This window comes from Pseudomonas putida (genome assembly GCF_022627325.1).
In the GTDB taxonomy this organism is placed as follows: Bacteria; Pseudomonadota; Gammaproteobacteria; order Pseudomonadales; family Pseudomonadaceae; genus Aquipseudomonas; species Aquipseudomonas putida_X.
The window spans coordinates 170,100-400,785 of sequence record NZ_JAETZZ010000001.1 but is presented as its reverse complement, the minus strand read 5'-3'; the positions used below and the strand labels follow the sequence as shown (position 1 = coordinate 400,785).

The 230,686-nt window shown below is 61.1% G+C and carries 190 protein-coding genes, 17 tRNA genes and 2 pseudogenes (1 of these 209 running past the window's edge); 72 read left to right on the top strand and 137 right to left on the bottom strand.

Annotation, left to right across the window (positions count from 1 at the left end; all coding sequences use genetic code 11):
• The first annotated feature begins 118 nt into the window (after positions 1-118).
• From JNA92_RS01820 to JNA92_RS01805, 4 genes are all read left to right on the top strand, one after another.
• On the top strand, positions 119-1,573 hold the full coding sequence (locus JNA92_RS01820; protein WP_241803076.1) for a TrkH family potassium uptake protein: 1,455 nt from the start codon (positions 119-121) through the stop codon (positions 1,571-1,573).
• A gap of 102 nt (positions 1,574-1,675) precedes the next feature.
• A complete protein-coding gene (locus JNA92_RS01815; protein WP_241803075.1) occupies positions 1,676-2,626 on the top strand; it encodes a TAXI family TRAP transporter solute-binding subunit in 951 nt (316 codons plus the stop codon).
• 30 nt (positions 2,627-2,656) lie between these two features.
• Positions 2,657-4,684 (top strand): TRAP transporter permease, encoded by a 2,028-nt coding sequence (locus tag JNA92_RS01810; RefSeq protein WP_241803074.1) that lies wholly within the window; start codon positions 2,657-2,659, stop codon positions 4,682-4,684.
• Complete coding sequence (locus JNA92_RS01805; RefSeq protein WP_241803073.1) at positions 4,681-5,097, top strand: DUF1850 domain-containing protein; 417 nt, start codon at positions 4,681-4,683, stop codon at positions 5,095-5,097. The genes JNA92_RS01810 and JNA92_RS01805 overlap by 4 nt, the downstream gene beginning before the upstream one ends.
• 29 nt (positions 5,098-5,126) lie before the next feature.
• On the opposite strand, the gene JNA92_RS01800 is transcribed toward JNA92_RS01805, so the two are convergent.
• Positions 5,127-7,100: a BCCT family transporter gene (locus tag JNA92_RS01800; RefSeq protein WP_241803072.1), complete on the bottom strand. Its 1,974-nt coding sequence runs from the start codon at positions 7,098-7,100 to the stop codon at positions 5,127-5,129.
• A gap of 299 nt (positions 7,101-7,399) precedes the next feature.
• Between JNA92_RS01800 and JNA92_RS01795 the strand changes: the two genes are divergently transcribed.
• The 3 genes from JNA92_RS01795 (at position 7,400) to JNA92_RS01785 (ending at position 11,031) form a co-directional block, all read left to right on the top strand.
• Positions 7,400-8,716 (top strand): chloride channel protein, encoded by a 1,317-nt coding sequence (locus tag JNA92_RS01795; RefSeq protein ID WP_241803071.1) that lies wholly within the window; start codon positions 7,400-7,402, stop codon positions 8,714-8,716.
• Positions 8,717-8,822: 106 nt separating this feature from the next.
• Positions 8,823-9,941, top strand: a complete 1,119-nt coding sequence (locus JNA92_RS01790; protein WP_241803070.1) for a nitrilase-related carbon-nitrogen hydrolase — start codon at positions 8,823-8,825, stop codon at positions 9,939-9,941.
• A gap of 4 nt (positions 9,942-9,945) precedes the next feature.
• A complete protein-coding gene (locus tag JNA92_RS01785) occupies positions 9,946-11,031 on the top strand; it encodes an AraC family transcriptional regulator (RefSeq protein WP_241803069.1) in 1,086 nt (361 codons plus the stop codon).
• A 219-nt stretch (positions 11,032-11,250) separates the two neighbouring features.
• Here JNA92_RS01785 and JNA92_RS01780 read toward each other — a convergent pair whose 3' ends face one another.
• The 21 genes from JNA92_RS01780 to leuC all read right to left on the bottom strand — a co-directional run bounded on the left by JNA92_RS01780 (position 11,251) and on the right by leuC (position 31,283).
• On the bottom strand, positions 11,251-12,126 hold the full coding sequence (locus tag JNA92_RS01780; protein ID WP_241803068.1) for a DUF2242 domain-containing protein: 876 nt from the start codon (positions 12,124-12,126) through the stop codon (positions 11,251-11,253).
• Between the two features lie 191 nt (positions 12,127-12,317).
• Positions 12,318-12,394, bottom strand: a tRNA-Asp gene (locus tag JNA92_RS01775).
• Positions 12,395-12,532: 138 nt separating this feature from the next.
• Positions 12,533-12,609 (bottom strand) — tRNA-Asp (locus JNA92_RS01770).
• Between the two features lie 99 nt (positions 12,610-12,708).
• Positions 12,709-12,785, bottom strand: a tRNA-Asp gene (locus JNA92_RS01765).
• An 80-nt stretch (positions 12,786-12,865) separates the two neighbouring features.
• A tRNA-Val gene (locus JNA92_RS01760) sits at positions 12,866-12,941 on the bottom strand.
• 249 nt (positions 12,942-13,190) lie between these two features.
• Positions 13,191-13,964, bottom strand: a complete 774-nt coding sequence (locus JNA92_RS01755) for an SDR family oxidoreductase (RefSeq protein WP_241803067.1) — start codon at positions 13,962-13,964, stop codon at positions 13,191-13,193.
• Positions 13,961-15,172 carry an O-succinylhomoserine sulfhydrylase gene (locus tag JNA92_RS01750; protein WP_241803066.1) on the bottom strand — a complete coding sequence of 404 codons (1,212 nt, stop codon included), beginning with the start codon at positions 15,170-15,172 and terminating at the stop codon, positions 13,961-13,963. The genes JNA92_RS01755 and JNA92_RS01750 overlap by 4 nt, the downstream gene beginning before the upstream one ends.
• 16 nt (positions 15,173-15,188) lie before the next feature.
• Positions 15,189-16,694: an amidophosphoribosyltransferase gene (gene purF, locus JNA92_RS01745; protein WP_012313469.1), complete on the bottom strand. Its 1,506-nt coding sequence runs from the start codon at positions 16,692-16,694 to the stop codon at positions 15,189-15,191.
• A 42-nt stretch (positions 16,695-16,736) separates the two neighbouring features.
• Positions 16,737-17,294, bottom strand: coding sequence for a CvpA family protein (locus JNA92_RS01740; RefSeq protein WP_012313468.1), 558 nt, complete (start codon positions 17,292-17,294; stop codon positions 16,737-16,739).
• 116 nt (positions 17,295-17,410) lie between these two features.
• On the bottom strand, positions 17,411-18,070 hold the full coding sequence (locus tag JNA92_RS01735; RefSeq protein WP_241803065.1) for an SPOR domain-containing protein: 660 nt from the start codon (positions 18,068-18,070) through the stop codon (positions 17,411-17,413).
• Between the two features lie 4 nt (positions 18,071-18,074).
• Entirely contained in the window at positions 18,075-19,361 is a 1,287-nt protein-coding gene (folC, locus tag JNA92_RS01730; protein WP_241803064.1) for a bifunctional tetrahydrofolate synthase/dihydrofolate synthase, read from the bottom strand.
• Complete coding sequence (gene accD / locus JNA92_RS01725) at positions 19,361-20,254, bottom strand: acetyl-CoA carboxylase, carboxyltransferase subunit beta (RefSeq protein ID WP_241803063.1); 894 nt, start codon at positions 20,252-20,254, stop codon at positions 19,361-19,363. The genes folC and accD overlap by 1 nt, the downstream gene beginning before the upstream one ends.
• 223 nt (positions 20,255-20,477) lie before the next feature.
• Entirely contained in the window at positions 20,478-21,098 is a 621-nt protein-coding gene (locus JNA92_RS01720) for a phosphoribosylanthranilate isomerase (RefSeq protein WP_241803062.1), read from the bottom strand.
• A gap of 60 nt (positions 21,099-21,158) precedes the next feature.
• The gene (truA, locus tag JNA92_RS01715; RefSeq protein WP_241803061.1) at positions 21,159-22,013 is read right to left on the bottom strand and encodes a tRNA pseudouridine(38-40) synthase TruA; all 855 of its coding nucleotides are present in this window, start codon (positions 22,011-22,013) and stop codon (positions 21,159-21,161) included.
• A gap of 98 nt (positions 22,014-22,111) precedes the next feature.
• Positions 22,112-24,760, bottom strand: coding sequence for a FimV/HubP family polar landmark protein (locus tag JNA92_RS01710; RefSeq protein ID WP_241803060.1), 2,649 nt, complete (start codon positions 24,758-24,760; stop codon positions 22,112-22,114).
• A 70-nt stretch (positions 24,761-24,830) separates the two neighbouring features.
• Positions 24,831-25,835 carry an aspartate-semialdehyde dehydrogenase gene (locus JNA92_RS01705; RefSeq protein ID WP_241803059.1) on the bottom strand — a complete coding sequence of 335 codons (1,005 nt, stop codon included), beginning with the start codon at positions 25,833-25,835 and terminating at the stop codon, positions 24,831-24,833.
• A 146-nt stretch (positions 25,836-25,981) separates the two neighbouring features.
• Complete coding sequence (gene asd, locus JNA92_RS01700; RefSeq protein WP_241803058.1) at positions 25,982-27,094, bottom strand: aspartate-semialdehyde dehydrogenase; 1,113 nt, start codon at positions 27,092-27,094, stop codon at positions 25,982-25,984.
• 63 nt (positions 27,095-27,157) lie between these two features.
• Positions 27,158-28,240, bottom strand: a complete 1,083-nt coding sequence (gene leuB / locus JNA92_RS01695; protein WP_241803057.1) for a 3-isopropylmalate dehydrogenase — start codon at positions 28,238-28,240, stop codon at positions 27,158-27,160.
• Positions 28,241-28,294: 54 nt separating this feature from the next.
• Positions 28,295-29,059, bottom strand: coding sequence for a class I SAM-dependent methyltransferase (locus JNA92_RS01690; protein ID WP_241803056.1), 765 nt, complete (start codon positions 29,057-29,059; stop codon positions 28,295-28,297).
• A gap of 149 nt (positions 29,060-29,208) precedes the next feature.
• Complete coding sequence (gene leuD / locus JNA92_RS01685) at positions 29,209-29,853, bottom strand: 3-isopropylmalate dehydratase small subunit (RefSeq protein ID WP_241803055.1); 645 nt, start codon at positions 29,851-29,853, stop codon at positions 29,209-29,211.
• Complete coding sequence (gene leuC / locus JNA92_RS01680; protein WP_241803054.1) at positions 29,850-31,283, bottom strand: 3-isopropylmalate dehydratase large subunit; 1,434 nt, start codon at positions 31,281-31,283, stop codon at positions 29,850-29,852. The genes leuD and leuC overlap by 4 nt, the downstream gene beginning before the upstream one ends.
• Before the next feature lie 130 nt (positions 31,284-31,413).
• Here leuC and JNA92_RS01675 point away from each other — a divergent pair, with 130 nt between their 5' ends.
• Both JNA92_RS01675 and JNA92_RS01670 read left to right on the top strand, forming a co-directional pair.
• Entirely contained in the window at positions 31,414-32,292 is an 879-nt protein-coding gene (locus tag JNA92_RS01675) for a LysR family transcriptional regulator (protein ID WP_241803053.1), read from the top strand.
• 61 nt (positions 32,293-32,353) lie between these two features.
• Entirely contained in the window at positions 32,354-35,650 is a 3,297-nt protein-coding gene (locus JNA92_RS01670; protein ID WP_241803052.1) for a PAS domain S-box protein, read from the top strand.
• Between the two features lie 125 nt (positions 35,651-35,775).
• Here the strand turns inward: JNA92_RS01670 and JNA92_RS01665 are convergent, their stop codons facing one another.
• From JNA92_RS01665 to uvrB, 13 genes are all read right to left on the bottom strand, one after another.
• Positions 35,776-36,219, bottom strand: a complete 444-nt coding sequence (locus JNA92_RS01665; protein ID WP_241803051.1) for an Hsp20 family protein — start codon at positions 36,217-36,219, stop codon at positions 35,776-35,778.
• 150 nt (positions 36,220-36,369) lie between these two features.
• On the bottom strand, positions 36,370-37,341 hold the full coding sequence (locus JNA92_RS01660; protein ID WP_241803050.1) for a tRNA dihydrouridine synthase: 972 nt from the start codon (positions 37,339-37,341) through the stop codon (positions 36,370-36,372).
• Between the two features lie 50 nt (positions 37,342-37,391).
• Positions 37,392-37,826 (bottom strand): acyl-CoA thioesterase, encoded by a 435-nt coding sequence (locus tag JNA92_RS01655; RefSeq protein WP_241803049.1) that lies wholly within the window; start codon positions 37,824-37,826, stop codon positions 37,392-37,394.
• Positions 37,827-37,869: 43 nt separating this feature from the next.
• Complete coding sequence (locus JNA92_RS01650) at positions 37,870-38,703, bottom strand: alpha/beta fold hydrolase (protein WP_241803048.1); 834 nt, start codon at positions 38,701-38,703, stop codon at positions 37,870-37,872.
• A 23-nt stretch (positions 38,704-38,726) separates the two neighbouring features.
• Positions 38,727-39,266 carry a TetR/AcrR family transcriptional regulator gene (locus JNA92_RS01645; protein ID WP_241803047.1) on the bottom strand — a complete coding sequence of 180 codons (540 nt, stop codon included), beginning with the start codon at positions 39,264-39,266 and terminating at the stop codon, positions 38,727-38,729.
• A gap of 169 nt (positions 39,267-39,435) precedes the next feature.
• Positions 39,436-39,511: transfer RNA gene (locus JNA92_RS01640), tRNA-Glu, on the bottom strand.
• A gap of 42 nt (positions 39,512-39,553) precedes the next feature.
• Positions 39,554-39,629, bottom strand: a tRNA-Ala gene (locus tag JNA92_RS01635).
• Positions 39,630-39,693: 64 nt separating this feature from the next.
• A tRNA-Glu gene (locus JNA92_RS01630) sits at positions 39,694-39,769 on the bottom strand.
• A gap of 42 nt (positions 39,770-39,811) precedes the next feature.
• Positions 39,812-39,887: transfer RNA gene (locus JNA92_RS01625), tRNA-Ala, on the bottom strand.
• A 51-nt stretch (positions 39,888-39,938) separates the two neighbouring features.
• Positions 39,939-40,014, bottom strand: a tRNA-Glu gene (locus JNA92_RS01620).
• Between the two features lie 72 nt (positions 40,015-40,086).
• Positions 40,087-40,162: transfer RNA gene (locus tag JNA92_RS01615), tRNA-Ala, on the bottom strand.
• Between the two features lie 246 nt (positions 40,163-40,408).
• A complete protein-coding gene (gene gltX / locus JNA92_RS01610; protein ID WP_241803046.1) occupies positions 40,409-41,890 on the bottom strand; it encodes a glutamate--tRNA ligase in 1,482 nt (493 codons plus the stop codon).
• Between the two features lie 145 nt (positions 41,891-42,035).
• Positions 42,036-44,051 (bottom strand): excinuclease ABC subunit UvrB, encoded by a 2,016-nt coding sequence (gene uvrB / locus JNA92_RS01605; protein WP_241803045.1) that lies wholly within the window; start codon positions 44,049-44,051, stop codon positions 42,036-42,038.
• 287 nt (positions 44,052-44,338) lie between these two features.
• Between uvrB and JNA92_RS01600 the strand changes: the two genes are divergently transcribed.
• On the top strand, positions 44,339-45,535 hold the full coding sequence (locus tag JNA92_RS01600; protein ID WP_241803044.1) for an amino acid aminotransferase: 1,197 nt from the start codon (positions 44,339-44,341) through the stop codon (positions 45,533-45,535).
• 74 nt (positions 45,536-45,609) lie between these two features.
• A tRNA-Asn gene (locus JNA92_RS01595) sits at positions 45,610-45,685 on the top strand.
• A 61-nt stretch (positions 45,686-45,746) separates the two neighbouring features.
• Here the strand turns inward: JNA92_RS01595 and JNA92_RS01590 are convergent.
• The 4 genes from JNA92_RS01590 to JNA92_RS01575 all read right to left on the bottom strand — a co-directional run bounded on the left by JNA92_RS01590 (position 45,747) and on the right by JNA92_RS01575 (position 48,700).
• A complete protein-coding gene (locus tag JNA92_RS01590; protein ID WP_241803043.1) occupies positions 45,747-46,307 on the bottom strand; it encodes a DUF1285 domain-containing protein in 561 nt (186 codons plus the stop codon).
• Positions 46,308-46,317: 10 nt separating this feature from the next.
• Positions 46,318-46,923, bottom strand: a complete 606-nt coding sequence (locus JNA92_RS01585) for a DUF4823 domain-containing protein (protein ID WP_241803042.1) — start codon at positions 46,921-46,923, stop codon at positions 46,318-46,320.
• 65 nt (positions 46,924-46,988) lie between these two features.
• Positions 46,989-47,957: a GTP 3',8-cyclase MoaA gene (locus tag JNA92_RS01580; protein ID WP_241803041.1), complete on the bottom strand. Its 969-nt coding sequence runs from the start codon at positions 47,955-47,957 to the stop codon at positions 46,989-46,991.
• 107 nt (positions 47,958-48,064) lie between these two features.
• Positions 48,065-48,700 carry a TetR/AcrR family transcriptional regulator gene (locus JNA92_RS01575; RefSeq protein WP_012313442.1) on the bottom strand — a complete coding sequence of 212 codons (636 nt, stop codon included), beginning with the start codon at positions 48,698-48,700 and terminating at the stop codon, positions 48,065-48,067.
• Positions 48,701-48,771: 71 nt separating this feature from the next.
• Between JNA92_RS01575 and JNA92_RS01570 the strand changes: the two genes are divergently transcribed.
• Positions 48,772-49,905, top strand: a complete 1,134-nt coding sequence (locus JNA92_RS01570; protein WP_241803040.1) for an aminotransferase class V-fold PLP-dependent enzyme — start codon at positions 48,772-48,774, stop codon at positions 49,903-49,905.
• Positions 49,906-50,166: 261 nt separating this feature from the next.
• Here the strand turns inward: JNA92_RS01570 and JNA92_RS01565 are convergent, their stop codons facing one another.
• The 12 genes from JNA92_RS01565 to JNA92_RS01510 form a co-directional block, all read right to left on the bottom strand.
• On the bottom strand, positions 50,167-50,949 hold the full coding sequence (locus JNA92_RS01565) for a TatD family hydrolase (protein WP_241803039.1): 783 nt from the start codon (positions 50,947-50,949) through the stop codon (positions 50,167-50,169).
• Between the two features lie 30 nt (positions 50,950-50,979).
• Positions 50,980-51,966, bottom strand: coding sequence for a DNA polymerase III subunit delta' (locus tag JNA92_RS01560; RefSeq protein ID WP_241803038.1), 987 nt, complete (start codon positions 51,964-51,966; stop codon positions 50,980-50,982).
• Positions 51,959-52,591, bottom strand: a complete 633-nt coding sequence (gene tmk, locus JNA92_RS01555) for a dTMP kinase (protein ID WP_241803037.1) — start codon at positions 52,589-52,591, stop codon at positions 51,959-51,961. The genes JNA92_RS01560 and tmk overlap by 8 nt, the downstream gene beginning before the upstream one ends.
• 9 nt (positions 52,592-52,600) lie before the next feature.
• Positions 52,601-53,764, bottom strand: coding sequence for an endolytic transglycosylase MltG (mltG, locus tag JNA92_RS01550; protein WP_241803036.1), 1,164 nt, complete (start codon positions 53,762-53,764; stop codon positions 52,601-52,603).
• A 4-nt stretch (positions 53,765-53,768) separates the two neighbouring features.
• Positions 53,769-54,584 (bottom strand): aminodeoxychorismate lyase, encoded by an 816-nt coding sequence (pabC, locus tag JNA92_RS01545; protein ID WP_241803035.1) that lies wholly within the window; start codon positions 54,582-54,584, stop codon positions 53,769-53,771.
• Complete coding sequence (fabF, locus tag JNA92_RS01540; RefSeq protein WP_241803034.1) at positions 54,584-55,828, bottom strand: beta-ketoacyl-ACP synthase II; 1,245 nt, start codon at positions 55,826-55,828, stop codon at positions 54,584-54,586. Before fabF ends, pabC begins: the two co-directional genes overlap by 1 nt.
• Before the next feature lie 174 nt (positions 55,829-56,002).
• Positions 56,003-56,239, bottom strand: coding sequence for an acyl carrier protein (gene acpP, locus JNA92_RS01535; protein ID WP_241803033.1), 237 nt, complete (start codon positions 56,237-56,239; stop codon positions 56,003-56,005).
• Between the two features lie 202 nt (positions 56,240-56,441).
• Complete coding sequence (fabG, locus tag JNA92_RS01530) at positions 56,442-57,182, bottom strand: 3-oxoacyl-ACP reductase FabG (RefSeq protein ID WP_241803032.1); 741 nt, start codon at positions 57,180-57,182, stop codon at positions 56,442-56,444.
• Positions 57,183-57,198: 16 nt separating this feature from the next.
• A complete protein-coding gene (fabD, locus tag JNA92_RS01525; RefSeq protein ID WP_241803031.1) occupies positions 57,199-58,137 on the bottom strand; it encodes an ACP S-malonyltransferase in 939 nt (312 codons plus the stop codon).
• A 127-nt stretch (positions 58,138-58,264) separates the two neighbouring features.
• Positions 58,265-59,275 (bottom strand): phosphate acyltransferase PlsX, encoded by a 1,011-nt coding sequence (plsX, locus tag JNA92_RS01520; RefSeq protein WP_277817987.1) that lies wholly within the window; start codon positions 59,273-59,275, stop codon positions 58,265-58,267.
• A gap of 3 nt (positions 59,276-59,278) precedes the next feature.
• Positions 59,279-59,461: a 50S ribosomal protein L32 gene (gene rpmF / locus JNA92_RS01515; RefSeq protein WP_010223221.1), complete on the bottom strand. Its 183-nt coding sequence runs from the start codon at positions 59,459-59,461 to the stop codon at positions 59,279-59,281.
• Positions 59,462-59,474: 13 nt separating this feature from the next.
• Positions 59,475-60,002 carry a YceD family protein gene (locus tag JNA92_RS01510; RefSeq protein WP_012313431.1) on the bottom strand — a complete coding sequence of 176 codons (528 nt, stop codon included), beginning with the start codon at positions 60,000-60,002 and terminating at the stop codon, positions 59,475-59,477.
• A 96-nt stretch (positions 60,003-60,098) separates the two neighbouring features.
• Between JNA92_RS01510 and JNA92_RS01505 the strand changes: the two genes are divergently transcribed.
• On the top strand, positions 60,099-60,677 hold the full coding sequence (locus JNA92_RS01505) for a Maf family protein (RefSeq protein ID WP_241803030.1): 579 nt from the start codon (positions 60,099-60,101) through the stop codon (positions 60,675-60,677).
• 23 nt (positions 60,678-60,700) lie between these two features.
• On the opposite strand, the gene JNA92_RS01500 is transcribed toward JNA92_RS01505, so the two are convergent.
• From JNA92_RS01500 to rluC, 3 genes are read right to left on the bottom strand one after another with little or no spacing between them, the layout of a single operon-like run.
• Complete coding sequence (locus JNA92_RS01500; protein ID WP_241803029.1) at positions 60,701-61,726, bottom strand: S49 family peptidase; 1,026 nt, start codon at positions 61,724-61,726, stop codon at positions 60,701-60,703.
• A gap of 2 nt (positions 61,727-61,728) precedes the next feature.
• Complete coding sequence (locus tag JNA92_RS01495) at positions 61,729-62,409, bottom strand: HAD family hydrolase (RefSeq protein WP_241803028.1); 681 nt, start codon at positions 62,407-62,409, stop codon at positions 61,729-61,731.
• 3 nt (positions 62,410-62,412) lie between these two features.
• Positions 62,413-63,369 (bottom strand): 23S rRNA pseudouridine(955/2504/2580) synthase RluC, encoded by a 957-nt coding sequence (rluC, locus tag JNA92_RS01490; protein ID WP_042111265.1) that lies wholly within the window; start codon positions 63,367-63,369, stop codon positions 62,413-62,415.
• Between the two features lie 811 nt (positions 63,370-64,180).
• Between rluC and rne the strand changes: the two genes are divergently transcribed.
• On the top strand, positions 64,181-67,447 hold the full coding sequence (gene rne, locus JNA92_RS01485) for a ribonuclease E (RefSeq protein WP_241803027.1): 3,267 nt from the start codon (positions 64,181-64,183) through the stop codon (positions 67,445-67,447).
• An 81-nt stretch (positions 67,448-67,528) separates the two neighbouring features.
• On the opposite strand, the gene murB is transcribed toward rne, so the two are convergent.
• From murB to JNA92_RS01445, 8 genes are all read right to left on the bottom strand, one after another.
• The gene (gene murB / locus JNA92_RS01480; RefSeq protein WP_241803026.1) at positions 67,529-68,548 is read right to left on the bottom strand and encodes a UDP-N-acetylmuramate dehydrogenase; all 1,020 of its coding nucleotides are present in this window, start codon (positions 68,546-68,548) and stop codon (positions 67,529-67,531) included.
• Positions 68,545-69,009 carry a low molecular weight protein-tyrosine-phosphatase gene (locus JNA92_RS01475; RefSeq protein WP_241803025.1) on the bottom strand — a complete coding sequence of 155 codons (465 nt, stop codon included), beginning with the start codon at positions 69,007-69,009 and terminating at the stop codon, positions 68,545-68,547. The genes murB and JNA92_RS01475 overlap by 4 nt, the downstream gene beginning before the upstream one ends.
• Positions 69,009-69,773 carry a 3-deoxy-manno-octulosonate cytidylyltransferase gene (gene kdsB / locus JNA92_RS01470; RefSeq protein WP_241803024.1) on the bottom strand — a complete coding sequence of 255 codons (765 nt, stop codon included), beginning with the start codon at positions 69,771-69,773 and terminating at the stop codon, positions 69,009-69,011. Before kdsB ends, JNA92_RS01475 begins: the two co-directional genes overlap by 1 nt.
• On the bottom strand, positions 69,770-69,955 hold the full coding sequence (locus JNA92_RS01465; protein WP_003247142.1) for a Trm112 family protein: 186 nt from the start codon (positions 69,953-69,955) through the stop codon (positions 69,770-69,772). The genes kdsB and JNA92_RS01465 overlap by 4 nt, the downstream gene beginning before the upstream one ends.
• 43 nt (positions 69,956-69,998) lie before the next feature.
• The gene (gene lpxK, locus JNA92_RS01460; RefSeq protein WP_241803023.1) at positions 69,999-71,009 is read right to left on the bottom strand and encodes a tetraacyldisaccharide 4'-kinase; all 1,011 of its coding nucleotides are present in this window, start codon (positions 71,007-71,009) and stop codon (positions 69,999-70,001) included.
• Entirely contained in the window at positions 71,009-71,443 is a 435-nt protein-coding gene (locus JNA92_RS01455) for an ExbD/TolR family protein (RefSeq protein WP_241803022.1), read from the bottom strand. Before JNA92_RS01455 ends, lpxK begins: the two co-directional genes overlap by 1 nt.
• A complete protein-coding gene (locus JNA92_RS01450; RefSeq protein WP_241803021.1) occupies positions 71,440-72,075 on the bottom strand; it encodes a MotA/TolQ/ExbB proton channel family protein in 636 nt (211 codons plus the stop codon). The genes JNA92_RS01455 and JNA92_RS01450 overlap by 4 nt, the downstream gene beginning before the upstream one ends.
• 68 nt (positions 72,076-72,143) lie before the next feature.
• Complete coding sequence (locus tag JNA92_RS01445; protein ID WP_241803020.1) at positions 72,144-74,375, bottom strand: DNA internalization-related competence protein ComEC/Rec2; 2,232 nt, start codon at positions 74,373-74,375, stop codon at positions 72,144-72,146.
• Positions 74,376-74,517: 142 nt separating this feature from the next.
• Here JNA92_RS01445 and JNA92_RS01440 point away from each other — a divergent pair, with 142 nt between their 5' ends.
• Positions 74,518-75,144, top strand: coding sequence for a DUF2062 domain-containing protein (locus JNA92_RS01440; protein ID WP_241803019.1), 627 nt, complete (start codon positions 74,518-74,520; stop codon positions 75,142-75,144).
• Here the strand turns inward: JNA92_RS01440 and JNA92_RS01435 are convergent.
• The 3 genes from JNA92_RS01435 to JNA92_RS01425 all read right to left on the bottom strand — a co-directional run bounded on the left by JNA92_RS01435 (position 75,028) and on the right by JNA92_RS01425 (position 77,492).
• Positions 75,028-75,807 (bottom strand): ABC transporter permease, encoded by a 780-nt coding sequence (locus tag JNA92_RS01435; RefSeq protein WP_241803018.1) that lies wholly within the window; start codon positions 75,805-75,807, stop codon positions 75,028-75,030. The genes JNA92_RS01440 and JNA92_RS01435 overlap by 117 nt on opposite strands.
• The gene (locus JNA92_RS01430) at positions 75,804-76,736 is read right to left on the bottom strand and encodes an ABC transporter ATP-binding protein (RefSeq protein ID WP_241803017.1); all 933 of its coding nucleotides are present in this window, start codon (positions 76,734-76,736) and stop codon (positions 75,804-75,806) included. The genes JNA92_RS01435 and JNA92_RS01430 overlap by 4 nt, the downstream gene beginning before the upstream one ends.
• Positions 76,737-76,868: 132 nt before the next feature.
• Positions 76,869-77,492: a glutathione S-transferase gene (locus JNA92_RS01425; RefSeq protein WP_241803016.1), complete on the bottom strand. Its 624-nt coding sequence runs from the start codon at positions 77,490-77,492 to the stop codon at positions 76,869-76,871.
• 190 nt (positions 77,493-77,682) lie between these two features.
• Here JNA92_RS01425 and JNA92_RS01420 point away from each other — a divergent pair, with 190 nt between their 5' ends.
• The 4 genes from JNA92_RS01420 (at position 77,683) to JNA92_RS01405 (ending at position 82,182) form a co-directional block, all read left to right on the top strand.
• Complete coding sequence (locus JNA92_RS01420; RefSeq protein ID WP_241803015.1) at positions 77,683-80,130, top strand: acyl-CoA dehydrogenase; 2,448 nt, start codon at positions 77,683-77,685, stop codon at positions 80,128-80,130.
• Positions 80,131-80,252: 122 nt separating this feature from the next.
• Positions 80,253-80,657, top strand: coding sequence for a PA2817 family protein (locus JNA92_RS01415; RefSeq protein WP_241803014.1), 405 nt, complete (start codon positions 80,253-80,255; stop codon positions 80,655-80,657).
• 173 nt (positions 80,658-80,830) lie between these two features.
• Positions 80,831-81,367: a fimbrial protein gene (locus tag JNA92_RS01410; protein WP_241803013.1), complete on the top strand. Its 537-nt coding sequence runs from the start codon at positions 80,831-80,833 to the stop codon at positions 81,365-81,367.
• 65 nt (positions 81,368-81,432) lie between these two features.
• Positions 81,433-82,182, top strand: coding sequence for a fimbrial biogenesis chaperone (locus tag JNA92_RS01405; RefSeq protein WP_241803012.1), 750 nt, complete (start codon positions 81,433-81,435; stop codon positions 82,180-82,182).
• Here JNA92_RS01405 and JNA92_RS01400 read toward each other — a convergent pair.
• From JNA92_RS01400 to JNA92_RS01355, 10 genes are all read right to left on the bottom strand, one after another.
• Complete coding sequence (locus tag JNA92_RS01400) at positions 82,153-83,610, bottom strand: hypothetical protein (RefSeq protein WP_241803011.1); 1,458 nt, start codon at positions 83,608-83,610, stop codon at positions 82,153-82,155. The genes JNA92_RS01405 and JNA92_RS01400 overlap by 30 nt on opposite strands.
• A gap of 39 nt (positions 83,611-83,649) precedes the next feature.
• On the bottom strand, positions 83,650-85,839 hold the full coding sequence (locus tag JNA92_RS01395) for an autotransporter outer membrane beta-barrel domain-containing protein (protein WP_241803010.1): 2,190 nt from the start codon (positions 85,837-85,839) through the stop codon (positions 83,650-83,652).
• A 164-nt stretch (positions 85,840-86,003) separates the two neighbouring features.
• Positions 86,004-87,980, bottom strand: coding sequence for a hypothetical protein (locus JNA92_RS01390; RefSeq protein WP_241803009.1), 1,977 nt, complete (start codon positions 87,978-87,980; stop codon positions 86,004-86,006).
• Between the two features lie 143 nt (positions 87,981-88,123).
• Positions 88,124-91,957: a sugar-binding protein gene (locus JNA92_RS01385; protein ID WP_241803008.1), complete on the bottom strand. Its 3,834-nt coding sequence runs from the start codon at positions 91,955-91,957 to the stop codon at positions 88,124-88,126.
• A 67-nt stretch (positions 91,958-92,024) separates the two neighbouring features.
• Positions 92,025-94,877 carry a hypothetical protein gene (locus tag JNA92_RS01380; protein WP_241803007.1) on the bottom strand — a complete coding sequence of 951 codons (2,853 nt, stop codon included), beginning with the start codon at positions 94,875-94,877 and terminating at the stop codon, positions 92,025-92,027.
• Positions 94,874-97,357 carry a hypothetical protein gene (locus JNA92_RS01375; RefSeq protein WP_241803006.1) on the bottom strand — a complete coding sequence of 828 codons (2,484 nt, stop codon included), beginning with the start codon at positions 97,355-97,357 and terminating at the stop codon, positions 94,874-94,876. The genes JNA92_RS01380 and JNA92_RS01375 overlap by 4 nt, the downstream gene beginning before the upstream one ends.
• 691 nt (positions 97,358-98,048) lie before the next feature.
• Positions 98,049-100,538: a hypothetical protein gene (locus JNA92_RS01370; protein WP_241803005.1), complete on the bottom strand. Its 2,490-nt coding sequence runs from the start codon at positions 100,536-100,538 to the stop codon at positions 98,049-98,051.
• Positions 100,539-101,229: 691 nt separating this feature from the next.
• Positions 101,230-103,686 carry a hypothetical protein gene (locus JNA92_RS01365; RefSeq protein ID WP_241803004.1) on the bottom strand — a complete coding sequence of 819 codons (2,457 nt, stop codon included), beginning with the start codon at positions 103,684-103,686 and terminating at the stop codon, positions 101,230-101,232.
• A 65-nt stretch (positions 103,687-103,751) separates the two neighbouring features.
• Positions 103,752-105,569 (bottom strand): hypothetical protein, encoded by a 1,818-nt coding sequence (locus JNA92_RS01360; protein WP_241803003.1) that lies wholly within the window; start codon positions 105,567-105,569, stop codon positions 103,752-103,754.
• Positions 105,570-105,920: 351 nt separating this feature from the next.
• On the bottom strand, positions 105,921-108,410 hold the full coding sequence (locus tag JNA92_RS01355) for a hypothetical protein (protein WP_241803002.1): 2,490 nt from the start codon (positions 108,408-108,410) through the stop codon (positions 105,921-105,923).
• Positions 108,411-108,695: 285 nt separating this feature from the next.
• Here JNA92_RS01355 and JNA92_RS01350 point away from each other — a divergent pair, with 285 nt between their 5' ends.
• The 5 genes from JNA92_RS01350 to JNA92_RS01330 all read left to right on the top strand — a co-directional run bounded on the left by JNA92_RS01350 (position 108,696) and on the right by JNA92_RS01330 (position 119,842).
• Entirely contained in the window at positions 108,696-109,679 is a 984-nt protein-coding gene (locus JNA92_RS01350) for a hypothetical protein (RefSeq protein ID WP_241803001.1), read from the top strand.
• A 320-nt stretch (positions 109,680-109,999) separates the two neighbouring features.
• Complete coding sequence (locus JNA92_RS01345; RefSeq protein ID WP_241803000.1) at positions 110,000-110,989, top strand: hypothetical protein; 990 nt, start codon at positions 110,000-110,002, stop codon at positions 110,987-110,989.
• A 32-nt stretch (positions 110,990-111,021) separates the two neighbouring features.
• Positions 111,022-116,055, top strand: coding sequence for an RHS repeat-associated core domain-containing protein (locus JNA92_RS01340; protein WP_241802999.1), 5,034 nt, complete (start codon positions 111,022-111,024; stop codon positions 116,053-116,055).
• Between the two features lie 188 nt (positions 116,056-116,243).
• Positions 116,244-118,751, top strand: coding sequence for a fimbria/pilus outer membrane usher protein (locus JNA92_RS01335; RefSeq protein ID WP_241802998.1), 2,508 nt, complete (start codon positions 116,244-116,246; stop codon positions 118,749-118,751).
• A gap of 506 nt (positions 118,752-119,257) precedes the next feature.
• A complete protein-coding gene (locus JNA92_RS01330; protein WP_241802997.1) occupies positions 119,258-119,842 on the top strand; it encodes a fimbrial protein in 585 nt (194 codons plus the stop codon).
• 380 nt (positions 119,843-120,222) lie between these two features.
• Here the strand turns inward: JNA92_RS01330 and JNA92_RS01325 are convergent.
• From JNA92_RS01325 to JNA92_RS01305, 5 genes are all read right to left on the bottom strand, one after another.
• Positions 120,223-120,298, bottom strand: a tRNA-Gly gene (locus tag JNA92_RS01325).
• Positions 120,299-120,384: 86 nt separating this feature from the next.
• Positions 120,385-120,460: transfer RNA gene (locus JNA92_RS01320), tRNA-Gly, on the bottom strand.
• Positions 120,461-120,463: 3 nt separating this feature from the next.
• Positions 120,464-120,539: transfer RNA gene (locus JNA92_RS01315), tRNA-Glu, on the bottom strand.
• 91 nt (positions 120,540-120,630) lie between these two features.
• A tRNA-Gly gene (locus JNA92_RS01310) sits at positions 120,631-120,706 on the bottom strand.
• A gap of 2 nt (positions 120,707-120,708) precedes the next feature.
• Positions 120,709-120,784, bottom strand: a tRNA-Glu gene (locus tag JNA92_RS01305).
• Positions 120,785-121,102: 318 nt separating this feature from the next.
• Here JNA92_RS01305 and JNA92_RS01300 point away from each other — a divergent pair.
• Positions 121,103-121,870, top strand: coding sequence for a hypothetical protein (locus JNA92_RS01300; protein ID WP_241802996.1), 768 nt, complete (start codon positions 121,103-121,105; stop codon positions 121,868-121,870).
• A 156-nt stretch (positions 121,871-122,026) separates the two neighbouring features.
• Here JNA92_RS01300 and JNA92_RS01295 read toward each other — a convergent pair whose 3' ends face one another.
• Both JNA92_RS01295 and JNA92_RS01290 read right to left on the bottom strand, forming a co-directional pair.
• Complete coding sequence (locus JNA92_RS01295) at positions 122,027-122,509, bottom strand: GAF domain-containing protein (RefSeq protein WP_241802995.1); 483 nt, start codon at positions 122,507-122,509, stop codon at positions 122,027-122,029.
• The gene (locus JNA92_RS01290) at positions 122,510-123,397 is read right to left on the bottom strand and encodes an ATP-binding protein (protein ID WP_241802994.1); all 888 of its coding nucleotides are present in this window, start codon (positions 123,395-123,397) and stop codon (positions 122,510-122,512) included.
• A 76-nt stretch (positions 123,398-123,473) separates the two neighbouring features.
• Here JNA92_RS01290 and JNA92_RS01285 point away from each other — a divergent pair, with 76 nt between their 5' ends.
• The gene (locus JNA92_RS01285) at positions 123,474-125,831 is read left to right on the top strand and encodes a hybrid sensor histidine kinase/response regulator (protein WP_241802993.1); all 2,358 of its coding nucleotides are present in this window, start codon (positions 123,474-123,476) and stop codon (positions 125,829-125,831) included.
• Here the strand turns inward: JNA92_RS01285 and JNA92_RS01280 are convergent.
• Positions 125,821-126,309, bottom strand: coding sequence for a glutathione peroxidase (locus JNA92_RS01280; protein ID WP_241802992.1), 489 nt, complete (start codon positions 126,307-126,309; stop codon positions 125,821-125,823). The genes JNA92_RS01285 and JNA92_RS01280 overlap by 11 nt on opposite strands.
• A 2-nt stretch (positions 126,310-126,311) precedes the next feature.
• Positions 126,312-126,713, bottom strand: a complete 402-nt coding sequence (gene msrB, locus JNA92_RS01275; protein WP_241802991.1) for a peptide-methionine (R)-S-oxide reductase MsrB — start codon at positions 126,711-126,713, stop codon at positions 126,312-126,314.
• A gap of 168 nt (positions 126,714-126,881) precedes the next feature.
• Here msrB and JNA92_RS01270 point away from each other — a divergent pair, with 168 nt between their 5' ends.
• Positions 126,882-128,093 (top strand): pyridoxal phosphate-dependent aminotransferase, encoded by a 1,212-nt coding sequence (locus tag JNA92_RS01270; protein WP_085675507.1) that lies wholly within the window; start codon positions 126,882-126,884, stop codon positions 128,091-128,093.
• A gap of 351 nt (positions 128,094-128,444) precedes the next feature.
• Positions 128,445-129,332 (top strand): protease HtpX, encoded by an 888-nt coding sequence (htpX, locus tag JNA92_RS01265; RefSeq protein ID WP_012313391.1) that lies wholly within the window; start codon positions 128,445-128,447, stop codon positions 129,330-129,332.
• 144 nt (positions 129,333-129,476) lie between these two features.
• Here htpX and JNA92_RS01260 read toward each other — a convergent pair whose 3' ends face one another.
• Positions 129,477-130,124, bottom strand: a complete 648-nt coding sequence (locus JNA92_RS01260) for a thiopurine S-methyltransferase (RefSeq protein ID WP_241802990.1) — start codon at positions 130,122-130,124, stop codon at positions 129,477-129,479.
• Positions 130,125-130,225: 101 nt separating this feature from the next.
• Here JNA92_RS01260 and JNA92_RS01255 point away from each other — a divergent pair, with 101 nt between their 5' ends.
• Entirely contained in the window at positions 130,226-130,993 is a 768-nt protein-coding gene (locus tag JNA92_RS01255) for a DODA-type extradiol aromatic ring-opening family dioxygenase (RefSeq protein ID WP_241802989.1), read from the top strand.
• A gap of 108 nt (positions 130,994-131,101) precedes the next feature.
• Here JNA92_RS01255 and JNA92_RS01250 read toward each other — a convergent pair.
• A pseudogene (locus JNA92_RS01250) lies at positions 131,102-132,815 on the bottom strand (DEAD/DEAH box helicase).
• Positions 132,816-133,112: 297 nt separating this feature from the next.
• Positions 133,113-133,868 (bottom strand): spermidine synthase, encoded by a 756-nt coding sequence (locus JNA92_RS01245; RefSeq protein ID WP_241802988.1) that lies wholly within the window; start codon positions 133,866-133,868, stop codon positions 133,113-133,115.
• Between the two features lie 118 nt (positions 133,869-133,986).
• On the opposite strand from JNA92_RS01245, the gene JNA92_RS01240 reads away from it, so the two are divergent.
• The gene (locus tag JNA92_RS01240; protein ID WP_241802987.1) at positions 133,987-135,333 is read left to right on the top strand and encodes a class II 3-deoxy-7-phosphoheptulonate synthase; all 1,347 of its coding nucleotides are present in this window, start codon (positions 133,987-133,989) and stop codon (positions 135,331-135,333) included.
• A gap of 69 nt (positions 135,334-135,402) precedes the next feature.
• On the opposite strand, the gene JNA92_RS01235 is transcribed toward JNA92_RS01240, so the two are convergent.
• A complete protein-coding gene (locus JNA92_RS01235; protein ID WP_241802986.1) occupies positions 135,403-135,621 on the bottom strand; it encodes a DUF1127 domain-containing protein in 219 nt (72 codons plus the stop codon).
• 96 nt (positions 135,622-135,717) lie between these two features.
• Here JNA92_RS01235 and JNA92_RS01230 point away from each other — a divergent pair, with 96 nt between their 5' ends.
• Positions 135,718-136,569: a LysR substrate-binding domain-containing protein gene (locus JNA92_RS01230; protein ID WP_241802985.1), complete on the top strand. Its 852-nt coding sequence runs from the start codon at positions 135,718-135,720 to the stop codon at positions 136,567-136,569.
• Between the two features lie 22 nt (positions 136,570-136,591).
• On the opposite strand, the gene JNA92_RS01225 is transcribed toward JNA92_RS01230, so the two are convergent.
• A complete protein-coding gene (locus JNA92_RS01225; RefSeq protein ID WP_241802984.1) occupies positions 136,592-137,341 on the bottom strand; it encodes a sulfite exporter TauE/SafE family protein in 750 nt (249 codons plus the stop codon).
• 113 nt (positions 137,342-137,454) lie between these two features.
• On the opposite strand from JNA92_RS01225, the gene JNA92_RS01220 reads away from it, so the two are divergent.
• From JNA92_RS01220 to JNA92_RS01210, 3 genes are all read left to right on the top strand, one after another.
• Entirely contained in the window at positions 137,455-138,411 is a 957-nt protein-coding gene (locus tag JNA92_RS01220; RefSeq protein ID WP_241802983.1) for a LysR family transcriptional regulator, read from the top strand.
• Positions 138,412-138,466: 55 nt separating this feature from the next.
• Complete coding sequence (locus JNA92_RS01215) at positions 138,467-138,922, top strand: MarR family winged helix-turn-helix transcriptional regulator (protein WP_241802982.1); 456 nt, start codon at positions 138,467-138,469, stop codon at positions 138,920-138,922.
• Between the two features lie 141 nt (positions 138,923-139,063).
• Complete coding sequence (locus JNA92_RS01210; protein ID WP_241802981.1) at positions 139,064-139,492, top strand: organic hydroperoxide resistance protein; 429 nt, start codon at positions 139,064-139,066, stop codon at positions 139,490-139,492.
• Between the two features lie 58 nt (positions 139,493-139,550).
• Here JNA92_RS01210 and efp read toward each other — a convergent pair whose 3' ends face one another.
• Both efp and earP read right to left on the bottom strand, forming a co-directional pair.
• Positions 139,551-140,120 carry an elongation factor P gene (gene efp / locus JNA92_RS01205; RefSeq protein ID WP_012271109.1) on the bottom strand — a complete coding sequence of 190 codons (570 nt, stop codon included), beginning with the start codon at positions 140,118-140,120 and terminating at the stop codon, positions 139,551-139,553.
• A gap of 48 nt (positions 140,121-140,168) precedes the next feature.
• Complete coding sequence (earP, locus tag JNA92_RS01200; RefSeq protein WP_241802980.1) at positions 140,169-141,302, bottom strand: elongation factor P maturation arginine rhamnosyltransferase EarP; 1,134 nt, start codon at positions 141,300-141,302, stop codon at positions 140,169-140,171.
• A 130-nt stretch (positions 141,303-141,432) separates the two neighbouring features.
• Between earP and JNA92_RS01195 the strand changes: the two genes are divergently transcribed.
• Positions 141,433-141,825 (top strand): hypothetical protein, encoded by a 393-nt coding sequence (locus JNA92_RS01195; RefSeq protein WP_241802979.1) that lies wholly within the window; start codon positions 141,433-141,435, stop codon positions 141,823-141,825.
• A 2-nt stretch (positions 141,826-141,827) separates the two neighbouring features.
• Positions 141,828-142,298: a GreA/GreB family elongation factor gene (locus JNA92_RS01190; RefSeq protein ID WP_241802978.1), complete on the top strand. Its 471-nt coding sequence runs from the start codon at positions 141,828-141,830 to the stop codon at positions 142,296-142,298.
• 16 nt (positions 142,299-142,314) lie between these two features.
• Here the strand turns inward: JNA92_RS01190 and JNA92_RS01185 are convergent, their stop codons facing one another.
• Positions 142,315-143,250 carry a LysR family transcriptional regulator gene (locus JNA92_RS01185; protein WP_241802977.1) on the bottom strand — a complete coding sequence of 312 codons (936 nt, stop codon included), beginning with the start codon at positions 143,248-143,250 and terminating at the stop codon, positions 142,315-142,317.
• 117 nt (positions 143,251-143,367) lie between these two features.
• Here JNA92_RS01185 and JNA92_RS01180 point away from each other — a divergent pair, with 117 nt between their 5' ends.
• The 4 genes from JNA92_RS01180 (at position 143,368) to JNA92_RS01165 (ending at position 148,130) form a co-directional block, all read left to right on the top strand.
• A complete protein-coding gene (locus JNA92_RS01180; RefSeq protein WP_241802976.1) occupies positions 143,368-144,117 on the top strand; it encodes a 3-oxoacyl-ACP reductase family protein in 750 nt (249 codons plus the stop codon).
• A gap of 81 nt (positions 144,118-144,198) precedes the next feature.
• Positions 144,199-145,392, top strand: coding sequence for an MFS transporter (locus JNA92_RS01175; RefSeq protein ID WP_241802975.1), 1,194 nt, complete (start codon positions 144,199-144,201; stop codon positions 145,390-145,392).
• A 96-nt stretch (positions 145,393-145,488) separates the two neighbouring features.
• Entirely contained in the window at positions 145,489-145,869 is a 381-nt protein-coding gene (locus JNA92_RS01170; protein ID WP_241802974.1) for a hypothetical protein, read from the top strand.
• Positions 145,870-145,991: 122 nt separating this feature from the next.
• Complete coding sequence (locus JNA92_RS01165) at positions 145,992-148,130, top strand: TonB-dependent siderophore receptor (protein ID WP_241802973.1); 2,139 nt, start codon at positions 145,992-145,994, stop codon at positions 148,128-148,130.
• Between the two features lie 122 nt (positions 148,131-148,252).
• On the opposite strand, the gene JNA92_RS01160 is transcribed toward JNA92_RS01165, so the two are convergent.
• Positions 148,253-148,342, bottom strand: a tRNA-Ser gene (locus tag JNA92_RS01160).
• A gap of 290 nt (positions 148,343-148,632) precedes the next feature.
• Between JNA92_RS01160 and JNA92_RS01155 the strand changes: the two genes are divergently transcribed.
• From JNA92_RS01155 to JNA92_RS01145, 3 genes are all read left to right on the top strand, one after another.
• Positions 148,633-149,322: a crotonase/enoyl-CoA hydratase family protein gene (locus tag JNA92_RS01155; protein WP_241802972.1), complete on the top strand. Its 690-nt coding sequence runs from the start codon at positions 148,633-148,635 to the stop codon at positions 149,320-149,322.
• A 116-nt stretch (positions 149,323-149,438) separates the two neighbouring features.
• Positions 149,439-150,158, top strand: a complete 720-nt coding sequence (locus tag JNA92_RS01150; RefSeq protein ID WP_241802971.1) for a lysophospholipid acyltransferase family protein — start codon at positions 149,439-149,441, stop codon at positions 150,156-150,158.
• Between the two features lie 63 nt (positions 150,159-150,221).
• Positions 150,222-151,193, top strand: a complete 972-nt coding sequence (locus JNA92_RS01145; protein WP_241802970.1) for a magnesium and cobalt transport protein CorA — start codon at positions 150,222-150,224, stop codon at positions 151,191-151,193.
• Between the two features lie 32 nt (positions 151,194-151,225).
• Here JNA92_RS01145 and JNA92_RS01140 read toward each other — a convergent pair whose 3' ends face one another.
• The gene (locus JNA92_RS01140; protein WP_241802969.1) at positions 151,226-151,960 is read right to left on the bottom strand and encodes an amidotransferase; all 735 of its coding nucleotides are present in this window, start codon (positions 151,958-151,960) and stop codon (positions 151,226-151,228) included.
• 526 nt (positions 151,961-152,486) lie between these two features.
• On the opposite strand from JNA92_RS01140, the gene JNA92_RS01135 reads away from it, so the two are divergent.
• Positions 152,487-153,287: a cytochrome c gene (locus JNA92_RS01135; RefSeq protein WP_241802968.1), complete on the top strand. Its 801-nt coding sequence runs from the start codon at positions 152,487-152,489 to the stop codon at positions 153,285-153,287.
• 58 nt (positions 153,288-153,345) lie between these two features.
• On the opposite strand, the gene JNA92_RS01130 is transcribed toward JNA92_RS01135, so the two are convergent.
• The 4 genes from JNA92_RS01130 to JNA92_RS01115 all read right to left on the bottom strand — a co-directional run bounded on the left by JNA92_RS01130 (position 153,346) and on the right by JNA92_RS01115 (position 156,691).
• Entirely contained in the window at positions 153,346-153,678 is a 333-nt protein-coding gene (locus JNA92_RS01130; RefSeq protein WP_241802967.1) for a ribonuclease E inhibitor RraB, read from the bottom strand.
• Between the two features lie 175 nt (positions 153,679-153,853).
• Positions 153,854-154,090: a hypothetical protein gene (locus JNA92_RS01125; RefSeq protein ID WP_241802966.1), complete on the bottom strand. Its 237-nt coding sequence runs from the start codon at positions 154,088-154,090 to the stop codon at positions 153,854-153,856.
• 185 nt (positions 154,091-154,275) lie between these two features.
• Positions 154,276-156,348, bottom strand: a complete 2,073-nt coding sequence (locus JNA92_RS01120; protein ID WP_241802965.1) for an LTA synthase family protein — start codon at positions 156,346-156,348, stop codon at positions 154,276-154,278.
• Between the two features lie 148 nt (positions 156,349-156,496).
• Positions 156,497-156,691, bottom strand: a complete 195-nt coding sequence (locus JNA92_RS01115; protein WP_241802964.1) for a PLDc N-terminal domain-containing protein — start codon at positions 156,689-156,691, stop codon at positions 156,497-156,499.
• 126 nt (positions 156,692-156,817) lie between these two features.
• On the opposite strand from JNA92_RS01115, the gene JNA92_RS01110 reads away from it, so the two are divergent.
• Positions 156,818-157,756, top strand: a complete 939-nt coding sequence (locus JNA92_RS01110; protein ID WP_241802963.1) for a ZIP family metal transporter — start codon at positions 156,818-156,820, stop codon at positions 157,754-157,756.
• A gap of 59 nt (positions 157,757-157,815) precedes the next feature.
• On the opposite strand, the gene JNA92_RS01105 is transcribed toward JNA92_RS01110, so the two are convergent.
• Together JNA92_RS01105 and JNA92_RS01100 are read right to left on the bottom strand one after the other, a co-directional pair.
• On the bottom strand, positions 157,816-158,346 hold the full coding sequence (locus JNA92_RS01105; RefSeq protein ID WP_241802962.1) for a hypothetical protein: 531 nt from the start codon (positions 158,344-158,346) through the stop codon (positions 157,816-157,818).
• Between the two features lie 59 nt (positions 158,347-158,405).
• Complete coding sequence (locus JNA92_RS01100; protein WP_241802961.1) at positions 158,406-158,930, bottom strand: ankyrin repeat domain-containing protein; 525 nt, start codon at positions 158,928-158,930, stop codon at positions 158,406-158,408.
• Positions 158,931-159,198: 268 nt separating this feature from the next.
• Here JNA92_RS01100 and JNA92_RS01095 point away from each other — a divergent pair, with 268 nt between their 5' ends.
• On the top strand, positions 159,199-159,471 hold the full coding sequence (locus JNA92_RS01095; protein ID WP_012313353.1) for a DUF3509 domain-containing protein: 273 nt from the start codon (positions 159,199-159,201) through the stop codon (positions 159,469-159,471).
• Positions 159,472-159,587: 116 nt separating this feature from the next.
• On the opposite strand, the gene JNA92_RS01090 is transcribed toward JNA92_RS01095, so the two are convergent.
• The 3 genes from JNA92_RS01090 to aroC all read right to left on the bottom strand — a co-directional run bounded on the left by JNA92_RS01090 (position 159,588) and on the right by aroC (position 162,630).
• Positions 159,588-160,124, bottom strand: a complete 537-nt coding sequence (locus JNA92_RS01090) for an oxidase (RefSeq protein WP_241802960.1) — start codon at positions 160,122-160,124, stop codon at positions 159,588-159,590.
• A 5-nt stretch (positions 160,125-160,129) separates the two neighbouring features.
• Positions 160,130-161,281 (bottom strand): MFS transporter, encoded by a 1,152-nt coding sequence (locus JNA92_RS01085; protein ID WP_241803395.1) that lies wholly within the window; start codon positions 161,279-161,281, stop codon positions 160,130-160,132.
• A gap of 257 nt (positions 161,282-161,538) precedes the next feature.
• On the bottom strand, positions 161,539-162,630 hold the full coding sequence (gene aroC, locus JNA92_RS01080) for a chorismate synthase (protein WP_241802959.1): 1,092 nt from the start codon (positions 162,628-162,630) through the stop codon (positions 161,539-161,541).
• 172 nt (positions 162,631-162,802) lie between these two features.
• Here aroC and JNA92_RS01075 point away from each other — a divergent pair, with 172 nt between their 5' ends.
• Positions 162,803-163,765, top strand: a complete 963-nt coding sequence (locus JNA92_RS01075) for an alpha/beta hydrolase (RefSeq protein ID WP_241802958.1) — start codon at positions 162,803-162,805, stop codon at positions 163,763-163,765.
• 81 nt (positions 163,766-163,846) lie between these two features.
• Complete coding sequence (locus JNA92_RS01070; RefSeq protein ID WP_241802957.1) at positions 163,847-164,635, top strand: hypothetical protein; 789 nt, start codon at positions 163,847-163,849, stop codon at positions 164,633-164,635.
• A gap of 80 nt (positions 164,636-164,715) precedes the next feature.
• On the opposite strand, the gene prmB is transcribed toward JNA92_RS01070, so the two are convergent.
• The gene (gene prmB / locus JNA92_RS01065) at positions 164,716-165,624 is read right to left on the bottom strand and encodes a 50S ribosomal protein L3 N(5)-glutamine methyltransferase (protein ID WP_241802956.1); all 909 of its coding nucleotides are present in this window, start codon (positions 165,622-165,624) and stop codon (positions 164,716-164,718) included.
• Between the two features lie 179 nt (positions 165,625-165,803).
• Here prmB and JNA92_RS01060 point away from each other — a divergent pair, with 179 nt between their 5' ends.
• The 5 genes from JNA92_RS01060 (at position 165,804) to JNA92_RS01040 (ending at position 168,506) form a co-directional block, all read left to right on the top strand.
• The gene (locus JNA92_RS01060) at positions 165,804-166,394 is read left to right on the top strand and encodes a cysteine hydrolase family protein (RefSeq protein WP_012313346.1); all 591 of its coding nucleotides are present in this window, start codon (positions 165,804-165,806) and stop codon (positions 166,392-166,394) included.
• Positions 166,395-166,483: 89 nt separating this feature from the next.
• On the top strand, positions 166,484-166,804 hold the full coding sequence (locus JNA92_RS01055; RefSeq protein ID WP_241802955.1) for a hypothetical protein: 321 nt from the start codon (positions 166,484-166,486) through the stop codon (positions 166,802-166,804).
• A gap of 96 nt (positions 166,805-166,900) precedes the next feature.
• Positions 166,901-167,461, top strand: coding sequence for a Smr/MutS family protein (locus JNA92_RS01050; RefSeq protein WP_241802954.1), 561 nt, complete (start codon positions 166,901-166,903; stop codon positions 167,459-167,461).
• Positions 167,462-167,531: 70 nt separating this feature from the next.
• Complete coding sequence (gene folE / locus JNA92_RS01045) at positions 167,532-168,077, top strand: GTP cyclohydrolase I FolE (protein ID WP_241802953.1); 546 nt, start codon at positions 167,532-167,534, stop codon at positions 168,075-168,077.
• Between the two features lie 57 nt (positions 168,078-168,134).
• Entirely contained in the window at positions 168,135-168,506 is a 372-nt protein-coding gene (locus tag JNA92_RS01040) for a glutaredoxin family protein (RefSeq protein ID WP_241802952.1), read from the top strand.
• Between the two features lie 159 nt (positions 168,507-168,665).
• On the opposite strand, the gene JNA92_RS01035 is transcribed toward JNA92_RS01040, so the two are convergent.
• Positions 168,666-169,268: a glutathione S-transferase family protein gene (locus JNA92_RS01035; protein WP_241802951.1), complete on the bottom strand. Its 603-nt coding sequence runs from the start codon at positions 169,266-169,268 to the stop codon at positions 168,666-168,668.
• Between the two features lie 145 nt (positions 169,269-169,413).
• Here JNA92_RS01035 and JNA92_RS01030 point away from each other — a divergent pair, with 145 nt between their 5' ends.
• Positions 169,414-170,604 (top strand): benzoate/H(+) symporter BenE family transporter, encoded by a 1,191-nt coding sequence (locus tag JNA92_RS01030; protein WP_241802950.1) that lies wholly within the window; start codon positions 169,414-169,416, stop codon positions 170,602-170,604.
• Between the two features lie 60 nt (positions 170,605-170,664).
• On the opposite strand, the gene JNA92_RS25975 is transcribed toward JNA92_RS01030, so the two are convergent.
• From JNA92_RS25975 to JNA92_RS01015, 4 genes and pseudogenes are all read right to left on the bottom strand, one after another.
• The gene (locus JNA92_RS25975; protein ID WP_431312447.1) at positions 170,665-171,528 is read right to left on the bottom strand and encodes a methyl-accepting chemotaxis protein; all 864 of its coding nucleotides are present in this window, start codon (positions 171,526-171,528) and stop codon (positions 170,665-170,667) included.
• Positions 171,526-171,750, bottom strand: a pseudogene (locus tag JNA92_RS25970) (HAMP domain-containing protein); the annotation flags it as partial. The gene JNA92_RS25975 and the pseudogene JNA92_RS25970, both read right to left, overlap by 3 nt.
• 1,145 nt (positions 171,751-172,895) lie before the next feature.
• Positions 172,896-173,177: a hypothetical protein gene (locus JNA92_RS01020; RefSeq protein ID WP_241802948.1), complete on the bottom strand. Its 282-nt coding sequence runs from the start codon at positions 173,175-173,177 to the stop codon at positions 172,896-172,898.
• Between the two features lie 120 nt (positions 173,178-173,297).
• Positions 173,298-174,059: an SDR family oxidoreductase gene (locus JNA92_RS01015; protein ID WP_241802947.1), complete on the bottom strand. Its 762-nt coding sequence runs from the start codon at positions 174,057-174,059 to the stop codon at positions 173,298-173,300.
• Between the two features lie 281 nt (positions 174,060-174,340).
• Here JNA92_RS01015 and JNA92_RS01010 point away from each other — a divergent pair, with 281 nt between their 5' ends.
• The 3 genes from JNA92_RS01010 to kdsA all read left to right on the top strand — a co-directional run bounded on the left by JNA92_RS01010 (position 174,341) and on the right by kdsA (position 177,201).
• Entirely contained in the window at positions 174,341-175,342 is a 1,002-nt protein-coding gene (locus tag JNA92_RS01010; protein WP_241802946.1) for an NADP-dependent oxidoreductase, read from the top strand.
• Between the two features lie 137 nt (positions 175,343-175,479).
• Positions 175,480-176,322: a lipopolysaccharide kinase InaA family protein gene (locus JNA92_RS01005; protein WP_241802945.1), complete on the top strand. Its 843-nt coding sequence runs from the start codon at positions 175,480-175,482 to the stop codon at positions 176,320-176,322.
• Between the two features lie 36 nt (positions 176,323-176,358).
• Positions 176,359-177,201: a 3-deoxy-8-phosphooctulonate synthase gene (kdsA, locus tag JNA92_RS01000; RefSeq protein WP_241802944.1), complete on the top strand. Its 843-nt coding sequence runs from the start codon at positions 176,359-176,361 to the stop codon at positions 177,199-177,201.
• Positions 177,202-177,324: 123 nt separating this feature from the next.
• Here kdsA and JNA92_RS00995 read toward each other — a convergent pair whose 3' ends face one another.
• Complete coding sequence (locus JNA92_RS00995) at positions 177,325-177,588, bottom strand: DUF3077 domain-containing protein (RefSeq protein WP_241802943.1); 264 nt, start codon at positions 177,586-177,588, stop codon at positions 177,325-177,327.
• Positions 177,589-177,602: 14 nt separating this feature from the next.
• Complete coding sequence (locus JNA92_RS00990; protein ID WP_241802942.1) at positions 177,603-177,884, bottom strand: hypothetical protein; 282 nt, start codon at positions 177,882-177,884, stop codon at positions 177,603-177,605.
• A 498-nt stretch (positions 177,885-178,382) separates the two neighbouring features.
• Between JNA92_RS00990 and JNA92_RS00985 the strand changes: the two genes are divergently transcribed.
• A complete protein-coding gene (locus JNA92_RS00985) occupies positions 178,383-179,273 on the top strand; it encodes a glycosyltransferase family 2 protein (RefSeq protein ID WP_241802941.1) in 891 nt (296 codons plus the stop codon).
• Here the strand turns inward: JNA92_RS00985 and JNA92_RS00980 are convergent.
• A complete protein-coding gene (locus JNA92_RS00980; protein WP_241802940.1) occupies positions 179,270-180,463 on the bottom strand; it encodes an O-antigen ligase family protein in 1,194 nt (397 codons plus the stop codon). The two genes, JNA92_RS00985 and JNA92_RS00980, sit on opposite strands and share 4 nt — an antisense overlap.
• 118 nt (positions 180,464-180,581) lie before the next feature.
• Positions 180,582-181,283, bottom strand: a complete 702-nt coding sequence (gene pyrF, locus JNA92_RS00975) for an orotidine-5'-phosphate decarboxylase (RefSeq protein ID WP_241802939.1) — start codon at positions 181,281-181,283, stop codon at positions 180,582-180,584.
• 183 nt (positions 181,284-181,466) lie between these two features.
• On the opposite strand from pyrF, the gene JNA92_RS00970 reads away from it, so the two are divergent.
• Positions 181,467-181,634, top strand: a complete 168-nt coding sequence (locus tag JNA92_RS00970) for a DUF2897 family protein (protein ID WP_241802938.1) — start codon at positions 181,467-181,469, stop codon at positions 181,632-181,634.
• Between the two features lie 125 nt (positions 181,635-181,759).
• Here the strand turns inward: JNA92_RS00970 and JNA92_RS00965 are convergent, their stop codons facing one another.
• From JNA92_RS00965 to JNA92_RS00915, 11 genes are all read right to left on the bottom strand, one after another.
• On the bottom strand, positions 181,760-182,092 hold the full coding sequence (locus tag JNA92_RS00965; protein ID WP_241802937.1) for a ComEA family DNA-binding protein: 333 nt from the start codon (positions 182,090-182,092) through the stop codon (positions 181,760-181,762).
• 186 nt (positions 182,093-182,278) lie between these two features.
• Positions 182,279-184,288, bottom strand: a complete 2,010-nt coding sequence (locus tag JNA92_RS00960; RefSeq protein ID WP_241802936.1) for a polysaccharide biosynthesis protein — start codon at positions 184,286-184,288, stop codon at positions 182,279-182,281.
• A 44-nt stretch (positions 184,289-184,332) separates the two neighbouring features.
• Entirely contained in the window at positions 184,333-185,337 is a 1,005-nt protein-coding gene (locus tag JNA92_RS00955; protein ID WP_241802935.1) for an MraY family glycosyltransferase, read from the bottom strand.
• Positions 185,334-186,302: a UDP-glucose 4-epimerase family protein gene (locus tag JNA92_RS00950; RefSeq protein WP_241802934.1), complete on the bottom strand. Its 969-nt coding sequence runs from the start codon at positions 186,300-186,302 to the stop codon at positions 185,334-185,336. Before JNA92_RS00950 ends, JNA92_RS00955 begins: the two co-directional genes overlap by 4 nt.
• Before the next feature lie 58 nt (positions 186,303-186,360).
• Positions 186,361-187,491 carry a glycosyltransferase family 4 protein gene (locus tag JNA92_RS00945; protein WP_277817985.1) on the bottom strand — a complete coding sequence of 377 codons (1,131 nt, stop codon included), beginning with the start codon at positions 187,489-187,491 and terminating at the stop codon, positions 186,361-186,363.
• On the bottom strand, positions 187,488-188,633 hold the full coding sequence (locus tag JNA92_RS00940; protein ID WP_241802933.1) for a glycosyltransferase family 4 protein: 1,146 nt from the start codon (positions 188,631-188,633) through the stop codon (positions 187,488-187,490). The genes JNA92_RS00945 and JNA92_RS00940 overlap by 4 nt, the downstream gene beginning before the upstream one ends.
• Positions 188,630-189,526: a GDP-mannose 4,6-dehydratase gene (locus JNA92_RS00935; protein ID WP_241802932.1), complete on the bottom strand. Its 897-nt coding sequence runs from the start codon at positions 189,524-189,526 to the stop codon at positions 188,630-188,632. Before JNA92_RS00935 ends, JNA92_RS00940 begins: the two co-directional genes overlap by 4 nt.
• Positions 189,526-190,557, bottom strand: a complete 1,032-nt coding sequence (gene gmd / locus JNA92_RS00930; protein WP_241802931.1) for a GDP-mannose 4,6-dehydratase — start codon at positions 190,555-190,557, stop codon at positions 189,526-189,528. The genes JNA92_RS00935 and gmd overlap by 1 nt, the downstream gene beginning before the upstream one ends.
• Positions 190,558-190,822: 265 nt before the next feature.
• Positions 190,823-192,280: a TolC family outer membrane protein gene (locus JNA92_RS00925; protein WP_241802930.1), complete on the bottom strand. Its 1,458-nt coding sequence runs from the start codon at positions 192,278-192,280 to the stop codon at positions 190,823-190,825.
• Positions 192,277-193,602 carry an HlyD family type I secretion periplasmic adaptor subunit gene (locus tag JNA92_RS00920; protein WP_241802929.1) on the bottom strand — a complete coding sequence of 442 codons (1,326 nt, stop codon included), beginning with the start codon at positions 193,600-193,602 and terminating at the stop codon, positions 192,277-192,279. Before JNA92_RS00920 ends, JNA92_RS00925 begins: the two co-directional genes overlap by 4 nt.
• Positions 193,603-193,614: 12 nt before the next feature.
• Positions 193,615-195,426 (bottom strand): type I secretion system permease/ATPase, encoded by a 1,812-nt coding sequence (locus JNA92_RS00915; protein WP_241802928.1) that lies wholly within the window; start codon positions 195,424-195,426, stop codon positions 193,615-193,617.
• Between the two features lie 565 nt (positions 195,427-195,991).
• Between JNA92_RS00915 and JNA92_RS00910 the strand changes: the two genes are divergently transcribed.
• From JNA92_RS00910 to rfbC, 11 genes are all read left to right on the top strand, one after another.
• On the top strand, positions 195,992-196,873 hold the full coding sequence (locus tag JNA92_RS00910) for a hypothetical protein (protein WP_241803393.1): 882 nt from the start codon (positions 195,992-195,994) through the stop codon (positions 196,871-196,873).
• Positions 196,874-196,890: 17 nt separating this feature from the next.
• A complete protein-coding gene (locus JNA92_RS00905; protein ID WP_241802927.1) occupies positions 196,891-198,339 on the top strand; it encodes a DUF4214 domain-containing protein in 1,449 nt (482 codons plus the stop codon).
• 145 nt (positions 198,340-198,484) lie between these two features.
• On the top strand, positions 198,485-201,043 hold the full coding sequence (locus JNA92_RS00900) for a glycosyltransferase family 2 protein (RefSeq protein ID WP_241803392.1): 2,559 nt from the start codon (positions 198,485-198,487) through the stop codon (positions 201,041-201,043).
• Positions 201,043-203,469, top strand: coding sequence for a glycosyltransferase family 2 protein (locus tag JNA92_RS00895; protein ID WP_241802926.1), 2,427 nt, complete (start codon positions 201,043-201,045; stop codon positions 203,467-203,469). Before JNA92_RS00900 ends, JNA92_RS00895 begins: the two co-directional genes overlap by 1 nt.
• Before the next feature lie 53 nt (positions 203,470-203,522).
• Positions 203,523-204,578: a glycosyltransferase family protein gene (locus JNA92_RS00890; protein ID WP_241802925.1), complete on the top strand. Its 1,056-nt coding sequence runs from the start codon at positions 203,523-203,525 to the stop codon at positions 204,576-204,578.
• Entirely contained in the window at positions 204,575-206,386 is a 1,812-nt protein-coding gene (locus JNA92_RS00885; RefSeq protein ID WP_241802924.1) for a GT99 family glycosyltransferase N-terminal domain-containing protein, read from the top strand. Before JNA92_RS00890 ends, JNA92_RS00885 begins: the two co-directional genes overlap by 4 nt.
• Before the next feature lie 67 nt (positions 206,387-206,453).
• Positions 206,454-208,613 (top strand): hypothetical protein, encoded by a 2,160-nt coding sequence (locus tag JNA92_RS00880; RefSeq protein WP_241802923.1) that lies wholly within the window; start codon positions 206,454-206,456, stop codon positions 208,611-208,613.
• 379 nt (positions 208,614-208,992) lie between these two features.
• The gene (gene rfbB / locus JNA92_RS00875; RefSeq protein ID WP_241802922.1) at positions 208,993-210,069 is read left to right on the top strand and encodes a dTDP-glucose 4,6-dehydratase; all 1,077 of its coding nucleotides are present in this window, start codon (positions 208,993-208,995) and stop codon (positions 210,067-210,069) included.
• Positions 210,066-210,971, top strand: coding sequence for a dTDP-4-dehydrorhamnose reductase (gene rfbD, locus JNA92_RS00870; protein WP_241802921.1), 906 nt, complete (start codon positions 210,066-210,068; stop codon positions 210,969-210,971). The genes rfbB and rfbD overlap by 4 nt, the downstream gene beginning before the upstream one ends.
• Positions 210,968-211,858: a glucose-1-phosphate thymidylyltransferase RfbA gene (rfbA, locus tag JNA92_RS00865; protein ID WP_241802920.1), complete on the top strand. Its 891-nt coding sequence runs from the start codon at positions 210,968-210,970 to the stop codon at positions 211,856-211,858. The genes rfbD and rfbA overlap by 4 nt, the downstream gene beginning before the upstream one ends.
• Positions 211,858-212,406, top strand: coding sequence for a dTDP-4-dehydrorhamnose 3,5-epimerase (gene rfbC, locus JNA92_RS00860; RefSeq protein WP_012313306.1), 549 nt, complete (start codon positions 211,858-211,860; stop codon positions 212,404-212,406). Before rfbA ends, rfbC begins: the two co-directional genes overlap by 1 nt.
• A gap of 120 nt (positions 212,407-212,526) precedes the next feature.
• On the opposite strand, the gene JNA92_RS00855 is transcribed toward rfbC, so the two are convergent.
• Positions 212,527-213,459 carry a KpsF/GutQ family sugar-phosphate isomerase gene (locus tag JNA92_RS00855; RefSeq protein WP_241803391.1) on the bottom strand — a complete coding sequence of 311 codons (933 nt, stop codon included), beginning with the start codon at positions 213,457-213,459 and terminating at the stop codon, positions 212,527-212,529.
• A gap of 254 nt (positions 213,460-213,713) precedes the next feature.
• Here JNA92_RS00855 and JNA92_RS00850 point away from each other — a divergent pair, with 254 nt between their 5' ends.
• The gene (locus tag JNA92_RS00850; protein ID WP_241803390.1) at positions 213,714-214,823 is read left to right on the top strand and encodes an acyltransferase family protein; all 1,110 of its coding nucleotides are present in this window, start codon (positions 213,714-213,716) and stop codon (positions 214,821-214,823) included.
• 52 nt (positions 214,824-214,875) lie between these two features.
• Positions 214,876-215,820, top strand: coding sequence for an NAD-dependent epimerase/dehydratase family protein (locus JNA92_RS00845; protein WP_241802919.1), 945 nt, complete (start codon positions 214,876-214,878; stop codon positions 215,818-215,820).
• Positions 215,821-215,863: 43 nt separating this feature from the next.
• Here JNA92_RS00845 and JNA92_RS00840 read toward each other — a convergent pair whose 3' ends face one another.
• The 12 genes from JNA92_RS00840 to ihfB all read right to left on the bottom strand — a co-directional run.
• The gene (locus JNA92_RS00840) at positions 215,864-217,483 is read right to left on the bottom strand and encodes a glycosyltransferase family 4 protein (protein ID WP_012313302.1); all 1,620 of its coding nucleotides are present in this window, start codon (positions 217,481-217,483) and stop codon (positions 215,864-215,866) included.
• Entirely contained in the window at positions 217,480-219,474 is a 1,995-nt protein-coding gene (locus JNA92_RS00835) for a glycosyltransferase (protein WP_241802918.1), read from the bottom strand. The genes JNA92_RS00840 and JNA92_RS00835 overlap by 4 nt, the downstream gene beginning before the upstream one ends.
• The gene (locus JNA92_RS00830; RefSeq protein WP_241802917.1) at positions 219,426-220,364 is read right to left on the bottom strand and encodes a hypothetical protein; all 939 of its coding nucleotides are present in this window, start codon (positions 220,362-220,364) and stop codon (positions 219,426-219,428) included. The genes JNA92_RS00835 and JNA92_RS00830 overlap by 49 nt, the downstream gene beginning before the upstream one ends.
• A gap of 18 nt (positions 220,365-220,382) precedes the next feature.
• Complete coding sequence (locus tag JNA92_RS00825) at positions 220,383-221,768, bottom strand: class I SAM-dependent methyltransferase (RefSeq protein ID WP_241802916.1); 1,386 nt, start codon at positions 221,766-221,768, stop codon at positions 220,383-220,385.
• A gap of 166 nt (positions 221,769-221,934) precedes the next feature.
• Positions 221,935-223,143: an ABC transporter ATP-binding protein gene (locus JNA92_RS00820; protein ID WP_241802915.1), complete on the bottom strand. Its 1,209-nt coding sequence runs from the start codon at positions 223,141-223,143 to the stop codon at positions 221,935-221,937.
• Position 223,144: 1 nt separating this feature from the next.
• Positions 223,145-223,945 (bottom strand): ABC transporter permease, encoded by an 801-nt coding sequence (locus tag JNA92_RS00815; protein ID WP_012313298.1) that lies wholly within the window; start codon positions 223,943-223,945, stop codon positions 223,145-223,147.
• A gap of 112 nt (positions 223,946-224,057) precedes the next feature.
• The gene (locus JNA92_RS00810) at positions 224,058-225,254 is read right to left on the bottom strand and encodes a glycosyltransferase family 4 protein (protein ID WP_241802914.1); all 1,197 of its coding nucleotides are present in this window, start codon (positions 225,252-225,254) and stop codon (positions 224,058-224,060) included.
• Between the two features lie 125 nt (positions 225,255-225,379).
• Positions 225,380-226,741: a phosphomannomutase gene (locus JNA92_RS00805; RefSeq protein ID WP_241802913.1), complete on the bottom strand. Its 1,362-nt coding sequence runs from the start codon at positions 226,739-226,741 to the stop codon at positions 225,380-225,382.
• Positions 226,742-226,871: 130 nt separating this feature from the next.
• Positions 226,872-228,314 (bottom strand): mannose-1-phosphate guanylyltransferase/mannose-6-phosphate isomerase, encoded by a 1,443-nt coding sequence (locus JNA92_RS00800; protein ID WP_241802912.1) that lies wholly within the window; start codon positions 228,312-228,314, stop codon positions 226,872-226,874.
• Between the two features lie 310 nt (positions 228,315-228,624).
• A complete protein-coding gene (locus JNA92_RS00795; protein WP_241802911.1) occupies positions 228,625-230,073 on the bottom strand; it encodes an MBL fold metallo-hydrolase RNA specificity domain-containing protein in 1,449 nt (482 codons plus the stop codon).
• 101 nt (positions 230,074-230,174) lie between these two features.
• The gene (locus JNA92_RS00790; RefSeq protein WP_241802910.1) at positions 230,175-230,438 is read right to left on the bottom strand and encodes a lipopolysaccharide assembly protein LapA domain-containing protein; all 264 of its coding nucleotides are present in this window, start codon (positions 230,436-230,438) and stop codon (positions 230,175-230,177) included.
• 20 nt (positions 230,439-230,458) lie between these two features.
• Positions 230,459-230,686, bottom strand: partial view of an integration host factor subunit beta gene (gene ihfB, locus JNA92_RS00785; RefSeq protein ID WP_012313292.1) — the 3' portion only. Its footprint extends 69 nt past the window's final position; only the last 228 of its 297 coding nucleotides appear in the window; the start codon falls outside the window, past its right edge; the stop codon is at positions 230,459-230,461.

Here is a 230,686-nt window from a genome sequence, read left to right as displayed (position 1 = left end):
GCTGCGACGTGACTCGCGTCGCCTGCTGTAACATGGCTCAGCTTTTTTACGTCATTTTTACTCGACATCCTGCCCTTACAGACGATACTGCCCGTCATTGCCCCTATGAGCTTGCTCAATGCCTCTCCCCGCTTTGCGCTTCATCGCCTTCATCGTCGGCGTATTCCTGATTACCCTTGCGGTCAGCATGGTCATCCCCATGGCCACGCTGCTGTGGTATGGCCTTAGCCAGGACCTCGGTGCCTTCCTTTGGTCAAGCCTGATCGCCCTGTGCGCAGGCCTAGCCCTGGTGGCTCGTGGCATACCCGATGCGCCGCAACTCAGGGCCCGAGACATGTACATGCTGACCACAGCCAGCTGGGTCATCGTCTGTGCGTTCGCAGCCCTGCCCATGGTGTTCATCCGGCATATCAGCTACACCGATGCGTTCTTCGAGACCATGTCGGGCATCACCACCACAGGCTCGACGGTGCTAACCGGCCTGGACAGCGCATCGCCCGGCCTGCTGATGTGGCGATCGCTGTTGCACTGGCTGGGGGGCATCGGCTTCATCGGTATGGCCGTCGCAATCCTGCCGTTACTGCGTGTGGGTGGCATGCGCCTGTTCCAGACCGAGTCGTCGGACTGGTCGGACAAAGTGACACCCCGCTCGCACGTCGCGGCAAAGATGATTCTGCTGATCTACCTGGGGCTGACCGCGCTCGGTACCTTGGCCCTGTGGGCCGCCGGCATGACCCCTTTCGAAGCCATCAATCATTCGATGTCGCTGATCTCCACGGGTGGGTTCTCGACGTCCGATGCATCGCTTGGCCACTGGACTCAGCCAGCCGTGCATTGGGTCGCGGTGCTGATCATGATTCTGGGAAGCCTGCCCTTTACCTTGTATGTGGCGACCTTGCGTGGCCACCGGCGCGTCCTGTTCAAGGACCATCAGGTGCGTGGCTTTCTCGGCTTTCTTCTGTTCGTCTGGGTCACCGTGGGCACCTGGCTCTGCTGGCACAGTGACTTTTCGTGGTGGGATGCGTTGCGCATCGTGGCGGTCAATGTGACTTCGATCGTGACGACCACCGGCGTTGCGGTAGGGGACTACACGCTCTGGGGCAGCTTCGCCATGCTGTTGTTCTTCTATCTGACTTTTGTCGGTGGATGTTCGGGCTCCACAGCCGGCGGACTGAAAATATTCCGCTTTCAAGTCGCCGCGTCACTGCTGGTCAGCAGTTTGAAACAGCTGATTCATCCGCGGGCGATGATCTCGAAAAAATACAATGGTCACCCCATCGATGAAGAAATCGTGCGCTCACTGCTGACGTTTTCCTTCTTCTTTTCCGTGACCATTGCGGTGATCGCATTGGCCCTGACCCTCATAGGCCTTGACTGGACCACTGCCCTGAGTGGCGCAGCGACAGCTGTGTGCAACGTTGGGCCAGGCCTGGGCAGCGTAATCGGGCCTGCGGGCAACTTCAGTTCGCTACCGGACGCTGCGAAGTGGCTGCTGACCATCGGCATGCTGCTGGGCCGGCTCGAGATTCTCACCGTGCTGGTGCTCGTCGCGCCTGCCTTCTGGCGGTTCTGATTGCAGGCCAGCCAATCGAGGCACCAATAAATCCGGGCAGGATCCGTTTATTCGTTCTAGGTTTACTGACGCAGGGAACTAGAACAATAAGCGGAGAATGTCATGAACCGAGCCCTTCGCCTGGCCTTGGCCAGCACCCTACTGGCAGCTTGCGCAACAGCCCAGGCCGCGCCAACCTTCATCAACATCCTCACAGGCGGCACCAGCGGCGTCTACTACCCCATCGGCGTGGGGATATCCCAGATCTACAGCCATGGCATCGAGGGCAGCAAGACCTCAGTGCAAGCCACCAAGGCCTCGGTGGAAAACCTCAATCTGCTGCAAGCCGGCCGGGGCGAGCTGGCGTTCGCGCTGGGAGATTCGGTGGCCGATGCCTGGAAGGGGGACGCCGAAGCCGGCTTCAAAGCACCGCTGAAGAAACTGCGCGCCATCGCCGGCACCTACCCTAACTACATCCAGATCGTCGCCAGCAAGGAGTCGGGCATCACCTCGCTGGAAGACCTCAAAGGCAAACGTATCTCGGTCGGTGCGCCGAAGTCCGGCACCGAGCTCAACGCCCGTGCCATCTTCAAGGCCGCGGGGCTCAGCTATCAAGACCTGGGCAAGGTCGAGTACCTGCCGTATGCCGAATCCGTAGAGCTGATCAAGAACCGTCAGCTGGACGCCACGCTGCAATCTTCCGGGCTCGGCCAGGCGGCCATCCGTGACCTGGCCGCTACCCTGCCGGTAGTGTTCGTACCTGTGCCCGCCGCCATCGTGAGCAAAATCGGCAACAGTGCCTATCAACCCGCGAGCATTCCCGCCAAGACATACGATGGCCAGGACGCTGAAGTGCCAACCGTAGCCATCACCAATATCCTGGTCACACGCGCCGATATCAGCGATGACCTGGCCTATGACATGACCCGGCTGATCTTCGACAACCTGCCGCGCCTGGTCACTGCCCATTCGGCAGCAAGCGATATCCAACCGCAAAATGCGGCCAAGAACCTGCCCATTCCCCTGCACCCTGGCGCAGAACGGTATTTCAAGGAGAAAAACCTGCTCCCCTGACTATTGACTCGACCCCTGAGGGAGCGGCACATGAGTGATACCGGGCAAGGTCTGCAAGCCAGTACCGACCGTTGGCCTGCCACGCTTTTTGCCGTGGCCTTGGCATTTTCGACCTTTCAGATCGCCACGGCGGCCTTCCCGCTGGTTTCCAGTCAGGTACTGCGGGCAGTACACGTAGGGTTCTTGCTGCTGGTGGTGTACCTGAGCTACCCGTGGGCAGGTCATCGCAGGCCGTGGCAACCGCTTGGCTGGCTGCTGGGCCTGGCAGGCATGGCCACTGCTGCCTACCAGTGGCATTTCGAAGGCGAGCTGATTCAACGCTCCGGGGAACTGACCACCAGTGACCTGGTGTTCGGCCTGCTGCTGATCGGCCTGGTTTTCGAGGCAGCGCGCCGGGTGATGGGTATCGCCCTGCCCATCATTTGCGCTCTTTTTCTGGCCTACGGGCTGCTCGGCCAGTACCTGCCCGGTGACCTTGCCCATCGCGGCTACGGCCTCGATCAGATCGTCAACCAACTGGCCTTCGGCACCGAGGGGCTGTATGGCACGCCCACCTATGTCTCGGCGACCTATATCTACCTGTTCATCCTGTTCGGCGCGTTCCTTGAACAGGCCGGCATGATCCGGCTGTTCACTGACTTTGCCATGGGCCTGTTCGGCCATCGCAGCGGGGGGCCGGCAAAAGTCTCGGTATTCTCCTCGGCGCTGATGGGGACCATCACCGGTTCAGGGGTGGCAAACGTGGTCACTACCGGGCAGTTCACCATCCCGCTGATGAAGCGCTTCGGCTACAAGCCGGCATTTGCCGGGGGCGTTGAGTCGACCGCAAGCATGGGCAGCCAGCTGATGCCACCGGTCATGGGCGCGGTGGCGTTCATCATGGCCGAAACGATCAACGTCCCCTATGCCGAAGTGGCGAAGGCCGCGCTCATTCCGGCCTTGCTGTATTTCGGCTCGGTGTACTGGATGGTGCACCTGGAAGCCCGGCGCAGCCAGCTGCATGGTCTACCCCGCGAGCAATGCCCGAGTGCCTGGGATGCAGTGCGTCAACGCTGGTTCCTGCTGATCCCCCTGGTGGTACTGGTCGGCCTTCTGTTCTCCGGCCGCACACCCCTGTATTCGGGTATGGTCGGCCTGGCCCTGACAGCCATCGTCATCCTTGGTTCGGCAATCATCCTGCGGGCGCAAAAGACATGGTTGCGGGCGGCCTTCTGGGTGGCGCTGGGGATCCTCTGCTCAGGGTTCTTCCGCATGGGCATTGGTGTCATCCTGCTGGTGATCGCCGCGCTCGCTATCGCCTGCGCGTTCATACAGGGTGGACGTGCCACCCTCCGTGCCTGCGTCATGGCCCTGGTCGAAGGTGCGCGCCATGCGGTGCCGGTAGGTATCGCGTGCGCCTTGGTCGGGGTAATCATCGGGGTGATCTCGTTAACCGGCCTGGCGACGACATTCGCCGGGTACATTCTCGACCTGGGCCGGGAAAACTTATTCCTGTCGCTGCTTTTGACCATGTTGACCTGCCTGGTCCTGGGCATGGGTATCCCGACCATTCCCAATTACATCATCACCAGCTCCATCGCCGCGCCGGCCTTGCTGGAGCTCGGGGTGCCGCTGATCGTCTCCCACATGTTCGTGTTTTATTTCGGCATCCTTGCCGACCTGACGCCGCCGGTAGCGTTGGCCTGCTTTGCCGCCGCCCCCATTGCCAAAGAGAAAGGGCTATTGATCAGCTTCTGGGCGGTACGCATTGCAATGGCCGGTTTCGTCGTGCCGTTCATGGCGGTATATGACCCGGCGTTGATGATGCAGGGCGACAGCGTCGGCGCGACCTTGTACATGCTGATCAAGGCCATGTTTGCAGTGGCTCTCTGGGGGTGCGCGTCCACCGGTCACTGGCGCATGCCCATGCCATGGTGGGAACGGCTGTTGGCGTTCATGGCAGGTGTATCGCTGATTCTTGCCTTGCCCATCAGCGACGAGGTCGGCTTCGCCTTGGGCATTGCCGTCATGGGCTGGCATTACTGGCGCAGCCGGCCCGCGCCCGGGCAACCTGCATGACCAGCCTGTGCATCGGGCTTGCCGGTGTGGTCTGGGCAAGTCTGCCGTTGCAGGAGGTTACCCTGGCCTGGCAGCACAGTGTGGAGAAGGTCCGCTGGGAGGAAGATTATCAGGTGACACCGGCAGGCCTGGTGCTGCAGGAGGCCCGGGTGCGAGGCAGCGGCGCCGGCATGGAGATCCCGGACGACGCTCGCCTGCGTGATGGGGCATGGCATTACCACCGCCACCTGCCCCCGCTGCAACCTCTGCATGCCGGGCGCACGCCCGAGGCCGGCGACTATCAATTGTGCGTCGAGGGCAGGTGCCAGCCCCTCTCCTACTGGGTGGGACCGCCGACCTCTAGCATTGCTGCCGTGGATTTCTGGGCATGCGAAGGCGGTGCAGCCGCGGATCGGCGCAAAGCACTGCCCTGAGCGCGCGTACAGGGCAGTGCGAGGGCTGATCAGCTGACGACGTGCAGGTAGTGCAAGTGGCGCTCGTACTGATCGAGAATGTCGCCGATCACATCGTCCCGGCTCCATCCCATGATGTCGTAATCCTGGCCCCCTTCACGCAGATGCACTTCAGCACGGAAGTACTTGCGGGTATCGGAACCCTCGTCGGTATCCTGCATGACGAAACTCGGAGTGTTGAATGCGCGCGGGCGTACCTCATACAGGAAACGCCCTTCTCCAGCATGGGAAAGCTCAAGCGTCACGCGCCCATCATCGCGCTCGTTCACCGCAACGTCATAGCCCTGCTTGCGCAATTCCGAGGCGACTTCTTCACAGGCAGGCTTCACCACTTCGGCGATGAAGCGGGTCACATGGGCACGCCGCGGCATCATGGCGATATTGCGCAAGCGCCGCTGCCACCCCCCGTGGGGAACGCGCGTATGCCGTGGGCCGGGCAAGGCCTGATTGCGCAACCCGCGGCGGGTGGCATCGAGGCTCAACGCCTTGAACAGGCCCCAGATGGCGATCAGCAAAATGGCGGCGAAGGGCAAGGCACTGGCGATGGTCGCCGTCTGCAAAGCCTTGAGACCGTTGGCCAGCAACAGCGCAATGGCGACAGCGCCAATGCTGACCGACCAGAAGATGCGTTGCCACAGGGGCGAATGGCCTTGCCCGGACGAGGCGAGCATATCGACCACCAGCGCACCGGAGTCCGCCGAGGTGACGAAGAACACCACCACCATGAGCACCGCTATCAGCGAGATGACACTGGAGAACGGGAAGTGCTCGAGAAACGCGAACAAGGCCAGTGAACTGTCCTGATCGACCACCGCAGCCAGGTCCCTGACGCCTTCGTTGAGGATCATGTGTATCGCTGAGTCCCCGAACACCGTCATCCAGAGCAAGGTGAAGCCTGCGGGTACGAACAGCACACCGCACACGAACTCACGAATGGTCCGCCCGCGGGAAATGCGTGCGATGAACAGGCCTACGAAAGGCGACCAGGACAACCACCAGCCCCAGTACAAAAGAGTCCAGCCGCCAATCCAATCAGTGGGTTCATAGGCGTAGAGGTTGAAGGTCTTGTTGACGATATCGGAAAGGTAGGCACCGGTATTCTGCACGTAGGCCTGCAGCAGAAACACGGTGGGCCCGAGCAACAACACGAACAGCATCAGGATGACAGCCAGGCTCAGGTTGAGCTCGGAGAGGATGCGGATACCCTTGTCCAGGCCGCTGGCCACGGACAGTGTCGCCAACGCGCAGGTGGCAGCGATCAGAATGACTTGAACCGTGGGGTTTACCGGCAGACCGAACAAATGGTGGAAACCGCTGTTGATCTGCAATACCCCATAACCCAGCGAGGTCGCCACACCGAACACCGTGCCGAGGATGGCGAAGATATCCACGGCGTGCCCGATAGGCCCGTAAATCCGTTCACCGATCAGCGGATAGAGCGCAGAGCGCAACGTCAGTGGCAAACCATTGCGGAAGCTGAAGTAGGCCAGGATGAGCGCGACGATGGCATAGATCGCCCAGGCATGCAGGCCCCAATGGAAGAAGGTGATCTTCATGGCTTCGCGAGCCGCTGCCACTGTACCAGGGTCGCCCACAGGCGGAGTGGTGAAATGCATGACCGGTTCGGCCACGCCAAAGAACATCAGGCCGATCCCCATGCCCGCCGAGAACAGCATGGCGAACCAACTGCTCTTTCGGTAATCAGGCTCGCTGTGATCAGGCCCCAGCTTGATGTCGCCGTAGCGGCTCACGGCCAGAAACACCACGCTGATCAACACCAGCGCTACGGTGAGGATGTAGAACCAGCTGGCGTTGGTGATGATCCATTGCTGAACCTGTTCGAACAGCGCCTGGGCGTGCGTCTGAAAAGCCGTGGCGTACAAGACCAGCAGAAAGATGAGTATCGCGCTGGTGTAAAAAACGGGTGGGTTGAGTGTGCTCCTGGGTTTATCGGCTGCTGTCATTACGGCAGTTCTCCTTGTAAAGCGATGAGCACAGGGTGCCCCGGCACCACGATATCTGCCCAGATTAGCAGCCTGGAAGATCTTCGTTTGCCGAGCCTGTGCGCTTGAACAGCCATGAACCGTAACCTCCGAGGATAAAAATCTCAAATCGATACACATTTCGAGCCAGCCTGGCGCGACCGCACTGGCCGAAACAACCAGGCGCCTGCCCGCCCTGCCTGAATACCACCTCTGTCGGGTTTGCCACCCCGCTCATACACGTCATACTCGTGGCTTTATTCGCCGATACTGCATAGACGATGCCCGACCGTACCAGCCTCCCTTCCCGCCCTCTCGCCCGTGCACGCTGGCGAGAATGGCGTCAGCGTCTGGCGTTCTGGATCGGGGCCCTGCTGGTGGGGCTTGTCGCATTGGCATTCGCCTGGCTGGCCGAAGCCGCATTCGCTTCGTTCAAGCGCCTGCTGGAATGGCTGCCCTGGTCACCCCTGCTCATCACTCCCCTGGGCTTCGCCCTTCTGACCTATTTGACACAGCGCTGGTTCGAAAATGCCAAAGGGAGTGGCATACCTCAGGTGATCGCCGCCTTGGAAATGCCATCCCGGCGCCTGCGGGCCCGACTGCTTTCGATACCCGTTGCCGCCGCACGCATGAGCCTGACGTTGGGCGCCCTGCTGGTAGGGGGGTCGGTCGGGCGCGAGGGGCCGACCGTTCACATCGGCGCTGCCGTGCTCTATTCCTTCGGCCGGCGATTGGGCCTGCACGGGCGCCGCACCATTGCCGGCCTGATCCTCGCAGGCGGCGCAGCCGGCATAGCCGCTGCGTTCAACACCCCGCTGGCCGGTGTCGTCTTTGCCATTGAAGAACTGAGCCGCACGTTTGAACAACGCTTCAGCGGTCTGGTGCTGACGGCGGTGCTGATCGGCGGCGTGGTCACGCTGGGGCTGACGGGGCACAACGCCTACTTTGGCGAAATAAGCGGGCGGATGCCCGTAGGCTGGGGTTGGAGTGTGGTGCCTGCCTGCGCGCTGCTGGGTGGGGTGCTGGGTGGCTGCTACGCCAGGCTGGTGCTGCCTACCGACAAGGGCCTGCTTGGCCGTCTCTGCGCACTGCGCGGGCGCTATCCGGTGCGCTTCGCGGCGAGCTGCGGGCTGGTGCTGGCAGTGCTGGGGCTGGTGTCCGGCAACCATGTGTTCGGCACCGGCTACGAAGAGACCCGGGCCTTGCTGGAGGGCCGACCGATCACCGACGCCAGTTTCCTGCTCTGGAAGTTTCTGGCCAATGTCGTCTCTTACCTCTCGGGCATACCGGGGGGCCTGTTCTCACCTTCGCTGAGCATCGGTGCGGCATTCGAGCCGCTGTTGCGCGTGATACCCAATGTCGATCCCCAGGCATGCGCACTGCTGGGAATGGGCGCCTACCTGGCTGGGGTGACGCGTTCGCCGTTGACTGCATCGGTGATCGTTCTGGAGCTTACCCACAGCCCGGACCTGGCCATCCCGATGCTGGCAGTGACATTGATGGCGGCCGGCATCTCTGGTTGCATTTCGCCCGTTTCCCTCTACCACGCCTTGGCAAAACAGATCATCGACAACGTCGCACCTGCCAAATCCAGTTGAAATCGACGGCTGCGCGAGGCACGCTCAAGACCGCGACTGTGACACAATGCTTAGCGAATTCTTGGTTTACCGCCGCGTCACTGCGAGTATCAACGACATCAAAGGCATGCGAAAACTATTGGCAAGCGCCTTGGCGCTGGTGATGATCGCCGCCCTGTGCGGCTATGGCTTCTGGACCCAGCAGCGCCCGGAAGGCCACTACCTCTCCGACCTGCGCATCGAACTGGCGCTGGACCACGGCGTGCCCGGCGAGCAGGGCAACCTGCTGGGCGTCGAGCCCCTGCTTTATCCAAGCGACTATCAAAACCTGCAACGCCTGCACCGCAAGCTGTCGGCCTACTTGCAACAAGCCCGGGCCAAAGGCCTGATCGGCCCGCGCACGGTGGTGGTACTGCCAGAGCACATCGGTACCTGGCTATGGGCTCGCGGTGAAAAGAACGAACTCTACCAGGTCACCCGTAGCCGCGAAGCGGAGCAATGGCTGGAGCTGAGCAACCCGCTGCGCTATGGGCTGGCGATATTGCGCGCCAGCGGCGACGACCGCCGGGCCGATGCGCACTTGCGCATGAAGGCTCAGCAGATGGCCAGCGACTACCAGCAACTGTTCGGCAGCCTGGCCAAGGAGTTCGGCGTAACCTTGGTAGCCGGCTCGATCGTGCTGCCTGACCCCTATGTGGAACAAGGCGTGCTGCATGCCGGCGGCGGCCCATTGTTCAACAGCAGCCTGGTGTTCGCCGGCGACGGTTCACCCTTGGGCCAGCCGCAACGCCAGCAATTCCCCGACAGCCAGGTACGGCGGTATATCCATGATGGCCGCAAACAACCACTGCAAGTCGTGCAAACCCCGGCCGGGCGTCTGGGCGTGCTGATCGGCAGCGACAGTTGGTACCCGGAGAACCACCAGCAGCTGCAGAGCCAGCAGGTACAACTGGTCGCCAATCCGGTTTTCCTGAGCGGCAAGGACAGCTGGCAAGCGCCATGGCGCGGCAACCGGCACCAGGATGCGGCGGCCGAGCTTGCCCTGCAACGCGGTGAAGTGAGTGAGAAGACCGCCTGGCAACGCCTGACCGAGGCTGCCGGCCAGGGGGTCAGCAGCATAAGTGTATTCATGCGTGGGCAGTTCTGGGACCAAGGCAGCGACGGCCAAGGCTTCGCCCATCAAAGTGGCGAATTGCTCACAGGCCCTCCCAGCCAGGGCGCACGCCTGCTGAACGTGTGGCTGTAGGGGTATGCCCCGCCCCCGCGTTCGCCTGGGCGACCTCTCGGTAGGTTTCGTCCAGCCGCTGGCTGAGGCTCTGCAAGGCCTCGGTCACGATCCTCAGCCGCTGCTGCGCCGCTACGGGCTGGATGAGACACGCTTGGCCGAAGCCGGTGCGCGGCTGTCGATCCCCCGCTACATGCACTTGGGGCATGCTGCAATCGCGCTGTGCGGGGAGCCTGCTCTGGGCCTGCACATGGGGCGCCTGAGCCGGCTGGCCCAGGCGGGTCTCGCCGGCGTGACAGCCGCGCAGGCGCCTACCTTGGGCGAAGCCGCCCGTACCCTGCTGCGTTTCGAGCCGCTGTATGCCGCCAACTACCGTGGGCATTCGAGTTATCAGGAAGATGCCCAGGGGGCATGGTTGAGCTTCTACTCGATCAGCCCTTATAACGCCTACAACCGTTTCGTGGTGGATTCCCTGCTGACCGGCTGGCTGGCCCAGCTTGCGGCCCTGACCGAAACGCCTGTGCTGGCCGAGCGCCTGGAGATCGAATTCGAAGCCCCCGGTTACGCCGCCCAGTATCAACCGCTATGCAGTACAGCCGTGCAGTTTGCCGCTAGCGGTAACCGTTTGCGCCTGGGCCGAGCCACGCTGGAGCTGGCCAACCCCCAGCATTGCCCGAGCACCTGGCAGCACCTGCTGCAACTGTGTGAAACGCACATGCTGCAGCGCACCCGCGTACGCAGCCTGGGTGAGCGCATCACCCACCTGCTCGGCCCTCTGCTCAACGGGGGCCGTGAGCCCGGCCTGGAAGAAGTTGCACTGCGCCTGCAACTGCCCGCCTGGACCTTGCGGCGTAAACTGGCAGAGGAAGGCACGCGCTTTCGTGACTTGCTCAATGACACACGGCGTGACCTCGCCGAGGCCTATATCCGCGATACGGAATTGACCTTCGGTGAGATTGCCTATCTGTTGGGTTTTGCATCGGCTGAAGCGTTCCAGCGCGCGTTCAAGCGCTGGACGGGCCTCACACCGGGGGGGGTGCGCCGCAGTCAGCGGCAGGTCGGTCAAAGCTCGGTGGCGTCGTCGGCCGGTTCCGGGGTGTCCAGCTCGTAGGCTTGGTACTCGAGCAGCTCTTCCTGATATTCATCCATACCCTGCGTCCTCTTCACTCTTTTATCTTCGTTGGTCATGGTCTCCAGCCTAAGCAGGCTGGATGAAAAACTGATTACAAGCCTATGAGTGGTAAACGTAGCAGGTGTTCAGAAAGTTATCGTCTGAGTATCTGTAACAGCGCATGAAACGCCGTGTTGACGGCTCCTCAGGGCAGATCGGTCAGAGAGCCGGTGCTTCAGCCTCGGCAGGCTGTGCCTCCTGCTGCACTTCAATCGGCGCCGGCGCGGCCGGGGGTGCGACGGGTTGCGATCCCTGGCTGTCGTCAACTACCGGCGCAGCTGGCGCCTCGCTTGCCGGGAGCACCGCCTCAGCTGGAGCTGAAGCTGGAGCTGGTGTTGGTTCTGGTGCCGGTGCTGGTGCTGGTGCTGGTGCTGATGCCGACTCTGCTAAAGGAGCAGCGCTCACAGGCGCTGGCGAAACCTGCTCAGGCAGCCCCAACGCAGGCGCTGTGTTCTCGACCTTGGGTGCCGGCGCTTCAACCTTGGCCTTGCTGACCTTCTTCGCTTTGGGTTTAGGCAAGTAGCTTTCGACCAGCGCAAAGTAACGCTCGTAGAACTGCGGCGCGGTCACGGTCTCGCTGGCGACCTTGACCATGGAATCGTCACTGGAGCCGATAGGCATCGAAACCGAACCCAACACACCGACGCCGAGGCTGGCGGACGTATTGGACTTCTTGAGGGCGTAGCGGTCCTGCAGCGCGTTGGCGAACATGGTCGAACGCTGTTCGTCACCGCTGTCGGGCGCGCAGGTCACGCTGAAGCTGATCTGCAGGTGGTTTTCGCTGTTCTGCTGGAAGCTTTTGTTACCGGCTATCTGGTTGGCACCGCTGCTGGTGATGATGTAACCCTGGCTCAGCAGCGCACGCCGGGCAGCCTCGCACGAGCCGGCTTCACTGACCGGGAAGCTGCGCGAGAAGGTGCCTGAGTCATCGAAGTTCTCGTGCTCATAGATGGCGGTTTTTTTCGAGGAGCAACCGGTCACGCCCGCCAGCACCAGGGCCAGCCCGAGCGCACCAAAGACGGATGATCTGGTCATTGCGAATTCCGGGTAAGTCGAGAGGTGCCTATTGTGCATCACAGCGCCCTTGCACTGAAACCGTTCGACGGTGAAGAGTCTGTCAGCATCGTGTAAATGTTGACTTTGCGGCCGCATGAACGAAAAAAAGCGACCCTAAGGTCGCTTTTCTCGTTTTGCTTCGAAGCTTTCAAGGGGCTTCGAGGCGAAGATGGCGCAGCGGACGGGACTCGAACCCGCGACCCCCGGCGTGACAGGCCGGTATTCTAACCGACTGAACTACCGCTGCGTATCGCTTGGGCTTTCGCCCGGTTGAAACTGTGCTTTCCCCTTGCGGTGAACACCACTCAGGTCAGGCACAAAAAAAGCGACACGCAGATCGCTCTTTTTGTTGCTTCGAAGCGTTCAAGGGGCTTCGAAACGAAGATGGCGCAGCGGACGGGACTCGAACCCGCGACCCCCGGCGTGACAGGCCGGTATTCTAACCGACTGAACTACCGCTGCGTATCGTTCAGGCTTGCGCCTGATTGAACTGGGATCAGCCTGAGGCAATTTTGCCTTTGGCTTCAGACCGGTGCCAGGCACCAATCTGTTACTAAAAAATGGCGCAGCGGACGGGACTCGAACCCGCGACCCCCGGCGTGACAGGCCGGTATTCTAACCGACTGAACTACCGCTGCGCATGGTGGCTTATCAGGCCTTGTTCCTCTCCAGCAGTTGGCTTCTGTCGAAGCACCCTGCATCAGGAACGCTCAGGAAGTGGTGGGTGATGACGGGATCGAACCGCCGACCCTCTGCTTGTAAGGCAGATGCTCTCCCGGCTGAGCTAATCACCCTCGCGATGTTGCTTGTTGCGTTTGCTTCGCTGAGGCCGCGAAATTTACGCAGGTGCCGACGCTAAGTCAATACCCCCGTTGGATTTTTTTGAAGGCAGCGGTAAGCGGCAAGCTGCAAGCTGCAAGAAAAAGCCAGGTGTCGCCCATACGATTCCCGCTCCCCACAAATGACTAAGGGACCTCACGGTCCCTCTTGCAGCTTGAAGCTTGAAGCTTGAAGCTTGCAGCTTGCAGCTTGAAGCTCGCAGCTCAGGTGTAGATCATCTTGCGGGTCATGCCGCCATCGACCACGAACTCCTGGCCAGTGACGAACGCTGCCTGGCGCGACAACAGCCAGGCCACCATGGCCGCGACGTCTTCCACCGTCCCTACCCTGCCCGTCGGGTGCTGGGCATGGTCGGCTTCGCTCAACGGTTCGGCACGGCGTTGCGCAGGGTCACGCGTATCGATCCAGCCCGGGCTCACTGCATTGACGCGGATTTCCGGGCCCAAGCTCATGGCCAAGGCATGGGTCAACGCCACCAGGCCGCCCTTGCTCGCAGCGTAAGCCTCGGTATCTGGCTCCGACTGCCGGGCACGGGTCGAGGTCAGGTTGACTATCGCACCATTGTGCGCACGCAGGTACGGCGCGCAGTGCTTGGCCAGCAGCATCGGGCCGTTGAGGTTGACTGCCAGCACACGGTTCCATTGCGCCAGGCTCAAGCTCTCCAAGGTCTGGTTATGCGGGTTGGCGATGGCCGCGTTGCACACCAGCGCGTCCAGCCGCCCGAACTGCCCCAACACCTCGGAAACCCCGGCACTCACCTGGGCTTCATCGGCCACGTCCATGGTGATGAACCAAGCGTTTTCACCCAAGGCCTTGGCAACCTTGGCGCCGCGAGGGCGGTCCAGGTCGCTCAGCACCACCTGCCAGCCCTCGCAGATCAACCAGGCAGCAATGCCCAGGCCGATGCCGCGTGCGGCACCGGTTACCAGTGCTACCCGGCCGTTATGGCCCGGCGAGCCGCCCTTCCAGTCGATCACAGTGCTGCCAGCCCACGCGCAAGGTCGGCTTGCAGGTCGGCGACGTCTTCCAGGCCAACAGCCACGCGGATCAGGCTGTCGCGAATACCTGCTGCCTCACGCTCCTGCGGGGTCAGGCGGCCATGAGAGGTGGTGGCCGGGTGGGCGATGGTGGTCTTGCTGTCACCCAGGTTGGTGGTGATCGAGATCACCCGCGTGGCATCGATGAAGCGCCAGGCGCCCTCCTTGCCCCCCTTGACCTCGAAACTCACCACCGCGCCGAAGCCAGTCATCTGGCGCTTGGCCAGTTCGTGCTGCGGATGGCTTGGCAAGCCGGCGTAATGCACCTTCTCGACACCCTCCTGCTGCTCCAGCCACTCTGCCAGTTGCTGAGCGCTCTGGCAGTGCGCACGCATGCGCAGCTTGAGCGTTTCCAGGCCTTTGGTGAAGATCCAGGCATTGAACGGGCTGAGGGTCGGACCGGCAGTGCGCAAAAAGCCCACTACCTCTTTCATCTGCTCGCTGCGCCCGGCCACGACGCCACCCATGCAACGGCCCTGGCCGTCGATGAACTTGGTCGCGGAATGGAACACGATGTCAGCGCCAAGCTTGAGCGGCTGCTGCAGCGCCGGGGTGCTGAAGCAGTTGTCCACCACCAGCATGGCACCACGGGCATGGGCAATTTCGGCCAGCGCAGCAATGTCCACCAGTTCGGCCAACGGGTTGGAAGGCGACTCGAGAATCAGCAGCTTGGTATTGGCCTTGATGGCCTTGTCCCAACCCGCCAGATCGACCAGCGGCACGTAGTCCACCTGCACGCCGAAGCGCTTGAAGTACTTCTCGAACAGGCTGATCGTCGAGCCGAACACGCTCTGCGAAACCAGCACATGGTCGCCGGCGCTGCACAGGGACATCACCACAGCGAGGATCGCCGCCATACCGGTCGAGGTGGCCACGGCCTGCTCGGCACCTTCCATCGCCGCCAGGCGCTCTTCGAAGGCACGCACGGTGGGGTTGGTGTAGCGCGAATAGACGTTGCCAGGGGTTTCACCGGCAAAGCGCGCAGCCGCATCGGCGGCCGTGCGGAAGACATAGCTGGAGGTCAGGAACAGCGCTTCGCTGTGCTCCGCCTCCGGTGTACGGTTCTGACCGGCACGCACCGCCAGGGTGTCGAAGCCGACACCCTCGAGGTCACTGTCCAGTCGCCCGGCATCCCATTGATCCGTCATGCCGTCGCTCTCCAAATCAGTTGTTGTAGAGGTCGATGATCGCGCTGACCGCCTGGTTCTTCACCTTGGCCAGGTCATTGCGCGCCTGCTCGATGCGGTCGAGGTAGGCTTCGTCGATGTCGCCGGTGACGTATTCACCGTTGAACACCGCGCAATCGAAGTGCTCGATCTTGATCTTGCCGCCACCGACCGATTCGATCAGGTCCGGCAGGTCCTGGTAGACCAGCCAGTCGGCGCCGATCAACTCGGCCACCTGGTCGGTGGTGCGGTTGTGGGCGATCAGTTCGTGAGCGCTCGGCATGTCGATGCCGTAGACGTTGGGGTAACGCACCGCAGGGGCCGCGGAACAGAAGTAGACGTTTTTAGCGCCGGCTTCGCGGGCCATCTGGATGATCTGCTTGCAGGTGGTGCCGCGCACGATGGAGTCGTCGACCAGCATCACGTTCTTGCCGCGGAACTCCAGCTCGATGGCATTGAGCTTCTGGCGCACCGACTTCTTGCGGGCAGCCTGGCCGGGCATGATGAAGGTACGGCCGATGTAACGGTTCTTGACGAAACCTTCGCGGAACTTGACGCCCAGGTGGTTGGCCAGCTCCAGGGCGGCGGTGCGGCTGGTGTCAGGGATCGGGATGACCACGTCGATGTCGTGGTCCGGGCGTTCGCGTTGGATCTTCTCGGCCAGCTTCTCGCCCATGCGCAGGCGCGCCTTGTACACCGAAACACCATCCATGATCGAGTCCGGACGGGCCAGGTAGACGTGCTCGAAGATGCACGGCTGCAGTTTCGGGCTTTCAGCGCACTGCTTGGTGTACAGCTGGCCTTCCTCGGTGATGTACACCGCCTCGCCCGGCGCCAGGTCGCGGATCAGGGTGAAGCCGAGCACGTCCAGGGCAACGCTTTCCGAGGCGATCATGTACTCGACGCCTTCGTCGGTATGGCGCTGACCGAACACCACCGGGCGAATGCCGTTGGGGTCACGGAAGCCGACGATACCGTAGCCGGTCACCATCGCCACCACCGCGTAACCACCGACGCAGCGGCTGTGCACGTGGGAAACGGCGGCGAACACGTCTTCTTCGGTAGGCTGCAGCTTGCCACGCACCGCCAGTTCATGGGCGAACACGTTCAGCAGCACTTCCGAGTCGGAGTTGGTGTTGACGTGGCGCAGGTCGGACTCGTAGATCTCCTTGGCCAACTGCTCGACGTTGGTCAGGTTGCCGTTGTGCGCCAGGGTGATGCCATACGGCGAGTTGACATAGAACGGCTGGGCTTCGGCCGAGGTCGAGCTGCCCGCAGTCGGGTAACGGACGTGGCCGATACCCATATGGCCTACCAGGCGCTGCATGTGGCGCTGCTGGAAAACATCGCGCACCAGGCCATTATCCTTGCGCAGGAACAACCGGCCGTCGTGGCTGGTCACGATACCTGCAGCGTCCTGGCCGCGGTGCTGGAGGACCGTAAGCGCGTCATACAGCGCCTGATTGACGTTCGACTTACCGACGATACCGACGATGCCACACATGCGACGCAACCCCTACTTTGATGAAACTTGAGTGAATAGCGCTCAAGGCTTTGCAGGCCCGAGCAACTGTTCCTTGAACGGGAGATCAGCCGGAGTGCTGATCACCCCACTGGACATCCACTGGCTGGTGAAACCCAGAATCAGGTTCTTCGACCAGTCAGCGACCAATAGAAATTGTGGTATCAGGCGAGATTCCTGCCACCAGGTATCCTGCTGCACCGGCCCCAGGCTGAGCAGGCCGATGGCAACCACCACCAGCAAGGCCCCGCGCGCCGCGCCGAAGGCCATGCCGAGAAAACGATCGGTACCGGACAGCCCGGTCACGCGGATCAGCTCACCGACCAGGAAATTGACCATCGCGCCCACCAGCAGGGTGGCGACGAAGAGAATGGCGCAGCCAGCGATGATGCGCATCGATGGGGTCTGGATGTAGCTTTCAAGATACACCGAGAGCGACCCACCGAACATCCAGGCGACTGCACCGGCAATGATCCAGATGAGCAGGGACAAGGCTTCCTTGACGAAGCCGCGCTTGAGACTGATCAGTGTGGAAACGGCGATGATCGCGATGATCGCCCAATCAACCCAGGTAAATGCCACGGTGCTGCCTGCAGACGTTTGAGGCGGCGCATTTTACCAGAGCAAAGGGCCGGGAGTAAGCGGAATGTCAGGCCGATTGGCTTGGCCACGGATGGGCTGCAGAGCAGCCCCTGGAATCAACCGCGTTCTGGCTGGAAACGAACCACGAAGCCCTTGAGCTTCTGCTGCCGATTGATCGCATCGCGCAGGCGCTCGGCCTCGGCACGTTCGATCAGCGGCCCCACATAGACCCGATTCATGCCACCGGCCGAACGGATGTAGGCGTTGTAACCCTGGCTGCGCAGGGTTTTCTGCAAGCTCTCGGCCCCGGCGCGATTGGACAGGCTGGCCAGCTGGATCGACCAGCTCACCGGCAAGCCGTTGGCGTCGATTTTCGACGCTGCGCTGGCGCTTGCCGCCGGCGCAGGGGTAGCGGCCGCTTGCGCCTGGGGCTTGGCCGCCGGCTCCGGCGCCTGGGGCTTGGGCTGGACCTGCGCCTGGGTTTGCGGCGACGGCGTGATCGGCTGGCTCGGCGTGGCCACCGGGGCCGAGGACTCATTGACCACCACGGGCGCCTGCTGCGGCTCTTGCGGCAGCGGTTGCGGCTCGGGCACTGCAACCGGCTCTACCTTGACTTCAGGCAAGCTCGGCATCGCCGGTGCCTGCGGGGCCTCGACGCGCACCTGACGCATTTCGTCCTCGCGGGTGAACAGCATCGGCAGGAAAATAACCGCCAGCGCCACCAGCACCAACGCACCCACCATGCGCTGTTTCATCCCTTTATCCAGCACTGCCATCTACTCACCCCTCCAGGGCCTGCTGCCCAAGCCATTCCAGGGCCTCGGCAACACAGAAAAACGAACCGAACAGCAGGATCTGGTCACCCGCCATCGCCTGAGCGCATTGCCCATCAAGGGCGGCGCCGACGCTGGCATAAGACTTCACCGACGCACCGAGGTTCGTCAAGGCGCCGACAAGCTCGGCGGCCGGGCGGCTGCGCGGTGACTGCAAAGGCGCCACCGCCCAGTCGTCGACCAGGCCATGCAAAGGCGCCAACACGCCCGCCAGGTCTTTGTCCGCCAGCAGGCCGAAGACGGCCAAACGCCTGCCCTCGACCGGCCGCACTGACAAGCGACGCGCCAGATACGCTGCTGCATGGGGGTTATGCCCCACATCCAGCAACAGCTCCACGCGCTTGCCTTGCCAATTGAGCGTACGACGGTCCAGCCGCCCGGTGATACGGGTATCGAGCAGCGCCTGACGGATTTGCCCGGCATCCCAAGCAAGCCCCATCAGCAGGTACGCCTGCAGCGCCAGGGTGGCGTTTTCCATCGGCAGGTCGAGCAGCGGCAGCCCTGACAGCTCCACCGCGGCGCCATCTGCTGCCGTACCACGCCAGTGCCAGGTGGTATCGGCGCTGGTAAGGTCGAAGTCGCGCCCACGCAGGAACAACGGCGCCGCCAGTTCACGGGCCTTGTCCAACAGTGGCTGAGGGGGATCCAGGTCACCGCACAGCGCTGGCTTGCCCGGGCGGAAGATGCCAGCCTTCTCGAAGGCGACCAACTCGCGGGTATCGCCCAGGTAATCGACATGGTCGACGCCGATACTGGTCACCAGAGCCAGGTCGGCATCGATGACGTTCACGGTATCCAGACGCCCCCCCAACCCCACTTCAAGCACCACGGCATCCAGCCCGGACTGGTAGAACAGCCAGAATGCCGCCAGGGTGCCCATCTCGAAATAGGTGAGGGAAATCTCGCCTCGGGCGGCCTCGACGGCAGCGAAGGCTTCGCACAGGCGCTCATCACTGGCCTCCTGGCCGTCGATCAGCACACGTTCGTTGTAACGCAACAGGTGTGGCGAGCTGTACACGCCAACCTTCAACCCCTGGGCACGCAGCAACGACGCCAGGAAGGCACAGGTCGAGCCTTTGCCGTTGGTGCCGGTGACCGTCACCACACGAGGCGCCAGCTTGCCCAGGGCCAACCGTGCAAGCACCTTTTGCGAACGCTCCAGCCCCATGTCGATGGCCGAGGGGTGCAACTGCTCGAGGTAGGCGAGCCATTCGCCCAGGGTTCTGTCTTTCATCAGGCGACCGCAGCGGCCTCGCGTGCCTGCTCGGGTGTTTCCTGGCCGGTCATCTGCGCCAGCAGGCGAGCCAGGCGTGGACGCAGATCGCCACGCGAGATGATCAGGTCGATGGCACCGTGCTCCAGCAGGAACTCGCTGCGCTGGAAGCCTTCAGGCAGCTTTTCGCGCACGGTCTGCTCGATCACGCGCGGGCCGGCGAAGCCGATCAGCGCCTTTGGCTCACCGACAATGACATCGCCAAGCATCGCCAGACTGGCGGAAACACCGCCGTAGACCGGGTCGGTCAATACGGAGATGAACGGAATGCCCTCTTCGCGCAGGCGGGCCAGCACGGCCGAGGTCTTGGCCATCTGCATCAGCGAGATCAGCGCTTCCTGCATGCGCGCACCACCGGAGGCCGAGAAGCAGATCATCGGGCAGCGGTTTTCCAGCGCATAGTTGGCAGCGCGGACGAAGCGCTCACCGACGACGGCGCCCATGGAGCCACCCATGAAGGAAAACTCGAAGGCACTGACCACGATCGGCATGCCCATCAGGGTGCCGCTCATGGAGATCAGCGCGTCCTTCTCGCCGGTCTGTTTCTGGGCACCGACCAGACGGTCCTTGTACTTCTTGCCATCACGGAATTTCAGGCGGTCGACCGGCTCCAGCTCGGCACCCAGCTCGGCACGGCCTTCAGCATCGAGGAAGATGTCGATGCGCTGACGGGCGCCGATGCGCATGTGGTGGTTGCACTTGGGGCAGACATCGAGGGTCTTTTCCAGCTCCGGACGATACAGCACGGCCTCACAGGCTGGGCACTTGTGCCACAGGCCTTCTGGCACCGAGCTCTTCTTCACCTCGGAACGCATGATCGAAGGGATCAGTTTGTCGACTAACCAGTTGCTCATGCTTTATTTCTCCAGTATTGGCGGGCGGGGACCAGTCTGGCCGGCCATGCCCTGCCCTTTGAGCTCAAATTCTTCTGTCAAACGATGACGGACCGGCCACAGGGGCTGCCTGTGTACCGCACCGTCGTCAACGTATTCTTTGGCCAACCGGCATGCCGGTAGCCGCCCCGCAGGGCTGCGATAGTTATGGACGATGGCCCGCCGCCAGCCGTCACATCTGGCATCACGCCTGTTTCACCGCGCGCATGAACGCTTCGATCTTCGCCGCGTCCTTGATGCCCTTGGCCTGCTCCACACCACCACTCACATCCACCGCATACGGCCGCACCTGGGCGATGGCCTGGGCGACGTTGCTGGCAGACAAGCCCCCGGCGAGAATGATCGGCTTGCTCAGCCGTGCAGGCACCAGCGACCAGTCGAACGCCTCGCCGGTACCACCGGGCACCCCGGCGACATAGGTGTCGAGCAGGATGCCACGCGCGCCGGCATAGTACCGGCAGGCAGCCTCCAGATCGTCACCCGGGCGTACGCGCAGCGCCTTGATCCACGGGCGGTGATAGCCTTCGCAATCAGCCGGGGTTTCGTCGCCGTGGAACTGTAGCAGGTCCAGCGGCACAGCCTCGAGGATCTCGTTGAGTTCGCAGCGCGAGGCGTTGACGAACAGGCCGACCGTGGTCACGAAGGGCGGCAGTTCGGCCATGATTGCCCGGGCCTGGCGCACATCGACGGCGCGCGGGCTTTTGCCATAGAAAACCAAACCGATGGCATCGGCCCCTGCCTCGACGGCGGCCAGCGCGTCCTCTATGCGGGTAATCCCGCAGATCTTGCTGCGAACATTGCTCATGGACTGCAAACCCTGAGAAACCACTGAAAGGCCCGATGGTAGCAAAAGCGTTTTCGGCCGTCAGTCGGACAACGCCTCGTAGCCGGTCAGAAAGTGTGGGCCGATGTAACGCTGTGGCAGCTGGAATTCCTCCGGATATTCCACCTGAACCAGGTACAGGCCGTAGGGATGGGCCGTTACCCCGCCTTCGCGCCGGTTGCGCCCTTCCAGCACTTCCCGAGCCCAGCCCGCAGCGCGCTCGCCTGCACCGATGGTCATCAGCACACCGGCGATATTGCGCACCATGTGGTGCAGGAACGCAGTGGCCCGCACATCCAGCACGATCATCTGCCCATGACGGGTGACCCGCAGGTGATGGATATGCTTGATCGGCGACTTGGCCTGGCACTGGCTGGCGCGAAAGGCACTGAAGTCGTGAGTACCCAGCAGGAACTGCGCAGCATCGGCCATGCGCTCCACATCGAGCGGGCGGTGATTCCACGTCACTTCCTCGGCCAGGTGTGCCGGGCGGATCGGGTCGTTGTAGATGACATAACGGTAGCGCCGGGCGGTGGCCTTGAAGCGCGCATGGAAATCCGCAGGCATCGGCCGCGACCACACCACACTGATGTCGTGGGGCAGGTTGAAGTTGGTGCCCAGGGTCCAGGCGCGTTCGTCCCGATTGGCGCGGGTATCGAAATGCACGATCTGTCCACAACCATGCACACCGGCGTCGGTACGCCCGGCGCAGACCACCGTGATGGGCTCGTTGGCCACTTTCGACAGCGCCTGCTCCAGCGCCTGCTGGACACTGGGCACCCCGCTGGCCTGGCGTTGCCAGCCGCGGTAGCGCGAACCCTTGTATTCCACCCCCAGGGCGATGCGGGTGAAGCCTTCGGCGGCCGATTCGGTGGCAGCGGTGTCGATGATGTCCAAGAGCGTGAAACCTGTGGGGCAATACGAAGTGCCGGGGATTATAACGACAACGGCAGCCTTGTTGGGCTGCCGTTGGTTTCAAGCTGCGGGTGAGGCCTTCAGACCAGCCGGGACAGCATGTCTTCGGCTTCCAGGCGCTGTGTATCGTCGCCATCCTTGACCACTTCATCGAGGATGTCACGCGCCCCCTGATGGTCGCCCATATCGATATAGGCACGCGCCAGGTCGAGCTTGGTAGCCACTTCGTCGCTGCCGGAGAAGAAATCGAAGTCCAGATCGTCCAGGGGTTCCGGCTCCTGGGCAGCGTCCTCAGCGGTGAAGTGCGGTTCCAGCGACGGCGACTCGAGGTTCTGCGACAGCTTGTCCAGTTCGGCGTTGACGTCGCTCAGCTCGGAAGCGAAGCTCTTGGCGGCCGGCGACTGGTCATCCAGCGACAGCGACAGATCGAAGTCTTCTGGCAGCTCCAGCTCGGAAATCGGGTCGAACTCCGGGATGGAATCGAAAGCGGCCAATTCGGCAGCGACGTCGACCGGCTCTTCCTCAACCGGCTCGGCACCGCTCGGCTCACCCACGTCCAGGTCGAAGTCCGCCAGGTCATCGACGCTCTGCGGTTCCGCCTGAGCCTGCGCCAGCAAGGCTTCGAAATCGGCGTCGGCGTCTGCTTCCTGTGCGGCAGGGTCAGCGACGGCGGGCGGCTCATCATTTGCCTGCACATCCGTCAACGCAGCTTCATCGAGCATCGGCGGTTCAAGGTCGCTCAGGGGCAGATCGTCACTCAACTCAAGGTCGAAGGCACTGTCCGGGCCGTTGTCATCGAGGGCAGGCGTTTGAACGTCGGCCTCGGTTTGCGGTTCAGCTTCAGGCTCGGCATCGACCTCTGCGGGCGATTGCGGCTGGTCTTGCAACAGCTCCTGCACGTACTGCTCATCGAGCTCGGCAGCCAGCGCCGCAGCCCCCACCCCCGCCGCGGCAAGGCCGAGCATGGCCGGGTAGTGCTCTTTGAGCTGACTGACCTGCGCAATATTCTCTTCGCTGGCCGGCAGCTTGCGTTCCTGCTCCACGAACGCGCTGTGGTCACCCTGGCGCGCATAGACCTCCATCAGCTTCAACCGCAGGCCATCATGCTCCGGTTGCGCAGCGACGGCTGTTTCCAACAGGTCGGCCGCATGGTTCAGGCGACCGCGGGCCAGGCTCTGCTCGACCTCGGCCAACAGCTCGGCGTTCGGGTCCTGCTCCGGTAATGGCGCGGCAACGGGTGCCGGGGCAACCGGTTTTTCCGCGGCAACGGCTGCAGCAGCCGAGGCCGCCACCACCGCCGGCGACAGGGTTACGGCGGGCGCCGACACCTGCAGCTCATCGAAGCTGCTCGCAGGCAGGTCGAGGTCGGGATTACGCTCGCCTTCCTCAGCCAGCGCCCGCGCCATACGCAGGTGCTTTTCGGCCTCCTGCTGGGCTTTACGTCGACGCGCCAGCAGCAACAGCAGCAGCAACAGCACGAGGAATGCGGAGCCTGCGATCAGGGCCAGTAGCAGCGGGTTCCCCAGGATGCCATCCAGCGCGCCCGGCTGCTGGCCGGCAGGGGCATCCTCGCCCGCCGTGGCAGCGCCAGGCGCGGTATCGACGGCGGCCGGCGCCGGTGCCACGACGGGCTCGGCAGGCGGTACCTGGGCGTTGTCGGCAGGCTGCACCGGGGCCGACTCACCCGGCAAGGTGGCGGCAGGTGCGGGCTGCCCGGCGGCACCCTGTGCCTCCAGGCGAGCGAGCTGGTCATTCTTGAGCTGAATCAGGCGCTGCAGCTTGTCCAACTGGCTCTGCAGGTCGCTCATCCGGCTTTTGAGTTCTTCGTTGTCACGACGGCTGGTGTCCAGGCTCTCCTGGGCCACGGCCAGCTTGTCGTTGAGCGCCTTGGCATCGCCAGCGTCAGGCTGGTTGCCAGGGCTGACCAGGCGCAGGTTGTCACCCTGGGCGATACGCTCGGGCGCCGCATCGGCAGCGCCGCGGCGGGTGGCGTCAAGCTGCCGGGCGCGCGGGCCAAGGCGCCGGCCCTCACGCCATGCAGCATACTGTTCGGCCACTTCGCGATTGGCTTCGGCCTGGGGGATGCTCTGGATCTGCTGCTGATCGGGCAGACGCAATACCTGGCCAACTTTCAACTGGTTGATGTTGTTGCCGATGAAGGCATCCGGGTTCAGCGCCTGAATGGCGATCATGGTCTGCTGCACCGACCCACCGTTCTGGGTATTGCGTGCAGCAATCTGCCAAAGGGTATCGCGGCGCTTGGTGGTGTAGCTGCCGGCGCTGCTGGTTGCCGGGGTGACATTGGCCGCGGCAGGCTGCTCGCCCTGGGCCTTGGCCTGGTCGAGCAGCACACTGTAGTCACGCAGCAGACGGCCCTGAGGCCACATCACCTGCACCAGAAACTTGACCACCGAGCCCGGCAGCGGCTGACTGGAGGTAACCCGCAGCACGCTCTTGCCATTGGGGTTGATCACCGGGGTGAAGGTCAGGTCCTCGAGGTAGCCCGGGTATTCCACCCCGGCCTTGCTGAACTCTTCCGGCGGCGCCAGGCTTGGTGCCACTTCGGCAGCGGTGAGGTCGCGCACATCGAGCAATTCGATCTCGGCGTCCAGCGGCTGGTTCTGCGCCGATTTGAGCGTCAGTTCACCCAACCCCAAGGCATTCGCCATGCCAGATGACAGCGCCGACGCTGCCGCCATGGCCAGAACCAGTTTGCGAATTCGAAGCATGACCTCATCCCTTGTATGAATCGTCCCGAAACCGCGCGCGGTGCGGGACAAAAGTGCTCGCCAGTATCTTTTACGCTATGTGTTTAATCAACAATTGCGCCACCTGCACGGCGTTGAGCGCAGCGCCCTTGCGCAGGTTGTCGGTGGTCAGCCACAGGTTGAGCTGCTGGTCTTGCTCAACACCATGGCGTACACGACCAACATAGACCACGTCTTGGCCTACTGCGTCCCCTACCGGGGTCGGATAATCATCTCGCTCGACCAGCTCGACACTGTCGGCACCCTCCAAGGCAGCATTGACTGCAACCAGATCCACAGGTTTACGGCTCTGTACCGCCACACTGAAGCTATCGCCAAAAAACACCGGGACTTGAACGCAGGTCACGGAAATCTTCAGTTCCGGCTGCCCCAGCAACACCGGCAGCTCAGCGACCAGCCGGCGCTCGAGTGCCGTGTGGCCCTGCTCGTCTGCCGCACCGACCTGGGCCAGCACGTTGAACGCTACCTGGCGGTCGAAAAAGCGCGGCTCCAGTGGGCGGGCGTTGAGCAGCTCGGCGGTCTGCCGGGCCAGTTCATTAACTGCCTCCCGGCCCTGGGCAGACACCGCCAGCGCCGCCATGACCTGCACGCGCTCGATGTCCAGCAGCCCCTTGAGTGGCGCCAGCGCGACGGCCAAGGCAACGGCTGCGGCAGTGGGGCTGGCGATGCACGCCGGCAGCGCCAGGCCGGCGATGCACTCGGCGTTTGCTTCAGGCACGACCGCAAGGGCGTCATCCAGGCCGCCAGACAGGTCGATGACCGTGCAGCCGGCCGCATGGGCCTTGCGGGCAAAGCTACGGCTGACGGCCGGGCTGGCGGCGAAGAAGGCCAGTTTGACCTGGGTGAAATCGAAACTGTCGACTTCACGCACCTTGATCTTCTTGCCAGCGAACATCACGCTGCTGCCCGCCGACTCCATGCTGGCCAGCAGGTGCAGCGTGCCGACCGGGAAGTGCAGTTCTTCGAGAATCTGTACCAAGGTTTCACCGACGCTACCGGTGGCGCCGACGACGGCGATGTCCAGGGGTTGGGTCATGGAGAGGATCCTTTTGCTGTAACGGCGGGGGGCGGCACTTTACTCGGATTGTAACGTTTTGTCTGTGCTGGCCCTACCGGGGCCGGCGCAGGCACAAAAAAACCCGCGCTGTCACCAGGGCGGGTTTTCGGTGCAACGCAGAACGATCAACGCTCCAGCAGAATCCGCAGCATGCGGCGCAGCGGCTCGGCAGCGCCCCACAGCAGCTGATCGCCGACGGTGAACGCGCCCAGGTACTGCGAGCCCATGTTCAGCTTGCGCAAACGGCCCACCGGAATGTTCAGGGTACCGGTGACGTTGGTCGGGGTCAGTTCCTGCATGCTGATCTCGCGCTGGTTCGGCACCAGCTTCACCCATGGGTTGTGCTGGCTGATCATGCCTTCGATATCGGCCAGTGGCACGTCCTTGTTCAGCTTGATGGTCAGCGCCTGGCTGTGGCAGCGCATGGCGCCGATGCGCACGCAGATGCCATCGACCGGGATCGGGCTCTTGAAGCGGCCGAGGATCTTGTTGGTCTCGGCCTGGGCCTTCCACTCTTCACGGCTCTGGCCGTTGGGCAGCTCTTTGTCGATCCATGGGATCAGGCTGCCAGCCAGGGGCACGCCGAAGTTTTCGGCCGGGTAGGCATCGCTGCGCATGGCCTCGGCCACCTTGCGGTCGATGTCGAGGATGGCGCTGGCCGGGTTGGCCAGGTCATCGGCCACCGCCGCGTGGGTAGCGCCCATCTGCTTGATCAGCTCGCGCATGTTCTGCGCACCGGCACCGGACGCCGCCTGGTAGGTCATGGCGCTCATCCACTCGACCAGGCCCGCTTCGAACAGGCCGCCAAGGCCCATCAGCATCAGGCTGACGGTGCAGTTGCCGCCGATGTAGTTCTTGGTGCCGGCATCGAGCTGCTGGTCGATCACCTTGCGGTTGACCGGATCGAGCACGATGACGGCGTCGTCCTGCATGCGCAGCGACGAGGCAGCATCGATCCAGTAACCCTGCCAGCCAGCTTCACGCAGCTTTGGGAACACCTCGTTGGTGTAGTCGCCGCCCTGACAGGTCAGGATCACGTCGAGGGTCTTGAGTTCTTCAATCGAATAAGCGTCCTTGAGCGGAGCAATATCCTTGCCCACGCTCGGGCCCTGGCCACCGACATTGGAGGTAGTGAAGAACACCGGCTCGATAAGGTCGAAATCCTGCTCCTCCAGCATCCGCTGCATGAGCACGGAACCGACCATACCGCGCCAACCGATCAGACCTACACGTTTCATCGCAACTACACCTTTGCTAAAAGTGGGCCGCCACCGACCAAAAACGGTGGCGGGCCAGAGAGATTACAGATTCCGCAGCGCTGCGACTACTGCGTCGCCCATTTCCTGCGTACCTACCTTGCTGCAACCGGCCGACCAGATGTCGCCGGTACGCAGGCCCTGGTCCAGAACCTGGCTTACCGCCTGCTCGATGGCCTCGGCTGCGGCCTGCTGGTTGAAGCTGTAACGCAGCATCATCGACACCGACAGGATGGTCGCCAGCGGGTTGGCAATGCCCTGGCCGGCGATGTCCGGCGCCGAGCCGTGGCAAGGCTCGTACATGCCCTTGTTGTTGGCATCGAGCGACGCCGAAGGCAGCATGCCGATCGAACCGGTCAGCATGGAAGCTTCATCCGACAGGATGTCACCGAACATGTTGTCGGTCACCATCACGTCGAACTGCTTGGGCGCGCGCACCAGCTGCATGGCGGCGTTGTCGACATACATGTGGCTCAGTTCCACGTCCGGGTAGTCCTTGGCAACGTCCTCGACCACTTCACGCCACAGCTGGCTGGAGGCCAGGACGTTGGCCTTGTCCACCGAGCACAGCTTCTTGCCACGCACGCGGGCCATGTCGAAGCCGACGCGGGCGATACGGCGCACTTCGCTCTCGCTGTACGGGAGGGTGTCATAGGCCTGCCGTTCGCCGCCTTCGAGCTCACGCTGGCCGCGCGGGGCACCGAAGTAGATGCCGCCAGTCAACTCACGGACGATCAGGATGTCCAGACCCGAAACGATTTCCGGCTTGAGCGACGAGGCATCAGCCAGTTGCGGGTAGAGGATGGCCGGGCGCAGGTTGGCGAACAGGCCCAGCTGCGAGCGGATTTTCAGCAGGCCGCGCTCAGGGCGGATGTCACGCTCGATCTTGTCCCACTTCGGCCCGCCCACCGCGCCCAACAGCACGGCATCGGCCTGGCGCGCACGCTCCAGGGTCGAGTCGGCCAGCGGCACGCCATGTTGGTCGATGGCAGCACCGCCGATCACGTCATGCGCAAGGCTCAAGCCAAGCTGGAACTTGTCGTTGGCCAGCTCCAGCACCTTGACCGCCTCGGCCATGATTTCCGGACCGATACCATCACCTGGGAGAATCAGAATCTGCTTGCTCATGCTTTCCTCTATCCATTCAAGCGGCGCGGCCAGCCCGGCCGCACCGTAAAAAACTCAGCGCTCGGCCCACAACACGATGACATCGGTGCTGAACGAGCCATCGGCTTCAATCTGGTAATACTGCCGCACTTCCTCGCCCATGGCTTGCTGCAACTGGCGTATGGCCACGCGCAGCGGTTCGGGCGTGCGCATGCGCTCAACCCACGAGCTCCATTCCAGGCGCAGGCGCTGGCGCGTGTGGCTGCGGGTATGCAGGCCGGCTTCGCTGACCTGGCGCTGCCACTCGGCGGCAGAATAATCGCGTACGTGGCTGGTGTCGCGCAGCACTTCAACCGTTTGCAAATAGGTATCGAGCAACGGGCTGCCCGGCGACATCACGTCGATGAACGCCGCCACCCCGCCCGGCTTCAGCACGCGGCGCACTTCACGCAGGGCCACGCCCACGTCGCTCCAGTGGTGCGCCGAATAGCGGCTGAAGACGTAATCGAACGCGGCATCGGCGAACGGCAGGCGTTCGGCGGCACCGCACTGGGTGCTGATATTGCCCAGGCCGCGCTCGGCAGCGGCACTGGCAACCACGTCGAGCATCGACTGCGACAGGTCGTAGGCGACCACCTCTGCCACCAGAGGCGCGATGTGGAAGCTGACATGGCCGGCACCACAGCCCAGGTCCAGCACGCGAGCCGCACCCTGCCCGGCCAGCTCGGCTTGCAGCAGGGCAAATTCACTGCCCTGGGCATGCACGGCGCTGCTGAGGTAGGCACTGGCCTGTTCGCCAAACTGGCGTTGGACCACATCGGTGTGGGTGGTGCTGGTCATGGGCGCGTTCCTTTTGATTTTGGGTTGTCTCTACGGCCGCTATCGCCGGCAAGCCGGCCCCCACAGAGCCCCCACAAGCGTCAACACCTGTGCAGGACGTGTGGCAGCCGGCTTGCCGGCGCTGAGGCCAGCAAACCCGGTTACATCATTCAGGCATCACGGAACAGCCAAGGCTGTGCGGCGCGGTGTTTGCCCTCGAAGGCCTTGATCGCCTCGCCGTCCTGCAAGGTCAGGCCGATATCGTCCAGACCGTTGAGCAGGCAGTGCTTGCGGAACGCGTCGATCTCGAAGTGCAGCACCTTGCCGTCCGGGCGGGTCACCGCCTGTGCCTGCAGATCGATGGTCAGCTGGTAGCCGGGGTTGGCTTCGACCTGCTTGAACAGCTCATCGACTTCCTCATCGCTCAGAATGATCGGCAACAGGCCGTTCTTGAAGCTGTTGTTGAAGAAGATGTCGGCGAAGCTCGGCGCGATCACGCTACGGAAGCCGTATTCGTCCAGCGCCCAAGGCGCGTGCTCGCGGCTCGACCCGCAGCCGAAGTTCTCCCGTGCCAGCAACACGCTGGCGCCCTGGTAGCGTTCGTGATTGAGCACGAACTCTTTGTTCACCGGGCGCTTGCTGTTGTCCTGGTAAGGCTGGCCAACGTCCAGGTAACGCCACTCATCGAACAGGTTGGGGCCAAAGCCGGTACGCTTGATCGACTTGAGGAACTGCTTGGGAATGATCTGATCGGTGTCGACATTGGCACGGTCCAACGGCGCGACGAGACCGGTGTGCTGGGTAAAGGCTTTCATGCTGCGCTCCCTTGGATCAACTCGCGAACATCGATGAAGTGACCAGTCACCGCTGCAGCGGCAGCCATGGCCGGGCTGACCAGGTGGGTACGGCCACCTGCACCCTGACGCCCTTCGAAGTTGCGGTTTGACGTGGACGCGCAGTGCTCGCCGCTTTCCAGGCGGTCCGGGTTCATGGCCAGGCACATCGAGCAGCCTGGCTCACGCCACTCGAAACCCGCCTCGAGGAAGATCTTGTCCAGGCCTTCACGCTCGGCCTGGGCCTTGACCAGGCCCGAACCCGGCACCACGATGGCTTGCTTGACAGTGGCAGCCACCTTGCGGCCTTTGGCGATTGCAGCTGCGGCGCGCAGGTCTTCGATCCGCGAGTTGGTGCACGAGCCTATGAATACACGGTCCAGCTGGATATCGGTGATCGCCTGGTTGGCGCTCAGGCCCATGTACTTCAGGGCGCGCTCGATCGAGCCACGCTTGACCAGGTCGGTTTCGGCGGCAGGGTCCGGCACACGCTGGTCGACGGCCAGGACCATCTCGGGCGAGGTGCCCCAGCTGACCTGCGGCTTGATTTGCGCCGCATCGAGCTCGACCACGGTGTCGAACACCGCATCGTCATCGGATACCAGGTCTTTCCACGCCTCGACTGCACGCTCCCACTGCTCGCCTACAGGCGCATAAGGGCGGCCTTTGACGTAGGCAATGGTGGTGGCATCGGTGGCAACCAGGCCAACCCGCGCACCGGCCTCGATCGACATGTTGCAGATGGTCATGCGGCCTTCCATGGACAGGGCGCGGATGGCGCTGCCAGCGAATTCCATGGCGTGGCCGTTGCCACCAGCGGTGCCGATCTTGCCGATCACGGCAAGCACGATGTCCTTGGCCGTGACGCCGACAGGCAATGTGCCCTCGACGCGCACCAGCATGTTCTTCATCTTTTTGGCGACCAGGCACTGGGTGGCGAGCACGTGCTCGACCTCGGAGGTGCCGATACCATGGGCCAAGGCACCGAAGGCGCCGTGGGTGGAGGTGTGCGAGTCGCCGCAGACCACGGTCATGCCAGGCAAGGTGGCGCCCTGCTCGGGGCTGATGACGTGGACGATGCCCTGGCGAACGTCATTCATCTTGAATTCGACGATGCCGTATTCGTCGCAGTTCTCATCGAGGGTCTGCACCTGCAGGCGCGACACCTGGTCGGCGATGGCCTCGATCCCGCCCTTGCGTTCCGGGGTAGTCGGCACGTTGTGGTCAGGGGTAGCGATGTTGGCATCGATGCGCCACGGCTTGCGGTTGGCCAGGCGCAGGCCCTCAAAGGCCTGGGGCGAGGTCACTTCGTGGATGATATGGCGGTCGATGTAGATCAAGGACGAGCCGTCATCACGGCGCTTGACCTCATGGGCTTCCCAGAGTTTGTCGTAGAGCGTTTTGCCAGCCATCAGACTGTTCCTCATCAGCGTCTTTCTATGCCAAAGACCCCTTGGCTTGTACGGACGATGCTATGGCGATAGATTGAATAACTCAAATTCATAATTTTCATGCTTTGCATAACCATCAGGAATTCGAACAATGGACCTGGCCAACCTGAGCGCCTTCATTGCCATTGCCGAGACCGGCAGCTTCTCCGGGGCCGGCGAGCGCCTGCACCTGACCCAACCGGCCGTGAGCAAGCGCATTGCCGGGCTGGAGCAACAGCTGGACGTGCGCCTGTTCGATCGTCTGGGCCGTGAGGTGACCTTGACCGAAGCTGGCCGCGCCCTGCTGCCGCGCGCCTATCAGATCCTCAACGTCCTCGATGATACCCGACGTGCGCTGACCAACCTGACCGGGCAGGTGAGTGGTCGCCTGACCCTCGCCACCAGTCATCACATTGGCCTGCACCGCCTGCCCCCGCTATTACGGGCATTCACTCGCCAGCACCCGGCCGTGGCGTTGGATATTCAGTTCCTCGATTCGGAAGCGGCCTACGACGAGGTGCTGCACGGCCGCGCCGAGATAGCGGTCATCACCCTGGCACCCGAGCCCCATCACCTGATCAAGGCCATCCCCGTCTGGGACGACGCCCTGGACTTCGTCGCTGCCCCCGAGCACCCGCTGGCCAGCAATACCCGGGTCAGCCTGGCGGACGTTGCCCGCCACCCGGCGGTATTCCCAGGCGGCAATACCTTCACCCACCACATCGTCCAGCGCCTGTTCGAAAGCCAGGGGCTGACCCCGAACATCGCCATGAGCACCAACTACCTGGAAACCATCAAGATGATGGTCTCGATCGGCCTGGCCTGGAGCGTGCTACCGCGCACCATGCTCGATGATCAGGTTGCACCCATCGCATTACCCGGCATACAGCTGTCACGCCAGCTAGGCTACATATTGCATACCGAGCGAACGCTATCGAACGCCGCCAGGGCCTTCATGGCCTTGCTCGACAGCCACGCAGGGCCCGCCTGACCGGTCGTCAGGCCTGCACTTCCAACCCAGGGACGCCTCAAACGCCAAAGGTCTGGTACCCATGCCCAAATCAGCAAACCGCTTTCCGCGCCTGCCGCGCATCCCTGCGGCCAATCCCAGGGAGTCGGAGCAGGCCTGGCAGAACGCCCCGCAACTGCTGGCTGCGCTCAATGGTGCACGCCTGGGCGCCTGGCTGTGGGACATCGACAGTGGCCGGGTGAGCTGGTCGCGCGGCACCCAGGCACTGTTTGGCTTCGATCCGCAGCGTCCTCTGCCCAACGATATCGATTACCTCGACCTGCTACCGGAAGAAGATCGCGCCCGCACGCGCCAACTGTTCCAGGCAGTGGTCAACGGTGAGCCGGCCGAGAAAGCCATGCGCCATCGCATCCGCTGGCCGGACGGGAGCCTGCATTGGCTGGAAATCAACGGCAGCCTGACCCACGACCCCCAAGGCCGGCCCCAGATGATCGGGGTGATCCGCGAGATAACCCGCCAGCGCGAACGGGAAACCGCTCTGATCAACTCGGAGAAGCGTTTTGCCACCCTGTTTCACCTGAGCCCCAACGCGATTCTTCTCACCCGCCGCCACGACGGCATGATTTTCGAAGTCAATCAGCATTTCGAGGACATGTTCGGCTGGCCCGGTGACCAGGTGATCGGCAAGACCAGCCTGGAGCTCGGCATCTGGGTGAACCCGGAGCAGCGTCACCAGGTGCTGGAGGCGACCCGTGCCAGCGGCAGCCCGGCCATCATGGAGGTGCAGTTGCGCGCCAGCAGCGGCAAGATTCACGACGGCATTCTGTGCACCCAGGGCATCGAGCTGGAAGGGGTGACGTTCCTGCTCAGCACCTTCGTCGACACGTCCGAGCGCAAACGCGCCGAGCAAGCGCTCAAGGATAGCCAGGAACGCCTTGACCTGGCCCTGGACTCGGCGCAACTGGGCACCTGGGACTGGCACATCCCCAGCGGCATGCTCTATGGCTCGGCCCGCGCCGCGCAATTGCACGGGCTGGACCCGATACCCTTTCACGAATCGTTCGACGCGTTTTTCGAAGGCGTGCCCCAGGACGAGCGCGATGGCATGCGCCAGGCTTACCGCAGCCTGCGCGAAGGCCCAGCGGGCAACTACCAGATCACCTACCGTGTGCAACTGGAAGACGGCGCTTCACGCTACATCGAAAGCCGAGCACGGCTGTACCGCGACGAGTACGGTAACCCGTTGCGCATGGCTGGCACCCTGCTGGACATCACCGAGCAGGTCGAGCGCGAACTGCGCCTGAGCGCCTCGGAAGAGAAATTCGCCAGCCTGTTCCAGGTCAGCCCCGACCCGATCTGCGTAACCCGTCAGGACACCGGCCAGTTCATCGAGATCAACCCGGCCTTCACCCAGACCTTTGGCTGGGGCAGCGAGCAGGTGATCGGCCGTACCGCTGAACAGATCGGCCTCTGGGCCGAGTCGATCGAACGCGCGCAACGCATCGAACGGGTCATCCGCGAACAGGCCCTGAGCAACGTGGCCGTGGTGGTCAACCACCGCAACGGCTCACCCCTGACCTGTGTGATTTCCAGCCGGCTGATCAGCGTCGACAACCAGCCCTGCAGTGTCACCACCCTGCGCGACATCACCCAACAGCAACGGGCCGAAGCAGCGCTCAAGTCCAGCGAAGAGAAGTTCGCCAAGGCGTTTCATTCCAGCCCGGACGCCATCACCATCACCGAGCGCCACAGCGGCCGCTATGTGGAGGTCAACGATGGGTTCTGCCGGCTCACGGGCTACAGCACCGCCGAAGTGATCGGCCGCAGCGTCTACGAGCTGGGTATCTGGGCCGACGACAAGCAGCGTCGCGCTTTGCTGATTGAGCTGAAGGAGCGTGGCCGGGTGCACCACCGGGAGATGCTCGGGCGCACCAAGCGTGGCGACATCCTCACCGTAGAGGTCTCGGTGGAACCGATCAGCCTCAACGAGACCGATTGCCTGCTACTCACCGCCCGCGATGTCAGCCAGCTGAAGAATGCCCAGGCGCAGATCCGCCACCTGGCCTACCACGACCCGCTGACCAACCTGCCCAACCGCGCCTTGCTGATGGACCGCCTGAGCCAGCAGATCGCCCTGCTGCGCCGGCACAACCTGCGCGGCGCCTTGCTGTTTCTCGACCTCGACCATTTCAAGCACATCAACGACTCCCTCGGCCACCCGGTCGGCGACACGGTGCTGAAGATCATCACCGCCCGGCTGGAAGCCAGTGTGCGCCTGGAAGATACGGTGGCACGCCTGGGTGGCGACGAATTCGTGGTATTGCTCAGTGGCCTGGAAGGCAGCCGCGAGGCCGTGGAGGACAAGGTTCGCGAGCTGGCCGATACCCTGCGCGAACTGCTGGCCGAACCCATGTCGCTGGATGGCCAGCGCCTGCAGGTAACACCGAGCATCGGCGTGGCTTTGATCCCGGACCACGGCACCACCCCTGCCGACCTGCTCAAACGCGCCGACATCGCCCTTTACCGTGCCAAGGACTCAGGGCGCAACACGACCCAGTTGTTCCATACCACCATGCAAAAGGCGGCCAGCGAGCGCCTGCGCATGGAAAGCGACCTGCGCCTGGCACTGGCACGCGGTGAACTGGCCTTGCACTTTCAGCCCCAGGTGGACGCCCGCGACAACCGTATCGTCGGGGCCGAGGTACTGTTGCGCTGGCATCACCCGCAACTGGGCCAGCAACCGCCGGCTCAGTTCATCCAGGTGCTGGAGGAAAGCGGCCTGATCCTGGAAGTGGGCAGCTGGATACTCGACGAAGCCTGCGACGCTTGCTCGCGGATGCTGGCAGACGGGTTGATCGATGCCGATGATTTCAGCCTGTGCGTGAACATCAGCCCCAGGCAGTTTCGCCAGAACGACTTCGTCGAACGGGTGCTGCGCAGCCTGGACGACTACCGCCTGCCGCGGCACATGCTCAAGCTTGAGATCACCGAAGGCATCGTGATCCAGAACCTGGAAGACACCATCAGCAAGATGCGCGAGCTCAAACGCCATGGGGTGAGCTTCGCCATGGACGATTTCGGCACGGGCTACTCCTCGCTGACGTACCTCAAGCGCTTGCCGGTGGACGCACTGAAGATCGACCAGACCTTCGTGCGCGACGCTCCATTGGACGCCAACGACGCCGAGATCGTCCGCGCCATCGTCGCCATGGCGCGCAGCCTGGACCTTGCGGTGATCGCCGAAGGCGTGGAACTGACCGAGCAACTGGAATTTCTTGAACGGCTGGGGTGTCACCTGTACCAGGGTTACCTGCACAGCCGGCCGCTGCCGCTACCGGAGTTCCGGCAAATGCTGCTGGAAGCCCCCGCCGATTTCTAAACGACGAAAACCGATGGGGTGCCGGCCAATCGCAAAAAAGCCGGCCCCCACAGGTACGGCGCGATCCTGTGGGGGCCGGCTTGCCGGCGATGGGCTGCTTAGCAGCCCTGATACAGCCGCCAGCCTCAGTTGAGTGCTGGTTTGTCACCATTGATCGGAATGCGCTTGGCCTTGGCTTCTTCCGGCACGAGGCGCAGCAGGTCAATGCTGAGCAGCCCATTGGCGAGGCCGGCTGATTTGACCTCGATATGGTCCGCCAGGCGGAACGACAGCTTGAATGCGCGCTGGGCGATGCCCTGGTGCAGATAGGTCACTTCATCAGCGCTGTTATCGCGTTTGCCACCGATCACGGTCAGGACGCCTTTCTCGACCTGAAGGTCGAGGTCCTGTTCCTGGAAACCGGCTGCGGCAACGACGATGCGATAGTGGTCATCGCCATGTTTTTCAACGTTGTAGGGTGGGTAGCTGCTACCCGCCTCGTTACGTGCCGCGGACTCGAACAGGTCGTTGAAACGGTCGAAGCCAACGGAATGGCGGAACAGGGGTGCAAGAGAGAAAGCGGTAGTCATGGTCATAAACTCCTGAGATTCAGCAAGTAAAGTCACTACGCGACCCGACTTCGGCATCGCGTACTGAATAAATAAGGCTCAGGAAATGGCTTTCAAGGGGTAAAAACAAAAAATTTTTCGGTGAATTTTACCGGCCCCGGGCACCACGGATCACGCGACACAGGCGTCGAATGCCTGCACCTCAGCGCCCAGCAGCCGACTGATCCGCTGGCAATCATCTTCCCTGCGCAGCTCGGCAAACAGCAGCACCGCTTCGGGATAACTGCGCGTCAGCATCGCCAACCACTGCTTCATCCGCCCCGGCGCATAACGCGGCGACAACTTGGCCTGGGCCTGGCGCCAGAACTCGCGCAGCAAGGGCAATAACGCCTCCCAGCTCATCGGCTGGTACTCACGCCCGTCACGCGCCGCCGCAATCTGCAAGGCCAGGTCCGGCCGCGACACCAGGCCCCGACCGAGCATGATGTCCTCGGCCCCGCTCACCTCGCGGCAACGCCGCCAGTCGTCCACGGTCCAGATCTCACCGTTGGCGAACACCGGCACCTTGACCACATCCTGCACCCGCGCCACCCACTCCCAGTGCGCGGGCGGTTTATAGCCCTCGACTTTGGTGCGCGCATGCACCACCAGGTGCGCCGAGCCGCCCTCGGCCAGCGCGCTGGCGCACTCGAGGGCACCGTCCGGGCTGTCAAAGCCAAGGCGCATCTTGGAGGTGACCGGGATGTGCGCCGGCACTGCGCGCCGCACTTCCCGCACGATGGCGTGCAGCAATTCGGGCTCCTTGAGCAGCACGGCGCCGCCGCGTGACTTGTTCACGGTCTTGGCCGGGCAACCGAAATTAAGGTCGATGACCGGCGCACCCAGCTCACAGGCCAACGCCGCGTTTTCGGCCAGGCAGACGGGATCCGAGCCCAGCAACTGCACCCGCATGGGTACGCCGGCGGCCGTGCGCGCGCCCTGGCGTAGCTCAGGTGCAAGCTTGTCGAATGAAGACGCAGGCAGCAGGCGGTCGCACACGCGGATGAACTCGGTGACGCACCAATCGATGCCGCCCACTCGGGTCAGGACGTCGCGCAGGATGTTGTCGACCAGCCCCTCCATGGGGGCCAGGGCAATTTGCATTTCGAGGTCTCGCCGGGAAAAGCCGGCAGTCTAACAAAAATGCCGGGGATTCAGGCGCCGGTCAGCGCCGGACCGTAGCCGTCGATGAACTCCGCCGGCATGCGCCTGGGCTTGCCGCTGGACAATTCGATACAGGCGAAGGTGGTCTGCGCGCGCAGCAGGGTCACACCGTCACGCGGGCGCTTGAGCTGGAAACGCCGGGTCATGCGCAGGCGCTGGTCCCAATCGATGATCCAGGTTGCCAGTTGCAACTCATCATCTTCGTAGGCGGCAGCGAGGTAGTCGATTTCATGGCGCACCACCGCCATGGCCCGGTCAAGGCGCCGGTACTCGGCCAGGTCCAGCCCCAGGCGCTGGGAGTGGCGCCAGGCGCAACGCTCCAACCAGGTGACGTAGACCGCGTTGTTGGCGTGCCCGAGGCCGTCGATGTCCTCGCCGCCGACACGCAGGTCAATGATGAATGGCGTTGCCAGGTCCCAACTCATGCCCGCTCCCAATGTCAGTGAACGGGCAGAGTGTATCGGATGTTCAAGCGCTTTGCCGGGCCGGCGCACCGGCACGCGACAGTAGTTCGAGCACCGCCTCGCTCACGCGCGGGTCGGCGAGCACGCGCTGGTGGCCACCCTCTTCCAGCCGCAGCAGGCGGCTGTCGAACCAGGCCTTGTGGATGACCTCGGCCTCGCTGGCGGGCACCAGGGCATCATCGGCGGCATGCACGACCAGCCCTGGCAACTCCAGCTGGTAACCGCTGACATCCAGGCGGTTGATCTGCATGCCGACGTCCTGTTCGACCTTGCGGATGAACGCCGCCCTGGCGCGCGCCGGCAGGCCAAGGTGGCGGGCGAAGCCGCGCAGCACACCCAGCAACTGGGCCGGCGCTGCAATACTCACCGCAGCCTCGGCCCGAAGCCCCATCTGCAGGGCCAGCAAGACACTGGCACCGCCCATGGAATGGCCGATCACGGCACGCAACGGCGGTAGTTCCGCAGCAGCCTCCAGCAGCGCACGGGCAAACAGCACCACGTGCGCTTGCTGCCCAGGCGAACAGCCATGGGCCGGCCCCTCCAGAGAGACCACGGTATGCCCGGCCTTTACCAGGGTTTCGATCAACGCGGCAAACTGGGTCGCACGCCCTTCCCATCCGTGCATCAGCAACACGGTCGGGCCTTGCCCCCAACGCAAAGCCGACAGCCCGAAGCGCAGGGTGATACGCTCGGCGCTCGCCAGCAATGGCAGCTCCCACTGCCTGGGCGGCAGGTTACGCGGGGTCATGAAGGCCCGGTGCATCTTGCCGGCTACATGCTCCGGGGCCAGACGCCCCAGGGTGCCATTCACACCGCGAATCCAGCTCAGGGTAGTCATCGCCTTGCTCCAGGGTCGGAAACTTAGATAACCGCCGATTTGGCGGCACGCAGGATGCGGTCAGACAGCTCACCGGTGCCCAGGGCGCGCGCCAGGGCCAGGCCACCTACCATCAGCGCCAGATCAGCCAGCGCCTTGTCGGCGTCTTCAGGGCGGTCAACCATGGCGGCCGTCATCAATTCGATGTGCTCGGCCAGCACCTCGCGAAACACGTCTGGCAGGCGCTGCATCTCGCCGATCGAATTGGGCAGAGGACAGGCATGCACCTCGGCATCGCGGTGCTTGCGCGACAGGTAGAAGGCACTCACCAGTGCCCGCCGCCCTTCCCCGTCCAGGCTCGGGTCGACCTGAGCCAGCAGCTCCCTGCGTTCGCTGAGCAATTGGCGGAATGCCTCCAGCATGAGCTCGTCCTTGCTGTCGAAGTGCGCATAGAAGCCTCCTACGGTCAGCCCCGCAGCACCCATGACCTGGCTGACGCTGGGCTCGGCGGGACCGTGCTGGATCAACGCGCTTCGAGCAGCTTCGAGGATGCGCTCCCGGGTCTTGGTCTTCTTGTCGCTCATGGCCGGCTCACGATCAGAATATGATGATCGAAATATTATTCTCATAATATTTTTTGGCAAGCAGAATCGACCACCGCCTGTCGGCACACATTTTCAAGGAGGGAGAAAAACAAAAGGCCCATTCAATAATCGAATGAGCCTCTAAAGTCCCGCAAAACGCGGGTAAAAATGGCGTCCCCTAGGGGACTCGAACCCCTGTTACCGCCGTGAAAGGGCGGTGTCCTAGGCCACTAGACGAAGGGGACATAACCTTCGCGAAGGTCCGCAACTGCGAACCCTGGCTAAATTGGTGGAGCTAAGCGGGATCGAACCGCTGACCTCCTGCATGCCATGCAGGCGCTCTCCCAGCTGAGCTATAGCCCCGAAAACAAAAGGCTCATCCAATAGGCGAATGAGCCTCTTTAAGCCCCGCAAAACGCGGGTAAAGTGGCGTCCCCTAGGGGACTCGAACCCCTGTTACCGCCGTGAAAGGGCGGTGTCCTAGGCCACTAGACGAAGGGGACGTAACCTTCGCGAAGATCCGCACATGCGAACCCTGGCTAAATTGGTGGAGCTAAGCGGGATCGAACCGCTGACCTCCTGCATGCCATGCAGGCGCTCTCCCAGCTGAGCTATAGCCCCGGATTTCTAGCCTCTCGGCCCAGCGACAGTGAACCATCGCTTGTACAAAACTGGCGTCCCCTAGGGGACTCGAACCCCTGTTACCGCCGTGAAAGGGCGGTGTCCTAGGCCACTAGACGAAGGGGACGAACCTTCTTACCTTCAAGACCCGGTTGCTGGACCCGGTCTTGCTTACCAGCCAGAGCTGTTAAGCGGAATTTGGTGGAGCTAAGCGGGATCGAACCGCTGACCTCCTGCATGCCATGCAGGCGCTCTCCCAGCTGAGCTATAGCCCCACAATGTCGCGTTGAACTGAATCACCGGCTGGGTGCCTGGCGCTTCGTTTCGTTCATCGCTGTGGACGGGGCGCATATTAAGTTCGGATTGCAGGGCTGTCAAACTAAATTTTGAAAATATTCAAAAGTTTTTTCACAGATAACAACCACTTACCACCCTGCCCTGATTCAGGCGCCCGGCTTTTCGGCACCGGCACCAGTGCCAGCGGCATAACCCGCTGGCACTGGCACCGCGTCAATGCCGCATCAGGCAATGTTGGCCAGCAGCTTTTCCCACTCTTTGTTTTCTTTCTTGGACACGCCACCGAGCAAGTCCAGGGCTTGGCGCAGGCGATAGCGGGTAAGGTCAGGGCCGAGGATTTCCATGGCATCGAGCACCGACACCGAGCTGGCCTGGCCGGTGATGGCGGCGAACATCAGCGGCATGGCGTCACGCAGCTTCAGCTCCAGCGCTTCGACCACGGCCTGGATGCAGCCGGTGATGCGCTCTTTTTCCCACTGACGAAGGCTTTCCAGTTTCCACAGGATCAACTGCATCACCTGGCGCACCTGGTCGGCGGACAGTTTCTTGCTCTCGAACAGCCTGGCGTCGAGCTTGAGCGCGCCCTCGAAGAAGAAACCACCCAGCGGGGCAACCTGGCTGAAGGTTTCGACCCGCCCCTGTACGTGCGGGGCGATCTTCATCATGTAGTCGCTATTGAACGCCCACTTCTGCAGACGCGCAGCGAATGCTTCCACCGGCAGTTCGCGCAGCCACTGGCCGTTGAGCCAGGACAGCTTCTCGATGTCGAAGATCGGCCCGCCCAGCGAGATACGCGACAGGTCGAAGTGCTCGACCATTTCGGCCAGGGAGAACTTCTCGCGCTCATCCGGCATCGACCAGCCCATGCGGCCGAGGTAGTTGAGCATGGCCTCAGGCATGAAGCCCATGCGCTCGTAGAAGGTCACCGAGGTCGGGTTCTTGCGCTTGGAAAGCTTGCTCTTGTCCGGGTTGCGCAGCAGCGGCATGTAGCACAGCTTGGGCTGCTCCCAGCCGAAGTATTCGTACAGCTTGATCAGCTTGGGTGCCGACGGCAGCCACTCTTCACCGCGCAACACGTGGGTGATGCCCATCAGGTGGTCGTCGACCACGTTGGCCAGGAAGTAGGTCGGCAGGCCGTCGTTCTTCATCAGCACCTGCATGTCCATGCGGTCCCATGGGATCTCGACATCGCCACGGAGCATGTCCGGGACCACGCAGATACCTTCGCTCGGTACCTTCATGCGGATCACATGGGGCTCGCCAGCGGCCAGGCGGCGCTGCACTTCCTCATCGCTCAGCAGCAACGCGCGGCCGTCGTAGCGCGGGGTTTCACCGCGGGCCATCTGCTCGGCGCGCATCTGCTCCAGCTCTTCGGCGGTGCAGAAGCAGTAGAACGCATGGCCGGCATCGACCAGCTCCTTGGCGTAGCGGGCGTAGATCTCGCCACGCTCGCTCTGCCGGTAAGGGCCGTGCGGGCCACCTACATCCGGGCCTTCGTTCCATTCGATGCCAAGCCAGCGCAGGGCATCGAAGATCTGCTGCTCCGACTCGCGGGTCGAGCGGAGCTGGTCGGTGTCTTCGATGCGCAGGATGAACTCACCGCCATGCTGCTTGGCGAAGCAGTAGTTGAACAGGGCGATGTAGGCAGTGCCGACATGGGGGTCGCCCGTGGGCGATGGCGCGATACGCGTGCGAACGGTGGTCATGGAGGGTCTCGAACGAAAGATGAAACAAAGGCACGATGTTAGCAGGGTGCGGGCACCGCGCTCCAGCGCGGGAGGTGGGTTATTGGGCGACGGCCGGCATGGACACCGCCCAAGACCATGCCGCCGTCACAGGCCCAACCAGCCTTCAACTGGTGATCAACCGCTCGCGCAGCTTGGTAATCTCGTCGCGCAACTGCGCCGCCGCCTCGAATTCCAGGTCGCGGGCAAACTGCATCATTTTCTCTTCCAGTTGCTTGATGCGCTTGGTGATCTCGCCCGGCGTACGCAGTTCGGCTTCGTAACGGGCGCTCTCCTCTGCGGCCTTGGCCATGCCCTTGCGCTTCTTGCTGCGCGCCCCCGGCACGGTGGCGCCTTCCATGATATCGGCAATGTCCTTGACCACACCCTTGGGCACGATGCCATTGGCCTGGTTGAAGGCGACCTGCTTCTCCCGGCGGCGCTCGGTTTCATCGATGGCACGCTGCATGGAGCCGGTTATCTGATCGGCATAGAGAATCGCGCGACCATTGAGGTTACGCGCCGCACGCCCGATGGTCTGGATGAGCGAGCGCTCGGAGCGCAGGAAGCCTTCCTTGTCGGCATCGAGGATCGCCACCAGCGACACCTCAGGCATGTCCAGGCCCTCGCGCAGCAGGTTGATGCCCACCAGGACGTCGAACGTGCCCAGGCGCAGGTCACGGATGATTTCTACCCGTTCCACGGTGTCGATGTCCGAGTGCAGGTAGCGCACCCGCACATCGTGATCGGCCAGATAGTCGGAAAGGTCCTCTGCCATGCGCTTGGTCAACGTGGTGGCCAGCACCCGCTCGCCCTGCTCCACGCGCTTGCGGATTTCCGATAGCAGGTCGTCGACCTGGGTCAGCGCCGGGCGCACCTCGACCTGCGGGTCGACCAGCCCGGTCGGGCGCACCACCTGCTCGACCACTCGCCCGGCGTGCTCGGCCTCATAAGGCCCGGGCGTTGCCGAAACGAAGATGGTCTGCGGGCTGACCGACTCCCACTCATCGAAGCGCATCGGCCGGTTGTCCAGCGCCGACGGCAGGCGAAAACCGTACTCGACCAGGGTTTCCTTGCGCGAGCGGTCGCCCTTGTACATCGCCCCGACCTGCGGAACGCTGACGTGGGATTCGTCGATCACCAGCAGCGCATCGGCCGGCAGGTAGTCGTAGAGGGTGGGCGGCGGCGCACCCGCCGGGCGCCCGGACAGGTAGCGCGAGTAGTTCTCGATGCCATTGCAGTAACCCAGTTCGAGGATCATCTCCAGGTCGAAACGGGTACGCTGCTCCAGGCGCTGGGCCTCGACCAGCTTGTTGGCCTTGTGCAAGTACTCGAGGCGGTCCTTGAGCTCGTCCTTGATCCCTTCTACCGCCTCCAGCAGGGTTTCCCGAGGGGTGACGTAGTGGCTCTTGGGGTAGAAGGTGAAGCGCGGCAGCTTACGAAAGACTTCGCCGGTGAGCGGGTCGAACGCAGCGATGTTCTCTACCTCGTCGTCGAACAGCTCGATGCGGATGGCTTCAAGGTCCGATTCAGCCGGGAAGATATCGACGACATCGCCGCGCACACGGAAGGTGGCGCGGGCGAAATCCATCTCGTTGCGCGTGTACTGCAGATCGGCCAGGCGGCGCAGCAGCGCGCGCTGGTCAAGCTTGTCGCCGCGGTCGACGTGCAGGACCATCTTCAGGTAGGTCTCGGGGCTGCCCAGGCCGTAGATGCACGAAACCGTGGTGACGATGATCGCATCGCGGCGCTCCAACAGCGCCTTGGTCGCAGACAGCCGCATCTGCTCGATGTGATCGTTGATCGAAGCATCCTTCTCGATGAAGGTGTCCGACGACGGCACGTAGGCTTCGGGCTGGTAATAGTCGTAATAAGAAACGAAATACTCGACGGCGTTGTTCGGGAAGAACGCCTTGAACTCGCCATACAACTGCGCGGCCAGCGTCTTGTTGGGCGCCAGCACCAAGGTCGGGCGCTGCACCTGCGCGATGACGTTGGCAATGCTGAAGGTCTTGCCTGAACCGGTTACACCGAGCAGGGTCTGGTGCGACAGGCCCGCCTCGATGCCCTCTACCATCTGGCGGATGGCCTCGGGCTGGTCGCCGGCCGGCTGAAAACGGGTGACGAGCTGGAACTCGGACATGTCGGACCTCGCGGTAACGCAGTAACTGTAAATTTAGCCAGTAGTCTATACCCAAATGCGCCCGCCAGGGGTCGCATTCAAGGCGGCTCAGTGATCGCTCCCTGCGGTGGACCCGGCAAATCGACCAATGGTTGAAAAAAATTTGCGCAAATACCCGTAAAAGCTGCGCCGCACTGTCGCAGTGACCGGTCGGTATCACTATACTGACTCCCCGTTTGTGCACCGCTTCAGTGCATTCGGCTGGAGCGTGTACGCCCTATCACTCTCCATTCAGAGCCAAGGTAACAATGAGCCTGTTTTCCGCTGTCGAGCTGGCACCCCGCGACCCCATTCTGGGCCTCAACGAAGCATTCAACGCCGACCCCCGTACCGACAAGGTCAACCTGGGTGTGGGCGTGTATTGCAATGAGGAAGGCCGCATTCCGCTGCTGCGCGCCGTGATCGAAGCCGAAACCCAGCGTGCTGCCCAGCATGCTTCGCGCGGCTACCTGCCGATCGACGGCATCGCCACCTACGACCAGGCCGTGCAGAAGCTGATTTTCGGCGCCGAGTCGCCATTGCTGGCCGCCGGCCGCGTGGTGACCGTACAGGCCGTTGGCGGTACCGGTGCACTGAAGATCGGCGCCGACTTCCTCAAGCGCCTGTCGCCCAATGCCGTGGTCGCCATCAGCGACCCGAGCTGGGAAAACCACCGCGCCCTGTTTGAAACCGCCGGCTTCCCGGTACAGAACTACCGCTACTACGACGCCCCGAGCAACGACGTCAACCGCGCCGGCATGCTCGAAGACCTGAACAGCCTGCCGTCCGGCTCGATCATTGTCCTGCACGCCTGCTGCCACAACCCGACAGGCGTCGACCTGAGCCTGGACGACTGGAAAAACGTGCTGGAAGTGGTCAAGGCCAAGGGCCACGTGCCGTTCCTGGACATGGCCTACCAGGGCTTTGGCGAGGGCATCGGCGAAGACGCCTTCGCCGTGCGCCTGTTCGCCGAGTCGGGCCTGGACTTCTTCGTTTCCAGCTCGTTCTCCAAGTCGTTCTCGCTGTACGGCGAGCGCGTTGGCGCACTGTCGATCGTTACCGGCAACAAAGACGAGAGCACCCGCGTACTGTCGCAAGTCAAGCGCGTGATCCGTACCACCTACTCCAACCCGCCGACCCACGGCGCAACCATCGTCGCCACCGTGCTCAACAGTGCCGAACTGCGTCAGATGTGGGAAGCCGAACTGGGTGAAATGCGCCAGCGCATCCACGGCATGCGCAAGCAGATGGTCGAACTGCTGGCCCAATACGGCGCCAAGCGCGACTTCAGCTTCGTCGGCCGTCAAGCGGGCATGTTCTCCTACTCGGGCCTGACCGTAGCGCAAGTGGCACGCCTGAAGAACGAGTTCGGCATCTATGCACTGGACACCGGCCGTATCGCTGTGGCCGCACTCAACCAGAGCAATATCCACGTGGTGACCAAGGCCATCGTGGAAGTACTGTAACTGTTTGATTTGGCTGCCTGATTTGCTGGGGGCGGGTTGACTTGCCCCTGGCAATCAGTAAGATATGCGCAGATTCCGCGATAGCTCAGTCGGTAGAGCAAATGACTGTTAATCATTGGGTCCCTGGTTCGAGTCCAGGTCGCGGAGCCAAATACCAAAAACCTCCAGATGCGCAAGCACTGGAGGTTTTTTCATGGCTACGCAAAAGTATTCAGCAGTCGCGCCCGATCGGGTAAAACTGCCCATGGCTCCAGACGCCCAGCCATGGCTCGCCATCGATCTCACCAGGCACCGCCAGCTCGACCAGCTGGTAGAACACATTGCGATGGATCAATGCCTCCAGGTTGCTGCGCATCAGCACATAAGGCGAAGGCTCCTGAGTGACAGGGTCGACCTCCACCCGCAGCGGATTGCCCGGCCCGGCCTCAACCTGGTCCTCGACGTTGCTGGTAAAACTCAGCACCTGCTGCTCACCCGCACCCCGTACATCCAGCGTCACGGCAACGAACGGCGCATCGTCGACCCGAATACCCACTTTCTCCACCGGGGTGACCAGGAAGTAGTCGTCGCCATCCCGACGCATGATGGTGGAGAACAAGCGCACCATGGGCTTGCGCCCGATAGGCGTACCCAGGTAGTACCAGGTACCGTCACGCGCGATCCGCATATCGATATCGCCACAGAAGTCCGGATTCCACAGATGCACCGGCGGCAGCCCCTTGTGTTTGGGTAACTGCGCCAGAAGATCGTTGGCCTTGCCGGAATCTGTCATCACCCTGCCCTCACTCACTCATACCCAGAAGGCTACGAGCGTACTCGCGCATCGGCGCTGCAAGCAAATCCTGCGGCGTATTGTCGTGGAACGTCAACAAACCGCCACGGCTTTTGATACGCGCAGTGTCTATGAGGTAGCGGGTATTGGTTTCGATCAGCATCATCTGTACCACACCGGTGTCCCAGCCCAAGCGGTCGACAGCCTGCTCGTCATACCACTCATCACCGTTGCCGATACGGTCGTCGGTGCGGGCAAAACGGGTGTACAGCACATAGTCGGCGCCGACCGAGCGGGCCTCGGCGATGGCCTCTTCGAGCCCCAGCGGGCCCTGGGCCCGCCGCACCAGCGGGAAATACTCGACGAAGCTCTTGAAGGCCTCCTCGGCGACCACGTTCTGCTTGGGTACTGGCCCCTTGCTTGGCGGCACGAAGGCGCCCTGGCCGATGAAGATGAACGAATCGGGCTGCAGGCGAATCGACAGCATGCGGCGTGTATCGCTGTGATCCAGCAGGCCGGCATCGCTCATGTGGTAACGGACGCCCTCGCCCATATCGCTGACATTCATGCAGCCGCCCAGCGCCATAAGCGCCAGCAGCAAGACCAGGCTACGCATCTTTCCTCCAGTGACCGGCGACGAAAAACCGGCGAATAGCCGGCGGATGCAGCTTTTGCGCCAGATCAGCCGCCGATCACCTTCATCACCATCACGTCCCCCGAAAACGCCAGCGCCTGTTTGTCAGCCAACGCTTTGACCAGTAACCGCTGCAGGGCTGGCAGCGCCAGATGACGAGGCTGCTCCAGCAGATCGCCGACAAAGTGACGGTTGCTCGACGACAGGCACCCATGCAGCCAGCCGGTCGATGACAGGCGCAGGCGCGAACAGCTTCGGCAAAACGGTACGCTCTCGTTGGCAATCACGCCGAAATGGCCTTTGCCTGGTATCTGGTACCGCAGCGCAGTGGCATCCAGCGGCGCATCGGCCCTCTCGAAAGCATGTGCCTGGCCAATCAGGTCCAGCAGCTGGTCGAGGCCAACGAACTGCTGCAGGAATGCGTTGTGATCACGGGCCAGATGGCCCATGCGCATCAGTTCGATGAAACGCAGCTCGAAGCCTCGGGCCAGGCAGTAGTCGAGCATGGGCACAACCTGGTCCAGGTTCTGCCCACGCATGGGCACCATGTTCACCTTGATCTGCATCCCCCTGGCGCTGGCCTGCTGCATGCCTGCAAGCACGCTGGGCAGGTCGCCACCGCGGGCGATGCGTCGAAATGCCTGGGGGTCCAGCGTGTCGAGGGACACATTCAGGCGACGGATGCCGGCCGCCTGCAACTGCGGCAATTTACGCCCGAGCAACTGACCATTGGTCGTCAGGGTGATGTCCTGGAGTTTCAGCTTGGCCACTGCCGCCAAAAAAGCATCCAGCCTGGGGCTGACCAGTGGCTCACCCCCGGTGATACGCAAGCGCTCGATACCGGCGGCTTCGATCAGATAGGCCACCCCGCGGGCCAGCGCTTCGGCGGACAGCTCATCCTGCGCCGCAACCAGGCGTTTGCCGTTGGGCACGCAGTAGCTGCAGGCATAGTTGCAGGCAGCCGTCAGGCTGACGCGCAGGTTGCGAAAACGCCTGCCTTGACGATCGACAATCATGAATGACTCCGGCATGGATGAAACGGGGCCGGCAAAACCTGACTCAAAATTCAGGTTTTTGCAAGCCCCCGTTCCACTCCGGGGTCAGTCGAGCGGGATGCAGCGCTTCAGCTCGCCGGTTCCGGATCACGTTTGCGCTTGTTGCCCATGCGCACGCCGATATCCATGAGGAACTGGAAGAAACCTTCCTGATCCTCGAGCACGTTGCTCCAGAATGGCGAGTGGTACAGCGCCACGGCACCGTGCACCAAGGCCCAGGCGGCGCAGTAATGGAAGTATGGCGGCACGTCTTCGAGCTTGCCTTCGCTGATGCGGCCCTTGATCAGCTGGGTCAGCCGATCGAAGTTGGAGGCACGTATGCTGTGCAGCTCCTCGACCATCTCCGGCACCTGGTTGCCCTTGACCACCTTTTCTTCCAGGCGATCGAACAACCGGTAACGCTGCGGGTCGCGCATGCGGAACTCGAAATAGGCGCGCGACAGCGCCTCCTTGTCGCGGTCGACATCGGCCGAATGCAACAGCGCATTCAGATCGCGCTCGTAATCGAGCATCAGGCGCAGGTAGATCTCCGCCTTGGACTTGAAGTGCTTGTAGATCGTACCTTTGCCGATACCGACGGCGTCAGCGATCATCTCGACGGTGACACTGTCTTCACCCTGTTCGAGAAACAGCTTGAGCGCAGTATCGAGGATTTCCTGTTCGCGACGGCGAAACTCACGGACCTTACGAGGTTCTTTCTGCATGGGAAGGACTGGATGACATTGAAGCGGTTTATTATGCCTAACTTGCAGCAAATTGCACGGATCATCCAACCATGTCTATGTTTCACGATGAGTTCGACCAGGCGCCGGGGCTGCGCTACCTGAACCACGCGGCCATCGCCCCCTGGCCACGCAGGGCCAGCGAGGCCGTGGCGCGCTTTGCGCAGGAAAACGTGAAACGGGGCGCCAGTGACTACCCGGCATGGCTGGCCACCGAGCGCCGCCTGCGTGAACGGCTGGCGCGCCTGCTCAACGCGCCCTCACGCGGCGATATCGCGTTGGTCAAGAACACATCCGAAGCGCTGTCGCTGGTGGCGTTCGGCCTGCACTGGCAGCCTGGCGACCAGGTGGTGATCAGCGACGAGGAGTTCCCTTCCAACCGGGTGGTCTGGGAAGCGCTGACGGATCGCGGCGTCGAGGTGGTGCAGGCGAGCCTCGCCGGAGCCGATCCTGAGGCCTCGCTACTTGCCGCCTGCACCGGGCGCACACGCCTGCTGGCGGTCAGCGCCGTGCAGTTCGGCAGCGGCCTGCGCCTGGACCTGGCGCGCCTGGGCCAGGGGTGCCGGGCACGCAATGTGCTGTTCTGCGTCGATGCCATTCAGCAGATTGGCGCCGTGCCTTTCGACGTGCAGCGCTATGACTGTGATTTCGCCATGGCTGACGGCCACAAGTGGATGCTGGGCCCGGAAGGACTGGGGGTATTTTACTGCAGGGCCGCGTTGCGCCCGCAGCTAAGGCTCAACGCCTATGGCTGGCACATGCTGGATAACCTGGGGGACTTCGAACGCCGTCAGTGGCAGCCGGCCCGCAGCGCCCGACGGTTCGAATGCGGTAGCCCGAACATGCTGGGCGCTTGCGCACTGGAGGCCAGCCTGTCGCTGCTCGAGGACGTCGGCATGGACGAAGTTGCCCGGCAATTGCAGCGCCGCGTCGAGCAGTTGCACCAAGGGCTGGCGGGTATCGCCGGGGTCCAACTGCACAGCCCGGACACCCCGCAGCGCCGGGGTGGGATTGTCACATTCAGTATTTGCGGCCAGAACAGCGCGGACATTCATCGCAGCCTGATGGCAGAGCGGACGATCTGTGCCCTGCGCGGCCCAGGTGTGCGCTTTTCCCCGCACTTCTATACCAGTGAGCAGCTTATCGACGAAGCTGTGCAGCAAGTTCGGCGCCTGGCCATGCGCTGAGGAAGGAAGCGAGCTCTGGCGTATTCCAAATCTGTTTAAAAAACGAACAATTGCCACTGGCACTGCGCCAAACCTGACCAATACTAGAAGTGTTGGCGCGGCGCATCCCCCCCAGTGGCGCGCCGATAAAGGTACTCACGGACCGCGTACCTTTGTTTTACTCCTAATGGTCTTAACCCGGATTCCTCCCCCAGAACCCGGGTTTTTTTTGCCTGGATGGCGACGGTGAGCCCGCTGCGCCGCTCATCGTGAGCGCCCTGGTCAGGCCACCCGGGCCAAGGGGAACAGGCGCTTGAAGTTGTCGGTGGTCTGCCCGGCCAACTGCTCGTAGCTGACGCCACGCAAGGACGCCACGTACTCGGCCACCTCTCGCACGTACTGCGGCAGGTTCGGCTTGCCACGGTAAGGAATCGGAGCCAGGTACGGCGAATCGGTCTCCACCAGCAATCGATCGACCGGCACCTGTCGCGCCACCTCGCGCAAGGCATCGGCATTGCGGAAGGTGACAATGCCGGACAGCGAAATGTAGTAACCCAGGTCCAGGGCCGCCCTGGCCATCTCCCAGTCCTCGGTGAAGCAATGCAGCACGCCGGCTTGTGGCAGGCTGGCCTCACGCAGCAGCGCCAAGGTGTCGGCTTTGGCTGCTCGCGTGTGCACGATCACCGGCTTGCCGGTCTGGCGCGATGCCTCCAGGTGCAAGCGGAACGACGCCTGTTGCAGCTCGGCCGCCTCCGGCTCGTAGTGGTAGTCCAGCCCGGTTTCGCCAATCGCGACGACATGCGGGTGCGCCAGTTCGCGCAAGAGCCATTCCAGCGCCGGGGTCTCGCCGGGGGCCAGGTCAAGCGGGTGCACGCCCACCGAGCAGTCGACATCGGCGTACTGCTCGGCCAGCGCCTTCACTGCACCGGCATTTTCGGCACTGACACCGATACACAGAAAGTGCCCGACCCCGCGCTCGCGGGCCGCCTGCAGGGCGGCATCGAGAGAGCCCTGATGGGCACTGAGGTCAAGACGGTCGAGGTGACAATGAGAATCTACGAGCATGGGAGACGTCACACATGAAAAATTGAAGAATCAGCGGGAACCAGGCAACTGCACCCAGTGGGCCAGCAAGGCTTCCAGCAGCAGCACGCGGTTGAGGTTGGCCTTGCCCAGCACCTTCTGGCGCTGTTCGAGGATCCACGCCTGCACCTCGAGCACCTTGGCCTGCCGGCTCTTCTGCGCAAGGTATTGCACAACCTTGCGCATATCGGCCAAGCCTAGCCCCTCCTCGTCCTGGGTCAATTGATAACGCAAGACCAGGTGCGACCAGTCAAAGAACCAGTCGAACAGCAACAGCAGGGGCACACCACTCCAGGCCTCGGCCAGCTGGGTGGGTGATTGTTGCTGCTTGAGCAGCTTTTTCACGCCATCGGTCACCAGCGCACGCTGCTCGCGCACCCCTTGGGCCTGCAGGTTCACCGCCATCAACGGCGAGCCGGCAGCGAGGGTCAGCAGCTCGTCACGCTCGGCCTCGTCACTGTCGGCCAGCGCGGTGGCCAGCCAGGCCTGGCTCTGGGCAAGGCTCGGCTGTGGGCAGCTGACTTGCTGGCAGCGGCTCTTGATGGTCGGCAACAGGCGGCTGGGCTGGTGGCTGACCAGTAGCAGCACGGTGTCGCCGGAGGGCTCTTCCAGGCTTTTGAGCAAGGCGTTGGAAGCATTGACGTTCATCGCCTCGACCGGCTCGATCAGGATGACCTTGCGCCCACCCAGCTGCGCGGTCTGCACCACGAAGGACACCAGCTCGCGCACCTGATCGACCTTGATCGGCTTGTCAGCCTCTTCCGGCTCCAGCACAAAGTTGTCCGGATGGCTGCCCGCCTTGAGCAGCAAGCAGGACTTGCACTGCCCACAGGCATCGAGCCCCTGTGGCTGCTGGCACAACAAGCGGGCCATCAGGCGCTCGGCCAAGGCGCGCTTGCCGATACCCTGCGGCCCGTGCAGCAGGTAGGCGTGGGCGTGCAGCGCACGCCCGGCCAACTGCTGCCACAGCGCCTGCTGCCAAGGGTAGGCTTCAGCCACGGCAACGCTCCAGGATGCCCGGCAACAGCGCGTCTATGGCGCGCTGCACGGCTTCCAGCGGCTGCGCCGCGTCCAGCAGATCGTAGCGCTGCGGCTCGCGTTGCGCGCGCTGCAGGTAAGCCTGGCGCACGGCCTCGAAGAAGGCCTGCCCCTCCTGCTCGAAACGATCCAGCCGCCCACGGGCGGCGGCACGGGCCAACCCGACTTCCACCGGCAGGTCGAAAACCAGCGTCAGGTCGGGGCGCAACTGGCCTTGGACAAACTGCTCCAGCACGGCGATCCGCTCCACCGAAAGGCCGCGGCCACCGCCTTGGTAGGCGTAGGTAGCGTCGGTGAAACGATCACACAGCACCACGGCGCCACGGTCCAGCGCCGGGCGGATCACCTGCGCCAGGTGCTGGGCGCGCGCGGCGAACACCAACAGCAGCTCGGTATCGGCAGCCATCACCTCATCACTGGGTGCCAACAGCAGTTCGCGCACCTTTTCAGCCAGCGGCGTACCGCCAGGCTCGCGGGTAAGCACCACATCCAGCCCCTGCTCTCGCAGGCGTGCCGCCAGGTAGTCTCGGTTGGTACTTTTGCCCGCGCCTTCGGGGCCTTCCAGGGTAATAAACAAGCCGCTCACAGGCAGTCCTTAATGTTGTTCGTCAGCTGCAGGGGCGTCGGCCGGAGCAGGGTCGCTGGCCGGTGCCGGGTCCTGTGCAGAGGGCTCGTCCGACTCTGGCGATGCTTGCGCAGGTACACCCTGCGCCTCCGGCTGAGCCTGGGGCGCAGGGCTTGACCGGTAATCCGCGCGCCGCTTGAGCTGATACTCGCGCACGGCCGAGTTGTGATCGTTCAGATCGTCGGAGAACACATGGCTGCCGTCACCCCGGGCGACGAAGTACAGGCTGGTGCCATCAGCTGGATGCAGCGCCGCGTGAATCGCCTCCCGCCCGACCATGGCGATCGGCGTGGGCGGCAGCCCAGCGATGGTGTAGGTGTTGTAAGGCGTGGGCTCACGCAAGTCGGCGCGGGTGATTCTGCCGTTGTAGCGTTCGCCCATGCCGTAAATGACTGTAGGGTCTGTCTGCAGCATCATGCCCAGCCGCAGGCGACGAACGAACACCCCGGCGATCTGCCCGCGCTCCTGGGGGATGCCGGTTTCCTTCTCCACCAACGAAGCCATGATCAACGCCTGGTACGGGTCACGATAAGGCAGGTCGGTGGCGCGTTCGGCCCACTCTTGGGCCAGCACTTCATCCAGCCGCATGTAGGCCTGTTGCAACAGCTCGACGTCACTCATGCCCCGCACGAAACGGTAGGTATCAGGGAAGAACCGGCCTTCCGGGAACACGCCGGTATGGCCAAGCTTGTCCATGACCTCGGCGTCGGAAAGCCCTTCCAGGGTGTGCTTGATCTTCTCATGCCTGGCGATCGCCGAGCGCACCTGGCGGAACGTCCAACCCTCCACCAGCGTCAGGTTGTACTGCACCACATCGGCACGGCGCCAGGCATCGAACAACTCTTCGACGGTCATGCCCGGCGTGATGCGGTACTCGCCGGTTTTCAGGGGCGTGCCGGCCATGTTGAAGCGCCAGTACAGGCGCAACCAGAAGGCGTCATCGAGCAACCCCTCGCCTTCCATGCGGTAGAACATGCGATTGGGGTTGGTGCCACTGGGCACGTCGAGCAGTTGCTCCTGCGTCACGCGCAGGGGCTGCTCCAGCACCGAGTTGACCTTCCAGGCAGCCCAGCCCAATGCCAGGCCGGCCAGGATCAAGCCCATTTCCAGCAGCAGCAGGATTTTGCGTCTCACGAATTCAGGTATCCAGTAACGTACGGGCAAAGGCCTGCAGTTTACGGGTGAGTGGGCCCGGCGACCAGTTCAGTGCAGCAAAAGCCCGCACAGGCCAGACCCCATAAACGCTGTTGCAGATAAATACTTCATCGGCCAGCGCAAGCTCATCGAACGCCAGATCCCGCACTTGCAGCGGGATGGCCTGTGCCTGCGCGTGCTCCAGCAATGCACCGCGCATCACGCCGGCCACGCCGCAACGGCTGAGTTCAGCGGTTAGCAACACGCCGCCGCGCACCAAGAAAAGATTGCTGTAAACACCTTCGACCAGCCTGCCTTGCCCATCACACATCAAGCCTTCGGCATGCTCGCTGTCCTGCCACTCGGCACGGGCCAGCACCTGCTCAAGACGGTTGAGATGTTTGAGGCCCGCCAATAACGGTTGTTCCCCAAGCCGGGTCTGGCAAGGAAAAAGACGCACACCGTGCTCGGCATGTTCGCCAGGGTAGCTGGGCAGGGGGCCGCCCAGCAGGATGCGCCGCGGCGCAACACCTGCCATTGGCGCATAGCCACGCTGGCTGTCGCCCCGGGTAAGGATCAGCTTGGCGACACCGTCGCCCAGTTGGGTGGCATAACGCAGGATTTCATCGCGCACCAGCGCCGGGTCGGCATCGATTGCCAAACGCTGGCAGCCCAGGGCCAGGCGTGCCAGGTGGCCGTCCAGCATGCTGGGACGGCCACTGCGTACGGCGATGGTCTCGAACAGGCCATCGCCGTAGGCCAGGCCACGGTTCTGCAGGTTGACCGCAGTCGCAGGCTGGCCGTCGATCCAGCTGTGCATCAGCCGGCGAACCGGCGGAACACCAGCGAGCCGTTGGTGCCACCAAAGCCGAACGAGTTGGACAGCACTACGTCGATCGGCATGCTGCGCGCCTGATGAGGCACGAAGTCGAGGTCGCAGCCTTCGTCCGGCTCATCGAGGTTGATGGTCGGCGGCGCCATCTGGCTGTTGATTGCCAGCACACTGAAGATCGCCTCTACAGCACCCGCAGCCCCCAGCAGGTGGCCGGTCATCGACTTGGTCGAGCTCACAGCCAGCGTGTAGGCATGCTCGCCGAACACACGCTTGATGGCCGCGACCTCAGCGACGTCGCCAGCCGGAGTCGAAGTGCCATGGGCGTTGATGTAGCTGACCTCAGACGGCTGGATGCCAGCATCGCGCAATGCGTTGGCCATGCAGCGCGCCGCGCCTTCGCCACTGTCGGGCGGCGACGTCATGTGGTAAGCGTCGCCGCTCATGCCGAAACCGACCAGCTCGGCATAAATGGTCGCACCACGGGCCTGGGCGTGCTCGAGCTCTTCGAGTACCAGTGCACCGGCGCCGTCGGAGAGCACGAAGCCGTCCCGCCCCTTGTCCCACGGACGGCTGGCACGGGCCGGCTCATCGTTGCGGGTCGACAGCGCGCGCGAGGCACCAAAGCCACCCATGCCCAAGCCGCAAGCGGCCATTTCGGCGCCACCGGCGATCATCACGTCGGCTTCACCGTAGGCGATGTTGCGGGCAGCCATGCCGATGCAGTGGGTGCCCGTGGTACAGGCCGTGGCAATAGCATAATTCGGGCCCTGCAACCCCAGGTGGATCGACAGGAAGCCGGAGATCATGTTGATGATCGAGCCTGGCACGAAGAACGGCGAGATACGGCGCGGGCCTTGATCGTGCAAGGTCCGGCTGGTTTCTTCGATGTTGGTCAGGCCGCCGATCCCGGAGCCCATGGCCACGCCAATGCGCTCGCGGTTGGCGTCGGTGACTTCCAGGCCGGCATTGCGTACCGCCTGGAAACCGGCCGCCAGGCCGTACTGGATGAACAAGTCAAGCTTGCGAGCTTCCTTGGCCGACAGGTACTGCTCGACCTCGAAGCCCTTCACCGAGCCGCCAAAACGGGTGGAGTAGGCAGAAAGGTCCGTATGCTCGATCGGACCGATGCCACTGCGGCCAGCCAGAATGCCCTGCCAGGTGCTCGGTACATCCGTACCCAGTGGCGACAGCATACCCATACCAGTGACCACGACGCGTCTACGCGACACAGTACTCTCCTTTTCTAATAACAGAGTCTCTTGCCATTGCATTCAAGGCAATGGAATGAAATGGCAACAGGCTCTCGAAGCCCGCGGATCATTGCAGGGCCTTCGCAAAGAAAAAACCGCACGCCGGCAAAGGCAGTGCGGTTCTTCTCGACAAGAAGCGTCGACTACAGCGTCTTAACCCTGGTGGGCGTTGACGTAGTCGATGGCAGCTTGAACGGTAGTGATCTTCTCGGCTTCTTCGTCAGGGATTTCGGTCTCGAATTCCTCTTCCAGAGCCATCACCAGCTCAACGGTGTCAAGCGAATCGGCACCCAGGTCATCGACGAAGGACTTCTCGTTGGTCACTTCCTCTTCCTTGACGCCCAGTTGCTCGGCGACGATTTTCTTGACGCGTTCTTCGATGGTGCTCATACCTAGTTTTCACTCCTAGTGGATATATGTCAGGCAGCTGGCCGGTGACCAATTTTATAGAAAGGCGTTCGCTTTTCAAGCGCAACGCACTGTCGCTCAGTCACCGAACCCACGGCCTGGAATCTGGTTGCAGCTTTATAACGGATTTTAGGCTGGGAGTATGACTCTTTTTTTTAGCAATCCGTCACATTGAGTTGCAGTGTTACATGTACATCCCGCCATTCACCGGCACGGTAGCGCCGGTGACATAGGCTGCGCCGTCGGATGCCAGGAAGGAAACCACCTTGGCGATTTCCTCGGCCTGGCCCAGGCGGCCCAGCGGAATCTGGGTCTGCAGGGCTTCGCGCTGCGCTTCTGGCAGTTCGCGGGTCATGTCGGTATCGATGAAGCCTGGGGTCACCGAGTTGACGGTGATACCGCGCGAGCCGACTTCACGCGCCAGGGCGCGGCTGAAGCCTTCGAGGCCGGCCTTGGCGGCCGCATAGTTGGCCTGGCCAGCGTTACCCATGGCACCGACGACCGAGCCGATGCTGATGATACGACCCCAACGCGCCTTGGTCATGCCACGCAGCACGCCCTTGGACAAACGGTAGAGGCTGTTGAGGTTGGTGTCGATCACGTCGAACCACTCGTCGTCCTTCATGCGCAGCATGAGGTTGTCGCGGGTGATGCCCGCGTTGTTGACAAGAATGGCCGGGGCACCGAACTGCTCGCCGATGGCACCCAGCACCGCGTCCACGGACTCGGCGCTGGTGACGTTCAGCTCCATGCCGGTACCGGTGATACCGTGCTCTTTGAGGGTGGCAGCGATGCGCTCGGCACCGGAAGCCGAAGTGGCGGTACCGATCACGGTCGCGCCCTGGCGGCCCAGCTCGAGGGCGATGGCCTGGCCGATACCCCGGCTGGCGCCGGTAACCAGTGCAACTTTACCTTGCAGGCTCATGCAAGCTTCTCCAAATTCAGGCCAATGCCGCACGGGTGGCGGCGACGGCGTCGGGGGTGTTGAGGTTGTAGGTGGTCACACCATCGGCGCAACGCTTGTTCAGGCCCGCCAGCACCTTGCCCGGACCACACTCGACCAGGTTGACCGCACCGTTGGCGGCGAGGGTTTGCACGCATTCAACCCAGCGAACCGGCTGATACAGCTGCGCCAACAGGTCCTGCTTGAGAGTATCGAGGTTGGCGGCGACGGCGGCAGTCACGTTCTGCACTACCGGAATCTGCGGCGCCTTCCATTCGACGGCATTGACGTGCTCGGCGAAACGCTCGGCAGCCGGCTTCATCAGGGCGCAGTGCGATGGCACGCTCACCGGCAGCGGCAAGGCACGCTTGGCGCCCTTGGCTTTGCACAGCTCGATGGCGCGATTGACCGCGGCGACGTTACCGGCGATGACGACCTGGCCCGGCGAGTTGAAGTTGACTGCGCTGACCACTTCATCTTCGGCGGCTTCGGCGCAAATGGCCTTCACATCATCATCGGCCAGGCCAAGGATGGCGGCCATGGCGCCATGACCGGCCGGCACGGCTTCTTGCATCAGTTCGCCACGGCGCTTGACCAGCCTGACGGCATCTTTGAGCGACAGGCTTCCAGCAGCGACCAGAGCGCTGTATTCGCCCAGGCTGTGGCCCGACACGAAGGCCGGCTGCGCGCCACCCTCCTCCAGCCACAGGCGCCACAGGGCGATGGAGGCCGTGAGGATGGCCGGCTGGGTCTTGTCGGTTTGGTTGAGTTGCTCTTCCGGGCCTTCCTGGACCAGTTCCCACAGGTCGTAACCCAGGGCCTCGGAGGCTTCCTTGAAAGTCTCAACGATCACCGGCTTTTCGGCGCCCAGTTCTTTGAGCATGCCCAGCGACTGGGAACCTTGACCGGGGAAGACGAATGCGAGGGATGCAGACATTGAACAAGCCCTTATGATCTTGTCGTCGGATAGGGTGCGCCGAGCCAAAGGCTAGACGCGGAAACTGAAAACTTGGATGGAAACGCGGACCAAGCGGTCACATTTAAGCACTTCATCGGCGAAATGCCTAAGGCAAGAGGTCTTCGAGGCGCCCGTGCAGGCGCTGCGGCAGGTTTTCCTGAATCTCGATCAAGGCACGCTGGATGGCGCTTTGAAAGCCCTGCACGCCAGCCGAGCCATGGCTCTTGATGACGATACCCTGCAGCCCCAGAAAACTTGCCCCATTGTGCCGCGCCGGCGCCAGGTCGGCCTGCAGACGCTTGAGCAGCGGCATCGCGACGGCCCCGGCGACACGCGACAACGGGCCACCCTTGAACAGCTTTTCGATGCGCGCAGCGATCATCGTCGCCAGGCCCTCGCTGGATTTGAGCAGGATATTGCCGACAAAGCCGTCGCATACCACCACATCCGCCTCCCCACGATAAAGGCCATCACCCTCGACGAAGCCGACATAATTCAGGCCGCGGGCGTTCTGCAACAACGTGGCAGCCAGCTTGACCTGCTGATTGCCCTTGATGTCCTCGGTGCCGATGTTCAACAGTGCCACGCGCGGGCGCTGCACACCCAAGGCCTGCGCGGCCACCGAGCCCATTACGGCGAACTGGTAGAGGTTCTCGGCACTGCAGTCGACGTTGGCACCCAGATCGAGCAGCTGACAGTAACCGGCCTGGGTCGGGATAGCCGCAACCATGGCCGGCCGGTCGATACCCGGCAGCGTCTTGAGCACCATGCGCGACAGCGCCATCAGCGCACCAGTATTGCCGGCACTGACGCAGGCCTGGGCCTTGCCATCACGCACCCGTTCGAGGGCGATGCGCATCGACGAATCCGGCTTGCCGCGCAACGCCTGGGATGGCCGCTCGTCCATACCGATCACCTCACTGGCAGCGACAATCTGCAGGCGCGCGCGATCCGCAGCCGCAAGGCCAGTGACAAGATCTTCTAGGAGGGAGGGTTGACCGACGAGGGTCACGTGCAGCGAGGGGGTAGCCGAAAGGCAGGCAATGCTAGCCTGGACAATGCTGCGGGGACCGAAGTCCCCGCCCATTGCGTCGATCGCGATGACCTGAGCAGACAAGGATTACTCGTCAGCGCCCTTGTCGATCACTTTACGACCACGGTATACGCCTTCTGGCGATACGTGGTGACGCAGGTGTACTTCACCGGTGGTTTTCTCTACCGACAGCGCGTTTTCCGACAGAGCGTCGTGCGAACGGCGCATGTCACGGGCAGAGCGGGATTTTTTGTTCTGCTGAACAGCCATAATTGATTAACTCCTAAACGTTTGGGTCACGCTTTAACTGCGCCAAAACACTGAACGGGTTGGACCGCGATACCTCGTCCTTGCTCGATTCGGGCTCGTCTGCGCCCGCCGGCTGCTGGCATTCTTCCGGATGATGAGCAGGCACGATGGGCAAGGCGAGCAGAAGCTCCTCCTCGATCAAGGCCTGCAGATCCAAAGGATCTTCGCCCAGTTCCAGCACGTCATAGCCTTTCGGCAACGACTGGGTATTCGCACCCTCCTTCACCACAGCGTAAGTACATTCGCTGTGAATCGGCAGGGTGACCAGCTCAAGACAACGCTGGCAAACCATTTTGACTTCGACATCCAGCTCGCTGTGGATAACCACTACGTGCTGTTCATCTCGTTCAAAATCGAACTTCGCCTGCACCGTACCGACATTGTCGGAAAGCGGGTCGCAGAGTCTTTCCAAATCAGCGAGTTGCAGCGAACCGTTAAGGGTTACGCCACGATCGGCTAATTTGCGCGGGTCAACGTGAGGTGGAATCGGGTCATTCAACATAGGCGCAGCATTCTAGGGATGCCCCCTGCACCTGTCAAAGGAAATTCGGCGGCATGTTGCATGTTAGAATCGGGATCAACTGATCAGGAGTCTACCATGCTGCCTTTGTTGCTGGCTTCCAGCTCCCCTTACCGGCGCGAACTGCTCGCGCGCCTGGGCCTGCCCTTCACGTGGGCCAGCCCCGACCTGGACGAGCGGCCGCTCGCTGACGAACCTGCCACGGACCTGGTGCGACGCCTGGCCAGGCAGAAGGCCGAGGCACTCGCCGGCAGCCACCAGCAACACCTGATCATCGGTTCTGACCAGGTTGCGGTACTCGGCGAGCAGATCCTGGGCAAGCCGCACAGTTTCGAGCGGGCCTGCGAACAGCTGCTTGCGGCCAGCGGGCAGCACGTCACCTTCCTGACCGGGGTGGCGCTGCTGAACACCGCCATAGGGCAATGCCAAGTCGATTGCGTACCGTTTACCGTGACCCTGCGGGAATTGGATCGGGCGCGCGTGGAGCGCTACGTGACGGCCGAGCAGCCCCTGGATTGTGCGGGCAGCTTCAAGGCAGAAGGGCTGGGCGTGAGCCTGTTCCAAAGCACCCACGGGAGCGATGCCACCAGCCTGATCGGCCTACCGTTGATTCGGCTGGTGGACATGCTGAGCAAAGAAGGCGTGGCAGTACCATGAGACCGCCAGGGGCCGGCCTGCCCTCAGCGCAGAGCAGGCCCCTGGAAGCCCATGTACAGGGCTAACTTCTCGGCGACGCTGGCACCGAGGCGCTTGGAGAAGCGATCGAACGGCGACTCCTCGACCGTGAAATCGACCAACTCTTTCTCACCCACGATCTCACGGGCCACATAGCTCGCACTGCCCAGACCGTCGACGAGCCCCAGCGCCTTGGCCTGCTCACCCGACCACACCAGGCCACTGAACAACTCTGGGTGCTCCTTGTCTTTCAAGCGATCGCCACGCCCCTGTTTGACCATGGCGATGAACTGCTGGTGAGTAGTGTTCAGCACACCCTGCCAGAACGCCCGCTCTTCAGGCTTTTCCGGCGAAAATGGGTCCAGGAACGCCTTGTGCTCACCGGCCGTGTAGGTACGCCGCTCGATGCCCAGTTTCTCCATCGAACCTACAAACCCGTAACCGGCCGCCGTCACACCGATGGAACCCACCAGGCTGGCCTTGTCGGCATAGATCTCATCCGCCGCACTGGCGATGTAGTAGGCACCGGACGCACCCAGGTCGGCGATCACAGCGTACAACTTGATATCCGGATACTCACCGCGCAGGCGACGGATCTCGTCATAGACATAACCTGCCTGCACCGGACTACCGCCCGGGCTGTTGATCCGCATGATCACGGCTTTGGTCTTTGGGTCCTTGAAGGCTTCGCGCAGGCTCTTGACGAGGTTGTCGGCACTGGCCGCCTCTTGATCCGCGATCACGCCGCGCACCTCCACCAACGCGGTATGGTTGGTGCCGCGCGAGGCAGCCTTGTCCATATCCGTCCAAGGCAGGAACAGGGCCAATACACCGAAGAGGTACACGAACGTCAGCAGCTTGAAGAAGATCCCCCAGCGACGCGCCCTGCGCTGCTCCTGGACACTGGCCAGCACGGTCTTTTCCAGCAGCTTCCAGCTCTTGCGCTCTACGCGCTCATCCTCTTCACGGTCTTCGCGCGCAAGGCGCTCTTCTTCAGTCTCGGAACCCGGTGCTTTCCACTCGTCAACCATGCTCACCTACCTTGGAATTGGATTTGCGCAGAACCTGCCAGCCACTCGCGCAACTGGGAAAAATGATCGATGCACACCTGCGGACCGAACTCGGCCAAAGCCTGCAGCGACATGGCACCATAGCCCACGGCCGCCGAATGCATACCCGCGTTTTTCGCCATCAGCAGATCGAATGCCGAATCTCCGACCATCAGCGCCTGCCCAGGTTGGACACCGCAATGGCCTAGAATTTCCTCGAGCATCAGCGGATGGGGCTTGCCGCGAGTCTCATCAGCAGCACGCGTGATGTCGAAAAACCGCTCCCAACCATTGGCCCTGAGCACCCGATCCAGACCACGGCGCGCCTTGCCAGTGGCCACCGCCAGGCGATAACCCTCGGCCCGGAAGGCCTCCAGCGACTCGACCACCCCCTCGAACAACGGCGAAGGCTGCTGATCAAGCGCCGTATAAATGTCGGCATAGTGCTGACGGAAGGTTTCGACCTGCACAGGATCGAGGTGCGGGTAGAGGGTGGAAATGGCCTCACCAAGCGCCAGGCCGATGATGCCCTTGACAGCCTCCTCCGGGCTTGGCGCCTCACCGGCACGCTCGGCAGCGGCATTCATCGACTCAACGATCCGCCCGATCGAGTCGGCCAAGGTGCCGTCCCAGTCGAAGATCAGCAACTCGTAAGACTTCTTCATGAATCAGGACGCCCCCAGACGCTCCACGGTTTTCGCCCAGACTTCGTCCACCGGCGCCTCGAGCTTGAGCTCGCCACCATCAGGCAGCGGCACGGTGAGGGCATAGGCATGCAGGAACAGGCGCTTGCCGCCCAGGTCACGAATCTCGCGGCTGAAGTCCTCGTCGCCATACTTGCTGTCACCGGCGATCATGTGGCCGGCGTGCAGCGTATGCACGCGAATCTGATGGGTACGCCCGGTGATAGGGCGAGCCTCGACAATGGTGGCGAACTCGCCGAAACGGCGAAGCACACGGAACAGGGTGAGCGCCTCTTTGCCCTCGTCGTTCACCTCGACCATACGCTCGCCCGAACGCAGGTTGCTCTTGAGCAACGGGGCATTGACCTGCTTCTTCGAGGTAGGCCAGTGGCCACGCACCAGCGCCATGTAGCGCTTGTCGACCCCATCACCGCGCAATGCGGCATGCAGGTGGCGCAGCATGCTGCGCTTCTTGGCGATCATCAGCAGGCCAGAGGTGTCGCGGTCCAGGCGGTGCACAAGCTCCAGCTCCTTGGCATCCGGACGCAGCTGGCGCAGCGCCTCGATCACCCCAAAGCTCAGGCCACTGCCCCCATGCACGGCGATACCGGCCGGCTTGTTCATCACGATCAGCGCCTTGTCTTCGTAGACGATGGCGGCTTCCAGGCGCTGCAGCAGGCCCTGGGCAACCGGGGCCGGCTCGTCACGCTCAGGCAGGCGCACGGGCGGTACACGGACGATGTCACCGGCCTGGATCTTGTACTCAGGCTTGACACGGCCCTTGTTGACCCGGACCTCGCCTTTGCGCAGGATGCGGTAGACCAGCGTCCTGGGCACGCCCTTGAGCGCGGTGATGAGGAAATTGTCGATACGTTGGCCGGCAAGCTCCGGCGCGACTTCGATCAGCTGAACGCCGGAAGTCGGAGGGGTATTGGTCGTCATCGAGGGATCATAACAATTTTTTATGGAATTGAAGCACTTAATCATTACTGCTATAGTCGCGAACGCCGCCAAAAGCGGTAGGCCAGCGGCACCAGGCCCTTAGCCGGTCCCTGACCAACGCAATTCTGCAGGACGCGAGGCCGTCCTACGGGGTTTTCGCCAGTTTACCGAATTGCCTGGAATCGCCACCAGCGCTGTGTAGAGAAGACCGAAAAAAAACGACAAGTGCGGTGTTTCACCTGCTTACCCGCTTCTTTTCGCTGCACCTCTGCCCGCCCCGACGCTTGCACGCAACGCACGGCGAATGCTTCGGAAATACCTGCCTTGGACATGAATGGCGTCAGCGCGGAAATAGCGCTGGCGAAAAATGCAACCCGTTGCGGATTCAGCGCGCGGCAGCACCCGAATTATCAGGGATACGTGCAGGGTGGAGATGCACAGCCCTCGGACCGTGTAGCACCGCGTCCGGCCACCGGCCCAATGCATGGCCGGCGAGCGGATAAGGTCCTGAACAGATGCCCCATGGGCGTCCACGGCTGACGGTTGATTCCTCCTCCTGACTGAGTGCACGAGGCCTGCTGGGTTGATTCGGATATCGATTCGGATATCTCTGCAGATACCGCAGGGGCCTCTTGGCACCGCAGCAAACAGGACGCGTCGTCGCGACAACGGCAGGCTGGGAAACCGGCTGGTGCCGAACGTTGCTCGACACGGGGGTGGCCCGGCCACCCTTTGCGCACCTTGGCACCGACCATGAGAAGTCGTGTGTGCCGAACGCCGTTTCCGGCAGCCCGGAAACCGACGGTACAACATGAAAAGAATGCTGATTAACGCAACTCAACCCGAAGAGTTGCGTGTAGCCCTGGTGGACGGCCAACGTCTCTACGACCTGGACATCGAGTCCGGTGCGCGTGAGCAGAAAAAGGCCAACATCTACAAAGGCAAGATCACCCGGATCGAGCCCAGCCTCGAAGCCGCCTTCGTCGACTTCGGCTCCGAACGTCACGGCTTCCTGCCGCTGAAGGAAATCTCCCGCGAGTACTTCAAGAAAGCCCCTGAAGGCCGCGTCAACATCAAGGACGTCCTGAGCGAAGGCCAGGAAGTCATCGTCCAGGTCGAGAAGGAAGAGCGCGGCAACAAAGGCGCCGCCCTGACCACCTTCATCAGCCTGGCAGGCCGCTACCTGGTCCTGATGCCCAACAACCCCCGTGCCGGCGGCATCTCCCGCCGCATCGAAGGCGAAGAGCGCAACGAACTGCGTGAAGCCCTCAACGGCCTGACCGTGCCAGGCGACATGGGCCTGATCGTGCGCACCGCGGGCCTTGGCCGCAGCAGCGAAGAAATGCAGTGGGACCTCGACTACCTGCTGCAGCTGTGGACCGCCATCAAGGAAGCCTCGCTGGACCGCGCTGCACCGTTCCTGATCTACCAGGAAAGCAACGTCATCATCCGCGCCATCCGCGACTACCTGCGCCAGGACATCGGCGAAGTGCTGATCGACAGCATCGATGCCCAGGAAGAAGCCCTGACCTTCATCCGCCAGGTGATGCCGCAGTACGCCAGCAAGGTCAAGCTGTACGAAGACAGCGTGCCGCTGTTCAACCGCTTCCAGATCGAAAGCCAGATCGAGACCGCCTTCCAGCGCGTCGTCGACCTGCCCTCTGGCGGCTCGATCGTGATCGACCCGACCGAGGCACTGGTTTCCATCGACATCAACTCGGCGCGCGCCACCAAGGGCAGCGACATCGAGGAAACCGCGCTGCAGACCAACCTGGAAGCGGCCGAAGAAATCGCCCGCCAGCTGCGCCTGCGCGACATCGGCGGCCTGATCGTGATCGACTTCATCGACATGACGCCGGCGAAAAACCAGCGCGCCGTCGAAGAACGTGTACGCGAAGCCCTCGAGGCTGACCGCGCTCGCGTGCAGGTCGGCCGCATCTCGCGCTTCGGCCTGCTGGAAATGTCCCGTCAGCGCCTGCGCCCGTCGCTGGGCGAAAGCAGCGGCATCGTCTGCCCGCGCTGCTCCGGCACCGGCATCATCCGCGATGTCGAATCGCTGTCCCTGGCCATCCTGCGCCTGATCGAGGAAGAAGCCCTGAAGGACCGTACTGCCGAAGTACGCGCCCAGGTACCGATCCCGGTCGCCGCGTTCCTGCTCAACGAGAAGCGCAACTCGATCACCAAGATCGAACTGCGTACCCGTGCCCGCATCATCATTCTGCCGAACGACCACCTGGAAACCCCGCACTTCGAAGTCCAGCGCCTGCGCGACGACAACCCGGAAGTGCTGAACAACCAGTCCAGCTACGAAATCGCGGCCTCCGAAACCGAAGAAGCACCGCAGCCGACCGCCACGCGCACCCTGGTGCGTCAGGAAGCAGCGGTCAAGACCGCACCGGCGCGCGCCAACGCGCCGGTACCGAGCACTGTCGAAGAGCAGCAGCCTGCCGCACCGGCCGCCGCGGCAGCCAGCGTACCGGAGCCAAGCCTGTTCAAAGGCCTGGTGAAGTCGCTGGTCAGCCTGTTCGCCGGCAAGGAAGAGCCTGCCGCCACCCCGGTGGTCACCACCGAGAAGCCTGCCCCCGAGCGCACTCAGCGTAACGAGGAGCGTCGCAACGGCCGCCAGCAGAGCCGCAACCGCAACGGCCGGCGTGACGAAGAGCGCAAACCGCGTGAAGAGCGCGCCGAGCGTGCCCCGCGTGAAGAGCGCCAACCACGTGAGGAGCGCGCACCGCGGGAAGAACGTGCACCGCGTGAAGAGCGTGCACCGCGCGAAGAACGCGCCCCTCGTCAGCCACGCGAAGACCGCCGCGGCAACCGCGAAGAGCGCGTACGCGAACTGCGTGAGCCGCTGGATGCAACACCGGCCGCTCGTGAAGAACGCCAGCCACGTGAAGAGCGTGCACCGCGCGAAGAACGCGCTCCACGTGAAGAGCGTGCGCCTCGCGAAGAACGTGCACCGCGTGAAGAACGTGCCCCTCGTGAAGAACGTGCCCCTCGTGAAGAGCGCGCTCCACGTGAAGAACGTGCACCGCGTGAAGAGCGTGCACCACGTGAAGAACGTGCACCGCGTGAAGAGCGTGCACCGCGTGAAGAACGTCAGCCACGCCCTCCACGCGAAGAGCGCCAGCCCCGTGAAGCCGAGCAGGCTGCCGAGAAGGCTGCAGAGCTCGCCGATGAGCAACTGCCGAACGAAGAGCTGCAACAGGACGAGCAGGAAGGCTCCGATGACGAGCGTCCGCGCCGCCGCTCCCGCGGCCAGCGTCGCCGCAGCAACCGTCGTGAACGTCAGCGCAATGCCAATGGCGAGCTGATCGAAGGCAGCGATGAAGAAGGCAGCGACGAGCAACCACAACAGCACCAGGCCACCGAGCTGGGTGCCGAACTGGCTGCCGGCCTGGCCGTCACCGCCGCTGTCGCCAGCAGCAACATCAGTGCTGGCGCCGAAGCGCAAGCCAACCAGCAGGCTGAACGCGCCAGCGCCGAAACTGCGGCCACCGACAACAGCGAAGCGGCTCAGCCGGCCGAGCAGGTCGAAGCCGTCGCCAAGGCCGAGGAGATCGCCATTGCACCGGTGGTCGAGCAGCCGCTCAGCGAGCCGGTCGTTACAGTCGAAGCCAACGCCGCGCCTGTGGTTGAAGTTGCCCCTGAGCCGGTAGTCGAACAAGCGCCTGCGGCCGAACCGGTAGTGGTTGCCGAGGCGCCTGTAGAGGCACCTGTCGAAGCTCCCGTGATCGAAGCGGGTGAAGCCGAAAAGGCCCAAGTCGCCGTTGAACAAGCGCCGGCTGCCGAGCTGCCTGCTGTTGTCGCCCAAACCCAGCCAGAAGTGGCTGTCGAGCCGGCAGCAACCGTAGTCGAAGCAGCGCCTGTGGTGGCCGAGCCTGCACCGGTGGAAACCCCGGCAGTGCCCGAAGCGGCCACCGTGATGCTGCCTAACGGCCGCGCCCCTAACGACCCACGTGAAGTGCGTCGTCGCAAGCGCGAGGCCGAAGCGGCTGCCAAGGCTGCACAGGAAGCGGCCGCTGCAGGTACGCCAGCGCTGGAAACCGCCGATGAGCACAAACCTCATCACGGTTGATAGCCACGGCTGAATGAAAAAGCCCCGCCAGTGTGAACTGGCGGGGCTTTTTCTTGGCCGCTTGGGGTGCCTGCACCGGGCTCAGTACAGGTTGGGCTCCATTTCCAGCGCAACCCCGAACCGCGCCAGGATATCCGCCTGAATGCGTTGCGCCAGGCCATGCAACTGCGCTCCGCTTGCCTGGCCATAATTGACCAGCACCAGCGACTGCAAACGGTGCACACCGGCATCGCCATCTCGATACCCCTTCCAGCCGGCCTGCTCGATCAACCAGCCTGCCGCCAGCTTGACCTGCCCGTCAGCCTGGGGATAAGCCACCACACCTGGAAACTCAGCGCGGATCCGCGCCAGCTGTTCGACGGCAACCACCGGGTTCTTGAAAAAACTGCCGGCATTGCCCAGCTCAGCCGGATCGGGCAGTTTCTCGCGGCGAATGCTGCAAATAGCGTCGCTGATGGCCTGCGCCGTCGGCGCCTGCACGCCCTGCTCGGCCAGGCGCTGCCGTACCGGGCCGTAATCCAGATGGGCCTGCAGCCGATGGCTCAAGGCAAAGCGCACCCGCAGGATCAACCACCGCCCAGGGTTACGCTTGAACAGGCTGTCGCGGTAACCAAAAGCACATTCCTCAAGCCCGAAGTCACGCAGCTCGCCTGTGTGCCGGTCCAGTGCCGTCAACCCGGCGAACACATCCTTGATTTCCACGCCGTAGGCGCCCACATTCTGCATCGGCGCAGCCCCTACCGTGCCCGGGATAAGGCTGAGGTTTTCAAGGCCACAAAAGCCTTGCTGCAACGACCATTGCACGAACGGGTGCCACGGCTCGCCCGCCTCGGCCTCGACCAGCACACGCCCTGCATCATCGCCGAGGACGTGGCGGCCACGACTGGCCATGTGCAGTACCAGCGCGTCGACATCACGGGTCAGCAGCAGGTTGCTGCCGCCGCCGATCACCATCACCGCAAGCCCTCGCTGGCGCGCTTGCGCCAGGGCCTCGCGCACCTCGTCGTCGCTCTGTACCTGGGCGAAGTACCGGGCTTTCACATCGATGCCGAAGGTGTTGTAAGGCTTGAGCGAAACCTGCTCCTGCCAGTGCGCCGTCATAACCGCCCCTTGATTTCGACAACCAGCTCACGGCAGGCCGCCTCGATCAGGTCCAGCACCTGCTCGAACCCCTCTGCGCCGCCGTAGTAAGGGTCCGGCACTTCATCCACAGCCGCCCCATAGCGGCGCAGGAACAGGTCAAGCTCGCCAATCGCATTGGGGGCACGCATGGCGCGCAGGTGGCGCAGGTTGCTTTCGTCCATGGCCAGAATCAGGTCGTACTCGGCAAAGTGCTCAGCCTTGACCTGCTGGGCACGCTGTTGCGACAGGTCATAGCCCCGCGCCAGTGCGGCCTTGCAGGTGCGGCGGTCAGGCCCCTTGCCCACGTGCCAGTCACCGGTCCCGGCGGACGCCACCTGCACCTGCCCAGCCAGGCCCGCGGCCTGCAACTGATGGCGCAGCACACCTTCGGCGGTGGGCGACCGGCAGATATTGCCCAGGCAAACGAACAGGACGCGCATCAGGCCTCCAGCAAGCGCCGTACGCGCTCGAGGTCGTGTGCAGTATCGACACCCACTGCTGGCGCCTCGATGGCATCGGCCACGTGGATACGCACGCCATGCCAGAGGGCACGCAGCTGCTCGAGCGCCTCGGTCTGCTCGAGCCAGCACGGCCCCCAGCTGACGAAGTCCTGAAGGAAACCGACGCGGTAGGCGTACATGCCGATATGGCGGCGGTAAGGCACACCTTGCGGCAGTTGGTTGCGGTCATTGGCGAAAACGTCACGTGCCCACGGCAGCGGCGCACGGCTGAAGCTCAAGGCCAGGCCGTTCTTGTCGCTGACCACCTTGACCGCATTGGGGTTGAACACGGTTTCGGGGTCATGGATCGGCTCGGCCAGGGTGGCAATACCTGCCTCCGGATGCGCCGCCAGGTTGGCTGCGACCTGGTCGATGATCACCGGCGGGATGAGCGGCTCATCCCCCTGGACGTTGACCACGATGGCGTCGGCAGGCAGGCCAAGCTGCGCAGCCACTTCAGCCAGGCGGTCGGTACCCGACTCATGGTCGGCGCGGGTCATCAGTACTTCAGCGCCAAAGGCCTGGCAGGCCTCGACGATACTGGCGTCGTCGGTGGCGATGACCACACGGCCGGCACCGCTCTTGCGCGCCTGCTCCCAGACGTGCTGAACCATCGGCTTGCCGGCGATCAGCAGCAACGGCTTGCCCGGCAGGCGCGTCGAGCGCAGCCGGGCGGGAATGACCACGGTGAAGTTCAGGCTCATTTGTCCAGACGCTCGTCGTCGGTCAGGGTGCGCGCCTCGCTTTCCAGCATCACCGGGATGCCATCGCGGATCGGGTAGGCCAGGCCAGCGCCCTTGCTGATCAGCTCGGTCTTGTCAGCGCTGAGCTTGAGCGGCCCCTTGGTGATCGGGCAGGCCAGGATGTCGAGCAATTTGGTGTCCATGGAAGCTTCCTTGAGGCCAGATGGCCGGAAATTGAAAAGGGGCTCAGGGCGTTCGCGGCCCTGGCAGCAAGCGTTGCAGCTGGCTGTCGAACCAGTCGCAGAAAGCCGGCGTAGGCAGCGCCTCCACGGCCAGGTACCACCAGTCATCGGCAGCGAAGGCCCGGCACTTCACCGCGTCCTTCTCGGTCATCACCAATGGCAGCGACGGGCTGAAAGCCAGGTTTTGCGCGCTGAACTGGGCGTGGTCGGCGAACGGATGCGGCACCGGCTGCCAGTTTAGCCCCAGCAGGGTGTTGAAGAAACGTTGCGGGTTGCCGATACCGGCCACCGCATGCAGGCGCTGGCCAGGAGGAAAGAAGTCGAGCGCGCGGCGCTCTCCACTGCGCAGGTTGACCAACGCACTGGGTTGCAGACGAAAAGCGAAGCCCTCCGGGCGGTCGGCAGTGGCGCCATTGAACAGCACCGCATCGGCCTCTTGCAGGCGCGCGGCAGGCTCGCGCAGGGGGCCGGCCGGCAGGCAGCGACCATTGCCCAGGCCACGCGCAGCATCGATCAGCACCAGCTCCAGGTCGCGCGCCAGGCGATAGTGCTGCATACCGTCGTCGCACAGGATCAGGTCCAACGGCTCGCTGGCCAGCAATGCCTGCACGGCGCGGGAGCGGTCGGGGTCGATCATCAGCGGCACACCCGTGCGCTGAACGATCAGCAAAGGCTCATCGCCGGCCTGCTCGGCACGCTGCGAGGCTTCGACACGCCAGGGCAACCGAGGCGGTGTTGCACCGTAGCCGCGGCTGACCACCCCCACCCTCAGCCCCTGGCGCCGGCAGTGCTCGATCAACCAGAGGATCATCGGCGTCTTGCCGGTGCCGCCAACGGTGATGTTGCCCACTACGATGACCGGCACCGGGGCGCGGTAGCTGGCGCTTTCGCCACTGAGAAACCGCGCGCGCTTGCGCGTCACCACCCGCCGGTAAAGCGCCTCGAGCGGGCGCAGCAGGGCAAGGGCCGGATGCCCGGCGTACCAGGCGGCTAGCAGACGGTCGGCGAGCGCCATCAAGGTGTCCCCTGGGCAGCCTCGACGGTGGTCATGCGCAGGTGGCTGAAACCGAGCTTGCCGGCGGCATCCATCGCAGTGATCACGGCCTGGTGCGGGGTCTTGCCGTCGGCGCTGATGGCCAGCGGCAGCGTGTTGTCACCGCCCGACTCGCGCTGGATCGCCTCGGTCAGGGTGGCCAGGTCGCTCTTGGGCAACAGGTGGTTGTTCACCGAATACACGCCATCGGCACTGATGGTGACCTCCACCAGCTTTTCCGGGTCTGCGGCTGGCTGTTCGGCGCTGACGGCCTCAGGCAGCTCCACACGCAGCTGGGTCTCACGGGTGAAGGTGGTGGTGACCACGAAGAACAGCAGCAGGACGAACACCACGTCGATCAACGACGCCAGGTTGATGTCGACGTTCTCCCGCTGGCGATTGCGCCGGAACTTCACGCCTTGCCTCCGGCCACTTCGACTTCACGGTCGCCCTGGATGACCTCCACCAGCTTGATTGCCTCCTGCTCCATGCCCACCACCAGTTCGTCGATGCGGCGCAGCAGGAAACGGTGGAAGAACACGGCCGGGATGCCGACCATCAGGCCAGCCGCCGTAGTGACCAGCGCCTTGGAAATACCACTGGCCAGCACGGCCGCATTGGCGGTCATCTGCGTCCCCATGAAGGCGCTGAAGATATCGATCATGCCCAGTACGGTACCGAGCAGGCCAAGCAGCGGGGCCATCGCGGCGATGGTACCGAGCGTGCTGATGTAGCGCTCCAGTTCGTGGATGACCCGCGAGGCCGACTCCTCGATGCACTCTTTCATGATTTCGCGGCCATGGCGCGAGTTGGCCAGGCCCGCAGCGAGGATCTCACCCAGCGGCGAATCGGCGCGCAGGGCCTTGAGCTTGTCACTGGTGAGTTGCTTGTCCTTGATCCACATCCATACCTGGCCCAGCAGGTGTGGCGGGGTAACGCGGCTGGCGCGCAGGGTCCACAGGCGCTCGACGACGATAGCCATGGCAGCGATGGAGCTCAGAATGATCGGCAGCATCATCCAACCACCGGACTTGACCAATTCCCACACAGTAAACGCCCCCTCGGAAAAAGGCCGCCACTCTAACATAGGCGCGCCGGGGGCTCATCTGCCGAAGGTCAGGGAATTGCGTGGGGGTATGCACCCCTACTGCGCCAAAAGCGTCGTTGCCCCCGTACGCTCTCCACTTCGCCACGGCTTCCCAACACCAACCGCAACGCCCCCTCCACCGCCGTATCGTGAATGGCCAGCCCATGCCGCCGATATCGCTCGAGCACCTGCACATGCGGATGCCCGAAACCGTTGTTACGCCCGCGCGAGATCAGCACCCCGCGCGGCGCCGTGGCGCGGATGAATGCCTCGGTCGAGGAACTGCGGCTGCCATGGTGCGGCGACTGCAGCCAATCGATACGTGGCGCGGCGTGGTCCGCCAACCATGCGCGCTCGGCCCCCGCCTCCATATCGCCGGCCAATAGCAGCCGCTCTCCCTGCGCCTCGACCAGCAGCACGCACGAGCGGTCGTTGCTGCTCTGCCCTTGGGCCCAATGCCACAGCGAAAAGCGCACCCCATCCCATTCCCACTGCTCACCACGGGTACACGGCTGCAGGGCAAGGCTCTCCAGCGCTTCGCCGCCCAGCGCACGCACCACCGGCAACCCTCGGTACACGGCCGGTGCGCCACCGGCATGGTCGGCATGGGCATGGCTGACGAGCATGATGTCCAGGCGCTTGACGCCCAGCTTGTGCAAAGTCGGCAACACCACCCGCTCACCCAGATCACTATCGCCCCGCGCAGGCCCGGCGTCGTAGAGCAGGCTGTGATGTTGCGTGCGCAGCAAGACCGCCAAGCCCTGCCCGACATCCAACTGCCAGACTTCCACCTGCCCAGGGGGCACAGCTTCCCTGGGCACCCACAACGCCAGCAGCAGGGTCCCGCCCAGGCTGCGCAGGGGCACGCCGGACGGCAGCAGCACCAGCAACGCCCCCAGGCAGACCATCAGCCAGGCCCAGGTCGGCAACGCAGGCGGTAGCCATGCCGGGCGCCAGTCCGCTACCCACGCCAGCAACCGGAACAACACGTCCAAGAGCCCACCTGCCAGCCACAACAGGCCTTCACCTACCCCTACCAACGGCAGCAGCAAGGTCCCAAGCAGCGCCAAAGGCAATACCGCCAGGCTGATCCAGGGCACTGCCAGCAAGTTGGCCAATGGCGCACTCAGGCTGACCGGCAAACCGGTGGCGATCAATACCGGCAGCAGGCCGATGGCGATCACCCACTGGGCGCGGGTCCACCCTTGCCAGGGCCGCCACCTGCCAAGACGCGAACTGAAGCAGTAGACCAGGGTCGCCACTGCCGCGAACGACAGCCAGAACCCAGGCAACAGCGGGGCCAGGGGCTCGGCCAGCAGTACCCCGATGAGCGCCAGCAGCAAAGGGAACAGCGCCCCAAGATGGCGAAAGCGCAGGCGCCAGAGCAAGACCACGGCCAGCATCAGGCAGGCGCGCTGCACCGGCACTCCCGCACCGGCCAGCCAGCCATAGGCCAGCGCCGCGCCCAGGGCCAGGCCAGATGCACACGGCAACCAAGGTAGAGCCGCAGGCCACAGGCCACGGCGCGCCAGGCCGGCGACCAGGGCGTAAAGCAAGCCGGCGACCAGGCCGATGTGCTGCCCCGAAATCACCAACAGGTGGACCGTGCCCGTGGCCTGCAGCGCTTGCCAGTCCTCGCGGGCCAAGCCGGCGCCATCACCGAGCACCAGCGCGACGAGGGCAGCTTCCCGGCCATGGGCAGCGACACTCAACAAGCGCTGGCGCAGAGCGTCTCGCCAGCCCGGCTGCGCGGCATCCAGCACATGGCCGGCCTTGACCGTGCCAGTGGCGCCGATGCGCCTGGCCAACAACTGTGCCTCCCGGTCCGGACCATGCGGGTTGAGCAGCCCGGCCGGGCGCTGCAGGGCAGCGGCCAGGCGCCAGCGCTCGCCAGCACGCAGCGGTGGGCCATCGAACCAATGCAATTGCAGGCGCTGGGGCAACGCAGCGCGGCGCGAGCGCGGTTGCTCCAGCTCAAAGCGCACCCCACGCGCCGTGTGCGTCGGCAAGCCGACCACCCGGCCCTCCAGCCACAGCGTACGGCCATCCAGGCCTGGGGCCAGGCGATCATCCAGTGCCTGCTGCGCCGACCAGCAAGCCCAGCACAGCCCCAGCGCAAAGCAACCCAGCGGCCAAAGGCGTGTGCACAGGCAAAGCAGGCCGCCACCGAGCAGCAGCCACAGCCACCCGACCGATGGCAATTGGGGAACAATACCCAGGCACAACAGCCCGAGCGCCAGCGCAAACATCCCTGTGCGCATGAGTTAGAGCTCCGGAAACCGAATGACCCACTCAGGCATAGACGAAAAGACGCCGAGGCTCGCTCAACAATTGTCACAAACTCTGAACGAGGCTGAGATGGAATCAAGGCATACTTGCGTGATGACCGCTCGGGGAGCCTACATGCCGCGCCGCCTTTTCAAACGCTACATGCCGGATCCGACCAGCATTCGGGAACACAAGTCCTTACGCTTTTTCGGCAAGTTGCTGCATGACCCGAATCTTTGGCACCTGAACCGCCATTCGGTGGCCAGGGCCATGGGCGTGGGCCTGTTCGCGGCGTTGATTCCCGTCCCCATGCAGATGCTGCTGGCCGCAGCGCTGGCGATCCCGGTGCGTGGCAACCTGCCGATCGCCGTCAGCCTGGTATGGCTGACCAACCCCCTGACCATGCCACCGGTATTTTTCGTCACCTACATGACCGGCGCCTGGTTGCTGGGCACACCGCCGCGCAGCCTGCCCGACGACCTCACCTTCGAATGGATCACCGACCAGCTGGCAACGCTATGGCAGCCGTTCCTGCTGGGCTCGGTGGTGTGCGGTGTGGTGCTGGGCATCGGCGCCTGGTTCACCACCCTGCTGTACTGGCGCTGGTGGATTGGCCGGCAATGGCGCCGGCGCAAGCACAGGGCCTCAGGCGCGCATGCCGCGGCCGCTGACCAGCAGGCGCACGCACAGTGCATAGAGCACCGCGGTGGCGACCAGCATGAAGGTGATCGCCGTACCAATGCTGATATCCGACACCCCTAGGATGCCGTAGCGGAACGAGTTGACCATGTGCAGCACCGGGTTGGCCAGCGACACGGTCTGCCAGAACGGCGGCAGCAGGTTGATCGAATAGAACACCCCGCCCAGGTAGGTCAGCGGCGTCAACACGAAGGTCGGGATGATCGAGATGTCGTCGAAGTTGCGTGCGAACACGGCGTTGACGAAGCCCAGCAGCGAGAAGATGGTGGCCGTCAGCAACACCACGACCACGGTCACACCCAAGTGGTGCACCTGCAGGTCGGTAAAGAACATCGACAGGAGGGTCACGATCACCCCGACCGCCAGCCCGCGCAGCACGCCACCCAGCACATAGCCGACGAGAATCGTGTGCGGCGACACCGGCGACACCATCAGTTCTTCGATCGAGCGCTGGAACTTGCTGCCGAAGAAGCTCGACACCACGTTGCCGTAGGAGTTGGTGATCACCGACATCATGATCAGCCCCGGCACGATGTACTGCATGTAGGTGAAACCGCCCATGTCGCCGATCTGCCGGCCAATCAGGTTACCGAAGATGACGAAGTACAGCACCATGGTAATGGCCGGGGGCAGCAAGGTTTGCGGCCAGATACGCAGGAAGCGCCGCACTTCGCGGTAGACGATGGTGTTCAGGGCGACCCAGTTGGTGCGCAGTTCCACACTCATACGGCCACCTTCGACAGGTTCTTTTCCACCAGTGACACAAACAGCTCCTCGAGTCGGTTGGTCTTGTTGCGCAGGCTCTGCACCTCGATGTTCTGCAGCGCCAGCTGGGCGAACAGCGCGGTGATGCCAAGGTCCTTTTCCACTTGCACCTCAAGGCTGTGCGGGGTCAGCAGCCGGCACGGATAGCCTTGCAGCACTGGCGCGCTGGCAAGGTCCTGCTTGATGTCGAGCACGAAGGTCTCCACATGCAGCTTGCCCAGCAACTGGCGCATGCTGGTGTTCTCGACGATGGTGCCGTGGTCGATGATGCCGATGTTACGGCACAGCTGTTCGGCTTCTTCCAGGTAGTGGGTGGTCAGGATGATGGTGATGCCCTTCTGGTTGAGCTCGGTGAGGAAGCTCCACATCGACCGGCGCAGCTCGATGTCCACCCCTGCGGTCGGTTCATCGAGGATCAGCAGGCGTGGCTCGTGGATCAACGCCCGGGCGATCATCAGCCGGCGCTTCATGCCGCCGGACAACGAGCGCGACTGGACATCGCGCTTGTCCCACAACCCCAGCTGGGTCAGGTACTGTTCAGCGCGCTCTTTGGCCAGTTTTGGCGGGATACCGTAATAGCCGGCCTGGGTGACCACGATATCGAAGGTCTTCTCGAACTGGTTGAAGTTGAACTCCTGCGGCACCACCCCCAGGCAGCGCTTGAGCGCAGCAGGCTCACGATCCAGGTCGTGGCCGAACACGTTCACCGTGCCAGTGGTCTTGTTGACCAGGGTCGAGAGGATGCCGATGGTGGTGGATTTGCCGGCGCCGTTGGGGCCGAGCAAGGCGAAGAAGTCACCTTCGGCGACGTCCAGGTCGATCCCTTTAAGGGCCTGGAAGCCGTTACCGTAGGTTTTGGTCAACTGTCGGATGGACAGGGCAGAACTCATAGCGGGTCACGTACCGAGTGAAAAGGTCAGGACACGCCAGGGCAATTCACTGGCGCAGTGAGTGCGGCCATGGTGCAAGGCCAGGCCGCACAAGTACAGTTACATGTATTGATAGTGACTATCGAAGCAGGTTCAGGTCAGTGCCGTCATTACCGCCGCCTGATAAGCCGGGCGCTGCTTGAGGCGCTCATACCAGGCTTGCAGATGGGGCATGGCCGGGCGCTCGATAGGCATTTCGAACCAGGCATAGACGAAACAACCCAGTGGGATGTCGCCCATGCCGATCTGGTCACCTGAGAGGTACGGCTGGTGCGCCAGGGTTTGATCGGCGATCGACAACAATTGCGCGCACTGTTTTTGCGCGGCATTGATCGCCACCCAGTCGCGCTGGTCTTCCGGCGTGCGCAGCAGGCCCCAGAACAGCGGACGGAACGGGGTGGCCAACGACGACGTGGTCCAGTCCATCCATTTGTCGGCCAGGGCGCGCTGGCGCGGGTCGTTCAGGTACCAGCCTTGTTCGGCGCCATATTCGGCACACAGGTAACGGACGATGGTGTTGGATTCCCACAGCACCAGGTCGCCATCCTCGAGCATGGGCACCAGGCCATTGGGGTTGAGGGCGCGGTAGTGCGGCTCGTCGACCACACCGAAGGCGCCGCCGGCGTCGATGGACTGGAAATCCAGGCCCAGTTCGTGGGCGATCCACAGCGCCTTGCGCACATTGCTCGAATTCTTGCGGCCCCAGATCTTCAGCATGGCAACGTCCTTATGAGATGCAAAGGGGGCACAGTCTACTCCAGACCTTCGTTACCTGTACCGGCGCTGGCACGCAATGAACTGAAACTCCCACCGCCACACCCTGTCACTGTTCTGACCCTGCCGTTCACAGCATTGCGTCTAAGCTGTCTGGGACGGCTCAAGCCCCTGGTTCCAAGGAGGACCGATTATGTTGCTGTTGTGGTTGGTAGTGCTGGTGATCGGCGCGGCATACCTCACGCACCGGCGCCTGGCGCCCTTGCAGATTCTCGGCATCATGGCGGCCTATGTGCTGCTGATGGGCATTTTCAGCAGTGCGCCCGGCTGGCTGCTGGCGCTGATCTGGGTGGTGCTCGCGCTCAAGGTCGCGCTGGTGGTGCTGCCCGAATGGCGGCGCAAGGTGTTCAGCGGCCCGGTGTTCCGCTGGTTCCAGCGCACCTTGCCGCCCATGTCGCAAACCGAGCGCGAAGCCATCGATGCCGGCACGGTCTGGTGGGACGGCGAACTGTTCAGCGGCCGCCCAGACTGGCGCACCCTGCTGGCCTACCCGGCGCCGAAGCTGACCGACGAAGAGCAGGCATTCATCGATGGGCCCACGGAAGAGCTGTGCGCCATGGTCAGCGACTGGCAGATCGGCCAGGACCTGGACCTGCCACCGGAGGCCTGGCAGCACATCAAGCAGAACGGCTTCTTCGCCTTGATCATCCCCAAGGAGTACGGCGGCAAGGGCTTCTCCGCCTACGCCCACTCCCAGGTGGCGATGAAACTGGCCACCCGCAGCGGCGACCTGGCCTCCACGGTAATGGTACCCAACTCGCTGGGCCCGGCCGAACTGCTGCTGCACTACGGCACCGATGAACAGCGCAACCACTACCTGCCACGGCTTGCTCGCGGCGACGAGATTCCCTGCTTCGCCCTGACCGGCCCGCTAGCCGGCTCCGACGCTGGCGCCATGCCCGACACCGGCATCATCTGCAAGGGCCAGTGGAACGGTGAAGAGGTGCTGGGCCTGCGCCTGAACTGGGAAAAGCGCTACATTACCCTGGGCCCTGTGGCCACCTTGCTGGGCCTGGCCTTCAAGGCCTACGACCCCGACCACCTGCTGGGCGACGAGGAAGAGCTGGGCATCAGCCTGGCCCTGATCCCCACCGACACACCCGGGGTGGAGATCGGCAAACGCCACCTGCCGCTAGGTGCAGCCTTCATGAATGGCCCCAACAGCGGCAAAGACGTGTTCGTGCCGCTGGACATGCTGATCGGCGGCCAGGCCATGCTCGGCAAGGGCTGGATGATGTTGATGAACTGCCTGTCGGTGGGGCGCTCCATTTCCCTGCCGGCGGTCGGTACGGGCGCCGCCAAGTACACCAGCCTCGTCACCGGCCAGTACGCGAACATTCGCGAGCAATTCAACGTACCGCTGGCAGCATTCGAGGGTATTCAAGAGTCGCTGGCACGCATCGGCGGCAACGCCTGGCTGATGGACAGCGCGCGTCTGCTGACGGCCAATGCCGTGGACTTGGGCGAGAAGCCGTCGGTGCTGTCGGCGATCCTCAAGTATCACCTGACTGAGCGCGGCCGCGAGTGCATCCAGCACGCCATGGACGTGCACGGCGGCAAGGGCATCATCATGGGCCCGAACAACTACCTGGGCCGTAACTGGCAAGGCGCGCCGATCTTCATCACGGTCGAAGGCGCCAATATCCTTTCGCGTAACCTGATGATCTTCGGCCAGGGCGCCATCCGCTGCCACCCCTTCGTGCTCAAGGAAATGGCCCTGGCCGGCCGCCAGGACCATGATCAGGCGCTGCGCGAGTTCGACGACTTGCTGATGAAGCACATCATGTTCGCCGCCGGCAACGCCGCCAGTACCCTGGTATACAACCTCGGGCTGGGGCGCCTGGAAAGCGTACCGGGCGATGCCCTGAGCCAGGGTTGCTTCCGCGCCCTCAACCGCCAGGCGGCAGCGTTCGCTTTGCTGGCCGACCTTTCAATGATGTTGCTCGGTGGTGCACTCAAACGCCGCGAGCGCCTGAGCGCAAGACTGGGTGATGTGCTCAGCTACCTGTACCTTTCCAGCGCAGCGCTCAAGCGCTACCACGATCTGGGCTCGCCCGAGCATATGCAGCCCTTGTTGCGCTGGGCCATGGAAGAAAGCCTGGGCCAGGCAGAGAAGGCACTGGACCGGCTGCTCGACAACTTCCCCAACCGCTTTGTCGGTTGCGCGTTGCGCGTGCTGGTGTTCCCGTTTGGCCGCCGCCATACCGGGCCGAGCGATGAACTGGATGCCGAGGTGGCGGCATTGATAGGCCGTAGCAAGGGTGACCCAGCCCTGGAAGAGCTGCTCGCCGGCTGCTTCCGGCCACAAGCTGACGGTGATCCGGTAGCAGCGCTGCAACGGGCTTGCGAACTGCTGGATGAAGCGGCGCCGCTGCACAAGGCCCTGCGCCAGGCAATCAAGGAGGGCAAGCTACAACCGGCACCTGGGGAGTCAGTGATCGATGCCGCCGTCCAGAGGGGAATATTGCAGCCTGGTGAAGGGCAACGGCTGCACGCGGCGGAACAGGCACGCCGGGACGTGATCGATGTGGATGCGTTCAGCAAGGAGCAGTTGCTACCGGAACACGGCAAGGTACGCTGACCTTAGATCGCGTGGTGGCTGGCTGGCCGGCGATAAGGCCAGCACAGCCATCACCATCCCCACCTTATCCCCAACCGGCGTATACTCCGCCCCCGTTTTTCACCACCCCGAGGACCGCCCCCATGGCCAACCCCCATCTGGAATATCACCTGCACCTGCTGAACCACCTGCGCACGATACTGGTAGCCCTGGGTGAGGCCGACCAGGTACCGGAGGAAAGCCACGTCCTGTTCCTTGAACGTTTCGACGAATTGCTGGCCCTGCTGCCGCAAGACCCGCTGGAGAGCCAGTACCTGGGCCAGGACCTGATCTGCCAGGTGATCCAGCGCTACCCGCAAATTGCCCACCTGGTTCCGCGTGACCTGCTCTGGTTCTTCGCTGGCGATTGCCTGCACTTCATGCCGGACGAAGAATTGGCCCTGTACCAGCAGCTGGAAGAGCAGCGCTACGAAGCAGAGCGCGACGGCAGGCCGTTCGACTGGCACGCGCAAAAACAGGCACTGGCGCAGGCCGCCGCTGCCCAGTGAGCGGTGACGGCAGCGGTAACAAACACGCTGTTCGCTTAGCCATTGCACCCCGGCATTGAGACTAAATCCTACAGATCCAGCTCGAGATCCCGCATAGCTTTAGCCTGTCGTGTTCATCTCCGCTCGCCGGGCGTTGTGCACGACTTACTAAAGCATATCCTAGGGAATACCAGATGAAACGTATCTATGCCGCACTGGCACTGGGTCTGATCGGCAACACAGCATTCGCCAGCAACATCATCAACTTCGAAGGCACTGTCTCAACAGGCGGCACGTGCCCTATCGACGTGGTCACGCCAGGCGGTCCGTCCTTGCCACAAATCCACCTGGGCGATTTCAGAACCGACGACTTCAAGGCCATCGGCGACCAGACAGGACTGGTCAAGTTCGCGCTCCGGGTCGATCCAATGACCTGTACGATCGGCGCCGGCGAGCAAGGTTACGTGACCTATAAGCCCAATTATGGGACCGACCCATCGGGACAGATGTACGGCTTGCAAAGCGGCGTTGGCTACAGCAGTGGTCTGAGTCTCGTCATCTATGATGAAGACGGAGCTCCGGTAGAGCCGAACACCGAATCGAAGGGCTACCTCCTTAGCGATTCAGTACCCACCGACATGAACTTCATCACCCGCCTGCAAATGACCGACTACTCCGTGACCGAAGGCCACATCAGGACCAGTGTCAACTATTTGGTCGACATTCGCTGATCACACTCTACTTCGCAGGTGCGTTTTCGCGCGCCTGCCCCCCCGGAATCGCTCACAGTACCGCCATGCCCACACTCAAGCCCTGCCTCGCCGCAATCATCACACTCGCGCTGTACCTGTCGCCCGCTGCCGCGCAGGCAGCACTCACCATCAGTACCACTCGCATCGTTCTGCCCAGTAACAAACAGAGCAGCACGGTGGTGGTCGCCAACCCCAGCAAGTCCACCTACGCCGTTCAGGCGTGGGTCAACACCGAGCAGGACGACACCACCACCGCAGTACCCTTGGTCGCGTCGCCCGCCCTTTTCCGGCTCGACCCAGGCAGCCAGCAGACGGTTCAGATCAACAACCTCCCCAATCAGCTACCGGAGGATCGCGAGTCGCTGTTTTTCTTCAATGCCCAGGAAATCCCTCAACAAAGCGATGAGGATGCGGCTCAAAACAGCCTGACCATTGCCCTGCGCACCCGCATCAAGCTGTTCTATCGACCTGCAGCGCTCTCAGGCAAGCCCGAGCAGCAGCTGGCCGACCTCAAGTGGAGCCTGCAAACCGACCGGGGCACTACCTATGTTGTGGTCGACAACCCGACTGCGTTTCACTTCACCTTTGGCCGCCTGGAACTGACGGTCGCAGGCCAGACCGAGCGCCTGGAAGCGCGTGAAATGGTGGCGCCCATGTCGCGCCAGCGCTACGCGGTGGCCTCTCACAAGGTCAACAGCCCGGCGAGCCTGCTTTTTACCACCATCAATGACTTCGGTGGCGCTACCCCTGAAATAACGCAGGCGTTAACGCCTGTCGACGCGCTGGAACGTTAAGCTCACTTGCGTGAAGGTGGGTGTTTGAGGCCAGCTTTGCCCTTGATCAAAACTGAGCCAAACCATAAGAATTATCGGAACACCCGATGCCAGCTGGTCAAAAAACGCGCGCGGTACCTTGTATTCCCCGGCCATGCCAAGGCCCAGTTGCACCTCTTGCGACGTGATGGCATGAGCATTGAGAACCGCGCAGCTTTTATTCCCACCGTGCACCTCGATGGTCACCCGTTGGTCGGTATGCATCTTGGCCCAACTCCCGATCCGGATGTCGGGTTCAGGCGTGTCTTCGCCGAACCTGAATATGCCGCTTGTCAAGCCAGCAAAAGTCGGTGTGGGCAGAAACGATGACGGGAACGGGATGACATTCAGATTGCGCGGGCTGGACTGCAGAGGCGCATCCTCGCCGACCTCGACCTCGTAATACACCGGTATGACCTTACCGCTCATGTTGACGACCCGCCGTGCTGGAACCGTGAATGAGCGGATGCCCCGCTGGCCGGGAATACAGAGGCTGCCATTGAGCCCTGGCTCCCCCCACTGCAATGCGAATGGCTCATCTGGGCCAATCTGCGCGGATTCAGGCAACTTGACAGCGATAGAGGCACCAAGCTCGTCAAGCTTGAGCTCGACACGTTGCCCTGTACCTAGCGCATCCGGGATCTCCGGCCATTCATACTCGCGCGGCAAAGGCTGAGCTTTGACAGTCAAGGTGGCCCGGCGGGCCTCGCTGCTGGGGTTGCCTGCACGATCCAGCACCTGATACCAGGCATAACGCACCCCGTCGCCTCTTTCGCGAATGAGCGCCCCGGAGAACTCGATGAGCAATGGCCCGCCGACCTCATCGGCACGGACCTCGCGGCGTTCCACCTCATCCGGCTCAAATGCTAGGGTGTCCCAGTACCAGATCAATGTATCGCCAGCGTATGGCTGATCGTACAAAGGAACATGGGCCACCAGCCGGTCATCATGGGCTTTCAGGTAGGCCTCTGTCACCTCAGGGCCGGCCAGGTCGGGGAACACCAGGGCATCCTGAGGTGCCAGCGCTGGTGGGGTTTTGTCGATGGTCAAGGTCAGGGGGGCAGAACTGTCTTCGTTCCGGTTGTAGAACACTACATGGTAGGTCACCGCCACATCACCTTCATGAAGATGCGCCACGGGCACCTCGAGAAACAGATCCTCCCCGTCCTCGAACGGTTTCTCGATGATTTTCTGATTCACTTCGACACCGTTCCACAGCAACGTCAGCGTCTCGGGATCGCGCGGCGACGGCACTGACCCTGGCCACTTGGGCACATCGATGCGCAACGGAGTGCGCAATGAGTCAACGCTCAGGAGGTTGGGCTGCCCCCCTGGCAGGTTCGGCAGCATGTCAGGCGCGCTGGGCATCGGCAGGTTGCCTGACAGCTGATCGGAGTGCTTGGCTGGCATGTTTCGCCTCTCTGTTGTTCACAGGTCAATCCTTTGCACCTACCATGTGTAACGCACCCCGACATTCGCGCCCCATGGCTGCTCGATACGGTCGCCGTTGGCGTAGTCGAAATCGGCATGCAACTGCAATCGATCGTTCAGCGATACCGCCAAACCGGCCCCCAACTCACCCCGTGAGCCGGAGAGGTCGTTGTCGAAGCGATGATCGTTGACCTTCACATCGTTGTTACTGATGAACTCATGGGCATAGGCCAGACGCAGATAGGGTTGGATGAAGCGCCCATCGTTCAGGTCGATGGTCTTGCCCAAGGTGGCACCGGCTTTGCCCACCAATGACCGAGTATCGTCGCCACGCGCCTGCAGGCCATTGTCCAGGTGGTAGTCCTTGCCCTCGATCGAGGCCAGCGACCACTGGGTGTAGGGCTCGATGAAGTACCCGTCGGCAATTTCGAAGTGGCGGCCAAACTCCGCCGAAGCCCCCACGCCAAAGTTGTCGTAGTCCCCCTTGGTGCGCTGGCCGTCACTGAGCGTGACTTCGGAACTGTTGTCGAAACGGTTGGCCTTGAGTACGCCATCGAAGTAATAGCCAGTTTGCGCATCGAGCCAGGTGGTGTACAGGCCCAGGTAGTAACTCTTGACCTGCGCCGAGGCACCACGGGTCAGGTTCAGGTCGGAGTTGCTGTGGCCAGCGAGCACACCCACCTTCCACTGCCCATCGCCCCACGGCAACGGCGCATCGGCACCGACCGAGAAGCCCTGCTGCACCTGTTGGTAGGCACTGCCGGCGCTTGCCGAGACGTTGAACTTGTTACCGTAGGCGCGCACCCAGGCACCGGTGTTGCCCTCATCGCGGCGCAATTCGCCCATGCGACCGCGCAACGTGGTCAGCTCGCCATACCAAACGGTGGGCGCGGTATTGAACAGCGCCAGCACCGATACGGTACCGGGGCTGATGATCTGCCGCGAGCCATCGAGGTACCAATCGTTGCCACGCTGCACCAGCTCATAGGAAAACGCACCGACATCGACCGCCCCATTGAGCAGGGAAAACGTCGCATCGCCAGCGCCAGCGTGCACCAGGTGCAACTGGTTTTCCGCTGCAGGTTCTGCCCCGCTGCTGCCCACCAGCAAGGTGTGGCTGCCGGTGGCCGTTCCGGTTACATCGAGAAAGTCGGTTTCGCCAGTGCTGAAGTCGGCATCCATGACGAAGGTGCCCTGGCCACTCAGGGTGCCAAGGGTCAAACGCTGGTAATCGTTCGCCTGGCCGAAGTGGACCGCACCGCCATTCATCGCCATGGCGCCTACGCTGCTGTCCTCGACCATGGTCCAACTGGCCTGGTTGTTCAAGGTCAGGCCATCGACGTTTTCCAGGCGCCCCGTCAGGCTGGCCTGATTGTCCAGGCGCAGGTTGGCACTGGAGCCCTCCTCCACCCGCACATCACCCTGCAAGGCGCTGCCGTCGACTTGCATGTCCACATGCGAGCCGCCTTGCACCTCGAGAATGGCACCGTTGCTGCCCTGCAGCGAAGAACCAGGGCCAACCACGATGTCGGCATCAACTGCCTCGTAGCCATCTCCACCGACCACGATCGCCGAGCCATCCAGCCCTTGCACCCGAGTGCCGGCAAGGGTGATCTGGGTAGCACCGGGGAAGGCCGAATCACCGTTCACCTGCAAGCCTGCGCGCGCACCGATCAAGGTGCTCTGCTCGGCCACCAAGGTCGAGTTGCCGAACATCCTGACGGCGCTGGAAGCGCCAGTACCGACCACGGTACTGCGCTCCAGCCGCAAAGCCGAGCCAGCGCTAACGCTGGCCCCCCCACGGGCACCTTCGATGTGACTGTCGTTGACCACTGCACTGGAACCACCGCTGGCTGTGCGCAACAGGCGCAAGCCGATACGCTCACTCACCACCTTGGAGTTGTCGCTGATGATGGCGTGCCCGCCTCGCTCCACACCGATGCCATCGCTGGTCGCGGTCACGCTGCTGCGCTGCAGGTTCAACCGGCCGCTCTCCCCTATCGAGATGTCTTGGGTACTAGCACCGTTGGCGTCGAGTTGGGCATCAGGCGCGACGAAATAACTGTCAGGCGCAGTGTCGCCATCGATGCTCAGTTGATCGTCGACGATGGTAGCCGCGCCGGCCGGCGCCGACAGTAAGAGCAAGGCTGAAGCCTTGAGCAAGGCGCTCGTCAGCGGCGACAGCGCGTAAGTGCGGACAATGGTCATTAGAAACACCTTTGAATGCCGAAGGGAAAAGTTGACCCGAAGGCCCAAGGCGCACAAAGCTATACCCGCACTTCAGATTTGGTTGTAGGAAAAGTCCTAAAAATCAGCGGGGATTTCTTAATAACGACTACGGAGCACTGCCATTGGCAGCGCTCCGCTCCAACTCAAGGGCCTGAGATATCGCACGTTAGGCCTGCCGAGTGGATCGAGACCCGAGCATGGTCCTCTGCCGACTCGATCGGCGTTTGAGTCCCTACCGATTTGTAGCTGACATACCCATTGGCATCGGTGTGGGTGCCGTCGTACAGGTAAATCGGCAATACATAATCCTCGTAGGGGATACGCCAGACAAAACCATTGATATTATTTGTATCGAGCTCGATCTCACGCGCAAAACCGACCGGAATGGTTTGGTCGGTGCCATAAACTGTGGCTCGCCAAATCATCTCGACCTTATTGCCAATTTCGAAGCCGACCTCAGCAAGGTCCGGCACAGTAACGCGCAAAGCGGGGTCGTCCGCGTGAGGAGGGTCGCTCCAGATTGATTGGCAGTTAAGGTAGCCAGTATCAGTCACGCCCTGGAAAGCAGGTGCATCAGTTCGGATCACCACGCCGGAAACATCCACGCTAGTAGGCTTGGGCTGCGTGCCATTAGGGTTGCCCGGGCGGTGAATGGCGTAATGCATCGAGATAGTGCCGTTGCCCCCTGCCGCGACGACATCCCATTGGATGTCCATCTCTAGCTCTTCACCCAGATCATCGCTGGTGATCTCATGCTCAACGCCAAGTACCTTCTCACCCCTCCAGAACAGCGTGACGACATCTCCCTCTTTGAACGCCGGATCCACCGGCACAACCACCTTCACAGGCTTATCGGCGTCGCTTGCATCCAAGCTGTTCTTGGTATTGGAGACCGCGCCATAGACCTCGGCAGGGTCCAGCTTGCCATTGATCGGCCCAGGCCAATCGGGATCAGGGGCCGGATCGACAGGGCCGATACGCTCGAGATTGACGTTGAACGTGAAGTCCTTTTCACCTTTGTTCAGCAACGGGACCGAACCTCGCTTGACCTCGTAGGTTACAGTTACAGGGACGTCACCTACTCCTGTATCGCCGCCGTATTCCTCCCAAATCAAACTCTTGTCGATCCCGAACGGCATTGGGAAGATACCCTCGCCCACGGTACGCCAGGCGGTAGACTTGGATCCCCAATGAACCCTGACTTCATCGGTTTCTTTGGCATTGTCGAATACAGGAACATGCACCTGAACATCCAATGCAACGTCTGCCTGGTCGATCAGGCCATCTACGGCCAACTCCACCTGCGGCGCTTGAAAGGTGGTAGGCCACGGGCCAAGTGCAACGCCGACCTCGAGGGGCTGGGAGGCCGAACTGTAGTTCCTGGCTTTGTCAGCCAAGGCATAGACCACTTTGACACCACCGTCCTTCACCCTCTCGATAACCTCCAGCGGAACCGTCAGATCCTGGGGTAAAGCGCCTACAGGCACTGACAAGTCTGGTGACGGTAACGGATCGGGCAGTTCCTTGAGCCACCATACATGGACGGTATCGCCAGGTTTAAAGTCGGAATACTCAGCCAGCTCGAGTTTCACCTGCCCTTTGTTCGCATCAATGACAGTGGGGATATCCGCAAACTTCGGCGGTAATAGATTTTGGTAGGGCGCCACTCTATCGAAAATCAGCGTCTGGTCCGCGGAACTGGAAACGTTACCACTTGCAGCAGTTACCGTATAATGGAAGGTTTTAACGCCGTCCCCCATCCCGTCCAGGGCGTCTTGTGGAATTCGGATTTGCAGCGGAAACGTAGGTTTATCCTGAGGATCATAGTTCTCAAGAAAAAAAGGCGCCGGACTATGATCGAGATAGACCTTAAGCGTGTCATTCTCGACCGGATCGGAAAACGGCCACGCGGGAATTTTGAAATGAAACGCAGCAGGCAAATCGTCCTTCGCCCGAAGAGCGTCACCTACTACCGTCATGTCGTTGGTATCTGCAATAAACTCGGAATCCACAGCGGGTGCCGGTAATGTACCCGGCGCCTGCGATCGAAGCATACGCTTTCTACGTACTTCCTGGCGCACCTGTTCGGCAGCAGACACTTCGCAATTTGAACGTTCCATATCAATTCTTCCCCTTCGTTATTCGGAGACTGTTTGGTACAACGCACCTGCAGTAACTATCTGCACACCCGCGAGGTGGCACAACTGGCAGTTTTATCAGGTTGCGAAACGCCACGGGCGTGCTACAGGGGTTCGACTGAACGTCAAGAGGACTGGCTGACCAGCCTGTCCAGCGGATCGTAGCCATACGCCGCTTCAATGCCGGCTGAGGGCAGCACCACGCTTACCAGACGCCCCAATGGGTCGTAGGTCAGGTTGCGCCCCTCCTCGTCGCGCGTCATGTTGCCGTCGGCGTCGTACAGCAGTTCCACTTCTTTGGGATAATCGCCATGGTTATTACGCACCCAGTGCAATTGCACCGGATCAGGCAGGTCGAATACATAAGTTGCCATATTCTGGCCTTCGGGGAATATCGTGCGTACGCGGGTGATATTGTCCAAGTTGTCAAAGCCGAATACCTGCTCCCGTATGACTTTGCCGTAGGGGTCTACCGGGGCATAGCCGTCCTCTGCCGTGCACGTGTACTTGGTCAACCGGCCACGGCCATCGTATTCGTAATGTTCATGGCGCAGTTCAGTCTCCCCCGCCAGCAGGTATTTGTCGCGCAACTGGTCAGTGGGGTAGTACTCCTGGCTCAGCGTCTGCTCCTGCTCGCCCATGTCGAACGTGCGGTGTATTTCACGGCCGAACTCATCGTATTCGAGGGTCGTCTTCAAATACTGTTCGCCGTCACGGGTTTCATACACCTCAAGGCGCCCCAATGGGTCATATTCGAACGTTGAACTGAGTGTTCCCAAGGTCGTGGAAGCAAGGCGCCCTTGCTGATCGTACTGGTACGTCTGCACCTGCCCAAGCACATCCGTGTACTCCAGTTCCCGCCCCAGCAGGCTGGCGCGATAGTGCATCTCGAAGGGCGGCTGGTCGCCAACCTGGCGTTTTTCGTACTTCAACTGGCCGGTACTGAAATAATCGCGCTCGAGCCCCTCGCCCTGTTCGTTGCACTTGGTCAGCCTGGCATTTTGTCCATCGTAGTCATACTGGGCCCGCACCTCAGTGGTTTCCACATACCGCTCCAACGGCTCCTCGCCCAATTGCGGCGCATAGCGGTACTTGATCTGGGCGCCCGCTGCGGTCACTACCGCTTCGGGCTGGCGCTGGCCTGGGGCAAAGTGCTGGACACGGCGGCGTCCCCCGGTGGTGGACTCGATCATGCGGTCCAGCCCGTCGAAACGTTGCGTCCCCAACACCACCCCACCGACGTCGATCGCTACCGGCAGGTCCTCGCCGCTGTGTGGCGCATAGTCGCGGTGTACCACGGCACCATTGGCGAGGGTTTCGTCGCGCAGGCGGTCGAACTCGTCGTAGGTGAAGCGTTTGCTGGCCTGCGCGGCGTCGATCTCGCGGCACTTGCGCCTCAGCCCGTCGTAGAAGTGCTGTTCGACACTGTATGAATTGCCGCCGGCATCGAAGCGCTCGATCCGGGTCGGCTGCTGCGCCAGGTCGAGCCAGGTACGCGTCACGCCAGTCTTGAGCGTGCCATCGGCCGACTCGCTCCAGGCATCGCGCAGGGGGCCGTCGGCACTAGCATCACCGATCGGGTCGAGCTGATCATAGTGTTTCGCGCCATCGGCGCCGATTTCGCAATACCGCTCACCCCATGCGTCATACAGGTAATGCGAGGGTAACGGCAGTTCGGTTTTGCGGTCGCTGTAGTCCAGCCAGTCGTATTCGACTTCCTCTACCAGGTCGCCCAAGGCGTCGTACCTGGCCTGGTACTTGATGCGGTAGTCCTGAGCCTTCGCCGGGGTATCGGCATCGGCATCCTGGCGTTCTTCTTCGACCACACGGTTCAGGCCGTCCACCCAGCTGCGGGTGATAACGTGCTTCACATCGGCCATGGTCTGGCTGGCACGCCCACCCGTGGCGCCCACCAGGGTGTAGGTATAGGTGCGTGAAGCCGTGTACTGGGGGTCATTGGGCGACACGGTTTCCTGGGTCACCCGCCTCAACGGGTCGTATTGGTAGGCAATCTCGACCTGGTTGTCGTCGAGGTTGAGCAGCGGCTCGTTGATCAGCACACAGTGCTGCAGGGTGACAGTCTTGCGGGCGTCGCGCCGGCTACCATCCTCCAACTCCTCATCGTGATCGAACCCGGTATGGGTCTGCACAGTCTGCAACACGTTGCCAGCGTCACCTGTGAGCTTTTCATAGGTGTAGGCAACCTGGGTGATGTAGCTGACCTCGCTAGGCAAGCCACTCTCGGCCCGGGTGGTCGTCTCGCACTCGAGACGGCCATGACGCAGGGCATCTGCGGCGTCATCGAAATACAGGCTCTCCTTGGCCTGAATCGTCAGCGTGGCATTGCCTTCATGCACTTGCAATTGCGCCTGGCGCTCCAGCAGGTAGTGGTCGGCGCCCTGGCTGCCGCCAAGGGTGTCGAACGTCCTGTAGTAGTAGCGGTTAGACAAGGTTTGCGCCTGGCCCTCGGCGTCGGTGGCCGGGTACCGGGTCTCTTCCTTGGTCGTGCGCACGAAACCGTACGGGTCGGGCGGGCAATCGTCGCCTTCGCCCAGGGCCGGGTAGTAACTGTGGCGGGTGTATATCGTTCCGGCCAGGGTTGGCGCTTCCAGCAGTTTGCCTTGGGCATCGTAGCGGGGCACGGCCACTTCGGACTTGAGGGTCAGGTTGCCATGCTCGTCGTAGCGGGTGATCAGCACTTCTTCGCGCAGCTGGTTGCCGCGTTTCCAGCGTTGGGTCGTGCTGTAAGGGAGCTGGAAGTTGTTCGGTTGCCGGGCGAAGGTCAGCCCGGGGAGCTCATGGTAGGCGGTCTCGGCTTCCTGGATGTGTTCATCCTGGTTGGTGACCTGCTTGCTCAGCAGGTGGAAGCGGTTGAATGTACGGGTGATGGTGCGCAGGGGCTGCTCCACACCCTCATCGTCGAGCAGCCACTGTGTGGCGGTGGAGCCGTAGGTGAAATACTGGTCGGTGGAGTCGTAGAGATGATCCTCGCCATCGTCCTTCCACTGGATCCCGCTGCCATAGCCCAGGAAGTTGTTGCTGGTGTAGTCGTAGGTGGTGATCATCGGTGGCTGGTCGGCCCCGGGGTCGACCTGGTGGCGGGTCACCCGAGGCAGGGGGTCGGGCAGCTGGCCGGCGCCGGGGAAGGTATGGCCGTCGTCATCGTAGGCGATGGTCTCGACGGCGCCGCTGGGGGTGGCTACCTCGCTCAGGAGGAACAGGCCACGCTGTTCACGGTACTTGAAGCGCCAGCTGGCCTTGTCGTCGGTGGGCAGCACCACGGCGTCGATGCAGCGCCTGGCCGGCGAGCCCTGGCTGCTGAGCTTGAGTTCGTAGCGCGCCAGGGGCGCGCCCCCCGGGCCGGACCCCGGATGCAGGTCGATCAGTACCCTGGCGCTCTCGTAGGTCAGCGTGAGCAGAGACGGCCCGGCCTGCGTGATATGGTTGAGGCAGGGGGCATTTTCGGCGTAGGGGTTTTGCGTGTGCTCAAGGGTGATGGCATGGCCGGAGGCGGCTTCGACCCGCACCGGCAGGGCCACGCGGTTGCTTTGCGGGCCGTGGAGCTCGAGGAATTCGACCAGGCCGGTCTTGTGCACCACGCGAAAGTGCTCGGCATCATCGACATGGAAGTGGAAGCTTTCCAGCTTGCGCTCGGGAATGGCGTAGTCGTTGCTGTCGCCGACGACCTTGTAGCGCTCGCCGGTGTGCAAGGTGAGCATGTTGCTCGCCGGCACGTATTCGGTAAGGTTCAACGTCCAGCCGACACCGAAGCCCGAATCCTGGTTGTTGAGTGGGTTGTAGGCCAGGCGCAGCGGCAATGACGGGCCGCTGAGGTCGTTACCGACCAGTTCGGGCAGTTCGATGGCCAGGGTGTACTGGCCGGTGCGCGGGTCCACGCTGTTTTGCACGAAGCTCAAGAAATTGAAGGCGTTGGAATGCACCAGAGTCTTGGTAGTCATGACCTGTTCCTGATAGCGGTTGGTTTTTATCGCAAGCGCCCCGCGCAGCCGCAGGGCGCTTGCCGGTTCACCAGAGGCGCAACTCAACGGTGTTACGGTGGCCCGTCACCGTCGGGCCAGGGTAATCGATCACGATCGGATGCAGGTTGCCGTACAAGTCCCGAAGCCTGAACTTCAAGCCCCCCTCCAGGTGCTCGCGGTAATTGCGGTATTCCTCGCCGTTACCCATCTTGTCATGCCAATAAACGAGGTCATCCATGCGGTGGAGGCTGACCATCAAGTCACCCGGCGCAGGCCCCTTGCCTGGCACCAAATCTTCCTCCAGGTCCTCGAAGCCGATTTTTTCTTCGGCAAACAAGGCGCGCAGCCAGGGGTCGATAATGAGCCCTGGAGGCGAGGATGGGTCTTCGCCCTCATAGGGGTTGAAGGCGTAGGCCAGGTAGCTGGCAAAGCTTTCATCCAACTGCTCGCTTTCCCAGCGCACTGCCGAAAGCGCAGCAACAGGCTCACAGAGCAGGAACTTTACGTTAGGCCCAGAGCCATGAAGCCTGTACGAGAGCGTCCAGTAGTCGAGCGATGCCGTCCAATAGCTGAATGGGTCGTCCAGTCCCCCTGCATTGCTGCCACGGATCTCCTTGATCCGATCGCGTTGCAGGTTGTAATGGCTGGCGTCGAGCGTTGGCGGGGCTACGCTCTGAATGTCGGTCTTGCCGTTCTTATCACGAGAGTCATATTCGCCACCCCCATCTTTGGTGAACTTGGCATAGATCGTCCGGGTGTTGGTCGCCTGGCCACTCTGCAGATACAGATACCGTCGGCGGGTCGCCTCAGGGTCGCCAGTAATCGCCGGTGACGTAGTGGCGGTTTGAGGGTGGAAGCGGTTCGGCAGCACAGCCACTGCCCAGTCGATACCGCTGCCAGGTGGCAAACCTTCCTGCTCCGGCGCCAGGAACTCCAGTTGGGTACTGCCAGCGTCATAATACAGTTTGAGCGTGGAGAGCTCAGTGGGTGACAGCGGTTGCTTCGGTTGCCCGCTAGGCGTCGAGGTTTCGATCGTCACCAGGATTTCGACCTGTTGCATGCCGTTGGCGTAGCACGTGTTCGAACCCGTGATCGCCAGGCTGAACTCGGTGAGGGCGGTCCAGGTAGGCGGTTCCACCGCTTCGGCGGCCAGTTCGACGACCGCATAGCCGCTTTGGCGTGGGGGGAAATTCGCCATCACCACCGTGACCTTGCTCTCTGGCTTCGGTGGGGGGGTGAACTCCCCCGTCTCACTATCAATAAAGCCCTCTCCGAAAAGCGACCACTCAATGCCTTCGTTCCCTCCTTCCACCTGGAATGTGATCGGCTGCGTGGCATCCACTGCCGGCACATGCGCCGGAGTGACGGTCAATGTGGCGCTAAAGGCAATGATGACCACAGTGGCCTCAGCGAAATGGCCACTACTGGTATCGGTGGCGCGAATGCGCTGCAGCAGAATCTGCGGCACGTTCTGTTCCGGCGTATCGGGTAGGAATGTAGCGATATTCCCGCTTGGACTCAGCTCGCCATAGATCTCCCCCTCCAGGCTCCAGGACCAGGATGCGGCCCCCCCCGTCGTACTGGCTATCAAGCTGATAGCAGCTTCTCCCCTGCGCCAGGTGACTGCGCTGGGTGAGATGGACACTCGCTCGGCGTGCTCGACGGCGATCGAGGTGCGCACCTGGTTCTGTCCGCCGTCTTCGAAGGCGTTGGATACCACGACCACTTGCTGATTCTGCCTGAAAGCAGGGCGCGCTGACGCCTCGTAGGTGCCGTCTGGCCGCATCGTCCCCGTGCTTTGGCGTTGGAGGTTGGCGGCGGTCCACTGGGACGCCGTTGCGTTGGCCTGGGTGCCGCGGCCATTGACCAGTTTGAACGCCCTGACGCCGCCGGCCTCGATCTGCGCCTGCAAAGGCTCGACGAACCACGAGCGCTCTGTGGCGCTTACCTGCGTGAAAGTGACGCGGTCCAGCGGATCATGTGTCTCACCCTCGCCCAGCACATGCGCGTTAGGTAGCGCCAGGTGCCCTGCAACACCCGGGACCTGGAGCGGAAAGAACTTGCGCAACCGATCGTGCATCAACACCGTGGCATTGAATGCTGCCCCACCTTGGATATCGACATCGTCGGGGATCAGATAGGGGAAACGCCCATCATTGGTCGGTAACCCGCCAGGCTCATCATCCGCACGCAACTGGCAGAACAGCACAACGGCCCCTGCTCCCTCTTGCGCGGCCTTGGCAGCATCAGGATGCGGCTGGGTCAGCACCTCGAAGCGCTGCACGCTCAACGGCCCTTTGTTCTGGAAGTCGAGCGTGGCCACCGTGAACAGCTGCCGATAGGCGGGCAACGACTGGATGCGCGCACCCATGGCCTGGGCGATCTCCAGTTCCACCTCCCTGGCCAGGCCCAGCTGGCAGTCGAAACCCTCTGCCTGGGACATGTCGATCGCCAGCTTGCCGCTGCCATCGATAAGCCCCGTGACAACGGTCAGGCTCACGGTCATCTGCACGCGATGCCCCAACTCCGCGCCGAGGTTGGTGCTCTGCAACATGACTGGCGGCTGCGCGGGGGTGTCGAACATCTGCGTCATGGTGCCCGCGAGAATATCCAAGGTAAGCGTGGCCTTGTTGTCGGCCAGTTGGGCTGCTTCGAACGACAGCCGCGGCACGCCGAACACCAGGTTGTTCAACACGATTTGTTCATCCGGCCTTTCGCCCGGTGACAGCTCCAGGGTGAATGGCAGCAGAAAGCTCAGGTCTCTGAAGGCCTCGAGATAGCGCTGTTCGAGCATCTTGTTGAGTTGCTCCCCCTCGAGCGCGATGATCGCGCCCCAGCCGTTCATGACTTGGCCTTGTGCCAGGCGTTGGAGAATCTGATCTTTGCTGTTTGAGATCATGAGCTTGCTCCATTTTCAATAATGGGCGCCACGTCCAGATAGGGCATGGGCAGGATGGCGTAGGTCCACCAATAGCCACGAGCGCCCTGCTCGTAGGCCGCCACTACGGCATAGCTGTCACTACCATCGGCAGCAGGCGTGTACAGGCCCAGTTCTAACGTTCCGTTGCCCCTGACCAGAAACCAATCGGCATCTTCGGGGGGGACCTGGTAATGGCCATCCTGGGTATCGGTCCAGAACTCTAGCTGCACGGCGCCGTCAGCCATCGGCTGGTACGTGAACCAGTGCGTTTCGTTGCGCAGCGGCAACAGCACGTCGATGGTTTGGCTGTCGTTTCCCCCTTCGACGATGATCTGCTCGAAGGCCATGAGATCGGAAAGGTCGACTGCGGAAAACTTGCAGCCCGCCGCCCGCCGGGCCTGCCACTGCTCGGAGGGCACCGGCATGAGTTTGCCGTAACGCTCGTCGAACGCCATGGTCGCGGCGCTGCTTTTCTTGGGCACGACATACAGGCGACCATCCTGCACGTCCGGAAGAGGGTCAGGGTCGGTCTGGATCGACCCGATCGCATTCTCCGACATACGCCATTGGAGGTTACTGCCTTGTAGCGAAGCGCCTGAAACCTTGTAGACGTTATCCTTGGTGGCGAGTTGCTGGGCGGTCATGATGACCGGGTCAAGGGCAATGCTGCGCTTGATGACGGTGACCAGGGCCCGGCTGATATGCTCGCCGCTGGTGGCCGTGACGATGACCACCTTCTGCGCATGGGGAATTGTCGAGGCGGCCATGGGCGTGTACTTGCCGTTGCCATCGATGCTGCCGCAATCACCCTCTTCATCCGGCAAGTTGCTCACTGCCCAGGTGACCCCGCTGGATGGCTCGGCGGTGAATTGATAGAACGAGCCGGCGCCGATGGTCACTTCAGTGGCATTGAGTTTGAGGGCTGTTCTGGAGGGGGCCAGATACCCAGGAAGTACGACATCACCGGGGAGGTGGGCTTCATCAGGCTGTATGACCTCCGCTCCGCCCCTGAACAACAACCCATGAATCAGAAACAGATTGAGATCGTTAGTGGCACCAGCGAAACTGTCGATGGCCCCAGTGACCGCTTCTTTGACCTTTTCGCCTCCTACTCTGTTCGTTTCGGTTATGACCTCATACATGGCTGGATAATCCTTGGCATAATCATACCAGTCCGACCTAACTCCCAGCCTACACAACATTGCGTAGCCTAGGAACTGCATTCGACACTGATTTTGATCATCGAGTCCGAACCTAAAAGTAGCAGTCCCGGTCCAACCGAAATCAGACTCACCGGCATACCACCCCTGCCCTGTATTCGTGCCGGCCTCGACAAAAGTGTTATTGTCCCCGGACCAAGCGAGTTCTAGCTCTTCTGAAAGCTGGGATTGCTTCGCAAGGAACGTACCCACCCCAAAAACCGGATCAGGTGCAAACGGAAGATTGAATCCATTTTGATAGTCCAGATAAGGCCTGGCACTCTGATCGGTCGTATAGCGCGGTGCTTTAAATACGCCTCGCGTAGCTTCAATCCCCTGAATGAACGTCTGTCTCCCGTCACCGTCGCCCGATATTTTGAACTCGAAAGGGCTATCAGCGTTGGCACTATTGAGTCCGGCAAACCATTTTGCCACCAACCGTGTTACGAAATATTTTTGAGAAAAAATCACATTGGTACTATAGGGCGTTTCACCATCGGGTAGCAGGTAATGAAAATCTTCATCAGTCGCCGGCAAGCTGCCGTTTTCACCTCCCTGCATTGTTACGAACAGCAGCACAGCACCTTCGCCACCCGTCGCATTGGGCTCGGCATGGGTCCTGATCAAAAAACTGGCTGGCTGTACAAACTCGTCCGGCGCAACCTTGAGCGTATTCAAAGTTAACTTTTTCTTTTCGTCAGGCCAATTGGAAAAGATCTCTTTGTAGCGCGCACCGCCCACCAGGTTCTCTTCCGGGTAGTCTGAAAAGGTCAGGTAAAATTCCCAAGTCGGGTTGCTCAAGTCGATGACGACCTTTGCCTCCCCATTCTGTACTGGCTCGATAACACCCGGCGAATTGCCCAAGCGCACACGCACATGCAATACAGGCCCATTCAGTGCATCGGCCAGTTTAATGGAGTTGAACCGATAACCACCGTTCAGGTCGAAACCCACGTGAAACTGGCGGCCGCCCACGATGTGCATCGACAAATCTGCTGTACTGTTACCCAGCTCGGCATCCTCGAACTTCAGGCGGGGCTTGTCTAGACGCTGCCCTTCAGAAACTTGCCAACCCTGGGTGATGGGTACAGCGAAGGTCAGCGTTTCAAAGTATGCCGTACTTTCGAAACGATCTATGTATTCCTGTACCAGCAAATCATTGGCCTTGTTACGGTCATACGCGACAATCGCATCCCAGCCCAAAGTGCGAGGCTTTTCGCGCATGAAACTCAGGAAATCTTCAAGCGATTCTCTAGCCATTTTTCTGTCCTCGATTGCATGATCAACGGCTATTGAGCCATTGTTAAATAGCGTGTGGAGAACGTCGTAGTCACGTCCTGTCGATCGACGTTCTCGACGTTCACCGTTACGTGGCTTTCAAACATTTCACCGAGCTTCTGCGCCCTCACTACGTCTCCCGGGATTGTGAGTGCGATTACTCTTGCGTCGACTTCGTCTGGATGCCTGGCCATTCCATCGAACAGCCAGATCATCATCGTCCAAGGTCTCAAAATCGATTTCATCGTCGGTCGTGAGTATTTCGATGATCGGAGCGGGTGGCGGCGTTAGCGGCTCGACCGTCTGTTCAAGTCGGCGTGACATTGGCCTATTCCTCGTGGGCTCAGGGCTCATTTATAAGCGCGTTTGAGCCACCCGCCTACTAGCAAAATTAACAGGTCAAGCGTGTTAAGCACCGCTTCAAACATCGGCTTTCAATCGGTCTCAGACACGGTAGCCACCACGCCTGAACAGGTCCCTGGCGTGCTGATTATTAATGTCGCTGCTCTTATTTTTAATAACGCCGCAAGCGGAAAAGGTGCGGCAATCAACAGCCGGCACACAACCCGGCATAACAAGTCATGTGCCGACATAGGGAATGATGAACGCAGTAACTTCAGCGTGCTGGCCAGTTAGGCCAAGCGCTGAAGCGTTTGGCTGTAGCGTCTGGAGATCATGAGCTTTCTCCATTTTCAATAATGCGCGCCACGTCCAGATAGGGCATGGGCAGGATGGCGTAGGTCCACCAATAGCCACGACGACTGCCAGGCTCGTAGGCCACCACTACGGCATAGCTGTCGCTACCATCGGCAGCGGGCGTGTACAGGCCCAGGTCTAACGTTCCGTTGCCCTTCACCAGAAACCAATCGGCAGCTTCGGGTTCTATCCGAAGATCGCCATCCTGGTCCTCGGTCCAGAGCTCCAGCTGCACGCTGCCGTCAGCCATTGGCTGGTACTGGAACCAGTGCGTTTCGTTCTGTAGCGGCAACAGCACGTCGATGGTTTGCCTGTCGTTTTCCCCTTCGACGATGATCTGCTCGACGGCCATGAGATCGGAAAGGTCGACTGCGGAAAACTTGCAGCCCGCCGCCCGCCTGGCCTGCCACTGCTCGGAGGGCACCGGCATGAGTTTGCCGTAACGCTCGTCGAACGCCATGGTCGCGGCGCTGCTTTTCTTGGGCACGACATACAGGCGACCATCCTGCACGTCCGGAAGAGGGCTCGGGTCGGTCTGGATCGACCCGATCGCACCCTCCGACATACGCCATTGGAGGTTACTGCCTTGTAGCGAAGCGCCTGAAACCTTGTAGACGTTATCCTTGGTGGCGAGTTGCTGGGCGGTCATGATGACCGGGTCCAGGGCAATGCTGCGCTTGATGACGGTGACCAGGGCCCGGCTGATATGCTCGCCGCTGGTGGCCGTGACGATGACCACCTTCTGCGCATGAGGGATTGTCGAGGCGACCATGGGCGTGTACTTGCCGTTGGCATCGATGCTGCCGCAATCACCCTCTTCATCCGGCAAGTTGCTCACTGCCCAGGTGACCCCGCTGGATGGCTCGGCGGTGAATTGATAGAACGAGCCGGCGCCGATGGTCACTTCAGTGGCATTGAGTTTGAGGGCTGTTCTGGAGGGCGCCAGATACCCAGGAAGTACGACATCACCGGGGACGAAGGCGCTATCAGGTTGTATTAACTTCGCGCCACCTCTGAATAACAACCCATGAAGCAGGAACAGATCGAGGTGTTGAGTAGACTTGCTGAATGAATCGATGGCATTCCTTAACTGCTGATCAACGAGGTGCCTTCCTAATCTATCCGCTTCGAATATAATCTCATTCACACTGGGATCGGAAGCGGCCCACTCATCCCAGATGGGCTGAGGTGTCAGATAAGCGTACGTGCTCGAGTACTCTGGTTTCATATAGGTTTTATTATCATCAATCCCAATCGAAAAATCACCATATCCCCCCCAACTATAATCAACTGGACCGGTGTAAAACCTTGAGTTACTTTTCGCCTTAGCCAACAGAGTAGTGCGATTACCTCCGCCCCAGTCGATTGTAAACCACCCTTCTTTCGCCGGATCACGTTGCGCTGTTAATGCACCGTCCCCCCACTCCTCATCTGGAGCGAATGCCATTTTAAATCCGTCTTGAAAATCCAAATAGGGCTCACTCTCCGGGTCGGTCTTGTAAGGCGGTATATCGAACACCCCCTGGGTTGCTCGAATACTTTGATTGAACCCCCCGTCACTGCCACCCACTACTTCAAACTGGAAAGGCCTATCCACGGCAGAACTATGAAGGTCGAAAAACCATTTGGCCACCAACCGCTGCAAGAAAAAGTTATGCGAAAAAATCACATTGGTGGTATAGGGCGTTGGAGCATTGGGCGCTTGGGGTAGCAGGTAATGGAAGTCTTTATCAGCCGCCGGGAAGCTGCCGTTTTCACCTCCCTGCATTGTCACGAACAGCAGCACAGCACCTTCGCCATCCGTTGCGTCGGGCTCGGCATGGGTTCTGATCAAAAAACTGGCTGGCTGCACAAACTCGTTAGGGGCGACCCTGAGCGTATTCAGGGTTAACTTTTTCTTTTCGTCAGGCCAACTGGAAAATATTTCTTTGTAGCGCGCACCGCCCAACTCGTTCTCTTCCCGGTAATCTGAAAAGGTCAGGTAAAACGTCCAACTCGGATGGCTCAAGTCGATGACGACTTTAGCCTCACCATTCTCTACCGGCTCTATGTCGCCCGGCGTATTGCCCAAGCGCAAACGCACATGCAGTACAGGCCCATTGAGGGCGTCGGCCAATTTAAGGGAGTTGAACCGATAACCACCGTTCAGGTCGGTGCCGACGTGAAACTGGCGGCCGCCCACGATGCGCATGGACAAGTCTGCTGTGCTGTCACTCAGCTTGGCATCCTCGAACTTCAGGCGGGGCTTGTCCAGACGTTGCCCTTCGGAAACTTGCCAACCCTGGGTGAGGGGTACAGCAAAGGTCAGCGTTTCAAAGTATGCTTCACCTTCGAAACGATCTATGTATTCCTGCATCAGCAAATCATTGGTCGTCTCACGGTCATAAGCGACAATCGCGTCCCAACCCCAAGTCCGAGGTTTTTCGCGCATGAAAATCAGAAAATCATTAAGCGACTCTCTAGCCATTTTTCTGTCCTCGATTGCATGATCAACGGCTATTGAGCCATTGTTAAATAGCGTGTGGAGAACGTCGTAGTCACGTCCTGTCGATCGACGTTCTCGACGTTCACCGTTACGTGGCTTTCAAACATTTCACTGAGCTTCTGCGCCCTCACTACGTCTTCCGGGATTGTGAGTTCGATAACTCTTGGGTCGACTTCGTCTGGATGCCTGGCCTTTCCATCGAACAGTCAGATCATCATCGTCCAAGGTCTCAAAATCGATTTCATCGTCGGTAGTGAGTATTTCGCTGATCGGGGCGGGTGGCGGCGTTAGCGGCTCGACCGCCTGTTCAAGTCGGCGTGACATTGGCCTATTCCTCGTGGGCTCAGGGCTCATTTATAAGCGCGTTTGAGCCACCCGCCTACTAGCAAAATTAACAGGTCAAGCGTGTTAAGCACCGCTTCAAACATCGGCTTTCAATCGGTCTCAGACACGGTAGCCACCACGCCTGAACAGGTCCCTGGCGTGCTGATTATTAATGTCGCTGCTCTTATTTTTAATAACGCCGCAAGCGGAAAAGGTGCGGCAATCAACAGCCGGCACACAACCCGGCATAACAAGTCATGTGCCGACATAGGGAATGATGAACGCAGTAACTTTAGCGTGCTGGCCAGTTAGGCCAAGCGCTGAAGCGGTTGGCTTTAGCGACTGGAGATCATGAGCTTTCTCCATTTTCAATAATGCGCGCCACGTCCAGATAGGGCATGGGCAGGATGGCGTAGGTCCACCAATAGCCACGAGAATTGCCAGGCTCGTAGGCCACCACTACGGCATAGCTGTCGCTACCATCGGCAGCGGGCGTGTACAGGCCACGGTCTAGCGTTCCGTTGCCCCTCACCAGAAACCAATCGGCCAAGGCAGGGTCTACCAGGAAATCGCCATTCTGGTCCTCGGTCCAGAATTCCAACTGCACGCCGCCGTCAGCCATCGGCTGGTATTTGAACCAGTGGGTTTCGCTGTGCAGCGGCAACAGGATGTCGATGGTTTGGGTGTCGTTCTTTCCTGTGACGATGATCTGCTCGACGGCTAGAAGCTCAGAAAGGTCTACTTCGGAAAACGTGCAGCCCGCCGCCCGCCGGGCCTGCCATTGCTCGGAGGCCACCGGCATGAGTTTGCCGTAACGCTCGTCGACCGCCATGGTCGCGGCGCTGCTTTTCTTGGACACGACATACAGGCGACCATCCTGCACGTCCGGGAGAGGGTTCGGGTCGGGCAGTATCGACCCGATCGCACCCTCCGACATGCTCCATTGGAGGTTACTGCCTTGTAGCGAAGCGCCCGAAACCTTGTAAGCATTATTCTTGGTGGCGAGTTGCTCCGCCACCAGGATGACTGGGTCCAGGGCAATGCTGCGCTTGCTGACGCTGACCAATGCCCGGCTGATATTGTCGCCGCTGGTCGCCGTAACGATGACCACCTTCTGCGCATGGGGGATTGTCGAGGCGGCCATGGGCGTGTATTTGCCGTTGGCATCGATGCTGCCGCAATCACCCTCTTCATCCGGCAAGTTGCTCACTGCCCAGGTGACCCCGCTGGACGGCTCGGCGGTGAATTGATAGAACGAGCCGGCGCCGATACTAACGTCATTGGCATTAAGTTTGAGAGTGGCTTGGGAGGGTGCCAAGTAACCTGGGAGTACGACATCACCGGGGTTGTAGCCGTTATCAGGCTGTATTGTGTTCGCGCCACCTTTGAATATAAACCCATGAAGCAGCAACAGATCCATGAATCTGGTAGACATGCCGAAGCTTTCGAGGGCCTTCTCTATCCGCTGGCGAACGAGGTGGGATGCTAAAGTATTCGCTTCGGACATCATCTCATTCACATCGGGATCGTACTTGGCCCAATCATGCCAGGCGGGCCTATATTCCAGCCCAGCCTGCATGTTCGAGCGTTCTAATTTCAGGTAGGTTTTTTTATCACCATCAATCCCAATCGAAAAATCTGCAGATAAGCGCCACCAATGATCAACAAAATGGCCGTACGCCCTTGAGTTTCTGTTCGCCTTAGCCTCCAGAGTAGCGAAATGGCCTCCAGTCCACGTGATCGTAAACCACCCGTCTTCAGACTGATGAGGTGTCACAACAAATGCACCTTCGCCCCACTCCCAATCATCAGCGAATGCAAGTGTAAAGCCTCCAAAAAAACTCAAATAGGGCTCACTCTCCGGGTCCGTTCTATAACTCGGCACCTGCAACGCCCCCTGGGTTACTTGAACCCCTTGAATGAACCCCCCGTCACGGCCACCCAACACTTCAAACTGGTAAGGTTTACCCACGTTTTCAAACTGAAGGTCGAAAAACCATTGTTCCACCATCCGCGGCAAGAAAAAATTATGCGAAAAAACCACATTGGTGCTATAGGGCATTTCAGCATTGGGCGCTTCGGGTAGCAGGTAATGGAAGTCTTTATCAGCCGCCGGCAAGCTGCCGTTTTCACTGCCCTTCATTGTCACGAAAAGCAGCACAGCACCTTCGCCATCCGTTGCATTGGGCTCGGCGTGGGTCCTGATCAAAAAACTCTCTGGCTGCACCAAGTCGACCAAGACGATGCTGAGTTCACACAGGGTTAACGCTTTCTTTTCGTCAGGCCAATTGGCAAATATCTCTTTATACCGCGCACCGCCCAAATGGTTCTCTTCCGGGTAGTCTGAAAAAGTCAGGTAAAACTCCCAACTCGGATTGCTTAAATCGATGATGACACTCGCCTGCCCACCCATTAGCCGCTCCACATGGCCCGGCGTTTTGCCCAACGCCAAACGCACATGCAGTACAGGCCCATTCAAGGCATCTGCCCATTTGAGCGAGTTGATACGATAACCACCGTTCAAGTCGAGGCCCACCTGAAACTGGCGGCCACCCACGATGCGCATCGACAAGTCTGCGCTGCTGTTCGGCAGGTCGGCGGCCTCGAACTTCAAACGGGGCTTGTCCAGACGCTGCCCTTCGGAAACTTGCCAACCCTGGGTGATGGGTACAGCGAAGGTCAGGGTTTCAAAGAATGTTCCGTTGTCAAAACGATCTATGTATTCCTGCATCAGCAAATCATTGGTCGTCTCACGGTCGTAAGCGACGATCGCGTCCCATCCCAACGTGCGGGGCTTTTCGCTCATGAAACTCAGAAAATCTTGAAACGACTCTCTCGCCATCGCGCTGCCCTCAATTGAATGGTCAACGGTTATTGAGCCATTGTTAAATAGAGTGTAGAGAACGTCGTAGTCACGTCCTCTTGATCGACGTTCTCGAAATTCACCGTTACGTGGATTTCAAACACTTCACCGAGCGTCTGCGCCCTCACTACGTCTTCCGGGATTGTGAGCTCGATCATTCCTGCCTCGACTTCGTCTGGCGTGGTCGGCTCATTACGTAGAACTCTTGCGAACGGTCCCGTGTTCCCCTTACCGATAAACGCGATGTTCACATGCTGCTCCGCAGCCATGAACACCCACTGCGTGAGAGCAAGGTGTGCCCCCTCCGCCAAGGCTTTTTCACGCGACAACAACTGGCCTCGAGCCTGGGCACAGGTGATTTGTGGATAACGGCTGGTGACCAACGGCAATATCCGTAAATAGACAGGCGGCGAGGCTTGGACCGTTTTCCCGTCTTTGACAATGTGCCAGAGCACCTCGAAGCGCTTATTGGCGGATTGGGCATTGGCCTCCATGTTGGCCGCCACGGCGCTGGCAGGCACCCTGAAACGCCAGGGCCAAGCGGGGCTTACCGGCTCGCTGGCGACATGGGTACCGGCGTCGGGGCGCCCAAGCCAATGCACCTGCACCGTTTCGCCCACGCGCAGGTCGACGGGCGGCACATTGATATAAGCCCCGCCTATAGCGCTATTGGCATCGAGCCACAAATGGTTGGGGTTTTCGCCGCCTTCACCCTGGGCTTGCTCGACCTCGACGACTGCCAAGTCTCGAGTGTCGACCAGCTCCACATCCAGGGTTTCCGAAGCCAGGCCCAGGCCCTCGCGAGCGCTTTGGTACGAGAGTTTCAGACGCTCACTGGTTTTGAGCACCTGCGCGCCTAGCTGGAAGGTAATCTCCCCATCATGCAGGGTACTCAGGTCGGCCCGTTCGAAGCCGATGGGCTGCCCGTTGACCTGCAACAAGATCCAGTCCGAGACATTGAGCTGAGGGTAGGCTTTGACCCGCAGCGTCAGCCCCTCGGGAAAATCGATGGGGTCCAGTTCGCCGCCCTCGTAGTCGTCGATGGTCAGCTGCGGCAGGCGGTCCTCGGGAAGCGGGCCAATGTTCAGCCTCTGCACCGGGCCCACCAGGGCCTCGCCGCCTGAAGCAAGCTTGATCTGATAGCAGACGTGCGCGTAATCGCCGTGTTGTAGGAAATTGAACTGGTCTTTGGGAACTTGCCTGATCACCGGCAGGCCGACATCGGCCTCCGTCAGCACTGGCTCAAGGTCGGTCCAGGGGACCTCAGGGAAACCGTCGCTGTACCCCTGGAAGGTCAACTTGACGTCGTCGCCTTTTTGCATGGCTTGGTAGGGAGGGATGATGAACGTCGCCCCGGCGCTGCCAAGGTCAGCGGGGTCGATGTACAACCCATGGGACTCCAAAGCCTGCGCGACCGGCAGATGTTCCATGCGATGTGCACGAACACCTACAAAAGCGAAGCGACGCAGCGAATGCCCCAGTGCTGGGTTGGCTACTTCGCAGGAGACGAAGGCGTAGCCTTGGTCTGCGGCAACGATGAATTCGTTTAGGATGTTGATCGTGACGCGGTTTGTCTGGGAGTTGAAATTGGCCTCATCGACCTCATAATCGCTGTAGAAATCAAAAGCTTGGCCGGCGGCACCCGCCCCTCGCCAGTGAATGTAGAATGTATTGCCCAGTGCGATGCCTGGCCATTCCATCGAAACAGCCAGATCATCATCGCCCAAGATTTCAAAATCAATTTCATCGTAGGTATTGAGTATTTCGATGATCGGAGCGGGTGGCGGCGTTAGCGGCTCGACCGCCTGTTCATGTCGGCGCGACATTGGCATATTCCTCGTGGGCTCAGGGCTCCTTTATAAGTGCGTTTGAGCCACCCGCCTACTAGCAAAATTAACAGGTAAACCGGATTAAGTACCGCAACAAACATCGGCCTTCAACCGACCTCAGGCAAGGTAGGCACCCCGCCTGAACAGCCCCTAGCGTGCTGATTATTGAGGTTGCTGCTCTTATTGTTAATTACGCTGCAAGCGCAAAAAACATGCAGCCCCCAACGGCCGCCACATAACTTGGCTTAACAAGTAATGTGGCGACATAGTTGATGAAGATCACAGTAAACTTCAGCGTGCTGGCCAGTTAGGCCAAGCGCTGAAGCGTTTGGCTGTAGCTATTGGAGATCATGAGCTTTCTCCGTTTTCAATAATGTGCGCCACGTCCAGATAGGGCATGGGCAGGATGGCGTAGGTCCACCAATAGCCACGAGGATTGCCAGGCTCGAAGGCCACCACTACGGCATAGCTGTCGCTACCATCGGCGGCGGGCGTGTACAGGCCCAGGTCTAACGTTCCGTTGCCCTTCACCAGAAACCAATCGGCAGCTTCGGGTTCTATCCGCAGAGCGCCATCCATGGTATCGGTCCAGAGCTCCAGCTGCACGCTGCCGTCAGCCATTGGCTGGTACTGGAACCAGTGCGTTTCGTTCTGTAGCGGCAACAGCACGTCGATGGTTTGGCTGTCGTTTTCGCCTTCGACGATGATCTGCTCGACGGCCATGAGATCGGAAAGGTCGGCTGCAGAGAACTTGCAGCCCGCCGCCCGCCTGGCCTGCCACTGCTCGGAGGCCACCGGCATGAGTTTGCCGTAACGCTCGTCGAACGCCATGGTCGCGGCGCTGCTTTTCTTGGGCACGACATACAGGCGACCATCCTGCACGTCCGGAAGAGGGTTCGGGTCGGTCTGGATCGACCCGATCGCACCCTCCGACATACGCCATTGGAGGTTACTGCCTTGTAGCGAAGCGCCTGAAACCTTGTAGACGTTATCCTTGGTGGCGAGTTGCTGGGCGGTCATGATGACCGGGTCCAGGGCAATGCTGCGCTTGATGACGGTGACCAGGGCCCGGCTGATATGCTCGCCGCTGGTGGCCGTGACGATGACCACCTTCTGCGCATGAGGGATTGTCGAGGCGACCATGGGCGTGTACTTGCCGTTGGCATCGATGCTGCCGCAATCACCCTCTTCATCCGGCAAGTTGCTCACTGCCCAGGTGACCCCGCTGGATGGCTCGGCGGTGAATTGATAGAACGAGCCGGCGCCGATGGTCACTTCAGTGGCATTGAGTTTGAGGGTGGTTTGGGAGGGTGCCAAGTAACCTGGGAGTACGAAATCACCGGGGTTGTAGCCTTTATCAGGCTGTATGGTGTTCGCGCCACCTTTGAAAATAAACCCATGAAGCAGCAACAGATTCATGAATCTGGTCGCCATGCTGAACGTTTCGAAGGCCCGTTGCATCCGCTGCTCAATGAGCCGGGGTGCTAGCGTATTCGCTTCGGACATAATCTTATACACATCGGGATCGACCGCGGCCCACCCACTCCAGTAGGACCCAAATTCCAGCCCACCCTGCATGTCCCAGCGTTCTACTTTCAAGTAGGCTCTTTTATCACCATCAATTTCAATCGCAAAATCAACAGATAAGCTCCACCAATAATCAACACCTGAGGCGTACTCCCTTGAGTTTCTATTCGCCTTAGCCACCAGACTAGTGGAATAGCCCCCAGTCCAAGTGATCGTAAACCACCCATCTTCAGACTGATGAGGTGTCACAGTAAATGCACCTTGCCCCACCCCATAATCATCAGCGAATGCAAGTGGAAAATCTCCGAATCTTAAATAAGGCTCAGTCTCCGGGTCGGTCTCAAACCGCGGCACCTGCAACGCCCCGTGGGTTACTCGAACCCCTTGAATGAACCCCCCGTCACTGCCACCTAATACTTCAAACTCGTAAGGTTTACCCACGTTTTCAAACTGAAGGTCGAAAAACCATTGTTCCACCATCCGCGGCAAGAAAAAATTATGCGAAAAAACCACATTGGTGCTATAGGGCATTTCAGCATTGGGCGCTTCGGGTAGCAGGTAATGGAAGTCTTTATCAGCCGCCGGCAAGCTGCCGTTTTCACTGCCCTTCATTGTCACGAAAAGCAGCACAGCACCTTCGCCATCCGTTGCATTGGGCTCGGCGTGGGTCCTGATCAAAAAACTCTCTGGCTGCACCAAGTCGACCAAGACGATGCTGAGTTCACACAGGGTTAACGCTTTCTTTTCGTCAGGCCAATTGGCAAATATCTCTTTATACCGCGCACCGCCCAAATGGTTCTCTTCCGGGTAGTCTGAAAAAGTCAGGTAAAACTCCCAACTCGGATTGCTTAAATCGATGATGACACTCGCTCGAAGACCAATTAGCCGCTCCACATGGCCCGGCGTTTTGCCCAATTCCAAACGCACATGCAAAACAGGCCCATTCAGTGCATCTGCCAGTTTAATGGAGTTGAACCGATAACCACGGTTCAGGTCGAGACCCACATGAAACTGGCGGCCACCCACGATGCGCATCGACAAGTCTGCGCTGCTGTTCGACAGGTCGGCGGCCTCGAACTTCAAACGGGGCTTGTCCAGACGCTGCCCTTCGGAGACTTGCCAACCCTGGGTGAGAGGTACAGCGAAGGTCAGGGTTTCAAAGAATGTTCCGTTGTCAAAACGATCTATGTATTCCTGCATCAGCAAATCATTGGTTGTCTCACGGTCATAAGCGACAAGCGCGTCCCAACCCCAAGTCCGAGGTTTTTCGCGCATGAAACTCAGAAAATCTTCAAACGACTCTCTAGCCAATTTTCTGTCCTCAATCGATGCGTTGGGCTCTACTTCTTATAACTGAGGCTCAGCCATCCGCCTACTGGCAAAATTATCAGGTCCTCGGTATTCACCTGGGCTACCTAGCCTGAAACGCTGCCAGATAATCTAGACCCATCTATGCGCCCCGCCGGACCTAGCAGTTTTGCCAGGTGCCTCACCGCCCCCATTGGGTTAGCTTCTTTAACAGTAACGAAAGCCGGGGCATGTTAAGCACCGCTACAACCATCGGCCCATTAATCGATCTGACGCGAGGCAGCCACCATGGCTAAATATAAGCTACTGTGCAGTTTATTGACTCTACTGCTTCTATCAGTGAACCACGCCGCAGTTGCGCAAGGCGGCGGTACTATCACGCTGCTGAATCCGCAGAAGGACAAATGCATTTTTGATATTCCCGGCCCCGGCACAGGGGTGACCCAGCAATTCAACCTGACCGCCTATGGCTCGTCCCTGCAATGCAAGGACTGGAAGGTCAGAAGCCTCGTGTTGACGGATCTTCCCTCCTCCGCGACTATCTACATGACCGATGACCCTTGGTGTACCCGTGGTAAGGGCAAACACGAAATTACATTACGCATCTCAGAGGCCTCAACTTCTACAGACCCGCGGACCCCCTGGGAAATCGCCAACCTCTATACGTTCCAGCCTGGATATGTCATTACGCGCGGCGTAAAACTGCAGTCGATGACACTGAAGCCTGGGGCTAACCCACGGGATTCGGTCGAGTGCGTTGAAGTTAAAACCTCCGCAGATATCGATACACCGAAGCTGAAACCCACGAGCGTTTACGATTTTGAAGAATTGTCAAAATATGAAAGTGATTCTGAGTTCGATTGCCCGCCAAACATGGTGATTACTGGTAGAGAACACGACCACGACGAGAACGGCCTTACCACTTATACGTGCGCACGCCTAAAGCAAGGCGACAGCCATGTCGTATTAAATGAGCAAAGCCAATCCCGTCGGTTCAATGAGGACGGCGGGCATTACTTTACTTGCCCACCTAATCAGGTCATGACCGGCCGAGATCACTACAACGATGAAAATGGCGACACAGTCTATCGGTGCAAGGCACCCAAGACAGAAAGCGGCCATAGACTTACCGTTACGCCTAGGCCGTGGAGCAAAGAGCAAAGCGAGGATGGGAGTAACTTCCAATGCGAGCCTGGCGAGGTCATGATTGGTCGCTGGCATTATAAAGACGAAAATGGCGATACCCGTGTGCGCTGCGCACTCGTGCAATGATTTTTATCCATTCGCACTCTAGGTCTCCCCGTCATGAGCAATTCATCCATTGTCAGCGCTGAAGCTTTCAATTTCCGCAGGCCCACTCGCCAACTAGCGAGATTAACGGCAGCCCATAGTCATCTTGGCAATAACCACATTTTATGAGCACTGCCAGTTAATCCTGGACCAGCCTGTGCGCCTTTGAAGGACCTATCATTTTTGCCAGGTGCCTCACCGCCCCGATTGGATTAGTTTCTTTAAGAGTAATGACGGCTGGAGCACGTCAATTACGACTACAGACACCGGCCTATTAATCGACCCGACGCGAGGTAGCCACCATGGCTAAACATACCCTACTGTGCAGTTTGCTAGCCTTACTGCTCATCTCATTCAATCACGCGGCAAATGCACAGGCCGGCGGTACTATTACGCTGCTGAACAAAGAAGGAGACAAATGTGCTCTCAGTGTGCCAGGCCCCGGTACAGGGGTCACTCAACAATTCAACCTGACCGCCCATGGTTCAGCCACGAAATGCAAGGACTGGAAAGTCAGAAGCATCGTACTGACGGATCTCCCCTCAGCCGCGAGGATTTACATGACCGATGACCCTTGGTGCACCCCCGGTAAGGGCGAACACGCAATCACAGTACGCACTGCAATAAATCCAACAACTTCTACAGACCCGTCAACACCCTGGGAAATTATTGACCTTTACGCGGTTGCGCCGGGACAAATGATTACGCCCGGCTTACAACTGATCAACAAAAGAATGGAACAAGGCGCCAACCCAAGAGACTCGGTCAAATGCATTGAAGTTACTACATCAGGAAATATCGATACGCCGGAGCTAACGCCCACAATACATGGCGGGATCAGCCGCCATGAAGTCGACGTAAACGATTCGCCGTTCAGCTGTCCAAAAGACGAGGTGATTATTGTAAGGATACGCAATGACTGGGAGTTGGGCCGTAAGATTTTTTATTGGTGCGCCCCTCTTAGACAGGGCGGCAACGAGGTCACGTTAAGTGACGAAATCGAATCGGCCCCAATCAGCGAATCTGGCGGGCACTACTTTTCTTGCCCCGCTAATACGGTCATGACCGGCCGCGATCATGATGGTGGCGTAGATGGCAACACACGCTATCGCTGTGCGACACCCAAGGTAAATGGCCATGCACTTACGGTAACGCCTATGGGGTGGAGCGACACACAGCGAGAGGACGACAGCGCGTTTAGTTGCCAGCCTTTCGGCAGGGTCATGGTCGGTCACTGGCATCAGGGCCTCTACAGCGGACCCTCCCGAGTGCGCTGCGCCACCGTGCAGTGATTTCCACCCATCCTTACTCCAGGTTTTCTGTCATGAGCAACTCATCCATCGCCAGCTCCAACGCCTTCAATTTCATGAGCTTCGTGCAAAACAGCGTGGACCCGCGCACCGGCCAGTACACCCTGGCCATCGAACTGCCCGAACTGGTCGGTAACGACCTCAGCGGCCCGTCATTGCCGCTGCGCCTGGCCTACAACCCACTCAACAACCAGGATTCGGGCTTCGGTGTCGGCTGGACGTTGAACCTTACCGAATACGTGCCGGCGAGCAACATGCTCACCTTGCACACCGGCGAGCGCTACAAGGTCGTCGGCGACAGCAACGACTACGCCATTCCCGAACGCAAGCTGGAAAGCTTTCACTTCCATGTCGATGATGCCGAGCACTTTCGCGTGGTGCACAAGACCGGCCTGGTCGAATTCCTTGAGCTCCACGGCCCGCAAAGCAACCGCGTGGCCCTGCCGGTGCGGGTCGAAGCCGCCTCCGGCCATGCCATCACCCTTGAGCACACGCAAAACCCCTATGCCGAAAATGCCCCCTGCCTCAACCAAATCACGCAGGCCGGGCCGCCTCTGCTCACGCTGACCTACGAGAGCGCCAGGGTACTGATCGACCTGCATCCGGGGGCCGGCCCGGGGGGCGCGCCCCTGGCGCGCTACGAACTCAAGCTCAGCAGCCAGGGCTCGCCGGCCAGGCGCCGTATCGACGCCGTGGTGCTGCCCACCGACGACAAGGCCAGCTGGCGCTTCGACTACCGTGATCAGCGTGGCCTGTTCCTCCTGAGCGAGGTAACCACCCCCAGCGGCGCCGTCGAGACCATTGCCTACGATGACGACGGCCATACCTTCCCAGGCGCCGGCCAACTGCCCGACCCCCTGCCTCGGGTGACCCGCCACCAGATCGACCCCGGGGCCGACCAGCCACCGATGATCACCACCTACGACTACACCAGCAACAACTTCCTGGGCTATGGCAGCGGGATCCAGTGGAAGGACGATGGCGAGGATCATCTCTACGACTCCACCGACCAGTATTTTACCTACGGCTCCACCGCCACACAGTGGGTGCTCGACGCTGAGGGCGAGGAGCAGCCCCTGCGCACCATCACCCGTACATTCAACCGCTTCCACCTGCTGAGCAAGCAGGTCACCAACCAGGATGAACACATTCAGGAAATCGAGACCGCCTACCATGAGCTCCCGGGGCTGACCTTCGCTCAGCAACCGAACAACTTCCAGCTCCCTTACAGCACCACCCGTCGCTGGAAACGCGGCAACCAGCTGCGCGAAGAAGTGCTGATCACCCGCTACGACGAGCATGGCAACCTGACCCTAAAGTCCGAAGTGGCCGTGCCCCGTTACGATGCCCAGGGCAAACTGCTGGAAGCGCCAACCCTGGCCGGAACGATATACACCCGCCACAGTTACTACCCGGCCCAAGGCGATGGCGACGATTGCCCGCCCGACCCGTACGGTTTCGTGCGCACAACCAAGGAAGAGACCCGGTACCCGGCCACCGACGCCGAGGGCCAGGCGCAAACCTTGTCTAACCGCTATTACTACAGGAAGTTCGACACCCTAGGCGGCAGCCAGTCCGCCGGGTATTGGCTGCTGTCCAACCGCGAAGAACGCGTGCAACAGGGGGATGAGCCAATACGCCTGCAGCACAGCGAGCGTAAATACCTTCACCACCCCGACAACCCCTTGCTTCACGGGCGCCTCGACTACCAGGAGGACACACTCTACTGCGGCGAAACGCAAAAAACCTCGACAACCCGCTATTTCCATAGCCTGGTGAACGATGACCAAGGCGCCGCAAACCTGCTGCGCACCAAACGCACCTTCCAGGGGCATGACCGCCTCGAGCAAGTGACCGAAGTGGATGTATCCCGCCGTACCGGCTCGGTCATGCGCCAGAAAAACCAACACAAGGTAGAAGTCCTTTTCCGCTACGATGCACTCGACCGTTTGCTGAGCGAGACCCTCCCGGCCGATGGCACCAAGCGCCAGTACAGCTATACACTGCCGGGCGTCGCCGGGCAGGCCTGCAGATCTGTCACCGATGCACAGGGGGTGGTCACGCGAACCTGGTTCGATGGTGCTAACCGCACCTTGTGGGAAGAACTGGAAGTCGAGCATCCAACCCGTAACACCCGTGCCTGGCACAAGGTGTATGCATGCGACTATGACGGCGTAGGCAACCTACTGAAGGAAAGCCGCTTCGACCTGCTCGAAGACGACGAGCTTGGTGAGTTGCCACTCGCGCTGACCACGCATTTCGAGTATGACGCCTGGAATGACCGCAGCAAGACCATAGGCCCGGACGGTGTTGCATTTTGCCAGGAACGCTCGCCGTTTGGCGCCACGGGTGACATCATCACCACCTGGCAAGAGCGCCAGAGCGCCCCGGGCGAGCGCCGTGGGGTGCAAGTCAGCGAGCTGAACGTGCACGGCAAGCCGATCAGCGACAGCCGCCTGGACAAGGACGGCAAAACGGTGGGCAAACAGACCTACCTGTATGACGGCCTGGCTCGAAGCGTGGAGCAGACCCAGACCCTGCGCGACCCCCTGGACGATGATAAGCAGCTTGCGCTTACCCAGCGTTATGAATACGACGCGTGGGATCGCATTTTCGCGACCGAGCGGCCCAACCGCTCGGTGCTGACGCGCACCTTCGCCAGCCACAGCCAGGCAGAGCTGACCGAAGCGTTGCATCTGCTGGAGGCACGCGACGCGCCACCGCAGGCAATCTGCAAGCGTGTTTTCGATGGGCTGGAGCGCATGACGCAGTTCACCGTGGGCACCCGCGTGGAGAAATACCACTATCGCCCCGACCAGGTGCTGGTGCACAAGCACGAGCGCGCCAGCGGCAAGACCGCCACCTTCGCCTATCGCCCGGAGCTGACGCTTCAACCTACCGGCATCAGCACCGGTGAGGAGGCCCAGCCGTCCTACAATTTCGCCTACGATCGCAAGGACGCCGCCATTACCAAGGCCAACGCACCTACCGGCGAACGGGCATACAGCTACACCGACCAGGGTTTTTTGCTCAAGGAGAGCTGGGCCGGGCAGAACGAGGGCGAACACTACGCGCTCGAGTACACCACTTCGTTGCAAGGCCTGCCGCTGCTGCGCAGTGGCGGCGGCGAGTTGCCGACCCGCAGCCGCTACGATGACAAAGGCCGGCTGAGGGAAACCCATCAAGGCCAGCTCAAGGCCACGTTCAGCTACGATGAAGACGGCCGCCTGCAAAAGACCGTCACCACCCATGAAGGCAACCAGCGTAGCGTCACCTGCGACGTGCTCTACGACGAGCATGGCCGGGAAAAGACGCGCACACTGACACTGGACGACGGCACGGTCGATACCCTCGAGTTGGTGTGGCGCGACGATGACAGTTTGCACCAGCGCATCCGCAAGCGTGGCGATGCCCTGCTGCTGCAAGAGACATTCAGCTACGACGCGCTCAGCCGGTTGACCATGGTCGAATACGACGGCAGCGATTTGCCTGCCAATAGCGCACGTCGGCGGATCAAGAAACAGGTGTTTCGTTTTGACCAGCTGGACAACCTCACCCGTTGCCAGACTACTTTCGCAGACAATAAAACCGACAATGCCACGTTCATCCTTGATGAGCTCAACCCCTTCCAGCTGAAGTCGGTGAATCACACGCTGCAACCTGACTATCCGCAAACCCAGACATTCAGCTATGACGCCGACGGCAACCTGAACAACGACGAATGGGGCAACCTGCTCAGTTACGATGACCGCAGCCGCTTGTGCGAAGTGCGCAGCGCCGACGGTAAGCAGTCGCTGGCCAGCTACCGTTACGACGGCCACGACCACTTGGTGGGGGTGCGCCATGGCAGCGCCAGCGAAGTGATACGGCGCTTCCAAGGCTACCGGCTCAGCGGCACCGTGCAAGACGACGTGCTGGTGCAGTACCTGTGCAACGGCGAAACCTCACTTGGCCTGCAACACGTGCAAAGCAGCTCGGGACGCCTCTTGCTGAGCGACAACAGCGGCAGCGTGCTGGGCGAATACGCCGACGGCCAACTGCACGCTGCAAATCAAAGCGTCTACGGTGAGCGCGCCGAAGACGAGGAATTGCAAAGCCTGCTGGCGTTCAACGGCGAAGTGCGCGAGCCAGGCTTTGGCTGGTACCTGCTCGGGCGGGGCTACCGTGCCTACAACCCAGGGCTGATGCGCTTCCATAGCCCGGACGCTCTGGCACCGGAGGAAGCGGGCATCAACCCTTACCTGTACGCGTTGGGCAACCCCATATCCTGGCGCGACCCCACCGGCCATCGCGGCCAATCCGCGCTCGGGCGTGGCCCCATGCCAGGTTACGAGGACCCTTACGAGGTACCGGAGCAACCGGGGTCAGCCGCGATGGGGTGGATCTTTTTCGGCATCGCGGCGCTGGCATTGGTGGCATCGATAGTCGTCCCCATTGCCGGTGCGCTGGTTGCCGGTACGGCTATTGCGTCCGCCTTTTCGGCTACCGCCATTGTCGGCATCGCCGTGCAGGTGGCCGGGGTGGGAATGATGGCGGCGTCGCTAGGGATGGACGACTCTAATCCGGGCTTGAAAGAGGGGTTGATGTGGGGCGGTTCTGCCTTGGCGGGCATGGGTGCGATGATGTCGATGTCGGCTGTGATGGGTGGCATTCAAGCCATATCCAGTGGGTTCGGTGGGGCCAAAGCTTCCGTGGGTGCACCCACGCCCAGGAACTCGGTGATCTCGACGAATTCAGCAGCGGCGGGGGAGAGTGCTGTGCCGGCGAGTGCCGGGTTGGACGCCCCCACAAGTCCAAAAGTTGTAACGCGCAGCAACCGCTCTAACAGGAAAGCTCGCACTCAGCTCACTGTAGAGCCAGAGCCCAACGACATAGCCCCAGTAGAGCCTGCCCCGTCAACAGCACCCAACAGTCATAACCCGCCCCCCTCGCCCCCCGCCCAACCTGAGATGGCCGCTCCGGCGAATTCAGTGGCCACGAGGAAATATAACTTGAGGCACTACCGATTCAAGATCAGAAAAAAACCGGGTCAATTGCCTCAGAATTAGCAAACAGCGCTGCTATCCAACACCCAAGGCTGCGAAAGGAGCTTTGGGTGTTGAGCGGATGACATCTTCCAAGCGTTATCCAGAACTCCCCTACATATCCAGTTGCAACATCTACCTATCGTGCCTGGCAGCACCTGCCCTCCCCTAGGAAGTGCAGGCCCGACATGCCACCACGATAGGTTTTTTCCATGCTCCAGCGCCCTTGGCGTTGGCTTCAGCCACCGCTTCGTTTCTCGCCACTGCTGGTGTCTACCGCTGGCTGCCTGCTGATGTCCCAACCGGCAGCGGGTGCCTCGGCCCTACAGTTCGACCCTGCGTTCATTCACCAAACCGACGGCCAGCTCGCCGGCACGGCTGCCCTGCACGGCCTGGCCAGCCAGACCCGCCTCGCCCCGGGGCGTTACCGCATCGACGTCAGCGTCAACTTCGACTACCTCGGCCCACGCGACCTGGAACTGCGCAATAGCGAAGACGGCAAGGGCCTGCAAGCCTGCATGACCGCCGCCCTGCTGCGCGAAGCAGGTTTGCGTGAAGAGGCACTGCCCACGCCGCTCCCCGAAGCCGAGCCTTGCCTGAACCTGGCGCACTGGGTGCCCGATGCCTCGGCCCAGCTCGACACGGCCAGCTTGAGCCTGGCCCTGACATTGCCGCAGTTGCTATTGCGCCGCGAGGTCACGGGGGCGATTGCCAGCGACCTCTGGGACGCCGGGATCCCGGCCGCATTCGCCAACTATCAGGTGGCCACCCAGGTGCGCAACCTGCGCAACGGGCGCAACGAAACCAGCCACGACCTGCTGGTGCACAGCGGCCTCAACGTTGCCGGATGGCGCCTGCGCAGCAGCCAGTCGATGCGCGACGATGCACACGGCAGCCGGCAGTGGTCACACACCAACACCTATGCCCAGCACGACTTGCCAGATAGCCATGGCACCTTCACCCTGGGCCAGACCTTCAGCAACGGTGACATTTTCCGCGGCCTGCCGTTCAAGGGTATGCAGGTAGCATCAGACCCGGGCATGCTGCCGGATATCATGCAGCAGTATGCGCCGGTCATCAGCGGCGTGGCGCAAACCCGCGCCAGGCTCGAAGTGCTGCAAAACGGTTACCCGATCTACACCACCTACGTTGCCCCTGGGCCTTACCTTATCGACGACCTGGGCGTGGGTGCCAGCAGTGGCGAGCTGGAGGTGGTCCTTACCGAAGCCGACGGCAGCGTACGGCGCTCCAGCGTACCCTACTCCACCCTGAACAACCTGCTGCGCCAAGGGGTGTGGCGTTACAGCGCCACCCTTGGCCGGTATGCCGGCGCCGAGAAACTCGATAACCCGCTGCTCTGGCAAGCCACCCTGGCCAGGGGGGGCGCCTGGGGCACTACCGTTTACGGTGGCGTACAAGGTGGCGACTACTACCGCGCAGGCACCCTGGGCGTCGCACGGGACTGGGGGCAGTTCGGTGCAACGGCATTCGATGTCACCCAGGCGAATAGCGACCTGGGGAGCACGCTCGGTCAGGTCCAGGGCCACAGCTACGCCGCCCGGTATGGCAAGGCGTTCTCCAGCGGCACGAACCTGCGTTTTGCCGGCTACCGTTATTCCACCGAAGGCTATCGCGATTACGACGAAGCCGTGCGCGAACGCAACGCCTATTCCGCCTGGCTCGGCAACCGCCGCAGCCGCCTCGAAGCCTCCGCTTACCAGCGCCTGGGGCAGAGCAGCTCGCTGAACCTTTTGTTGACCCAGGATGATTACTGGAATACCGGCTTGCGGCGGCGCCAGTACGAAATTCAGTTCAATACCCTGCATCGCGGCATCAGCTACAACCTGTTCGTCTCGCAGGCCTTGAATGAACGAAGCCGCAACACGCGGCTATTCGGCTTGACCCTCTCCATGCCGCTGGACTTCATGGGCCGCTCCAGCGCCAGTTTCGATGTGCAAACGAGCGATGGCCGACATAGCCAGCGTGCCAGCTTGTCCGGGAGCGCACTCGACAACCGCGTCAACTATACGGTCTCAGGCAGCCGTGACGAACAGAGCAGGCATTCGGCAGCCCTGTCAGGCAATTATCAGGGCAACGTCGCCAGCTACGGTGCGGGCATCACCCAAAGCAGCGGCTATCAATCGCTGTCGCTCAATGCCACAGGCAGCATGCTGCTGCATCAAGACGGGCTGACGTTCGGCCCCTATCTTGGCGACACCAATGCGTTGGTACGGGTTGCGCAAACCCCAGGGGTTGGCGTGCGCAATGCCCCCAGAGCGAACACCGATTCCAGTGGCTTTGCCTTGGTGCCGAACCTGCGGCCTTATCGGCGCAACCAGGTGATTCTCGAAACCGACATGCTGGGGCCCGAAACCGTCATCGACAACGGCAGCCTGCAGGTGGTGCCTAGGCGTGGCGCCATCGTCAGGGCCGACTTCGCCGCACGCAAGGTTGCTCGTCTGGTGCTCACGCTGCTCCAAGCCGAAGGCCAGCCGCTGCCCTTCGGTGCACAGGTCAGCACCCAGGATGGCCAACAGGTTGCGGTGGTAGGCCAGGCCGGCCAGGCCTTGGTCGCGGTCGATGCCAGCCCGCAGACCTTGCACGTGCGCTGGGGTGAGCAGCCACAACGGCGTTGCGAGCTGCAGATAGACCCTGCACAGATGCCAGCCGAACAGGGATACCGAATAAAGACCCTGCACTGCCCTGACGTTAATTCTTGATGATACATGGGAAAACTTGCATGAAATACGGGCTCATTTCTGGAGTCGGCACACTCTTGCTAGCGCTCTGCTACAGCAACAGCGCCCATGCCGCTTGCTACTTCAGAAGCGGTGGTACCGGCGTGTTGGAGTACTCGCTGGATGTCGGCACGTTGTGGATCCCCCGGGATGCCCCGATAGGCACGCCCATTGGCGCGGTTGATCGAAACGTCCAACTGCCTAACGCAGCAGGGTTGGAGTTGGTTTGCTACAGCGACGGAACATCAACCTTGGAAGCATCATTGAGACCGAGCGTACCGATATTCCCAGGGGCCCTGCCACCGGTGAACGGCGAAGACCTCACGGGGCGTGTACTGCAAATCGGTGTGCCCGGCGTAGGTATTCACGTACGGCTGGACCGCCCCTACGCCAATTCCCCCGCGCCGAATTTTTGGCGGCCCAGGACTTGGGCATCAGTGCCCTACGAGGGGTACTCCGACGGTCACACCGGGCCGACGGGCATCACCATGAATATGATGCGCACCCACACCACACTGGTTAAAACAGGAACGATCCCGTCCACACCCACCCCGTTCAGCGTACAGTTGTTCACCGGGCATTACAGCGATGTGGGCATGGCATTGCGCTTCAACCTCAACGGCACGGTGAGGCAGGAACAATGTACCCTCCTGCCCGACCCATTCATCGCCGACCCGGTTCAACTGGGCGAATATCCCGTGCAGGATTTCACCGGCGTAGGCTACACCACGCCTGCAAAGCCGTTCCAGATTACCCTGAGCGACTGCGAAATTGACCCTGCCGCAAGCACCGCCCAAGCCTACCTGCGGTTCGAGGGCGTGCGCGGCTCGCTACCGATCGATGCAGACCAGGGCCTGTTCAGCCTGACGACGGACTCAACCGCGAGCGGCCTCGGCATACAGTTGCTGCATGATGACGGGCGCCCAGTCGAGCTCAATGTGGATGTGCCAGTCAAACCCCTGCAGGTCGGCGTGACCCAGCTCGACTTCCGTGCACGCTACCTGCAAACCAATGCCGATGTGTCGCCTGGCCGGGCGGATGGCGCACTGAAGTTCACCGTCAGCTATCGGTAGCGGGCAGGCGCAGGGCTGAAACGAGTGGGAGGGTGGCCCTGTAGCCGCCTTTCCGGGCCCATGGCGATGGGGGAACGGGAGGCTGGCCCAAAGGTGCCATGGCCGGATCGCCGAGTTGCGCGGGACTGAGCCGGGGCCACAGCGCCTGACTGCCCATTGATAAACGTCGCGCCCCGGCGGCCAATGGCCCTGGTGGGCCCAAGGCCCAGCTCAGCCATCAATCCGCTACGCCAACTACCCGGAATCGCTGTACTTGAAAATGTACTTAAATTTCGTGGCTGCTGGTGGATTCAGGGAGACTGGGCTGAAACGAAAAAAGACGCCGAAGCGTCTATTTTCAAGGACTTACAGAGTTCAATGGAACTCTGTAAACCAATATTTGGAGCGGGAAACGAGACTCGAACTCGCGACCCCGACCTTGGCAAGGTCGTGCTCTACCAACTGAGCTATTCCCGCATTTTGAAGCTGTTACCGCTATCGGCGTGAAGCGCCACTAAGACCTTCACCACCACTGCACCGCATAGACGCCACAGTATTTAAACTGGAGCGGGAAACGAGACTCGAACTCGCGACCCCGACCTTGGCAAGGTCGTGCTCTACCAACTGAGCTATTCCCGCAAATGGCGTCCCCTAGGGGACTCGAACCCCTGTTACCGCCGTGAAAGGGCGGTGTCCTAGGCCACTAGACGAAGGGGACACACAACACTTTTCAGTGCACCAGGTTTGAACCTCACGATTCAGCCTGGGTTTTCTTTTCCTGCCCCGCCGTTAAGCAGTGCCGGAGAAACTGGAGCGGGAAACGAGACTCGAACTCGCGACCCCGACCTTGGCAAGGTCGTGCTCTACCAACTGAGCTATTCCCGCATTGGCGTCCCCTAGGGGACTCGAACCCCTGTTACCGCCGTGAAAGGGCGGTGTCCTAGGCCACTAGACGAAGGGGACACGCTACAAGCATTGCTGCTTGCTTTCACTCCCTGCCGCGTTTCGCTGTGAGCTTTACGCTGCAAGTGGCGCGCATTCTATGGATGCCTTGAAAGGTCGTCAACCCTTTTCTATAAATTTATTTAAATCAATGACTTCGCTCTCTATATAGGCTGCTTGTGCAGGGTGCCCGAGGATTGGCGTTGATTTTCTGGCGGGCTGAACGCAAAGTGCCATCACTGGAGAAATCCGGCGACGAGCCGACACAGAGTCACGTGGCGCCCTGGCTGGCCTGTTCGCTACACTCTCAATGTAAAACTTCCTGATGAGGCGTTAACGGTGACACCACTTCTGATCACACTGCTCATCGTTGCGGGTATCGCGTTGCTGATCGTGATCGGCTACCTCAACAACGTGGTCGAGAACAGCAAACTGGAGCGCGCGCGGCTGAAGATCGAACTCGCCGACCGCGTACGCCGCTGTGGCGAAATCACCGAGACCTTTCCCGGCCAGTTCATGACCCCGGCGCTCAAACTGTTGCTCACGCGCCTGGAGCTCAATCTTACTCAGCGGCAATTGGCGCTGGACAAGAACAATGCCGAACTCAAGGCACGCATTGCCGAACTGGACGGCCTGGTCGCCCAAGGCGAGCGAATCCCGGTGAACAACCCGCCCAGCCCGATCCATACCGAGGCCAAGGCCAAGGATGTGCGCTTCTTGCTCGAGGCTTTGCACACACAGATCGTCAAGGCTACTCAGGAAAATGTCCTGCAAACCACCGAGGGCAAGCACTGGGTAAAGGAAATTCGCCACCTGCTGGTATTGCTGCACATCGAGTTCTTCAACAACCTGGGCCAGCAAGCGCTGCAACAGGAACAACCGGGCCAGGCTCGCCTGGCGTTCGAGCGCGGCGTGCAGTACCTGCGCAAGCAGCCTGAACCGAAGGTGTATGAAGAGCAGCTGACCTACCTGGAGAAACTGCTGGCCCGGGCCAATGCCCAGGTGCTGGACCAGATGGAACCGGCGGAGAATGACGAAAACGCACTGACCCAGGGGCTCAAGACCGACCAGGAAGAAACCTGGAAAAAGCGGGTCATCTACGATTGATGTGAAAAACGAGCCCATCGCCGGCAAGCCGGCTCCCACCGAGATTGCGCCGGCTTTTAGAATTGGGTAAGCCCGTTGCTGGCCTGAACAACGGCGCAGTCGTGGTGGGAGCCGGCTTGCCGGCGATGGGCTGCGCAGCAGCCCTGATAACGCTAATCAGCAGTCGGTCAACGCCAGAAAGACTGCCGCCAACCGCTCCAGCCCGCGCTGGTCCGCCTCACTGAAACGCGCCAGCTTCGGGCTGTCCAGGTCGAGCACACCAATCAGCCTGCCCTCCTTCACCAGCGGGATCACCAACTCGCTGTTGGAGGCGCTGTCGCAGGCAATATGCCCCGGGAAGGCGTGCACGTCTTCCACCCGCTGGGTCTGCCGGGTGGCCGCTGCTGCACCGCACACGCCACGGCTGAACGGAATGCGCACACAGGCCACTTGCCCCTGGAAAGGGCCCAGTACCAGCTCTTCATTGCGGTTCAGGTAAAACCCGGCCCAGTTCAGGTCATCCACCTGGTGGTACAAGAACGCCGAAAACTGCGCGGCATTGGCGATGAAGTCACGCTCGTCAGCGAACAGTGCCTGCACTTGCGCAGCCAGCAGGTCGTAGCCGTCGAGGCCGGCGCCACTGGCATTGAGGTCGATCATTTATTTCTGCTCCAACAATTGCAGCCCTACCCAATAACGGGCGAACTGGTAGGCACAACGGCCGTTACGGTTGCCGCGGCCGGTGGCCCAGCGCACGGCGAGTATGTCGAGCGCTTCGTCACGCTGCCAGGCCAAGCCGGCAGAGGCCGCCAGCTGGCCTATCCAGTGCTCGACCACATCGAGGAAATGCTCCTGGGTGAACGGGTAGAACGACAGCCACAGGCCAAAACGGTCGGACAAGGCGATCTTGTCCTCCACCGCCTCGCTGGGGTGCAGTTCGCCATCGACGCGCTTCCAATTTTCGTTATCGCTCTCTTTCTCCGGCACCAGGTGACGACGGTTGGAAGTGGCGTACAACAGCACGTTGTCCGGCGCCTGCTCCAGCGAGCCGTCGAGCACGCTCTTGAGCACCCGGTAGTCGCCCTCCCCGGCTTCGAACGACAGGTCGTCGCAGAACAGGACGAAACGTTGCGGCAGTTTCTGCAGTTGCTCGACCACACGCGGCAAATCAGCCAGGTGGTCACGCTCGATCTCGATCAGGCGCAGGCCGGCAGCGGCGTGTTCGGCCAGCAGCGCGCGTACCAGCGACGATTTGCCGGTGCCACGCGAGCCCCACAGCAGCGCGTGGTTGGCAGGCAGACCGTTGATGAACTGATGGGTGTTGCGGCCCAGTTGGTCGCGTTGCTTGTCCACGCCGATCAGGTCGGTCAGGCGGATGTCCAGGCTGACGTGCAACGGCATCAAGTAGCCGGTACGGCCATCGCGCTGCCAGCGCGCAGCCAACGTGGTGTTCCAGTCGATGTCCGGACGCGGTGCCGGCAGCAGCGGCTCAAGGCGCGCCAGCACGGACTCTGCGCGTTCCAGAAAAGCATTCAAGCGGGCGTCCATGACGACTCCTAGCAAGACAGGTGAAGTTTGAAGCTGAATGTGCGACAGGCCCACCAGCAGCCGTGGCTGATCGGCTATGCTTGCGCAGCGCAAGGGACGTGAAACCGGCTCGGGACTCATGGATATCAAGTTCACCAATCGCCTGTCATACAAGCAAGCCCGGTTGACAGTCCTGGTGGGCTTCATCCTGGGAACATTGCTCAGTCTCATCCAGATCGGCATCGATTATGCCAGCGAAGACGCATCCATCAACCGTGAAGTGCAAGCGTTGCTGCAAATCAGCCACAACCCGGCCTCGCGCATCGCCTACAACATCGACTCGGAACTGGCGCTCGAGCTGACGCGGGGCCTGCTGCAGTCACCGGCCGTGTTCCGCGCGCGCCTGATCGACAACAACGAAACTGTATTGGCTGATGTCGAACGCATCCGGCTGCAGGACCGCTACCGGCCGGTGAGCGATTTTCTGTTCGGTGAACAGCGCCAGTTCCAAGAGCGCCTGTTCCTCACCCATATGCCCGAAGAGTATCTCGGCACGTTGTACCTGGACGTCGACACCTTCGCCTTCGGCAGCCGTTTCTTGGACCGCGCCGGGGTCACCCTGCTCAATGGCTTCGCCCGCAGCCTGGTCCTCACCGGCATTCTCCTGGCCCTGTTCTACATGATGCTGACCAAACCGCTGGTCAAGGTCATCGGTGCACTCAGCGGCCGCGACCCCCGCCACCCCGGGCAAACCCGCCTCGATTGCCCTCCCGGCCATGAACTCGATGAGATCGGCGTGCTGGTGAAGGTCGCCAACCAGCAACTGGTCAGCATGGCCACCGAGATCCAGCAACGGCGCACTGCCGAAAACCGACTGACCCAGTACCTCAATGAGCTGGAAGACATCGTTTCGGCCCGCACCGAAGAGCTCAAGGCCAGCAACAGCCGCCTGAGCCAGTCCAACCAAGAGCTGGAGCATGCCCGCCAGCGCGCTCTGGACATGGCCCAGGCCCGTGCAGCGTTTCTGGCCAACATGAGCCACGAAATCCGCACCCCGCTCAATGGCATGCTCGGCATGATCGCCCTGGCCCTGGACAGCCCACTGGAGAGTGAGCAGCGCCAGCAGCTGTCGATCGCCCACGACTCGGGCAAGGTGCTGGTGGAACTGCTCAACGATATCCTCGACCTGTCCAAGTTCGATGCGGGGCAGTTGGAACTCGAACGCATCCCCTTCGACCTGGGCGCGATGGTGGAGGACACGGCCAACCTTTTATCGCAGAACGTCGCGCAAAACGTCGAGCTGACCTGCCTGATCGCCAGTGACTTTCCAAGTTCGGTACTTGGCGATCCGACCCGGGTACGCCAGGTAGTGAGCAATTTGCTGTCCAATGCCCTGAAGTTCACACGCTTCGGCCGCGTCGACGTGTGCCTGAGCACCCTCGTCGGCGGCATACGCCTGGAGGTACGCGACACCGGCATCGGCATTCCCGAAGATGCGCAGGCACGCATCTTCCAGCCGTTCACCCAGGCCGGTGCCGGCATTACCCGGCAATATGGCGGCACGGGCCTGGGCCTGGCACTGACCCGCAACCTGTGCAAAGCCATGCACGGCCACCTGCACATACGCTCCGAACCAGGCGTGGGCAGCTGCTTCAGCGCCGAATTACCCCTGCCCACCCACACCGAGGCCATCGCCCCTGCGCCGCTGCAGGGCCACGTCGTGGCGCTGAGCGATGCCGGCAGTGGCCTTGCCGAACTGCTGCAGACCGTGCTGCCGCGCTGGGGCCTGAGCTACGCAAGGCATGACAGTGCCCAGGCACTGGCGGGCGGTGCCATCGACCTGTTGATCACTGACGATTTAAACCACTTGTTCCAGCTACGCCCTGCGCTGAAAGCGCCGATCCTGCTGGTGACGGCCTACGGCAACTTCCTGTCGCCGGAACAGTCGGCGCAACTGGCCCCACTGCACCAGCTGGCCCGCCCCCTGGCACGCAATGCCTTGTATCAGACCCTGCGCCGCACCCTGCAAGGCCACGCTCCGGAACACCCGCTGGCCATCCCGACGCTTACCGCTACCGACGGCCGGGCGCGCATTCTGCTGGTGGAGGACAACCCGGTGAACCAGCTGGTGGCCAAGGGCATGCTGGCCAAGCTCGGCTGCCGGATACAGGTGGCCACCCAGGGCGTCGAGGCGCTGGAGTGGCTCGAGCAGGAAGACTTCGACCTGGTGTTGATGGACTGCAACATGCCGGTGATGGACGGCTATGAGGCCAGCCGACGCATCCGCCAGAGTGGCCGCTGGCCTGAGCTGCCGATCGTCGCCCTGACTGCCAACGCCATGCCCGAGGAGCGCGAACGCTGCCGGGCGGCGGGCATGAACGACTACCTGGCCAAGCCGTTCCGGCGTGAAGAGCTACTGGCGCTGATCGACCATTGGGTGCCCCTTAGCGGCTGAGCACACGTTCGATATCAGCCTCCAGTGCCTGCGGCTTGGTGGTGGGCGCATAACGCGTGACCTTGCCGCTGGCCGGCTCCAGCAGAAACTTGGTGAAGTTCCACTTGATCTTCTGCGACCCGAGCAGGCCGGGCGCACGCTGCTTGAGCTCGACGAACAGCGGGTGGGCCCCAGGGCCGTTGACCTCCACCTTGCGAAACAGCGGGAAGCTCACGCCGAAATTACGCTCGCAGAACTGCGCGATTTCCCGCGCTTCCCCCGGCTCCTGCTTGCCGAACTGGTTACACGGGAACCCCAGTACCACCAGGCCCCGCTCGCGGTAATGTTGCCAAAGTTGCTCCAGCCCCTTGTACTGCGGGGTGAAACCGCACTGGCTGGCGGTATTGACCACCAGCACCGCCTTGCCGGCAAAGTCGCCCAGCAGCTTGCGTTCACCGGCCAGGGTCACACAGGGGATGTCGAGTATCGATTCAGCCATGGTCAGGCTCCGTCACGCGGTTTGAAGTCCAGGCACACCGAGTTGATGCAGTAACGCAGGCCGGTCGGTGGCGGCCCGTCGGGGAATACATGGCCCAGGTGAGCATCACATTGCGCGCAGGTCACCTCGGTGCGGATCATGCCGTGGGAGGTGTCGCGCGTCTCGATCATCGCGCTGTCTTCGATCGGCGCGTAAAAACTCGGCCAGCCACAGCCAGAGTCGAATTTGGTGGTCGAATCGAACAGCGCCAGGCCGCAGCAGATGCAGTGGTAGGTACCTGCACGCTTTTCGCTGTTGTACTTGCCAGAGAACGGCCGTTCGGTGCCCTTCAGGCGGCACACTTGGTACTGCTCCGGGTCAAGCATCGCACGCCATTGTTCCAGGGTTTTGTCGATCTTTTGCATGTGTGGACCTCGGCAGGCTGAATTTCACCTCGCGCCGTCTTTTCCGTAGCGCGGGTGGCACGTATATTAGTTGGCTTCGTGTGCAAGGCCTCAAGTCTGGCACCCGCGCCCCGCCCTTTCAAACCTTTCGACGGCGGCGCACCGCGTATTCTCAATCGGGATCACATCATGCAGTTCAGCAAATCGAACAAGCTCGCCAATGTCTGCTACGACATTCGCGGCCCGGTGCTCAAGCACGCCAAACGCCTGGAAGAGGAAGGCCATCGCATCCTCAAGCTGAACATCGGCAACCCGGCGCCGTTTGGCTTCGAGGCGCCGGACGAAATTCTCCAGGATGTGATCCGCAACCTGCCCACTGCCCAGGGCTACAGCGACTCCAAAGGCCTGTTCAGCGCGCGCAAGGCGGTGATGCAGTACTGCCAGCAGAAGGAAATCGAAGGCGTCACCATCGAGGACATCTACCTGGGCAATGGTGTGTCCGAGCTGATCGTGATGTCGATGCAGGCGCTGCTCAACAACGGCGACGAAGTGCTGATCCCGGCGCCCGACTACCCGCTGTGGACTGCTGCAGTGAGCCTGGCTGGCGGCAAGCCGGTGCATTACCTGTGCGATGAGCAGGCCGACTGGTTCCCTGACCTTGAAGACATCAAGGCCAAGATCACCCCGAACACCAAGGCCCTGGTCATCATCAACCCGAACAACCCGACCGGCGCCGTCTATTCCAAAGAATTGCTGCTGGGCATGCTGGAGCTGGCCCGCCAGCACAACCTGGTGGTGTTCTCTGACGAGATCTACGACAAGATCCTCTATGACGAAGCCGTGCACATCAGCACCGCGTCACTGGCCCCGGACTTGCTGTGCCTGACCTTCAACGGCCTGTCCAAGTCGTACCGGGTGGCGGGCTTCCGCTCCGGCTGGCTGATCATCTCCGGGCCCAAGCACCACGCCCAGAGCTACATCGAAGGCATCGACATGCTGGCCAACATGCGCCTGTGCGCCAACGTACCGGCCCAGCACGCCATCCAGACTGCGCTGGGCGGTTACCAGAGCATCAATGACCTGGTGCTGCCGCCGGGCCGGCTGCTGGAGCAGCGCAACCGCACCTATGAATTGCTCAATGAGATCCCCGGGGTCAGCTGCGTCAAGCCGATGGGTGCGCTGTATGCCTTCCCGCGGATCGATCCGAAGGTTTGCCCGATCCTGAACGACGAGAAGTTCGCGCTGGACCTGCTGTTGTCGGAAAAGCTGCTGATCGTGCAGGGTACGGCGTTCAACTGGCCGTGGCCGGACCACTTCCGCGTGGTGACATTGCCGCGGGTGGATGATCTGGAAGCGGCGATTGGCCGGATTGGCAACTTCCTGCGCACTTATTCGCAGTAAGTACCGGCCTCATCGCCGGCAAGCCGGCGCCCACAAGTACAGCGCAAGCCTTAAGCACTGCGGGGTATCTGTGGCAGCCAGCTTGCTGGCCCTCACAGGCACAGCACAACTCTTCAGCATTGCAGGGTATTTGAGAGCGGCTTGCCGGCGATTGGGCTGCAAAGCAGCCCCCTACAACCCCCACATACCTTTCTTACATCCTGCAACGCTCTAGCTCACAGCCCCAACCAGATCCTCTGCCATACTCCGCCGTACACAGTTTGAAATAGTCCCCCGATTGAATCGGCGCGCCCGGCCCCTTATATACCCCGCATACGCAACACACTCATCCGTCAGGAGAACGTAACAACCATGATGCGCATTCTGTTGTTTGTAGCCACCAACCTTGCGGTGGTGCTGGTTGCAAGCATTACCCTGAGCCTGTTCGGTTTCAACGGGTTCATGGCCGCCAACGGGGTTGACCTCAACCTCAGCAGCCTGCTGGTCTTCTGCGCCGTGTTCGGCTTCGCCGGCTCCCTCGTTTCGCTGTTCATCTCCAAGTGGATGGCGAAGATGAGCACCGGCACCCAGATCATCTCCCAGCCGCGTACCCGCCACGAGCAGTGGCTGCTGCAGACGGTCGAAGAGCTGTCCCGCGAAGCCGGCATAAAGATGCCCGAAGTGGGTATCTTCCCCGCCTACGAGGCCAACGCCTTCGCCACCGGCTGGAACCGCAACGACGCTTTGGTAGCCGTATCCCAAGGCCTGCTGGAACGCTTCTCGCCTGATGAAGTACGCGCCGTGCTGGCCCACGAGATCGGCCACGTGGCCAACGGGGACATGGTCACCCTGGCGCTGGTACAAGGCGTGGTGAACACCTTCGTGATGTTCTTCGCCCGCATCATCGGCAACTTCGTCGATAAGGTGATCTTCAAGAACGAAGAGGGTCAAGGCATTGCCTACTACGTGGCGACCATCGTCGCCGAGTTGGTCCTGGGCATCCTCGCCAGCATGATCGTCATGTGGTTCTCGCGCCGCCGTGAATACCGCGCCGATGAAGCCGGCGCACAACTGGCCGGCACCGCCGCGATGATCGGCGCCCTGCAACGCCTGCGCGTAGAGCAGGGCCTGCCAGTGCACATGCCCGACACCATGAAGGCATTCGGCATCAATGGCGGCCTCAAGCATGGCCTGGCCGGCCTGCTGATGAGCCACCCGCCGCTGGAAGAGCGCATCGAGGCGCTGCGCCGCCGGGGTTGATTGTTCAGGCACCAATCAAGGGCGACTACGGTCGCCCTTTTTTATGCAGCCGGCCTGCATATTTGAGACGGTAATCTTCAGCGCTGTAGGGGTGGTGGGAGCAACTGGCTTGCCGGCGATAGGGCCGGCACAGGCAAACCCACATCAAAACCGTACGCGATAGGCCCGCTCAACAAGGCACTTCACCCCCGCCTGCAAGAACTTAGGGCTTTCCCCGATCACGTCTTGCGCCTCCAGCTCCTCCACCTGCCACCCGGCAAACCCACGCCGCACTTCCTCGTCGGCGACCGAAAACGGCGGCCCCGCCAGCAGACGCTGCTCGTAGTCCAAGGTCACCAGAAGCCCACGGCCCGCAGGCAGCAGCCGCGAAAGCAAACCCATGTACCGCTCACGCATTGCCGGAGGCAGGGCAATCAACGCAGCTCGGTCATACAGCCCCACGCAATCAGCCACATCCTCGGCGCGCAAGGCGAAGAAATCACCACACCACAGCTCCACCTCACCACTGCTCCACACTTCGAACGCGCCCTGCTGCCGAACCTGCGCCTGCAGCCCCTGCTCCTGGAAGAAGTCCTCCACGGCCCGGCGCGACAGCTCCACACCCCGCACGCGATAGCCCTGCCCCGCCAGCCAGGCCAGGTCCAGGCTCTTGCCGCACAACGGCACCAGCACCCGGCTGCCGGCAGCCAGGCCAAGCCCCGGCCAGTAGCGTTGCAGGTAGGGGTTTGCCTGGGCCTGGTGAAAACCGATCTGGTTATCGGCCCACTTTTGGTGCCAGAACGCCTGCTCCATAGTTCCTCCAGGTTTTTAGATCATTTGGGCAAAAATCTTATATTGGAAATCGATCGGTGACTGATCGAAGATGACTGCATCTTACCCCTCAGGACCCTATCATGCTGCCCAGCCTGTTCATTTCCCACGGCTCTCCGATGCTCGCCCTGCAACCCGGCGCCAGCGGGCCAGCGCTGGCCCAGCTGGCCAATGCCCTGCCACGCCCGAAGGCGATCGTGGTGGTGTCGGCGCACTGGGAAAGCCACGAACTGCTGGTGACCGCCAACCCACAGCCGCAGACCTGGCATGACTTCTACGGCTTTCCTGCAGCGCTTTATGCCGTTCAGTACCCTGCGCCTGGCCAGCCGCAACTGGCGGCGAACGTCAGCGCGCGGCTCAACGCCGCTGGCCTGCCGGCTCGCCTGGATGCCCAGCGGCCCTTCGACCATGGGGCCTGGGTGCCGCTGTCGTTGATGTATCCCGATGCAAGCATTGCGCTGATTCAGGTGTCGCTCCCGAGCCACATGGGGCCGGCGCAGCAAATCAAGGTCGGCCGAGCGTTGGCCGGGCTGCGCAGCGAGGGTGTGTTGTTGGTCGGCTCTGGGAGCATCACCCATAACCTGGGCGAGCTGGACTGGCATGCAGGGCCGGACGTGATCGAGCCTTGGGCACTGGCATTTCGCGATTGGGTGGTGGAGAAGCTGGGCGAAGACGACCAGGCCGCGCTGCTGGACTTCAAGCAACAAGCGCCGTTTGCGTCGCGTAACCATCCCAGTGATGAGCATTTCTTGCCGTTGTTCTTCGCCCTTGGGGCCGGTGGCAGGTTTGGCATCGTGCACCAAGGGTTTACCCTCGGCGCGCTGGGGATGGACATTTACCGCTTCGACTGAAAAGCGGCAGCGTTGTGCCGCGACAGGCCTGCATGCATGGCAGCCCCAAAGAACCACAAGCAAAAAAAATCCCCGACCTAAGCCGGGGATTTTTTCATTACGCCAGGATCAATCTTCGCGGTAGCGACGCAGCTTCAGCTGCTTGCCAGCCACGCGGGTGTCCTTGAGCTTAGTCAGCAGGCGCTCGAGACCGTCTTCCGGCAGCTCGATCAGGCTGAAGCTGTCACGCACCTGGATGCGACCGATCGCATCACGGGCCAGGCCACCTTCGTTGAGGATCGCACCCAGCAGGTTCTTGGCAGCGATACCATCACGGGCACCCAGCGCGGTACGGCAACGCACGCGACCTTCGGCCAGCGGCAGTGGCGCACGGCGCTCGCGCTCACCACGGTCGCTACGCTCGGCACGGTCACCACGCTCCGGGCGCTCACCGCGCGGTGCGAAGCTTGGTACCAGCGGCTGTTCGCGCTCTACCGCTGCCAGGTCCAGCGCCTGGCCATTGGTGGCCTTGCGCAGCAGGGCTGCGGACAGGGCACGCGGGCTGCAACCCAGGGCTTCGGTCAGGCGGTCGAACAGCTCACCGTGGGTGGCTTCTGCTTCGGCCACCAGCGGCGCCAGGCTCGAGGTCAGCTTCTTGATACGCGCATCCAGCACGGCCTGAGCGTTCGGCAGGCGCGCCTCGGCAACCTTCTGCCCGGTAACGCGTTCGATGACCTGCAGCATGCGGCGCTCACGCGGGGTGACCAGCAGCAGTGCACGGCCTTCGCGACCGGCACGGCCGGTACGGCCGATACGGTGCACGTAGGACTCTGGGTCGTACGGCATGTCCACGTTGAACACGTGGGTGATGCGCGGTACGTCCAGACCACGGGCAGCGACGTCAGTGGCGACGACGATGTCCAGGCGGCCATCTTTGAGCGAGTCGATGACGCGCTCACGCTGGTTCTGGGCGATGTCGCCGTTCAGCGCAGCAGCCTTGTAGCCTTTGGCTTCCAGCGCGGCGGCCAGGTCCAGGGTGGCTTGCTTGGTACGCACGAAGGCGATCAGCGCGTCGAACTCTTCCACTTCCAGCAAACGCAGAACAGCCGGGATCTTCTGGTCGGCGTGGACCATCAGGTGCGCCTGGTCGATCGCGGTGACGGTCTGGGTCTTGCTCTGGATCTTGACGTGCTTGGGCTCACGCAGGTGACGTTCGGCGATCGAGCGGATCGACGACGGCAGGGTCGCGGAGAACAGCACGGTCTGACGGCTGGCAGGGATGGCATCGAAGATCACTTCGAGGTCATCCATGAAGCCCAGCTTGAGCATTTCGTCGGCTTCGTCCAGTACCAGGTACTGCACGGTGGACAGGACTTTCTCGTCGCGACGCAGGTGGTCGCACAGACGGCCCGGGGTGGCCACGACGATTTGCGCGCCGTTGCGAATGGCACGCAGTTGTGGGCCCATCGGGGCACCACCGTATACAGCCACCACGTTAACGCCCGGCATCTGCTTGGCGTAGGTTTCGAAAGCGGTAGCTACTTGCAGCGCCAACTCACGGGTTGGCGCCAGGATCAGGGCTTGCGGTTCGCGCTTGCTCACGTCGATCTTGTTGAGGATCGGCAGGGCGAAGGCAGCGGTCTTGCCGGTGCCAGTCTGCGCCTGGCCGATCATGTCGTGACCGGCGAGGATGATCGGGATCGATTGATGCTGAATAGCCGAAGGCTCTTCGTAGCCAGTGGCTACAACGGCAGCGACGATATTCGGATTGAGATCGAGAGCGGCGAATCCGCCGGTTTCCTGGGTCATGGGTCTGCCTCTATGTGCATCCGCAAAGACCCATGCTCCAAAGCTGCACATGCCTTGAAAGACCAAATGGTCACCCAGGCAGCTCTGGCGGCGGGGATTTGCGAAAACGATTGAAAAAGAAAAACTTGGGAAGGTCCGCCTAGCGGACGTGCAGCCGAAGCTGGACTCGGAGGATTTGCACCACCTGATTTTGAGGTCCGCTAAAAGACCGGCGCGTACTATACCCGAATTAATGGAGGGAAGTGTGGAAAATTTTCACGGGCAAGGGGCCAGTACCCGGCCATCAGCGACCAGCGGCTGAAACGTTTATCTCAACCCCCTGGCACGCCCTTCACGTGGCGGGGCGAATTTCCTTGATCAACCCCTCCAGGCTGTACCCCAGCTGTGGCGCCAAGGCTGCAGCCCGGCCCCTGAGGCCATCCAGGTCCAACGTTTGCTCCAGGTCCGCCGGCACCAGCAGGATCACATTGCCCTCCTTCACCGGCAGCTCCCAGTAATGCCGGTGGTACAAGCCGCGCAACAGCGCCGCGCCGAGCGGCCTGCCGTCATCACCGGCCCACTGGTTGATCACCAGCCAACCACCGGGGTTGAGCTGCTTCTGGCAGTTTTCCAGAAAGGTCCAGGCCAGATGGCCGACACCCGGGCCGTGGTCGGTGTACAGGTCGACGAACAACAGGTCGGTTTTCTCTGCCGTGGGCAGCAGCTCCAGGGCATCGCCCACCCGCACATACAGGCGCGGGTCGTCGTCCAGGCCCAGGTACTCCATGGCCAGGCGCGGCACATCCGGGCGCAGCTCGATGGCCTCGATGTCTTCCAGTGGCAAGAACTTCATGCAGGCCTGGGTCAGGGTGCCGGCGCCCAGGCCAAGGAACAGTGCGCTTTCAGGCTGCTCGTGGCACAGCGCCCCCACCAGCATGGCGCGGGTGTAGTCGTACTCGAGCCAGCTGGGGTCAACTGTGAACACGCAGCTTTGCTCGATGGCATCGCCAAATTCGAGGAAGCGGTAATCCTCCACCTCATACACACTGATGACCCCGAAGGCATCCTCGACCCGAGCCAACAGCCGCTCTTCCCGCTCCGTCGCCATGAACCTGCCACCCGCCCGCGCAAAAACGCGCATTGTCCGCCAACGTCCCGGATGCAACAAGCTCAGCGCCAACTGTTACCATGGCAGGCAGCCTATAACCGACAAGACCGAGCCTGTGATGAACCGACCGTGGAGCCCTGACAGCTGGCGTGCCCTGCCGATCCAGCAGCAACCGACCTACCCCGATGCCGCGCATCTGCTCAAGGTCGAGCAGACCTTGGCCAGCTACCCGCCGCTGGTGTTCGCCGGGGAGGCGCGCGAGCTGCGCCGGCAGTTCGCCGAGGTCACCGAAGGCCGTGCCTTCCTGCTGCAGGGTGGCGACTGTGCCGAGAGCTTCGCCGAGTTCTCTGCCGCGAAGATCCGCGACACCTTCAAGGTGTTGCTGCAGATGGCCATCGTCATGACCTTCGCCGCCGGCTGCCCGGTGGTCAAAGTCGGGCGTATGGCCGGGCAGTTCGCCAAGCCACGTTCATCGGGCGACGAAACCATCGGCAACCTGACCTTGCCGGCCTACCGCGGCGACATCGTCAACGGCATCGGCTTCGACGAAAAAAGCCGTGTACCCGACCCAGACCGCCTGCTGCAGGCCTACCACCAGGCCACCGCCAGCCTCAACCTGCTACGCGCCTTCGCCCAAGGCGGTTTCGCCGACTTGCACCAGGTGCACAAGTGGAACCTGGACTTCATCGCCAACTCGGCGCTGGCCGACAAATACCACCAGTTGGCCAACCGCATCGACGATACCCTGGCCTTCATGCGCGCCTGCGGCCTGGACAGCGCCCCGCAATTGCGCGAAACCAGCTTTTTCACCGCCCACGAGGCACTGCTGCTGAACTACGAAGAAGCCTTCGTGCGCCAGGACAGCCTGACCGGCGACTACTACGATTGCTCGGCGCACATGCTGTGGATCGGCGACCGCACCCGCCAGCTCGACGGCGCGCATGTGGAATTCCTGCGTGGGGTGCACAACCCTATCGGGGTCAAGGTTGGCCCGAGCATGAACCCCGAAGCGCTGATCCGCCTGATCGACACGCTCAACCCGGCCAACGATCCGGGGCGCCTCAACCTCATCGTGCGCATGGGCGCCGGCAAGGTCGGTGAGCACCTGCCCGGGCTGATCCGCACCGTCGAGCGCGAGGGGCGCAAGGTGCTGTGGAGTTCGGACCCGATGCACGGCAATACCATCAAGGCCAGCAGCGGCTACAAGACCCGTGACTTCGCGCAGATTCTCGATGAGGTGAAGCAGTTCTTCCAGGTGCACCAGGCCGAAGGCAGCCATGCCGGTGGCATTCACATCGAGATGACCGGGCAGAACGTCACCGAGTGCATCGGTGGCGCACGCCCGATCACCGAAGATGGGCTGTCGGATCGTTACCATACGCATTGCGACCCACGCATGAACGCCGACCAGTCGCTGGAGCTGGCGTTTCTGATTGCCGAAACCCTCAAGCAGGTGCGCCGTTGAGGCAGGTGCCGGCCACAGCCTCTTCAGCACCCGCAAGACCGAGCGCCGCATGTGCGGCGCATCGGCCCCTCACCTGCGCAGCGGATCATCCCAGAATGGCCGCTCTGCCTCCTGCTGGATATCGGCCCGGCTCAACCCCAGATCCTGCAACGTTGCATCGCTGAGGCTGGCCAGTTCCCGGCGCTGGCGGTACAGCTCCAGCCAGCGAGCCGGACGCTGCAAGGCAGCATGCCACAGGTGCTTGAAGGAGAAGGCAGGGTGTTGAATGCTGCTGACATGACCTTTCATCGTGAAGCCCTCCGTGTTGATGGCTTCAGTCTCGCGCCAGGCTTAAGATCAATCCAACGAATGTTTCTTATGCCATGCATCTAGGAGATTGATGCAATGTCCCACTACCAGAGCCTCGATGCTGACGTGCTACGCACCTTCGTCGCCATTGCCGAGCAAGGGGGGTTCACCCGTGCCGGCGAAGTGGTCAACCGCACCCAGTCGGCCGTCAGCATGCAAATGAAACGCCTGGAGGAGGACGTGCTGCAGCGCCAGTTGTTCGAGCGCGACGGCCGCCAGGTGCGCCTGACCGCCGAGGGCCAGGTACTGCTGGGCTACGCACGGCGCATCCTCAAGCTGCATGGCGAAGTGTTCAACACCCTACGCATGCCGCACATGGTCGGGCTGGTGCGCATCGGTACACCCGACGACTACGCCATGCGGTTCTTGCCAACCATCCTGTCGAGTTTCGCCCAGGCCTACCCGCTGGTGCAGGTGGAGGTGCATTGTGATTCGTCGAAACACCTGATGCTGCGCCAGGACCTGGACCTGACCATCGTCACCCGGGAGCCCGGCAACGAGGTTGGCCAGTTGCTGCGCCAGGAACGCCTGGTGTGGGCCGCCGCCGACAGCTTCTGCCCACAGGAGCAACGGCCCATGCCGCTGGCGCTGTTCAACACCGACTGCTTCTGCCGCGCCTGGACCTGCAATGCCCTGGAGGCCCAGGGCATCGACTATCGCATTGCCTACACCAGCCCCAGCCTGGCGGCGATCTTCGCCATCGTCACGGCAGGGCTGGCAGTGACCGCGCAGTTGCAGAGCCTGATCGGCGGCAACATCCGCATCCTGGGCGAGCAGGACGGCTTGCCTGAGCTGCCCATGGCCAACGTGATGCTGCTGCGCAATGCACAAAACCAGTCACCGATCACCGATTGCATGGCTGACTACATCATCGAGGGCTTTCAGTGATGGCCAGTGCACACGCCAACCGCTAAAGCTCGAAGCCCAGCATCACCGCACACACCACCAAAAACACACAAAACATCGCCCGCAGCACCTTCTCCGGCAACGCATGGGCCAGCCGCACTCCCCAGCTGATACTGAGCAGGCCGCCTACCGCCAACGGTAACCCCACGCCCCAGTCGACACTGTGATGCACGCCATAGGTAAGCAAGGTGACCATGGTGCTCGGTGCTGCCAGTGCCAGGGACAGCCCTTGCGCCACCACCTGTGTGGCGCCGAACACACTGGTCAGGATCGGCGTGGCCACCACCGCCCCGCCCACCCCGAACAAACCGCCCATGGTGCCGCTGAAGCAGCCCAGCACACCCAGCCAGGGCCAGGGATGGCGCAGCTCGGCGCTTGCCGGAGCGGATTTGATGAACATCCGCACCACGTTCCACAGGGCCAGCGCCACCAGAAAGCCGACAAAGCCCAGGCGCATGGCCTGCGCATCGATACCCACGGCCCAGATCGAGCCCAACCAGGCGAACACCAAGCTGCACACCGACAGCGGCACGGCATGGCGCAACTCGATGCGGTTACGCTGGTGATAGCGCCACAGCGCCAGCAGCACGTTCGGTACCACCATCACCAAGGCCGTGCCCTGGGCCAGTTGCTGATCGAGCCCGAACAGCACACCCAACGCCGGGATGGCGATCAACCCGCCGCCAATACCGAACAACCCACCCATGGTGCCCAAGGCTGCGCCCAGCACGCTATACAACAACCACTCGATCATCAGGGCCTCATCCGCCTGCGTTGACAATACGGGCATGCTAACGATTGCGCTCTGGCGGGGAAACGCACAGCAACGCACAATGGCTGTGCGATTTATGCAAAAGCAAGGCAGCCATGAGCCCAGATACCCTTACCGACCAACTGAGCCTGTTTCTCGATGTGCTGGAGACCGGCAGCTTTTCCGCGGCCGCCCGGCGCCATCCACTCACCCCCTCCGCCGTCGCCCGGCGCATCGACAGCCTCGAGCGCGCGGTGGGCAGCCGCCTGTTCACCCGCAGCACCCATGCGGTGCGCGCCACACCGGCTGGCAATGCCTTCGCCGAACGCGCCCGGCGCATCATCGAGGAGCTGCGCCTGGCGCGCGCCGAGGCCGTGTCACTGAGCAGCGCTCCGGAGGGGTTGATCCGTATCGACGCCCCTGCAGCTTTCGGCCGCCGCCACCTGGCGCCGGCCATTGCCGACTTCCTGGTGGCCTACCCCGGCCTGGATGTACACCTGCGCCTGATCGACAGCTTCGTCGACCTGCACGGCAGCCACCTGGGCGAAGTCGACCTGGTGCTGCGTGCAGGCCCCCTGGCCGATACCCGCCTGGTCGCCACACCGCTGGCCTACATGGTCCGCGTCGCCTGCGCCAGTCCCGCCTACCTGGCCAGCCGCGGCATACCCGCCTGCCCCAGCGCACTGCCCAATCACGATGGGCTGGACTGGGACGGGCTGGCCCCACCCTTCGCCTGGCGCTTCGAGGTCGATGGGCAATCACGGCTGTACCGGCCCGCGCGGATGCGCATGGCCGCCAACAATGCCGAAACGCTGCTGTTCGGCGCGCTTGCCGGGCTGGGCATTGCCCACCTGCCTACCTGGCTGATCAGCGACTACCTGCTACGTGGCGAACTGGTGCCCCTTTTTTGCGACAACGGCCTGCCTGCGGCAGAGACCAGCGGTATTTATGCGCTGCGCCTGGCACATGAAACGAACTCTCGCAGCCGCTTGCTGCTCGAATTCCTCAAGAGCCGCTTCAGCCCGATCCCCCCATGGGACCTTGCATTACGAAGTGAGCTGCGATGGCAATGAGCGCGCAAACCTTCAGCGTGCTAGATTTCTCCATTGATCACATTCAAGGACCTGCATGAACGCCGACACCCAAGCTTCTTGCGACGAGCTGCTGCTGGACAACCAGGTCTGCTTCGCCCTGCACTCCACCTCGTTGCTGATGACCAAAGTCTACAAGCCACTGCTGCAGGCGTTGGGCCTGACTTACCCGCAGTACCTGGCCATGCTCGTGCTGTGGGAACAGGACGGCCTGACCGTGGGCGAGATCAGCCAGCACCTGCTCACCGACCCCGGCTCGCTCACGCCATTGCTCAAGCGCCTGGAAAGCGAAGGCCTGCTCAAGCGAACCCGATGCCGCGAGGATGAACGGGTGGTGCTGGTGCAACTGACCGACAAGGGGCGCGCGCTGCAGCAGCAGGCCAAAGAGGTGCCGCAATGCATTCTCAAGGCCAGCGGCCGCAGCCTGGAGCGCCTGCAACAACTGCAGGCCGACCTGCTGGAGTTGCGCGACAGCCTGCAAAAGAACCTCTGACGGCTATGCTGTGCAATGCCCGTTCGGACGAGCGGTGAAGATTTATCTTGCGCGCAAACTAATTGCGCGCTAATTTAAATCCCGTACCCACCCGATGCCCCCGCTTGATGCGGGGCGCACAGCACACTAGCGAGGCTCAAAATGCACAAGGTCACTCCGCTGTACATCGCAGAAGCCACCTCCACTGGCGGTCGCGACGGTAAATCCCGCTCCAGCGACGGCAAGCTGGAAGTCAAGCTGAGCACCCCCAAGGAACTGGGCGGCGCGGGCGGTGACGGCACCAACCCCGAGCAGATGTTCGCTGCCGGCTATTCGGCTTGCTTTATCGGCGCACTGAAGTTCGTCGCCGGCCAGGAGAAACAGCAACTACCTGGCGACGCTTCGATCACCGCCAAGGTGGGCATTGGCCAGATTCCTGGTGGCTTCGGCCTGGATATCGACCTGCACATCAACCTGCCAGGCCTGTCCCAGGCTGACGCAGAAGGCCTGGTGGAGAAGGCGCACCAGGTGTGCCCATACTCCAATGCCACCCGCGGCAATGTAGATGTCAGGCTGCATGTAACGGTCTGAATACAGGTATAAAAAAACCCGGCCGAGGCCGGGTTTTTTGTGCACATCACAAGAAGGATTACTTCTTGGAACGGCCCTTGAAGCTGTTGTCGCGAGTGTCGATGTCGATCCACTCGTCGATCTGGATGAAGTCGGCAACCTGGATCTCGGTACCGTTCTTCAGCTTGGCAGGCTTCATCACCTTGCCCGAGGTATCGCCACGCGCAGCGTTCTCGGTGTAGACAACCTGACGGCTGATGGTGGTCGGCAGCTCTACCGACACCAGACGGCCTTCGAAGAACACGGCTTCGCAGATGTCTTCCATGCCTTCTTCGATGTACGGCAGAACGGCGTCGATGTCTTCGGCGTTCAGTTCGTACATGGTGTAGTCGGTGGTGTCCATGAAGGTGTACGAGTCACCGCTGATGAACGACAGGGTCGCTTCTTTGCGATCCAGGATCACGTCGTCCAGCTTGTCGTCCGCACCGTAAACGGTTTCGGTCTTGTAGCCGGTCAGCAGGTTTTTCAGTTTGGTCTTCATGATCGCGCTGTTGCGACCCGATTTGGTGAACTCGGCTTTCTGAACCAGCCACGGGTCGTTGTCGATCCGCAGTACGGTACCGGGTTTCAGTTCTTTACCAGTTTTCATTACGAAGTATCCGAATCTGGATGGATTTATAAAAATCGAGGCCGCATATCATAGCCAATTTCGGTAAAACTGTACCAGCGCCTTGGCGAGGTCCGGCTGAGCGGCTTGGCGCGCCGCCCATTCACGGGCATGCCGCTGCAGTTCCGCCCCGTGTTTACGGGCCCCTTGCCAGGCCTGGTGCATGTCGTGGTTCATGTTCCAGGCGCGCCACAAGGCCACCATCGCCTCGCCGGCAGCATCCGACAGGCCCTGTCGATAAAGCCCGAGGAACGCGTCGAGCTTTTCCCAGTGGGCATTTTCCTCTTGCACGTAAATGTGCCATAGCATCGGCCGGCCGGCCCATTGCGCGCGCACGAACGAGTCCTCGCCACGCACGGCATTGAAATCGCAGCACCACAGCAGGCGGTCATAGTCGTCCTGGCTGACGAACGGCAGGATCTGCACCGTCAGCGCCCCCCGCTGGAACACATCACCGACCTTGAGCCCCGACTCGCCCAGCCAATTGGCCAGGTCCGGAAGAATCCGGCCTTGCGGTACCAACAGATGGGTGGCACAGGTGTCCGTGGCCAATGCATCGAGCCAGCTGCCCAGTTGCGGGTTTTCATAGGCGAACAGCGAGGCCAGTTGCGCGCCGGCCTGCACGTCTACACCCAAGCCCTGCAGGAAGGCGGGTCGCGCCTGTGGCGATTGCTCGAAGGCCTGGCGCTGCGCCAGCAACGCAGCCTCGCGTAGCAGCCCGCCAGTTTTCTCGGTAAAGCCTGGGAAGAAAAACACCTTGCGCAGGCCATTGGGCTGCGGCGACGGCAAGCCGTGGCAGCCCTCCACCCAGTCCTCGGCACTGAGGTAATCGAGGTTAAGCCATAGGATCGGCTTGGCACGGGCGCGCATCGCTTCGACGTACTGTACGGGCAGCTGGCAGGCAAAGGCACCGATCACCACATCGGCGGGCGCTACCGGCTGCCACTCGGCAGGCCAGGCGCGTACCTCCACACCCTGCTGCCATTGCTGTGCGGCGCTGGCGTCGGCGCCTGGGCACAGGGGCACGAACGCCCCCAGGTCGTCTACCCACAGCCGCACCGCCAGCCCATGCTCGGCCACCAGCTGCCGGGCCAGGCGCCAGGTCACGCCGATATCACCGTAGTTGTCCACGACACTGCAGAAAATGTCCCAGGTGACCTTCATGTGCCCTGCCCTCGCCCTGCGCAAAATCACGAATTCTGCGGTTAAATTATCGCTGACAAAAGCACCAACGCTGAAAAAGCGCCCGACGCCATGCCACAATGGCCCTCATAACGCCTGCCAGGAGGCCGCCATGCCCCGCCATCGTGAACTGCAAATAACCCTCAAGCCTGTGCAACTGACCCTGTGCGTGGCACTGGGCCTATGGCTTGGGGCCGTGGCCATCGCGCTGAGCCTGTGGCTGGCCGTGCACCTGTGGCCCGAGCAGGTACAGCCGGTGGCACAGGCCGTCGCCCCGGCCCTGGCCCGGCCAGCGGCCCCGCCGGCGCAACCGGCGGATGCGCAAAGCGAGATGTTCGAGCGTTACAAGGCCATCCTGCACAAGCAGGAACTGCAACAGGCGGCCGAGGCCGCGCAAGGCAACCCGCGCAACCTCAACAGCCCCAAGTGCCAGTTCTGGCTGTCGCAAAACCGCACTGCGCCGACCGACAAGAGCCAGGCCAACGTGCTGGAGTTCTGTTACTGATCATGAACAAGGCCACCCTGCTCACGCGTATCGTTGCAGCCCTGGAAAGCGACATGGACGTATTGCGCCGCGCAGCGCAAACCGCCTACGAAACCGCCACCGCCGAAGAAAACATCGCTGAAAACAAATACGACACCCTTGGCCTGGAAGCCTCCTACCTGGCCACTGGCCAGGCGCGGCGCACGGCCGAGATTCACCAGGCGCTGCTGATCTACCAGCAGTTGGTGCTGCGCGACTATGACCCGGCGCGGGGGGTACAGATCGGCAGCCTGGTGACCTTGGAAGATGAAGCGGGGGCTCAGCGGCAAGTGTTCCTGGGGCCGGAGGCGGCCGGGTTGAAGATTGGCGAGGGGGACGCCCTGGTGACGGTCATTACCCCCCGCTCACCGCTAGGCCAGCAACTGGTCGGTAAAAAGGTCGATGACGAGGTTGGCCTTGGTGCGCAATTGTTCTTCATCGTCGAGGTTGCCTGAACCTGCCAACGACCGACTAACCGGCAAGGGCATCGAATGTGCGGGCCAACCCAGCCTCAGCGAACTGCTCTTGCACAAACTCGATGAACGCCCGGGTCTTGCCGGGCAGCAGCTTGTGCTCGGCGTAATACAGGCTGATGTACCCATCATCCACATACCAATCCGGCAACACCCTCTGCAGCTGGCCCGCCTGCAGGTAAGGCACGGCGAACGGCAGGCTGACCAATGCAATGCCCAAGCCCTGCTGGGCTACGGCGCACGCTGCATCAGAGTCACTCATGGTCATCGCCTGGCGCAACAGCAGCGGCTGCTGCGCTTGCCAACGGCTGGTCAGCGGCCATGATCGCACGCGGCCGGTCTGCGGTGAACGAATCAAGATGCCGGCATGGCGCTCCAGCACCTGCGGGTCGTCAATGACCGGATGCTGGCTCAGGTACCCAGGGGCTGCCACCAACACACGATGGGCAGGGGTCAGCCGGCGCGCCACAACCCCCAGCGGTAACTCGAAACCGCCACCAATCGCAGCGTCGAAACCTTGGCCGATCAGGTCTACCTGACGGTTGTCGAAATGCCAGTCCGGGGTGATCGCCGGGTAGCGCCGCAAGAATTCACCCAGCAGCGGCAATACATACAGCCTGCCGAATACCGTCCCCATGCTCACCCGCAACAGCCCCGCCGGCTGGCCTTCAGCGCTGGCCAGGTTGGCCACGGCGTACTGGATGGTACGAAAACTGTCACTGACCTCCCCTAAAAAACGCTGCCCGGCTTCGGTCAAGGTCAGCTTACGGGTACTACGCTGGAACAGCCGCACACCGAGGCGCGCTTCCAGTTGGGCGACATGCTTGCCCACCGCCGCGGGTGTGATGCTCAAACGGCGCGCCGCCTCGGCGAAGCTGCCCACCTCGGCGCTGCGGATGAAACACTCAAGGGCGTTGAACGACTCCAGTGCCATGATTACCAACCAAAGGTTTACTCTGATAATAGTGATTGCCATCTTATCAGCAGGTAATCATCGGTCGATACTGCATCCATCCAAGGCAATCGGCCTTGCTTCCAGCAGGAGATCAGCATGTCCAAGCAACTCACTCTCGAAGGCAAAGCAGCCCTGGTGCAGGGCGGCTCACGCGGTATCGGCGCTGCCATCGTCCGCCGCCTGGCCCGTGAAGGCGCGCAGGTCGCCTTCACGTACGCAAGCTCCGAAGGCCCGGCCAACGACCTGGTAGCAGAAGTCATAGCAGCAGGCGGCCAGGCACTGGCACTGCGCGCAGACAGCGCAGACGCCGCCGCAGTGCAACTGGCAGTGGACGACACGGTAAAAGCCTTCGGCCGCCTCGATATCCTGGTCAACAATGCAGGCGTACTGGCCGTGGCGCCGCTGACCGAATTCGACCTGGCAGACTTCGACCGCACGCTGGCCATCAACGTGCGCAGTGTGTTCGTCGCCAGCCAGGCCGCCGCCCGCTACATGGGCCAGGGCGGGCGCATCATCAACATCGGCAGCACCAATGCCGAACGCATGCCGTTCGCTGGCGGGGCACCCTATGCCATGAGCAAGTCGGCATTGGTCGGGCTTACCAAAGGCATGGCACGCGACCTGGGGCCACAGGGCATCACCGTGAACAACGTACAACCGGGGCCGGTGGATACCGACATGAACCCGGCCAGCGGCGAGTTTGCCGAAAGCCTGATCCCCTTGATGGCGATCGGCCGTTACGGGCAGGTGGATGAAATTGCCAGCTTCGTGGCCTACCTGGCGGGGCCTGAGGCGGGTTACATCACCGGAGCGAGCCTTACAGCCGACGGTGGCTTTGCGGCCTGATCGAATGCCTCGCCCGCTGGCGTCCAGCCTGAACCGCCCAGATACTGGACGCCACATACCCTTGCCCGCTCCGAGATCTTCATGCCCTCCCCAACCTTGAGCCGCGCCCTGATCCTGCTGATGGCCACCGCCACCGGCCTGGCCGTGGCCAGCAACTACTACGCGCAGCCGCTGCTGCACAGCATCGCCGAACAGTTCGGCCTGAGCACCGCCAGCGCCGGCAGCATCGTCATCGCCGCCCAACTCAGCTACGGCGCGGGCCTTCTGCTGCTGGCGCCTTTGGGCGACCTGTTCGAGCAGCGCCGCCTGATCGTGATCATGTCGGTGATTTCCACCCTGGGCCTGGTGATCAGCGCCTGCGCCCCCAGCCTGCCCTGGCTGCTGCTGGGGACGGCGCTCACCGGGCTGTTCTCGGTGGTGGCGCAGATCCTCGTGCCCATGGCCGCAACCCTGAGCGAGCCGCATCAACGTGGGCGCGCAGTGGGCACGCTGATGAGCGGCCTGCTGCTGGGCATCCTGCTCGCGCGCACCGCTGCCGGCTTCATGGCCGAACTGGGTGGCTGGCGCAGCATCTATGTGCTGGCCGCAGTGCTGATGGCCGTCACTGCCTTTGCCCTGTACCGCAGCCTGCCGCAACACCACAGCCATGCAGGGCTCAAGTACCCGGCACTGATCGGCTCGGTATTCCGCCTGTTCATCGAGGAGCCGCTACTGCGCCTGCGCTCGCTGCTGGGGTTGCTGGCCTTCAGCCTGTTCGGGCTGTTCTGGACGCCGCTGGCGTTCCTCCTGGCGCGTGAGCCTTATCATTATTCCGATGCGGTGATCGGCCTGTTTGGCCTTGCCGGCGCGGCGGGTGCGCTTTCGGCCAACTGGGCCGGCCGCCTGGCTGACCGTGGCAAAGGCTCGCTGGGCACCACCGTGGGCCTGGTAGCGCTGGTGTTGGCGTGGATACCGCTGGGCTTCGCGCAAAGCTCGCTACTGGCCTTGCTGCTCGGCGTACTGCTGCTGGACCTGGCCGTGCAGCTAGTGCATGTGAGCAACCAGAATGCGGTCATCGCCTTGCGCCCCGAAGCACGCACCCGGCTCAATGCCGGTTACATCACCTGTTATTTCATCGGTGGCGCGCTAGGCTCCTTGCTGGGCACACAGCTGTTCCAGTACCAGGGCTGGATGGGCATCGTGACGGCGGGGCTTGCGATCGGGGCACTGGCACTGCTGGTGTGGGGGTGGGCCGAACGCACGCGCAAGCGCGCCGCGAAGGCCGGTGCGGCATGACACCGCAGCCCTCCGTCGCCTGCCCGTTGACTTGCCCGCCGCCCCGGCGCTTCAGTAGGTGTTGATCAAAACCCCTTTCACTGACAGGACGACTCAATGACAAGACTCACGGTGCAATCCGGCGATTTCTTGCAAGGTGAAGGCGAGTATCGCAATGGATCGCTCACACTCAAGACCCCGCGCAGCCCCTCGCCTGGCGAGCGGATTTCCCTTACCCGCATCAGCGACCTGCGCCTGGCCAGCCTGGAATCCAATCGCAACCTGGGGACCGCCCTCGGCTGGGGCATGGCCGGCGCCCTGGTGGCTGGCCCAGTGGGCCTGCTGGCCGGGCTATGGCTGGGCGGCAAGGAGGAAGAAGCCACCTTCCTGGCGACCTTCAAGGACGGCCGCAAGCTGATGGCCAGTACCGATGGCAAGACCTGGTCCAAGATCGACGACAGCTGGCGCCAGCATCGGCGCCCGCCCGCGGGGGATTGAACAACTTCAGGCGTACGGGGTGATACGCGCCTGATAACATGAGCGTTTTTTGACTGCACGGGCCCATTCGCGGGCTTACCCGCGAGTGGGCCCGTGCGTGCTCATCGCTCAAGGACCCCAGCATGCCCCTGCCCCACCCCCGCCTGCCCCTGAGCCTGCTCAGCCTGGGCCTGGCCCTGCACACCCCCCAAGGCCTGGCCCAGGACAGCGTCACACTCGCCCCGATGCAGGTATCCGACACCTACGGCAACGACGGCTATCAAGTAACCGACGCTGCGGTAGGCGGGTTTCAGGCAGCCCCCCTGCTCGACACCCCGGCATCGGTCAGTGTTTTCAGCCAGCAACTGATCGAAGACCGCCAGGTACGCACACTCAGCGAAGTGCTGCACAGCGATGCCTCGGTCGGCGAAAGCTACGCCCCGATCGGCTATTACGAAAACTTCAACGTGCGCGGCTTCGAGCTCAATGCCGCCAGCAGCTACCGCATCAATGGCCAGACCATCGCCGGCGAGCAGAACGTGGCGCTGGAGAACAAGCAGCAAGTCGAACTGCTCAAGGGCCTGTCGGGCCTGCACAGTGGCGTGTCGGCGCCCGGCGGGCTGATCAATTACGTGACCAAGCGCGCCGAGGATGTGCGCAGCGTAACGGTGTCGACCAACGAACAGGGCGAGCGCTACCTGGCCACCGACCTGGGCGGCTGGTTTGGCAGTGAGCGGCAGTTCGGGCTGCGCGCCAACCTCGCCCACGAAGACATCCGCTCCTACGTCGACCATGCCGACGGCAAGCGCGACTTTGCTTCGCTGGCGTTCGATTGGCAGATCAACCCTGATGCCACCTTGCAGCTCGATGCCGAATACCAGCACCGCGAACAGCGCTCGGTACCGGGTTATCAACTGCTTGGCGGCAGCGAAGTCCCCCATGGGATCGACCCGGACGACCGCCTGGCCTACCAGCACTGGGCCAAGCCGGTACAGAACGATTCACTGAACCTGGGCGGGCGTTTCCAGTACCGTTTCAACGATACCTGGAGCGGCACACTGAGCGCCTCGCGCAGCAAAGTGGTCATCGATGACTACAGCGCGTTCGCCTGGGGCAGCGAAGACGGCTGGCAGTCGCACTTCAGCCCAGAGGGCGACTACGACATCTATGACTTCCGCAGCCCTGACGACACCCGCCGCACCGACGAAGCGCAAGCGATGCTCGACGGCCACTTCGACGCGCTCGGCGTGAGCCATGAACTGACGGTGGGCGCCAGCGCTCAACGCCGCACGCTGGATCAACGCCCCTACTACAACCAGCTGGTCGGCAGCGGCAACATCTACACCGGCGCGCCCGCCGTAGCGCCCTCGGACCTGCCGGTCGGTGCCAGCGAGCGGCGCCTGGACAGCCGCCAGTACGGCCTGTTCATCAACGACCGCATCACCTTCAGCGAACAGTGGCAGGCCGTGCTCGGCGCCCGTGAAGTGCGCCTGGACGAAAAGACCTGGGACGAAACGGGCCTGGCCGGGCGCCATACCCGGCAATACCAGTTGCTGCCCAATGCCGCGCTGATCTACAAGCCGCGCCAGGAGACCACCGTGTATGCCAGCTACTCCAAGGGCCTGTCTGCAGGGGGCACCGCGCCCTGGTATGCCAGCAATGCGGCAGAAATCCTTGCCCCTACCCTCTCGCATCAGCTTGAGCTGGGCATCAAGCGCGACTGGCAGGGCATGAGTTTCAGCGCCGCGCTGTTCCAGATCCGCCAGGCCTATCAATACGCCCGCCCTGAAGGCGACGGCAGCTTCACCTATGTACAGCAGGGCCAGCAGAAGAACATCGGCCTGGAACTGGGCGCCAGCGGCTGGGTGACCTCGAACCTGCAGGTCCAGGCCAGCGCCGCAGCGATTCGCGCCCGGGTGAAAAACAGCGGTACCGATGCCTACGAAGACCACCAGGCGATCAACGTGCCGCGCCTGCGTGCCGCCCTGCAAGCCGACTACAGCCTGCCGGTCCCGGGCCTGGCGCTGCTGGGCGGGGCGCGATACAGCGCCAGCAAGTATGCGAGCCAGGCGGGGAATGTACAGGTCGGGGGCTATACCGTGTTCGATGTGGGAAGCCGCTATCGCACGCGTATCGGGGGCTATGACACCGTGCTGCGCCTGACCGTGGACAACGTGTTCGACAAGCGCTACTGGCGGGATGTGGGGGACTACCTGGGGGACAACTACCTTTTCCAGGGCGCGCCCAGGACCGCACGCGTGTCGGCCGTGGTGAGCTTCTAGGGCAACTGGTCGCAATGGGGGGCTGGCAGGGGCGCACATGCCCCTGCGCGCCCCGCTGGGGCAAAAACCCCAGCAAACAAAAAGCCCCCAGGCTTTTCAGCATGGGGGCTCTTCGTAGAATGTGGCGGTGAAGAAGGGATTTGAACCCTTGATACGATTTCTCGTATACACACTTTCCAGGCGTGCTCCTTCGACCACTCGGACACTTCACCGTTTCTCTTCAAGCCATTCAGCCTGTCGAGGCGCGCTAATTTAGTAGAAGACCTTTTCTTTGGCAAGCATTTTTTTCAGTTTTTTCATGCATTTAAGCCAAACCACGGAAAACCCCAGGCTGCCAGGGCAAAGCTGCCAATCTCGCCAGCGCTTTTACCGCAACCGCACGCCCTGCCCTGATTGCGCAAGGCATCAAGGCCGGTCGCTGACTGGCTGGTCAGCCTTGCTGCTTTACCTGGCCCGCAGCGCTGGGTAACGTCGTCGCCACGCCCCCTAAAGGACTCTAGCCATGAGCGAGCTGATTACCTACCACGCCGAAGACGGCATCGCCACCCTGACCCTCAACAACGGCAAGGTCAACGCTATCTCGCCGGATGTCATCACGGCCTTCAACGCGGCCCTGGACCGCGCCAAGGAAGATCGCGCCGTGGTCATCATCACCGGCCAGCCGGGCATCCTGTCTGGCGGCTACGACCTGAAAGTGATGACCGCAGGCCCCAAGGAAGCCATCAGCCTGGTCACCGCCGGCTCCACCCTGGCCCGGCGCCTGCTCTCTCACCCGTTCCCGGTGATCGTCGCCTGCCCCGGCAACGCCGTGGCCAAGGGTGCCTTCCTGTTGTTGTCCGCCGACTACCGCATCGGTGTCGAGGGGCCGTACAAGATCTGCCTGAACGAAGTGCAGATCGGCATGACCATGCACCACGCCGGCATCGAACTGGCCCGCGACCGCCTGAGCCGCGCAGCCTTCCAGCGCTCGGTGAACAATGCCGAAATCTTTGACCCGCATGGCGCGATGCAAGCGGGCTTTCTCGACAAGGTGGTGCCGGCCGAGCAGTTGCACGACACCGCGCTGGCCGCTGCGCGTGAATTGAAGAAGCTGAACATGCTGGCGCACAAGAACACCAAGCTGAAGGTGCGCAAGGGCCTCCTGGACGCCCTGGATGAGGCCATCCAACTGGACCAGCAGCCAGTGGGTTGACCCTCAGGCCCTCTGGCCGTCACGCCGCCCAGAGGGCCATTGGCGCGAACCCAAGGTTTGCCCAACCCAGTGCACAGCCGTACACTGCACCGCGACTGTCTGGTGTGAGCCAAACCATGCTTTATTGCCTTCGCATGCTCCTACTGGCGCTGCACTTCCTGCTGGTCGGGGCCATTGGCCTGCTGATCGGCGTGCTGCGCCCCTTCAACCGCGACAACAGCCGCATTTTCGCCCGCCTTTACAGCCTGCCGGCCACCCGGCTGCTGGGCATCGAGGTCAAGGCCGAAGTCGGCCCGCTGGCTGACCAGCCACCCGGCTGTGTGATCATCGCCAACCACCAGTCCAACTTCGACCTGTTCATCCTCGGCCATGTGGTGCCCCGGCGCACGGTCGCCATCGGCAAGAAAAGCCTCGGCTGGATCCCACTGTTCGGGCAGTTGTTCTGGTTGGGCGGCAATGTGCTGGTGGACCGCAAGAATGCTTACCAGGCGCGCAAGGCCATGCAGGTGACCACGCGTATCCTGCGTGACGACACGTCGATCTGGATCTTCCCTGAGGGCACGCGCAACCCGTCAGACCAGTTGCTGGCGTTCAAGAAAGGCGCCTTCCACATGGCGCTCGAGGCGGGCGTACCGATCGTGCCGGTGTGCGTCAGCCGCTATGCGCGCCGTTTGGGGCTCAACAGCTGGCGACGCCGCACGGTGATCGTGCGCTCACTGCCGCCGATCGCTACTGAAGGGCTGACCCAGCAAGACCTCCCGGCCTTGATCGAGCAGTGCCGCGGGCAGATGCAGCAGTGCATCGACCACATGGAAGGCGAGTTGTCCAAGCGCTAGGTTGCCCTCAGCGCCCCTACGGCCCAAGCTGTACATCGTGTGCAACCAAACAAGTGGATAACCATGGGTCGAGTCGTGGCATCGGCGGTGTACAGCGCCGGCAGAAAAGTCACCAACATCAGCATCGACGAGGGCAGCGAGTGGGCACGCAAGCCCGGGCATTTCGTCTGGATCGGCCTGGAAGAGCCCAATGCCGAGGAACTGGCCAACCTGCAGTGCCAGTTCAACCTGCACGAACTGGCCATCGAGGACGCGCTGGAGAAACACAGCCGGCCCAAGCTCGAAACCTTCGGCGACGCGCTGTTCATCGTCACCTATTCGCCCGTGCGCCATGAGGGCAAGCTGGAGTTCATCGAAACCCACATCTTCGCCGGCAACGGCTACGTCATCACCTGCCGCAACGGCCACTCCAAATCCTATGCCCTGGTGCGCCAACGCTGCGAGGCGCGCCCCTTGCTGTTGGAGCACGGCGAAGATTTCGTGCTTTACGCACTGCTGGACTTCGTCACCGAAAACTACCAACCGGTCAGCGAAGCCATCCATGACGAGATCGAAGAGCTGGAGCAGAGCGTGCTCACCGGCTCGTTGCTCGAAGACGACATCCGCCGCCTGCACAGCCTGCGCCGCGACATCCTGCGCCTGCGCCGCTATGTGGCGCCCATGGTGGAGGTGAGCGAGGAACTGCAGCGCCTGAGCTTCCCGTTCATCGACAAGAACATGCGCCCCTACTTTCGCGACGTGCAGATCCACGTGACGCGGCAGATGGAAGACCTGGTCGGGATCCGCGACATCGCCAGCCAGACCATCGAGATTGGCATGCTGCTGGAGTCACGGCGGCAAAGCATCGTGCAGCGCAAATTCGCAGCGTGGGCGGCGATCTTGGCGTTCCCCACGGCGATTGCCGGGATCTACGGGATGAACTTCCAGAACATGCCGGAGCTTGGCTGGCATTACGGGTATTTTGCGGTGCTGGGGGTGATCGGGCTGGGATGCGCCGGGCTGTTCGCCAGCTTCAAGCGCTCCGGCTGGCTTTAGCGTGTCGGGGCTGCGTTCGCAGCCCCTGTGCATCAGGCAGCGCTGTCGCTGGCCTTGGTTGGCTGCTGGATGAAGCGCATCATCCACTCACCGACCAGGTCGCCCTGGTGTTCAGTGGCCAGGCTAGCCACCGCCTTGTGGTAAACCTCATCCCCCAGGTATTCCTGACGCGCATCGAGCAAGGCCCGCGAATAGTCGTGGACGAACTCCGGATGCCCCTGGAAGCACAGCACCTGATCGCGGATGTGATACGCCGCGTTCGGGCAGAAATCGCTGGAGGCGATTACCGTAGCGCCTTCAGGCAGTTCAGTGACCTGGTCCTGGTGGCTGATCAGCAAGGTCAGCTCGGACACCTCAGGGTCCATCCACGGCGCATGTGCCGCCAGCGAATAGCGGTGGATGCCCACGCCCCAGCCCTTGTCAGCCCGCTCGGCCTTGCCACCCAGGGTCAACGCCAGCAGCTGATGGCCGAAGCACACACCCAGCAGCTTTTCGCCGCGCTGGTACAGCTTGAGCAGATACGCCTTGAGGGTCTGGATCCATGGATCTGAACCGAACGAGTCCGCCTTGCTGCCTGTCACAAGGTAGGCATCGAAACGTTCGTCGTCGGCGGGGTAGTCGCCGTTCATCACGTTGTACACACGAAACTCGGCTGCAATCGGCTGCCGCGAGAAGAGCTGCTCGAACATCCTGCCGTAGCCCTGGTACTGCGCGGTCAACTCCGGTCGCAGGACATCGGTCTCAAGGATGCAGATGCGTAACGACATAGGGATAGTCCTGAACGACATGGGTGGGAATCAGCTGTAGAGACTGCCGTGAAAGGCACGTACAAGCAAGTAGGCTGCACTGACGAACGGTCACATTTTGTCGGATAGGCGCCGGGTATTGCGCCCCTGTCTAGCCAGAGCATGTCAGAGAGCTGGCTATTGGCCTCATGCCATCCGGCAATCAGTATGCAAGGTCAATAGAACAAAGGGTTCTTAAACATGGATGACGTTCACCCTACTGTTGGTTGTATATCGATTCAAAGAGGTCAGTGGTAAAGCGTGCAGGCACGCTGCGGTGATCGACCCGAAACGCGACAGGGAAGCCAACGGGTATTCAGGAATAACAACAAGAAGGCGGTCCGCCATGTTCAGACAATCGAAAATTCGCCAAGCTGGGCTCATCTTATTCGCCACGACGTTGCTGTTGATCTTGCCGAACCTGACACGTTTGTTCGGATGACGATGGCTGTGGCCTCAAGGGGCAACGCACAGGTAACCTGCCGGCCATGACGGTCGGAGCCTCCCTATGCGCCTGTTTTTTGCCCTGCTAGCCCTTTTTCTCAGCTTGCCGCTGCAGGCGGCACAACTGCACCTGGAACTCGATGGCACATCGCGCACCCTGGACAGCGCCGAGTTGCTGCGCATGCCGCAAGCACGCGACATAACCATCGAACAGGACGTTTCCTACAAACGGCCCATGCGTTACCGCGCTGTGCCGCTGGCCACGCTGTTGCAAGGCGTCGAGGCAGATGATCACCTGCAAGCCGTGGCGCTGGACGGTTTCGCGGCCGAGATGCCGGCCGCGCCGTTGCTGCAGAAGGGCCCGGCACGCGCCTGGCTGGCCATCGAGGACCCTGCCGCGCCGTGGCCGGCACTGGGCAAGGGCAAACCCAGCGCCGGGCCGTTCTACCTGGTGTGGACCGCACCACAGGCAAGCGGCATCCGCCCTGAGCAATGGCCATTCCAGATTGCCACGATCCGCCGCCTGGCGACGGTGGAGCAACGCTTCCCGGCACTGCTGCCTGACCCGAAGCTGCCGGCCGAAGACCCAGTGCGCCAGGGCTTTGCCCTGTTTCAGCAAAACTGCCTGGCCTGCCATCGGCTCAATGGTGCGGGGGATGCCCAGTTCGGCCCGGACCTGAACGTGCCGCATAACCCGACCGAGTATTTCCAGCCGGGGTTCCTGCGCCAGTACATTCGCGACCCGCAAAGCCTGAGGCAGTGGCCCCAGGCGCGGATGCCGGGGTTTGCCGAAAGTGTGTTGAGTGAAAAGGAACTGGATGCCCTGCTGGCTTACCTGGGGCATATGGCCAAGCGCAGGCCTTGAAGGCCAATCGCCGGCAGGCCGGCGACTGGGTCGGGCTGCAAACGCAGCCCGGTGGGTTTCAGGCTATTGGCCGTTCTTGCTTGACGCCCCACCCCTCGACCTCGCCGCCGTAGGGTGACACGACCTGCTCGAAGGCCTCTTCGAAGTCGCCGATACCGCCATAGGTGGCATACATGATCTTGCTCAATTCCAGGTGCCACACACCATCATCCCGCTCTCGCACCTGAGCATTGAGCGACTCACCACGAAACTGCCCGGCCGCGCGTCGCGCGCCGGCTTCATCTGGAAATACCGCGTAGAACTCGATGGGGTGGATACGGCTGAAGTCGAAACCGCCAGCTTTCATCTGACGCAGGACATTGCTGCTGATATCGTCGTTCTGGCTGCTCATGAATCGTCCTCCTGAATAAAGCAATGGATAGACTTTCCGTGCACTACGCACCTGCCGGCATTGCCGTGCAGTTCGAGCTGATGCAAGACGCGAATTGACAGGTGCAGCCCCGCAGAACAGGCCAACACCTCCCACTAGCGTAGTGCCTGGTGTGGCGCCACGCCAACCGTGCGGGTCAGGAAGATTCCTGGATACGGGTGATGACCACGCCGTTCTGCTCCTTGAGCCAACGTGCAGTGGGGGATGGGGCACGGTCCTGGAAGTCGTTGAGGTCCAGCTCATCCATGACCGGGAAAAGATGCGAACGTATGGCACGGGCTGCCTCTTCCTCGCTGGGGCACTGTTCGCCGTGCATCAGCAATGTGGTTGGCTCGCCTTTCTGGTCGGCAAAGATGACTTCCCACTCTTTCATTGAATAGCCCTCTCAAGCAGAGAACATCGGGGGTGACGCCTGTTAATGCTTGACCATGGGCCCGGGGAATTGTTCAGTCATTTGCAGCTAGTGGTGGCCGCAGCCTGGCGAACCGGCAATGCAGATGCAGCGGTGCATGGCACCGGCTTCGCCGGCGATGGGCCGCAGAGCGGCCCCTTGGCAGGTTACTTCGGTGTGCCGTGCACCACACCAGCCGTGTTGTCGAGCAAGCTCTTGGTCGCGGTCTGGATAAACGCTTCGAGCTGCTTGAGCATCTGCGGCTGGTCCGGGCTTTCGATCAGCTCGGCCTTGAACTCCTTGCCCAGCTGGTAGCGGTACAGGCGCGGTGTCATGTCCTTGGACTCGATCAGGATGCGGTCACCCTGCACCAGGCCAACGATCTGCTCACTGCCCGACGGCTTGATCATGCCAATGCCCTGGTCGCCCTCAGGCAGGTTGAGCAGGTCGCGGCCCCAGCACTGGTGCCGTGCCTTGCCACCCAAGCGGCCCATGATGGTCGGCACGATGTCGACCTGGGTGCCCACGGTGTGGTTGACCGCACCGAACCTCTCCTGGATACCCGGCGCGATCAGCAGCAGCGGCACGTTGAAGCGGCCCAGGTCCAGCTCGGTGACCTGCTGGTGGTTGCCGAAACCATGGTCGCCAACGATGACGAACAAGGTGTCCTTGAAGTACGGCTCTTTGCGCGCCTTCTCGAAGAACTGGCCCAGCGCCCAGTCGGAGTAGCGCATGGCAGTCAGGTGCTCGTCCAGGCGGCCCTGGCCTGTGACCCTCTCCACCGGCAGGTCCTTGGGCAAGGCATACGGCGTGTGATTGGACAGCGTCTGCAGCAGCGCATAGATCGGCTTGCTGCCATCACGCTTGGCCAGTTCTTCGTGGCCCCGGTCGAACATGTCCTGGTCGGAAACGCCCCAGGTCGGGTCGGAGAACACCGGGTCGACGAAGTCGTTGCGGCCGATGAAGGTGGTCATGCCCTGGTTGCCGAAGAAACCGGACTGGTTGTCCCAGGCGAAGTCACCGTTGTAGACGTACACATCGTCGTAGTCACGAGCGCTCAGCAGCGCCGGCAGGCCCGACAGCTTGTGCCCGCCTTCCGGGGTCTGCATCAGGTATTCGAAGCCCGGCAGGTTGGGGAAGCAGGCCATGGTCGCGAACATGCCCTGGTGGGTATGGGTACCGTTGGAGAAGAAGCGGTCGAACAACAACCCCTCCTTGGCCAGCTTGTCGAAGTACGGGGTGATGTTGTTCGGGCTGCCCAGCGCGCCTACCGAATGGCCGGCGAAGCTCTCCATGAGGATCACCACCACGTTCTTGACCGGCAAGGTGCCTTCGGCCGGCGGCACGAAGTCCCGGCGCACGGGAGCCTCGTCGGTATCGACCAGCGTGTCGTAGGGGGTCAGCAGCTGTTCACGTACCGTCTGCGTAGCCAGGTCTTGCTCCAGCACCGGCTTCCAGATGTTGGCACGGTCTTCACCGAAACGGCTCTTGGCAGCGTCGATCAGGGTCAGTGTACCGTTGAGGCCCAGCTGGTTGACGAAGTTGGAGTCGGTAGTGAAGGCATCACCCCAGCGCATCGGCGGGCCCTGACGCAGGGTGCCACGGGCAGCAACCACTGCCACCAGCAGGATCACCATGAACACGGCCAGGCGGTGATACCACGGTGCAACACTGCGCTGCATCACAACAGCATCACCACCGACACCACGGGTCAGGCGGTCGATACCCTTGAACACCAGGCTCAGCAGCCAGGTGCCGAACAGCCAGGCCAGCAGGTAGCGGACCACTGGGAAACCGTACCAGAGCATGCTCATGACGGTTTTCGGGTCTTCCTGGATGTACTGGAAGACCAAGCCGTTGAGGCGCTGGTGAAACTCGCGGTAGAAGTCCAGCTCCATCAGGCCGAGGAACATCACCACGCTCGCGGTGATGGTCAGCCAGAGGCGGAACAGGCCACGCCGGGCCATGGCCCATGGGCTCAGGGTTGCCAGCAACAACGGGATGCTCAGGTACACCACCACGCGCAGGTCGAAGCGCAAACCGTTGAAGAAGCCTTCGGCAACGGTGGAGTAAGGGGTGTCGCCGATCATGTCACTGTTGTAGACCAGCAGCGCCAGGCGCACCAGGCTGAGCATCAGCATGATCACCAGGGCACACAACAGCGTATAGGCCAAGTGCGATTTCAAGGTCGGCGAAAAGGCTCGCGCGCCCTGTTGGTTCAAGGCATCCGTGTTAGCCATGAATGGAGAGATCCTAGGATTGCGTGTTTGCGGGATGGCGCCGGCGTTAGACCAACGCAGCATTGTGCGGGTGCGGATTCTCTTTAAACCAATGTGAAAATTTTGTCACGAGGCTGTTGCTGGTTTTGTCTGCGCCAGCAAAATGCCCCTATCCAAGGCGGACACTGCCCCTGGGGCCGGCAATGGCCCAGATCACCAGGCCGATCACCGGCAGCAAGGCGATCAGCAGGATCCACAGCAGTTTGACCCCCACCTTGGTGCCGCTCTTGATCACATTGAGGATTGCCCAGATAGCCAGCGCCAGAATGATCAGGCCAACCAGCCCGTTGAACGTCGAACCCATGGCAAAACTCCGTTGTAACGTCACTGTGGCCGAGCATAGTCAGCTATCAGGTCGATAGAAGGGAATCCTTGGCCTGCCCTGCCTGTCACTGGATAGACTGCAAGCATTCACAGATTCGAGGTTCGCATGCCCCCAGCACAGACCCAAACCCCCGCCTCGCACTCCTTGCTGAGCGCCTGGCGCCAGCAAGCGGCCAACACGCCGTGGCTCAGCGCGGGCCTGGGCGTGAGCTTGCTGGCGATCATCGTGCTGCTGGCGGCGAGTTTCTGGAACGCCGTCAACGGCGAACATGCCGACAACCTGCACCTGGCGCTGCTCGGCGGGCTGTCCGGCTTCGGTGCCACGGCGCTGGGCGCTGTACTGGCCGTGGTGCTGCGCGATGTCAGCGCACGCAGCCAGGACGTGATGCTCGGCTTTGCCGCGGGCATGATGCTGGCCGCCAGTTCGTTTTCACTGATTTTGCCGGGGCTCGAGGCTGCCCGCGAAATTACCGGCAACGACCCGGCCGCCGCCTTTACCGTGGTGCTGGGCATGGGCCTGGGTGTGCTGCTGATGCTCGGGCTCGACCGCTTCACTCCACACGAACACGAAAGCACAGGCCCCTGCGGGCCCCAGGCTGAGCGCGTCAGCCGGGTGTGGTTATTCGTGCTGGCGATCACCCTGCACAACCTGCCCGAGGGCATGGCCATTGGCGTGAGCTTCACCAATGGCGACATGACGGTCGGCCTGCCACTGACCAGCGCCATCGCCATTCAGGACATCCCCGAGGGGTTGGCGGTGGCGCTTGCCTTGCGCGCAACCGGGTTGTCCAACTTCAAGGCCGCGCTGGTGGCGATTGGCTCGGGCCTGATGGAGCCCTTGGGCGCGGTGATCGGGCTGGGGATCTCCACTGGTTTCGCCCTCGCCTACCCCATCAGCATGGGGCTGGCGGCAGGGGCGATGCTGTTCGTGGTGTCTCACGAGGTGATACCCGAAACCCACCGCAATGGGCATCAGACGGCGGCCACGCTGGGGGTGATGGGCGGGTTTGCGGTGATGATGTTTCTGGATACTGCGCTGGGTTGAACAGCGCAGGATTGCACCGGCTTTGCCGGCGATAGCGCCGGTGGCCACAGCCCTGAACGTCAGACGTGAACAGCGACCTTCAACGCTTCCAAGGCAGGCTCTACCTTGATCCCCAGCTCAGCCCCCAGTTCCAGCACCCGCGCCAGGTCATTCTGGCCAACCATCACCACCTGCAGCTCATCATCGAGCAACTGGCTGAAGTTGAGCAACACATAACCACCGGCCTCTTTGTTCAACGCGGCCATCTGCACCTGGATGCGATTGAGCGCCGTCAACGGCTCGGTACGCGCAAGCTGCTTGGGCTTGAGGGTGAACGGTACGCTCTTGTCGAACGAACCACAGATCTGCTGGAACAGCTCCTGATAGCTGTCGGCCTGGAACACCACGGTGTCCGGCAGGCTGCCGAGCACTACCCACTCGCCCAGCGGGATCGGGAAGCTGTCGTCGTAATTGATGTCCGGGTTGGCGGCAAGGAAGGCAGCGGGGTCGGCGTAGGCCTGCGCGGCCTCGTCGGCGATGCGCTCGATGTCTTCATCGCGCATGCAGCCGGCGCCGATCAGGCTGATGAATTCGAGCAACTGGTTTTTCATGAAGGGGGCCTGCGACGGGTGAAAAGTCGCCAAGGATAGCCGCAAACGCCCCCAGGCCGTTAGCCGGCTAGCGCCTGCAAGCGCGCAGCGGTGTCGACCGCGCCCATGGTATTCGCCGCCATCAGCGCAGTGGCACCGCGCGCATCCTGGCGTGCCGGGTCGGCCCCCTGGGCCAGCAGGTGGTCGAGAATTTCTACACGGTTGAACATCGCCGCCAGCATCAGCGCGGTACGCCCATCCTGCGCAGCGGCGTCGACCGGCACGCCGTGGTCCAGCAAAAGCTGGATCATGGCCATGTCACCCTTGAACGCAGCACCCGCGATCGGAAGCTGGCCGTTGTCGTTGGCAACCAGCGGGTCGGCGCCATGGCTCAGCAATACACGAACCGCATCATGGTGGCCATGGTAGCTGGCCAACATCAGCAGCGTGTCGCCTTTATGGTTGCGCAGATTGGCCGGCAAGCCACTGGCCAGAAGACGCTCGAGCATCTCGGCATCCCCCTGGCGGGCACGCTCGAAGACCTGCTCGGCGAACGCGGCGGTCTCGTCATCGGTCATGGCGGCGGGTGCTTGTTGTTCAGACATCTGGAACCTCCTGGCAGAAAAGATTGCCCAAGTGTTTGTCAGGCAAGCCAAGCAGGTCAAAGGTTCAGAATCTATAGCGCCGATAGGCATCGACCACCTCGTGCAAAATGCACTGTGCAAAATGCACGACCATGCAGCCTGCACGGAGCCGCCTCTTGGTAGATTCACCTAAACCGCTGAAAATAAAGGATTTTTTCTAGGAACGAAGTTTGGCACGGTCACTGCAATTATCAACTCACGTCTGCCCACACATCAGTCAGGAGTTGATATGGACCTCATTCAGGAAAAGTTCGTCTCGGTGTTCTCGGCCTACCAGGTCACCACCCAGCCTCGCCCCGATGGCGGCATCCTGCTGACGCTGCGCGCCACTGATGGCCGGGTTACCCGTCGCGTGCTGACCTACGGGCAACTGCACAGCGCCGAACAGCTGTCCTGGGCGATCAGCGCCATCCGCCGCGACCTGGCCGAGCAAGCCAGTGAATTGCCGGTGATCTCGATGCTGCAAAGCCAGCAGCGTTTCGCGCTGCCGACCTATCGTTGAGTTTTGTCTGCACCGGCCGCTCGCGGGTAAACCTGCGCCCTCAGAAACTGCATTGCCCATAGGGATGGCGGGGTTTCTGTAGGCACAGGCTTGCCCACGAGGGGCCGGAGCGGACACTAGAACTCGTCGATACCTGCGTACGCCCGCGCTGTTTCATCCCCGGTAAAGCGTGGCTGTAAGCCCTGCTCACTGGTGTACAAACGCAGTGCCAGGCAAAACGGATTATCCCCCAGTTCCACCCAGCGCCGGCTCCCTGCCGGGATCACCAGCTGGTCACCTTTCTCACACACCAGCGCATACACATAGTCACCCAGGCGCAGCCCGATCTGAGCGCGGCCTGTAATCACGGCAAACACTTCGTCAACGTCATGCACATGCTCATCGCGCAGGTCGACCTGCGCCGGGTCGGCACCGTCGCGGTTGAGCACACTGAAGGCTGTGCAGCCTTGGGCGGTCATCAGCCGGTCAAGGTGTTCGCGGCAGGTGCTCATCACCTCTTCCTCGCTGCTGCCTGGCCGAATGCGCAGCGCCAGCGCAGCGTGGTCAAAACGCACGCCCTGCTCTGCCAATGTTGCGGCGATGTCGTCGTGGTGGGTCAATACCTTGTTCGGCAAGGCCGGGCTGGACGGGTGGAATACACAGAGGATGCTCATCAGCGTCAGGTCCTGGTCGATTTCGAACGAGTGGCAATGATAACGGCTGCCGCAAGCGCTGCGGCGCTGGCCATACCAAAGGTGAACGTTGGGCCCAGCAGCTTCCAGCTGTAGCCCGAGTACAATGCTCCCAGTGCACCGCCGGTGCCCGACAGCGCCGCATACAATGCCTGGCCCTGGCCCTGCTGACGGGCACCGAAACTGGCCTGGACGAACGCGATGGAGGCGGCATGGAAGCAGCCGAACGTGGCCGCGTGCAGCACCTGGGCGAAAACCAGCACACCCGGCTCGCCCGCCAGGTTACCCAGCAGCAGCCAGCGCAGGGCGGCCAACAGGAAGCTGGCCAGCAGCACTTGCTGCACACTGAAGCGCGTGAAGATGCGGCTCATGGCCATGAAGACAAGTACTTCAGCCACCACCCCCAGCGCCCAGAGCAGGCCGATGGCACTGCGGCTGTAGCCCAGGTGCTCCAGGTGCAACGTGAGGAAGGTGTAGTAGGGCCCATGGCTGAGCTGCATCAATGCCACGCAGAGGTAGAAGGCAACCACCCCAGGCGCCCGCAACTGGCGCAGAAAGCCGCCCGCGCCGCGCCGCTCGCCCTGCTCCACCGGCTGGGCATTGGGCACCCACAGGCTGGCCGCGACGATGCCCGCCATGATGGTCACCAGGGCGACCGGGTAGATGTCGAGGCTCAGCCATTCGAACAACCGCCCAAGCCCGACCACGGTGAGGATGAAACCGATCGAACCCCACAGGCGCACCTGGCTGTAGCGCGCGGTCTGCCCGTGCAGATGGGCCAGGGTGATGACCTCGAACTGCGGCAGCACCGCATGCCAGAAGAACGCGTGCAGGGCCATGACCATCGCCAGCCAGGCGTAGCTTTTGCCGAAGAAGATCAGTGCAAAGGTGGCCAGGGTACACAGCGCGCCGAGGCGCACGATCAGCAGCCGCTGGCCGCTGCGATCACCCAACCAGCCCCACAGGTTGGGGGCGACGCAGCGCATCAGCATGGGGATGGCCACCAGCTCGCCGATACGCGCCGGGGGGAAGCCGAGGTGGTCGAAGTACAGGGCCAGGAATGGGGCTGTCGAACCCAGCAGAGCGAAGTAGAAGAGGTAGAAGCTGGACAGGCGCCAGTAGGGGATTGCAGTCATCAGGGCTCAGCCAGAAAGGGATATTGCCTGTACCGGCCCTATCGCCGGCAAGCCGGCTCCCACTGGGGCAGCACGTGAAATCAGAGCTGGGCCACACTGGGACAGCACTGTGAAATCAGAGCTGGGCCCACTGGATCAGCTCTGTGAAGTCAGAGCTGGCCCCGCTGGACATTGCGGGGCAGCTGTCTTGCTCAACTTCTCAAAGCTGGCGCGATCCCGGTGGGAGCCGGCTTGCCGGCGATGGGGCCGGTACTGTCGAATCAGAGCTGGCGCAGAACCGGAGTAGCGACCTTCACTTCGGCATTCTGCGCCCGGTGACGCAGCAGGTGATCCATCAGCACGATGGCCATCATCGCTTCGGCGATGGGCGTTGCGCGAATGCCAACGCACGGGTCATGACGGCCTTTGGTGACGACATCGACCGGGTTGCCGTCCACGTCGATCGACCGGCCCGGCACGGTGATGCTGGAGGTCGGCTTGAGCGCCAGGTGGGCGACGATCGGCTGGCCCGAGCTGATACCGCCCAGAATCCCGCCCGCATTGTTGCTGAGGAAGCCTTCAGGGGTCAGCTCGTCGCGGTGCTCGGTGCCGCGCTGGGCGATGCTGGCGAAGCCGGCACCGATTTCAACGCCCTTCACCGCATTGATGCTCATCAGCGCATGGGCCAGCTCCGCGTCCAGGCGATCGAAAATCGGCTCACCCAGGCCCGGCATCACGCCTTCGGCCACCACGGTGATTTTCGCCCCGACCGAGTCCTGGTCGCGGCGCAGCTGGTCCATGTAAGCCTCCAGCTCTGGCACCTTGTCCGGATCGGGGCTGAAGAAGGCGTTGTCCTGCACCGAATCCCAGGTCTTGAAGGGGATTTCGATTGGCCCCAGCTGGCTCATGTAGCCGCGCACCTGGATGCCCTGGGTGGCCAGGTACTTCTTGGCAATGGCACCGGCCGCCACGCGCATGGCAGTTTCACGGGCCGAGCTGCGGCCACCGCCGCGGTAGTCGCGCAGGCCATATTTGTGGTGGTAGGTGTAGTCGGCGTGGGCCGGGCGGAACAGGTCCTTGATCGTCGAGTAGTCCTTGGACTTCTGGTCGGTGTTGCGGATCAGCAGGCCGATCGAGCAACCAGTGGTACGGCCTTCGAACACGCCGGAGAGGATCTCCACCTCGTCCGGTTCCTGGCGCTGGGTGGTGTGCCGGCTGGTACCGGGCTTGCGCCGGTCGAGGTCGTGCTGCAGGTCGGCGAGGGAGAGTTCCAGGCCCGGAGGGCAGCCATCGACAATGGCGACCAACGCCGGGCCATGGCTTTCGCCAGCGGTGGTGACAGTGAACAGCTTGCCGTAGGTATTGCCGGACATGGACGCTCCGCGAGTCTGCCTGAAATTGACGAGAGCAGCAGTATACAGATGGAACGCTGATCTGTGAGCGCCCTGTCACCGGCTGCCGGCGAGAAGCGATCATAGCCATGCCATCTGCCGAACCTTCCCACGAACATTGGGTCAAACGCCACATCTCCCCATGTAGTACCGCATGATGCCGCGCTTCGTCGCCCTGTTCCTCCTGCTGTGCACCGGCCTTGCCCAGGCAGCCTCACCCACCGTCCTGCAACGCCCTATCGACCTGGACACAGGCCAGGGCGTGCTGCATGGCAGCCTGCTGTTGCCGCAGCAGGCCACACCACCCCCTGTGGTGTTGATCATCGCCGGCTCCGGCCCCACCGACCGCGACGGCAACAACCCGGCCTCGGGGCGTATCGACAACCTCAAGCGCCTGGCGCTGCTGCTGGCCAATGAGCACATTGCCAGCGTGCGTTACGACAAGCGCGGCGTGGCCGCCAGCCTGCCGGCCACCCCCGATGAGCGCAACCTCAGTGTCGAGCGCTACGTTGCCGATGTGGTGGCCTGGAGCCGCAAGCTCAAGGCCGACCCGCGCTTCGGCCCGCTGATACTGGTCGGCCACAGCGAAGGCGCACTGATCGCCAGCCTGGCCGCCGAGCAGGCCGGCGCCAGCGCGGTAATCACCCTGGCCGGCAGCGGCCGGCCCATCGCCGATGTGCTGCGCGAGCAACTGGCGCAGCGCATGCCACCCGCGCAACTGGCCCGCACCAGCGCCCTGCTCGACCGCCTGCAGGCCGGGCAGACCAGCCTGGATGTCCCCGCGCCCCTGCGTCAGGTTTTCCGCCCCAGCGTGCAGCCCTACCTGATCTCACTGTTCCGGCAGGACCCGGCCAAGGCCTTCGCCCGCCTGCCGATGCCGGCGCTGATCATCCAGGGCCGCAACGACGTGCAAGTCGATGTGGCTGATGCCGAACGCCTGAAGGCGGCCAAACCCGATGCCCAGCTGGTACTGATCGACGGCATGAACCACATGCTGCGCATCAGCCCCAAAGCCATGAGCGAACAGCGCGACAGCTATCTGAACCCTGAACTGCCGCTGGCCCGTGAGCTGGGTCAGCGGGTGGTGACGTTCATTCATCAGTTGCCCTCAGCCTGAGGAGATCGCTGCACAATGGCCTCAGGTCCTGGGCGATACGGCCGATAAGCTCGGTATTGGCTTGCATGTGAGAACGCCCTGATGACCGACGCCCCCGCCGCCGTAGAGCCGGCCGAAGAGCCGCAAGCCCCGGACAGCCCCGTGCTGCCCTGGGCTGACCTGGCAGTAGAACACTTTCAGCTGCTGCGCCTGGCGCCGCTGCCCACCGACCGCAACAGCGGCGCACGGCCGCTGCGTTTCGTCGAGTTCGGCCACGCCGAGCGCCACGACAAGGCGCACAGCCTGCTGCGCATGGAAATCCGCCTGCCCGGGCAGAAGGTGCGCAAGGAGCAGAACCAACTGGATGTGCGGGTCGACCACCTTGAGCGGCGGGTGAGCCTCGGCAGCGACAGCGGCCTGCAGCTGGAGCCACTGAACCGCGGCCTGGGGCGCTTCATGCTGGCCCAGGCGGTGCAGTGGTTGCAGCGCAAGTGGCCGCACTACCACATTGAAGGCATGGCGCTGCCGAACAAGGACGCGCTGAACGAGGACACGCGCCTGCGCCGCGACCGCTTCCTGACCGCAACCGGCCTTGAGGTCGAGTACACCGACGGGCAGCACCTCAAAGGCCGCACGGTAGAGGCCACGGTGGGCCAGCTCAAGGGCGGCTGGAACAGTGAGAAAGTGCAACGGGTGACCATGCTCGAGGCGGCCGGGATGCTGCAGCAGGCCGAGCAGAACCTTTTGGAAAAGGAAGCGCAACTGCGCGAGCGCGATGAGCGGGTGGCCAAGTACCGCCGCGAGGATAGCGGGCTGCGCTTTACCATTACCTGCCTGGTGGCGTTCGCGGTGTTCCAGGCAGGGTTGTTGATCTGGATTGCCACCCGCTAGCGCGGGCGGGTGCATGCCACGGGTGTTGCAGCGGTTGAGACCGTGCAACCTGGGCATGCCCCTATCCCGTCAAGCCCCGATCAGAGGCGGGCCTTGAACAGTTCCTGATGCTGCCGGCACTGCTCTGCCGTCAGCATGAAGACCCCATGCCCACCGCGCTCGAAGTCCAGCCAGGCGAAGTCGACCTCCGGGTACAGTTGCTCGACATGCACCTGGCTATTGCCCACCTCGACAATCAGCAGGCCCTTCTCAGTCAGGTGCTCGGCCGCCTCGGCCAGCATGCGCCGCACCAGGTCCAGGCCATCGTTGCCGCAGGCCAGGCCCATTTTCGGCTCGTGGTGATACTCGGCCGGCATGTCGCCGAAGTCCTCGGCATCGACATACGGCGGGTTGGACAGGATCAGGTCGAAGCGCTGCCCCGGCAGGCCCGCAAAGCCGTCGCCCTGCACCGTGTACACACGCTCGTCCAGGCCATGGCGTTCGATGTTCTGGTTGGCCACTTCAAGCGCTTCGAAGGACAGGTCGGCCAACACCACCTCGGCCTCGGGGAACACCTCGGCCGCCACGATACCGATGCAACCCGAGCCGGTGCACAGGTCGAGAATGCGCGCAGGCTCGCTGGCCAGCCACGGCTCGAAGCGATTTTCGATCAGCTCGCCGATCGGCGAACGCGGTACCAGCACACGCTCGTCCACGATGAACGACATGCCACAGAACCACGCCTCACCCAACAGGTATGCCGTGGGTACACGGTCTTCGATACGGCGCTTGAGCAGGTGCTGCAGGCGTACACGCTCGTCGTCCTCAAGCTGGCAATCCAGGTAGCTGTCGGCGATTTCCCACGGCAGGTGCACGGCGCCCAGCACCAGCAGGCGGGCTTCATCCCAGGCGTTGTCGGCACCATGGCCGAAAAACAGCTCGTGCTCGTGGAAGCGGCTGACTGCCCAGCGGATATGGTCGCGCAAGGTGCGCAGACGAGATGTGATCACGGGGTACTCCTATTGATATCTGGACAAAAGTCTAACAGCCCGCACCGCACAAATGTTCCTGCGGATCGCCCAGTGGGTAGCCACAGGCCAGTAACTGCGCAGGTTTGGTTGTCAACCATTCCCATTGGCGCCAAGGCAAGGGAGAATAGCGATACAAAAGCCCTTCCAAGGAGCCCTTGATGTCCGTTCCAACCACGATGTTCCGCCTCACTGGTCGCGATTACCCGCCGGCCAAGCTGAGCCAAGCCAGCCTGATCGTCATCGATGCGCAAAAAGAGTACCTCAGTGGTCCGCTCGCGCTGTCGGGCATGGACGAGGCCGTGGCCAACATCGCCAGGTTGCTCGACGCCGCCCGCAAGGCTGGCCGTCCGATCATCCACGTCCGCCACCTCGGTACCGTCGGCGGCCGCTTCGACCCCCAAGGCCCTGCCGGTGAATTCATCCCGGGGCTGGAGCCACGCGACGGTGAAATAATCATCGAAAAGCGCATGCCAAATGCCTTCAAGAACACCAAGCTGCACGAAACCCTGCAGGAGCTGGGGCACCTGGACCTGATCGTCTGCGGCTTCATGAGCCATTCCAGCGTCAGCACCACCGTACGCCGGGCCAAGGACTATGGTTATCGTTGCACCTTGGTGCAAGACGCTTCGGCGACCCGCGACCTGGCCTTGAAAGACCGCGTGATACCCGCTGCGCAGATTCACGAGTGCGAAATGGCCGTCATGGCCGACAACTTCGCCTGCGTCGCCCCCACCGCCAGCCTGATCTGAACCTGGCGAGCTGACCACCGCCCGGCAGCCGGGCGGAACCCGGGGGCCGGTTGCGGGTCCAATTCCGGATATCCACAGAGGAAATCGGAATGAAACTCAAAGGCAGTTTCGACGCCAAACGCCTGCGCCAGCGCCAACCGAGCAACTGGGGCGCCCGCCTGGCCGCCGGCCTGTCGGCGCTGCTAGCCACCTTCGGTGTGCTGCTGGCCATGGCCGGCATCGCTGGGCTGCTGGGTAATTACCCAGCCTTTGCCGAGCTCAATGCCAACCGCCCGCTTTCGATTACCCTGAGCGTGGCCGGGCTGTTGCTGCTGTACCTGGGCGTGCGCTTCTGGCGGCGCAGCCGCATTCGCCTGCGCCGCGGGCGGGAGCTGAACATGTCGCCGCACCTGATGAAGAAGCACGACTGAACGCTTTGCCCAAGCGCCCCTGCCCTGCCAAGGGCAGGGGCATTGCTGACGCCACAGGGTTGATCGCGTAAACTACGCCGCCCACGTGGAGGCACCATGCAAGACGACGATTTTTCCCTGTTCAGCGCCGAGGTGCGCGGCGTCAAGCCGATCAAGCACGACCGTGCCGAGGTCGGCAAACCCAAGGCTGACCGCAAGCAGCTGGCTGGCCTGCGCCAGGCGGCGACCGTGCGCAGTGACCAGACGTTGGTGATCGACGGGCTGTCCGACCAGTTCGTGATCGACGTGGGTGCCGAAGACGAGTTGATGTGGCGCCGCGACGGCGTGCAGGAAACCCAGCTGCGCAAGCTCAAACTCGGCCAGATCGCCTTCGAGGGTAGCCTCGACCTGCACGGCATGACGGTGGAGAAGGCCCGCGAAACCCTGTGGGCGTTCATTGCCGAGGCTACCAAGCTGGAAGTACGCTGCGTGCGCGTGACCCACGGCAAGGCCGCACGCCTGGATGGCAAGCGCCCAATGATCAAGAGCCACGTCAACACCTGGCTGCGCCAGCACCCGCAGGTGCTCGGTTTCACCTCCTGCCAGGCTCGCCATGGCGGCACCGGTGCCGTGTACGTAATGCTCAAACGAACCATGATGGAAGGCCGCGACGAGTAACGCCACGCTTGCAGCGCAGGCTTTGCCGCCGTAACCTTCGTTTTTGCGATTTTTTCCCACAGGTAGATACATGTCCCTGGAACAGAACTACACCGAGATCCTCAGCCAGATCGGCGAGGACGTCTCCCGTGAGGGCCTGCTCGACACGCCCAAGCGGGCTGCAAAGGCCATGAAGTACCTTTGCCGCGGTTATGAGCAGACGCTGGAAGAAGTGACCAACGGCGCACTGTTCACCTCCGACAACAGCGAAATGGTGCTGGTCCGGGACATCGAGCTGTATTCGATGTGCGAACACCACATGCTGCCGTTCATTGGCAAGGCGCACGTGGCGTACCTGCCCAAGGGCAAGGTACTGGGCCTGTCCAAGGTCGCGCGGATCGTCGACATGTACGCCCGCCGCCTGCAGATCCAGGAAAACCTCAGCCGCCAGATCGCCGATGCCGTGCAGCAGGTGACCGGCGCTGCGGGTGTGGCGGTGGTTATCGAAGCCAAGCACATGTGCATGATGATGCGCGGTGTGGAGAAGCAGAACTCGACCATGCTCACTTCGGTGATGCTTGGCGAATTCCGCGACAACCCGGCCACGCGCATGGAGTTTCTCGGCCTGATCAAATGATCGGCGCGTGACCCGAGCCGGCCCTGTGGGTCGGCTTTTTCTTTTCAGGAGTTGCAGATGATCGTCAAAGCCTTGCGGGTCGGCCTCGGCCAGCTCATCGTGTTCGGCGACCTGATCAGCCGCCCGGCCAAGCGCAAGCGTGATGCCGCGGCCCAGGCGCAGGTCGAGCAGCAGGCCAAGGGCCTTGCGCTGTACCAGTTCCATGCGTGCCCGTTCTGCGTGAAAACCCGCCGCACCCTGCACCGCCTGAATGTGCCAGTGGCGTTGCGCGATGCCAAGAACGACCCGGAGCACCGCCAGGCGCTGCTCGAAGGTGGCGGCCGAGTGAAAGTGCCGTGCTTGCGCATCGAAGAGCAAGGCAATGTGACCTGGATGTATGAGTCCAAGGCAATCATTGCCTACCTGGACAAGCGCTTCGCGTCGGCCTGATACACCGTACTGGCCCTATCGCCGGCAAGCCGGCTCCCACCGCGACCGCGCAGGTCTTCAGGCCTGCGCTTTAACTGTGGAAGCAACCGTCTTGCTCAATTTCTAAAAGCCGGCGCAAATCCATGTGGCCGGCTTGCCGGCGATAGGGCCGGTAATGCCTCAACCCACCATCGGCACATGCCGAGGATGCGCTGCCACCCGGTCCAACCAAGCCCGCACCCCCGGGTAATCTGCCAGGTCAAACCCACCCTGATGCGCCACATGGGTGTAGGCATACAACGCCACATCGGCAATCGAATACTGCTCGCCCACCAGATACGGCGTCATCTGCAACTGCCGCTCCATCACCTTCAATGCCTTGTAGCCGCCCTTGTGCAGCTTGCGGTATTCGTCCACGCGCTCATCAGGCAAGCCCAGGTAGAACTGGATGAACCGCGCCACGGCTATGTAAGGCTCATGGCTGTACTGCTCGAAAAACTGCCACTGCAGTACCTGGGTACGCAAGCGCGGCTCGCTGGGCAGGTACTCGCTGCCATCTGCCAGGAAATTGAGAATGGCGTTGGACTCCCACAGGCAGGTGCCGTCCTCCAGCTGCAGCACCGGCACCTTGCCATTGGGGTTCATCGCCAGAAATTCAGGCGTTTGGGTCTCGCCCTTGAGGATATCCACCGGATGCCATTCATAAGGGCTGTCCAGCAGGCTGAGCATCAGCTTGACCTTGTAACAGTTGCCCGACTGGTAGTCGCCATAGACCTTGTACATCGCCCCTTCCCTCCCATGCAGTTGCGCAATCGTGCCCAATAGTTGGCGACTGTACGGCTAAAAGCAATGCCCGCTGTATCGCAAGGATCAATCCAGCGCGCGTTAGTCTGCAAAAACTGCTTACACATGGACAAGGACTCACCCCATGACCGATGCCACCTCCGCACGCCTGCGGCCCCTGGCAGACAGCTCACCGTCGGCCGTCGTCGCCGGCTTCATCGCCATGCTCACCGGCTACACCAGCTCGCTGGTGCTGATGTTCCAGGCTGGCCAGGCCGCGGGCCTTTCGACGGCGCAGATCTCGTCGTGGATCTGGGCCCTGTCCATCGGCATGGCGGTCTGCAGCATCGGCCTGTCACTGCGCTACCGCACCCCGATCACCGTAGCCTGGTCGACGCCCGGCGCTGCGCTGTTGATCACCAGCCTGGGCGGGGTCAGCTACGGCGAGGCCATCGGTGCCTACATCACCTGTGCCGTGCTGGTGCTCATCTGCGGCCTGACTGGCAGCTTCGAACGCCTGGTCAAACGTATCCCGGCATCACTGGCCTCGGCCTTGCTGGCCGGCATCCTGTTCAAGATCGGCAGTGAAATCTTCGTCGCGGCCCAGCACCGCACGCTGCTGGTGCTGGGCATGTTCTTCAGTTACCTGCTGGTCAAACGCCTGTCGCCCCGCTACTGCGTGCTGGCAGCGTTACTGGTGGGCACGGCGCTGTCCGGCGCACTGGGCTTGCTGGACTTCAGCGGCTTCCAGCTGGAAGTGGCCACCCCGGTGTGGACCACGCCCAGCTTCTCGCTGGCCGCGACCATCAGCATCGGCATCCCACTGTTCGTGGTGGCCATGACCTCGCAAAACATGCCGGGCGTTGCCGTGTTGCGTGCCGATGGTTATCAGGTGCCGGCTTCGCCATTGATCTCAGCCACGGGCTTTGCCTCACTGCTGCTGGCGCCGTTCGGCTCGCACGGGGTCAACCTGGCGGCCATCAGCGCGGCGATCTGCACTGGGCCGCATGCTCATGAAGACCCTGCCAAGCGCTATACAGCAGCAGTGTGGTGCGGGATTTTCTATGGCATTGCCGGGGTGTTCGGCGCCACTTTGGCGGCGTTGTTCGCTGCATTGCCGAAGGAGCTGGTGCTGTCCATTGCGGCATTGGCGCTGTTCGGCTCGATCATGAACGGCCTGACGGTGGCGATGGGTGAGGCGCGCGAGCGAGAGGCCGCGCTGATCACCTTCATGGTCACGGCTTCGGGGCTGACCCTGTTTTCGATTGGCTCGGCATTCTGGGGGATTGTGGCGGGGGTGCTGACCCTGCTGATTCTCAGCCCGCGCAGGGGGTGATCGAAGGGGGCTGTGCCAGCCCCATCGCCGGCTTGCTGGCGATAGGGCTGGCACAGACGATCACAAACGGAAATGCCCTACCATCCCCTTCAAGTCACTGCCCAACTGCGCCAACTCGATACTTGACCGGGCATTGCCCTGCATGGCCAACGCCGCCTGATCGGCACTCCCACGGATCTGGGTAACGCTGCGACTGATCTCCTCAGCCACCGAGCTCTGCTGCTCTGCCGCCGCAGCAATCTGCTGGTTCATCTGCTGAATCAACGACACCGCCGCCGCAATACTGCCCAAGGCGCTTTCGGTTTGCAGCGCATCGGCCACCGCCAGGCGTACCAGGTCAGTACTGCCACGGATCTGCGCCACCGACTGCTGGGCATTACCGCGCAAGCTGGCAACCAACCGCTCGATCTCCTCGGTGGACTGCCGGGTACGCCGCGCCAGCGCCCGCACCTCATCGGCCACCACAGCAAAACCACGCCCCTGCTCGCCCGCCCGCGCCGCTTCGATGGCGGCATTGAGCGCCAGCAGGTTGGTCTGCTCGGCGACACTCTTGATCACTTCCAGCACATCGCCAATGGTGTGGATCTCGGCGCTGAGGCTGTCGATACCAGCGCTGGCCGCCTCCGCCGCCGCCGCCAGTTGCTCGATACGCTGCATGCTCTGGCGCACCACCACCTGGCCCGAATCAACCTTCTCGTCAGCAGCCTGCGCCGCCAGTGCTGCCTCTTCAGCATTGCGCGCCACATCGTGCACGGTGGCGGTCATCTGCTGCATGGCGGTAGCCACTTGCTCGGTCTCTTCCTTCTGGCTGCCCACTTCGCGGTTGGTCTGCTCCGTCACCGCAGACAGCGCCTGGGCACTGCCAGCCAATTGCTCGATGCCTTGCTGCAAGCCGCTGACGATGCCCGACAGCCCGGCAGCCATCTGCTGCATCGCCTGCATCAACTGGCCCACTTCATCGTTACGCGCAGCTTCCGCGTCCAGGCTCAACTCCCCGGCAGCGATGCGCTGGGCCCGGCCAATCACCCGTTTGAGCGGGCCGACCACCGCGCGCGTGATCAACCACCCCGCCAGCACCCCCACCAGCAGCGCCAGCCCGGTAGCCAAGGCAATGGCCAAGGCATTGCGCGTCAGCTCACCCTGCATCGCTTGCTCGTCCGCCGCATAAGCCCGGTCGACCCGCTGCGTGGCCTGCTCGGCACTCGCCTGCAGCTGCGCCTTGATACCCTGCTCTTTAGCGAGCAGGTCGGTGTATTCATTGAGTTTGTCCGAGAAGCCGGCGATATGCCCCTGCACCTCGCCCAGCACGCTCTGGTAGCCCGCATCGCTAACTGCCGCCTTGAGCTGCTCGACCAGCCCTGCCGCTTCAACGGTCTGGGCGATGCGCCCTGCGCCTGCACCTTCCTCGCCCTTGCGGCTCTGGTCCAGGCGCACGCGCGCCTCGTCCATGGCCTGCAGCATCAAGCGAGACACCTGGGCCACCTGCGCGGCCTGCTCCAGGAACTCGCCGCCTTGCTGGCCTTGTGATTGTTTGAGCGTGTAGGTGCCATCATCGGCCAGGCCGGCCTGCAATACATCAAGGTTGTTGGCCACGCTGGAGACCGACCAACTGGCCGTGTCCAGCGCCAGCTCCTTGGCCTGCACCGCTTCGACAAAGGCTTCGAAAGCCTGGCCATACGCCGCCAGGTCCGCTTCGGCCGCCGCCAGAGCCGGCAGGCTGCGGGCACGTTCGCTGAGGTTGTGCAGGCCGCTGCGCAAAGCCTCTGCCTCCTTGATATCGGAGCGCAGGGCAAAGGCCTGTTCATGCTGGCGCAACTTGAGCAGGTCGGTATTGAACTGGCCCAGCTGGCGCAGGCCGCCGAAATGCTGGCCGACGCTGTACAGCGCGGCAATGCCGATAGCCGCCACCGCCAACGTCAGCAGCAGTACCAAGGCAAAGCCCAGGCCCAGCTTGCGGGCCATACCCAGGTTGGCCAGAAAACCCCGCCTGCTCGTCTCCATATGCCGCCCCCTGCTCTGAAGATTAGCCAAAGGCCAAGCGTGGCAATGATTGCGCTGGACTCACAAGGGCTGAAGTGGCCAATAGTGTCAAATAGCTATGAGCGTGTCGCAATCAGCGTGCTGAGGGTCGCCACAGATGCGAAAACAAGGCCCCAGCGCGGGAACCCTGCCCATGAGCGACATCGATGCGCAGACCAGTTGCGCCCTGACAAATATGTTTGTAGACAGAACGCACTGCCGCACGATCAGCCTGGGGTGAGCACGACATCGTAAAGTGACTTAAAAGGGCATCATTTGCAGATGACAATCATGCTACGGCTGGTATAACCCGCAGGGTTGATGCCGAACAGGAAATCACCTTCCTCTTCGTCGTCACTGGTCGAGCGAGCGACAACTTTGTAACCCCGCGCCCCACAGGACTGCGCCGCCTTGCTATAGCACTTGTCCCACGATGACGATAAGCCTGAGCAATTGATATGCAAGCCCTTACGACCTTTTCTAACCTCGGTCTTAGCAGTTGCCACGCACCCTGCAATCGCGAGAATGGCCAAGAACAAAACTACGTGTTTCATTGCTGTCCTTAGATGATGTGACGTCATCGTAAGACCGATCACCTACGATCCAGTTCTTGCCTCTACCCTATCACAGAGAATCAAACTCAGTACCATCGCCCTGTCGACGCAGCTGCCTTTTCAAATAGCCGTGGCCCCGCCATCCACCGTCAGGCTGTGCCCGGTCGTGAACGCCGCCCCATCACTGCACAGGTACAACACGGCACTGGCGATTTCCTCGACCTTGCCGATGCGCCCCACCGGGTGCATTGCGGCCGCGAACTCGGCCTTGCGCGGGTCCGCCTCGTAGGCGCGGCGGAACATGTCGGTATCGATCACCGCCGGGCACACCGCATTCACCCGGATGCCCTTCTTGGCATATTCGATGGCCGCCGATTTGGTCAGGCCGATCACCGCATGCTTGGACGCGCTATAGATGCTCATCTTAGGCGCCGCACCCAAGCCTGCCACCGAGGCGGTGTTGACGATCGCCCCGCCACCCTGGGCCAGCAACAGCGGCAGCTGGTACTTCATGCACAGCCACACCCCCTTGACGTTGACGCCCATGATGGCATCGAACTCTGCCTCGCTGCCCTCGGCCAGGCGCCCCTGCTCGATCTCGATACCGGCATTGTTGTAGGCGTAGTCCAGCCGACCGTAGGCCTTGATGACCTGCTCATGCAGCCGGCGCACATCAGCATCACGGGTCACGTCACAGGCCACGAACATGGCCTGCCCACCGGCCTCGTTGATCAACGCCACGGTGCCCTCACCGCCGACTGGGTCGAGGTCGGCCACCACCACCTTGAGGCCCTCCCCTGCAAACGCCAATGCCGTCGCCCGGCCGATACCCGCCGCACCGCCAGTGACCAGTGCTACCTGGCCGGAAAAGGTCATGCTCATCGAGTGCTCCAATAATGGGTGCGATTTTCAATGTGATGTGAGGTAGATGTAGGAGCCGCGCTTGCCGGCGATCGAGCGCGCAGCGCTCGCCAGCGCAGCCCCCACAAGGCCCTGCAACAGCCCCACACTTCTGCAGTCGAAGTCTAGTCAGCCTTCTCCCTCACTGGGCAGCATCATCAAGCCAGCGGTTGAGCTACCATGCTTACCAGTGATTTTGCAGACCTGTTGGCATCACCACGTTAAATTGACCCTTCTGCTTCCTGCCCACAAGGACCCCCGCCATGACCCAGACCAACCGCCGTTTCCTGCTGGCCAAACGCCCCACTGGCGCCGTGCGCCGTGACGATTTCACCTTCGAGACGGTCCCTGCCGATGCACCCGGCGAAGGTCAAATCCAGGTACGCAACCTGTACCTGTCGCTGGACCCGGCCATGCGCGGCTGGATGAATGAAGGCAAGTCGTACATCCCGCCCGTGGCACTCGGCCAGGTCATGCGCGCCCTGGGCGTAGGCGAAGTGGTGGCCTCCAACCACCCCGACTTCAAACCCGGCGACCATGTCAGCGGCGCCCTCGGCGTGCAGGACTACTTCACCGGCGAGCCCCAGGGCCTGCACAAGATCGACCCCAACCTTGCCCCCCTGCCCCGCTACCTCTCAGCCCTGGGCATGACCGGCATGACCGCCTACTTCGCCCTGCTCGACGTCGGCCAGCCAAAGGCCGGTGACACCGTGGTCATCTCCGGTGCCGCCGGCGCCGTAGGCAGCATCGTCGGCCAGATAGCCAAGATCAAAGGCTGCCGCGTGGTGGGCATTGCCGGCGGCGCGCAGAAATGCCAGTACCTCAAGGATGAACTGGGGTTCGACGGCGTCATCGACTACAAGGCCGAAGACGTACTGGCCGGCCTGAAGCGCGAATGCCCCAAGGGCGTTGATGTGTACTTCGACAACGTCGGCGGCGAGATCCTCGACGCTGTGCTTACCCGCATCAACTTCAAGGCGCGCATCGTGATCTGCGGCGCGATCAGCCAATACAACAACAAAGAAGCCGTCAAAGGCCCGGCCAACTACCTGGCGCTGCTGGTGAACCGTGCGCGCATGGAGGGGTTCGTGGTGATGGACCATGCCAAGGAGTACGGCAAGGCTGCGCAGGAAATCGCCGGCTGGCTGGCCACTGGCAAGGTCAAGAGCAAGGAGGATGTGGTCGAGGGGCTGGAGACCTTCCCAGAAACCCTGCTCAAGCTGTTCAGCGGCGAAAACTTCGGCAAGCTGGTGTTGAAGGTTTGAACTACAAGGGGCCGCTCACGCGGCCCCTTAGCACAGTTTCAGGTTAAGTATCGTTAAGAACCTGTACGAAAAATGTGAAAAACCTGTAATATTGGATCCATAATTTATGGCTATTTGATACTACAAGGGATGACGGTGTGGTTGGCGATTCACAGATTTGGCAAAACGAATACCCCCACACTCTGCGCCATCGCGACACCACCCTGCACCTCCAAGCCCCCATTGCCCCGCATACCCGGCAAGCCTTCGTACGCCTGATCGAGCAAAGCGCCAGTGCCAAGCGGGTCAGCGCCCCTCTTGAATGCCCCAAAAGCATGCTGTTCACCAAACGTGAAAAGCTCGATTCGCTGAAAAAAAAGCTGCGCATGCAGCGTGGCCGGCCCAAGCGCAACGGCATGTATGACTGGTCCCTCGAAGAACTGATCAACACCCGCGAAGCGGCTCGGCGCGGTGCGCGGGTGCCAAAGCTGGTCGGGTATGGCTACAGCCGCTCCCGCTTCGGCGTGATGCAAGACTTTTTCCTCATCACAGAATTACTGAGCGGGCACCAAGATGGCCTAGCAAAAGTGCGCCAAAGGCCCGAGGCAGTCCAGCAGGTGATCGAGGCAGCCTTCGAACTGCTGCATGCCCTGCACTGCCAGGGTGTCACGCACATGGACCTGTGGGCGGCCAATGTCATGCTTCCTCCGGATGAAGGCAAAGCGCAGGCCATCGACCTGGAGAACAGCTTCTCCGGGCCCACGGCTTACATGAGCGAAACCTTGGGCTTTCAGTTCGGCTTTTTCTACTACCGAGAAATTTACCGCTATATAACCGAAGCGGACTATGATGCTGCGGTAGAATGCGCACTGGCCGTGTACTTCCCTGATGTGCAACGCGCAGCCTTCAACCGGGTGTACGCGCTTGCCAAGCATGAGGAAATCGGGCGCCTGGAGCGCCGCGAAATCTTCACCAGCGGTGTAGTCGAAAGTCGTTGGTAGAGCGCCATGGCTACCCCAGACTTCATAGAGTAGAAAATGATCAAGATTACCCAGAACATCGAATGTTCCAACGCCGCCCCGTTCGTGCTGTTCGGCGGTATCAATGTCCTTGAGTCCGAGGACCTGGCCCTTACCGCCTGCGCCGAATACGTGCGGGTTACCGAGAAGCTGGGCATTCCTTACGTGTTCAAGGCCAGCTTCGACAAGGCCAACCGTTCCTCGATCCACTCCTACCGTGGCCCGGGCATGGAAGAAGGCCTGCGCATCTTCGAGAAGGTGAAGGCCGAGTTCGGCGTACCGATCATCACCGACGTGCATGAAATCTACCAGTGCGCGCCAGTGGCCGAAGTGGTCGACGTGCTGCAGCTGCCAGCGTTCCTGGCCCGGCAGACAGACCTGGTGGTGGCGCTGGCCAAGACCGGCAAGCCGGTGAACATCAAAAAGCCTCAGTTCCTGAGCCCTTCGCAGATGCAGAACATCGTGCAGAAGTTCAAGGAAGCGGGTAACGACCAGTTGATCCTGTGCGACCGCGGTACCTGCATGGGCTACGACAACCTGGTTGTGGACATGCTGGGCTTTGGTGTGATGAAGCGCACCTGCGATGACCTGCCGATCATTTTCGACGTAACCCACGCCTTGCAGAACCGCGACCCTTCGGGTGCTGCTTCGGGTGGCCGCCGCGAACAGGTGGTTGACCTGGCACGTGCCGGCATGGGCGTTGGCCTGGCTGGCCTGTTCCTGGAAGCCCACCCGAACCCGGACCAGGCCAAGTGCGACGGCCCGAGCGCATTGCCGCTGGATAAGCTGGAGCCGTTCCTGGCGCAGATCAAGGCGCTGGATGACCTGGTGAAGTCGTTCCCGCCGCTGATTATTGGTTGAGTCGCTTTTGCGTGATGTGAAAGGGCCGGTACGCGCGCGTACCGGCCCTTTTTGTTTTTGGGCTTGGTGTGGGTATTGCGGCGTGACGGCAATCGAGTGCCCGAAGATCTGTGCCAGGCAGCCTCAGCCTTTCATCCCCAACTCGGCATCATCCATCAGCGCCTTGGCCATGGCGCTCAGGTAATGCGAAGCCCAGATCATCATCGGCTTTTCATCCATCAGCCCGATGATGGTCAGCTCCCGCACATACCCCATCAGCTCCGAGGCCTGCTCGCGGGCATCCTGGCAAGGTATTCCCGGCTCGATCCGGAACAAGGGATGAGTCTGGTGTTCACCCTGGAAGAACGTGGTCACACCTGCTGTGACATGGCTTAAGTCCTTAGTCATTGCTCTACTCCCTCTTAATGCAGGCTGCTGGTACGTTCCAAGGCCAGCGACAGCGCATCCGACTGACCCCAGGCAATCTGCATGGCCCGCAGGCCGTTTACCATCAACTCCCGGGTGGCTTCGTCTTCTACCGTGTAAAGGGCCATGTGGCAGTGGTTGTAGGCAAGCACCAAATAGTGGGTGACGTTCATGACTACGTGATCGATCGGCACGATGCGCTCGCTGATGGCGCTGGAGAGGGTCTTGTCGGAGGGAAGGTCGAAATGGTGGGGTGGATCGGGGACGATTTTTTTCATAGCAATTCCTTGAAGATTAAAGGAGTTGCCACCGCCGTTTCCACACGAAGGGCGACAACTGTACACGGGGTGGAAAACCGAGTCTTCAAGGAACCCCGGCAGGCCTGACGGCCTCCCGTATACAGCTGTCATTACGACAGGCACTTGAAGATTGTCCGGGTTTCCACGCCCGCATCGCTGAAAATCGGCGACCCAAGAAGCCTAAAGGGCAGTGTTTCCAGGAACAATCAGACGCGTGTCGACAGAACATGTAGGGTATTTCTCCAGACTAAGCATCACCAGTCCTGATACGTAGGAAATTTCTCAATCAACGAGTGGATAGATGCCTCACCGTCTCCATCGCGCCCCGCTCAAGCATGGCTGACGTATCCCTAGCATTCCCCATGCTTTAGAATGACGAAGACCTACATAAGATGCTGAATTGGCACCATTTTGGAAAACGAGCAGCTAGTCTGCATAGAAGCGTCACACGACATGGATCAAAGCTAGGGGTTTGCAATGGTTTCTCAGAATCACGACGTTACTGACACACCGTTGGTGACAGTGATCATCGCGTCCTATAACCACGCGCGTTACATCGAAGCCAGCATCAACAGCGTCGTCAACCAGACGTACAAGAACATCGAGCTTCTAGTGGTGGATGATGGCTCCAAGGACGACAGCCCTGAGGTACTCAAGCGGCTGCAGGCGCAACACGGCTTCGACCTGCGCTTCCAGGCCAACCAAGGCCTGGCGCGAACCCTCAACGACGCCATTGCGCGCGCCAAGGGCGACCTGATCGTGCCTTTCGGCTCCGACGACATCATGCTGCCGCACCGTATCGCCACCCAGGTGGAGTACATGCATGGCAAGCCTGAAGTGGGCATCTGCTCGGCCAACATCGAAACCATCGACCATAACGGCCAGGTGATGGGCGCGCGCGAACAGCGCAAACGCAACCTGCCCTTCCGCCGCCTGGACTTTGACGACCTGTGGCTGGACCGCAAGCCAGGCCCCATGGCTGCCACTTTGATGCTGCGCCGCGAAGCCCTGGAGAAGGTCGGCGGCTTCAGTGCCGATATCCGCCTGGAAGACGTATACATCGAACTGTCGATCGCGCGGGCCGGTTATTACATCGACGTGCTGGGCGAGGTGCTGGCGCAGTACCGCGACCACCCGACCAACACCTTCAAGAACGGCCGCTTCATGGTCGATAACGTGCTCAAGACATACGCACACTTCAAAGACCACCCGCAGTACGAGCAGGTGTGCATGAAGTTCCGCAACTCCATGGTGCTCAAGTACGCCAACCGCGACAAGCAACTGACGCGGGAAATCCTGGCTGATATCCCGCTCAAGTACTGGAACAGAAAGACTTTGCGTGGCCTGTGGCGCCTGCTCTGGTCTTAAGCGAGCTTTTTACCGCCCCGGTGTATCAGCCACTGGGCGTAGACCACAGCCATTGGCATCCAGATCAGAAACCAATGCTCTTTCGGGCGTGACATGAACGCACTGCCTTCTGTCAGCCCTGAAGCAAAGCCGAATATCAGCCAGGTCGCCGCAAGCGTAACCCCGGGGTGCTTGCGGTAAGCCCAGCAAAAGCGCATGGCCAGGCCGTAGAGCACCAACCAGAGCACCAAGCCCACGACCCCACCTGCATACAGCACGCCCAGCTCGATGTTGTGCGGGTCGGCGAGCGTCTGTTCAAGGCCTGGAATGATCACCGTCATCGGGGCATCGTAACCATGGCCAAGCCAGGGGTGCTCACCGATTTGGCGCAGCGATTCCAGCCAGATTTCGGGGCGGTAGGACACACCACGTTGAGTGATCGCTTCAGGGTAGAACACCGCAACCCCAACCAAAGCCAGGGCCACGGCCGCCATTGCGATCAAGCCGTGGCGCCGGTCACCCACGATCAGCAACCAACCCAGTGCAGCCGCCAACCCGATCAACGGCGTACGCGAGCCCGTGGCAAGAATGGCCATGCCCAGTACCGCCAGGCAGGCCAGAGCCAGAATGTTGAGCGCGCCGCGCGTCTGGAACCAGGTTGCCAACCAGATAGCAGCGAAAGCGCCGAACACATGGGCAGTCAGCAAGGGGTTGTAGAGCGCGCCGTAGCCGTCGAGGCGCCCGCCCTCACCCGCCGCCAGACCCAAGAAGTAGATCAGCGAAACACCAGCGGCGACTGCGGCAAACAGGGCAGCCAGGCGCACACACTGATGCAGCTGTGCCGGTGACTGCAAGCTGATGAGGCCGGCCGACAGCAACACCATGGCAATGTACAAGGGCCGCTTGAGCAAACTGCCTACCGAGTTCTCGGTATCGGACCAGGCAATGCTCAGCAGGGTGTAGGCAGAGAACACCAGGAAGGCAATGAACAGCGGGTTCCCAAACAACGCCTTGGCCTGCCGTGGCTGCAGGATCAAGACGATCAACGTGGGCGCGGCAAGCAGCAGGTAAAAGAGCTTGTGGTACAGCGAGCGGTCCCACGCCCAGAACATCCCCGTCAGCAGGGCCAGCCAGCCCAGCGGCAACACGTAGCGCGTCACCATGCCTGCCCAGCGTTGAGCCGGCGACTGTATCGACACATCAATTGACATCTAGCATCCTCTGGCAAACGGGAATGTTCAGTGTGAGCCCTGCATTCCAATGTAAGGATCGAAGGGCTCGCTGAACGCCACCCATGTTGAAAAGGTTGCTGTGAAACGCCTGCAGGTGTCAGCTACGGATCTCGGCGACCACCGCTGCCAAGGCCTGGGCCGGGTCTGCCGCCTGGCTGATCGGGCGGCCGATCACCAAGTAATCCGAGCCGGCATCCAGCGCCTGGCGCGGGGTCAGAATGCGGCGCTGATCATCTTGCGCGCTGCCAGCAAGGCGAATGCCCGGTGTTACCAACTGCAGGGACGGGTGCGCAGCCTTGAGCGCCGGCGCTTCAAGTGCCGAGCACACCAGCCCGTCCATGCCGGCTTTCTCGGCCAGTGCCGCCAGGCGCAGCACCTGCTCTTGCGGTTCGATGTCCAGACCGATGCCGGCCAGGTCTTCACGTTCCATGCTGGTCAGCACGGTCACGCCGATGAGCAGTGGCTGCGGGCCGCTGCGCTTGGCCAGCACTTCGCGGCAGGCCGACATCATGCGCAGGCCGCCGGAGCAGTGCACGTTTACCATCCACACGCCCATTTCGGCGGCAGCCTTCACGGCCATGGCGGTGGTGTTGGGGATGTCGTGAAACTTGAGGTCCAGGAACACCTCGAAGCCCTTCGCGCACAGCGACTCGACTATGCCGGACGCGCTGCTGGTGAACAGCTCCTTGCCAACTTTCACCCGGCACAGGGCAGGGTCGAGCTGGTCGGCCAGTTTCAGGGCGGCGTCACGGGTGGGGAAATCCAGGGCGACGATCAGGGGCGTCTGGCAGGCGGACATGGTCGGGGTCTCTTGGCAAGTCGTAAACGGCGCGCATTGTAAACGAAGTGGCCCAGGCTTTGGGGGCCGCGGATCAGCAGATTTGGCCAGGCCGTGCCCGGCTCCTATAATTGAACCAATGAATACGGCCATTGCTCAACATGCATACACGCCACGTTGTGTGCGATCACAGGAGATAACCCCATGCCTTGGTATGCCTGGCTGATACTGATCTTAGCCCTTGGCTCGATCGTGGGCGGGTTGATGATGTTGCGCGATACGGCGAAGAAACTGCCCTTGACCGACGAGCAGTTGAAGAAGGTACACGAGCGCAATGCCGAGGCGGATGCCAAGGATGCGCGGGATCGGTAGGCCTGGGGTACGGTGTTTTGAATGCCCTGCGTATTTGGGGCTGCCTAGTTCGAGTGCCGCGCGGGCGGCGCTCGAACTCAAGGGCGCTAGTACAAGCAAGACGGGCTAGCGGATGACAGTGCCCCCTACTCCACCGTCAACTTGTCACGATTGCGCTCGAGCAGCGCCTTGCCGATGCCCTTGATCTCCAGTAACTCGTCCACCGACGCAAATGGCCCGTGCGCATCCCGGTATGCGACGATCGCTTCAGCCTTGGCCTTGCCGATGCCGTTGAGGCCCTGCTGCAACGTGATTGCATCTGCACTGTTCAAGTTCAGCCGGCCAGCCGAGGCCGCCGCTTGAGCCACCACAGGTGCCGGCTCGGCCATCATTGCGCTGGCTGCCGGCGCGGCGCTGGTCGCCATGGACAGGCCCGCGAACAGTGGCAGGAACAGGTAGGAAAGAACGATATTACGCATTGTGGACACTCCTTCGAGAAAGTTTACGAGGCAGCGTTTCCTTGGCTGCCCGGTAAAACTAACGGCTCGAAGGCCCCTGAGAAAGCCCGCAGATCAAGGGATTGGTTACCAAATTCAACAGCTGACAGCACACAATGGCGTCAGCTGTAGGAAGGTGCCCAGCGCATTGAAAGAGCAAAGGCAGTGCTAACGGTCCCGGCGCTGCTGCTGGTAAACCCAGTCGACGATGTCACCCTCTGGCGAGTAGCCGCTGACCAGTTCGCGCAGCAGTTGCCGCACGCGGGTAAAGTCATCTTCGGCCACTGCCTTGAACAGCACGGCCAAGCGCTCGCGCAATACTTCCCAGGCGATGAAGTCTTCGTTGGCCGCCATGATCATCGGGTGGGCCGTAGGGGAAACGTCATCGCCAATCAGCAGCTCTTCATAAAGCTTCTCGCCGGGCCGTAGCCCACTGAACTCGATGGCGATGTCACCGTGCGGGTTATCCGGGCTGCGCACACTGAAGCCCGACAGGTGGACCATCTTTTCTGCCAGTTCGACGATTTTCACCGGCTCGCCCATGTCCAGCACGAACACATCGCCCCCCTGCCCCATCGCCCCCGCCTGCACCACCAGCTGCGCAGCCTCGGGAATGGTCATGAAATAGCGGGTTATCTTCGGGTGGGTCACCGTCAGCGGCCCCCCGGCTTTGATCTGCTGGTGGAACAACGGAATCACAGAACCGGAAGAGCCCAGCACATTGCCGAACCGCACCATGGTGAAGCGGGTTTTGTTCACCCGGGAAATCTTGCTGCTGTCGCCGTACATCACCGGCGCCGCTTCGCGGCTCAGCGCCTGCAGGATCAGCTCGGCCAGCCGCTTGGAGCTGCCCATCACGTTGGTCGGGCGCACGGCCTTGTCGGTGGAGATCAGCACAAAGTTGGCCACGCCCGTCTGCAGCGCGGCCTGCGCCGTGCACAGCGTGCCAAACACATTGTTGAGAATGCCTTCGGCCACGTTGTGCTCGACCATGGGTACGTGCTTGTAGGCCGCAGCGTGATACACGGTGTCCACCCGCCAGGTGCTCATCACATCGGCCAGGTGCTGCTGGTTACGCACCGAGCCCAGGATCGGCAGCAACTGCACCGCCAGAGACTCGCGCGTAATGCGCTGCTCAAGCTCGGTGAGGATGCTGTACAGGTTGAATTCGCTGTGGTCGAACAGCAGCAGGGTCTTGGGTTCCAGCCCGATGATCTGCCGGCACAGCTCGGAGCCGATCGAGCCGCCCGCGCCAGTCACCAGCACGGTACGCTTCTTGTTGCACCGCCAAAGCAGTTCATCCTGCGCCGGCACCGGGTCGCGCCCCAGCAGGTCGGCAATGTCGACGTCCTGGATGTCATCGACTTTTACCCGGCCACTGGCCAGGTCGGCAAACGCCGGCACACTGCGCACATGCAAGGGGTAAGGCTCGAGGAAGGCGAGAATCTCTTTACGCCGCGCGCGTGAAGCGGTTGGCAGCGCCAGGAGTATTTCCTGGGCGCCGGTTTCTTTGATCATCTGGTCAAGGTGCTTGGGCTTGTACACCTGCAGGCCGGAGATGACCCGGTTGGCCAGGTCGCCGTCATCGTCGATGAAGGCCACAGGACGCATCACACGCCCCATGCGCAATGCCGCCAGCAACTGGTTGCCGGCCGTGCCAGCGCCGTAAATGGCGACTTTGACCTGGCCATCGTCACGGTTGGTAAAAGGGATTTGATGAGCACCGCTGAACCAGTCGCCGAGGAAATACTGGCGCATGATCAGGCGCAAGCCGCCCATGATGACCAGGCTCAGCCACCAGTAATTGAAAATGATCGATCGCGGCACGATGACCTGATGGTTGCTGTACCAGTAGACCACCACAGCGAGTATCAAGGAGGACAAGGTGACCGCCTTGATGATGGCAACCAGCGCATCATTGCCAAAGTAGCGCATCACCGCGCGGTACATGCCAAAGCGGATGAACAGCGGAATAGCCACGATCGGCGCAGCCAGGAACAGCCAGGTGTGTTCGATGATGGGGTTGTACATTTCATCGATGCCCAGGCGCACGATAAACGACAGCCACAGGGCAAACCAGATAAGCACGACGTCGGTGCACACCTGTATCAGGCGCTTCTGACGCCGGGACAGGTTCACCAGGTACTGGCGCACCCTGTCTTTATTCGCGTCACTCATCCGGTTCTCCTAAGCCACATATGCCCCAGCCCACTCTAGCCATGTTATTCGCGTTCGCCTGCGCGATACTTGATCGCCAGCAGTGTAAGAGGCGCGTAGGCAATCAAGGTTCCCGCTGCGCCATCTAGCTTGAACAGCAGCACGGCTGCAGCCACGGGCAGCAACCAGCCGATATTGATGGCCGCCACCGCCAGGCTGACGGGTAGATGGCTGCCGTACTGCCGTGACGCATATTGGTAGGCATGGCTGCGATGGGCTTCATAGACTTTTTCGCCCCGCAGCAGGCGCCGCCCCAATGTGAACGTGGCATCGACCACGAACACACCCATAAGTATTAACCACCCCCAGAATAATAGCGGGTTTATCCAGGCTGCCTGCAGTGCCAGAAGGCCCAGTACGATACCCAGGAAACCACTGCCGGCATCGCCCATGAATATCCGCGCCGGGGGGAAGTTCCAGGCCAGGAAACCCGCCACCGTCGCCGCCAGCAGCAACGGCAACCCGATCGCCTGTGGGTTACCGGTAATCGCGTAGAGCAGGCAACCACCCAGGCACACGCAAATGGCCTCGATACTGGCGATACCGTCAATGCCATCCATGAAGTTATAGAGGTTCAACAGCCAGACCAGGTACAACGCGGCGAGGACAGCGCTCAGCCAGGCAATGTCCAGCTGCAGGCCGAACAGCGTAATCGCAGGCATGCCCCCCAACCAGTACAACCCCCAGGCGGCCGCTACAAAGTGGCCGAGCAAGCGCCAGCGTGCGGCGATATGCCCGTGGTCATCCATGAAGCCGATCAGCGCCACCAGCCCCCCGGCCCCGAGCAGGCCGACCAGCAATCGGAACGGGACCACCGCGCTCCACCCCAGCACCAGCAGGGCGGCCAGGAATGTAATGACGAACGCCAGGCCGCCACCGCGTGGCGTGGGCAAGGTGTGCGAACTGCGCGCATTGGGGATGTCCAGCAAGCTGCGCGCCAGCGCGTAACGCCGAAGCCCTGCGGTCAGAGCAAGTGAAATGAGGCCAGCAGCGATAATCAGCCATATCATGGGCGGTGGCCTTCCAGAAAAGCGCGCGCGGCGGCGTCAAGCCCCTGCTGCAAGGTGAACGGGGGGCGCCAGCCCAGCAGCAGCTGATTCTTGGCAATATCTACCTGCAACGACCCTAGCAAACGCTGGGCCAGGTCGTGCCGGCCAACCAGATTGGCAGCGCTCTGGAGCAGGGCCGGGGGCACCGGCAACAGTCGCGCCGGGCGGCCGAGCGCACGCCCCAAGGCCCGCAAGAGCTCGCTCAAGGACACATCCTCGCCATCGCTGGCCATGAAAGTCTGGCTACGGGCCTGAGGGTGATCGATGCAGGTAACCACAAGATCTACGAGGTTTTGCACCGAGACCAGGCTGCGACGGTTATCGACAGCCCCCAATGGCAACGGCATCCCGCGCTGCACCCAGCGCATCATGCTGTGGAAGTTGGCTTTGACCCCTGGGCCATAGACCAGTACCGGCCGAATAATCACGATCTCCATACCGGTGGCCACGGCTACCTGGCATAACCCCTGCTCCGCTTCATGTTTGGAAATGCCATAGGCATCCAGCGGCATGGCTGCATCATCGGCACGCAAGGGCTGGCCCGGAATACTGGCCTCGCCGTTGACCTTGACCGAGCTGATGAACACGAAGCGCCGTACACCCGCCGCTGCTGCTTGCCGGGCGAGGTTGAGCGTGCCCTCGACATTGACCCGGCGGAACGCGGCCAGGCTGTCGGCGGCGGTTTCTTTCATGACATGCACGCGCGCGGCGGCATGCACCACGGCGTCCACCCCGGCCAAGGCTTCAGCCCAATCCGTCGTGGCGGCTAGGTCGCCTACGTTGACCGCCGGTATGTCCGCCGGCCCCGTCCCAGCACGGCGCAAAGCCGCCCGAGGGGCGTACACGCCGATTGAAGCCAGCCTGTGGCAGAGCGTGCTGCCGACAAAACCGCTGGCGCCGGTGACGAGAATGGTTTGTCTATCCATGAGTGAACATCCAGCCCGCAGGCGTAACAATAGTGCAAGTGCAAACGGCCCCTGGGAATCAGGCGGGGCCTTGCCTGCCTTGTAACAGGCTACGGTAAAGCTCAGCGTATGAGGCGGCCATCAAAGGTGCGGTAAAGACCTCTTCATAGCGCTGCAACGCTTTGGCCCCCATGGCCTGGGCCATGGCTGGGGTGTCCCACAGGCGCTGCATGGCCTGTGCCAACGCCGTGGCATCCCGTGGCGGCACTACCAGCCCGGTCTGATCGGCCAGGTTGATGAACGTGGTACCCGAACCCATTTCACAAGAAATCAGCGGCTTGCCGTACATGGCCGCCTCCAGCAGCGAAATGCCGAACGACTCGGAGCGCAGGTGCGACGGGAACACGAAGCCGTAGCACAGCTCCAGCAGCGCGGCTTTGTCTTCATCGGGCAGGCCGCCGAGAAAGTGCACATTGTCCAACCCCAGTTCGGCGGCCTGCTGCTTGAGCTGCCCTTCGAGGAAGCCGCCGCCCATGATCGCCACTGGCAAGCCATTGAGTTGCGCGGCCTGCAGCAAATAGTCCAGGCCCTTGTAGTAGCGCAACGCGCCGACGAACAGGAAAAACCGCTCACCCAACCGCGCGCGCCAGTACGCCAGCTTTTGCGCGGATGCCTTGGGGTAGGTCGACCGGTCCAGGCCATAGGGGATGATCGAGACCTTGTCTTTGAAGCGCGTCAGCACCGGGCTATGCGCGGCATAGTTGGGCGAGGATGCGACAACCCGGTCCACGCTCTGGAAAAAACGGTGCATCAACGGCTGATAGAGGTTGAGCAACCACTTCTGCTTGACGATATCCGAGTGGTAGCTCACCACGGACGGCTTGTTCACCCGTGCCATGAAATGCACAAGGTCCATGTAGGGCCAGGGGAAATGGTAATGGACGATATCCGCCTCCCTGGCCAGCTCGGTGAAGTCCTTGAGGGCCGACAGCGAGAAGCCGGTAGAGGCCACGTGCAGGTCAAGCTTGGCGCGGTGGGCCAGGTGGTTGGCCACCGGCTGGTTGCGCGCCGCCCCACGGTTGCTGAGGTAGAGCACTTGCGAATCGATACCCTCGGCTCGGCAACCTTCGGCGATCTGGAAAATGACCTGCTCGATACCGCCCATGGAGTCGGGGTAGTAGGTCTTGAAAAAATGCAGAACCTTGATCATTGCCCTTCCCTGACTTTGCGGTAAACCTCGAGGGTGGCTTGTGTGCAGCGCTCCCAAGAAAACCCGGCGGCATGGCGCAGCCCCTGCTCTACCGCGGCCGCGCGCCAGGCTTGATCCTCAAGCCCGCGCTGCAACAACGCCGTGAGCCCGTCCACGTCGTCGGGCGCGCACATCAAGGCGGCCTGGCCTGCCACTTCAGGCAGTGAAGAGCTGTTGGAACACACCACCGGCACCCCGGAGCTCATGGCTTCCAGCACGGGCAAGCCGAACCCTTCGTAATGCGACGGGAAGGTGAACAACCGGGCCCCGGCAAACAGCAAGGGCAGGTCTTGGGCGGCAGCGAACCCCAGGTAACGGGCCCAGCCCTGCTGTTGCGCCTGAGCGATACGGGCGTGGATCGCTTCGCTGCGCCAGCCGTGGTAGCCGGTGAGCATCAGCGGCCAGCGCTGGCGTAGCGCCAGCGGCAACCTGCCGTAAGCATCCAGCAAGGTTTCGATATTCTTGCGCGGCTCGATGGTGCCCACGAACAGGCTGTAACCGCCCGGTTCCAGGCCGTGCCGGGCAAGGGTTTCGCGCAGCATGTCGGGGCTACGCGGGTAGAACTCTGGCGAACTGGCCAGCGGCACCGCGTGGATCCGCTCAATGGGCCAGGCAAAGTAATCGGCCAGCTCCTGACGGGTGTAGTGCGAATCGGTGATCAACGCATCGGCGCGTTCCAGGGTAAGCGTGAGCTCTTTTTGCAGGTAACGCGCGATCTGCGGCGCATGGCAGTGCGCCCAGGTGAATGGCGACAAGTCGTGGAAGGTCGCCACACTGCGGCCGGCGAAGGGCGGCAGGTAGTAGTTGGGGCTGTGGTAGATGAATTGCTCATAGCCCTGCAAGGCCCGCTTGCGCAAAAAGGGCATCAGCCGGCGATACGCTTCGACCGCCAAGGCGTTCTTCTGCACGAAACGCTTGAGGCCATGCACGGCATCGGACTGGTCCGACGGCTGGGGCAAGCCTGGCAGGAAGCGCCGACCGGCAAACAGCTGCAGGTCGGTGATCTCGCTACTGTTCTGCAGCCGCGACGCCAGTTCGTAGGTATAGCGCCCAATGCCGGTCAGCGGGAAGCGGATCGGCTCGACGGAAAGGATGAGCTTCATTTACCCGCAAGCATCCAACCCAGGGTTTCATCCAGTGTCGGGGTTTGCCAGCCGGGTACTAGGCTGCGCAGCAGGCTGTTGTCGCCGCACAAGGTCTTGACCTCGTTGGCGCGGACAAAAGCCGGGTTCACCTGTACGTCGATCTGATGCCCGGTAATGGCCGAGCACTTGGCGATGACTTCGCGCAGCGAATGGGTTTGCCCGGAGCTGACGTTCACCGTCTGCCCCAGCGGGCGCGCTTCGATCAGCCCGCGGTAAGCCTGCACAACCGCACGCACGTCGCTGAAATCGCGCCATACGTCGAGGTTGCCCAGTTCGATGGTGCTTGCCTTGCGGCTAAAGTGCGAAACGATCTTGGGCAGCAGGAAATTTTCTGCCTGCCCAACACCGGTGTAATTGAAGGGGCGCGTGATGACGATTGGCAGACGGTCGAACCACAACCGCGCCATGTATTCCATGGCCAGCTTGCTGACAGCGTAATCATTGGCGGGCGCCGGCGGCGTCTGCTCGCCCAGCATCCCTTCGGAAACATTGCCATATACGTTGGCACTGCTGGCAATCAGCACACAGTCGGGTGCTTTGCCGCAGGCTGCGATGGCTTCGAGCAGGTTGCGCGTGCCGACCAGGTTGACCTGGTAGAACGCATCGGCTGCGCCGTGCCCGACAAACGCAATGGCAGCCAGATGCACGATGACATCCGGCTGCACTTCGGCCAGCAACGCACGCAAGGCCGGGCCTTCGGTGAGATCGACCTGGTGGTAGTCCGGGGCATCCAGCACTTGGCTGCCCGTACCGACTACTTCATAGCCACTGGCTCGCAACTCGGCCGCCATGTAGCGGCCCGTGAACCCCTGAACCCCTGTGATAAGCGCGCGTTTACTGGCCATTTGCATCAGAACGAGAACCCTTTTTCGTTACGACGCAGGTCGGCTTCGACCATCATGCGGCACAGCTCTTCCAGGCTGGTTTTTGGCTCCCAACCCAGCACTTCCTTGGCCTTGGCCGGGTTGCCGATCAGCAGCTCCACTTCGGCAGGGCGGTAGAATTTCGGGTTGATCACGACCAGTACCTTGCCGGAGGCGGCGCAGGTGCCCTGCTCTGCCTCGTCCTTGCCGCTCCAGTTGATTTCGATACCGGCTGCCTTGAAGGCCATGGTCACGAAGTCACGAACGGTTTCGGTACGGTTGGTGGCCAGCACGAAGGTGTCTGGCTCGTCAGCCTGCAGCATGCGCCACATGCCTTCGACGTATTCCTTAGCAAAGCCCCAGTCGCGCTTGGCGTCGAGGTTGCCCAGCTCCAACTTGTCGAGCAGGCCGAGTTTGATCTTGGCTACCGAGTCGGTGATCTTGCGGGTCACGAACTCACGGCCGCGCAGAGGCGACTCATGGTTGAACAGGATGCCGCTGGTGGCGAAGATGTTGTACGACTCACGGTAGTTGATGGTCATCCAGTGAGCGTACAGCTTGGCCACGCCGTAGGGGCTGCGCGGGTAGAACGGGGTGGTTTCTACCTGCGGGATTTCCTGCACCTTGCCGAACATTTCGGAGGTGGAGGCCTGGTAGAAGCGCACTTTCGGGTTGACGATACGGATGGCTTCGAGCAGGTTGACCGCGCCCAGGCCGGTGATTTCGGCGGTGGTCAGCGGCTGTTCGAACGACACGCCAACGAAGCTCTGCGCGGCGAGGTTGTACACCTCGGTGGCTTCGGTGGTTTGCAGCAGGCGGATGCTGGCCGACAGGTCGGTGAGGTCGTACTCGACCAGGTGCAGGTTGGGGTTGGTGTGGATCCCCAGTTCCTCAATGCGCCAGAAGTTGACCGAGCTGGTGCGACGGTAGGTGCCGTAGACCGTGTAGCCCTTTTCCAGCAGCAGTTCCGCCAGGTAGGCGCCGTCTTGACCAGTGATCCCAGTGACGATTGCTTTCATGCGACTTAACCAACTCCGATAGTGCCGTGCGGGCATGTGTGATTATTAGACCGGCGCGGGCTGTTCCTGCCGCGCGCACGTTAAGGTTCGGTGACGGAGTATACATCTGTTGGGCGATGTGCTCGACTCAGAAAAAGCTTGTGTTGGGCAGCCGGTAGTTTTTCCCCGGCGATAGGTGTGGTGGGTGGGGCAGGTACCTGGCGAGGGATTTTGCAGGGCCTACGAGATCGAGCGCCGCGCGGGCGGCGCTCACCCACTCCTGCGCTCAATTCAGCGCAGTTGCACCCTGCACCGCCTTACCAGCCACGGGCCGCGCAGCAGCCGCGCCATCAACACGGGCCACATCGCCACCAGGCAAGCTAGTCTCGGGCACCGGGCTCAACCACACGTTCACGTTGTCCACGCTTTCCTGATTCAACTCCCCTGCCCAGCGATTGAGCAGGAACAGGTTGGTAATGAAATCATATTGCGATCTCAACAGATCACGCCGCGCCTTGAACTCGTTCTGTACGGCCGTCAGCACATCCACGGCGTTGACCACGCCGTAGGTGAACGCCTTTTGCGCGGCAACGCTGGACTTCTGCGCTGAGGACAACGCATTACGGTTGGCGCGGATCTTCTCGACACTGGACTGGGCGGTGAGATACGCCGTGGTGGTTTCTTTGACCACTTGGCGGCGAACGCCTTCCATCTGCTCTTCGGCCGCCAGTTGCTCGTCATACAGCCCCCGCACCCGGGCAGAAGTGGAACCGCCGCTATAGATTGGGATTTTCACCCCGAGCGTGGCCACATAACTGTCGCTGCGCGGCGCCTGGGTGTTGTCGTACCCTTGGTCACTTTGCTGTGCACTCAAACTCAAAGACAGCTGAGGATAATGCTCGCCCTTGCCCTCACGCACCGCGGCATTGGCCGCCTCGGCGCCGCTTTGCGAGGCCTTGAGCATCGGGTTGGTTTCAACCGCCTGGGTAATCCAGCTTTGCAGCGGGCGCGTCGGCGCCTGCAGTGCCACATCATTTCGCACCCGGCTCAGCGGTTCATTGATTGGCCGCCCGACAATCTCGGCCAATGCCTCACGGCTGACCTGCACCTGGTTGCGTGCGTCGACCTCTTGCGCCGCCAGCGAATCGACACGCGCCTGCATGTCGAGCTTGTCGGTGATCTTGGCCATCTGCCGGTCGAACATCATGCTGACGCGGTCGAGGTTCTTTTGCGTGGCGCGGCGCTCGGCCTGCACCAGCGCCAGCTCATCGTCTGCCGCCAGGGCAACGAAGTAGCGCTTGGCCAGGTCGACGGTCGCTTCGGCCAAGGTATCCTCGGCCTGCTGGCCTTTCTGGGCCTTGACGCTCTTGGACTTCTGGTAACGCTCCCAGGCCGGCTTGTTGTACAGGTACTGGGTCAGGCTGAGCGAGTAGGTTTCGTTGTTATAAATGTCGCGCGACAGTTCGTTCTTGCGCAACACACGGCTGGAGTTGGCGTTGGCCGACACCTGCGGCAGCAAGCCACCCAAGGCTTCACGCTGCTGCTCGGCCGCCGAACGCGCCCGGGCGTAGGCAGCCAGCACGCGAGGGTCTTCCAGACGAGCTTCGCGGTAGAGCCCTGCGAGGTCCAGGGCGTAGGTCGATGCGGCAACACCTCTTGGCATTTCGCCCTGGGACTCCACCGCCATCGCCTGCCAGGCGGTCATGCAAATCAAAACACCAGGTAGCAAACGCAGCACAATCATTCCTCGATCAGCGATTCAGCGAACATGTTGCGCGCCGGTTTCAGCAGGTACTGCAGCATCGTGCGGTCGCCTGCGTTGATCAGGACATCAGCTGGCATACCCGGTTGCAGCTTGCGGTTGCCGAGTTTTTTCATGCCGTCTTCAGTAACCTTCACCCGGACCAGGTAGTACGGGTCCCCGGTACGTTCCTCAGTCAGGCTATCCGCGGAGATACGGATCAGCGTGCCTTCGATAACCGGGGTGGTTGCCTGGTTGAAGGCACTGAAGCGGATATCCGCCGTCTTGCCCAGTTCTAGGCGGTCGATGTCTTTGGTCGCGACCTTGGCTTCGATCACCAGCTCCGAAGAGGCAGGGACAATATCGAGCAGTGGCGTAGCCGCACTGACCACGCCGCCGATGGTGTGCACCTTCATGTCCAGCACCATGCCGCTTTCCGGCGCGCGGATCACCACCCGCGACAGGCGGTCCCGCAGCGCAGCTTCTTTTTCCTGCAGGTCGAACACTTGGGCCTGCACTTCGGAAAGCTCGTTGGCCACATCCGAATCGAATTTCTTCTTCAACTGCACGATCTGCAACTCTGTTTCGCCGATCTGCAGCTTGGTCTTGGTGATGGTCGACTCATGGTCGGCCACTTCGGTCTTGAGCATGTCGAGTTTGCGCTCTTGCTCGAGCAGGCGCTGGTTGTCGACGAAGCCTTCGGCCAGCAGCTCTTTGAGCTGCTTGATTTCACCGGTGTAGGACTTTTCCAGGTTGCGCTTGGTGCGAATCATGTCATTGAGGCCAGCGATCTGCTGCTTCATCTGCTCGATGCGCTCGCGGTTGACCGATATCTCGCCTTGCAACGCATCGTGCCGCGCCTTGAACACCTGCTGCTCACCTGCCAGGGCTTCCATGGCCCGGTCCGAATCGGTGCCCTCCATGGTTACAGGCGGGATAGCCTGCAACCCATCGCGCTCGGCGCGCAGACGCGCTTCTTTATAGCGGGCCACGATCAGCTGGTTACGGGTGGACTCATACTCGGAACTTAGTTGAGCTTCATCCAGCACGATCAGCGGGTCGCCCTGTTTGACCAGGTCACCGTCACGGGCCAGCAGTTCCTTGACGATACCGCCTTCCAAGTGCTGAACGGTCTTGCGGTAGTTCTGCACGGTGACAACGCCAGAGCCGTGGACGGCATTGCTCAAAGGGGCGACCGCTGCCCAGGTGCCAAAAATGCCGAAGGTAACAAAAACGATGGTCAGGCCGATGCGGCGAATACCGCGATCGGAGGTGGGCATGTCATCGAAATTGTGGTCGAACGTGGTGATTGCTTTGCTGCTCATCAAAAAATCCTTTTATGCGCCAGTGCTGGTCGAGGTGACGGGCGCAGCGGCAGGAGCCGCAGGGGGAGCGGGGCGAGGCGCGGTGGGTGCGACTGCGGGAGGTTGCGGCGCAGCCGGTTGAGCAACGCGCTGCTGGCCCTTGGCCTGCTGCGCGGCCAGCTCGGCGATGACACGATCACGCTCGCCATACATCGAGATGGTGCCGCCGGCCATGACCAGGATGCGGTCCAGGCGCGTGAGGATGTTGGGGCGGTGCGACACGATGAACACCGTGGCGCCGGTTTCCTTGAGCTTTTGCAGGGCTACGCCCAGTGCGCGCTCGCCCACATCGTCCAGGTTGGAGTTGGGCTCGTCGAGCACGATCAGGCGCGGGTTGCCATAAATGGCACGGGCAAGGCCGATGCGCTGGCGCTGGCCGCCAGAAAGGTTGACACCGTCGCTTCCAATCACGGTGTCGTAGCCGTCCGGAAGCATCAGGATCATTTCGTGCACACCGGCCATCTGCGCCGCCTGCACCACCTTCTCCGGGTCGACTTTGTCGAAGCGGGCGATGTTTTCGCTGATGCTGCCTTCGAACAGCTCGATGTCCTGCGGCAGGTAGCCGACGTACGGGCCTAGGGCCTGCTTGTCCCAGGTCGAGATGTCGGCGCCATCCAGGCGCACCACGCCGTGCTGGGGCGGCCAGATGCCCATCAGCGCACGCACCAAGGTCGACTTGCCCGCAGCGCTCGGGCCGACGATGCCGACGACCGAGCCGGCTGGCGCCACGAAGCTGATGCTGCGCAGTACCGGAGCCTTGGCGCCTGGCGGCGCGACAATCAGGTTTTCCACCTGAATGTGGCCTTCCGGGGCAGGCAGTGGCATGCGCTCCGGCTCTTTGTTGAGGTCGTCCATCACCTTGCTAAGGCGGTCGTACTGAACCTTGGCGGCGACAAAACCTTTCCAGCTACCGATCATCTGGTCGATGGGCGACAGCGCCCGGCCCAGCAGCAGGGAACCGGCCATCAGGAGACCCGGGTTGATTTCGTGAGTTACCACTAGGTAAGCACCGATGGCCAGCATGATTGACTGCGACCAGGTGCGGAACGTCTTGGAAATCGAGCTGACCACGCCGCCCTTATCACTAGCCTCGGACTGCAGCAGCATGATGTTGCGCTGGCGCTTGGCCCAGCGGTTCATCAGTGTTTCCAGCATGCCCATCGACTCGATGACTTCGGCATTGCGCAGGGTTTTGGTGGTGATGACGTTAGAGGCGACGTTCTCTTTATTGGCAGTGGCCAACGCCTTACCGGTCACGCGGTGGTTGACCACCGCCAGCACCGCGAGCGCGACACCGCACCCGAGCGTCATCCAACCAAACCAAGGATGGAACAGGAACATCACCGCCGTATAAATGGGAAACCATGGAGCATCGAAAAACGCAAAAAGCCCCGTACCGGTGAAAAACTGGCGCAAGGCAGTCAAATCGTTCAACGACTGCGCAGTAGCATCCGAACCTCCACTGGTGAGTGCGCGCTTGAAGCTGGCCCGATACACATCGCGGCTGAGCATCACATCCAGGCGGTTGCTGATACGCACCATAATGCGCGAACGCACCCACTCCAGCGCACCCATGGTGGCGACCAAAATGGTAAGAATGAGGGTAAGCATAAACAACGTGGAGGTGCTGCTAGAAGGTACGACGCGCCCGGACACCTGGATCATGAAGAAGGTGGGCACCAGCATCAGCGCATTGACGAAGAAGCTGAAGAAACCGACCGAAATGAAGCTGCTTTTACAGGCTTTGAGTGCGGTTTGCAGGTTATTTTCGGATTGTGAACTCATGGTATCCATACTGAGAATGACAAAAGCGGCGGGCAGTGTAACACCCACCGAGAAGAACGCAGCCTGCCCTATCAAGAGGCCAGGTGCAGACAAAGCCGACGAAACGCCTTGTTTATGAAAAAACCCTGATGTAAGTCAACAAAAAGGCATAAAAAAGCTGCGTCACTGCTTACTTACGCGGCAGAAGGCCATGCCTTTCTTTAAAAACGACCAACGGCAACACAGGCTGCGGCAGCCTGCCGCACCAAAGTCAGAGTAAATTAAAAATTGACTCCAGAAACAACAGAGCCATCAAGTCATTGATTTTAATGAAAAAAAACCGCATTGGTCACAGACCCATCAGTCACTTCAGCCTGCGCCCTGCGTGGCCTGCGAGCGCTAACCCGAGGATTTAGTTCAGTTTTTCAGTGAAATTTTTTTTACCTTTGCGAGTTGACAACATTATCCCATCCCTTCATCTTCGCTCCTCGCAAGGAGCCTTTACCGGCCGTTTTGGTGTACGCACGGGTTTGAGCAAGTTAGCTACCGGTGTTTCGTTTAAAAGGAGCTTAACAACGCCATGTCTATGCCTTCCCAGCCTCTCGATGGCTTGAAGATCAGCTCCCGCGTAACGTTGCTGGAGCCGGGCATGTACATCTTCCGTTATGCCTCGCAGCCACCGGCCGATAAACCCGTGTGCATTGCGCTGCAACAGGCGCCGCTTGGCAAAGGCTCGGTCGATTTCTTCCCCGCCGAGGGCGTCAGCAAGAACATGCTGACCAAACTGGGCGACACCATCGTGGCCCGGGTCAAAGGTGGCGTGACCACCGTACTGATCACCGAATACCACATGTTCGACGACGTGATCGACCCGGTCGATCTGCGCATCGACCGCATCGACACCTCGCCCGCCATCATGCGCACTTTTGCCGTGGTGGCCAGCAGCGAGCCTGCCCCCAGCCTTACCGCAACCGCTAGCCCCACCGCCTTCGAGCTCACCGCGCACCTGCAAAAATCAGGCGAAGTGGTTTCGAGCGAAGGCCGCATCGGCACGCCCGGCAGCGACGAATTCATCGAGAGCTTCGCTATCAACTGGCCGAACAAGCCGGATGGCGTCGACCTGCTCTACACCTGCATGGTGGCCGGCTCCGGCCCCAGCCGTAATGTGTCCACCGGCACCTTCGTTGGCGCGCGAGGCCAAGGCCTGCCGCTGATCTGCGTGGGCTTCAGCCTGGTTGGGCCGCTGCGCAAACACTACGAATTGACAGGCCTTATCGTGTTCGGCAATGCCGAGCCACAACGCCTGCTCGCCAATCAGATGATGCATGGCCCCACCGGCAACGAGCCGTTGGTGGCGCTGCATATCGCCGTTACTCCCGTTACGAAGATGAACGCTGCCCGCTCTAAGTCTCCGTGGGAAAACTCTGCGCAACCGCAGAACCTCAGTGCAACAAGCCAATTGGCTTGAAGTAACAGGAATACACCATGCAATACGATAGCCCCGTCTCGTCCACCGAGTTCCAGACCTTCCTGGCCGCTACCACCCTGTCCGACAGCACTGTTGACGCGATCAGCTCCCTGCTGGGCCTGGAAGCCGAAGGCGCAACCGTTAACGTTGCAAGCTTCGACGGCGTAAACCTGGAGCTGCCAGCTGGCGGCGCCGTTGACGTTGTTACCGGCGAAATCGCCGGTGTTGCCACCGACCTGGTCACTCTGGACCTGTCCGCAGCTGAAGCTGCCGGCGCTCGCGCTTACATCCTGGAAAGCGATGCCAGCCTGAACGTCACCCTGCAAGGCCAGTCGGGCAACGTTGCCCCAGCCGCCTTCGCTGCCCTGGCAGCCGACGTAGCTGTAGCCGCTGACGCCAACGCCGAAATCGGCCTGGTTGTCACCACTGGCAACGGCAACGACGTAATCACCGTCAATGGCGACCAGAACACCTTCATCGACGGCGGCGACGGTAACGACACCATCGTGACCGGCAACGGCAACAACACCGTTATCGCTGGCGCTGGCAACAACAACGTCAAAACTGGCTCGGGCAACGACACTGTCGTGCTGAGCGGTGAAGACCACACCGACATCGTCGACACCGGCGCTGGCTACGACGTGGTTCAGCTGGACGGCTCGCGTGATGACTACGCGTTCGCCACCAACGCCAACTTCAACGTTACCCTGACCGGCAACCAGACTGCCTCGATCTCCAACGCCGAGTTCCTGACCTTCGTCAACGGCGAAGAAGTCGAGACCGTTGCTCTGGCCTACAGCGACGCTGAAGCCGCTGCACTGCGCCTGTTCCAAGGCGTACTGGACCGTGACGCAGACCTGGAAGGCGCCAAGTCCTTCGTTGGCCAAGTCAACAACGGCACTTCGCTGACCGACATCGCCAACGAGTTCCTGAACTCGAACGAATACGCCGGCGCCAACAACGCTACCGACGTGAACGAGCTGTATCAGGCGCTGCTGGGCCGTGCTGCTGACGATTCGGGTGCAAGCACCTGGACCGACATGCTGGCCAACGGTGGTTCGCTGGCTGACGTGGCTGCTGCTATCGCTGTTTCCAGCGAAGCTCAGACCCTGGACGCTTCGAACGGCGACTTCATCCGTGACCTGTACACCAACGTACTGGGCCGCGAAGCTGAGCAACAGGACCTGGACTTCTGGGTATCCTCGCTGTTCAACGGCGCAAGCCGTGCCGATGTTGCCAAAGACATCGTCACCTCGGACGAAGCTGGCGTTAAAGCCAACAACGACTTCATCGAGTCGCTGTACCAGTCCGCTCTGGACCGTGCTTCGGAAGAAGGCGAGAAGGACTACTGGTCTGCCCAGATCGCCCAAGGCGCTTCGCACGCCGACGTGGCCATCGGCATCGTTGGTTCCAACGAAGCTGTTGCAAACATCGACAACGTCGTTGTACTGCACGGCCAGGTGTAACTAGCCCTGCTGTAGCCAGGCATTCACTCCGCCGCAAGGCGGGGTGCATGCAAAAGGGGGCGACTTTCGGGTCGCCCCTCTTTTTATTTTTTGTAGCCAAGCCAAGCTTATGTCCAGACACCTCGACCATGGGCGAGAAACGCTCATGGACATGTTCCACCGCCACCGCCAAGCCAACGAGCAGGGCCTAGCGGCTGCTGCACTCGAGCGTGCCATGCAAACCGCCGAGTACCGGCCGGAAGCATTGGTGTGGAAAGGCATCGCGGCATTGCCGCAGACCCCTGAGCTGGCTTTTTTATTCTTTGCCAATGCCGCCAAGGCGCTACCCGACCGGGCGGACATCCACGCCCTGATCGGTCGCAGCCTGCTGGCGCAAAAGCACTTCCAACTCGCCACGCGCTACCTGACCACGGCCTGGAAAACCCAGCCCAACGACCTCGCCCTGCGCATGACGCTGTGGCAAGCACGCAGCCAATCGGAAACTCCCGCCGAACTGCGCCGCATGGTACTTGCCCACCTGCCTGACATTCACACCGGCCAGGAACTGGCACAAGTGCTTAAGCTGCTGGCCGCGCAACCTGGCGCGCCCGGCACGGTCGGCGTGGTGCGCTACCTGCCCGAGCAGCGGGAGATACAAGGTTGGGCCATAGACCTGGCCAACCTGCAGGCACCGGCAGCACTGAAAATCGAAGCCAACGGCAAGCAGTTCGACACCCAGGCCACTGCCCAGCACCCATTGCTGAGCGCCGCCGGGCTGCCTGCCACCCATGGCGGCTTGCGGGTGAGCGTGCCGAACGCGACTGCGGCAGTACACCTGCGCTTCGCCAACGGCACTGCACTGCTCGGCAGCCCCGTCTTCGCGATGCCGGCATTCGTACCGCCCGCCAGCGTAAACGGCGGCGGCGAACAGCAGCCAGTCGACGTGCTGATCCCCGTGTATGACGGCCTCAACGAAACCCTGGAATGCATCAACAGCGCACTGGAGGCGCGCAAGCTCAACCGCACCGCGCACCGGCTGGTGGTGATCGAAGACCAGACCCCCGTGCCCGCCCTGGCCAAGGCACTCAAAGTGCTGGCCGCCAAAGGTAAGATCACCCTGGTGCACAATGCCGTGAACCTTGGGTTCATCCGCAGCATGAACCGCGCCATGGCCCTGAGCCCGAACAAGGACGTGGTGTGGCTGAACGCCGATACTCGCGTGCATGGCGCCTGGCTCGACCGCCTGCGCCAGGTGGCCTACAGCGATGCCAGCATCGCCTCGGTCACCCCGTTCACCAACAATGGCGAGTTGATGAGCTTCCCGCAGAGCCGGGTGAGCCACGCCATGCCCTGCGCCAAAGCGCAAGCCGAACTGGATGACCTGACCCGCCAAACCGACAGCCCGCCAATGGAAATAGAAACCGGCTGTGGCTTTTGCCTGTACATCAAGCGCGAGGCATTGGACCAGGTGGGCTACCTGGACGAAATCCACCTTGCGCGTGGCTATGGCGAAGAAACCGACTGGTGCCTGCGCGCCCGCGAGCACGGCTGGCGGCACATGGGCGCGCCCAATGTGTTCGTGGCGCACCAGGGCGGCATCTCGTTCGGCGCCGAAAAGGCCCTGCGCGTGGCCCACAACAACGCTATTCTGCGCAAACGCTACCCAGACGCCTCCGCCCGCTACAACACCTTCTGCCTGCGCGACCCAATCAAACCCGCCCGCCAAGCATTACAAAAAGCGCGCCTAGCCAAGCTGACCAGCCTGCCCCCCGATACCCGCCAAGCCCACTGGCCAACCCAAACCGGCGAGCCCACTGTAGGCGCCGGCTTGCCGGCGATGAGGCCCTCAGCCGCCCCATCCCCCCTCAAGCAATGCGCAACATCAGGGCTCGGCCAAACGCTGCACATCCACAACGGCTCACACAGCGGCGCGGCATTCAACCTCGCCTGGCGCCATGAGCACCATCGCACCTGGGCGACCCTGCAAGCCCCACTGCAGCCACTGCCCTTGACTCTCGACTTCGAACTGCCGGGCGAATACCCCCAGTTGGTCGAGGCACTGCGCCTGCTGCCGCTGAACGGTATCGCTTACCAGCAACTGGCGCGCTGCCCCGTCACCCTGTGCGAGCTGCCTGCCCTTCTGGGCATGCCCTACAGCATCATTTGCCGCGATAGCCGGCTGCTGAGCCAGGATGAAGCGTTCGACTGGCAGCACTTCGCTCACAATGCCACAAGCGTACAGCTGCCATGGCAAGCCTTGCACCGCGACTACGCCAGGGCCCTACCCAAGGCGAACCTCGTAGTGCCAGGCCCTACCGAACACCCACCAGTCTCGGCAGATACGCCACGCGTGCTGCTGATTGGCGACAGCCTGAGCAACCCGGCAATTGCCCAACGCTGGCTGGCCCTGGCACGGCAGATCATCAGCGACCAGTTGCCGCTCGTACTACTGGCCAAAGACGACAGCCCTTGGCTTAAGGCACTCCAGGCTACGGGCGCCGTCTACCGGCTGCCGGCCCTGCACGGTTTCAGCCTGGCCGAACGCGCCGTAGCTGCAGGCTGTGGCGGCGTGCTAAGCCTGGATGACGCCCCCGGCGCCGACTGGCAGGCAGCGCTGCTGGCCGACGCACTGGCCGCCCCGCTGTTTGCGAGCCCAAGCCCGCTGGCCGCCGAAGCCGGCGCGAGCCCAACCACTTCCCTACCCTTTTCACTGAGCCAAGCCTGATGACTCAAGACCTCTTGGAAAAGCCCCAGGCGGGCCAGCAACCCGTCCAACTTAACGGTTACACCGGGGCCATCATTGGCCTGCAGGGGGATGTGCTGCAAGGCTGGGCAATCGATACCGCCCAGCCGGAACTGCGCCCGGTGGTCGAAGTATTCATCGACGGCGCGACCGTCGCCTTGGCGCGTGCAGACCAATACGAACCACTCGCCCCAGTGGGTGATCAGTTCCATGGGTTCACCGTTCAGCTGCGCAAAAGCTGGCTGGACGAAGCGCGAGTGATTACGGCACGCATCGCCAACCAGGCATTCGAGCTGGAAGGCCAGGTACATTTGCCTGCTGCTCCCAGCCAGGACGCTTCGGCCATTACCTCGCAGGTGTGGCACACCGGTGGTCTACGCGTAGGTGGCTGGTCATGGGACCCGCAATCACCACGCCGTCATGTTGAAGTGACTGTGCGCGAAGGGAATCAGGTCATCTGCACTGCGACTTGCAATGTGCATAACCAGGCACTGGCGTATCGCGATACCAGCGATCACGGCTTTGCCATTGACCTGCCGTGGGAGTTGGCCGATGGCAAGGTACATGTGCTGGATGTAGTCGATGATCGCGGGCAACCGCTTGCCGGCAGCCCGATTCGCCTGTGCTGCTGGCCGGAAGGGGTAGAGGGTTTGATTCGGCAGCTGGATGCGAAGCAGGATCCGGCAACCATCGCCCTGCTCACTGAAGTGGCCAAAGAGCAGTCAATGCGCTTGCCCAAAAGTGCAGGTTGGCATCTCTACCCGCAATGGTTCGAGGCGTTTCAGCGCATGGAGGGCCTGGAAAAGCCTGCCATGCAAGGTAAGGTCGGCTTGCTGATCATCAGCGCAGGTGATTGCGCGCAGGAAAAGGCCAGCCTTGAAAGCCTGGGTACTGACCGTGCAAACGTACATCAAGTCGCCATCGCCTCCCCTACCGATTTGGCACCCGCCGTGCAGCAACTGTTGGCAGAGGGTTGTGATCGAATTCTACCTTTGGCGGCAGGTGATCGCTTGGCCCCGTTGGCCCTCGCGCACCTTTGTGCGTTGCTGGACGATGGCAGTGCCTGGGCATTTGCAGACTGCGATCGTGACGGCCCACAAGGTGAGCGCAGCCTCCCTTGGCTGAAGCCAGTGTGGGACATTGACCTCTTCATCGGTGCGGATATCTTCACTCCAGGAGCAATATTCGGCGCAGACATCATCAAGCAGGCATTGAATCTGTTGACAGCGCGTGCCGAACAATCTGCGGTAGGCTGGCATGACTTGGTTGCCGCGATTGCATTGGCCACCCAAGAGAGCAACGCGAGTGTGGTGCACTTGCCCCGAGTGCTTTACCACCGTACCAACAATGCGCCAGCCAGCCCCGAGCAGGCAGAGCCATCGTCCGAACGACTGCGTGCCATCGAGTGGCTCTGCCAAGAATTGGCCCCTGGTACGACAGTGAGCCGTGTGGAGGACTACCCCGCACTGCTCAGGGCGCATTGGCCTCTGCCAGAGCAACTGCCGCGGGTGAGCTTGATCGTACCTACCCGGGACCAATTCAAACTGTTGCGCGCGTGTATTGAAGGGTTGTTAAACGACACAGATTATCCAAACCTCGAAATCATTGTTGTCGACAATGAGTCGAGCGACCCCGACACCTTGTCTTATTTCGAGGATATCAAGGCACGCGGCGTGACCGTACTGGCACACCCCTACCCGTTTAACTATTCGACCATCAACAATCGTGCGGCGAGCATTGCCACGGGTGAAGTGATCGGCCTCGTCAACAATGACATCGAGGTTAAAAAAAGTGCCTGGTTGAAAGAAATGGTAGCGCAACTTTACCAACCGGGTGTCGGCGCTGTGGGCGCGAAACTACTTTGGCCGAATAGCATGGTCCAACATGGTGGAGTTGTTGTCGGCATTAACGGCCTGGCGGCGCACACTGGTAACAATCTCGAACAGCGTGACGCTGGTTATCTCGGGCTGAATCAAATCACTCGTAAGCAAAGCGCAGTTACTGCGGCATGCATGTTAGTGCGCAGAGAGATTTTCGAAGAAGTGGGTGGTTTAGACGAAAGAGCCTTTCCGGTAGCGTTCAATGATGTGGATCTGTGCTTACGCATCCGACAGCTGGGCATGCACGTGGTTTGGACCGCGTTCGCGCAATTGATTCATGCTGAGTCAGCCAGCAGAGGAAAGGACCAAACACCAGAAAAAATGAATAGAGCTCAGCGTGAGCAGCGTAATTTTATAGGCCGCTGGACCCAAGCTGGATACTCGGACCTTTTTTATAACTGCTCACTTAGCACAGACTATCTAAGCGGCCCCTATGGCGGCCTTGCCATGCAGCATTATTCAGTAAAAAAACGCAAACAGCATTTAACATCAAAAGCTCTATTAGTCAGCAGAACTTCACTCAAGTGAAGCTTCGCAACCAGAACACTAATGAGCCTCCTTGGACGTAACGTTAAAAGAAAATGAAAAATCCATCAGTACTTTTCGTATCAAACACTTCAAGACATGCGAGACCTTATTACGACCCATCAACACGATATCGGTGTTTTAATTTCGCTCAAAGTCTTTCGGCGAAAGGCTTTCCTACTGCGTGCACCACACAAGCCATATTCCAAAAACAGCCATCATTCTTTTCTAACTATGATTATTTTGTATTTCACCGACCGGCTCTGACAGCTGAACTGGCTGAATTCATTTTATCGATGCCTACAGAGAGGCTTATTGCTGACTTCGACGACCTGAATTTCAGCGTAATTCATGCCATCGAAACCCCAGCAGTTAGAACTCGCTCAGAAAACGTCTCAACCGTAAGTAAGAGCCTAGCCAAGATTGCTGGTGCGGCCTCTCTATTCACTCAATTTAGCTCGTCCACTGTCCCGCTAGCCGACTATCTGTCCAGGCTTTTCTCTGCAAAAAAGTCTGTTGTTATACATAACGGTGTGGATCCAACTTTCGCCGGCATTTCAGAAATGGTGAGGGAGCGAAACCCAATCTCTCATCGTCCTTACACATTCGCCTACTTTCCCGGCACAGCCTCACACAACCCTGATTTGCAGATGATTGAGGAGCCTCTCCAAAGGGCACTGGCATCTGACTCATCATTTAAACTTATGATAGCCGGCCCGGTAAAAATTCCAAATTCCTTAACTAGATACGCGGATCAAATATATAAGGCTGATTACGTCGCATTTCACGAACTCCCCAACCTAATGGCCAAAAGCAAATTTGTTCTTGGCCCTTTGGAGGAGACTGAATTTAATCAATGCAAAAGCGGCCTCAAGTTTTTTGAGGCGGCCTTATCTGGTTGTACAGTGATTGGCAGCCCGATTCCCGACATTGATCGATTCGAATCCATCCTTTTGAGAAAGTGCAGGACCTCAGCAGAATGGCAACAAGCTCTTCTAGAGCCTATTACTCATTCCGAGAATGAATTAGAAGACGCAGCCAGGTCCGTAGATACTGAAGTTTCCTCGGACAAGCAAACTGCCAAATGGATCAGCGAGTTTATTGAGCAATGAAAATCCTCCTTTACATCGAGCCCCATCCTGTCCGCGATAGCTTCGAAGAATTTTCGGGTATAGGAACATATTTAGCCGAATCACTGTTAAAACAAATTGATTCAAGCTCTTTCGACCTGCGCGTTTTCTCCAATAATGCTGTTATCGATCTGATCTGTAGCAAAGTTTCTCAGGGCTCAATGATCTGCGAGCGACCTACAGGCATCGAATCGAAAGAGATCGAAAACTACAAATCAGCCTGGGGAAAAGATAACATCAATGCCTGGATAGAGCTAACAAAAGGTATTGGCGAGGCTTCAGAGCTTTATTTATCAATACTAGAAAGAATCTACAAAAAATACCCCTTCGAGGCGATAGTTTTATGGTCAGAGAATGGGGCTGTCCGCAAGTTCTGCACAGCAAATGACATTATAGTATTACATGGCGAGTTAGGCCCAACCCGAGGCCCATTCGTTGAAACAATGTACTTCGATACTGCAGGCACAAATGGCAACGCTGCAGTGAGACAGGCTAACATTGACAATTTGCCCCTGAAAAACTACCCCGTACAAACTTGGCTGGGCCCTAAGAGCAGATTCGAGAACAATCCTGATGGCATTGGCATTATTGATGTGCCATACACCGCGGTACCTGACGAAATAAGCGCATCAACAAAGTTCCCCTACATCTATGTTCCATTACAACTCGCGGACGACCTCAACACCATCAAAAACTCAGACTTCGAGGGACCTCTTGATTTCCTCGAAAAAATCCTACCAGCATTTACCGAACAAGGTTATCACGTAATCATCAAGCCTCATCCTGGGTCACTAAGCCGCCCTTATAATCTGATTGAAGAAACAAAAGCGCTAATTTACGCCCGTACATTCGTTGAAAATGTGACAATTTTGGATCGTGCAGTCACAATCACGCGATCACTTCGCCTCATATCACAAGCGGCGTTTGTATGCACCATCAATAGCTCAGTAGGATATGAAGCTCTACTTTTAGGAAAAAGAGCGCTGATTCTAGGGGATGCGATGTATGACATCAACGGCAGACTAAAAGTCAGCCTGGCAGATATTCGCAAACTTGCAGACATCCCTGACAATACAAGCCATGCAAGACGACTTTTCAACTTCATGTCCGGCCATTTCCTTATTAGTAAGGATGCTATTGGCACAGGCAAACCCATTATTGATATTTTGTACTTCCTGAAGGAAATGAAGCAGCTTCAGATCACTCCCACCCAAGAAACCTACTGGGAGCACTGGGTTAAAAAATTCAAATACGGCATTAACTGGCTTGGCGAAAACATACACGAAGAGGTTTCAGACCTAGTACCTGGTGAAATCTTCGGAAACCTCCAGTTATTGGCCGCTTCAAACAAAAGTATCACCATCAAAAACGGCGTGGCTACTATCACGGCACAAGAGGCAGGACGACCTCTGATTGCCGGCTCCGCTAAAGTTCTTGAAAAACTATTCATAGGCAATATTGACGTAATATCTCCTAATGAAGAAAAGAAAGACACTACGAAAATTGAAGGCTGGGCGATAGATGACAAACTAAGGCAGGCAGCCTTAGTACTCGTCTTCAAAGATAATTTAGTGCTATCGCACAAGCATATAGTAGTCCCGCGGCTTGACACCGCCGATTACCTGCGCAATCTTGCAAATTCCTCTATTCGCACGTTCCCGACTAATTGCGGATTTAGGATTGAATTGCCGGGAAACCTTACATCCAACTCCGGCTACAACATAGCACTACTAACATCCGACAATACAATGTTCGTCATTAACGGTAAGTTGGGTTCAATTACAAAATAATCGATCAGATATCCCGTTGCCCTGTAGCGCTCAGGCAACGGGACGAGTGCTTTAGCGAGACGTCAAAATGGCATCCACATCACAGACCGAGAAATATCTAATCCACAATGATGTATTGCTAACCACCTGTGGATTAGCTTATTTGATCGGAGGCAATCACACAGTACTAGACTATATAACTGAAAAGACCACTCCGACGATCGAGTCCTTTGAAAACTTCAAACTCAACATCTCCCGGCGCGCATATATCTCTAGCTTGGCAAAATGCAAATACCTGCATGTCATTTTCCCGGACAAGCAGTCAGTATTAGCATCAGAATTCCCAATAGAAACGATGTCCAGGCTAGGCGACAAGTATGTAGAGTTCTTGAGAAAAGACGGCCTTCAAGGCCTCGTTCTTTATCCTGCGGATTTTCTGAATGAAACGCTCGGTCGCTTGTCATACGACAAGCTTGACACTCACCTATCAGACTCTGGCACCCTCGTTGTGCTTGCGCGAATCTTAGACATCATTGGCTTAGCCGCACCTGTTGCACTACGAGAAATCCAGGAGTGCATCAATCTAAAGACAAAGACAACCGGCGACCTCGGAAATAAATTTTCACCCCCGCTCTACCAAGAGTCCATTAGAATCAACCCCCATTGGAACCACACTAAATTCAACAGCAATGGCACATCCAATAATGGTCAAATTGATATTTATTTCAGCCCCGAAGCCACAACCGACAAGAAAATTCTAATATTTGGCGACTCATTTTTCCGACTGATGCTGCCACACCTTTCCAAAATCTTTCAGCAAGTTGTATTTCTGCGTACGCCTTACTACCATGCAGAAATGGTCGAACTGATACGTCCCGACATAGTTCTGACGGGCAACGCCGAACGTTACCTGGCAAATGTGGCGTCAGATATAAACGCACCAGCCTTTCAACTCTACTCATACACCCATAATGCCGTTTCGAGGCCGTCCCCTCTCTTCCTAAACGCCTTCAGAACGATAACCTCACCCAGCGCTATATCATCTAAAAAGTTCCTCAACTATCTCTTTAATGATACTGCACAAGCCAAGAAAATCGTCGGACCATCACATATGGTCAGGTGGGGTCAGCATGTCAAGAACGGGCTTTTGACAAGGCCTCCTCAGGAAAGTGACCTGATTGGCTTCGGGGGCGCACCGGTCTGGTCCCAGCGACTACTAGAATCAACAAAGAAAGCGTGCTCCGACGATACCAAAATATTGCTTATGGTCGGGGACTTCCGGTTCGGCAACGAAATATCGCTTCATCCTGCAAGGGACTCTTTACCCCTTTTCTTGCCCAACCACTCTGGAATTAATGCAAAAGCCATTAAACCAGAGAACGATGAATTCATGCTAAAGCGAAGCCTCGCAGCCATATCTGCTTGGGACAAAACATTCAACAATAAAATACATTTTATTTTTTGGGACCTTTTTTGCAGGCAGGTACAGGACCGCTTAGCCGGACGACATATCAAAGCTAAAGCCTACAATCATCCGCACTGGAATTTGGCTGATATTCAAGCAAATGTATCCACTGCGAAACTTATCGACCTCTCACCGCTACTGAAACTACCAATGCATGAAGCAATGCGACTATTTATCGATCCTAGCTCGCATCCATCGCACATTGGTTACCTCATGATCACCAATTGTTTTTACTATAATACTGACGCCCGCACTTCCTTCAACAAAGCAGTTCGCGACGTAGAGCGTATAATCTTCGACTCTGCCGCCCAGCTGGTCAGACGCAAAAATACTCCAATACTAATTTTTGGCCAGAGTGTGTGGCTTGATACTCTACTTCGCTATTTAGGCCCATCAGGCCTAGAGAAGATTGAAAAAATCGGCATCAAAATAGTTAGTATCAACCCTCAAATCGGCCACGCCCAAAGTGTCAATGTTGCAGCAATCTCACATCACTCACACTTCAAGGTTTTTATCTCCGATGATGGTAAACAGCCCACAATTCCGCTCGCGCTGGAGCAATTAGTAGACTGGAGCCATGGCGCTGCGAGTCATATTGTCTGGGAAGCTAGTTGTGCGCAGACCATCATCAACAGAAGAGAAACTCCTCAGTCTCTACACAACAAAAACTACTCAGCAACCCGTACGTCGCATACCATTGATATTTCTGACTCGGACATTGAGCTTGGTCCCTTTGGGTATCCGACCATAACAGGTTTAACGAAAGTGTTTGATATAATTTAGGGTACTTATTTCACAGCCAGCATCCGTTCTGGTGGCAGCTTCAAGCCAGCGTTGGGATCACTAAATAAGCCTTTACCCCAGAAAATAACGAGGTAAAAATAGCTATGAACGGTTTGAATTATTCCTCATTCGCGTGTATCTGCTTTTCAAGCCGGGGCCATACAGACTCAAGCTCATCGCTCACGGCTGTAATTCTCAGTGCCCTCTCAAATAGCCGCACTGACCAGAGCGCACAAAAAAATATCAATAATTGACAGAACTTATCGAATACAGGAGTCTATCGAGTACACTTAGAAAACGCGTCTTGTATGACGGCTTTTAAGCATTGACTCAGACAAAGCTTGTAGACTCTGTCAGAACCTCAAGGTAGAAAACTCTCGTGAAGATCTTAGTAACCGGTGGTGCCGGGTTCATTGGCTCGGCAGTTGTACGTCACATCATCTCGAACACTGATGACTCGGTCATCAACGTCGACAAGCTGACCTATGCCGGCAACCTGGAGTCGCTCCAGTCGGTCGACCAAGACACGCGCTATGCATTCGAGCGCGTCGATATCTGCGACCGCGGCGAACTCGACCGGGTGTTCCGCGAGCACCAGCCTGACGCTGTGATGCACCTGGCCGCAGAATCCCACGTCGACCGCTCGATCAGCGGCCCGTCCGAATTCATCCAGACCAACATCATCGGCACATACAACCTGCTGGAAGCAGCGCGTGGGTACTGGAATTCCTTGGATGAAACGCGCAAGGCGGCATTCCGGTTCCACCACATTTCCACTGACGAAGTGTACGGAGACCTTGAAGGCCCGGAAGACTTGTTCACCGAGACCACACCGTACCAGCCAAGCTCGCCCTACTCAGCCAGCAAGGCCAGTTCCGACCATTTGGTCCGCGCCTGGGCCCGTACCTACGGCCTGCCGACCTTGGTTACCAATTGCTCGAACAACTATGGCCCGTACCACTTCCCCGAGAAGTTGATCCCGCTGGTCATCCTCAACGCACTGGAAGGCAAGCCGCTGCCTATCTACGGCAAAGGCGACCAGATCCGTGACTGGCTGTACGTCGAAGACCACGCCCGGGCGCTGTACAAGGTAGTTACCGAAGGTGAAGTAGGCCAGACCTACAACATCGGCGGCCATAACGAGAAGCAGAACATCGAAGTGGTGCGTACCGTTTGTGCACTGCTTGACGAACTGCGCCCTGAGTCGGCATTCCGCCCGCACGTCGAACTGCTGACCTACGTGCAAGACCGCCCGGGCCATGACCTGCGGTATGCCATCGACGCCAGCAAGATCCAGCGTGAACTGGGCTGGGTGCCTGAAGAAACCTTCGAGTCGGGCATCCGCAAGACGGTGCAGTGGTACTTGGACAACCCAGAGTGGGTCGCTCACGTAAAAAGCGGCAGCTACCAGCAATGGATCGACACAAATTACAACGCACGTGCGGGTAAGGCATGACGATTCTGCTGCTGGGTAAAAACGGCCAGGTCGGCTGGGAACTGCAGCGGGCGCTCAGCGTGTTGGGCGAAGTGGTAGCCCTCGATCGACATCGGGCGTCTACCCCCTACGGTGAATTGGCAGGCGATTTGTCGGATCTTGAAGGCTTGCGCGCCACCATCCGCAGTGTGGCACCCCAGGTAATCGTCAATGCAGCCGCTTACACGGCCGTCGATAAAGCCGAAAGCGAGCGCGAGCTTGCTCACACGGTCAACGCCTTGGCGAGCCAGGTAATGGCAGAAGAGGCCAAGCGTCTCGACGCCTGGCTGGTGCACTACTCCACCGACTACGTCTTCGACGGCAGTGGCTCGGCCCCTTGGAAGGAAACCGACCCTGTTGCGCCGGTCAACTACTACGGTGCAACCAAGCTCGAAGGCGAACAGTTGATCCAGGCATCAGGCTGCAAGCACCTCATCTTCCGTGCAAGCTGGGTGTACGCCGCCCGCGGCAACAACTTCGCTAAAACCATGCTCCGCCTTGCGAAGGACCGGGCAACCCTCAACGTGATCGCTGATCAGGTTGGCGTACCGACCGGTGCAGACTTGCTGGCCGACGTTGCGGTAGCCGCATTACAGCAAGCACTGCACAAGCCCGAACTGGCTGGCATCTACCACCTGGCACCAGCCGGCGAGACAACCTGGCACGCTTATGCCTGCGATGTGATCGCATTTGCCCGCGACCAAGGTGAAACGCTTGCCGTTGAAGCAATCAACCCGATTGCTACAACCGAGTACCCCACTCCGGCGAAGCGCCCGTTGAACTCTCGGCTGTCGACTGCGAAACTTCGGAACTCTTTCTCTCTGCACTTGCCGGATTGGCAAAGTGGTGTCACCCGTATGCTTATGGAAGCTCTTAACAAATGAACACGACCAATCGTAAAGGGATCATTCTGGCTGGTGGTTCTGGGACGCGTCTGCATCCAGCGACGCTGTCCGTTTCCAAGCAACTCTTACCCGTTTATGACAAGCCGATGATCTACTACCCGCTGAGCACGCTGCTGCTTGCGGGTATTCGCGACATCCTCATCATATCGACCCCCCAAGATACCCCGCGCTTCGAACAGCTGCTGGGTAGCGGCAGTCAGTGGGGCATCAATCTTTCGTACGCTGTGCAGCCAAGCCCGGACGGTTTGGCGCAAGCCTTCACCATTGGCGCGGATTTCATCGGTAACAACCCATCAGCACTGGTGCTTGGCGACAATATTTTCTACGGCCACGACTTCCAATCGCTGCTGCTAAGTGCCGGCGAGCGTGAAAGGGGGGCATCGGTTTTCGCGTATCACGTTCAAGACCCAGAGCGTTATGGGGTTGCCGAGTTCGATGACAGCGGACGTGTGCTTTCGCTTGAAGAAAAACCCAAGGTGCCGAAGTCGAGCTACGCGGTCACCGGCTTGTACTTCTATGACAAACAGGTCGTCGATCTGGCACGCGGGCTTAAACCGTCGGCGCGTGGAGAACTAGAGATCACCGATCTCAACAATCTCTATCTGCAACAAGGTCAACTGCAGGTCGAGATCATGGGACGCGGCTATGCATGGCTCGATACCGGCACTCACGACAGCCTGCTCGATGCCAGCCAGTACATTGCAACCATGGAGCGCCGCCAAGGGCTGAAGGTCGCCTGCCCTGAGGAGATTTGCTACCGGGCCGGCTGGATCAACGCCGAACAACTCGAACGCCTTGCTCAGCCATTGCTCAAAAACGGTTATGGTCAATACCTTAAAAACTTGCTTAAAGAAAAGGTCTTCTGATGCACGCTATTCCTTTGGCCATCCCGGATGTCTTTCTGTTCACTCCCAAGGTCTTCGGTGACGAGCGTGGCTTTTTCTTCGAAAGCTTCAACGCCAATGTCTTCAAGGAAGTCACCGGCCTGCAACCAGACTTCGTTCAGGACAACCACTCCCGCTCTGTGAAAGGCGTGCTACGCGGCCTTCACTACCAGCTGCCGCCACATGCCCAAGGCAAATTGGTGCGTGTAGTACAAGGTGAAGTGTTCGACGTGGCGGTGGATATCCGCCGCTCCTCCCCTACTTTTGGCCAGTGGGTTGGTGCGGTGCTTTCCGCCGAGAACAAGAACCAGCTGTGGATTCCGCCAGGCTTTGCCCACGGCTTCGTGACTTTGAGCGATACAGCCGAGTTTCTCTACAAAACGACCGATTTCTACTCACCTAGCAGCGAGCGCTGCCTTGCTTGGAATGATCCAGAAATCGGTATCGAGTGGCCAATCGACTTTGTGCCTAGCCTATCTGGAAAAGACCAACTTGGTTTGGCATTAAGCGACTCGGACTTATTCGATTGATAAAAGGCTGGGGGCTCTACGGACTTCGTAGAGCCTCTGCGCCTGTGTGATAAGCGCTTGAGCTAAGTCGCTATCAAAAGCACTGAATTCATTCAGCAGGCGTCTTTCCTGAAGACATGATCAATCGAAAATTTCAACAATCCCTACCACGCCACCCTGAGTATTCGTAACCGCGAGTGCTCTAATTTTATTTTCGCGCATGTATAGCTCCGCCTCGGACAACTGCGCATCTTCCATTATGGTATGCGGTTTAGCGGTCATGAATTGCGCAACTTTTTCCCGAACAATCCGTTCGTTCTCAAGCAGTGCACGGCGGAGGTCGCCATCCGTCACGATACCAACCAACCGCTGCTCTTCCATCACAATCGCAAGGCCTAGCCTGCTTTGCGTCATTGCCAGCAGACAATCATGAAAACTCGTTTCCCGCCCCACAATTGGGGCTGGAGAGTGCATAACATCTTTTACGCGAGTTAGCAATTTACGACCGAGGCTGCCGCCCGGGTGGTAACGAGCAAAATCCATAGGCTTGAACTGGATAGCTTCAATCAACGCAACAGCAAGTGCGTCGCCCATGGCCATGGTCGCTAGCGTGGAGGTGGTAGGCGCCAAGTTGTTCGGACACACCTCGCGCTCCACGGAAATATCCAGCCAAATATCCGAATGTTTGGCAAGTGTGGAATTTCCATTGCCAGTTATTGAAATTAATTTATTACCAAATGACTTTAGGCTGGGGATCAGCTTGATTAGCTCTTCGGTCTCACCGCTGTAGCTAATGAGTATCAGCACATCGACTGGCTTCAGCATACCTAGGTCGCCGTGGAACGCCTCAGCCGGGTGAAGAAAAAAACTGGGCGTGCCTGTCGAAGCAAAAGTAGCGACCATTTTTTGGCCGATAAGCCCTGACTTACCCATCCCGCATACAACGGCTCTACCCTTGCAAGAGAGCAGCAGTTCGACGGCGCGTTGAAAACTTTCATTCAGTCGCTCAGCTAATGTCTCTACAGCTTTAGCTTGTGCAAGCAGTGCTTCTTTAGCAATGGAGAGGTGATTCATATTCTTCCATGAAGGATAGGGTTGATCCGAAGTGACAATGGTAAGGTTTTCTCCTCGCGATGCAAAGCGCTGGCGTTTGAACATTGCTTATCAGAACGCTGTCTGGATCAGTGAACACCAGAACTACTCTCACAGGGCGGGGGCTTGGTGTACCATGCAAAACTCAATGGGCGAGGTCCTGATTCTTGCCCCCAGATTGACAGCCTCCCGCTGGCAGTGACAGCATTCTTTTTTGCCCGCCTGTGATTCCGCAAATGCATGCTTCCTTGCCCCCAGCCGTTCGACTTTATACTCTGGATACCTTAAGAGGTATCGCCGCGCTTTGTGTCGTGTTCTGGCATTGGCAACATTTCTTCTACGTCGGCGACAGCCCGGCGGGCTTCGAGGGCACACGCCAGCCTTTTTTCGCGGCACTGACACCGCTTTATCAATATGGCGGCCTGGCCGTGCAGCTATTTTTCTCGATCTCGGGGTTTGTGTTCTTCTGGCTGTTCGCCCAGGGCATCGCGACGGGTAAAGTGTCGCTGCGCAGTTTCGCTGTGGATCGCTTCAGCCGGCTCTACCCGCTGCATTTGCTTACGTTTGCCGGGGTGGCGGCGCTTCAGTGGGCCTATTGGGCTAGCCACGCCAGCTATTTTGTCTACCCCTTCAACGACAGCTATCACGCCCTGCTCAACTTGCTGCTTGCGCCAGCATGGGGCTTGGAGAAGGGCTGGTCGTTCAATGCGCCGATCTGGTCGGTCTCGGTAGAAGTACTGCTATATGCGTCATTCTTCGCCATCTGCCTGGCGGGCCGTTGGCGCTGGTTGCTGGCCGCTGCGGCCTGTACTTTGGGCCTGCTGCTCTACCCCGGCAGCTACAAGATTGGTAGTGGTTTATTGTGCTTCTATATCGGTGGCATCGCCTACGCTATGCTTTGGCAATTGCGGCGTTGGGCCGGTAGCGGCGTCGCACTGTTGGTGTGTACCAGCGTGGCACTGGGAGCTTGGGCGTTGCTACTGCTCGCCAAATCGGTGAACACTTACCTAGTCATGTGCCTCTGCTTGCCTGCCACCTTGGCCATGCTGGCCGCCGCTGGCCTGCACTGGCCAGGATTGTTGCGCAGCACTGGGTGGGTGGGTGATATCAGCTATGCGTCCTATCTACTGCATTTCCCGCTGCAAATAGCCTTTGCCCTTACGTTCGACAGTCTGGGTTACTCCCGCGAAATTTTCTATCAGCCGTGGATGATGCTGCTGTTCTTCGCTTTGCTGATACCCATGAGCCTGGCCTGCCACCGGTGGTTCGAGCGGCCCGCTCAACGCTATTTGCGCGCCAGCCGGTTGTCAGGCACTGGACAATCGGGCATGCGCGCACCCGCCTGAGGCCGCGCCTGGCACCTATAACGCTTTCTCTCATTCGAGCCTGGAACCTAGTATGTCGACAACCTTGACGCCTGAAGCACCGATCCTGATCACGGGCGGTGCCGGTTTTATCGGCTCTCACCTGACCGATGAACTGCTTGCCAAAGGGTATGCAGTACGAGTGCTGGACAACCTGTCCACGGGCAAGCGCAGCAACCTGCCGCTGTCACACCCTAACCTGCAACTGATCGAAGGCGACGTGGCCGACGCCGCGCTGGTGGCCCACGCCGTAAAAGGCTGTGCGGGTGTCGTACACCTGGCGGCGGTCGCTTCAGTGCAGGCTTCTGTTGACGACCCGGTCCGTACTCATCAGAGCAACTTCATTGGCACCTTGAATGTGTGTGAAGCAATGCGCCTTTGCGGTGTGAAACGGGTGGTGTTCGCCTCCAGTGCCGCAGTGTATGGCAACAATGGTGAAGGGGCCTCCATCGATGAAGACACGCCCAAAGCGCCGTTGACGCCTTATGCCTCCGACAAGCTGGCCAGCGAGTACTACATGGACTTTTACCGCCGCGAGCACGGGCTGCTCCCTGTGGTATTCCGCTTCTTCAATATCTATGGCCCACGCCAGGACCCGTCCTCGCCTTACTCGGGCGTCATCAGCATTTTCGCCGAGCGCGCACAAAAAGGCCTGCCGATTACGGTATTCGGGGACGGCGAGCAGACCCGTGACTTCTTCTTCGTCAGCGATCTTGTGAAGCTGCTGGTACAAGGGCTGGAGTCGGGGCCGGTGGCCGAAGGGGCCATCAATGTCGGCTTGAACCAGGCGACTTCTTTGAATCATATCCTGGCAGCATTGGCGCAGGTCCTGGGCAAGCTGCCAGAGGTCAGCTATCAGCCAGCACGCGCAGGCGACATTCGCCATTCAAGGGCCAATAATCAGCGTTTGCTCAGTGGGTTCGAAATGCCTCGGGCTACCGCCATCGAGGTGGGGCTGGCGCAACTGCTCAAAGGCTAGGCGGGGCCAGCGGAACGTGCCTGTTGGCACGTTCCGCATGGGGTCAGGCTTGGGTTGGGGCAGTTTGTGCCTCAGGATCCCTCGCGTACTCCAAGAGGTATTCCAAGCTTAACGCTACCTGCGCGCCGCCGCGCGCCAGCAAGGCTGACTCCGTGTTGCGCGCAACCAGCAGATGGCGCTCATCCACCACAACCTGTTTGCCCAAGGCGCGGTAAGCTTCGATGAGCTTCATCGCGGCGTCCGGGTCTTGGGCTGTTGGCCCCGCCACCCACAGTACATCTGCTTGCTCTGGCGCAATCCAGTTCGAGGGAATGCAGCAGGGCTGGCTGGCAGGCTGCGGCCGGTTGGCAGGAACCGGGCACAGCGCCTTGAGAACGCTCTGGAAGGTTTCAGCCGATGGAGCGCCATGGCATGCGATCAGTTGTGGGGCCTCGCTACGTTCGGCGCCAGGGCCGGCCAGCAAGGCTTCGATACGGTCGATCTGCAGCTCGAAGGCATAGGCCTGGATGCGCTCACGACCCGCCTTGCCATGGGCTTCCAACACCGCCGGCTCTTCGATGTAACGGAGCAAGCAGCGCGCCAGCGCTTGAGCGTCGCCGTGGTCGAACAACTGACCGGTGACGCCTTCATCCACCAGCTCGGGTATGCCGCCTATCCGTGAACCCACCACCGCCAGGCCACAGGACATCGCCTCGGTAATGGTCACAGGTTGGTTTTCCGGGCACACCGATGGCAGCACGAACACATGCGCCTGGGCGAAGCGCTCGGCGATACGCGCATTGGGCAGTCTGCCCCAGAACTTGGCAGAAACCTTCGGCGCATTGTTGCGCAGTTCGGCTTTGTAGGTTTCAAGCATATGGCCGTCACCGACCATGTCGACATGCACCCGCTCTGGCGGCAGCAATGCCAGCGCCTTGAGCAAGGTAGGTACGCCTTTATGGCCACCCATGTAGCCGGTGAACAGCACATTCAGGCGCGGCCCGGGCGGTGGCGGTGAGGTGTGGCTGAACCGCTCGAGTTCGATACCGTTGGCGATAACATTCATACGCGCGGCAGGCAGGCCGTTGGCGATGTAGGTGTCGGCCAGGTAACGGCTGGGTGAAATGAAATGATCAACAGCATCCAATTGCCAGCGCAGGTAATCCTGACGCATCCGTTGCGGCAGCAGCAGGTCACCGTTGTAGATGTGCGAATGACATTTGTGGCATTGGGTGCTGTCTTGGCACAAGGTGTCCTGGGTGGTGATGCGCGTGCTGTTCATGCAGAACCCCCAGTGGTCGTGCAAGGTCAGCGCAATGCGGATCCCATGCTCACGCGCCAACTGCAGGATGCCCAAGGACAACCCGGCCATGTGGTGCGCGTGGATCACATCGGGGCGCCATTGAGCGATCAGGCGCAGAAAGATACGTTCGACGCCGGGGTGCGCGACGTTGTTGCCGGTTGGGGCAAAGTCCAGATAGGTCAACGACACCCGGGTAACCGGCATGCCGTCGAAAACCTCCTGCTCCACTGGGTAGCCAGGCAGCCCACGGCTGTTGTCCCCTGCCAGCACGCGCACCTCATGGCCACGCGCAGCCAGCGCGCGGGCCTGGTGGTGAGCGATGATTTCTGCACCGCCGATCACATGGGGCGGGAAGAAATTGGATATGACAAGAACCTTCATTGAACAAACCCTGGCGCCGCAGGCGGGTAAGTATGGACATCGTAACCTGGTAGTTCAGTAGCAGGCTCTTCGGTCAGGCCCAGCGCTGTTAGCGTTGCGGCTGGGGCGCCCTGTTCAACCAGCAGCAGGCCTTCGACACGGCCATTGATCAGTGAACGCAACGCATCGATTGACGCTGGGTCAGCTGCCTGTGCTGCCGACAGCACGATGAGGTCGACGGCGATTTCGTTATCACGCAGCTCTGCCTGGAGGACAGGCACTGCAACACCTACCGGCGCATCGATGCGGCTGAGGTTGGCGTGGCGGCTCACCTCACCAGTCAGCTCACCCTCCGCGATTTGCCAGGCACGCGTGGCTTCGTGGCCTATCAGGTCACGCAACCAAGGCGCGTGCTCCCCCAACAAAAGTGCGCACTGAGCCGGGCGTTCCGCCAGCAGACAAGCCAACGCAAGTTGGCCAGGCTCATCTACCAGCGCCACTTCGGGGTCGATAAGCAGGTGCTGCCACTGCCGCGGCAAGGGTTTGCCAGCATGGCAAGTGGTGTGGCTGGCCAACTGCCGCAACAAGGCACGGGCATAGCTGCGCCACGTCAGGATAGGACGAGCAACCGCTTCAGCAGCCAGTTGCAGATAGCCTTGTGGGTCACTCGCCAGTGCGTGGATTTGCGCAGCCAGTGCATCGGGGTTGGTCATGTCCACTGTGCGGCAGCCACCTTCGGCTGCCAGCTCCGCCATCACGCCGCCGGCATGGCACACGCAAGGACGGGCATGCCAGAGCGACTCGACAATAGGCATGCCATAGCCTTCTACCAACGAGGCGTAAACGCTGACGTGGGCCTTGGCGTAGTAGTCATTGAGGGTGGCGTCGTCTACCACACCATGCCAGGCAATGCGCGGGTCGGCCGCACTGGCCGCGCGCACGGCCTCAACGATGTAGTCAGCACCGGCGTAGCGATTGCCGATGAGGTCCAGCTGCCAGTCGAGGTCCGGATAATCACGGGCCAATCGGGCAACGGCTTCAAGTAGCACTTTATGGTTCTTGCGCGGTTCCAGGGTAGATACACAGAGGATACGCAGCGGCTCGCCCGCACGCGGCACCGAGGCCGGGGTGGTGGCGCGCGGGGAAGCAGTCAGCTCACCCGGGATCCAGCAGGTTTTCACCTGCGCGTGAGGCGTGATGCCTTCACGCGCCCAGAATGCCTGCAACTGGGTGCCCGCATCGGGGGAAATCGGCAGCACGCGGTCGGTTTCGGCCAAGCCTCGCATGTAGGCTGCGTGGTTGTCCCGGATGATGGTATCGGCAACCCACTCAGGATGGGTGACCGGGATGGCATCATAGAATATCGCCGCAACGTTCAGCCCCGCCTGGCGGGCAGCGGCGCGGCGCGCCGGGCCTTGGCGTTCGAAGACGATTTCACTTTGCAGCAGCCAGCCACCGCGCAAGGTGCGAGCGCCAAGACTGGCCAAGGTCTGCCGGCGGTGAGCAGGCGAGCGCGGCAGCTCGTAGTGTTCTGGATAGGGCTTGGGCCCGCCATACAACGCCAGATTGTTGTATTCACCTTCGGTGGGCAGCACGTACTCGCGCAGCGTCTCGTCCCAGGTCACGAACAGAGGTTCGCCAAAATCCTGCAGCTTGCGCGTCAAGCTGCGCACTACCCTGGCTACGCCGGTATTGGCGGTATCGCGCAGGCAGGCACTGGTGTCGATCACCAACCGGGGGGCAGGCAGGTCCCGGATCGGGCTCAACGTGCCGAGCAGGTCCTCGTAGGCCTTGATCGTACGTTGCCAAGTGAACGTCTGCTGGAAGGTGTCCAGGTGGCTTTCCCATTCGGGCCCTGCCAACGCTTCACCGGCCAGCACCTGCAGGGCCTTTTCGGCCATTTCCTGCTCGTCGACGCACAGTTGACGGGGGTCGGCGACCACTTCAGGGTGCGCACCGATGTTCAGCACCAGCACTGGCTTGCGAAGCTGTTGCATCTCGGCCAGGGGCAAGTTGAACCCTTCCAGCGCGACACGCTAAGCCCCAACTGAGCGCTGGCCATCAACGCGGACAACTCGGCATCGCTGGGGTGGCCCAACGGCAGGATATGCTCAACCAGGTCTGCCGGCAGTTTCAGTTCGTCTGCGGTGGCCAAGACGCAGAAGCGCGCCTTGGGATGCTCAGCGATGATCTTCCGGGCGATGGGGTAAAGCCCTTCGCTGTTTTTATAATTGCCCGTTTCCCAGCGACCAAGGTTGATGATCACAGGGCCTTCAACCGCTTCGTCTGCGGTTTCAACACGCGCAACCTGGTGCCCCTGCTGCCAGAGGCTCTGGTTGACACCACCGGTCAGGTGATCTGCGCCCAGGTGAATCATGGCAATTTCCACATCCGGGCCGGCGTCGGGCAGGCTTTGGGTGCGGGACACGAAATGGCTGATCGGCGTGACCACCCGTGCTTCGGGCAGGTATTCGCGACGTTGGGCACGCAGCCGCTCTTGTACCAAGCGGGCCGGGCCAGTCATATCTTCATAAGGAACACCACCGCAATCGAGCGCCACCGTTGGCACGCCCCATTGGCGCAATACCGCGATGGATGCATAGAACGGCCAGCCGCCAATCAGGGCTACGGTCCCCGTCACGTCTCGCCCTGCGGGTGCGAACAGTTGGCGATTGTCGCGCATCCACTGGGCAGTTACTTGGTCGAGCTCTGTATACGGGCCCAGATGCTCAGGCGGCGTGTGGATGTCGTCGGTGATGCGGCGCAGCACGTCATGGTTGGCGCGCTGGGCCACGAAGGTAATGTGCCAGCCTGCGGCCTTGAGCCCTTGAGCCAGCAACAGCAATACACGGTCGACGCCGAACCGGAACAGCAGGCGCTCGTTACAAATAATCAGATGCATGGGAGCACTCCAGCCCTATCAAGGCGCATAACCAATGGCTGCGTAATCCTGCGGCCCGAACAGCAAGCCGTTGAGCGGGCCTGTGATGGCTTCGTCACTACCCTTGAGCAGGAGCGAGGGGTCAGCTGGGTGTCGACGGTCGATTTCAACACGCTCAAAACCACGGGCCTTCAGCAGAAACGCCACCAGCGCCGGCGGCAGCGGGTTGCGGTGCGTTGGGTCGACATAGAAGTTGCAGGCCCCGGTGATCAGGTTTTCTGGGTTCGGGGTTTCGAACAGTACCGCGCCACCGGGGCGCACAACCCGAAGCGCTTCGTCGATCAGGCGGATGAAAACGTCAAGAGGCAGGTGCTCGATGATGTGGAAAGCTGTCAGCCCCGACAAACTGTGGGCAGGCATGGCAGCCAGATACTCCAAGGCATCGCCCATGTAAACTTCAAGGCCGGCCTGCTTGCAACTGTCGATCATGGCGCTGTTGGAATCGACGCCGATCGCAGGGATGCCCTGCTCTTTGAGCAGTTGCAGCCACTCACCGCGCCCGCAACCGAGGTCCAGCACAGGGTGCGTGAGCCATTGCGGGTCGACCGGGAAGTAAGTGAGGTTGTGTTTGAGCCGTTCGCGGATCATTTCCGGCGAGCCGCGGAAATTGGCTTCGAACTCCAGATAGAGCTCAGCCGGCATGCCCGGCGCTTCAGCCACCGCAGGCAACGCTGCACCGCTGGCACTGGCCTGTGGCCTCGCCTGCAGTTCAGCGATGGTCATGGTCTGCTGGCGCACCAGTTGTTCCAGGCGCCGCATGCGTTCGATCAGGTACTGCTCGTTCTGCTGAATGGCCAGGCCGTAGGTGTAAAGGCTCTGGTTGGTCTGGTCCTGTACCTGTACGCCGACATTGCGCAGGCGGGTATTACCGTCGGCAATGTGCCACTCCAGAGCATTCAGTCGCTCGGGCAGATGACGGGTGACGGCCAGCACATGCATGACGCGAAGCGCCCCGGGGATACGCACGACCACTGCGCGCGCCAGGGTGATGAAGAGGTTTTTCAAGGTAGCCCCACCCGGGCGCTGACGCGCACGGGTAAGGAAATTCATGACCCGCGGATGGCCGAAGTATCTGCCCACCACCGGTAAGGCGCGCAATTTGCGGTACAGGCTAGGAGGTGGCGTCTGGGCTTGCGGGGCCTCGTCATTGGCGGGAGCGGTGGCCGCGACTTCCGGCTCCACGGGCGCCTGGGGGCGAGCCGGCAGCACGCCTTCGAGGTCGATCAGTTCGAAGCTGCGCACGATGTCGGTGGGCACGTCACTGGGCAGATTGGCACTGCCGGCACTGGCCGTGACACGCTCGTACTCCCGACGGTTGACTTCAGCTTGGATCGTTTTCTGCAGTTTTTTAAGATCGATAGTCATTATGCATACGTGTTCAAACGGGTGGAGTGGCCAGCACCAGCGGTTCACCGCCCGGCACTGGCTGCGTACGTTACGGGAACACCAGAGGCGGGCATTCTACGCAGGTCATCTTGCCACCGTCGACGGCGGCCAGTTCCTGACAGCGACGCGGCTGCCCTCTACTCGGTCAGTCAAGCTTGAACTCTGCCTGCATGGCACACACGCCGGCGAAGTGCTTGTAACTGCTGTTGGCGATCACATTGAATACCACCGCCTTGTCCCACCAGTCGAAGTTATCCTCGATATGGTCGGCGCCACCGTGCAGGGCCAACGTCAGGCTGTAGCTGCCAGGCCCTACGTTGAACGCCGGAATGGTAACGGTCAGGTGCTGCTCCTTACCGGCCTCGACGCCCAGGTCACGCAGCTCGCCACGCAGCCAAGTGTTGGTCCCGAAGATGTCGTAACCCGTGCGGTCTTTGAACATGAAGCCCAGCGACAAGTCGTAAATCGGCTCGTTAGCGCGGATTTTCAGGTTCAACGTCAACGGCGCACCCACTTCAAGCATGGTGGCTGCCCGGCCATTGCTGCTGAGGGTAAGCTCTTCGATACGCGCCTTTCCGTTGCCTGAGCGCCCTGCGTAAGGCGCATTGACAGCTTGGGCCTGTAAGGAACCCTCTTCTTTTTTGGCAATCAGCGCGTTGTAGTAGTCCAGCACTTCGTCCGGGCGGCCATCCATCAACATTTTGTGATCACCCAGCAGGATGGCACGGTCACACAGGCTCTTGATGGCGCCGGGGTCGTGGGAAACGAACAACAAGGTCGTACCCTGCTCGCGGAAGTCCCGGATACGGGCAAAAGACTTGTGTTGGAAGTAGGCATCGCCCACCGCCAAGGCCTCGTCCACGATCAACACTTCCGGGCGCACTGCAGTCGCCACACTGAACGCCAGGCGCACAAACATACCGGAGGAATACGTGCGCACGGGCATGTCGAAGTAATGACCGATCTCCGCGAAGGCTTCGATCTCGGGCATCAACGCGACAATTTCGGCCCGCTCCAGCCCCTGCATGCGCCCGGCCAGCGCGACGTTCTGGCGGCCAGTGAATTCGGGGTGAAAGCCCATACCCAACTCCAGCAACGCGGCTATGCGCCCTGTGGTGGTAATGGTGCCTTCCGTCGGCATGGCGGTACCGGTAATCATCTTCAGCAGCGTACTCTTGCCTGCGCCGTTAACCCCGATGATACCGACCGACTCACCCTGCCCTACCTGGAAACTGACGTTGCGGATGATCCAGTTCTGATCGCGCTTGCACAGCCCAAGCCAAGTACCCAGTGCGTGCCAGCGACCTTTGAGTTTTGGATAGGCCTTGCCTACCTGTTCTACGAGAATAGTCATATCAGATCTGATCAAGCAGGTCGTTGTAGCTGCGCTGATAAAGCACCACAGCCAGAAGGAAAACGATGACGGCAAAGCCAAATGGATAGGCCAGTTGCGACAAGCCTACCGGCTCGCCCAGCAACGCCTTCTGCGCCGTCAGCACCAGAGGGAAGATCGGGTTCCACGAAAGCATTGCCTGTACGTGTTCGGACAGAATACTGAGTGGATAGACGATGGGCGTTGCCCAGAACAGCGCCTGGAAGATCACGTCACTCAGCTGACCGATATCACGGAAAAACACGTTCAGGGTGGCTAGAAAAGCACCCAGCGCGATTCCCAGCAGCACAGTGGTAAGCAATACCGGTATCAAAACCAAGGCAGTGGTCATCAGCGGGAAACCTGATATGACCATGAACAGCACTACCAATATCAGCAGGATCAGGCTGTTGAGCGCTGCCGTGGCGATGACTGGAATGAACAGGATGAACTTGGGGAAGCTTGATTTCTTGATCAGGTTGGCATGTTCTAGGAAAACCCCCTTGCCACGCTGCACCAGCTCCAACAGCAGGTTCCAGGTGATCAAGCCTGCGCACAGATAAATGCTGTAGGCGTACTGGTGTTCGATACCGGGCATACGAGCCTGCATCAGGCGCGAGAAGATTACGGTATAGATGAACACCATGAAAATAGGGGGCACCACCAGCCACAAGGCGCCGAAGGTCGACCCGGCATAGCGGCTTTTGATCTCCCTCAGGGTGATCGCGAATATCAGACCGCGGTAACGCAGTACATCTTTCATTAGCGACAGCGGCGTATTCATTGTTCTGGACTCACCATGTACATAAGGCTTCCTGGTTGAAACACCCTCGCGGTGCGTAAGCAATGCAGGGCATGGGACATAAGGGCTTGAGAAGGCATGTCTAACGCTCCTCTCACGGGCTGACGGCCCGATAGACTGCTAGTGTTTCCTGCGCGCAGCGCTTCCATGAAAACGCTGTGGCGCGAAGCTGGCCGGCATTGGCCACCTTGCTGCGTAATGGCTCATCATTCAGAAGCGCAGCCAGTTGCCCAGCCAACTGGTCAGCATTCCCACGTTCCACCAACAACGCACTACCTTGGCAAAACTCTGCCATGGACGTATCCGCGGTACATATCACCGGTACCCCGCACTGCATCGCCTCAAGCACCGGCAGGCCAAACCCTTCGTACAGCGATGGGTAGGAGAAAACCGCGGCACCAGCGTACAGCGTCGGCAGGTCATCGCCAGGGACAAAGGATAACTGACGCAGGCCATGAGTGACTGTCAATGTCTTGATACGTTCATTCAGCTCATGGTTATGCCACCCAGGCGCACCCGCCAAGACCAACGGATACTCTTCGCGTAACCCCTGCGGCAGCTGGCACCAGGCATCGATCAGGGTATCCACACCTTTGCGTGGCTCCAGGGTGCCGACAAACAACACATAACGACCGTGCTGCAAACCATGACGCTGCAGCGTTGCACTCGTCTGCTCGGGTGTCTGCGGGTAATAGCGCGCCGATGCACCGAGATAAACGGTTCGTACCTTGTCTGCACTGACGCCGAAATCACCAATCAGCTCATCGCGAATCAAATCCGAATCAGTGATCAGGAAATCAGCGCGTTTGAGGGTGTGCGGTAACTGCGCCGTCAGCCATTCGACACGTTTGCGTGGATGAAACTGCGGGTAGTGAAGGAACGATAAGTCATGAATCGTCGCGATGCTGGGGCCTGAGTGCGGTTTGAGGATGAAGTTGGGCTCGTGGTAAAGGTAATGTCGGCGCTCACCGGCATGATAGCGGCGCCTGGCATCGACCAAGGCTTCACGGGCTCGATAAGTGAACGTCCAGCGCTTCAACACCTCTCGCAATTGCAACGTCATCTGCTGGCCAGCACCTGGTTTAACGTCACCGTCATCTTTCTGCGAGTAGCGGGCACTGGCCTCGATGCAGTTGGCCAGCGCCTGCTCGGCGCTGTAAAAACGTGCACCCAGGAAGCAATCGATAACCTCGATATCCTCAAGCAGCAGCTGCTCAAGCAAATTGAACGTGTAATTACCAATTCCGGTAAGTGGCGGTAAAAGCGATTGGGTGTTGAACAGGAGCTTCATCGAGTCGGAGTTACCTGGCTGCGCGGGTCGGCGCGCACGTTTTCGAGAGTGCCGTCAGAGCGCTGAAGTGCTCTGACGGGGGTGACCGCCGACAAAATGCCGGCTACAGGCTGATCAGTACGAAATCAGCCTGTGATCAACCCGGCAATTTCCGCCACGCGCTTATCCACCAGCGCGGTATCGCCACGAGATTCCACATTCAGGCGCAGCAGCGGCTCAGTGTTAGAGCCCCGCAAGCTGAAACGCCAATCGGCGAATTCGACACTGATGCCGTCGGTACGGTCCACGTTCGGCTTGTGCGGCAGGTAGAACGCCAGGATCTTTTCGATGGAGCCCTTGACATCGGCCACTTCGTAGTTGATCTCGCCACTGCACGGGAATGCAGCAATACGCTCGTCCACCAGTTGGGCCAGGCTCTTGCCAGTGACGCTCATCAGCTCGGCAACCAGCAGCCATGGGATATTGCCGCTGTCGCAGTAGGCGAAATCGCGGAAATAGTGGTGCGCGCTCATCTCGCCGCCATACACGGCGTCTTCGGCACGCATGCGCTCCTTGATGAAGGCATGGCCGGTCTTGCTCTGGATGGCGATGCCGCCCGCCGCTTCGACTTGCTCGATGGTGTTCCAGGTCAGGCGCGGGTCGTGGATGATCTTGCTGCCGGGGTGCTTGGCCAGCAGCATTTCAGCCAGCAGGCCGACAATATAGTAGCCCTCGATGAAACGGCCCTGGTTGTCGAAGAAGAAGCAGCGGTCGAAGTCGCCGTCGAAAGCGATACCCATATCGGCGCCGGTGTCGAGCACGGCCTGACGGGTCAGCTCGCGGTTTTCTGGCAGCAGTGGGTTGGGAATGCCATTGGGGAAGTTGCCATCCGGCTCACCGTTGATGATGGTGATGTCCAGCGGCAGGCGGGCTTTGAGCAGCTCCAGTACCGGGCCAACGGCGCCATTGCCCGGGTCGGCCAGCACCTTGAGCGGCTTGAGGGCCGACAGGTTGACGTAGGTCAGCAGGTGGTCGATGTAAGCGGTCTTGTCGAACGCTTCGCGCACGCTGCCAGGTGTGGCGGCCAGGGAGCCGAGGTCGCCGGCTTCCACACGCTGGCGGATGTCGTTCAGGCCGGTGTCGCCGCTGATCGGGCGCGACTGCTCGCGCACCAGTTTCATGCCGTTGTAACCCTTGGGGTTGTGGCTGGCGGTGACCATGATGCCGCCATCAGCCTGGTAATGGCTGGTGGCGAAGTAGACTTCTTCGGTCCCGCACAGGCCGATGTCGATCACGTCGGCGCCGCCTTCGGTCAGGCCCTTCATCAGGGCACGGGACAGGCCGGGGCTTTCCAGGCGCATGTCGCGGCCGACCACGTAGCTGCGCCCGCCCAGCTGTGCCACCAGGGCGCGGCCAATGCGGTAGGCAATGTCGTCGTTGAGGTCGGTCGGCACTTGGCCGCGGATGTCATAGGCTTTGAAACAGCGGGTCTGGATAGGTGCGTACATACATCTCTCTCGATGCGGCGCCGCCTGGGCAGCCACCGTCTGGAAGGGGATGGTCGGCGATTGAATTGCCGCATGAAAATCGGCCCGTGGCCTCGGCGAGGCGCTCACGGGCCGACGGGAAGGCCTGATATCAGGCGTTGCAACGACCGTATTTGTCCTCGAAGCGGACGATGTCGTCTTCGCCGAGGTAGTCACCGCTTTGCACTTCGATCAGGACCAGGTCTATGACACCTGGGTTTTCCAAACGGTGCTTGTGGCCGGCACGAATGAAGGTGGACTCATTGGTGTTGAGCATCAGCTCCTGGTCATCGTTGACCACTACCGCCATGCCGCTGACCACGATCCAGTGTTCGCTGCGGTGATGGTGCATCTGCAGCGAAAGCGACGCCTTAGGCTTGACCACGATGCGCTTGATCTTGAAGCGCTCGCCGTCTTCGAGCGTGGTGTAGGTGCCCCACGGGCGATGCACGGTCTGGTGCAGCAAGTGGGCAGCGTGGCCGTCGCTTTTCAGGCGCTTGACGATGTGTTTGACGTCCTGGGCGTGGTCCTTGTGCGCAATCAGCAGCGCATCGGGGGTGTCGACCACCAGCAGGTCCTGAACGCCGACCAGGGCAGCCAGGCGGTCTTCGGTGCTGACGTAGTTGTTACTTGCGCCATAGGCCATCACTTCGCCTTCGAAGCGGTTGCCGTGCTCGTCCGGGGGGGTCAGTTCGCTGACCGCGTTCCACGAGCCGATGTCGCTCCAGCCGATGTCGCACGGAATGGTTGCGACCTTCTGCGAGCGCTCCATCAGGGCATAGTCGATGGAGATGTCGGGCACATTGGCAAAGCTGTCGGCATCCAGAGCCAGGCAGCTGTAGCCCTTGGAGGTCGAGCGGCGGGAGGCTTCGAGGGTTTGCGCAACAGCGTCGAGCACGTCCGGGGCGTGAGCCTTGAACTCCTCGATGACAGCACCGACCTGGAAGCAGAACATGCCCGCATTCCAGAAATAGTTGCCGGCCTTTACATAGGACTCTGCGGTTTTCAGGTCAGGCTTCTCAACGAAGCGCTCGACCTTCAGGCCACCTTCCAGCGAGCCACCAGCGGCCGCCTCGATGTAGCCGAAGCCGGTCTCCGGGTACTGAGGTTTGATACCGAATGTCACCAGCCAGCCTTGCGAAGAAAGGTTGATCGCCTTGGCTACCGCTTCGGCGAAGGCTTCTTCGTTCTGGATCAGGTGGTCGGCAGCCAGGACCAGCATGTGGGCCTGCGGCCCATGACTCTGGTGCAACTGCAAAGCTGCGGCAGCCACCGCAGCAGCAGTATTGCGGCCGAAAGGCTCAAGGATATAGCCTTGTGCATGGGCTTGGGTATTGATGGTCCGGTATTCGTCTTCAGTCTTGAACAGCAGTTCACGATTGGTAACGGTGAGCACTTCAACCACGCCGTCTAGACGGGCGGCACGCAGAAAAGTCTTCTGAATAAGATTTTGCCCGTCGGGCAGCGTCATGAACGGCTTGGGGTGAGCCTCACGGGATACTGGCCACAGACGGCTGCCAACGCCACCGGATAAAATTACCGGGATCAATTCCATATTCGAGTCCTTAACGGCCACTTGAAGTTGTCAACCTCAGGCAACCTGCATGTGTCTTATTTCTGACCGCCGTCACGAATGAGCGCAACGGCGCTAAAATGTACGCCTAGCGTGTTAATTTCCTGGCCATCCATAGGCTCAAGACGCAAGCATTGGCCTGTAGAATACCAGAGATTTTTCTTTGTAGCTCCCCTTGGATCTTACGGGCCATCGGCTCTCGGAGCACATTGCCAGCACCTACAAAGGCAAAGAAACACGCTGCGCTGCGGCATGAGACAACACATCCCGTCAATGTTTCGTGAAGGCTCGTTCATTCGGGGATAACCATATCGGGACAATGTATAAGGTTACTGAAATGGCGCTTTAATGCATAAGCCAGTGCATTTTTTGCGCGACTTTCTCCATGTACTAATACAATTCTTTGTGGGGCATCAGGTATGCCGGCAGCATATTGAATCAAACCTGCCTGATCCGCATGCCCTGAATACCCCCCAAGACTGAATACTTTTGCTCTGATATCGTACATGCTCCCATCCAGATCAACCTGAACAAACCCTTCAGCCCCTTCAGTGGCTTGCAATACCGCCCCAGGCGTACCCTTGGCCTGATACCCCACAAACACCACCTCATGCCGCGGATCACCGAGCATCGCCTTGAGGTAGTTGACGATCCGCCCACCAGAACACATACCATTCCCTGCAATGACAATGGCTGGCCGCCCTGTGCTCTTGAGGTAGTTGACCACCTGCTGATGTTTGGCATGGGTATCGACACACAGCAGCTGACCGAAGCCGAGGGGGTCCCTGCCCTCCCCGAGCCGCTGCCTGGCTTCGGCATTCCAGTATGCATGCAACTCCGAATAGGCTTTGGTTATGCGCTGCGCCAGTGGCGAATCGAGAATGATCGGTAAGCGGGACCAGTTCACCCCCAGCTCTGGCACACCCGCCTCGCTCATCTTGCTTTCATTGAGCAGGGACTTGCGATGGAGGATGTCTTCGATCTCGTAAAGCAGCTCTTGGGTGCGCCCCAGGCTGAATGCGGGGATGAGGATGGTGCCGTTGTCCGCCAGCGCGCGGTCGATAACCGCCTCCAGCCGCTGCTGCCTGTCGTCGCGGGGCGCATGCAACCTGTCGCCATAGGTGCTCTCCAGCACAAGCACGTCAGCGCGCTCTGGCGGTTGAACGGCGCGCAACAACGGATTGCAAGGGGCACCAAGGTCACCCGAGAACACCACCCGCGTGCTGGGCTCTACCCCGGGATAACGCACATCACATTCAACATACGCTGAACCGAGCAGGTGCCCAGCACGCTGAAGGCGCACGTAACAGGCTACGCCCTGGCCTTCGACCACGGGGTGCCACTGCTCGAAAGGCAAAGCAACCACAAGCCGCTGCAACAGGGCAAGGTAGCGGTCCACTTGAACCGGGTCCGAGCTGATACCGAGCTTGTAGGCATCCTCGAGCACCAGGGGCAGCAGCTTGGCCGAGGGTTCACTGCACAGAATTGGGCCGCGAAAGCCTGCGGCCAGTAAGGCGGGGATCCGACCGACATGGTCGAGATGGACATGGGTGATGATCAGTGCCTGGATACCGCCGATATCGAAACCGATTGGTGCCAGTTCGGAGCCTGGTGCCGCATTTGCGCCTTGCTCTAAACCACAATCGACCAGGAGGCTTTGCGTTTGATCAAGGTGAAGCTGGTGACAAGAACCTGTTACACCGCGGGTGCCACCATGATGGGAAAGGGAAGGATATTCCATGCTGCACGCTCGCCTGGTCCGAGAAAATGAAGCAGCTATTACTTCATTTCCAAAGGCCCGCGCACAGGTGATGAAATCCTAGATAAGAGTAGGAATTTTCCTCACTTCCCTTCCAGCGCTGCCTGTCGGGCCGAGGCGCGAATCTTGCGCTTGCTGCGCTGTACGCCGTAGGCACCCAACAGGGGGCCAACCGCAAGGCCGACTACCAGGGCGGCCAGCACCGGTACCGCAACCGGCAACTCGGGCGCCGACCAGCCGAACAGCACGAGTGCCACGGTTTGCTGGTTTTCCAGCACGAAGAACAACACCACCGCCGCCAATAGCAGTACGAACAACGCCGCCAAGGCGCGCTTGAGGTTACGCATCAAACTGGCTCCTTCATCAGTCAGGGGTGCTCGTGCTCTTCTTCATTGACGCGATCACGCAGCTCTTTGCCGGGTTTGAAGTGCGGAACGAACTTGCCTTCCAGTTCGACCGACTGGCCGGTCTTGGGGTTGCGCCCTACGCGTGGCGCGCGATAGTGCAGGGAGAAGCTGCCAAAACCGCGGATCTCGATACGATCTCCGGTGGCCAGGCATTGGGACATCTGTTCAAGCATGGTCTTGATGGCCAG

What these genes read in the sequence shown, in the direction of transcription:
- JNA92_RS01565 (WP_241803039.1), bottom strand. Translation starts at nt 50,949, where the DNA reads ATGCTCGTAGATTCTCATTGTCACCTCGACCGTCTTGACCTCAGTGCC.
- JNA92_RS01440 (WP_241803019.1), top strand. Translation starts at nt 74,518, where the DNA reads ATGCCGCGCCGCCTTTTCAAACGCTACATGCCGGATCCGACCAGCATT.
- JNA92_RS01010 (WP_241802946.1), top strand. Translation starts at nt 174,341, where the DNA reads ATGACCCAGACCAACCGCCGTTTCCTGCTGGCCAAACGCCCCACTGGC.
- murB (WP_241803026.1), bottom strand. Translation starts at nt 68,548, where the DNA reads ATGACGGCGCACTGGCAGGAGCAGGTTTCGCTCAAGCCTTACAACACC.
- JNA92_RS01575 (WP_012313442.1), bottom strand. Translation starts at nt 48,700, where the DNA reads ATGCAGAAAGAACCTCGTAAGGTCCGTGAGTTTCGCCGTCGCGAACAG.
- JNA92_RS01510 (WP_012313431.1), bottom strand. Translation starts at nt 60,002, where the DNA reads ATGTTGAATGACCCGATTCCACCTCACGTTGACCCGCGCAAATTAGCC.
- JNA92_RS00800 (WP_241802912.1), bottom strand. Translation starts at nt 228,314, where the DNA reads ATGGAATTGATCCCGGTAATTTTATCCGGTGGCGTTGGCAGCCGTCTG.
- JNA92_RS01395 (WP_241803010.1), bottom strand. Translation starts at nt 85,839, where the DNA reads ATGACCATTGTCCGCACTTACGCGCTGTCGCCGCTGACGAGCGCCTTG.
- JNA92_RS00845 (WP_241802919.1), top strand. Translation starts at nt 214,876, where the DNA reads ATGTCGACAACCTTGACGCCTGAAGCACCGATCCTGATCACGGGCGGT.
- aroC (WP_241802959.1), bottom strand. Translation starts at nt 162,630, where the DNA reads ATGTCCGGCAATACCTACGGCAAGCTGTTCACTGTCACCACCGCTGGC.
- fabG (WP_241803032.1), bottom strand. Translation starts at nt 57,182, where the DNA reads ATGAGCCTGCAAGGTAAAGTTGCACTGGTTACCGGCGCCAGCCGGGGT.
- uvrB (WP_241803045.1), bottom strand. Translation starts at nt 44,051, where the DNA reads ATGTCCGAGTTCCAGCTCGTCACCCGTTTTCAGCCGGCCGGCGACCAG.
- JNA92_RS01735 (WP_241803065.1), bottom strand. Translation starts at nt 18,070, where the DNA reads ATGGCAGTGCTGGATAAAGGGATGAAACAGCGCATGGTGGGTGCGTTG.
- gmd (WP_241802931.1), bottom strand. Translation starts at nt 190,557, where the DNA reads ATGAAAGCAATCGTCACTGGGATCACTGGTCAAGACGGCGCCTACCTG.
- kdsB (WP_241803024.1), bottom strand. Translation starts at nt 69,773, where the DNA reads ATGAGCCTGAACTTCACCGTGGTCATTCCCGCCCGGCTGCGCTCGACG.
- JNA92_RS00885 (WP_241802924.1), top strand. Translation starts at nt 204,575, where the DNA reads ATGAAAATCCTCCTTTACATCGAGCCCCATCCTGTCCGCGATAGCTTC.
- JNA92_RS00810 (WP_241802914.1), bottom strand. Translation starts at nt 225,254, where the DNA reads ATGAAGCTCCTGTTCAACACCCAATCGCTTTTACCGCCACTTACCGGA.
- JNA92_RS01020 (WP_241802948.1), bottom strand. Translation starts at nt 173,177, where the DNA reads ATGAAACACGTAGTTTTGTTCTTGGCCATTCTCGCGATTGCAGGGTGC.
- JNA92_RS00915 (WP_241802928.1), bottom strand. Translation starts at nt 195,426, where the DNA reads ATGAGTTCACAATCCGAAAATAACCTGCAAACCGCACTCAAAGCCTGT.
- JNA92_RS01645 (WP_241803047.1), bottom strand. Translation starts at nt 39,266, where the DNA reads ATGAGCGACAAGAAGACCAAGACCCGGGAGCGCATCCTCGAAGCTGCT.
- JNA92_RS01040 (WP_241802952.1), top strand. Translation starts at nt 168,135, where the DNA reads ATGATCGTCAAAGCCTTGCGGGTCGGCCTCGGCCAGCTCATCGTGTTC.
- JNA92_RS01820 (WP_241803076.1), top strand. Translation starts at nt 119, where the DNA reads ATGCCTCTCCCCGCTTTGCGCTTCATCGCCTTCATCGTCGGCGTATTC.
- JNA92_RS01340 (WP_241802999.1), top strand. Translation starts at nt 111,022, where the DNA reads ATGAGCAACTCATCCATCGCCAGCTCCAACGCCTTCAATTTCATGAGC.
- JNA92_RS01720 (WP_241803062.1), bottom strand. Translation starts at nt 21,098, where the DNA reads ATGAGCAATGTTCGCAGCAAGATCTGCGGGATTACCCGCATAGAGGAC.
- JNA92_RS00945 (WP_277817985.1), bottom strand. Translation starts at nt 187,491, where the DNA reads ATGATCAAGGTTCTGCATTTTTTCAAGACCTACTACCCCGACTCCATG.
- rfbC (WP_012313306.1), top strand. Translation starts at nt 211,858, where the DNA reads ATGCACGCTATTCCTTTGGCCATCCCGGATGTCTTTCTGTTCACTCCC.
- JNA92_RS01425 (WP_241803016.1), bottom strand. Translation starts at nt 77,492, where the DNA reads ATGCTGAAGATCTGGGGCCGCAAGAATTCGAGCAATGTGCGCAAGGCG.
- JNA92_RS01290 (WP_241802994.1), bottom strand. Translation starts at nt 123,397, where the DNA reads ATGGACGCCCGCTTGAATGCTTTTCTGGAACGCGCAGAGTCCGTGCTG.
- JNA92_RS00900 (WP_241803392.1), top strand. Translation starts at nt 198,485, where the DNA reads ATGGACATGTTCCACCGCCACCGCCAAGCCAACGAGCAGGGCCTAGCG.
- JNA92_RS01585 (WP_241803042.1), bottom strand. Translation starts at nt 46,923, where the DNA reads ATGCGTAGCCTGGTCTTGCTGCTGGCGCTTATGGCGCTGGGCGGCTGC.
- JNA92_RS01220 (WP_241802983.1), top strand. Translation starts at nt 137,455, where the DNA reads ATGAGCCCAGATACCCTTACCGACCAACTGAGCCTGTTTCTCGATGTG.
- JNA92_RS01590 (WP_241803043.1), bottom strand. Translation starts at nt 46,307, where the DNA reads ATGACAGATTCCGGCAAGGCCAACGATCTTCTGGCGCAGTTACCCAAA.
- JNA92_RS00910 (WP_241803393.1), top strand. Translation starts at nt 195,992, where the DNA reads ATGCCTTCCCAGCCTCTCGATGGCTTGAAGATCAGCTCCCGCGTAACG.
- JNA92_RS00980 (WP_241802940.1), bottom strand. Translation starts at nt 180,463, where the DNA reads ATGTCAATTGATGTGTCGATACAGTCGCCGGCTCAACGCTGGGCAGGC.
- JNA92_RS01035 (WP_241802951.1), bottom strand. Translation starts at nt 169,268, where the DNA reads ATGTACAAGGTCTATGGCGACTACCAGTCGGGCAACTGTTACAAGGTC.
- JNA92_RS01800 (WP_241803072.1), bottom strand. Translation starts at nt 7,100, where the DNA reads ATGACAGCAGCCGATAAACCCAGGAGCACACTCAACCCACCCGTTTTT.
- JNA92_RS00805 (WP_241802913.1), bottom strand. Translation starts at nt 226,741, where the DNA reads ATGTACGCACCTATCCAGACCCGCTGTTTCAAAGCCTATGACATCCGC.
- JNA92_RS00955 (WP_241802935.1), bottom strand. Translation starts at nt 185,337, where the DNA reads ATGATATGGCTGATTATCGCTGCTGGCCTCATTTCACTTGCTCTGACC.
- JNA92_RS01180 (WP_241802976.1), top strand. Translation starts at nt 143,368, where the DNA reads ATGTCCAAGCAACTCACTCTCGAAGGCAAAGCAGCCCTGGTGCAGGGC.
- JNA92_RS01795 (WP_241803071.1), top strand. Translation starts at nt 7,400, where the DNA reads ATGCCCGACCGTACCAGCCTCCCTTCCCGCCCTCTCGCCCGTGCACGC.
- JNA92_RS01415 (WP_241803014.1), top strand. Translation starts at nt 80,253, where the DNA reads ATGGCCAACCCCCATCTGGAATATCACCTGCACCTGCTGAACCACCTG.
- JNA92_RS01430 (WP_241803017.1), bottom strand. Translation starts at nt 76,736, where the DNA reads ATGAGTTCTGCCCTGTCCATCCGACAGTTGACCAAAACCTACGGTAAC.
- JNA92_RS01050 (WP_241802954.1), top strand. Translation starts at nt 166,901, where the DNA reads ATGCAAGACGACGATTTTTCCCTGTTCAGCGCCGAGGTGCGCGGCGTC.
- JNA92_RS01385 (WP_241803008.1), bottom strand. Translation starts at nt 91,957, where the DNA reads ATGACTACCAAGACTCTGGTGCATTCCAACGCCTTCAATTTCTTGAGC.
- efp (WP_012271109.1), bottom strand. Translation starts at nt 140,120, where the DNA reads ATGAAAACTGGTAAAGAACTGAAACCCGGTACCGTACTGCGGATCGAC.
- JNA92_RS01175 (WP_241802975.1), top strand. Translation starts at nt 144,199, where the DNA reads ATGCCCTCCCCAACCTTGAGCCGCGCCCTGATCCTGCTGATGGCCACC.
- JNA92_RS00815 (WP_012313298.1), bottom strand. Translation starts at nt 223,945, where the DNA reads ATGAATACGCCGCTGTCGCTAATGAAAGATGTACTGCGTTACCGCGGT.
- JNA92_RS01105 (WP_241802962.1), bottom strand. Translation starts at nt 158,346, where the DNA reads ATGAAAAACCAGTTGCTCGAATTCATCAGCCTGATCGGCGCCGGCTGC.
- leuB (WP_241803057.1), bottom strand. Translation starts at nt 28,240, where the DNA reads ATGAGCAAGCAGATTCTGATTCTCCCAGGTGATGGTATCGGTCCGGAA.
- JNA92_RS01815 (WP_241803075.1), top strand. Translation starts at nt 1,676, where the DNA reads ATGAACCGAGCCCTTCGCCTGGCCTTGGCCAGCACCCTACTGGCAGCT.
- JNA92_RS01015 (WP_241802947.1), bottom strand. Translation starts at nt 174,059, where the DNA reads ATGAGCATGACCTTTTCCGGCCAGGTAGCACTGGTCACTGGCGGTGCG.
- htpX (WP_012313391.1), top strand. Translation starts at nt 128,445, where the DNA reads ATGATGCGCATTCTGTTGTTTGTAGCCACCAACCTTGCGGTGGTGCTG.
- rfbA (WP_241802920.1), top strand. Translation starts at nt 210,968, where the DNA reads ATGAACACGACCAATCGTAAAGGGATCATTCTGGCTGGTGGTTCTGGG.
- JNA92_RS00995 (WP_241802943.1), bottom strand. Translation starts at nt 177,588, where the DNA reads ATGACTAAGGACTTAAGCCATGTCACAGCAGGTGTGACCACGTTCTTC.
- JNA92_RS01400 (WP_241803011.1), bottom strand. Translation starts at nt 83,610, where the DNA reads ATGCCAGCCAAGCACTCCGATCAGCTGTCAGGCAACCTGCCGATGCCC.
- JNA92_RS01135 (WP_241802968.1), top strand. Translation starts at nt 152,487, where the DNA reads ATGCGCCTGTTTTTTGCCCTGCTAGCCCTTTTTCTCAGCTTGCCGCTG.
- JNA92_RS01210 (WP_241802981.1), top strand. Translation starts at nt 139,064, where the DNA reads ATGCACAAGGTCACTCCGCTGTACATCGCAGAAGCCACCTCCACTGGC.
- JNA92_RS01445 (WP_241803020.1), bottom strand. Translation starts at nt 74,375, where the DNA reads ATGCGCACAGGGATGTTTGCGCTGGCGCTCGGGCTGTTGTGCCTGGGT.
- rluC (WP_042111265.1), bottom strand. Translation starts at nt 63,369, where the DNA reads ATGACGACCAATACCCCTCCGACTTCCGGCGTTCAGCTGATCGAAGTC.
- JNA92_RS01650 (WP_241803048.1), bottom strand. Translation starts at nt 38,703, where the DNA reads ATGACTACCCTGAGCTGGATTCGCGGTGTGAATGGCACCCTGGGGCGT.
- JNA92_RS01785 (WP_241803069.1), top strand. Translation starts at nt 9,946, where the DNA reads ATGCCCCGCCCCCGCGTTCGCCTGGGCGACCTCTCGGTAGGTTTCGTC.
- JNA92_RS01110 (WP_241802963.1), top strand. Translation starts at nt 156,818, where the DNA reads ATGCCCCCAGCACAGACCCAAACCCCCGCCTCGCACTCCTTGCTGAGC.
- JNA92_RS01330 (WP_241802997.1), top strand. Translation starts at nt 119,258, where the DNA reads ATGAATATGATGCGCACCCACACCACACTGGTTAAAACAGGAACGATC.
- gltX (WP_241803046.1), bottom strand. Translation starts at nt 41,890, where the DNA reads ATGACCACCGTTCGCACGCGTATCGCGCCATCGCCCACGGGCGACCCC.
- JNA92_RS01435 (WP_241803018.1), bottom strand. Translation starts at nt 75,807, where the DNA reads ATGAGTGTGGAACTGCGCACCAACTGGGTCGCCCTGAACACCATCGTC.
- JNA92_RS01365 (WP_241803004.1), bottom strand. Translation starts at nt 103,686, where the DNA reads ATGAGCGAAAAGCCCCGCACGTTGGGATGGGACGCGATCGTCGCTTAC.
- JNA92_RS01405 (WP_241803012.1), top strand. Translation starts at nt 81,433, where the DNA reads ATGCCCACACTCAAGCCCTGCCTCGCCGCAATCATCACACTCGCGCTG.
- JNA92_RS01165 (WP_241802973.1), top strand. Translation starts at nt 145,992, where the DNA reads ATGCCCCTGCCCCACCCCCGCCTGCCCCTGAGCCTGCTCAGCCTGGGC.
- JNA92_RS01345 (WP_241803000.1), top strand. Translation starts at nt 110,000, where the DNA reads ATGGCTAAACATACCCTACTGTGCAGTTTGCTAGCCTTACTGCTCATC.
- JNA92_RS01780 (WP_241803068.1), bottom strand. Translation starts at nt 12,126, where the DNA reads ATGACCAGATCATCCGTCTTTGGTGCGCTCGGGCTGGCCCTGGTGCTG.
- JNA92_RS00940 (WP_241802933.1), bottom strand. Translation starts at nt 188,633, where the DNA reads ATGAAGCTCATCCTTTCCGTCGAGCCGATCCGCTTCCCGCTGACCGGC.
- JNA92_RS01070 (WP_241802957.1), top strand. Translation starts at nt 163,847, where the DNA reads ATGACCGACGCCCCCGCCGCCGTAGAGCCGGCCGAAGAGCCGCAAGCC.
- JNA92_RS01270 (WP_085675507.1), top strand. Translation starts at nt 126,882, where the DNA reads ATGCAGTTCAGCAAATCGAACAAGCTCGCCAATGTCTGCTACGACATT.
- JNA92_RS01060 (WP_012313346.1), top strand. Translation starts at nt 165,804, where the DNA reads ATGTCCGTTCCAACCACGATGTTCCGCCTCACTGGTCGCGATTACCCG.
- JNA92_RS01090 (WP_241802960.1), bottom strand. Translation starts at nt 160,124, where the DNA reads ATGAGCATCCTCTGTGTATTCCACCCGTCCAGCCCGGCCTTGCCGAAC.
- JNA92_RS00965 (WP_241802937.1), bottom strand. Translation starts at nt 182,092, where the DNA reads ATGCGTAATATCGTTCTTTCCTACCTGTTCCTGCCACTGTTCGCGGGC.
- JNA92_RS01475 (WP_241803025.1), bottom strand. Translation starts at nt 69,009, where the DNA reads ATGCGCGTCCTGTTCGTTTGCCTGGGCAATATCTGCCGGTCGCCCACC.
- JNA92_RS00950 (WP_241802934.1), bottom strand. Translation starts at nt 186,302, where the DNA reads ATGGATAGACAAACCATTCTCGTCACCGGCGCCAGCGGTTTTGTCGGC.
- JNA92_RS01190 (WP_241802978.1), top strand. Translation starts at nt 141,828, where the DNA reads ATGAACAAGGCCACCCTGCTCACGCGTATCGTTGCAGCCCTGGAAAGC.
- JNA92_RS01155 (WP_241802972.1), top strand. Translation starts at nt 148,633, where the DNA reads ATGAGCGAGCTGATTACCTACCACGCCGAAGACGGCATCGCCACCCTG.
- JNA92_RS01465 (WP_003247142.1), bottom strand. Translation starts at nt 69,955, where the DNA reads ATGGACACCAAATTGCTCGACATCCTGGCCTGCCCGATCACCAAGGGG.
- JNA92_RS01285 (WP_241802993.1), top strand. Translation starts at nt 123,474, where the DNA reads ATGCTTGCGCAGCGCAAGGGACGTGAAACCGGCTCGGGACTCATGGAT.
- JNA92_RS01750 (WP_241803066.1), bottom strand. Translation starts at nt 15,172, where the DNA reads ATGACGGATCAATGGGATGCCGGGCGACTGGACAGTGACCTCGAGGGT.
- JNA92_RS01570 (WP_241803040.1), top strand. Translation starts at nt 48,772, where the DNA reads ATGTCTATGTTTCACGATGAGTTCGACCAGGCGCCGGGGCTGCGCTAC.
- JNA92_RS01670 (WP_241803052.1), top strand. Translation starts at nt 32,354, where the DNA reads ATGCCCAAATCAGCAAACCGCTTTCCGCGCCTGCCGCGCATCCCTGCG.
- kdsA (WP_241802944.1), top strand. Translation starts at nt 176,359, where the DNA reads ATGATCAAGATTACCCAGAACATCGAATGTTCCAACGCCGCCCCGTTC.
- folE (WP_241802953.1), top strand. Translation starts at nt 167,532, where the DNA reads ATGTCCCTGGAACAGAACTACACCGAGATCCTCAGCCAGATCGGCGAG.
- JNA92_RS01805 (WP_241803073.1), top strand. Translation starts at nt 4,681, where the DNA reads ATGACCAGCCTGTGCATCGGGCTTGCCGGTGTGGTCTGGGCAAGTCTG.
- JNA92_RS00890 (WP_241802925.1), top strand. Translation starts at nt 203,523, where the DNA reads ATGAAAAATCCATCAGTACTTTTCGTATCAAACACTTCAAGACATGCG.
- JNA92_RS01360 (WP_241803003.1), bottom strand. Translation starts at nt 105,569, where the DNA reads ATGTCGCGCCGACATGAACAGGCGGTCGAGCCGCTAACGCCGCCACCC.
- JNA92_RS00855 (WP_241803391.1), bottom strand. Translation starts at nt 213,459, where the DNA reads ATGAATCACCTCTCCATTGCTAAAGAAGCACTGCTTGCACAAGCTAAA.
- JNA92_RS00985 (WP_241802941.1), top strand. Translation starts at nt 178,383, where the DNA reads ATGGTTTCTCAGAATCACGACGTTACTGACACACCGTTGGTGACAGTG.
- JNA92_RS00905 (WP_241802927.1), top strand. Translation starts at nt 196,891, where the DNA reads ATGCAATACGATAGCCCCGTCTCGTCCACCGAGTTCCAGACCTTCCTG.
- JNA92_RS00970 (WP_241802938.1), top strand. Translation starts at nt 181,467, where the DNA reads ATGCCTTGGTATGCCTGGCTGATACTGATCTTAGCCCTTGGCTCGATC.
- rpmF (WP_010223221.1), bottom strand. Translation starts at nt 59,461, where the DNA reads ATGGCTGTTCAGCAGAACAAAAAATCCCGCTCTGCCCGTGACATGCGC.
- JNA92_RS01230 (WP_241802985.1), top strand. Translation starts at nt 135,718, where the DNA reads ATGTCCCACTACCAGAGCCTCGATGCTGACGTGCTACGCACCTTCGTC.
- JNA92_RS00935 (WP_241802932.1), bottom strand. Translation starts at nt 189,526, where the DNA reads ATGCAAATGGCCAGTAAACGCGCGCTTATCACAGGGGTTCAGGGGTTC.
- msrB (WP_241802991.1), bottom strand. Translation starts at nt 126,713, where the DNA reads ATGCAAAAGATCGACAAAACCCTGGAACAATGGCGTGCGATGCTTGAC.
- JNA92_RS01350 (WP_241803001.1), top strand. Translation starts at nt 108,696, where the DNA reads ATGGCTAAATATAAGCTACTGTGCAGTTTATTGACTCTACTGCTTCTA.
- JNA92_RS01255 (WP_241802989.1), top strand. Translation starts at nt 130,226, where the DNA reads ATGCTGCCCAGCCTGTTCATTTCCCACGGCTCTCCGATGCTCGCCCTG.
- fabD (WP_241803031.1), bottom strand. Translation starts at nt 58,137, where the DNA reads ATGTCTGCATCCCTCGCATTCGTCTTCCCCGGTCAAGGTTCCCAGTCG.
- earP (WP_241802980.1), bottom strand. Translation starts at nt 141,302, where the DNA reads ATGAAGGTCACCTGGGACATTTTCTGCAGTGTCGTGGACAACTACGGT.
- JNA92_RS01675 (WP_241803053.1), top strand. Translation starts at nt 31,414, where the DNA reads ATGGACCTGGCCAACCTGAGCGCCTTCATTGCCATTGCCGAGACCGGC.
- JNA92_RS01215 (WP_241802982.1), top strand. Translation starts at nt 138,467, where the DNA reads ATGAACGCCGACACCCAAGCTTCTTGCGACGAGCTGCTGCTGGACAAC.
- JNA92_RS01665 (WP_241803051.1), bottom strand. Translation starts at nt 36,219, where the DNA reads ATGACTACCGCTTTCTCTCTTGCACCCCTGTTCCGCCATTCCGTTGGC.
- JNA92_RS01055 (WP_241802955.1), top strand. Translation starts at nt 166,484, where the DNA reads ATGAAACTCAAAGGCAGTTTCGACGCCAAACGCCTGCGCCAGCGCCAA.
- acpP (WP_241803033.1), bottom strand. Translation starts at nt 56,239, where the DNA reads ATGAGCACCATCGAAGAACGCGTCAAGAAAATCGTCGCCGAGCAACTG.
- JNA92_RS01505 (WP_241803030.1), top strand. Translation starts at nt 60,099, where the DNA reads ATGCTGCCTTTGTTGCTGGCTTCCAGCTCCCCTTACCGGCGCGAACTG.
- JNA92_RS01710 (WP_241803060.1), bottom strand. Translation starts at nt 24,760, where the DNA reads ATGCTTCGAATTCGCAAACTGGTTCTGGCCATGGCGGCAGCGTCGGCG.
- JNA92_RS01335 (WP_241802998.1), top strand. Translation starts at nt 116,244, where the DNA reads ATGCTCCAGCGCCCTTGGCGTTGGCTTCAGCCACCGCTTCGTTTCTCG.
- accD (WP_241803063.1), bottom strand. Translation starts at nt 20,254, where the DNA reads ATGAGCAACTGGTTAGTCGACAAACTGATCCCTTCGATCATGCGTTCC.
- JNA92_RS01125 (WP_241802966.1), bottom strand. Translation starts at nt 154,090, where the DNA reads ATGAAAGAGTGGGAAGTCATCTTTGCCGACCAGAAAGGCGAGCCAACC.
- JNA92_RS00960 (WP_241802936.1), bottom strand. Translation starts at nt 184,288, where the DNA reads ATGAGTGACGCGAATAAAGACAGGGTGCGCCAGTACCTGGTGAACCTG.
- lpxK (WP_241803023.1), bottom strand. Translation starts at nt 71,009, where the DNA reads ATGGCGCTCGCCGACCGTCTGCTAGCCGCCTGGTACGCCGGGCATCCG.
- JNA92_RS01240 (WP_241802987.1), top strand. Translation starts at nt 133,987, where the DNA reads ATGAACCGACCGTGGAGCCCTGACAGCTGGCGTGCCCTGCCGATCCAG.
- JNA92_RS01410 (WP_241803013.1), top strand. Translation starts at nt 80,831, where the DNA reads ATGAAACGTATCTATGCCGCACTGGCACTGGGTCTGATCGGCAACACA.
- JNA92_RS00830 (WP_241802917.1), bottom strand. Translation starts at nt 220,364, where the DNA reads ATGCATCTGATTATTTGTAACGAGCGCCTGCTGTTCCGGTTCGGCGTC.
- JNA92_RS01115 (WP_241802964.1), bottom strand. Translation starts at nt 156,691, where the DNA reads ATGGGTTCGACGTTCAACGGGCTGGTTGGCCTGATCATTCTGGCGCTG.
- JNA92_RS00925 (WP_241802930.1), bottom strand. Translation starts at nt 192,280, where the DNA reads ATGATTGTGCTGCGTTTGCTACCTGGTGTTTTGATTTGCATGACCGCC.
- JNA92_RS01195 (WP_241802979.1), top strand. Translation starts at nt 141,433, where the DNA reads ATGCCCCGCCATCGTGAACTGCAAATAACCCTCAAGCCTGTGCAACTG.
- JNA92_RS01790 (WP_241803070.1), top strand. Translation starts at nt 8,823, where the DNA reads ATGCGAAAACTATTGGCAAGCGCCTTGGCGCTGGTGATGATCGCCGCC.
- JNA92_RS01235 (WP_241802986.1), bottom strand. Translation starts at nt 135,621, where the DNA reads ATGAAAGGTCATGTCAGCAGCATTCAACACCCTGCCTTCTCCTTCAAG.
- JNA92_RS01130 (WP_241802967.1), bottom strand. Translation starts at nt 153,678, where the DNA reads ATGAGCAGCCAGAACGACGATATCAGCAGCAATGTCCTGCGTCAGATG.
- JNA92_RS01655 (WP_241803049.1), bottom strand. Translation starts at nt 37,826, where the DNA reads ATGAGTTGGGACCTGGCAACGCCATTCATCATTGACCTGCGTGTCGGC.
- JNA92_RS00825 (WP_241802916.1), bottom strand. Translation starts at nt 221,768, where the DNA reads ATGACTATCGATCTTAAAAAACTGCAGAAAACGATCCAAGCTGAAGTC.
- JNA92_RS01600 (WP_241803044.1), top strand. Translation starts at nt 44,339, where the DNA reads ATGAGCCTGTTTTCCGCTGTCGAGCTGGCACCCCGCGACCCCATTCTG.
- JNA92_RS01140 (WP_241802969.1), bottom strand. Translation starts at nt 151,960, where the DNA reads ATGTCGTTACGCATCTGCATCCTTGAGACCGATGTCCTGCGACCGGAG.
- JNA92_RS00880 (WP_241802923.1), top strand. Translation starts at nt 206,454, where the DNA reads ATGGCATCCACATCACAGACCGAGAAATATCTAATCCACAATGATGTA.
- JNA92_RS00990 (WP_241802942.1), bottom strand. Translation starts at nt 177,884, where the DNA reads ATGAAAAAAATCGTCCCCGATCCACCCCACCATTTCGACCTTCCCTCC.
- JNA92_RS01660 (WP_241803050.1), bottom strand. Translation starts at nt 37,341, where the DNA reads ATGCAAATTGCCCTGGCCCCCATGGAGGGGCTGGTCGACAACATCCTG.
- rfbD (WP_241802921.1), top strand. Translation starts at nt 210,066, where the DNA reads ATGACGATTCTGCTGCTGGGTAAAAACGGCCAGGTCGGCTGGGAACTG.
- JNA92_RS01185 (WP_241802977.1), bottom strand. Translation starts at nt 143,250, where the DNA reads ATGGCACTGGAGTCGTTCAACGCCCTTGAGTGTTTCATCCGCAGCGCC.
- JNA92_RS01280 (WP_241802992.1), bottom strand. Translation starts at nt 126,309, where the DNA reads ATGGCTGAATCGATACTCGACATCCCCTGTGTGACCCTGGCCGGTGAA.
- JNA92_RS00850 (WP_241803390.1), top strand. Translation starts at nt 213,714, where the DNA reads ATGCATGCTTCCTTGCCCCCAGCCGTTCGACTTTATACTCTGGATACC.
- asd (WP_241803058.1), bottom strand. Translation starts at nt 27,094, where the DNA reads ATGAAACGTGTAGGTCTGATCGGTTGGCGCGGTATGGTCGGTTCCGTG.
- JNA92_RS00820 (WP_241802915.1), bottom strand. Translation starts at nt 223,143, where the DNA reads ATGACTATTCTCGTAGAACAGGTAGGCAAGGCCTATCCAAAACTCAAA.
- JNA92_RS01380 (WP_241803007.1), bottom strand. Translation starts at nt 94,877, where the DNA reads ATGATCTCAAACAGCAAAGATCAGATTCTCCAACGCCTGGCACAAGGC.
- JNA92_RS01500 (WP_241803029.1), bottom strand. Translation starts at nt 61,726, where the DNA reads ATGGTTGACGAGTGGAAAGCACCGGGTTCCGAGACTGAAGAAGAGCGC.
- JNA92_RS01420 (WP_241803015.1), top strand. Translation starts at nt 77,683, where the DNA reads ATGTTGCTGTTGTGGTTGGTAGTGCTGGTGATCGGCGCGGCATACCTC.
- JNA92_RS01390 (WP_241803009.1), bottom strand. Translation starts at nt 87,980, where the DNA reads ATGGAACGTTCAAATTGCGAAGTGTCTGCTGCCGAACAGGTGCGCCAG.
- JNA92_RS01295 (WP_241802995.1), bottom strand. Translation starts at nt 122,509, where the DNA reads ATGATCGACCTCAATGCCAGTGGCGCCGGCCTCGACGGCTACGACCTG.
- JNA92_RS01100 (WP_241802961.1), bottom strand. Translation starts at nt 158,930, where the DNA reads ATGTCTGAACAACAAGCACCCGCCGCCATGACCGATGACGAGACCGCC.
- folC (WP_241803064.1), bottom strand. Translation starts at nt 19,361, where the DNA reads ATGAAAGACAGAACCCTGGGCGAATGGCTCGCCTACCTCGAGCAGTTG.
- JNA92_RS01150 (WP_241802971.1), top strand. Translation starts at nt 149,439, where the DNA reads ATGCTTTATTGCCTTCGCATGCTCCTACTGGCGCTGCACTTCCTGCTG.
- JNA92_RS01075 (WP_241802958.1), top strand. Translation starts at nt 162,803, where the DNA reads ATGATGCCGCGCTTCGTCGCCCTGTTCCTCCTGCTGTGCACCGGCCTT.
- JNA92_RS01030 (WP_241802950.1), top strand. Translation starts at nt 169,414, where the DNA reads ATGACCGATGCCACCTCCGCACGCCTGCGGCCCCTGGCAGACAGCTCA.
- JNA92_RS01120 (WP_241802965.1), bottom strand. Translation starts at nt 156,348, where the DNA reads ATGGCTAACACGGATGCCTTGAACCAACAGGGCGCGCGAGCCTTTTCG.
- JNA92_RS25975 (WP_431312447.1), bottom strand. Translation starts at nt 171,528, where the DNA reads ATGGCTGCCGGGCTGTCGGGCATCGTCAGCGGCTTGCAGCAAGGCATC.
- pabC (WP_241803035.1), bottom strand. Translation starts at nt 54,584, where the DNA reads ATGCACAGCTGGATCGACGGCCAGCCTGCGACTGCGGTCAACCTGCAG.
- JNA92_RS01225 (WP_241802984.1), bottom strand. Translation starts at nt 137,341, where the DNA reads ATGATCGAGTGGTTGTTGTATAGCGTGCTGGGCGCAGCCTTGGGCACC.
- JNA92_RS00895 (WP_241802926.1), top strand. Translation starts at nt 201,043, where the DNA reads ATGACTCAAGACCTCTTGGAAAAGCCCCAGGCGGGCCAGCAACCCGTC.
- JNA92_RS01810 (WP_241803074.1), top strand. Translation starts at nt 2,657, where the DNA reads ATGAGTGATACCGGGCAAGGTCTGCAAGCCAGTACCGACCGTTGGCCT.
- JNA92_RS00840 (WP_012313302.1), bottom strand. Translation starts at nt 217,483, where the DNA reads ATGAAGGTTCTTGTCATATCCAATTTCTTCCCGCCCCATGTGATCGGC.
- JNA92_RS01260 (WP_241802990.1), bottom strand. Translation starts at nt 130,124, where the DNA reads ATGGAGCAGGCGTTCTGGCACCAAAAGTGGGCCGATAACCAGATCGGT.
- purF (WP_012313469.1), bottom strand. Translation starts at nt 16,694, where the DNA reads ATGTGTGGCATCGTCGGTATCGTCGGTAAGTCGAACGTCAATCAGGCG.
- JNA92_RS01495 (WP_241803028.1), bottom strand. Translation starts at nt 62,409, where the DNA reads ATGAAGAAGTCTTACGAGTTGCTGATCTTCGACTGGGACGGCACCTTG.
- JNA92_RS00920 (WP_241802929.1), bottom strand. Translation starts at nt 193,602, where the DNA reads ATGAGCAGCAAAGCAATCACCACGTTCGACCACAATTTCGATGACATG.
- JNA92_RS01245 (WP_241802988.1), bottom strand. Translation starts at nt 133,868, where the DNA reads ATGGCGACGGAGCGGGAAGAGCGGCTGTTGGCTCGGGTCGAGGATGCC.
- JNA92_RS01375 (WP_241803006.1), bottom strand. Translation starts at nt 97,357, where the DNA reads ATGGCTAGAGAATCGCTTGAAGATTTCCTGAGTTTCATGCGCGAAAAG.
- JNA92_RS00790 (WP_241802910.1), bottom strand. Translation starts at nt 230,438, where the DNA reads ATGCGTAACCTCAAGCGCGCCTTGGCGGCGTTGTTCGTACTGCTATTG.
- leuC (WP_241803054.1), bottom strand. Translation starts at nt 31,283, where the DNA reads ATGGCTGGCAAAACGCTCTACGACAAACTCTGGGAAGCCCATGAGGTC.
- JNA92_RS01145 (WP_241802970.1), top strand. Translation starts at nt 150,222, where the DNA reads ATGGGTCGAGTCGTGGCATCGGCGGTGTACAGCGCCGGCAGAAAAGTC.
- JNA92_RS00795 (WP_241802911.1), bottom strand. Translation starts at nt 230,073, where the DNA reads ATGGAATATCCTTCCCTTTCCCATCATGGTGGCACCCGCGGTGTAACA.
- JNA92_RS01705 (WP_241803059.1), bottom strand. Translation starts at nt 25,835, where the DNA reads ATGACCCAACCCCTGGACATCGCCGTCGTCGGCGCCACCGGTAGCGTC.
- JNA92_RS01580 (WP_241803041.1), bottom strand. Translation starts at nt 47,957, where the DNA reads ATGATTGTCGATCGTCAAGGCAGGCGTTTTCGCAACCTGCGCGTCAGC.
- rne (WP_241803027.1), top strand. Translation starts at nt 64,181, where the DNA reads ATGAAAAGAATGCTGATTAACGCAACTCAACCCGAAGAGTTGCGTGTA.
- JNA92_RS01370 (WP_241803005.1), bottom strand. Translation starts at nt 100,538, where the DNA reads ATGGCTAGAGAGTCGCTTAATGATTTTCTGATTTTCATGCGCGAAAAA.
- JNA92_RS01170 (WP_241802974.1), top strand. Translation starts at nt 145,489, where the DNA reads ATGACAAGACTCACGGTGCAATCCGGCGATTTCTTGCAAGGTGAAGGC.
- JNA92_RS01095 (WP_012313353.1), top strand. Translation starts at nt 159,199, where the DNA reads ATGGACCTCATTCAGGAAAAGTTCGTCTCGGTGTTCTCGGCCTACCAG.
- leuD (WP_241803055.1), bottom strand. Translation starts at nt 29,853, where the DNA reads ATGAAAGCCTTTACCCAGCACACCGGTCTCGTCGCGCCGTTGGACCGT.
- pyrF (WP_241802939.1), bottom strand. Translation starts at nt 181,283, where the DNA reads ATGTCCGCCTGCCAGACGCCCCTGATCGTCGCCCTGGATTTCCCCACC.
- JNA92_RS01690 (WP_241803056.1), bottom strand. Translation starts at nt 29,059, where the DNA reads ATGACCAGCACCACCCACACCGATGTGGTCCAACGCCAGTTTGGCGAA.